204 protein-coding genes, 1 tRNA gene and 3 rRNA genes (2 of these 208 only partly in view) are annotated in these 230,686 nt (G+C 41.1%); 141 read left to right on the top strand and 67 right to left on the bottom strand.

All coding sequences use genetic code 11. From position 1 onward, the window contains the following. From pyrE to PSPO_RS11695, 16 genes are all read left to right on the top strand, one after another. On the top strand, nucleotides 1-115 hold the 3' end of the coding sequence (gene pyrE / locus PSPO_RS11765; RefSeq protein ID WP_010561975.1) for an orotate phosphoribosyltransferase. It extends 530 nt beyond the left edge of the window; 115 of the gene's 645 nt are visible here — the last part of the coding sequence; its start codon lies off the left edge, out of view; it ends in the stop codon at nucleotides 113-115. A gap of 58 nt (nucleotides 116-173) precedes the next feature. Continuing rightward, complete coding sequence (locus tag PSPO_RS11760; protein WP_010561974.1) at nucleotides 174-557, top strand: diacylglycerol kinase; 384 nt, start codon at nucleotides 174-176, stop codon at nucleotides 555-557. A 614-nt stretch (nucleotides 558-1,171) separates the two neighbouring features. Next, a 16S ribosomal RNA gene (locus tag PSPO_RS11755) occupies nucleotides 1,172-2,704 on the top strand. Nucleotides 2,705-2,980: 276 nt separating this feature from the next. Continuing rightward, a 23S ribosomal RNA gene (locus tag PSPO_RS11750) occupies nucleotides 2,981-5,860 on the top strand. 123 nt (nucleotides 5,861-5,983) lie between these two features. Further along, nucleotides 5,984-6,098 (top strand): 5S ribosomal RNA (rrf, locus tag PSPO_RS11745). Together the 16S, 23S and 5S rRNA genes form the textbook arrangement of a ribosomal RNA operon. A 392-nt stretch (nucleotides 6,099-6,490) precedes the next feature. Further along, entirely contained in the window at nucleotides 6,491-6,655 is a 165-nt protein-coding gene (locus tag PSPO_RS21660) for a hypothetical protein (RefSeq protein WP_158523446.1), read from the top strand. 332 nt (nucleotides 6,656-6,987) lie between these two features. Further along, nucleotides 6,988-9,030 (top strand): prolyl oligopeptidase family serine peptidase, encoded by a 2,043-nt coding sequence (locus tag PSPO_RS11740; RefSeq protein ID WP_010561973.1) that lies wholly within the window; start codon nucleotides 6,988-6,990, stop codon nucleotides 9,028-9,030. A 145-nt stretch (nucleotides 9,031-9,175) separates the two neighbouring features. Next, nucleotides 9,176-9,943 (top strand): class II aldolase/adducin family protein, encoded by a 768-nt coding sequence (locus PSPO_RS11735; protein ID WP_010561972.1) that lies wholly within the window; start codon nucleotides 9,176-9,178, stop codon nucleotides 9,941-9,943. Nucleotides 9,944-10,061: 118 nt separating this feature from the next. Then, nucleotides 10,062-11,237 (top strand): mandelate racemase/muconate lactonizing enzyme family protein, encoded by a 1,176-nt coding sequence (locus PSPO_RS11730; protein WP_010561971.1) that lies wholly within the window; start codon nucleotides 10,062-10,064, stop codon nucleotides 11,235-11,237. Between the two features lie 60 nt (nucleotides 11,238-11,297). Continuing rightward, nucleotides 11,298-12,053, top strand: coding sequence for a glycosyltransferase family 25 protein (locus PSPO_RS11725; protein WP_010561970.1), 756 nt, complete (start codon nucleotides 11,298-11,300; stop codon nucleotides 12,051-12,053). A 114-nt stretch (nucleotides 12,054-12,167) separates the two neighbouring features. After that, nucleotides 12,168-14,129, top strand: coding sequence for a S1 family serine peptidase (locus PSPO_RS11720; protein WP_010561969.1), 1,962 nt, complete (start codon nucleotides 12,168-12,170; stop codon nucleotides 14,127-14,129). Nucleotides 14,130-14,177: 48 nt separating this feature from the next. Further along, nucleotides 14,178-14,579, top strand: coding sequence for a hypothetical protein (locus PSPO_RS11715; RefSeq protein WP_010561968.1), 402 nt, complete (start codon nucleotides 14,178-14,180; stop codon nucleotides 14,577-14,579). Nucleotides 14,580-14,633: 54 nt separating this feature from the next. Beyond that, nucleotides 14,634-16,181: a sensor histidine kinase gene (locus tag PSPO_RS11710; RefSeq protein ID WP_010561967.1), complete on the top strand. Its 1,548-nt coding sequence runs from the start codon at nucleotides 14,634-14,636 to the stop codon at nucleotides 16,179-16,181. Continuing rightward, nucleotides 16,181-16,567, top strand: a complete 387-nt coding sequence (locus PSPO_RS11705) for a hypothetical protein (protein WP_010561966.1) — start codon at nucleotides 16,181-16,183, stop codon at nucleotides 16,565-16,567. Before PSPO_RS11710 ends, PSPO_RS11705 begins: the two co-directional genes overlap by 1 nt. Then, entirely contained in the window at nucleotides 16,554-17,954 is a 1,401-nt protein-coding gene (locus PSPO_RS11700) for a hypothetical protein (protein WP_010561965.1), read from the top strand. Before PSPO_RS11705 ends, PSPO_RS11700 begins: the two co-directional genes overlap by 14 nt. An 11-nt stretch (nucleotides 17,955-17,965) precedes the next feature. Further along, complete coding sequence (locus PSPO_RS11695) at nucleotides 17,966-18,652, top strand: response regulator (RefSeq protein ID WP_010561964.1); 687 nt, start codon at nucleotides 17,966-17,968, stop codon at nucleotides 18,650-18,652. Nucleotides 18,653-18,739: 87 nt separating this feature from the next. Here PSPO_RS11695 and gorA read toward each other — a convergent pair whose 3' ends face one another. Next, nucleotides 18,740-20,098: a glutathione-disulfide reductase gene (gene gorA, locus PSPO_RS11690; RefSeq protein ID WP_010561963.1), complete on the bottom strand. Its 1,359-nt coding sequence runs from the start codon at nucleotides 20,096-20,098 to the stop codon at nucleotides 18,740-18,742. Between the two features lie 137 nt (nucleotides 20,099-20,235). Here gorA and prlC point away from each other — a divergent pair, with 137 nt between their 5' ends. The 20 genes from prlC (at nucleotide 20,236) to alr (ending at nucleotide 38,084) form a co-directional block, all read left to right on the top strand. Further along, nucleotides 20,236-22,272 carry an oligopeptidase A gene (gene prlC / locus PSPO_RS11685; protein ID WP_010561962.1) on the top strand — a complete coding sequence of 679 codons (2,037 nt, stop codon included), beginning with the start codon at nucleotides 20,236-20,238 and terminating at the stop codon, nucleotides 22,270-22,272. A 408-nt stretch (nucleotides 22,273-22,680) separates the two neighbouring features. Beyond that, the gene (locus PSPO_RS11680) at nucleotides 22,681-23,889 is read left to right on the top strand and encodes a response regulator transcription factor (RefSeq protein WP_010561961.1); all 1,209 of its coding nucleotides are present in this window, start codon (nucleotides 22,681-22,683) and stop codon (nucleotides 23,887-23,889) included. An 81-nt stretch (nucleotides 23,890-23,970) separates the two neighbouring features. After that, nucleotides 23,971-24,747, top strand: coding sequence for a class I SAM-dependent methyltransferase (locus tag PSPO_RS11675; protein WP_010561960.1), 777 nt, complete (start codon nucleotides 23,971-23,973; stop codon nucleotides 24,745-24,747). 46 nt (nucleotides 24,748-24,793) lie between these two features. Further along, on the top strand, nucleotides 24,794-26,701 hold the full coding sequence (locus PSPO_RS11670) for a methyl-accepting chemotaxis protein (RefSeq protein ID WP_010561959.1): 1,908 nt from the start codon (nucleotides 24,794-24,796) through the stop codon (nucleotides 26,699-26,701). Nucleotides 26,702-26,733: 32 nt separating this feature from the next. Further along, the gene (locus tag PSPO_RS11665; protein ID WP_010561958.1) at nucleotides 26,734-27,207 is read left to right on the top strand and encodes a peroxiredoxin; all 474 of its coding nucleotides are present in this window, start codon (nucleotides 26,734-26,736) and stop codon (nucleotides 27,205-27,207) included. Nucleotides 27,208-27,504: 297 nt separating this feature from the next. Then, nucleotides 27,505-28,029 carry a non-heme ferritin gene (ftnA, locus tag PSPO_RS11660; protein WP_010561957.1) on the top strand — a complete coding sequence of 175 codons (525 nt, stop codon included), beginning with the start codon at nucleotides 27,505-27,507 and terminating at the stop codon, nucleotides 28,027-28,029. Between the two features lie 227 nt (nucleotides 28,030-28,256). Beyond that, entirely contained in the window at nucleotides 28,257-28,598 is a 342-nt protein-coding gene (rpsF, locus tag PSPO_RS11655) for a 30S ribosomal protein S6 (protein ID WP_010561955.1), read from the top strand. Between the two features lie 17 nt (nucleotides 28,599-28,615). After that, the gene (gene priB, locus PSPO_RS11650) at nucleotides 28,616-28,963 is read left to right on the top strand and encodes a primosomal replication protein N (protein WP_010561954.1); all 348 of its coding nucleotides are present in this window, start codon (nucleotides 28,616-28,618) and stop codon (nucleotides 28,961-28,963) included. Further along, nucleotides 28,938-29,165 carry a 30S ribosomal protein S18 gene (rpsR, locus tag PSPO_RS11645; RefSeq protein ID WP_010561953.1) on the top strand — a complete coding sequence of 76 codons (228 nt, stop codon included), beginning with the start codon at nucleotides 28,938-28,940 and terminating at the stop codon, nucleotides 29,163-29,165. Before priB ends, rpsR begins: the two co-directional genes overlap by 26 nt. A gap of 36 nt (nucleotides 29,166-29,201) precedes the next feature. Continuing rightward, on the top strand, nucleotides 29,202-29,654 hold the full coding sequence (gene rplI, locus PSPO_RS11640; protein ID WP_010561952.1) for a 50S ribosomal protein L9: 453 nt from the start codon (nucleotides 29,202-29,204) through the stop codon (nucleotides 29,652-29,654). 211 nt (nucleotides 29,655-29,865) lie between these two features. Further along, nucleotides 29,866-30,255 carry a type IV pilin protein gene (locus PSPO_RS11635; RefSeq protein ID WP_010561951.1) on the top strand — a complete coding sequence of 130 codons (390 nt, stop codon included), beginning with the start codon at nucleotides 29,866-29,868 and terminating at the stop codon, nucleotides 30,253-30,255. Between the two features lie 4 nt (nucleotides 30,256-30,259). Continuing rightward, nucleotides 30,260-30,688 (top strand): GspH/FimT family pseudopilin, encoded by a 429-nt coding sequence (locus tag PSPO_RS11630; RefSeq protein WP_010561950.1) that lies wholly within the window; start codon nucleotides 30,260-30,262, stop codon nucleotides 30,686-30,688. Continuing rightward, nucleotides 30,688-31,095 carry a type IV pilus modification PilV family protein gene (locus tag PSPO_RS11625; RefSeq protein ID WP_010561949.1) on the top strand — a complete coding sequence of 136 codons (408 nt, stop codon included), beginning with the start codon at nucleotides 30,688-30,690 and terminating at the stop codon, nucleotides 31,093-31,095. Before PSPO_RS11630 ends, PSPO_RS11625 begins: the two co-directional genes overlap by 1 nt. A 2-nt stretch (nucleotides 31,096-31,097) precedes the next feature. Continuing rightward, complete coding sequence (locus PSPO_RS11620) at nucleotides 31,098-31,616, top strand: prepilin-type N-terminal cleavage/methylation domain-containing protein (RefSeq protein WP_010561948.1); 519 nt, start codon at nucleotides 31,098-31,100, stop codon at nucleotides 31,614-31,616. After that, on the top strand, nucleotides 31,616-33,391 hold the full coding sequence (locus PSPO_RS11615; RefSeq protein ID WP_010561947.1) for a pilus assembly PilX N-terminal domain-containing protein: 1,776 nt from the start codon (nucleotides 31,616-31,618) through the stop codon (nucleotides 33,389-33,391). The genes PSPO_RS11620 and PSPO_RS11615 overlap by 1 nt, the downstream gene beginning before the upstream one ends. A gap of 142 nt (nucleotides 33,392-33,533) precedes the next feature. Then, nucleotides 33,534-34,103 carry an RNA polymerase sigma factor gene (locus PSPO_RS11610; protein WP_010561946.1) on the top strand — a complete coding sequence of 190 codons (570 nt, stop codon included), beginning with the start codon at nucleotides 33,534-33,536 and terminating at the stop codon, nucleotides 34,101-34,103. Continuing rightward, the gene (locus PSPO_RS11605; RefSeq protein ID WP_010561945.1) at nucleotides 34,090-34,578 is read left to right on the top strand and encodes a hypothetical protein; all 489 of its coding nucleotides are present in this window, start codon (nucleotides 34,090-34,092) and stop codon (nucleotides 34,576-34,578) included. Before PSPO_RS11610 ends, PSPO_RS11605 begins: the two co-directional genes overlap by 14 nt. Before the next feature lie 11 nt (nucleotides 34,579-34,589). Further along, nucleotides 34,590-35,531 (top strand): DUF4097 family beta strand repeat-containing protein, encoded by a 942-nt coding sequence (locus tag PSPO_RS11600; protein ID WP_010561944.1) that lies wholly within the window; start codon nucleotides 34,590-34,592, stop codon nucleotides 35,529-35,531. Nucleotides 35,532-35,625: 94 nt separating this feature from the next. After that, nucleotides 35,626-37,005: a replicative DNA helicase gene (gene dnaB / locus PSPO_RS11595; RefSeq protein WP_010561943.1), complete on the top strand. Its 1,380-nt coding sequence runs from the start codon at nucleotides 35,626-35,628 to the stop codon at nucleotides 37,003-37,005. After that, the gene (gene alr / locus PSPO_RS11590; protein WP_010561942.1) at nucleotides 37,005-38,084 is read left to right on the top strand and encodes an alanine racemase; all 1,080 of its coding nucleotides are present in this window, start codon (nucleotides 37,005-37,007) and stop codon (nucleotides 38,082-38,084) included. Before dnaB ends, alr begins: the two co-directional genes overlap by 1 nt. A gap of 26 nt (nucleotides 38,085-38,110) precedes the next feature. On the opposite strand, the gene PSPO_RS11585 is transcribed toward alr, so the two are convergent. The 3 genes from PSPO_RS11585 to PSPO_RS11575 all read right to left on the bottom strand — a co-directional run bounded on the left by PSPO_RS11585 (nucleotide 38,111) and on the right by PSPO_RS11575 (nucleotide 39,525). Further along, the gene (locus tag PSPO_RS11585) at nucleotides 38,111-38,539 is read right to left on the bottom strand and encodes a secondary thiamine-phosphate synthase enzyme YjbQ (protein ID WP_010561941.1); all 429 of its coding nucleotides are present in this window, start codon (nucleotides 38,537-38,539) and stop codon (nucleotides 38,111-38,113) included. A gap of 2 nt (nucleotides 38,540-38,541) precedes the next feature. Beyond that, on the bottom strand, nucleotides 38,542-39,009 hold the full coding sequence (locus PSPO_RS11580; RefSeq protein WP_010561940.1) for a chemotaxis protein CheX: 468 nt from the start codon (nucleotides 39,007-39,009) through the stop codon (nucleotides 38,542-38,544). Nucleotides 39,010-39,093: 84 nt separating this feature from the next. After that, nucleotides 39,094-39,525: a transcriptional repressor gene (locus tag PSPO_RS11575; RefSeq protein WP_010561939.1), complete on the bottom strand. Its 432-nt coding sequence runs from the start codon at nucleotides 39,523-39,525 to the stop codon at nucleotides 39,094-39,096. Nucleotides 39,526-39,676: 151 nt separating this feature from the next. Here PSPO_RS11575 and dusA point away from each other — a divergent pair, with 151 nt between their 5' ends. From dusA to PSPO_RS11545, 7 genes are all read left to right on the top strand, one after another. Continuing rightward, nucleotides 39,677-40,663, top strand: a complete 987-nt coding sequence (dusA, locus tag PSPO_RS11570) for a tRNA dihydrouridine(20/20a) synthase DusA (protein ID WP_267890902.1) — start codon at nucleotides 39,677-39,679, stop codon at nucleotides 40,661-40,663. Nucleotides 40,664-40,837: 174 nt separating this feature from the next. Continuing rightward, complete coding sequence (locus tag PSPO_RS21655) at nucleotides 40,838-40,999, top strand: hypothetical protein (protein ID WP_158523445.1); 162 nt, start codon at nucleotides 40,838-40,840, stop codon at nucleotides 40,997-40,999. A 634-nt stretch (nucleotides 41,000-41,633) separates the two neighbouring features. Then, entirely contained in the window at nucleotides 41,634-42,302 is a 669-nt protein-coding gene (gene pspA / locus PSPO_RS11565; protein ID WP_010561937.1) for a phage shock protein PspA, read from the top strand. Between the two features lie 8 nt (nucleotides 42,303-42,310). Further along, a complete protein-coding gene (locus tag PSPO_RS11560; protein WP_010561936.1) occupies nucleotides 42,311-42,517 on the top strand; it encodes a PspC domain-containing protein in 207 nt (68 codons plus the stop codon). A 120-nt stretch (nucleotides 42,518-42,637) separates the two neighbouring features. After that, entirely contained in the window at nucleotides 42,638-43,099 is a 462-nt protein-coding gene (locus tag PSPO_RS11555; protein WP_010561935.1) for a copper chaperone PCu(A)C, read from the top strand. Between the two features lie 8 nt (nucleotides 43,100-43,107). After that, a complete protein-coding gene (locus tag PSPO_RS11550; RefSeq protein ID WP_010561934.1) occupies nucleotides 43,108-44,091 on the top strand; it encodes a DUF2333 family protein in 984 nt (327 codons plus the stop codon). A 4-nt stretch (nucleotides 44,092-44,095) separates the two neighbouring features. Further along, a complete protein-coding gene (locus tag PSPO_RS11545; protein ID WP_010561933.1) occupies nucleotides 44,096-44,860 on the top strand; it encodes a TIGR04219 family outer membrane beta-barrel protein in 765 nt (254 codons plus the stop codon). Nucleotides 44,861-44,938: 78 nt separating this feature from the next. Here PSPO_RS11545 and PSPO_RS11540 read toward each other — a convergent pair whose 3' ends face one another. Both PSPO_RS11540 and PSPO_RS11535 read right to left on the bottom strand, forming a co-directional pair. After that, nucleotides 44,939-45,820 (bottom strand): TIGR03899 family protein, encoded by an 882-nt coding sequence (locus tag PSPO_RS11540; protein WP_010561932.1) that lies wholly within the window; start codon nucleotides 45,818-45,820, stop codon nucleotides 44,939-44,941. Continuing rightward, nucleotides 45,810-46,343: an SRPBCC family protein gene (locus tag PSPO_RS11535; RefSeq protein WP_010561931.1), complete on the bottom strand. Its 534-nt coding sequence runs from the start codon at nucleotides 46,341-46,343 to the stop codon at nucleotides 45,810-45,812. The genes PSPO_RS11540 and PSPO_RS11535 overlap by 11 nt, the downstream gene beginning before the upstream one ends. Nucleotides 46,344-46,553: 210 nt before the next feature. On the opposite strand from PSPO_RS11535, the gene PSPO_RS11530 reads away from it, so the two are divergent. Next, entirely contained in the window at nucleotides 46,554-48,740 is a 2,187-nt protein-coding gene (locus PSPO_RS11530; protein ID WP_010561930.1) for a bifunctional diguanylate cyclase/phosphodiesterase, read from the top strand. 62 nt (nucleotides 48,741-48,802) lie between these two features. Then, a complete protein-coding gene (locus tag PSPO_RS11525) occupies nucleotides 48,803-51,019 on the top strand; it encodes a YgiQ family radical SAM protein (protein ID WP_010561929.1) in 2,217 nt (738 codons plus the stop codon). Nucleotides 51,020-51,172: 153 nt separating this feature from the next. Here PSPO_RS11525 and PSPO_RS11520 read toward each other — a convergent pair whose 3' ends face one another. From PSPO_RS11520 to coaBC, 3 genes are all read right to left on the bottom strand, one after another. Continuing rightward, entirely contained in the window at nucleotides 51,173-53,953 is a 2,781-nt protein-coding gene (locus PSPO_RS11520; protein ID WP_010561928.1) for a S9 family peptidase, read from the bottom strand. A gap of 121 nt (nucleotides 53,954-54,074) precedes the next feature. Then, nucleotides 54,075-54,662 (bottom strand): nucleoid occlusion factor SlmA, encoded by a 588-nt coding sequence (gene slmA / locus PSPO_RS11515; protein ID WP_010561927.1) that lies wholly within the window; start codon nucleotides 54,660-54,662, stop codon nucleotides 54,075-54,077. An 82-nt stretch (nucleotides 54,663-54,744) separates the two neighbouring features. Then, complete coding sequence (gene coaBC / locus PSPO_RS11510; RefSeq protein ID WP_010561926.1) at nucleotides 54,745-55,953, bottom strand: bifunctional phosphopantothenoylcysteine decarboxylase/phosphopantothenate--cysteine ligase CoaBC; 1,209 nt, start codon at nucleotides 55,951-55,953, stop codon at nucleotides 54,745-54,747. A gap of 94 nt (nucleotides 55,954-56,047) precedes the next feature. On the opposite strand from coaBC, the gene radC reads away from it, so the two are divergent. Further along, entirely contained in the window at nucleotides 56,048-56,722 is a 675-nt protein-coding gene (gene radC, locus PSPO_RS11505) for a RadC family protein (protein ID WP_010561925.1), read from the top strand. Nucleotides 56,723-56,851: 129 nt separating this feature from the next. Further along, nucleotides 56,852-57,067 carry a bacterioferritin-associated ferredoxin gene (locus PSPO_RS11500; protein WP_010561924.1) on the top strand — a complete coding sequence of 72 codons (216 nt, stop codon included), beginning with the start codon at nucleotides 56,852-56,854 and terminating at the stop codon, nucleotides 57,065-57,067. 73 nt (nucleotides 57,068-57,140) lie between these two features. Here PSPO_RS11500 and PSPO_RS11495 read toward each other — a convergent pair whose 3' ends face one another. Continuing rightward, on the bottom strand, nucleotides 57,141-58,109 hold the full coding sequence (locus PSPO_RS11495) for a class 1 fructose-bisphosphatase (protein WP_010561923.1): 969 nt from the start codon (nucleotides 58,107-58,109) through the stop codon (nucleotides 57,141-57,143). 156 nt (nucleotides 58,110-58,265) lie between these two features. On the opposite strand from PSPO_RS11495, the gene PSPO_RS11490 reads away from it, so the two are divergent. The 6 genes from PSPO_RS11490 (at nucleotide 58,266) to trmB (ending at nucleotide 65,166) form a co-directional block, all read left to right on the top strand. After that, nucleotides 58,266-60,668: a zinc-dependent metalloprotease gene (locus tag PSPO_RS11490; RefSeq protein WP_010561922.1), complete on the top strand. Its 2,403-nt coding sequence runs from the start codon at nucleotides 58,266-58,268 to the stop codon at nucleotides 60,666-60,668. Nucleotides 60,669-60,786: 118 nt separating this feature from the next. Continuing rightward, entirely contained in the window at nucleotides 60,787-62,130 is a 1,344-nt protein-coding gene (gene mpl, locus PSPO_RS11485; protein ID WP_010561921.1) for a UDP-N-acetylmuramate:L-alanyl-gamma-D-glutamyl-meso-diaminopimelate ligase, read from the top strand. 7 nt (nucleotides 62,131-62,137) lie between these two features. Beyond that, nucleotides 62,138-62,764, top strand: a complete 627-nt coding sequence (locus PSPO_RS11480) for a flavin prenyltransferase UbiX (protein ID WP_010561920.1) — start codon at nucleotides 62,138-62,140, stop codon at nucleotides 62,762-62,764. Between the two features lie 32 nt (nucleotides 62,765-62,796). Next, nucleotides 62,797-63,717, top strand: a complete 921-nt coding sequence (locus PSPO_RS11475; protein ID WP_010561919.1) for an ABC transporter ATP-binding protein — start codon at nucleotides 62,797-62,799, stop codon at nucleotides 63,715-63,717. Nucleotides 63,718-63,719: 2 nt separating this feature from the next. Further along, nucleotides 63,720-64,487: an ABC transporter permease gene (locus PSPO_RS11470; protein ID WP_010561918.1), complete on the top strand. Its 768-nt coding sequence runs from the start codon at nucleotides 63,720-63,722 to the stop codon at nucleotides 64,485-64,487. Nucleotides 64,488-64,491: 4 nt separating this feature from the next. Next, nucleotides 64,492-65,166 (top strand): tRNA (guanine(46)-N(7))-methyltransferase TrmB, encoded by a 675-nt coding sequence (trmB, locus tag PSPO_RS11465; protein ID WP_010561917.1) that lies wholly within the window; start codon nucleotides 64,492-64,494, stop codon nucleotides 65,164-65,166. On the opposite strand, the gene PSPO_RS11460 is transcribed toward trmB, so the two are convergent. After that, entirely contained in the window at nucleotides 65,153-67,027 is a 1,875-nt protein-coding gene (locus PSPO_RS11460) for an EAL domain-containing protein (RefSeq protein WP_010561916.1), read from the bottom strand. The two genes, trmB and PSPO_RS11460, sit on opposite strands and share 14 nt — an antisense overlap. Before the next feature lie 201 nt (nucleotides 67,028-67,228). On the opposite strand from PSPO_RS11460, the gene panP reads away from it, so the two are divergent. After that, nucleotides 67,229-68,902 (top strand): pyridoxal-dependent aspartate 1-decarboxylase PanP, encoded by a 1,674-nt coding sequence (gene panP, locus PSPO_RS11455; protein ID WP_395389691.1) that lies wholly within the window; start codon nucleotides 67,229-67,231, stop codon nucleotides 68,900-68,902. A 93-nt stretch (nucleotides 68,903-68,995) separates the two neighbouring features. On the opposite strand, the gene PSPO_RS11450 is transcribed toward panP, so the two are convergent. Then, nucleotides 68,996-69,502 carry a glycine cleavage system transcriptional repressor gene (locus tag PSPO_RS11450; protein ID WP_010561914.1) on the bottom strand — a complete coding sequence of 169 codons (507 nt, stop codon included), beginning with the start codon at nucleotides 69,500-69,502 and terminating at the stop codon, nucleotides 68,996-68,998. Between the two features lie 275 nt (nucleotides 69,503-69,777). Between PSPO_RS11450 and PSPO_RS11445 the strand changes: the two genes are divergently transcribed. The 10 genes from PSPO_RS11445 (at nucleotide 69,778) to PSPO_RS11400 (ending at nucleotide 80,827) form a co-directional block, all read left to right on the top strand. Continuing rightward, entirely contained in the window at nucleotides 69,778-72,018 is a 2,241-nt protein-coding gene (locus PSPO_RS11445) for an ABC transporter permease subunit (RefSeq protein WP_010561913.1), read from the top strand. 18 nt (nucleotides 72,019-72,036) lie between these two features. Beyond that, nucleotides 72,037-73,686, top strand: a complete 1,650-nt coding sequence (gene pstA, locus PSPO_RS11440; protein WP_010561912.1) for a phosphate ABC transporter permease PstA — start codon at nucleotides 72,037-72,039, stop codon at nucleotides 73,684-73,686. A 39-nt stretch (nucleotides 73,687-73,725) separates the two neighbouring features. Beyond that, nucleotides 73,726-74,553: a phosphate ABC transporter ATP-binding protein PstB gene (gene pstB / locus PSPO_RS11435; protein WP_010561911.1), complete on the top strand. Its 828-nt coding sequence runs from the start codon at nucleotides 73,726-73,728 to the stop codon at nucleotides 74,551-74,553. 11 nt (nucleotides 74,554-74,564) lie between these two features. Further along, nucleotides 74,565-75,275 (top strand): phosphate signaling complex protein PhoU, encoded by a 711-nt coding sequence (gene phoU / locus PSPO_RS11430; protein WP_010561910.1) that lies wholly within the window; start codon nucleotides 74,565-74,567, stop codon nucleotides 75,273-75,275. A gap of 218 nt (nucleotides 75,276-75,493) precedes the next feature. Further along, nucleotides 75,494-76,171, top strand: a complete 678-nt coding sequence (locus tag PSPO_RS11425) for a TIGR00153 family protein (protein ID WP_010561909.1) — start codon at nucleotides 75,494-75,496, stop codon at nucleotides 76,169-76,171. 36 nt (nucleotides 76,172-76,207) lie between these two features. Continuing rightward, nucleotides 76,208-77,482, top strand: coding sequence for an inorganic phosphate transporter (locus PSPO_RS11420; RefSeq protein ID WP_010561908.1), 1,275 nt, complete (start codon nucleotides 76,208-76,210; stop codon nucleotides 77,480-77,482). A gap of 318 nt (nucleotides 77,483-77,800) precedes the next feature. Beyond that, a complete protein-coding gene (locus tag PSPO_RS11415; RefSeq protein ID WP_010561907.1) occupies nucleotides 77,801-78,709 on the top strand; it encodes a hydrogen peroxide-inducible genes activator in 909 nt (302 codons plus the stop codon). 78 nt (nucleotides 78,710-78,787) lie between these two features. After that, the gene (locus PSPO_RS11410) at nucleotides 78,788-79,336 is read left to right on the top strand and encodes an RNA polymerase sigma factor (protein WP_010561906.1); all 549 of its coding nucleotides are present in this window, start codon (nucleotides 78,788-78,790) and stop codon (nucleotides 79,334-79,336) included. Then, nucleotides 79,329-79,946: a hypothetical protein gene (locus PSPO_RS11405; protein WP_010561905.1), complete on the top strand. Its 618-nt coding sequence runs from the start codon at nucleotides 79,329-79,331 to the stop codon at nucleotides 79,944-79,946. The genes PSPO_RS11410 and PSPO_RS11405 overlap by 8 nt, the downstream gene beginning before the upstream one ends. 2 nt (nucleotides 79,947-79,948) lie before the next feature. Then, nucleotides 79,949-80,827 carry a hypothetical protein gene (locus PSPO_RS11400; protein WP_010561904.1) on the top strand — a complete coding sequence of 293 codons (879 nt, stop codon included), beginning with the start codon at nucleotides 79,949-79,951 and terminating at the stop codon, nucleotides 80,825-80,827. Between the two features lie 49 nt (nucleotides 80,828-80,876). Here the strand turns inward: PSPO_RS11400 and PSPO_RS11395 are convergent, their stop codons facing one another. Both PSPO_RS11395 and PSPO_RS11390 read right to left on the bottom strand, forming a co-directional pair. Continuing rightward, the gene (locus PSPO_RS11395; RefSeq protein WP_010561903.1) at nucleotides 80,877-81,083 is read right to left on the bottom strand and encodes a hypothetical protein; all 207 of its coding nucleotides are present in this window, start codon (nucleotides 81,081-81,083) and stop codon (nucleotides 80,877-80,879) included. A 128-nt stretch (nucleotides 81,084-81,211) separates the two neighbouring features. Further along, nucleotides 81,212-83,710 carry an EAL domain-containing protein gene (locus tag PSPO_RS11390; protein ID WP_010561902.1) on the bottom strand — a complete coding sequence of 833 codons (2,499 nt, stop codon included), beginning with the start codon at nucleotides 83,708-83,710 and terminating at the stop codon, nucleotides 81,212-81,214. A 253-nt stretch (nucleotides 83,711-83,963) separates the two neighbouring features. On the opposite strand from PSPO_RS11390, the gene queA reads away from it, so the two are divergent. The 8 genes from queA (at nucleotide 83,964) to PSPO_RS11350 (ending at nucleotide 92,995) form a co-directional block, all read left to right on the top strand. After that, nucleotides 83,964-85,001, top strand: a complete 1,038-nt coding sequence (queA, locus tag PSPO_RS11385; protein ID WP_010561901.1) for a tRNA preQ1(34) S-adenosylmethionine ribosyltransferase-isomerase QueA — start codon at nucleotides 83,964-83,966, stop codon at nucleotides 84,999-85,001. Between the two features lie 202 nt (nucleotides 85,002-85,203). Further along, nucleotides 85,204-86,331 (top strand): tRNA guanosine(34) transglycosylase Tgt, encoded by a 1,128-nt coding sequence (gene tgt / locus PSPO_RS11380; RefSeq protein ID WP_010561900.1) that lies wholly within the window; start codon nucleotides 85,204-85,206, stop codon nucleotides 86,329-86,331. Between the two features lie 22 nt (nucleotides 86,332-86,353). Beyond that, nucleotides 86,354-86,689: a preprotein translocase subunit YajC gene (gene yajC, locus PSPO_RS11375; protein ID WP_010561899.1), complete on the top strand. Its 336-nt coding sequence runs from the start codon at nucleotides 86,354-86,356 to the stop codon at nucleotides 86,687-86,689. Between the two features lie 15 nt (nucleotides 86,690-86,704). Further along, complete coding sequence (secD, locus tag PSPO_RS11370) at nucleotides 86,705-88,564, top strand: protein translocase subunit SecD (RefSeq protein WP_010561898.1); 1,860 nt, start codon at nucleotides 86,705-86,707, stop codon at nucleotides 88,562-88,564. A gap of 9 nt (nucleotides 88,565-88,573) precedes the next feature. After that, nucleotides 88,574-89,515, top strand: coding sequence for a protein translocase subunit SecF (gene secF, locus PSPO_RS11365; RefSeq protein ID WP_010561897.1), 942 nt, complete (start codon nucleotides 88,574-88,576; stop codon nucleotides 89,513-89,515). Between the two features lie 109 nt (nucleotides 89,516-89,624). Further along, nucleotides 89,625-90,158: a hypothetical protein gene (locus tag PSPO_RS11360; protein WP_010561896.1), complete on the top strand. Its 534-nt coding sequence runs from the start codon at nucleotides 89,625-89,627 to the stop codon at nucleotides 90,156-90,158. Between the two features lie 121 nt (nucleotides 90,159-90,279). Further along, the gene (locus PSPO_RS11355) at nucleotides 90,280-92,064 is read left to right on the top strand and encodes a GGDEF domain-containing protein (protein ID WP_010561895.1); all 1,785 of its coding nucleotides are present in this window, start codon (nucleotides 90,280-90,282) and stop codon (nucleotides 92,062-92,064) included. A gap of 91 nt (nucleotides 92,065-92,155) precedes the next feature. After that, complete coding sequence (locus PSPO_RS11350) at nucleotides 92,156-92,995, top strand: substrate-binding periplasmic protein (protein ID WP_010561894.1); 840 nt, start codon at nucleotides 92,156-92,158, stop codon at nucleotides 92,993-92,995. Between the two features lie 47 nt (nucleotides 92,996-93,042). Here PSPO_RS11350 and suhB read toward each other — a convergent pair whose 3' ends face one another. Beyond that, entirely contained in the window at nucleotides 93,043-93,846 is an 804-nt protein-coding gene (suhB, locus tag PSPO_RS11345) for an inositol-1-monophosphatase (protein WP_010561893.1), read from the bottom strand. Nucleotides 93,847-94,098: 252 nt separating this feature from the next. On the opposite strand from suhB, the gene trmJ reads away from it, so the two are divergent. The 12 genes from trmJ (at nucleotide 94,099) to PSPO_RS11285 (ending at nucleotide 104,439) form a co-directional block, all read left to right on the top strand. Continuing rightward, the gene (gene trmJ / locus PSPO_RS11340; protein ID WP_010561892.1) at nucleotides 94,099-94,839 is read left to right on the top strand and encodes a tRNA (cytosine(32)/uridine(32)-2'-O)-methyltransferase TrmJ; all 741 of its coding nucleotides are present in this window, start codon (nucleotides 94,099-94,101) and stop codon (nucleotides 94,837-94,839) included. Nucleotides 94,840-95,024: 185 nt separating this feature from the next. Beyond that, a complete protein-coding gene (gene iscR / locus PSPO_RS11335; RefSeq protein WP_010561891.1) occupies nucleotides 95,025-95,525 on the top strand; it encodes a Fe-S cluster assembly transcriptional regulator IscR in 501 nt (166 codons plus the stop codon). A 19-nt stretch (nucleotides 95,526-95,544) separates the two neighbouring features. Beyond that, entirely contained in the window at nucleotides 95,545-96,762 is a 1,218-nt protein-coding gene (locus PSPO_RS11330; RefSeq protein ID WP_010561890.1) for an IscS subfamily cysteine desulfurase, read from the top strand. Nucleotides 96,763-96,793: 31 nt separating this feature from the next. Further along, a complete protein-coding gene (gene iscU, locus PSPO_RS11325; protein WP_010561889.1) occupies nucleotides 96,794-97,177 on the top strand; it encodes a Fe-S cluster assembly scaffold IscU in 384 nt (127 codons plus the stop codon). Nucleotides 97,178-97,180: 3 nt separating this feature from the next. Next, complete coding sequence (iscA, locus tag PSPO_RS11320) at nucleotides 97,181-97,504, top strand: iron-sulfur cluster assembly protein IscA (protein WP_010561888.1); 324 nt, start codon at nucleotides 97,181-97,183, stop codon at nucleotides 97,502-97,504. An 81-nt stretch (nucleotides 97,505-97,585) separates the two neighbouring features. Continuing rightward, the gene (hscB, locus tag PSPO_RS11315) at nucleotides 97,586-98,113 is read left to right on the top strand and encodes a co-chaperone HscB (RefSeq protein ID WP_010561887.1); all 528 of its coding nucleotides are present in this window, start codon (nucleotides 97,586-97,588) and stop codon (nucleotides 98,111-98,113) included. A 16-nt stretch (nucleotides 98,114-98,129) separates the two neighbouring features. Further along, the gene (gene hscA, locus PSPO_RS11310) at nucleotides 98,130-99,989 is read left to right on the top strand and encodes a Fe-S protein assembly chaperone HscA (RefSeq protein WP_010561886.1); all 1,860 of its coding nucleotides are present in this window, start codon (nucleotides 98,130-98,132) and stop codon (nucleotides 99,987-99,989) included. Between the two features lies 1 nt (nucleotide 99,990). Beyond that, on the top strand, nucleotides 99,991-100,329 hold the full coding sequence (fdx, locus tag PSPO_RS11305; protein WP_010561885.1) for an ISC system 2Fe-2S type ferredoxin: 339 nt from the start codon (nucleotides 99,991-99,993) through the stop codon (nucleotides 100,327-100,329). Nucleotides 100,330-100,459: 130 nt separating this feature from the next. Continuing rightward, nucleotides 100,460-100,837, top strand: a complete 378-nt coding sequence (locus tag PSPO_RS11300) for a SpoIIAA family protein (RefSeq protein ID WP_010561884.1) — start codon at nucleotides 100,460-100,462, stop codon at nucleotides 100,835-100,837. A 97-nt stretch (nucleotides 100,838-100,934) separates the two neighbouring features. Continuing rightward, the gene (locus PSPO_RS11295) at nucleotides 100,935-101,831 is read left to right on the top strand and encodes an NTP transferase domain-containing protein (RefSeq protein ID WP_010561883.1); all 897 of its coding nucleotides are present in this window, start codon (nucleotides 100,935-100,937) and stop codon (nucleotides 101,829-101,831) included. Further along, complete coding sequence (locus PSPO_RS11290; RefSeq protein ID WP_010561882.1) at nucleotides 101,824-102,927, top strand: phosphotransferase enzyme family protein; 1,104 nt, start codon at nucleotides 101,824-101,826, stop codon at nucleotides 102,925-102,927. Before PSPO_RS11295 ends, PSPO_RS11290 begins: the two co-directional genes overlap by 8 nt. Nucleotides 102,928-103,068: 141 nt before the next feature. Beyond that, nucleotides 103,069-104,439 carry a Gfo/Idh/MocA family oxidoreductase gene (locus tag PSPO_RS11285; protein WP_010561881.1) on the top strand — a complete coding sequence of 457 codons (1,371 nt, stop codon included), beginning with the start codon at nucleotides 103,069-103,071 and terminating at the stop codon, nucleotides 104,437-104,439. A gap of 505 nt (nucleotides 104,440-104,944) precedes the next feature. On the opposite strand, the gene PSPO_RS11280 is transcribed toward PSPO_RS11285, so the two are convergent. Both PSPO_RS11280 and purU read right to left on the bottom strand, forming a co-directional pair. Next, nucleotides 104,945-105,271 (bottom strand): hypothetical protein, encoded by a 327-nt coding sequence (locus PSPO_RS11280; RefSeq protein ID WP_021032990.1) that lies wholly within the window; start codon nucleotides 105,269-105,271, stop codon nucleotides 104,945-104,947. A 248-nt stretch (nucleotides 105,272-105,519) separates the two neighbouring features. After that, complete coding sequence (gene purU / locus PSPO_RS11275) at nucleotides 105,520-106,353, bottom strand: formyltetrahydrofolate deformylase (protein WP_010561879.1); 834 nt, start codon at nucleotides 106,351-106,353, stop codon at nucleotides 105,520-105,522. 230 nt (nucleotides 106,354-106,583) lie between these two features. Here purU and PSPO_RS11270 point away from each other — a divergent pair, with 230 nt between their 5' ends. Beyond that, on the top strand, nucleotides 106,584-107,189 hold the full coding sequence (locus tag PSPO_RS11270; protein ID WP_010561878.1) for an outer membrane beta-barrel protein: 606 nt from the start codon (nucleotides 106,584-106,586) through the stop codon (nucleotides 107,187-107,189). Between the two features lie 72 nt (nucleotides 107,190-107,261). On the opposite strand, the gene PSPO_RS11265 is transcribed toward PSPO_RS11270, so the two are convergent. Then, complete coding sequence (locus PSPO_RS11265; protein WP_010561877.1) at nucleotides 107,262-110,708, bottom strand: PAS domain-containing hybrid sensor histidine kinase/response regulator; 3,447 nt, start codon at nucleotides 110,706-110,708, stop codon at nucleotides 107,262-107,264. 372 nt (nucleotides 110,709-111,080) lie between these two features. Here PSPO_RS11265 and PSPO_RS11260 point away from each other — a divergent pair, with 372 nt between their 5' ends. The 4 genes from PSPO_RS11260 to PSPO_RS11245 all read left to right on the top strand — a co-directional run bounded on the left by PSPO_RS11260 (nucleotide 111,081) and on the right by PSPO_RS11245 (nucleotide 115,721). Further along, on the top strand, nucleotides 111,081-111,344 hold the full coding sequence (locus tag PSPO_RS11260) for a DUF4212 domain-containing protein (RefSeq protein ID WP_010561876.1): 264 nt from the start codon (nucleotides 111,081-111,083) through the stop codon (nucleotides 111,342-111,344). A gap of 11 nt (nucleotides 111,345-111,355) precedes the next feature. Next, nucleotides 111,356-113,080: a sodium:solute symporter family protein gene (locus tag PSPO_RS11255; RefSeq protein WP_010561875.1), complete on the top strand. Its 1,725-nt coding sequence runs from the start codon at nucleotides 111,356-111,358 to the stop codon at nucleotides 113,078-113,080. A gap of 164 nt (nucleotides 113,081-113,244) precedes the next feature. After that, nucleotides 113,245-115,083, top strand: a complete 1,839-nt coding sequence (locus tag PSPO_RS11250) for a putative nucleotidyltransferase substrate binding domain-containing protein (RefSeq protein WP_010561874.1) — start codon at nucleotides 113,245-113,247, stop codon at nucleotides 115,081-115,083. Beyond that, nucleotides 115,083-115,721, top strand: a complete 639-nt coding sequence (locus PSPO_RS11245; protein ID WP_010561873.1) for a 3'-5' exonuclease — start codon at nucleotides 115,083-115,085, stop codon at nucleotides 115,719-115,721. The genes PSPO_RS11250 and PSPO_RS11245 overlap by 1 nt, the downstream gene beginning before the upstream one ends. A gap of 46 nt (nucleotides 115,722-115,767) precedes the next feature. Here the strand turns inward: PSPO_RS11245 and PSPO_RS11240 are convergent, their stop codons facing one another. The 4 genes from PSPO_RS11240 to PSPO_RS11225 are packed head-to-tail and all read right to left on the bottom strand — an operon-like array spanning nucleotide 115,768 to nucleotide 120,304. After that, nucleotides 115,768-118,104, bottom strand: a complete 2,337-nt coding sequence (locus PSPO_RS11240; RefSeq protein WP_010561872.1) for a TonB-dependent receptor — start codon at nucleotides 118,102-118,104, stop codon at nucleotides 115,768-115,770. 34 nt (nucleotides 118,105-118,138) lie between these two features. Beyond that, nucleotides 118,139-119,740, bottom strand: coding sequence for a PepSY-associated TM helix domain-containing protein (locus PSPO_RS11235; RefSeq protein WP_010561871.1), 1,602 nt, complete (start codon nucleotides 119,738-119,740; stop codon nucleotides 118,139-118,141). A gap of 2 nt (nucleotides 119,741-119,742) precedes the next feature. Further along, complete coding sequence (locus PSPO_RS11230; protein WP_010561870.1) at nucleotides 119,743-119,997, bottom strand: hypothetical protein; 255 nt, start codon at nucleotides 119,995-119,997, stop codon at nucleotides 119,743-119,745. Then, nucleotides 119,987-120,304, bottom strand: a complete 318-nt coding sequence (locus PSPO_RS11225; RefSeq protein ID WP_010561869.1) for a hypothetical protein — start codon at nucleotides 120,302-120,304, stop codon at nucleotides 119,987-119,989. Before PSPO_RS11225 ends, PSPO_RS11230 begins: the two co-directional genes overlap by 11 nt. A gap of 324 nt (nucleotides 120,305-120,628) precedes the next feature. On the opposite strand from PSPO_RS11225, the gene PSPO_RS11220 reads away from it, so the two are divergent. The 4 genes from PSPO_RS11220 (at nucleotide 120,629) to PSPO_RS11205 (ending at nucleotide 126,535) form a co-directional block, all read left to right on the top strand. Further along, nucleotides 120,629-121,576, top strand: coding sequence for a homoserine O-succinyltransferase (locus PSPO_RS11220; protein ID WP_010561868.1), 948 nt, complete (start codon nucleotides 120,629-120,631; stop codon nucleotides 121,574-121,576). After that, nucleotides 121,566-122,621, top strand: coding sequence for a homocysteine S-methyltransferase family protein (locus PSPO_RS11215; protein WP_010561867.1), 1,056 nt, complete (start codon nucleotides 121,566-121,568; stop codon nucleotides 122,619-122,621). Before PSPO_RS11220 ends, PSPO_RS11215 begins: the two co-directional genes overlap by 11 nt. An 8-nt stretch (nucleotides 122,622-122,629) precedes the next feature. Then, nucleotides 122,630-125,245 carry a methionine synthase gene (metH, locus tag PSPO_RS11210; protein ID WP_010561866.1) on the top strand — a complete coding sequence of 872 codons (2,616 nt, stop codon included), beginning with the start codon at nucleotides 122,630-122,632 and terminating at the stop codon, nucleotides 125,243-125,245. Between the two features lie 234 nt (nucleotides 125,246-125,479). Then, complete coding sequence (locus PSPO_RS11205; RefSeq protein WP_010561865.1) at nucleotides 125,480-126,535, top strand: ABC transporter substrate-binding protein; 1,056 nt, start codon at nucleotides 125,480-125,482, stop codon at nucleotides 126,533-126,535. 38 nt (nucleotides 126,536-126,573) lie between these two features. On the opposite strand, the gene PSPO_RS11200 is transcribed toward PSPO_RS11205, so the two are convergent. Next, nucleotides 126,574-127,533: a hypothetical protein gene (locus tag PSPO_RS11200; protein ID WP_010561864.1), complete on the bottom strand. Its 960-nt coding sequence runs from the start codon at nucleotides 127,531-127,533 to the stop codon at nucleotides 126,574-126,576. Between the two features lie 348 nt (nucleotides 127,534-127,881). Between PSPO_RS11200 and PSPO_RS11195 the strand changes: the two genes are divergently transcribed. Together PSPO_RS11195 and PSPO_RS11190 are read left to right on the top strand one after the other, a co-directional pair. Beyond that, nucleotides 127,882-130,755 (top strand): M16 family metallopeptidase, encoded by a 2,874-nt coding sequence (locus PSPO_RS11195; RefSeq protein ID WP_010561863.1) that lies wholly within the window; start codon nucleotides 127,882-127,884, stop codon nucleotides 130,753-130,755. A 203-nt stretch (nucleotides 130,756-130,958) separates the two neighbouring features. Then, a complete protein-coding gene (locus PSPO_RS11190; protein ID WP_010561862.1) occupies nucleotides 130,959-131,333 on the top strand; it encodes a hypothetical protein in 375 nt (124 codons plus the stop codon). A gap of 45 nt (nucleotides 131,334-131,378) precedes the next feature. Here PSPO_RS11190 and PSPO_RS11185 read toward each other — a convergent pair whose 3' ends face one another. Continuing rightward, nucleotides 131,379-131,843 carry an OsmC family protein gene (locus PSPO_RS11185; RefSeq protein ID WP_010561861.1) on the bottom strand — a complete coding sequence of 155 codons (465 nt, stop codon included), beginning with the start codon at nucleotides 131,841-131,843 and terminating at the stop codon, nucleotides 131,379-131,381. Nucleotides 131,844-131,947: 104 nt separating this feature from the next. On the opposite strand from PSPO_RS11185, the gene PSPO_RS11180 reads away from it, so the two are divergent. Further along, a complete protein-coding gene (locus PSPO_RS11180) occupies nucleotides 131,948-132,814 on the top strand; it encodes a LysR family transcriptional regulator (RefSeq protein WP_010561860.1) in 867 nt (288 codons plus the stop codon). 8 nt (nucleotides 132,815-132,822) lie between these two features. Here PSPO_RS11180 and PSPO_RS11175 read toward each other — a convergent pair whose 3' ends face one another. Then, nucleotides 132,823-134,004, bottom strand: coding sequence for an MFS transporter (locus tag PSPO_RS11175; RefSeq protein WP_010561859.1), 1,182 nt, complete (start codon nucleotides 134,002-134,004; stop codon nucleotides 132,823-132,825). Between the two features lie 175 nt (nucleotides 134,005-134,179). Here PSPO_RS11175 and cysE point away from each other — a divergent pair, with 175 nt between their 5' ends. Next, on the top strand, nucleotides 134,180-135,001 hold the full coding sequence (gene cysE, locus PSPO_RS11170; RefSeq protein ID WP_040641403.1) for a serine O-acetyltransferase: 822 nt from the start codon (nucleotides 134,180-134,182) through the stop codon (nucleotides 134,999-135,001). On the opposite strand, the gene PSPO_RS11165 is transcribed toward cysE, so the two are convergent. Genes PSPO_RS11165 through xseA form a run of 3 tightly spaced genes read right to left on the bottom strand, consistent with a single transcriptional unit; the run spans nucleotide 134,938 to nucleotide 137,667 of the window. Continuing rightward, nucleotides 134,938-135,789: a substrate-binding periplasmic protein gene (locus PSPO_RS11165; protein WP_084616520.1), complete on the bottom strand. Its 852-nt coding sequence runs from the start codon at nucleotides 135,787-135,789 to the stop codon at nucleotides 134,938-134,940. The genes cysE and PSPO_RS11165 overlap by 64 nt on opposite strands. A 59-nt stretch (nucleotides 135,790-135,848) precedes the next feature. After that, on the bottom strand, nucleotides 135,849-136,325 hold the full coding sequence (locus PSPO_RS11160) for a hypothetical protein (RefSeq protein ID WP_010561856.1): 477 nt from the start codon (nucleotides 136,323-136,325) through the stop codon (nucleotides 135,849-135,851). Beyond that, nucleotides 136,315-137,667, bottom strand: a complete 1,353-nt coding sequence (xseA, locus tag PSPO_RS11155; protein WP_010561855.1) for an exodeoxyribonuclease VII large subunit — start codon at nucleotides 137,665-137,667, stop codon at nucleotides 136,315-136,317. The genes PSPO_RS11160 and xseA overlap by 11 nt, the downstream gene beginning before the upstream one ends. 131 nt (nucleotides 137,668-137,798) lie before the next feature. On the opposite strand from xseA, the gene guaB reads away from it, so the two are divergent. After that, nucleotides 137,799-139,268: an IMP dehydrogenase gene (gene guaB, locus PSPO_RS11150; RefSeq protein WP_010561854.1), complete on the top strand. Its 1,470-nt coding sequence runs from the start codon at nucleotides 137,799-137,801 to the stop codon at nucleotides 139,266-139,268. Between the two features lie 113 nt (nucleotides 139,269-139,381). Then, on the top strand, nucleotides 139,382-140,956 hold the full coding sequence (gene guaA, locus PSPO_RS11145) for a glutamine-hydrolyzing GMP synthase (RefSeq protein WP_010561853.1): 1,575 nt from the start codon (nucleotides 139,382-139,384) through the stop codon (nucleotides 140,954-140,956). A 55-nt stretch (nucleotides 140,957-141,011) separates the two neighbouring features. Here the strand turns inward: guaA and PSPO_RS11140 are convergent, their stop codons facing one another. Further along, on the bottom strand, nucleotides 141,012-142,031 hold the full coding sequence (locus PSPO_RS11140) for a GGDEF domain-containing protein (protein ID WP_010561852.1): 1,020 nt from the start codon (nucleotides 142,029-142,031) through the stop codon (nucleotides 141,012-141,014). A 182-nt stretch (nucleotides 142,032-142,213) separates the two neighbouring features. Here PSPO_RS11140 and PSPO_RS11135 point away from each other — a divergent pair. Continuing rightward, nucleotides 142,214-142,290 (top strand) — tRNA-Trp (locus tag PSPO_RS11135). A gap of 291 nt (nucleotides 142,291-142,581) precedes the next feature. Further along, nucleotides 142,582-143,028, top strand: a complete 447-nt coding sequence (gene rimI / locus PSPO_RS11125; RefSeq protein ID WP_010561850.1) for a ribosomal protein S18-alanine N-acetyltransferase — start codon at nucleotides 142,582-142,584, stop codon at nucleotides 143,026-143,028. Nucleotides 143,029-143,131: 103 nt separating this feature from the next. On the opposite strand, the gene PSPO_RS11120 is transcribed toward rimI, so the two are convergent. Beyond that, nucleotides 143,132-145,804 carry a hybrid sensor histidine kinase/response regulator gene (locus tag PSPO_RS11120; RefSeq protein WP_010561849.1) on the bottom strand — a complete coding sequence of 891 codons (2,673 nt, stop codon included), beginning with the start codon at nucleotides 145,802-145,804 and terminating at the stop codon, nucleotides 143,132-143,134. A 163-nt stretch (nucleotides 145,805-145,967) separates the two neighbouring features. Between PSPO_RS11120 and PSPO_RS11115 the strand changes: the two genes are divergently transcribed. Further along, on the top strand, nucleotides 145,968-146,513 hold the full coding sequence (locus PSPO_RS11115; RefSeq protein WP_010561848.1) for a YfiR/HmsC family protein: 546 nt from the start codon (nucleotides 145,968-145,970) through the stop codon (nucleotides 146,511-146,513). A gap of 97 nt (nucleotides 146,514-146,610) precedes the next feature. On the opposite strand, the gene PSPO_RS11110 is transcribed toward PSPO_RS11115, so the two are convergent. The 5 genes from PSPO_RS11110 to PSPO_RS11090 form a co-directional block, all read right to left on the bottom strand. After that, a complete protein-coding gene (locus PSPO_RS11110; RefSeq protein WP_010561847.1) occupies nucleotides 146,611-148,899 on the bottom strand; it encodes a TonB-dependent receptor plug domain-containing protein in 2,289 nt (762 codons plus the stop codon). Between the two features lie 167 nt (nucleotides 148,900-149,066). Next, nucleotides 149,067-150,077: a BtrH-related acyltransferase DarH gene (darH, locus tag PSPO_RS11105; protein ID WP_010561846.1), complete on the bottom strand. Its 1,011-nt coding sequence runs from the start codon at nucleotides 150,075-150,077 to the stop codon at nucleotides 149,067-149,069. Next, entirely contained in the window at nucleotides 150,046-150,477 is a 432-nt protein-coding gene (locus PSPO_RS11100) for a DarG family dialkylresorcinol biosynthesis protein (protein ID WP_010561845.1), read from the bottom strand. Before PSPO_RS11100 ends, darH begins: the two co-directional genes overlap by 32 nt. A 2-nt stretch (nucleotides 150,478-150,479) precedes the next feature. After that, a complete protein-coding gene (locus PSPO_RS11095; protein ID WP_010561844.1) occupies nucleotides 150,480-151,628 on the bottom strand; it encodes a beta-ketoacyl-ACP synthase III in 1,149 nt (382 codons plus the stop codon). Nucleotides 151,629-151,633: 5 nt separating this feature from the next. After that, nucleotides 151,634-152,548, bottom strand: coding sequence for a hypothetical protein (locus tag PSPO_RS11090; RefSeq protein WP_010561843.1), 915 nt, complete (start codon nucleotides 152,546-152,548; stop codon nucleotides 151,634-151,636). A gap of 92 nt (nucleotides 152,549-152,640) precedes the next feature. Between PSPO_RS11090 and PSPO_RS11085 the strand changes: the two genes are divergently transcribed. Continuing rightward, nucleotides 152,641-153,087 carry a DUF2141 domain-containing protein gene (locus tag PSPO_RS11085; RefSeq protein WP_158523444.1) on the top strand — a complete coding sequence of 149 codons (447 nt, stop codon included), beginning with the start codon at nucleotides 152,641-152,643 and terminating at the stop codon, nucleotides 153,085-153,087. Nucleotides 153,088-153,112: 25 nt separating this feature from the next. On the opposite strand, the gene PSPO_RS11080 is transcribed toward PSPO_RS11085, so the two are convergent. Genes PSPO_RS11080 through PSPO_RS11060 form a run of 5 tightly spaced genes read right to left on the bottom strand, consistent with a single transcriptional unit; the run spans nucleotide 153,113 to nucleotide 157,097 of the window. Beyond that, nucleotides 153,113-153,694 (bottom strand): hypothetical protein, encoded by a 582-nt coding sequence (locus PSPO_RS11080; protein ID WP_010561841.1) that lies wholly within the window; start codon nucleotides 153,692-153,694, stop codon nucleotides 153,113-153,115. Then, nucleotides 153,694-154,779: a beta-ketoacyl synthase N-terminal-like domain-containing protein gene (locus PSPO_RS11075; protein ID WP_010561840.1), complete on the bottom strand. Its 1,086-nt coding sequence runs from the start codon at nucleotides 154,777-154,779 to the stop codon at nucleotides 153,694-153,696. Before PSPO_RS11075 ends, PSPO_RS11080 begins: the two co-directional genes overlap by 1 nt. Beyond that, a complete protein-coding gene (locus PSPO_RS11070) occupies nucleotides 154,772-155,053 on the bottom strand; it encodes a phosphopantetheine-binding protein (RefSeq protein ID WP_010561839.1) in 282 nt (93 codons plus the stop codon). The genes PSPO_RS11075 and PSPO_RS11070 overlap by 8 nt, the downstream gene beginning before the upstream one ends. Continuing rightward, nucleotides 155,044-156,195, bottom strand: coding sequence for an ABC transporter permease (locus PSPO_RS11065; protein WP_010561838.1), 1,152 nt, complete (start codon nucleotides 156,193-156,195; stop codon nucleotides 155,044-155,046). The genes PSPO_RS11070 and PSPO_RS11065 overlap by 10 nt, the downstream gene beginning before the upstream one ends. After that, nucleotides 156,192-157,097 carry an ABC transporter ATP-binding protein gene (locus PSPO_RS11060; RefSeq protein ID WP_010561837.1) on the bottom strand — a complete coding sequence of 302 codons (906 nt, stop codon included), beginning with the start codon at nucleotides 157,095-157,097 and terminating at the stop codon, nucleotides 156,192-156,194. The genes PSPO_RS11065 and PSPO_RS11060 overlap by 4 nt, the downstream gene beginning before the upstream one ends. 257 nt (nucleotides 157,098-157,354) lie before the next feature. Between PSPO_RS11060 and prfC the strand changes: the two genes are divergently transcribed. The 5 genes from prfC (at nucleotide 157,355) to PSPO_RS11025 (ending at nucleotide 164,713) form a co-directional block, all read left to right on the top strand. Beyond that, nucleotides 157,355-158,938, top strand: a complete 1,584-nt coding sequence (gene prfC, locus PSPO_RS11055; RefSeq protein ID WP_010561836.1) for a peptide chain release factor 3 — start codon at nucleotides 157,355-157,357, stop codon at nucleotides 158,936-158,938. 281 nt (nucleotides 158,939-159,219) lie between these two features. Then, entirely contained in the window at nucleotides 159,220-160,962 is a 1,743-nt protein-coding gene (gene argS / locus PSPO_RS11050) for an arginine--tRNA ligase (RefSeq protein WP_010561835.1), read from the top strand. A gap of 1,102 nt (nucleotides 160,963-162,064) precedes the next feature. Beyond that, entirely contained in the window at nucleotides 162,065-162,718 is a 654-nt protein-coding gene (locus PSPO_RS11040; RefSeq protein WP_010561833.1) for a hypothetical protein, read from the top strand. Nucleotides 162,719-163,296: 578 nt separating this feature from the next. Then, a complete protein-coding gene (gene pdxH, locus PSPO_RS11030; RefSeq protein ID WP_010561832.1) occupies nucleotides 163,297-163,932 on the top strand; it encodes a pyridoxamine 5'-phosphate oxidase in 636 nt (211 codons plus the stop codon). A 1-nt stretch (nucleotide 163,933) separates the two neighbouring features. Beyond that, a complete protein-coding gene (locus PSPO_RS11025) occupies nucleotides 163,934-164,713 on the top strand; it encodes a TatD family hydrolase (protein WP_010561831.1) in 780 nt (259 codons plus the stop codon). Here the strand turns inward: PSPO_RS11025 and PSPO_RS11020 are convergent. After that, the gene (locus tag PSPO_RS11020) at nucleotides 164,680-165,297 is read right to left on the bottom strand and encodes an AhpA/YtjB family protein (RefSeq protein WP_010561830.1); all 618 of its coding nucleotides are present in this window, start codon (nucleotides 165,295-165,297) and stop codon (nucleotides 164,680-164,682) included. The two genes, PSPO_RS11025 and PSPO_RS11020, sit on opposite strands and share 34 nt — an antisense overlap. Before the next feature lie 83 nt (nucleotides 165,298-165,380). On the opposite strand from PSPO_RS11020, the gene serB reads away from it, so the two are divergent. Beyond that, nucleotides 165,381-166,352 (top strand): phosphoserine phosphatase SerB, encoded by a 972-nt coding sequence (gene serB, locus PSPO_RS11015; protein WP_010561829.1) that lies wholly within the window; start codon nucleotides 165,381-165,383, stop codon nucleotides 166,350-166,352. A gap of 53 nt (nucleotides 166,353-166,405) precedes the next feature. Here the strand turns inward: serB and PSPO_RS11010 are convergent, their stop codons facing one another. After that, nucleotides 166,406-168,937, bottom strand: a complete 2,532-nt coding sequence (locus tag PSPO_RS11010; protein ID WP_010561828.1) for a PilZ domain-containing protein — start codon at nucleotides 168,935-168,937, stop codon at nucleotides 166,406-166,408. A 205-nt stretch (nucleotides 168,938-169,142) separates the two neighbouring features. Between PSPO_RS11010 and radA the strand changes: the two genes are divergently transcribed. Next, the gene (gene radA, locus PSPO_RS11005) at nucleotides 169,143-170,516 is read left to right on the top strand and encodes a DNA repair protein RadA (RefSeq protein ID WP_010561827.1); all 1,374 of its coding nucleotides are present in this window, start codon (nucleotides 169,143-169,145) and stop codon (nucleotides 170,514-170,516) included. A gap of 239 nt (nucleotides 170,517-170,755) precedes the next feature. Here radA and serA read toward each other — a convergent pair whose 3' ends face one another. The 5 genes from serA to PSPO_RS10980 form a co-directional block, all read right to left on the bottom strand. Next, entirely contained in the window at nucleotides 170,756-171,985 is a 1,230-nt protein-coding gene (serA, locus tag PSPO_RS11000) for a phosphoglycerate dehydrogenase (RefSeq protein WP_010561826.1), read from the bottom strand. Nucleotides 171,986-172,000: 15 nt separating this feature from the next. Next, nucleotides 172,001-172,657, bottom strand: a complete 657-nt coding sequence (rpiA, locus tag PSPO_RS10995) for a ribose-5-phosphate isomerase RpiA (RefSeq protein ID WP_010561825.1) — start codon at nucleotides 172,655-172,657, stop codon at nucleotides 172,001-172,003. A gap of 68 nt (nucleotides 172,658-172,725) precedes the next feature. Further along, on the bottom strand, nucleotides 172,726-173,313 hold the full coding sequence (locus PSPO_RS10990) for a 5-formyltetrahydrofolate cyclo-ligase (protein WP_395388358.1): 588 nt from the start codon (nucleotides 173,311-173,313) through the stop codon (nucleotides 172,726-172,728). A 9-nt stretch (nucleotides 173,314-173,322) separates the two neighbouring features. After that, on the bottom strand, nucleotides 173,323-173,847 hold the full coding sequence (locus PSPO_RS10985) for a hypothetical protein (RefSeq protein WP_010561823.1): 525 nt from the start codon (nucleotides 173,845-173,847) through the stop codon (nucleotides 173,323-173,325). A 96-nt stretch (nucleotides 173,848-173,943) separates the two neighbouring features. Further along, nucleotides 173,944-175,443 carry a S10 family peptidase gene (locus tag PSPO_RS10980; RefSeq protein ID WP_010561822.1) on the bottom strand — a complete coding sequence of 500 codons (1,500 nt, stop codon included), beginning with the start codon at nucleotides 175,441-175,443 and terminating at the stop codon, nucleotides 173,944-173,946. Nucleotides 175,444-175,764: 321 nt separating this feature from the next. On the opposite strand from PSPO_RS10980, the gene PSPO_RS10975 reads away from it, so the two are divergent. Together PSPO_RS10975 and PSPO_RS10970 are read left to right on the top strand one after the other, a co-directional pair. Continuing rightward, on the top strand, nucleotides 175,765-176,544 hold the full coding sequence (locus PSPO_RS10975; RefSeq protein WP_010561821.1) for a DUF2189 domain-containing protein: 780 nt from the start codon (nucleotides 175,765-175,767) through the stop codon (nucleotides 176,542-176,544). 399 nt (nucleotides 176,545-176,943) lie between these two features. Continuing rightward, entirely contained in the window at nucleotides 176,944-178,176 is a 1,233-nt protein-coding gene (locus PSPO_RS10970) for a GGDEF domain-containing response regulator (protein WP_010561820.1), read from the top strand. A gap of 117 nt (nucleotides 178,177-178,293) precedes the next feature. On the opposite strand, the gene PSPO_RS10965 is transcribed toward PSPO_RS10970, so the two are convergent. From PSPO_RS10965 to PSPO_RS10950, 4 genes are all read right to left on the bottom strand, one after another. Beyond that, entirely contained in the window at nucleotides 178,294-179,016 is a 723-nt protein-coding gene (locus PSPO_RS10965) for a LytR/AlgR family response regulator transcription factor (protein WP_010561819.1), read from the bottom strand. Next, entirely contained in the window at nucleotides 179,006-179,560 is a 555-nt protein-coding gene (locus PSPO_RS10960; RefSeq protein ID WP_010561818.1) for a histidine kinase, read from the bottom strand. Before PSPO_RS10960 ends, PSPO_RS10965 begins: the two co-directional genes overlap by 11 nt. A 102-nt stretch (nucleotides 179,561-179,662) precedes the next feature. Further along, entirely contained in the window at nucleotides 179,663-180,766 is a 1,104-nt protein-coding gene (locus PSPO_RS10955) for a histidine kinase (RefSeq protein ID WP_010561817.1), read from the bottom strand. Between the two features lie 18 nt (nucleotides 180,767-180,784). Beyond that, the gene (locus PSPO_RS10950) at nucleotides 180,785-181,993 is read right to left on the bottom strand and encodes a sensor histidine kinase (protein ID WP_010561816.1); all 1,209 of its coding nucleotides are present in this window, start codon (nucleotides 181,991-181,993) and stop codon (nucleotides 180,785-180,787) included. Between the two features lie 295 nt (nucleotides 181,994-182,288). Between PSPO_RS10950 and PSPO_RS10945 the strand changes: the two genes are divergently transcribed. The 3 genes from PSPO_RS10945 to PSPO_RS10935 all read left to right on the top strand — a co-directional run bounded on the left by PSPO_RS10945 (nucleotide 182,289) and on the right by PSPO_RS10935 (nucleotide 185,085). After that, on the top strand, nucleotides 182,289-182,627 hold the full coding sequence (locus tag PSPO_RS10945; protein WP_010561815.1) for a P-II family nitrogen regulator: 339 nt from the start codon (nucleotides 182,289-182,291) through the stop codon (nucleotides 182,625-182,627). A gap of 10 nt (nucleotides 182,628-182,637) precedes the next feature. Next, nucleotides 182,638-183,870 (top strand): ammonium transporter, encoded by a 1,233-nt coding sequence (locus tag PSPO_RS10940; protein ID WP_010561814.1) that lies wholly within the window; start codon nucleotides 182,638-182,640, stop codon nucleotides 183,868-183,870. 117 nt (nucleotides 183,871-183,987) lie between these two features. After that, nucleotides 183,988-185,085, top strand: a complete 1,098-nt coding sequence (locus PSPO_RS10935) for a response regulator (protein ID WP_010561813.1) — start codon at nucleotides 183,988-183,990, stop codon at nucleotides 185,083-185,085. Here PSPO_RS10935 and thpR read toward each other — a convergent pair. Further along, nucleotides 185,082-185,624, bottom strand: a complete 543-nt coding sequence (gene thpR / locus PSPO_RS10930) for an RNA 2',3'-cyclic phosphodiesterase (RefSeq protein ID WP_010561812.1) — start codon at nucleotides 185,622-185,624, stop codon at nucleotides 185,082-185,084. The two genes, PSPO_RS10935 and thpR, sit on opposite strands and share 4 nt — an antisense overlap. 42 nt (nucleotides 185,625-185,666) lie before the next feature. On the opposite strand from thpR, the gene PSPO_RS10925 reads away from it, so the two are divergent. The 4 genes from PSPO_RS10925 to hrpB all read left to right on the top strand — a co-directional run bounded on the left by PSPO_RS10925 (nucleotide 185,667) and on the right by hrpB (nucleotide 190,758). Beyond that, nucleotides 185,667-185,990 (top strand): ArsR/SmtB family transcription factor, encoded by a 324-nt coding sequence (locus tag PSPO_RS10925; protein WP_010561811.1) that lies wholly within the window; start codon nucleotides 185,667-185,669, stop codon nucleotides 185,988-185,990. A gap of 10 nt (nucleotides 185,991-186,000) precedes the next feature. Then, the gene (locus tag PSPO_RS10920; protein WP_010561810.1) at nucleotides 186,001-186,999 is read left to right on the top strand and encodes an ArsJ-associated glyceraldehyde-3-phosphate dehydrogenase; all 999 of its coding nucleotides are present in this window, start codon (nucleotides 186,001-186,003) and stop codon (nucleotides 186,997-186,999) included. A 78-nt stretch (nucleotides 187,000-187,077) separates the two neighbouring features. Then, nucleotides 187,078-188,286 (top strand): organoarsenical effux MFS transporter ArsJ, encoded by a 1,209-nt coding sequence (gene arsJ / locus PSPO_RS10915; protein WP_010561809.1) that lies wholly within the window; start codon nucleotides 187,078-187,080, stop codon nucleotides 188,284-188,286. Nucleotides 188,287-188,316: 30 nt separating this feature from the next. Further along, complete coding sequence (gene hrpB, locus PSPO_RS10910; RefSeq protein WP_010561808.1) at nucleotides 188,317-190,758, top strand: ATP-dependent helicase HrpB; 2,442 nt, start codon at nucleotides 188,317-188,319, stop codon at nucleotides 190,756-190,758. A 12-nt stretch (nucleotides 190,759-190,770) separates the two neighbouring features. On the opposite strand, the gene PSPO_RS10905 is transcribed toward hrpB, so the two are convergent. Beyond that, nucleotides 190,771-191,190 (bottom strand): DUF3429 domain-containing protein, encoded by a 420-nt coding sequence (locus tag PSPO_RS10905; RefSeq protein ID WP_010561807.1) that lies wholly within the window; start codon nucleotides 191,188-191,190, stop codon nucleotides 190,771-190,773. 131 nt (nucleotides 191,191-191,321) lie between these two features. Between PSPO_RS10905 and PSPO_RS10900 the strand changes: the two genes are divergently transcribed. Further along, on the top strand, nucleotides 191,322-192,017 hold the full coding sequence (locus tag PSPO_RS10900) for a hypothetical protein (protein WP_010561806.1): 696 nt from the start codon (nucleotides 191,322-191,324) through the stop codon (nucleotides 192,015-192,017). A 17-nt stretch (nucleotides 192,018-192,034) separates the two neighbouring features. Here PSPO_RS10900 and PSPO_RS10895 read toward each other — a convergent pair whose 3' ends face one another. Beyond that, nucleotides 192,035-193,087: an aldo/keto reductase gene (locus PSPO_RS10895; RefSeq protein WP_010561805.1), complete on the bottom strand. Its 1,053-nt coding sequence runs from the start codon at nucleotides 193,085-193,087 to the stop codon at nucleotides 192,035-192,037. A 476-nt stretch (nucleotides 193,088-193,563) separates the two neighbouring features. On the opposite strand from PSPO_RS10895, the gene mrcB reads away from it, so the two are divergent. After that, on the top strand, nucleotides 193,564-195,876 hold the full coding sequence (gene mrcB / locus PSPO_RS10885; RefSeq protein WP_010561803.1) for a penicillin-binding protein 1B: 2,313 nt from the start codon (nucleotides 193,564-193,566) through the stop codon (nucleotides 195,874-195,876). Nucleotides 195,877-195,904: 28 nt separating this feature from the next. Here mrcB and PSPO_RS10880 read toward each other — a convergent pair whose 3' ends face one another. The 5 genes from PSPO_RS10880 to PSPO_RS10860 all read right to left on the bottom strand — a co-directional run bounded on the left by PSPO_RS10880 (nucleotide 195,905) and on the right by PSPO_RS10860 (nucleotide 202,376). After that, the gene (locus PSPO_RS10880; RefSeq protein WP_010561802.1) at nucleotides 195,905-197,734 is read right to left on the bottom strand and encodes a methyl-accepting chemotaxis protein; all 1,830 of its coding nucleotides are present in this window, start codon (nucleotides 197,732-197,734) and stop codon (nucleotides 195,905-195,907) included. Between the two features lie 124 nt (nucleotides 197,735-197,858). Continuing rightward, a complete protein-coding gene (gene hemL, locus PSPO_RS10875; protein WP_010561801.1) occupies nucleotides 197,859-199,139 on the bottom strand; it encodes a glutamate-1-semialdehyde 2,1-aminomutase in 1,281 nt (426 codons plus the stop codon). A gap of 18 nt (nucleotides 199,140-199,157) precedes the next feature. Continuing rightward, nucleotides 199,158-200,174, bottom strand: a complete 1,017-nt coding sequence (locus PSPO_RS10870; RefSeq protein ID WP_010561800.1) for an aspartate carbamoyltransferase — start codon at nucleotides 200,172-200,174, stop codon at nucleotides 199,158-199,160. A gap of 48 nt (nucleotides 200,175-200,222) precedes the next feature. Further along, on the bottom strand, nucleotides 200,223-200,657 hold the full coding sequence (locus PSPO_RS10865) for a CopD family protein (RefSeq protein WP_010561799.1): 435 nt from the start codon (nucleotides 200,655-200,657) through the stop codon (nucleotides 200,223-200,225). Nucleotides 200,658-200,669: 12 nt separating this feature from the next. Next, nucleotides 200,670-202,376 carry a chloride channel protein gene (locus PSPO_RS10860; RefSeq protein ID WP_010561798.1) on the bottom strand — a complete coding sequence of 569 codons (1,707 nt, stop codon included), beginning with the start codon at nucleotides 202,374-202,376 and terminating at the stop codon, nucleotides 200,670-200,672. A gap of 217 nt (nucleotides 202,377-202,593) precedes the next feature. Here PSPO_RS10860 and erpA point away from each other — a divergent pair, with 217 nt between their 5' ends. The 4 genes from erpA to PSPO_RS10840 all read left to right on the top strand — a co-directional run bounded on the left by erpA (nucleotide 202,594) and on the right by PSPO_RS10840 (nucleotide 208,238). Next, complete coding sequence (erpA, locus tag PSPO_RS10855; RefSeq protein ID WP_010561797.1) at nucleotides 202,594-202,932, top strand: iron-sulfur cluster insertion protein ErpA; 339 nt, start codon at nucleotides 202,594-202,596, stop codon at nucleotides 202,930-202,932. A 271-nt stretch (nucleotides 202,933-203,203) separates the two neighbouring features. Then, nucleotides 203,204-204,292: an efflux RND transporter periplasmic adaptor subunit gene (locus PSPO_RS10850; RefSeq protein ID WP_010561796.1), complete on the top strand. Its 1,089-nt coding sequence runs from the start codon at nucleotides 203,204-203,206 to the stop codon at nucleotides 204,290-204,292. Between the two features lie 11 nt (nucleotides 204,293-204,303). Next, complete coding sequence (locus PSPO_RS10845) at nucleotides 204,304-207,420, top strand: efflux RND transporter permease subunit (protein WP_010561795.1); 3,117 nt, start codon at nucleotides 204,304-204,306, stop codon at nucleotides 207,418-207,420. Between the two features lie 578 nt (nucleotides 207,421-207,998). Then, nucleotides 207,999-208,238: a helix-turn-helix domain-containing protein gene (locus PSPO_RS10840; protein ID WP_010561794.1), complete on the top strand. Its 240-nt coding sequence runs from the start codon at nucleotides 207,999-208,001 to the stop codon at nucleotides 208,236-208,238. A 42-nt stretch (nucleotides 208,239-208,280) separates the two neighbouring features. Here PSPO_RS10840 and PSPO_RS10835 read toward each other — a convergent pair whose 3' ends face one another. Genes PSPO_RS10835 through PSPO_RS10820 form a run of 4 tightly spaced genes read right to left on the bottom strand, consistent with a single transcriptional unit; the run spans nucleotide 208,281 to nucleotide 212,046 of the window. Then, entirely contained in the window at nucleotides 208,281-209,636 is a 1,356-nt protein-coding gene (locus PSPO_RS10835; protein WP_010561793.1) for an AmpG family muropeptide MFS transporter, read from the bottom strand. A 44-nt stretch (nucleotides 209,637-209,680) separates the two neighbouring features. Beyond that, complete coding sequence (locus tag PSPO_RS10830) at nucleotides 209,681-210,301, bottom strand: peptidylprolyl isomerase (protein ID WP_010561792.1); 621 nt, start codon at nucleotides 210,299-210,301, stop codon at nucleotides 209,681-209,683. A 12-nt stretch (nucleotides 210,302-210,313) separates the two neighbouring features. Next, entirely contained in the window at nucleotides 210,314-210,874 is a 561-nt protein-coding gene (locus PSPO_RS10825) for a YajG family lipoprotein (RefSeq protein WP_010561791.1), read from the bottom strand. 2 nt (nucleotides 210,875-210,876) lie between these two features. Beyond that, on the bottom strand, nucleotides 210,877-212,046 hold the full coding sequence (locus tag PSPO_RS10820) for a methyltransferase (protein ID WP_010561790.1): 1,170 nt from the start codon (nucleotides 212,044-212,046) through the stop codon (nucleotides 210,877-210,879). Nucleotides 212,047-212,088: 42 nt separating this feature from the next. Here PSPO_RS10820 and PSPO_RS10815 point away from each other — a divergent pair, with 42 nt between their 5' ends. The 14 genes from PSPO_RS10815 (at nucleotide 212,089) to nqrM (ending at nucleotide 225,187) form a co-directional block, all read left to right on the top strand. Further along, nucleotides 212,089-212,700, top strand: coding sequence for an alpha-ketoglutarate-dependent dioxygenase AlkB family protein (locus tag PSPO_RS10815; protein WP_010561789.1), 612 nt, complete (start codon nucleotides 212,089-212,091; stop codon nucleotides 212,698-212,700). Nucleotides 212,701-212,729: 29 nt separating this feature from the next. Continuing rightward, entirely contained in the window at nucleotides 212,730-213,038 is a 309-nt protein-coding gene (locus tag PSPO_RS10810; RefSeq protein WP_010561788.1) for a BolA family protein, read from the top strand. Nucleotides 213,039-213,155: 117 nt separating this feature from the next. After that, the gene (locus tag PSPO_RS10805; protein ID WP_010561787.1) at nucleotides 213,156-213,698 is read left to right on the top strand and encodes a TRAP transporter small permease subunit; all 543 of its coding nucleotides are present in this window, start codon (nucleotides 213,156-213,158) and stop codon (nucleotides 213,696-213,698) included. Further along, complete coding sequence (locus PSPO_RS10800) at nucleotides 213,698-215,077, top strand: TRAP transporter large permease (RefSeq protein WP_010561786.1); 1,380 nt, start codon at nucleotides 213,698-213,700, stop codon at nucleotides 215,075-215,077. Before PSPO_RS10805 ends, PSPO_RS10800 begins: the two co-directional genes overlap by 1 nt. 30 nt (nucleotides 215,078-215,107) lie before the next feature. Then, nucleotides 215,108-216,205, top strand: a complete 1,098-nt coding sequence (locus PSPO_RS10795) for a TRAP transporter substrate-binding protein (protein ID WP_010561785.1) — start codon at nucleotides 215,108-215,110, stop codon at nucleotides 216,203-216,205. A gap of 133 nt (nucleotides 216,206-216,338) precedes the next feature. Continuing rightward, nucleotides 216,339-217,526 carry an enoyl-ACP reductase FabV gene (gene fabV, locus PSPO_RS10790; protein ID WP_010561784.1) on the top strand — a complete coding sequence of 396 codons (1,188 nt, stop codon included), beginning with the start codon at nucleotides 216,339-216,341 and terminating at the stop codon, nucleotides 217,524-217,526. Between the two features lie 375 nt (nucleotides 217,527-217,901). Further along, entirely contained in the window at nucleotides 217,902-219,245 is a 1,344-nt protein-coding gene (locus tag PSPO_RS10785) for a Na(+)-translocating NADH-quinone reductase subunit A (RefSeq protein ID WP_010561783.1), read from the top strand. A 4-nt stretch (nucleotides 219,246-219,249) separates the two neighbouring features. Continuing rightward, nucleotides 219,250-220,449, top strand: coding sequence for an NADH:ubiquinone reductase (Na(+)-transporting) subunit B (locus tag PSPO_RS10780; protein WP_010561782.1), 1,200 nt, complete (start codon nucleotides 219,250-219,252; stop codon nucleotides 220,447-220,449). Further along, nucleotides 220,442-221,188 (top strand): Na(+)-translocating NADH-quinone reductase subunit C, encoded by a 747-nt coding sequence (locus tag PSPO_RS10775; protein WP_010561781.1) that lies wholly within the window; start codon nucleotides 220,442-220,444, stop codon nucleotides 221,186-221,188. Before PSPO_RS10780 ends, PSPO_RS10775 begins: the two co-directional genes overlap by 8 nt. Next, a complete protein-coding gene (locus PSPO_RS10770) occupies nucleotides 221,188-221,817 on the top strand; it encodes an NADH:ubiquinone reductase (Na(+)-transporting) subunit D (protein ID WP_010561780.1) in 630 nt (209 codons plus the stop codon). The genes PSPO_RS10775 and PSPO_RS10770 overlap by 1 nt, the downstream gene beginning before the upstream one ends. 10 nt (nucleotides 221,818-221,827) lie before the next feature. Beyond that, nucleotides 221,828-222,436: an NADH:ubiquinone reductase (Na(+)-transporting) subunit E gene (gene nqrE, locus PSPO_RS10765; protein WP_010561779.1), complete on the top strand. Its 609-nt coding sequence runs from the start codon at nucleotides 221,828-221,830 to the stop codon at nucleotides 222,434-222,436. 20 nt (nucleotides 222,437-222,456) lie between these two features. Then, nucleotides 222,457-223,683, top strand: coding sequence for an NADH:ubiquinone reductase (Na(+)-transporting) subunit F (nqrF, locus tag PSPO_RS10760; protein WP_010561778.1), 1,227 nt, complete (start codon nucleotides 222,457-222,459; stop codon nucleotides 223,681-223,683). Between the two features lie 96 nt (nucleotides 223,684-223,779). Beyond that, the gene (locus tag PSPO_RS10755; RefSeq protein ID WP_040642282.1) at nucleotides 223,780-224,802 is read left to right on the top strand and encodes an FAD:protein FMN transferase; all 1,023 of its coding nucleotides are present in this window, start codon (nucleotides 223,780-223,782) and stop codon (nucleotides 224,800-224,802) included. A gap of 172 nt (nucleotides 224,803-224,974) precedes the next feature. Then, nucleotides 224,975-225,187, top strand: a complete 213-nt coding sequence (gene nqrM / locus PSPO_RS10750; protein ID WP_010561776.1) for a (Na+)-NQR maturation NqrM — start codon at nucleotides 224,975-224,977, stop codon at nucleotides 225,185-225,187. Nucleotides 225,188-225,224: 37 nt separating this feature from the next. Here nqrM and PSPO_RS10745 read toward each other — a convergent pair whose 3' ends face one another. From PSPO_RS10745 to PSPO_RS10730, 4 genes are all read right to left on the bottom strand, one after another. Next, nucleotides 225,225-227,195, bottom strand: coding sequence for a M56 family metallopeptidase (locus PSPO_RS10745; RefSeq protein WP_010561775.1), 1,971 nt, complete (start codon nucleotides 227,193-227,195; stop codon nucleotides 225,225-225,227). Between the two features lie 9 nt (nucleotides 227,196-227,204). Further along, complete coding sequence (locus tag PSPO_RS10740) at nucleotides 227,205-227,591, bottom strand: BlaI/MecI/CopY family transcriptional regulator (RefSeq protein ID WP_010561774.1); 387 nt, start codon at nucleotides 227,589-227,591, stop codon at nucleotides 227,205-227,207. 54 nt (nucleotides 227,592-227,645) lie between these two features. Beyond that, on the bottom strand, nucleotides 227,646-228,398 hold the full coding sequence (locus tag PSPO_RS10735) for a LytR/AlgR family response regulator transcription factor (RefSeq protein ID WP_010561773.1): 753 nt from the start codon (nucleotides 228,396-228,398) through the stop codon (nucleotides 227,646-227,648). A gap of 142 nt (nucleotides 228,399-228,540) precedes the next feature. Beyond that, the gene (locus PSPO_RS10730; RefSeq protein ID WP_010561772.1) at nucleotides 228,541-228,906 is read right to left on the bottom strand and encodes a DUF3192 domain-containing protein; all 366 of its coding nucleotides are present in this window, start codon (nucleotides 228,904-228,906) and stop codon (nucleotides 228,541-228,543) included. Nucleotides 228,907-229,298: 392 nt separating this feature from the next. Here PSPO_RS10730 and dinB point away from each other — a divergent pair, with 392 nt between their 5' ends. Beyond that, on the top strand, nucleotides 229,299-230,354 hold the full coding sequence (gene dinB, locus PSPO_RS10725; protein WP_040642292.1) for a DNA polymerase IV: 1,056 nt from the start codon (nucleotides 229,299-229,301) through the stop codon (nucleotides 230,352-230,354). A 90-nt stretch (nucleotides 230,355-230,444) separates the two neighbouring features. Beyond that, nucleotides 230,445-230,686: the beginning of a M17 family metallopeptidase gene (locus tag PSPO_RS10720; RefSeq protein ID WP_010561770.1), read on the top strand. The gene runs 1,285 nt beyond the window's last position; 242 of the gene's 1,527 nt are visible here — the first part of the coding sequence; it begins with the start codon at nucleotides 230,445-230,447; the stop codon falls past the right edge of the window.

The following is a 230,686-nucleotide window of genomic DNA, read 5'->3' as shown; positions in this document are numbered from 1 at the left end:
GGTCATTTCAATTGTAAAATTAGCTGACCTAATCACCTACCTTGAACAAAAGGGTGATATGTCAGAACACTTAGCTTCGGTTAAAGCTTATCGCGACCAATACGGTGTAGCTTAATTACATAATAATTTGATATAAAACCCCGATAATCGGGGTTTTTTTATGGATAAATAAAATGAGCGAAATAAATAAACCAAACGGCGGTGGATTACAGCGCGTATTTAAAGCCAGCTATTGTTCTTATTTAGGTATTAAAGCAGCAATAAAAGAAGAAGCGGCTTTCCGTCAAGAATTGTTTTTAGCACTTGTTATGTTTCCAGCATCATTTTGGTTGGCTCAAGACTTGATTCACTGGGCTGTGTTAGTTTCAGTGCTGCTATTAGTATTAATAGTAGAATTATTAAATTCAGCAATTGAAGCGTTAACTGATCGCGTAAGCACAGAAAGACATATTTTATCTGGTCGCGCAAAAGATATGGGCTCAGCTGCGGTTACGTTTTCACTATTAATCGTCGGTATCGTCTGGGGTGTAAGTCTTTATATAAAGTTCTTTGCTTAATTTACTATGGTGTAAAATTAGCCACTTCTTAAGTTATCAAGCTTTAAAAGTGATAAATATGTAACGAAAGTTGCAATTTATAGGTGTTTTGTACGTATTTCACCCAAACGATCCAAAAAACTAAAAAAAGTTTGAAATAGGGGTTGATCCAAATTCGGATCTCTCTATAATGCGCCTCCACCAACACGGGGAATGACGCAGCATAGCAGCATAGCAGCGAATCACGAGTTGGTTGAGTCAAGTAAAACTGAGTTTTGAAACTTTCTTAAAATAAAAAGAAAATAATCAAAATTAAGTGTTGACAAAAAATTAGGAAAGCGTAACATACGCAGCCCTAACAGCGACGAAGCGTCGCGGCAAGTAAAGCACTTGCAGCGTTCTTTAAACAGCCTTGAGCTGAGAACGTAGTTCTTTAACAAGTAGAAGCAATCATCTGTGTGGGCACTCGTACAGATTAAGTTCTAACATACGCTTTTAGCGTAACTAAATTTAGACTTAATTGAACTGAGTGACCAACGGAAATAAACATAGTTTATTTCAGCACAGTCAATTCGATATCTTTACGATATCAAAATCAGAATTCATTGAGTCGGACGTAAGTCCAAAAACACTTTTAATTGAAGAGTTTGATCATGGCTCAGATTGAACGCTGGCGGCAGGCCTAACACATGCAAGTCGAGCGGTAACATTTCTAGCTTGCTAGAAGATGACGAGCGGCGGACGGGTGAGTAATGCTTGGGAACATGCCTTTGGGTGGGGGACAACCATTGGAAACGATGGCTAATACCGCATAATGTCTACGGACCAAAGGGGGCTTCGGCTCTCGCCTTTAGATTGGCCCAAGTGGGATTAGGTAGTTGGTGAGGTAATGGCTCACCAAGCCGACGATCCCTAGCTGGTTTGAGAGGATGATCAGCCACACTGGAACTGAGACACGGTCCAGACTCCTACGGGAGGCAGCAGTGGGGAATATTGCACAATGGGCGCAAGCCTGATGCAGCCATGCCGCGTGTGTGAAGAAGGCCTTCGGGTTGTAAAGCACTTTCAGTTGTGAGGAAAGGTTAGTAGTTAATACCTGCTAGCTGTGACGTTAGCAACAGAAGAAGCACCGGCTAACTCCGTGCCAGCAGCCGCGGTAATACGGAGGGTGCGAGCGTTAATCGGAATTACTGGGCGTAAAGCGTACGCAGGCGGTTTGTTAAGCGAGATGTGAAAGCCCCGGGCTCAACCTGGGAACTGCATTTCGAACTGGCAAACTAGAGTGTGATAGAGGGTGGTAGAATTTCAGGTGTAGCGGTGAAATGCGTAGAGATCTGAAGGAATACCGATGGCGAAGGCAGCCACCTGGGTCAACACTGACGCTCATGTACGAAAGCGTGGGGAGCAAACGGGATTAGATACCCCGGTAGTCCACGCCGTAAACGATGTCTACTAGGAGTTCGGTTTTTCGGAACTGTCTTCCAAAGCTAACGCATTAAGTAGACCGCCTGGGGAGTACGGCCGCAAGGTTAAAACTCAAATGAATTGACGGGGGCCCGCACAAGCGGTGGAGCATGTGGTTTAATTCGATGCAACGCGAAGAACCTTACCTACACTTGACATCCAGAGAACTTACTAGAGATAGTTTGGTGCCTTCGGGAACTCTGAGACAGGTGCTGCATGGCTGTCGTCAGCTCGTGTTGTGAGATGTTGGGTTAAGTCCCGCAACGAGCGCAACCCCTATCCTTAGTTGCCAGCGATTCGGTCGGGAACTCTAAGGAGACTGCCGGTGATAAACCGGAGGAAGGTGGGGACGACGTCAAGTCATCATGGCCCTTACGTGTAGGGCTACACACGTGCTACAATGGCGCATACAGAGTGCTGCGAACTCGCGAGAGTAAGCGAATCACTTAAAGTGCGTCGTAGTCCGGATTGGAGTCTGCAACTCGACTCCATGAAGTCGGAATCGCTAGTAATCGCGAATCAGAATGTCGCGGTGAATACGTTCCCGGGCCTTGTACACACCGCCCGTCACACCATGGGAGTGGGTTGCTCCAGAAGTAGGTAGCTTAACCTTAGGGAGGGCGCTTACCACGGAGTGATTCATGACTGGGGTGAAGTCGTAACAAGGTAGCCCTAGGGGAACCTGGGGCTGGATCACCTCCTTATACGATTTAGAACTTTTTGTTCGAAGTGTCCACACAGATGATTGTTAGCTAAGCAATAGCTTAGTTAATTTGCTCTTTAAAAATTTGGAAAGCTGACAAACTTTAAATTAAGTACTTACTTGTAAGTGCATTATTTAATTTAGAGTTCTCAAAATAAAGTAAAGAAAATTATGCCGCATAACGAAAGTTATGTTGGTATCTACTTTAGTATTCAATATTTAACTTCTGGCGGAGTTAAAAACTGTCTTTAGCAATACAAACCATTTTGGGTTGTATGGTTAAGTGACTAAGCGTATACGGTGGATGCCTTGGCAGTTGGAGGCGATGAAGGACGTATTAACTTGCGATAAGCCTAGTCAAGCTAGTAAAAAGCGCTTGAGACTAGGATTTCCGAATGGGGAAACCCACCACTTAGTGGTATCACTTACTGAATACATAGGTAAGTGAGGCGAACCGGGAGAACTGAAACATCTAAGTACCCCGAGGAAAAGAAATCAACCGGATTCCGAAAGTAGCGGCGAGCGAAATCGGATTAGCCCTTAAGCTGTAATGTAGTTAGTGGAACATTCTGGAAAGTTTGACGATACAGGGTGATAGTCCCGTACACGAAAACTTATTTACAGTGAAATCGAGTAGGTCGGAGCACGTGAAACTTTGACTGAATATGGGGGGACCATCCTCCAAGGCTAAATACTCCCAACTGACCGATAGTGAACCAGTACCGTGAGGGAAAGGCGAAAAGAACCCCTGTGAGGGGAGTGAAATAGAACCTGAAACCGTATACGTACAAGCAGTAGGAGCAGATTCGTTCTGTGACTGCGTACCTTTTGTATAATGGGTCAGCGACTTATATTCAGTAGCGAGGTTAACCATTTAGGGGAGCCGTAGTGAAAGCGAGCGTTAACTGCGCGTTTAGTTGCTGGGTATAGACCCGAAACCCGGTGATCTAGCCATGGGCAGGTTGAAGGTCAGGTAACACTGACTGGAGGACCGAACCGACTATCGTTGAAAAGCTAGCGGATGACCTGTGGCTAGGAGTGAAAGGCTAATCAAACCGGGAGATAGCTGGTTCTCCCCGAAATCTATTTAGGTAGAGCCTCGGACGAATACTATTGGGGGTAGAGCACTGTTAAGGCTAGGGGGTCATCCCGACTTACCAACCCTTTGCAAACTCCGAATACCAATAAGTAATATCCGGGAGACACACGGCGGGTGCTAACGTCCGTCGTGGAGAGGGAAACAACCCAGACCGCCAGCTAAGGTCCCAAAGTGTATGTTAAGTGGGAAACGATGTGGAAAGGCCCAGACAGCCAGGAGGTTGGCTTAGAAGCAGCCATCCTTTAAAGAAAGCGTAATAGCTCACTGGTCGAGTCGGTCTGCGCGGAAGATGTAACGGGGCTAAACATACCACCGAAGCTGCGGCTGCGAATTTATTCGCGGGGTAGGGGAGCGTTCTGTAAGCTGTTGAAGGTGTACCGGGAGGTATGCTGGAGGTATCAGAAGTGCGAATGCTGACATGAGTAACGATAAAGCGGGTGAAAAACCCGCTCGCCGGAAGACCAAGGGTTCCTATCCCATGCTAATCAGGGTAGGGTGAGTCGACCCCTAAGGCGAGGCCGAAAGGCGTAGTCGATGGGAAACGGGTTAATATTCCCGTACTTGGAATAATTGCGATGGGGGGACGGAGCAGGCTAAACAAGCATGGCGTTGGTTGTCCATGTGAAAGTATGTAGGCTGGAAACTTAGGCAAATCCGGGTTTCTAAGGCTGAGATACGAGACGACACTCTACGGAGTGGAAGTTGTTGATGCCATACTTCCAGGAAAAGCCTCTAAGCTTCAGATTATTTCGAATCGTACCCCAAACCGACACAGGTGGTCAGGTAGAGAATACTAAGGCGCTTGAGAGAACTCGGGTGAAGGAACTAGGCAAAATTGTACCGTAACTTCGGGAGAAGGTACGCTCCTATCTGTGATGAGACTTGCTCTCTAAGCGGACGGGAGTCGCAGTGACTAGGTGGCTGGGACTGTTTATTAAAAACACAGCACTCTGCAAATTCGAAAGAAGACGTATAGGGTGTGACACCTGCCCGGTGCCGGAAGGTTAATTGATGGGGTTAGCTTCGGCGAAGCTCTTGATCGAAGCCCCGGTAAACGGCGGCCGTAACTATAACGGTCCTAAGGTAGCGAAATTCCTTGTCGGGTAAGTTCCGACCTGCACGAATGGTGTAACCATGGCCACGCTGTCTCCACCCGAGACTCAGTGAAATTGAAATCGCAGTGAAGATGCTGTGTACCCGCGGCTAGACGGAAAGACCCCGTGAACCTTTACTACAGCTTGGCACTGAACATTGACCCTACATGTGTAGGATAGGTGGGAGGCTTTGAAGCACAGTCGCTAGATTGTGTGGAGCCGTCCTTGAAATACCACCCTTGTAGTGTTGATGTTCTAACATAGGCCCCTGAATCGGGGTTGTGGACAGTGCCTGGTGGGTAGTTTGACTGGGGCGGTCTCCTCCCAAAGAGTAACGGAGGAGCACGAAGGTTTGCTAAGTACGGTCGGACATCGTACGGTTAGTGTAATGGTAGAAGCAAGCTTAACTGCGAGACAGACACGTCGAGCAGGTACGAAAGTAGGTCATAGTGATCCGGTGGTTCTGAATGGAAGGGCCATCGCTCAACGGATAAAAGGTACTCCGGGGATAACAGGCTGATACCGCCCAAGAGTTCATATCGACGGCGGTGTTTGGCACCTCGATGTCGGCTCATCACATCCTGGGGCTGAAGTCGGTCCCAAGGGTATGGCTGTTCGCCATTTAAAGTGGTACGCGAGCTGGGTTTAGAACGTCGTGAGACAGTTCGGTCCCTATCTGCCGTGGGCGTTTGAGAATTGAGAGGGGCTGCTCCTAGTACGAGAGGACCGGAGTGGACGAACCGCTGGTGTTCGGGTTGTGATGCCAATTGCATTGCCCGGTAGCTACGTTCGGAATCGATAACCGCTGAAAGCATCTAAGCGGGAAGCGAGCCTCGAGATGAGTTCTCACTTTAACTTGAGTTAACTGAAGGGCCGTTGAAGACTACAACGTTGATAGGCGAGATGTGGAAGTGCTGTGAGGCATTAAGCTAACTCGTACTAATTACCCGTGAGGCTTAACCATACAACGCCAAAGTGGTTTATAACCCGCAGAAGTTGAATAGATTAAGATACTAAAGTAGACATTTACTTAAAAAAAGCTTTCCAGATTTAGATTTAAGACAAGCTCTTAAGTCAACCAGATTTGCTTGGTGACTATAGCGTTTTGGAACCACCTGACCCCATGCCGAACTCAGAAGTGAAACGAAACAGCGTCGATGATAGTGTGGGTTCGCCCATGTGAAAGTAGAACATCGCCAAGCTCCTAATTAAAAGAAAGCCTCAACATTATGTTGAGGCTTTTTTGCGTTTGAGGCACTAAAGAATTTTAGAATTAAGCAGCTAGACTTCAGAATATTGCTGAACCCTGAACCCTGAACCCTGAACCCTGAACCCTGAACCCTGAACCCTGAACCCTGAACCCTGAACCCTGAACCATTTAACGATATTAGATGTAAGATATTTCCTACTTTGCTGCACGAAAGCGGCTTTTTGTTCTTGGTAATCTCCTGAGTTAAAACTCTAATCTTTTGAATTAATAGGCTTTTTATAATTGTTACAAAGTGGTTACAGTTAGTTGTTGAATTTAAATGCTTTTGCTTTGATCTAGATTAATTACACTATAAGTATTGAAAGGCTAGGGAGAGGCTGACAAATGGAACATTTTGAACAAGATATTAAAGGTATAGAAGAAAATAGGATTCGCTTTTATACCGCCTGCCTAGAAACATTTTCTCAATTTGATTATAACGATCCTTATTTAGAGCAGATCAAGCAAGATATTGAACGTCTTAAAAACAAGTCTTGCCAAAAAGATTAGTGTACAGCGAGTTTGGGGACTCGTTTCAGCCAAGGCTCACGCCTTGGCTTTTTTATTTCTAATTGCCTGTTTAACAGTAAATAATTGTAAAAATATGATGTGATAACTATCTATTTTATTGATTTATATATGATTTAATTTGAACTTGTTTGCTGGACAACAAACTGATAATTCCATATGTTAGTGAGTTAAATATACTCTAGGGAATTATCATGATTAAAAAAGCACTCGCACTTGCTGTGTGCACAGCTTTAGTTGGCTGTGGCGCTGAAAAAAGTGAAGAATCGGTTCAAGTTGAAAAGAAAACAGAGCAAACGGTAACACAAGCAGCTTTGACTTATCCTGAAACTAAGAAGGGTGAAGTTGTAGATACTTACTTCGATACGCAAGTTGCTGATCCATACCGTTGGTTAGAAGACGATATGAGCGAAGAGACAGCACAGTGGGTTAAAACGCAAAATAAAGTAACGTTTGACTACCTTTCTCAAATTTCTTACCGCGACAAGCTAAAAGAGCGTTTAACTAAGTTAATGGATTATGAAAAAGTAAGTGCACCTTTTAAAGAAGGTAAATACACTTACTTTTACAAAAATGATGGCTTACAAAACCAATATGTTATTTATCGCCAAGTTGAAGGTGGTGAGCCGGAAGTTTTCCTTGATCCAAACACATTCAGTGACGATGGTACAACTTCTTTAGCGGGTATTACTTTCTCTAAAGATGGCTCATTAGCGGCATATCAAATTTCTGAAGGCGGCAGTGACTGGCGCAAAGTTATTATTATTGACGTTGAAACTAAGAAGCAAATTGAAGACACCTTAGTTGACGTTAAATTTAGTGGTCTTTCTTGGGTTGGTAATGAAGGCTTTTACTACTCAAGTTACGATAAGCCAGAAGGCAGTGAGCTGTCAGCGAAAACAGACCAGCACAAACTTTACTTCCATAAGTTAGGCACAAAGCAAGCTGACGACAAAGTTGTGTTTGGTGGTACAGATGCACAGAAGCATCGTTATGTTGGTGGTTATGTAACTGAAGACGATAAATACTTATTAATCTCAGCTGCAGTATCAACGTCGGGCAACAAACTTTTCATTAAAGATTTATCTAAACCAGATAGCAAGTTAGAAACCATTTTAGACCACACTAACTCAGATACTCAGGTTATTGAGAACGAAGGTTCAAAGCTTTATTTAGTAACTAACCTAGATGCACCAAATAAACGCATTGTAACGGTTGATGCTGCTAAGCCAACACCAGATAACTGGAAGGACTTAATCCCTGAAACTGAAAACGTATTAAACGTTTCAACGGGTGGTGGCTACATTTTTGCACGTTACATGGTTGATGCAATTTCCAAAGTACAGCAATACGACAAGAGCGGTAAGCTTGTTCGTGATATCGAACTACCAGGTGTAGGTACTGCAGGTGGTTTTGGCGGTGAGAAAGAAGATAAAGAGCTGTACTATTCATTCACTAACTATAAAACACCAGGTACAACATTTAAGTTTAATGTAGAGACTGGTAAGAGCGAAGTGTACCGCAAGTCAGGTGCAGACTTCGATCCTGCGCAATTTGAGTCTAAGCAAGTATTCTATAAGTCAAAAGATGGTACAGAAGTACCGATGATCTTAACGTATAAGAAAGGCTTAAAGCTTGATGGTTCTAACCCAACTATTTTATACGGTTACGGTGGTTTTAACGTAAGCCTAACACCACGTTTTAGCCCAACGCGTGCGGCATGGTTAGAGCAAGGTGGTATTTACGCGGTTGCGAACCTTCGTGGTGGCGGTGAATATGGTAAGAAATGGCATAAAGCGGGTACGCAACTACAAAAGCAAAACGTATTTGATGACTTTATCGCTGCTGCTGAGTATTTAATTGCTGAAAATTACACATCGAGCGAAAAGCTAGCGGTAAATGGTGGCTCTAATGGTGGCCTACTTGTAGGTGCAGTTATGACACAGCGCCCTGAGCTATTTAAAGTTGCGTTACCAGCGGTAGGTGTATTAGATATGCTTCGTTACCACACATTCACAGCGGGTGCTGGTTGGGCGTATGACTATGGTACAGCAGAACAAAGCAAAGAAATGTTCGAGTACTTAAAAGCCTATTCACCAGTTCACAACGTGAAAGAGGGTGTTGAATACCCAGCTACTATGGTAACAACGGGCGATCATGATGACCGCGTAGTACCAGCGCACTCATTTAAGTTTGCAGCTGAGCTTCAAGACAAGCAAGCAGGTGCTAACCCTACACTTATCCGCATTGAAACTAATGCAGGCCATGGTGCGGGTACGCCTACAAGCAAAATCATTGAACAATATGCTGATATTTATGGCTTTACACTTTACAACATGGGTGTGAAAAAGCTGTAACCAGGACTATTATTGATACACGAAAAAGCGCAAACTTGTTTTGCGCTTTTTTTTGCATAAAACTCAGAATTCTTTGGCTTAGATCATTGCCACCTATGGCTTGCTAATTTAGACTTCTATACATCTAACGAATTAGGACTTATCCATGTTTGCATTACCTGAAATAAATCTCAAAGGCAAAGTGTCAGATGAAGAATGGCAGTTACGCGTTGACCTTGCAGCTTGTTACCGTTTAGCACATTACTACGGCTGGGACGATACTATTTATACTCATATTTCAGCTCGCTTACCTGGTAAAGATGAGTATCTAGTAAATGCGTTTGGTTTAACCTTTGACGAGATTACGGCATCAAACTTGGTAAAAGTAAACCTACAAGGTGAAATCCTTGATGACTCGCCGTTTGAGATTAACCCAGCAGGTTTTACCATTCACAGCGCGATTCACGAAGTGCGTCACGATGCGCAATGTGTTATTCATTTGCATACCAACGAAACCATTGTGGTTTCAAGCTTAGAGAGCGGCTTAAAGCCAATTTCACAGCATGCAATGTTCCCACTGAGCAATATTGCATACCACGGTTACGAAGGCCTCGCGGTAAATGCTGAAGAAAAAGCTCGCCTGCAAGCTGATTTAGGCAGTGCACATACGTTAATGCTACCAAATCATGGTGCATTAACCTTGGGCCCTTCGATAGGCGAAGCCTTTATGCGTTGGGCTGATTTACAACGTGCTTGTGAAATTCAAGTGATGGCATTTTCAACTAGCCAGCCACTTATTGCCATTGATCAGAAAATTTTAGATACGGTAAAAGATCAGCAAAACAAAGTGCATACAGGTAGTACAGGTGGTCAAAAATCTTGGCCAGCAATGCGTCGTTTAGCGTATCGCATCGATCCTAGTTTTACCGAATAATTAGTAAACAAACATCAAAGTACTTCACAGGTTTGAAGTACTTTTAAGTCTCTGAATCTTTGCAAAGTGCAAAGTAAAAATTAAACGTTTGGCAACAATAATTAGGAGCCCAACAAATATGAAAATAACTCGCGTCGAAGTGTTTGATACCCATTGCCCTGAGCGTCCGCAGTGGAACCCCGTTTTTGTTCGCATTCATACGGACGAAGGGATCTCAGGTATTGGTGAAGCAGGTCTTGCTTATGATCTAGGCCACAGTGCAGCAGTAAATATGATTAAAGAATTTGCTGAAGCGTTTTTAATTGGTTTTGACCCTTTCCAAACTGAAAAATTATGGTCGCGTATGCTGCGCGAAAGTTTTTGGGGTTTAGGTGGTGGCCCAGTAGTTTATGCTGCGATGAGTGCGATTGATACTGCACTTTGGGACATCAAAGGTAAAGCCCTAAACTTACCTGTTTACCAACTGCTTGGCGGTAAGGTAAATGACAAGCTTCGCACTTATGCATCGCAATTACAGTTTGATTGGGATGATGAGTTTAAAGCGCTAGTGCAACCGCAAGAATACGCAGAAGCCGCATTAAAAGCGATTGCTGAAGGTTATGACGCGGTTAAAGTTGACCCAATCATGTATGACAAAGATGGTAATACTTACTACGAGCGCACTAAGATAATTTCTCGTGGCGAAATGAAGCTTTACCGCGCACGTATGGCAGCTATTCGAGAAGCGGTTGGCGATGAAGTGGATATTATTTTTGAATGTCATAGCTTACCAGGTGCAACAACGGCGATTCAGCTAGGTGAAATCGCTAAAGAGTTTGATTGCATGTATTACGAAGAGCCAGTGAACTACTTAAATCACTCGCTGCACGCTAAAGTAGCCGACAAAGTAGCGGTGCCAATTGCCGGTGGCGAGCGTTTATATAATCGTTGGGGTGTACGTCCATACCTTGAAGATCAAAGTGTTGATGTATTACAACCTGATATTGGTTTGTGCGGTGGTTTTACTGAGACCAAAAAAGTATGTGACTACGCGGATATTTTTGATGTGCGTATTCAAACGCATGTATGCGGCGGCCCTGTTGCAACTGCGGCATCTCTGCACCTTGAAACAGCTATTCCAAACTTTTTAATTCACGAGCATCACACCTATGCAATTAAAAAGTGGAACCGCGAATTATGTATTCAAGATCCGCAGCCAAAAAATGGTTTCTTCGAAGTATCAGAGGCACCAGGTATTGGCATTGAGCTAAACGATGAAGTAATTATGAAATCGCCACGTATTGAGATTAAATAAAACTGTAAACTAAGCTCATTATAATCAGGAATACCTAGCTGTTAGATTGGCGTTTTTACAATGCTAAACCAACCTAAAGTATTCCTGATTAATCTTGATAAAAGCACTGAACGCCTTAAAAAAAGTAGCGAACGATTTGCTACGCAAAATATTCAATTTGAACGCATCCCAGCCATTGACGGCACAAAACTTACAGACGCTGAAATTCAAGCACATTATTCATCGCAATTAAATTCAAAACAGTATTACCGCAATCTTGGCTATGGTGAAATTGGCTGTTTCTTAAGTCATCGCCTAGCGTGGCAAAAAATTGTTGAACAAAAGCTGCCTTATGCAATTGTATTGGAAGACGATTTTCAACTAGCGGGTGATCTCAGCGCAGTATTTAGCACCATTGAATCGCTAAAGTTTGACTGGCAACTATTAAAACTTGCCGCTTATCAAAATCGCACCCGACCTATCAAAGCAACAAAACAAGTAAATGAGCAATTTGAGTTAGTACTTCATAAGAAACCGCTCACAGGATGTTGTGCGCAAGCAATTACTTATCATGCGGCCAAACAGCTTTTATCGATTACCGAGCAATTTGGTTGCCCTGTTGATACGCAAATTCAGCGCACGTGGCAAACTGGCGTATCTGTTTATTCGCTTATGCCTTTTATGATTGAGCAAGATGATAAAGTGGGTAGCGAAATTACCGCAGCATGTCAAAACCAAGTAATTAAAAAACACTTTTTTAGACGAAAGTACCAACAATTAGCGGATGGGATTAATCATTACAAGCAAACCAAAATTGCGTTATCAGAACTAATATAATGATTCAATTAGGTTTAAGTTAGTCCTACATAAAACTACATTTCTATAATATTGTCATGTTGCAAAAAGGTTTCTAATCAGTTTCAAGACATGATGAAAAGTATAGGAAATGTTATGAAAAAAGTTGCGTTACCTTTCGCACTTGCAGGTTTGGCAGTATTAAATATGCCAGTTGTAGCTGCAGAGAAAGTCAATCTAGTTAAGTCAAAATCATTTAACCAACATACACCACGCATTATTAACGGTAAGCCTGCTACTCAAGGTGATTACCCGTTTATGACCTCACTTATTTCTGCACACGCTGAGGGCATCTCGCCATTTTGTGGTGCGTCATTTATTGGTGGTCGTTATGTACTAACTGCATCACATTGTATTGAAGGTTCTGCCGCTGAAAACATGCACGTTTGGATTGGTGGGTATGATACAACTAAACCTGAGTCAGGTAAGCGTGTTAGTGTGGCTCAAATTTATGAACACGAAAACTACGGAGACATAGGTCTTAATAACGATATTGCAATTATTGAGCTTACAGAAGAAGTAACGGGTGTTACGCCAATCAAGTTAATGACCCCTGAGATTGAAGCGATTTTAAAAGATGGCTCTGAATTGACCGTTATGGGCTGGGGTAATATGAACCCTAACAGTGAAGCTGCTCCAGAGTATCCAGAAATTTTACAAGAAGTAAAAGTGCCACTTTATAACCGTGAACAATGTATTGCCGATTACACACAAGACGGTGAAACGGGCATTACAGATAATATGATCTGTGCCGGTTTTGTTGAGGGTGGCAAAGATTCGTGTCAAGGCGATAGTGGCGGCCCGCTTATCTTTAAACATGAAGAACAGTGGTATCAAGCAGGTGTTGTAAGCTTTGGTAATGGTTGTGCAGCACCAAATGCGCCAGGTGTATATGCACGTGTTGCAAACTATAACGATTGGGTTGAAGCGAAAAAGTCAGGCGTTTCATACAAACAAATAAACCGCCAAGGTTTTGTTGAGCAAACTTTCAACGAGCAAGCGACATTTAATATTAAAAACGTTGGCAGCGATAATTTTATGGTGACCAACGCAGCAGTTGTTGGCGCTGAAGGTGTTGAATTAGCTGAGGTTGAACAAAACTTATGTGACGGAAAAACACTATCGTTTGAACAAAATTGTGATATCAAAGTACGTGTTAAAACAAATGCACCGGGCAATGCGGGCTTTGCGTTACGAGTGACCACAAACGATGCGATTAACAAAGAAGCGATTATTTTCTACGGCGCGAATGTACTTGAGCAAGAGTCTGCGAATATGAATGAAATCGTGGGTAGCAATAATGATCGTGTTAAATGGTGGAGTGGTGGTGATTTAGCGTGGCAAGCGCAAACAAATAAAGCATCGCAAGGTGACGCTGCAATGGCAAGCGGAGATATTACTCACTTTCAACAAAGTGTTTTACTTGCAACGATTGATAACGACCGTGTTGAGAAGTTTAACTTTAAGCATTTAGTGTCGTCAGAGACTGATTGGGACTTTTTAACGGTTCGTCACAACAATCAAGTAATTTTACGCGCATCAGGTGTTGATAATACAGAATTCACAGCACAAGAAGTGACGTTAACAGAAGGTGTGGATCGTATCGCGATTATTTATGCCAAGGATGAAACGGACCTTGATGAGGTAGGTGACGATAAAGCATATATTGACGAAGTGTCGACAGTACTTAAAAATACCGCGCCACAAAGCAAAGTGAAACAAGCCACAATCACAGTGGAAGAAGCGAAAGGTTTTGTACTTGATGCCAGCGAGAGCAGTGATGCAGAGGGCGACTCACTAACTTATAAGTGGGAAGTGACCGAAGGAACAATTGCCATTGCAGATGCGACAAAAGCAGTTATTAACCTTACGGCGCCAGCATACAAAGATGCTAAATCGCTTACATTTAAAGTAACAGTGACTGACCAATTTGGTGCAAATAGCAGTAAAACGGTTCAGGTTACAATTAATAAAAAGCCTAAGCGTAGTAGCGGTAGCACAGGTATTATGTTGTTATTAGCTGGTTTTGCTTTCGCAGCGCGTCGAAAATTAGCGTAAACATTTAAATTTGGAGAAGCCAGCTAGTTTAGCTGGCTTGACTATATTATGAAGCAATTACATATCACTCTTTCTGCATTATTAATGACGCTATTTACATCAGCGTGTAGTAGCACGGCATTATCTGAAACAATGACTGAACAAGAGCTCAATAATCTAGAAAAAATATACAGCTTTAATGCTAAGGCCGAGTATATTTCGTTTGTGGTAAAATCAACAGGTTGCACAAGCAAAGACGATTTTGAATTATTACAGCAAGAAGCTAAAGGTGTGTACGAGTTCGCACTAAAGCGCAATAAAGCGGATCTTTGTCGTGCGATGCCACGAGCATATCCTGTAACCTTTAAGTTACCTGAGGCGATAGATTCAATTGATTTAATTAAAGTTTTAAATCCGCGTTATGACGTTGAAGCGCAAAAAGCAGCCAAACACACACGTAAACAAGGATAGCAATAGACCAATTTTAGTGAGTATATTACCCTGCTGGTATCGTTAGGAGATCATTTGCAGACGTTATTTTTACGTATTTATGGTTCGGTTATTTTGGCAGTAAGCTTGGTCTTACTGCTTTCCTACCTTGTATTTTCTTCGGTGAACCAATACCGTTACCAGCAGCATTTGGCTGAGCAACTTTCCGGCACCTTGTACCTACTCAAGCAGGGTATTAATCGACAAACTAACACTGCAAACCGTGAACGTTGGCTCGAGTTAGTTGCATCGCTTATGAATGTATCGCTGACTTTAGTCGATAAACCACCGAACCTAAATAAAGTCAGTATCTCTACCAATGTTCAAGCTAACAATGGTTACATTGTTGAATACCCAATTAACGACACTCATTTATTAACCATGCATTTAAATGGCGTGAGTGAGCAAATTGCCACTGGTACAGCATTTTTATTACTTAATGAAATTGGCTTATACAGTGCGCAACAGCGCCAAGCTGCATTCGATACCATCAGCGATCAATTTCACTACCCGATTAACCGGGTTAATGAGGCGAGCCAATTGCTCGACAGTGAGCAGTTAGAGCGTTTAGCGCGTGGTGAAATGGTCATTGTTTGGCAAACTGAATTTGATAGCAGCTTGTCGTTTGATATTTATGCGCCTTGGGGTAACTCTCAAGATTTACTTAAATTAGGCACAATCAAAATATTTGAGCAATATCCCCACTGGTTATTAATCTCGGGATTTATTGCCGTGCTGAGTGTATTAGCCGTAGTGATATTATTTATCATCCGCTTGTTGGTTAAACGATTAACGTATATTCAAGATAAAGTAGATGCTATCGAACCTGAGCTAATACAAGCGGAAGAAATACCACAAAACCTTGATGTGATTAACCAGTTAACTTGGAAAATCGATCAAATGGCACTGCGGATCACACGCTTAATTGAGCAAAAACACCAAATGTTGCGCGCTGTATCCCATGACTTACGAACCCCTTTATCAAAAGCGCAATTTAGGCTCGAAACATTAAATATTCAATTAGGTGTCGATAACGCCTTAATCGCACAAACTAAAGCTGACCTAAATCAGCTTAACTTATTAATAAGTGATTTACTTAGCTACGAAAAACTTACTGATAACAAAGCAATAGTTAAAGAAAATGTCGCGCTAAATTCGTTTGTGAACGCAATTGTGCAAGGAATGCAAATAGTCTTTCCTCACATTGAATTTACCTTTCAAGCACAGCAAGAGTATGCGCTAAAAATCAATAAACAGCTTTTTACACGCATGCTAGAAAATTTACTTAATAATGCCGCGCGCTTTGCAAAAAAATCGGTAACGGTTCAACTAACAAATCATCAGCAAAATATTGTGTTAGATGTAATTGATGATGGCCCCGGTGTTGATGAGCAAAGTAAACAGCATATCTTTGAGCCGTTTTACCAACAAGATCAAAGCCGCAGTAATAAAACCTCCGGTTATGGATTGGGGTTGGCCATTGTTCAGCAAATTGCATCACAACATGATGCCGATATCAGACTCATTGATACGCAAGTGGGCGCTCACTTTAGTATTCACTTCCAGCTTAAAGGGAGTGAATAATGAAAACGCTATTTTTCCTTTTCTGCTTGCTTAATGCATCTTCTGTATTTGCTGCGCAACCGCCTAAAAAAGAGCCGGAAAATACACCGAGTAACAAAGCGCTTAAACCACGTAGCGACAGTAAAAATGCTATTGACTGGGGTGATTGGGATAAAAAATTTCAACCTCAGCAGCGTTATGGTGTTGGCATTAAAGGCAAATTACAAAATGCGATCAGTGAGTTGGATAAAAGTAACTTACTTAATGATACAAGCGGTGTTTCAAGTACGCCGAAAACGCCCACAGATAAAAATAAAAAGCGAAAAGACATAAAGAAAATGAAGCAAGAACTCAAGGCGCTTGAAGAAAAAGTAAAACAAGAGATTGAAAGCGATGAAGACTATTAAATTATTTAAGTTTGCGATTGCTCACCTATTATTGGCACAGATTATTAATCCGTGTTTTGCAAGTGATAAAAATCAGCCGCTTAGTGCGTTTGAGCAAGCAATGCTGCACAATGAGCGCGGTGAATGGCTGGAAGCTGAAACACTACTTAGCTATCAGTTATCGCAAAATCCGATGCAGCACCGCGTGCGTTTAGAGTTAGCATTAACACAAATGCAACTGGGCAAATTTGACGTGGCAAAAGAGCACTTGTTAAGTTTAAAGCAAGTGACTGAATTGCCCGAAAACGTGCGCTTTAATATCGATATTATGCTTAATGAGATTAACGCTAAATCGCAGCTTGCCGAGGTTGAACCATCAAAAAGCCAGTGGGGACTTATTGGCACACTTGCTACCGGATACGATGACAACGTTCGCTTTAGCTTTGGCGACTATTTTTTAGATGATGATCCGTACTTAGATAGTTTTTACTTTGTATTACCGGATGGCAAAGAATATTTTATTTCTCAAAAAGGTTATTTGTATAGTTTAGATGGCGAAATTGTGATGCCTGAAGAACTCGGTATAGACATTTCCCCATTTCTTGAAAAGCCAAATTCAATGTTTGCTGAATCGGCGGCCATTATAAAATACAGCTATTTGGGCGAGCAGGTAAATTGGAAAAACAATCTGCTGATCCGTAATATCGATAATGCTGATTTTAGTGATTACGATAAGCTGCTATTTAAACTTGATTCAGAACTAGCATGGCCGCTGGCAAGTGATAAAGAAATCGCCTTGCAATTTGAACAGCGAAATCAGTTTAGAGGTGGTGAGCCACAAATTACGTCAAGCGCATTAACATTAGGCTATCGTCTATTTTCAAAAAGTAGTGAGTGGTACATGTATGGTCAGTACATGGATAGAAGTTTTAAAACCATAGAAGTGCAGTTTGGGGATTATTCATATACCAATTATGGCTTTGATAATAAGTCTTGGGCAGCTGGTGTAGAATGGAATAAACTTTTTTACAACAATCAATTGTTAGCTAAAGTACAATTTGAATTAAAGAGCAACGACGCAAGCGATGGACTTAATTATTTAGGCGCTATTTTAAAAACTGCGTTAGTTTATCAGTTAGATGATAAATGGAGTGTTGCGGGTTATGTGAACTTTTTTCAGCAAGATTACAGTAAAAGTGATTTAATCGAAGCTTACGGGTTGGATGAAAATAGCGAACTGGCAACCATTGATAAAAGCTTACGTATTGGTTCTAAAGTTGATTATCAAATTAATCAACAGCTCTCAGTATTTGTTTCAGCGGATTGGGGCGAGCGTTCGTCAGATATTTACTGGGGTGTGCAAAGTAATACAGTGCGAGCAAAGCTAGGATTTAACTTCGAATTTTAAAGTGGCATTAAATGGAAAAATATAATCTGATAATTGTTGAAGATGATGCTGAGTTGGCGAGTTTAACACAGTCGTTTTTTCAGCAGTTCGAGTTTAATTGTACTGTGATAAGCGAAGGACAAACCGCAGTACAACAGATTATTGCCGAGCAACCAGATTTAGTGTTACTGGATTTAATGCTGCCAGATATTGATGGTATGCAAGTATTCCAACAAATAAAACCTGCCTACACTGGTAAAGTGGCTATGTTAACTGCGCGAGGTGACACAATTGATCAGGTGTTGGGTTTAGAGTTTGGTGCTGACGACTATATTTCTAAGCCAATCGAGCCGCGTTTATTATTAGCAAAGTGTCGCGCCTTATTACGCCGAGAAGTGAACACTGAAGTAATGAAAGAGCAGGGTATTTCATTTAACGATATCACTATTAATAAGCATAAACGTGAAGTTAAAAAGCGAGATCGTGTATTAGAATTCGCAGCCCCTGAGTATGATTTGTTGCTGTTGCTGGTGGAGCATAGTGGTGAAGTGATAACGCGAGATACCATTTTCAAAACCCTGTGGGGCATTGATTATGATGGTCAAAATCGCCAAGTGGATATTTATATTTCATCGATTCGCAGTAAGTTAGAAAGCGACCCAAATCAGCCAAGCATAATTAAAACTGTGCGCTCTAAAGGCTATTTATTTACTGGATAATTTCATTTGATGTGTAAACGAAAAGGGTATCAAATGATACCCTTTTTTGTTTTTCTATTAGCGTTAGAGCGACTTTTTACTCAGTTCCTAACGCATAGTAACAAATTCTTCTGAACCAGTAGGGTGTATCGCCACAACTGAATCAAAATCAGCCTTTGTTGCACCCATCTTCATGGCAACGCCAAAACCTTGGATCATTTCATCAACGGCAAAACCAATGCCGTGCAAGCCAACAATTTTCTCGTTAGGGCCTTGGCATACCAGTTTCATTTTACATGGTTGACGGTGCTGTGTTACTGCAGTGTACATTGCAGTAAAACTTGAGGTATACACTTTAATGTCATCATCACCAAACTGTTCACGGGCCTCGGTTTCAGTTAAACCAATAGTGCCAATTGGAGGGTGGCTAAATACAACGGTTGGTACTAAGTTGTAGTCCATTTTGGCATTTGGCATTTCAGGGTTGAATAAGCGCTCGGACAATAAGCGTCCAGCTTTAACAGCCACAGGGGTAAGTTCAATACCGTTTTCAATAATATCGCCAACAGCGTAAACGCCTTCAGCTGAGGTATTTTGGAATTCATCCACTTTTACGTGGCCTGATTCTGTTAACTCAACACCTGCTGCTGCAATATTGATTTTATCTGTGGTTGGCTGACGACCAATCGCCCAAATAACTTGGTCAACATTAACGCTGTTACCATTTTCAAAGTGCAGCGTTAAAGAACCGTCTGATTCTTTCGTAACTTCTTTTGGCGTAGCGTTAGTGTGAAGTGTTGGACCTTCTGATTCAATTACTTCCATCAGAGTATCAACAATAAGTGGGTCAAATGTGCGAAGCGGTGTATCACGGCGAACGCATAAATGCGTTTCAGTGCCTAAACCGTGCATTACGCCTGCAAGTTCAACTGCAATATAACCAGCACCTACTACTGCTACACGTTTAGGCTGCTCTTTTAACTCAAAAAAGCCGTTTGAGTCGATGCCGTATTCAGCACCAGGAATATTTGGAATGCTAGGGCGACCGCCAACAGCAACAAGAATATGGTCGGCAGTGTAGTGCTCACCATTCACTTCAATGGTTTTATTATCGACAAATTTTGCGAAGCCTTGGATTACGGTAACGCCATTTTTTGCTAGGTAATTATCATAGCCATTATGAATACGGCCAATGTAAGCTTCACGACTCTCAAGTAATTTAGCCCAATTAAACTCTTTAATTTCAACGTCAAAACCGTAGTCAGGTGCATATAGTTTTATCGCTTCAGCAACTTGCGCACCATGCCACATTACTTTTTTAGGAACACAGCCAACATTTACACAGGTGCCACCTAGCGGGCCTGCTTCTACTAGGGCGACGTTTGCACCGCGCATTGCTGCTCGGTTTGCTGATGCAATGCCACCACTGCCACCGCCGATAGCGATATAATCAAAATGCTTTGCCATTTGAAGTTCCTTAATTTTTTAAATCTTTGTTTTAATCAGATATAGGTATTCTAACCGATAACACAATAGCCTAACTTGCAATTTTTATCGATTGCCCCAATCTAAATTAACAATGACAAATTAATAAGAAGCGTTTTATGACTAATCCATTAATTGGCCTTGAAGGGTTACCACCATTTTCACAAATTAAACCTGAGCACATTGTGCCTGCATTAAAACAGGGTATTGCGGATTGTAAGCAAACGATTGAGCAAGTATTAGCGCAAGAGTCGTATACTTGGGATAACTTTATTGTGCCACTGGATGAAGTTGACGATAAATTAACGCGTCTTTGGTCACCAGTGTCGCATATGCATTCAGTGGTAAACAGTGAAGAACTGCGTGCAGCCTATGATGAGTGTTTACCGCTTATCTCGGAATATTCAACCTTTGTTGGTCAACACCAGGGGTTATTTTTAGCAACGAAAGCGATTGCTGAAAGCGATGAGTTTGCAAACCTTTCAGAGGCACAGCAAAAAGCGATCAATAATAGCTTGCGTGACTTTAAACTTTCAGGCATTGCATTGCCTGAAGAAAAACAAAAACGTTACGGCGAAATTGTTGCACGTTTATCAGAGCTTGCTGCTAAGTTTGGCAATAATGTGATGGATGCCACGCTTGCTTGGCAAAAACACATCACAGATGAAGCGGATTTAGCGGGCTTACCAGAGTCAGCAATTGCTCTTGCAAAACACACAGCGGAAAGTAAAGAGTTGGAAGGTTGGTTATTTACGCTCGATTTTCCATCGTATTTACCTGTGATGACCCATGCGGATAACCGTGAACTGCGTAAAGAAACCTATATTGCATTTAGCACCAGAGCGTCTGATCAAGGCCCAAATGCCGGTGAGTTTGATAACAGCGCCATTATGGCCGAAGAGCTTGCACTTCGTCATGAGCTGGCGCAATTGCTCGATTTCGAAAACTTTGCAGATAAGTCACTGGCAACCAAAATGGCAGAATCGCCACAACAAGTGTTCGATTTTTTAAATGACCTTGCAACAAAATCAAAACCTCAAGCGCAAGCAGAACTTGCAGAGCTAACTGCCTATGCAAACGAAAAACACGGTATTAGCAAGTTAGAAGCATGGGATTACACCTATTACAGTGAAAAGCTTAAGCAGGAAAAATACGCCATTTCAGATGAAATTTTGCGCCCATACTTCCCGGAAAACAAAGTGCTAAGTGGCTTGTTTGAAACCGTAAACCGTCTATTTGGTATTGAGGTTAAAGAAGTACAAGGTGTTGATACGTGGCACAAAGATGTTCGCTTTTTTGAGATTTTTGATAACAGCGGCGAAAAACGCGGTTCATTCTATTTAGACTTATATGCGCGCGACCATAAACGCGGTGGCGCGTGGATGGATGATTGCATTGGCCGCAAAGTGCGTGCTAATGGTGACGTACAATTGCCTGTGGCTTATTTGGTATGTAACTTCAATAAACCGGTTGGTGATAAACCAGCGTTATTTACACACTACGAAGTAACCACTTTATTCCATGAGTTTGGTCATGGTATTCACCATATGCTAACGCAAGTGGATGTGGGCGCAGTTTCGGGCATTAATGGTGTGGCGTGGGATGCGGTTGAATTACCAAGCCAATTTTTAGAAAACTGGTGTTATGAAGAAGATGCTCTGGCGTTTATTTCGGGTCACTATGAAACAGGTGAACCACTACCGAAGGATTTGCTCGATAAATTGTTAGCGGCGAAAAACTATCAATCAGCAATGATGATGATTCGCCAATTAGAGTTCTCATTATTTGATTTCCATATTCATGCTGACTACAACCCATCAAATGGCGATGAAATTCAGACAATTTTAAATAAGGTGCGTCAACAAGTATCGGTTGTAAAAGCGCCTGAGTTTAATCGTTTTCAACATGGCTTTAGTCATATTTTTGCTGGTGGTTACTCGGCAGGATATTACTCATATAAATGGGCTGAAGTGCTTTCTGCTGATGCGTTCTCTCGTTTTGAAGAAGAAGGCATTTTTAATGCAGAGACAGGCCAATCATTCTTAAATAATGTGCTTGAAATGGGCGGCTCTAAAGAGCCTATGGAACTATTTGTTGCATTTAGAGGGCGAGAGCCAAATGTGGATGCCTTGCTGCGCCATAGCGGTATTCAATAAATCTAGGGTCTGTTGACCTTTCAAGTTCGTTTTTGCAGCAGTTTGATTGGGTTTTATACAAGGCAGAGGCTGCGTTGCATAGTTATTCTATGTGAGTCAGCCGATAACACAGTAGAAAACCCAATCAAGCGCTGCCGAACGGTTCTTTTGAGCGCACTTTTCTCATTGTTGCCTATATGGATGTAGGTAAGGGGCGTGAGCAGGACGCGGAAGCTTTGCTCGATATTCGCTTAGATTGCTAGGCCACACATCGAGCGCCGCGATAAAAGCACGCTCAAAGAGAACAAAAATAGAATAGCAAAGGTCAACAGACCCTAATAAGCCGCTAAAATTTAGCGGCTTTTTTTATGCATTTCATTTGGTTAAGTCTATGCTTAATTTTAGCTAATAAATAATATAGGTTTAGGCATGTTAACCAGTGTACTTGCTATTGATGATGACAAGCTAATCCACCAAATAATCGAGAAAACGCTCACCGATAATAACCAAGTAAGTCATGCATATAATGGTGAAGAGGGCATTAAAATGGCAAGGGATACTCATCCAGATATCATTTTGCTCGATGTTGAAATGCCAGGTATTAATGGGTTTGAAGTATGTAGCAAGTTAAAGCAACAACTTGATACCCAAGACATTCCAATCATGTTCTTATCGTCTTGTAGCTCTCTTGAAGAGCGCATCAAAGGCTATAATTCTGGTGCAGATGATTACATCGTTAAACCATTTGAAACAGAAGAGTTATTAGCACGCATTAAAGTACTTCACCAATATAAAAAGCAGTCACAATTATTAAAGCAAGATATAGAACAAGCGCAAAATACTGCCGCAATCGCAATGACAGATTACAGCGATATGGGGCGCGCCATGCGGTATGTAAGTCAAACTTATGGTGTTAAGTCACTTACGCGCCTTTCTGAGTGTTTATTTGAGTTTTTTTCACCGCTTAATTTAAATGTTGTCACAGCGTTTTGGTTTGAAAGTGGTAATGAATTTTTCTCCAACAATAGTGCAGTATGTCCTCTTGAGAAGGAGCTGATGCTCAACGCGAAAGAAGGCGAGCGGTTTATCGATTTTGGTTCGCGCACAATTATTAACTACCCAAATGTCTCGTTGTTAGTAAAAAATATGCCTGTAGATGACGCGCCACTTTATGGTCGTTATAAAGATTTGTTTCCACATATTTTGGAAGCAACAAACGCCAAGCTTGGTACACTCGAATTGCATAATCAGTTATCGGAGCAAGCGCAACAAATCACTAAAACGTTTGAACTGGTAGACAGTACACTGCGTGCACAGCTACAAAGCTTGTATAACAATAGTAAAGTGTCGGTTGAATTGATAGAAACCTTATATCAGCGCTTTTGTGATACTGTGCCGCGGTTGGCGTTAGAGTCAGACCAAGAAGAGTATATTTTAGGCTCAGTAGAAGAGACTGTAGAAAGTTTGCGCTATCATTTAACCGTTGGTGATGAAATTCAAAGCTCATTTAATGAAGTGATGACATACCTTGACCACATTATGAAAGAGCGTGAAAAAATACTTGAAAGACTTGAACAAGAACAACAAAGAGAAGAAATTAACGAAATTACGTCGCAGGACGATATTGAGCTATTTTAACAAGTTTGCATTATTCGCGTATAAAAATACTTTGCTAATCACTATAATGTTGTCATCTCAATATTTAGCAATGGATTTTCTGTGTTAATTGCTAACAGCATTCCTGAACAAAAAGACTACCTTGAACAGCTTGATAAGCGCTTTGCGTTATCTGAATGGTTATCGAGCAATCCGTTATTTTCCCTTCATTATGATCGCGATGGGTTGGCATTAAGCAAAAATGATGAGCCAAAATTGGGGGCGATTCGTGTTGATTTTGTAACAGGTGCTGCTGCACACAGACGCAAATTTGGTGGTGGTAAAGGGCAAGCTATCGCTAAAGCAATTGGTTTAAACAAAGGTAAAGGCATCACACCGCATGTACTTGATGGTACAGCCGGATTGGGGCGTGATGGTTTTGTTTTGGCATCGCTTGGCTGTACAGTGACGTTACATGAGCGTCACCCAGTTGTTGCTGCACTTTTATTTGATGGCTTAGAGCGCGCGTATCTTGATGCCGAAATTGGCAGTTGGATGAGCGAGCGTATGAAAATGGCATTTGGCTCGAGTCACCAGTTGTTGCCAGATACTCATAGCGAAATTGACGTAGTGTACCTTGATCCCATGTTTCCACACCGTGAAAAATCAGCGGCGGTGAAAAAAGAAATGCGGGTGTTTCAATCATTAGTTGGTTCTGATTTAGATGCTGATGAATTGTTAGCGCCAGCGTATCAATTAGCATCGAAACGAGTTGTGGTAAAACGCCCTGATTACGCGCCCTTTTTAGCTGAAAAAACGCCGTCGATGCAAATCAAAACTAAGAAAAATCGCTTTGACGTTTATGTCAAAGCAGCGATGACTGAAACAAAAACGTCATAATAAAGTCATATACTCGCAGGGCAAGTTAATAGATTTAGAGTGCCCTATGCGCGTTTCAAGTTTTACCCGATTACTTTTAGTCGTTTTAAGTGCCATCAGTATTGCACTTGCTGTTGTACTTTTGTGGGCAAGCCAAACAATAAACACCCTTAATCAACAAACTGTTTCGTACAATCAGCTTAAAAATACGGTTGTAGTCGACTTAGCGAATAGCCTGCAAGATTATTTAACTTATGGTGATAACCAGTACTTAACTTTGGCAAAGTCACATATTGAATCGGTTGAGCAAAAGTTAACGATTTTACCGGCCTCTATTTCGTCCTCTTTGCAAGCGCAATTAACACAGCTAAAAATCGGCATTGACGGAAAATACTTGGCACTGGGTAAGTTAAGCGGTAATAAAAATGCATTGATTGACCATGCGCTCAATGAAATGGCAGATTATGCTAGTGCTTTAAGTCAGTACGCGCAGAAAGCGCAAAGCTCAAATGGCCAAACACGTTTTTATGTATTGGCAAATGCCTATCAAACAAATGTCGTGCAACTTGTTATCGCATTGAAAGAAAACAATTTAGAAAGTACCAATTTGGTTCTGACTGAACTGACACGAGTTGCAAAAGAGATTGAAAACCTACCCTTATTAGGTGTTTTTGACCCTAATATTGATGAAGACGAACTAATGCTAACGGGCGATGAGCCTGAAGATCTTGGTGAAGAGATCCAAGCTGAACTTGTTAGTTTACCCAATCGTTTGCCAAAAGAGTTGGCAAATACCAAGCGTTTAAATGAACAACGTGAGTTGGGAATTTCATCACTTCGAGAAGAAATTAGCACGTTAACTAACAGCATTTTAACTGCTGAAAAACAATTGCGTGATGAGCAGGCATTAATCGAAAAGCGCGTGTTTTATACCTTGTTAGTGGCGGTTGTAGGACTATTTGTGATTGCTGCAGTGGTTTATTTTACACAAAGAAAGCAAGTGCTTACACCTGTGAGGGCACTCAGAAACGCATTTTCTAAGCTAATTGAAAACGATAATTTAGAGCATATTCAAACAGATAACCCAAAAACTGAAATGGGTGAAATTGCGCAGTACTTTAATCAATTGATTGAAAAGCAAAAATTAGAAGCACAAGAACGCGCTGAAACTTTGCAATTAGTGAGCGACTTTTTAGCAAATATGAGTGAGCAGCTAAATGTAATGCTAACGGCGTCAGAGCAATCGATAGATGAGGTTGTGCAAAGCGAAACTCTGTTGAGTCAAGTGACAGAAATTGGCGAGCAAGTTAATGATATTAACGGCACGGTAAAAAACAATGCGGAACTAACATTCAGTGCAATGGAAACCAGTGTAAGTCAATCTGAGTCGATGCTGGTGGCGAGTAACAAAACCCAACAACAAGTGCAATCGGGTATGGATTCGATGGATCAGCTACTGAAAGGCGTGAGTGATGTGGCGTCTGTTCTCGAAGTTATCAACTCCATCGCCGAGCAAACTAATTTACTTGCGCTTAATGCCGCGATTGAGTCGGCGCGAGCGGGCGAACATGGACGAGGATTTGCAGTGGTGGCCGATGAAGTTAGGCAGCTTGCGAAGCAAACTCAAAGCTCATTGCAAAGCATAAAACAACAGTTAGATGGCTTAACCTTAAGTTCACAGCAGGTTTCGCAACAAATGGGCGAGCTAGCAGACAATGCAAGCCAGCAAACAAAATCGGCAACACAGCTAAAAGAAACCGCGAGTAGTGTTGCGGATAATGCGCTATCAGCCTCTGAAGTGGCAAATCAAGCAAGTAGCTTTGCCCTTGAACAAAGTAATTATTTGAATGAGTTTTCGCGCGCGATGGCACAGCTTAAAACGCGTGTACAACAATCAAATACGCAAGTACAAGGAATACAGAGTGATTTAGAGCAGAAGATGGTTCAAATTCGTCATTCTTTAGGTCTACAATAGTGGGTATTCGCCAACAATTGGAAGACACAGATATGATTGAAACGAACCAAACACTGCCAAACCATACATTTAACCTATTAACTGAAAATGGTATGACTACGCCATCGACTGCTGATTTATTCGCAAATCAAAAAGTAGTGATGTTTGCAGTACCAGGTGCATTTACTCCAACCTGTTCAGCAAGGCATTTACCGGGTTTTGTTGAGAATTTTAATGCATTTAAAGAAAAAGGAATTGACCGCATTATTTGTATCTCAGTTAATGATGCGTTTGTAATGAAGGCGTGGGGTGATGCACAAAGCGCAGCAAATATTGATATGTTGGCAGATGGTGATGGCGCCTTCACTAAAGCCTTAGGGCTAGGTAAAGAGACAGGTGTATTTGGTGGTTATCGTTCACAGCGTTACGCCATGCTTGTTGAAAATCAAACTGTTACTCAATTGTGGCTAGAAGAGCCTAAAGCCTTTGAAGTTTCAAGTGCAGAGGCTGTTCTAGCGAACCTCTGAAACAAATAAGACTTGTTTTTATTACCCTTTTATTCACGTTTTTCTTTAATTAAATTAAGCAGTTAAATGCCTTGCATTTAACTGTTTAACGCTTACAATGCGGACTTTTAAACCAATTCTGTTACGTGTGTAATTAAATACAGCGCAGGATAAATGAAATGCTAACAAAGCAATATTGTTCTTATGGTGTTATTTAACATCGATAAGTTTAGGTGCAGTTAGTATTTATTCAATCTGTTAGTTCCTTGCAATTAAATGAATTGGTATTAGTTAATCTATTTCGTCGTGGAGTCAGTTATGTTAGCACCTGCAATGGTTGAAAAATTAAACGAGCAAATCAATTTAGAGTTTTATTCATCAAACCTTTACTTACAAATGAGCGCATGGTGCGAAGACAAAGGATTTGAAGGTGCAGCTGAGCTGTTACGCAAGCACGCGTTAGAAGAAATGGATCATATGAATCGCTTGTTCACTTATGTTAGTGAAACTGGCGCGATGCCAATTTTAGGGTCGATCGCTGCGCCACCACATGAGTTTGCTTCGTTAGGTGATGTATTTCGAGAAACACTGGAGCACGAGTGTCAAATCACCAAAGCAATTAATGAATTAACGCATGTTGCGTTTACTACTCATGATTATTCAACATTTAACTTTTTACAGTGGTATGTTGCTGAACAACATGAAGAAGAAAAGCTGTTTAAAGGTATTTTAGACAAAATTGAATTAGTAGGCGAAGACGGTAAAGCATTATTCTGGATTGATAAAGATCTTGCTGAGCTTGCGAAAAAAGGCACTACTTCAATTATGGAACCAGGCGCTTAATTAGTCTGTTGTTATAAGGGGGCAGGTTTCAGAAGCTTTGCTGAACCCTGAACCCTGAACCCTGAACCCTGAACCCTGAACCCTGAAATTCTCTTAAAAAATCTATTTGCACTCTGCAATCAATGTGCGTAAAATGTGCGCTCTTTCGACCATTTAAACTTTGTTTTCCTTGCCTTAAACCGACCGGTCGAAACGGTACGAGGCTAAATTAACCGTAAGGAATACCCATGCGTCATTACGAAATCGTATTCATGGTTCACCCAGACCAAAGTGAGCAAGTTCCTGGTATGATCGAGCGTTATACTGGTTCTATCACTGAAGCTGGTGGTCAAATTCACCGTTTAGAAGACTGGGGTCGTCGTCAACTGGCTTACCCAATCGAAAAGCTTCACAAAGCACACTATGTTCTAATGAACGTTGAAGCACCAACTGAAGTAATCAACGAGCTTGAAACTTCTTTCCGCTACAACGATGCAGTACTACGTAACCTAGTTATGCGTACTAAAAATGCTGTAACTGAAGCTTCTCCTCTTGCTAAAGAAGAGAAGAAAGAAGCTGCAGAAGCTTAATCGTTTTTGAGACTTGTATGACTGATAACCAGTTCGTTTTGTCTGGCACGGTTTGTAAAAAACCTAAATTCAGTCAAAGCCCAGCCGGAATACCACACTGTATTTTTGTGTTAGAACACAAATCTACGCAAATAGAAGCAGGACTTAATCGTAGTAGTTATGTTCGCATTCAAGTGGTTGCCAGTGGCGAAGGCTTAAAACAGCAAACTCAAGATATTGATATGGGCACGCAACTTACTGTACGCGGTTTTATTAACCGTCACGAAGGCCGAAACGGCGTGAGTCAGTTAGTGTTACATGCTCATCATATTGAAAGAATTACTATTGGAGATTTATCTCATGGCACGTTACTTCAGACGTCGTAAGTTCTGCCGCTTCAAAGCGGAAGGCGTACAACAAATCGATTATAAAGATCTAGCTACTCTTAAAAACTACATCACAGAAAGTGGCAAAATCGTACCTAGCCGTATCACAGGTACTAGCGCTAAATATCAGCGTCAACTAGCTGCAGCTATCAAGCGCGCACGCTACTTAGCCCTTCTTCCATACACTGACTTACATAAGTAAGCAGCGGTTTAACTAGTTTTTAAAAGGTGTAGAGACATGCAAGTTATTCTACTAGATAAAATCGGTAACCTTGGTGCGCTTGGCGACCAAGTTTCTGTAAAAGCAGGTTACGCACGTAACTTCCTTTTCCCTAAAGGCAAAGCAGTTCCAGCAACTAAAGCTAACATTGAATCTTTCGAAGCACGTCGTGCTGAGTTAGAAGCTAAAGTAGCTGAAGAACTAGCAGCATCACAAGCTCGTGCAGAGAAATTAGAAGCGTTAGCTGAAGTTACTCTTGTATCTAAAGCTGGTGACGAAGGTAAGCTATTCGGTTCTATCGGTACTCGCGATATTGCTGACGCTATCACAGCTGTAGGCCTAGAAGTTGCTAAATCAGAAGTTCGCCTACCTAACGGTACTATCCGTGAAACAGGTGAATTCGATGTAGCTATCCAGCTTCACTCAGAAGTAACAACTACTATTAAAGTAATTGTTATTGCTGAAGCTTAATCAAGTTTCTTGATTAGTAAAAAACCGAGCATTTGCTCGGTTTTTTTATGCCTGTAATTCCCTCTTTGCTGACTCCCTTATCACGCTTGAGTGTTCACTTACATTTACAAAAAGAAATTAACATATAACTGAAAGGTATTGATTTGCATGAATATTGCGTAGTAATGACAGCGTTGTCATGTTTTTGGCATGTATTTTAGGGGGATACAAAGTGAGAAAAAGGCACTTATTCAAAGAGACCGGGTTTACCCTAGTTGAAGTAATGATAGCTGTTACCATTATTGGTATTTTGCTAGCGATTGCGTTGCCAGCTTATGGTGATTATGTGAAAGATGGTCGACGTGCCGAAGCGCAGCAATACCTTATGCAACAAGCTGGCATATTGGAACGAAACTATACGCGCTTAGGTCGATACCCTAATGAACAAAATATCACATTTAAAGCATCAGATTATTATGCCTACAGTTATAAGCCTGAAAATGATACCGAGTTTTCATTAACAGCTGCACCAGAAGGGGCACAAGTTGGTGATAAATGCGGTTTACTCTCTATTAATCAGCAGGGTGTAACGTCGGCTTCGCTTTCATCTTGTTGGAATTGATCAAATGAAAACAGAATATGGATTTACTTTGATTGAAGTAATTATTGTTGTTGCAATCATCGGAATAGTATCAGCTGTTGCAGCACCAAATTTGCTCTATAATATCAAGCAAGACCGTATCGTTAGTACTGCTAATGAGTTAATGAGTACGTTTAAGATGGCGAGAAGTGAAGCGGTTAAATTAGAGAAAGAAGTGACTTTAACCGCGCAAGGCTCAAATTGGCTAGCTAGTATCGATAATCAGACTTTTGTGGTTTTTGACAATGACCAAACAGGGGTGGTTATTTCTGGCATAGCTACACAAAATATTACTCCTTTAGGTGAGTTCCCCGTTACTAGCATTGATATTAGTGATCGAGATAGTGATACGACAGATCGCTGTTTTCGTGTGTATGCCAGTGGACAAAGTAAGATTGAAAAAGGGAGTTGTTAATGAGCAAAATACAAAAATACACAAACCAAGCCGGATGTTCGCTTGTTGAGGTAATGGTAGCACTGGTTGTTTCAAGTTTTGCTTTACTAGGTATGGCTGCTGGACAATTGCAATCACTAAAATATGCCACTAACTCATTTGATTACACCTTGTCACTTTTACAAGCAAATAATGCAGTTGAGCAAACTTGGGTCAATCTGTGTGATTTACAAAAGGGCAATGTTACATTTGCTGATGTAACTCCTGATGCTCAATTTAACAAATATACAATTGATTTTGAGAATAACTTCAACAGCGATTTTTTTCGCGTTGGCGTGAGTTGGTCTGACAAGCGAATCAATGATAATAATTTAGCAAATCGCGTCGAAATTGAAGCTAGTTTTCCTGATATTTCTGGGAGCTGCTAGCGATGATAAAATATGTAAAAAATGGATTTACGCTTGTTGAGGTGATGGTAGCTTTAGCGGTAAGTAGCTTTTTAATGACAGGTATTTCCTTTGTATATATTGCATTGAGTGAATCTGTTGAGACATCAAAAGAGCTTGAAAATGCACAAGAGGTTTTAAGGTATAGCTCGGAAGTATTTTCCCGTAGTTTAAAACAAACAAGAAGGACACCAGGTTCCCCAAACGCCAATACTATTGTGGTTCAACAAGAAACCTTAGGCTCAACAGCTTGCAATAGTAGCAAACCTGCTGTGCCGTTTAGTGAGACATTTACCTTAGTTGACAATCAGCTTCGCTGCAGAGTCAACGCGGGAGATGAAGAAGTCTTATTAACTGGCTTACAAGATATTAGTTATCGCATAAATGGAAATTCGGTAGAGGTTACTGTTACACCAGAAAGTTTAAATGTGGATATGCTCGCAAATGGATTTCGAATAGATATTGCGCTGAGTGGCAAGATACTGGAGGAGGCATTGAACTAATGAATAATCAAAAAGGGGTTGTTTTACTATCCGTTATGATTTTAACCACGATGACAAGCATCATCGTATTAAATTCATTACGAGATAATGTTATCCAAGAAAGATTAACTGGCAATTATCAAAAGAAAATGAATGCTCGTTTAGTATCTGAAAAGGGGATTTTTGAAACCCATAAATTACTACAAGATAAAATTAACAATAACCCGAATATCTCCAAAGACGATATTATCAGGGTTGGTGAAGAAGGTAGTGGAAATGTATCTGGTAGTGCAAGTATAGATGACATGGCTTTCAATGCGAAAGTTTCACAAAACAGCGATGGCTTAATTGAAATTAGAAGTTTGGGTAGTCGCTACGAAGGCTTGAATAATACAGTCGCTTTATTTGATTATATTCAATCAATCGATAAGAGTTTTCCGTTTGAACAGTTTTTAGTTGGTTGTAGTGGTGTTGGTGTTAAAGCGGGCGGCAGTGTAAACAGTTATGACTCACGAGATCCAACACTTGATTATTCAAATAAAGCGAATATTTCAACGTTGAACAAAAACTCTGATGTGCTAATCGACGGTGGCGCTTTAGTTTGGGGCGATGTAACAACAACGGGCACTATATCGGTTACAGGCGGAACCAGTGTTGCAGGAACGCTACACGCAAACAGTGACATAACGATATCTGGAGGCTCAGGTGTTGAAATGCCTGTAGGTACAATTGAAGGAACTCGTGTTACCGAAGATATTTTAACGAAAGGGTCCGTTGATTTTGTCGGTGGTGTAGGTGGCGTGGTGCGTGCGGAAGGTAATCTGAGTTACGGAACTGCATCAACTACCTTTATAAGTAATCTGAATAATGAAGAGTTTGCATTAAAGTATAGTGGTGCAAATTTGAGCACTAATGATGAGTCAGATACACCGAGAGATAACGATGGAACATTATTGTCGCATGCAAAGTTTAAACAGACAGTGTCGGTTGCTGAGGTTGAAGCGGTAGATCCTAACAACATCAAACCCGAAGATTTAAAGAATCCAAAGAAGTCGTGTGATTTTTTACAGATTACGTCTGAGTTCTCCCATATTTTAAATGGTATGGGCAGTTTTGATGATTTAGATCTATCAAGGTGGGATAGTCGTTTTGAGCTGTCATCTCAAAGTGGAAGTTATATTCGTGGCGGCAGTAGTAGTTATTCACCTGTGTCTAAGCATGTTTTTGGTACCACTCAAAGCATCTTTTTCTTTAACAACGTAGAGATTAATGGAGGTCGACTTGTTTTTAAGAAATCAGACAATAACTTAGATAACGAGACAATCCACTTATTCGTTAAAGGTGATTGGAATTACTCCGCGAACGGTGGTTCACAGATTGAAATTCAAGAGGGGGTTTCAGTCGTTGTTTATATTCTTGGCAAAGCAGTATTTAAAAAACCTTTTGCGTCAGATAGCAGTGAGGGCTTTAGACAAGCTTCAAAAACACCAAGCTTTACAATTTATTCGGCCTATAAAGACAAAGCCAGTAATTCATTAAACTGTCAAAGGCCGAGAGGTCCTTGGGGAGTGGAAATGTCTGGAACGGGGGATATGTATGGTGTTATTTACTCTCCTTATTCAGATGTGTTTATCGGCTCATCAACAGTGTTTAAAGGGACTATAAGGGCAAATACTATTACTGCATGTGGCGCAGGCTCGATTCATTACGACGTTGCTTTAGGTGAGTATTCTGTCGGTGATGGTGATGGTGGCGGTACTTCCAGACTCGTCTTCAAAGGCTGGCGCTACTTATAATCTAAGATAACTATCTAATAAAACGCTCTTTTTAAAGGGCGTTTTATTTTTCTCAAAAAAATTTATTTTCATTTAAACCTTTCCAAACCCTTCTTACGTCTAATAAAGTAATCAACAAGAAAACAACACTAGGGAAGTAAATGTGTTAATTGATGCAGAGCAGCGTTTTGTAAAAGAACAAGAAGCAAACTTTGATCTGCAGTTAATCGAAAAAGTGAATATGGGCGATAGGCAAGCATTCCATGACTTGTATAACCGTCACTATAAACGCGTTTTTGCACTTACTTTACGTTTAACCGCAAATGAAAGCCTTGCTGAGGAAGCACTTCAAGAAGTGTTTGTTCAACTATGGCAAAAGCTATCGAGTTTTGATGGCAAAGCAAAATTTACTACCTGGTTACACAGTGTAGCGGCAAATATCACTATTAGTTATTTGCGTCGGCAAACCAATTGGTTGCAAAAAGTTGTCAGTTTTGAACAAGCCGGTATGCCAGAACAAGAAGTGGATATGTGCCACGGTTTAAACGGGTTAGATAAATACATAGTGCGGCTACCAGAAAAAGCGCGACTTGTATTTGTATTATTTGCGGTAGAAGGGTATCGCCACGAAGAAATTGCAGAACAGTTAAATATGGCTGTGGGCTCTTCTAAAGCGCAGTACCACAGAGCACGTAGTTTATTAAAAGAGTGGATGAGTAATGAAACAGACTAATTTAGACAAAATGCTAGATGAAGCAGTTGCTCAATTGCCAACTGAGGTTAGCCCTAAAAAAGATTTATGGCAGGGCGTGGAAAACGCGATTGCTAACCAGCCAACACAGACGAGTAAAAAGTCTCATGTTTGGCAACAAGTTACCGCGTTGGCTGCGTGTATGTGTTTAGGTTTACTGAGTTATCAAGTGTTTTTTAACCAACAAAGCAGTCAATATGAGGCGGGCTTAAAAGCGATGACGCAAACCTTTAAACATGAAAAGCAAGCCTTGCTTGTAAAGTACAGCGATCAAAAAGCCCTTGCTGATAATTGGCAGGCGCAATTAGCAGAATTAGAAGAAGCAGAAAAAGCGATTAAGTTAGCGTTAGAAAATGAGCCAGAAAACGCCACATTACTAAGAATGTTGTCTCAGGTTTACCAGCAACAACTCGATTTAATTAACAAGGTTCATGAGCCTAGCTGGCAACGAATTTAAGAGGAAGTGTTATGAAATTATTAGCTTTTGTTTGTAGTAGTTTATTATCGTTTTCATTGATGGCCGGCGAGCTTATCGATAAAACCATTGATGTACCAAGCAATAACAAAATATATATTGAAAATGATCAAGGCGAAATTATCCTAAAAGGTTGGGATAAACAGCAAATGCAAGTTTCGGGTACCCTTGATGACCGAGCGGATGGTTATATCTTCCGTAACAAAAAAGGCGGACGTACCGAGTTTATTGTGGAAATGCCAAATCATTACAGTCGTAAAGACGGTAAAGGTTCTAAGCTCACCATCTTCGTGCCAAAAACACATTTAATCAATATCGAAAGTGTAAACGCCGACATGGATATCGCAGAGCTTAGCGCAGGCATTGTACTGGATACGGTAAATGGTGATATTGATATTCAAGATGTTACGGGTCGTATCAACCTTGATACTGTAAATGGCGACATTAAATCACACAACCTAAACGGTCAAATTCGTATCGAAACGGTTAATGGTGATATTCGTGATACCAATTCACAAGGTGATATGCGTTTTGAGGCAGTAAATGGCGATTTAAAAAGTACAACGCTGAGTCAAGATATTCGCATCGAAAGCGTTAATGGCGATGTAGAAATTAACGCTGATACAATTAAAAACTTTGAAATTACAACGGTGGGCGGAGAAGTTGAAGTTGCTATGAAAGCTTTGAGCCGTGGCGCTAATATTCAAGCTGAAACAGTTAATGGTGATATTTTGTTTAAATTACCGCGTGACTTATCAGCAGATGTTGAAATAGCAGCTCACGCTGGCGGTAAAATTAGAAATGGTCTGTCAAAAGATAAACCTAAAAAAGCAAAATATGGCCCATCAAGCTCACTTGAATTTCAACTGAAAGATGGTGATGTTGAAATCGAAATCGACACAGTAAATGGCCGTATTGAGTTAAAATACAATTAATCATCGCGCATATTTAATAAAGCCCAGCTCAATGCTGGGTTTTTTTATTGGTTCTGGTTAGAATAGCTAGATTCTCTTCGAGTTAAATCCAGTCATGGCAAAAGCAGATAAACAGTTAGATACCTTAAAAGTCCCTCCGCATTCAATTGAAGCTGAACAGTCGGTGTTAGGCGGCCTAATGCTTGATAATGAAGCATGGGACCGTGTTGCCGAGCGAGTTGTAGCGCAAGACTTTTATACCCGCACCCACAAGCTCATTTTTGAAGCGATGGAAAAGCTAGTTGAAAGCGGTCAACCCATCGATTTAATTACTATTTCTGAAACATTAGAAAAAACCAATGAGCTGGATTCAATTGGTGGATTTGCTTATCTAGGCGAAATCGCTAAAAACACGCCAAGTGCAGCGAACATCAATGCTTACGCTGAAATTGTTCGCGAGCGCGCAGTCGTTCGTGAAATGATACATGTGGCTAATGAAATTGCTGATGCCGGTTATAACCCTGAAGGGCGAGATAGCCACGACTTACTCGATTTAGCTGAAACCAAAGTATTTAAAATTGCTGAGCAACGTACAAAAAGCTCAGATGGTCCGCAGAATATTCATAATATTCTGGAAAAAACCATCGACAAAATTGAAGAGTTATATCAATCACCGCAAGACGGTGTAACGGGTGTAAGTACTGGCTACAGCGATTTAGACAAAATGACAGCGGGTATGCAACCGTCAGACTTAATTATTGTTGCCGCGCGTCCTTCAATGGGTAAAACCACCTTTGCCATGAACCTTGCAGAGCATGCTGCAATGACGCAAGACAAGCCCACGCTTATCTTCTCGCTAGAGATGCCGTCAGAGCAGATTATGATGAGGATGCTGGCATCCCTTGGTCGTATTAACCAAACTAAAGTGCGTACCGGTCAGCTAGATGATGATGATTGGGCGCGTTTATCGTCAACTATGGGATTGTTAATTGAAAAAGGCAAAATGTTTGTCGATGATTCATCAGGCCTAACACCTACCGAGTTACGTTCACGTGCGCGTCGTATCGCTCGTGATCATGGCGGTATTAGCATGATTATGGTGGATTACCTTCAGCTAATGCGAGTGCCAAGCTTACAAGACAACCGAACATTAGAAATCGCCGAAATTTCACGCTCTCTCAAAGCCTTAGCAAAAGAGCTTGAATGTCCTGTTATTGCGCTGTCTCAGCTTAACCGTACACTAGAGCAACGTGCTGATAAGCGTCCAATCAACTCCGACTTACGTGAATCGGGTTCAATCGAGCAGGATGCCGACTTAATCATGTTTATTTATCGTGATGAAGTTTATAACGAGGATTCAACCGATAAGGGCGTCGCTGAGATTATTATTGGTAAGCAGCGTAACGGCCCAATTGGTAAAGTACGCTTAACCTTCCAAGGTCAATTCTCGCGATTTGATAACTACGCGGGACCTGCAGTGGATGATGAGTATTAATGCGACTCGCTTGCGCCGAAATCAATCTAACAGCGTTAAATCATAATCTAGCGCGAGTAAAAGAGCTTGCGCCGGGTTCACGCATTATGGCTGTGTTAAAAGCCAATGCTTACGGGCATGGTTTAGTGACTATTGCGCAAAATCTAGTTGACGCAGATGCTTTTGCGGTTGCCAGAATTGACGAAGCCTTGGCGTTACGCGCAGGTGGTGTAATTAAACCAATCGTGCTGCTAGAAGGGGTTTTTCGCGCGGAAGATTTAGCGATTGCAGCAACCAGTAACTTTAATATTGTGGTGCATGATGAAGCGCAGCTGGTTATGCTTGAAAACGCACAGCTTGCAAGCCCAATAACAGCATGGTTAAAACTTGATACCGGCATGCACCGTTTAGGCATTGAGCCAAGCCAATGTCATGATATGTACACGCGTTTAGAGCGCTGTAATAGTGTAGCTGAAAATATTAAGTTAATGACCCATTTTGCCTGCGCAGACGATCTTGACGACGGTAAAACGACGGAGCAAATGGCGCTCTTTTTCGATAGTATTAAAGGCAAAAATAACGAACTATGCTTGGCAAATTCAGCGGGCATTGTTGGTTGGCCAAATAGTCATTGTGATTGGGTTAGACCTGGCTTAATGCTTTATGGTGTATCACCAATGATCGATTCAACAGGGCAAGATCATCAATTAACCGCAGTAATGCGATTAACCAGTAGTATTATTGCTATTCGTGATGTAAAAGCGGGTGAAACGGTTGGTTATGGCAGTGCCTGGCGTGCAGCGAGCGATACTCGAATTGGTGTGGTAGCAATGGGTTATGGCGACGGCTACCCAAGACATGCGCCAAATGGCACACCAGTGATGATTCAAGGTAAACGCTTTACGATTGTTGGTCGTGTGTCGATGGATATGATCACCGTAGAAATTGGCGATGACGACTCAGTAGCCTTAGGTGATGAAGTCGAGTTATGGGGACCAAATTTGCCAGTTGAGCAAATTGCGCAGTTCGCAACAACCATTCCTTACGAACTTCTGTGCAACATAACCCCTCGGGTTGAATATAAGTATATCCAAGAATAGTTTTATTTTGCTGCTAAGTGCGAGGTTTAGAAAACCTCGCCCTGTATTGTAGCGACTAAGGTACGAGCACCTCCGTAATCTCTGTGCTCACCAAGATAAATACCTTGCCACGTGCCCATATTAAGCTGACCATTAGCAATGGGAATTGAGATACTTGAACCCAGTGTGCTTGCCTTAATGTGCGCTGGCATATCATCATCACCTTCGTAATCATGCTGATAATAACTTTGACCTTGTGGTACAAACTTATTGAAATGAGTTTCCATATCAATGCGCACGGTTGGATCGGCATTTTCGTTAATCGTTAAACTAGCAGATGTATGCTGTATAAATAGGTGCAGTATGCCAATACGATATTTGCTCAGTTCAGCAAGATGATGCGTAATTTCAGCGTCTATTAAATGAAAACCTCGCGCACGAGGTTTTAATTGAAAGCTTTTTTGTTGCCAGCTCATAATTATAGTTTGTCGAAACAAACCTCAATATGTGCTGCACCGAAATCCGATGTAAACGGCATAATAAGTTTAGGGCCTTCACACTTATGAGTGATAGTGTGGTCTTTACCTGAAACAACAACGGGCGTTGCCATATCAAATTCGTAGCCCTTGTCGCCTAGTAAGTTTTTAGCACCACCGGCAACCATATTGGTAATTTCACCAACCATGTCGGTGACCTCTTCATCTATTTTCTCAGGGCGTTCACCGAGCATACGCTCCATAATGGTCATGGCAAGTTCGCCGTCAAAGGTTATAGACAATGAACCTTTAGTTTGTGGGCCAACCATGCCGATTAAGCCTGATACATCGCCAACAGCCACTTCTGTTTTCTTTATTTTGGGCTTGCCCGGCGACAGATCAGTTTGTGCCATTGTTGATAACACATTGAGTAAAGAAGAAATAAATGGGTTTATGAATTCTACATTCATGTTTTAGTCCGGTTCCGTTTTTTAGGCGTATATCATTTATAATTCAAGAATGAAGTTGCGATTTTTGCAAACTAATTCTGATATTTATTGACATTTAGCGCAAATACCGCGCGCTTCAATTGTTTGAGTTACAACTTTAAAACCCAAATCTGTCGCTTGGTTGTTCAGCTCGTGCGCAATTGCGTGAGAATGAAGCTCTTCAACATGGCCGCATTTTTCGCAAATGAGTAACTGAACTGGATGAGTATGTTCAAAATGATGGCACAGCATAAATGCATTAGTGCTTTCAATTTTGTGAATAAAGCCCATTTCGGCTAAGAAATCGAGCGCTCTATAGATTGTAGCAGGTTTTGCATTAGGCTCAGTTTGCTTTAATTGCTCTAGCAAATCATACGCGCCAACACCTGATTGAGTGCCAGCCAATAAGCGAAAAACTTTCTCGCGAATTGTCGTAAAGCGAACCCCTTTGTCGTTGCAAACGACTTTTGCTTTTTCTGTTAATGCTTCAACTGTCATAAAATTGTTCCTCGATATCAAAGTCATCTTACCACAATCAATTTAACTATTTGTAGTTAAGTCTTTAAGCAAATCCCTCTTTTATGAATATAAATTGAGCAAAGACAAAAAATCGAGTAGAATCGCGACCCCATATTTACTGAGGTGTAGCGTGAATAGACGTTTTTCTGTAGCCCCAATGCTGGATTGGACGGATAGGCATTGTCGTACTTTCCATCGACAATTAACAAAGCATTCAGTGTTATACACTGAGATGATTACAACTGGTGCAATTATCTTTGGCAAAGGTGATTACTTACATTTTGGCCAACATGAACAACCAGTGGCATTGCAATTGGGTGGTTCCGATCCGAAAGCTTTAGCAGAATGCGCAAAACGTGCTGACCAATATGGTTATCAAGAGATTAATTTAAACGTCGGTTGCCCATCTGATCGAGTGCAAAATGGCCGTTTTGGTGCCTGTTTAATGGCTGAGCCTCAGTTAGTGGCTGAATGTATTTCGGCGATGAAAGCTGAAACAGACGTTCCTGTTACCGTTAAAACGCGTATTGGAATTGACGAGCAAGACTCTTACGAGTTCTTAACTGCATTAATTGATGCTAATTATAATGTGGGTTGTCGTGACTTTATAATCCATGCACGTAAAGCGTGGTTACAAGGTTTAAGCCCGAAAGAAAACCGTGAAATCCCGCCGCTCGATTATGAGCGTGTTTACCAACTTAAGCGTGATTTTAGTGATTGTCACATTTCACTAAACGGTGGGGTAAAAACCATTGATGAATGTTTAACGCATTTAAAGCATATTGATGGTGTAATGGTTGGACGTGAAGCATATGCCAATCCATATATGCTGGCTGAAGTTGATAAGCTAATTTATGGTGATGAGCAAAGTACAATGTTGACTCGGCACCAAGTGGTGCGCAATATGTTTGATTATATAGAATCAGAAATGACACAAGGTGCAAACTTTTGGCATGTTGTAAGGCATATGCTGGGTATTTTCCAAGGTCAGCCAGGAGCACGTTCATACCGTCGTCATCTTTCTGAAAATGGTCATAAGAAAGATGCTCAAATTTCGTTATTGGAAGAAGCGCTGGCGTTTGTTCCTGAGAAATATCCCGAAATAGGGAAACCCTAATTCCGTATTTGGGAAAATTAAAAGCTAAATATTGGTTAAATTAACCAGTGTTTGGCTTTTTTTTTATTTGTTAGACTGGTGTTTTTTATTATTTTCTTTTAAATCAAACGATTATGTTTTTGGCATGCTCTTTGTTATGTATTACGTACGATTCTTAATATTTAACCGAACGTTATGTTAGCAAAAATAGTTACTACAGCGTTGTTACTGATCAGTTTACTTCTGCAATCTGTACTTGCAACGCAAGCAGATCAACAAGCGCAGCTTGAGCAGGTGTGTGAGCAAGTACCGAGTGTGGCTAACTTATTGCAATTGAAGTGCGAAAAAGGAGCTTAAAATGTTGGACTTACTTGATTTATTTAGCCTGTTTTTATTACCAGTTGTTAGTTTATTAGTGACAGTGGGTGTGTGGCACGGATTTATTGGGCAGCGTGGTCAAACTCTTTTTAAATAATTAATCTGCAGCTTTATTTCATATTTAAGCTCGTAATCTTTGTTAATCCTTAATCTGCGAACTTCTCCCCTTTTGGGGCAGCTGTAATACGTTTGGAATTACACCTGACGTTTTAGCCATTACATATACCTTCTCTATATAAGCTTGTTTGCAATTAATCCCGTTGTTGATGTATTCAATAGCGTTATCAATAGCGCGTTATTTACTTAGTTACGGTCGTAACCTTTAATTAATTGTTATCGTAAAACAGTGCCTTGTGTTCTTTTTAATTTGATTTTCTACTTAGCGCTCGCTTTTAAATCACGCGCATAAATCTTCTGAAAATGCTTGCCAAATAAAATTCAATTATTAGTTAATTTAACTAATATTGTGGTTAATTTAACTACTTTGCAACTTTTTATAAATCCAACATAACTGTAACTTATTGTATTTGTTAGTTTTGTTTATTTTGGCACAATGATTGGAATAACAGAATATACAAGAGAAAAAATAGACGAATATCAACAGGAGAGAGTTATGGGCATTTTTACTCGATTAACCGACATTATCCAAGCGAACGTATCAGCAGCCTTAGACCGTGCTGAAGAACCAGAAAAACTAGTGCGTCTAATGGTACAAGAAATGGAAGAAGCGCTAGTAGAGTTACGCACTACATCGGCAAGCTTGATAGCTGAAAAGAAAACACTGCAGCGCAAGTTAACCAAACAGCAATCATCAGTAGACTATTGGCATGCTCAAGCTGAAAAAGCGTTGCAAAAAGAGCGTGAAGATCTTGCTAAAGCAGCACTTGCTGAAAAGCAAAAAGCAAATAAAGAAATCGATTCGATTCAACCAGAAATTGACCGTATTGATGAAGTGCTAAGTAAAGTTGCGCAAGACAGTAATTCATTGCATCAAAAACTAACGCAAGCGAAGGGTAAACTAAAAGAGTACCAAATTCGCTCGCAGTCAGCAGAAGTTAGAGTGAAAGCTAAATCACAGCTTCATAGTGAGCAAATAGATCGGGCGCTAGAGCGTTTTAACGAAATCGAATACAAAGTGGACCGCATTGAAGCACAAATTGAGTCTTACGAAGTAACTCAGAGTTCGAGCCTTAAAACGCAGTTTGACGAGTTAGAAAAAGACGACGCACTAGATGAAGAGCTAGCGGCATTGAAAGCACAAGTTGCTAAAAAAGCAGCGTAGGAGGGGTTATGAAATCTCATATACATAACGGCAGTTTTTACAAAGACAGACTAAACAAAAAAGTGTCGGGCGTGTGCGCAGGTCTTGCTCTTGGTAATAGTTTACCAATCTGGAGTGTAAGATTAGCCGCAGTGGCAGCGTTGTTGGTTTTTCCTGTCGCAACTTTGCTCGCTTATTTTGTGGCAGCAACAGTACTGCCAGCACGCTATTATTAATTTTTTACTTAGGGGAGCTGGACCTAACCGCTCCCCTAAAATTTACAATAATTAATAATTTTCAGGTACTTTTTGCATCTTCCTCTGTAGTATACTGAACCAAAGCATGGAGGGATTTTGATGTTTAAGCGCTATCTATTAATTATTATTTCAGTTTTTTCTTTTTCACTTGCAGCCAACCAAATTACAGTATCTGACTTTACTGTTCGCGAGTTTATTCCCGGAGCGCCATCAAGCGTTGGGTATTTTCAGCTTGCTAACCACACGAACCAAGATCAAGTGCTTACTTCAGTCAGCATTGAAAAATTGGGTCGTGTTGAGATCCATAATCATGTGCAGAAAAATGGCATGATGAGTATGGTTAAACTAGAAAAATTGGCCATCGATGCACATTCTACAGCGATGTTTCAATCAGGTGGTTTGCACCTTATGTTGTTTTCACCTAAATCTAAATTAATTAAAAGTGAATCGCTAAGTGCTACATTTAATTTTGCATCTGGTTTAACGGTAAACGGTAAAGCGACGGTTGTAGGCATTAATGAAAGCGTTGAGAATGCGCATCAGCATCACCACCATCACTAGGAGGGGATATGCAACATAAAGGTAAAATTGCAGCTGCGGTTGCATTTATTTTCTTATTTTTTTATCTAATCGCGGTTTATTGGAGTATTGAACCCGATATATTTAACGTGCAAGAGCGCGCTGAAAATGCGGCTAAACAAGAACAACAGCAAGTGGTTACTGGTTACGTTACTACAACTGCCGTAATTGAAGTTGCCAGTACATTGTTAAATAAGCCTGGTGGTTATTTAACTAACGATGTAATGCCACCGTCAGTAATGATGGATAACATGCCGTCATGGGAATTTGGCGTGTTGGAAATGACACGTGATATCACGTTGGCAATGCGTAAAGATTTTAGCCGCTCTCAGTCTCAATCAACGGAACACCCTGAGCTTAAAGCTGCACAGCCGCAGTTTAATATCAATTCAACCGCATGGATTTTACCAAGTGCGGAAGATGAGTATCAAAAGGGCATAGACGCATTAATTCGTTACCGTAAAGATATCGCAAATCCGGTAGATTCTAGCGCGCAATTTTATGCACGAGCTGACAATTTACGTGCCTACCTAAAAGAGGTTGAAAAGCGTTTAGGTAGTTTAAGCATGCGTTTAAGCAGTAGCGTAGGGCAAGATAAAATTAACACTGATCTTGCCGGTGATACAGCTGCGCGTCGCGCAAGTTATGCGCCTTCACACCAATTGGTTAAAACGCCTTGGTTAGAAATCGATAATGTATTATATGAAGCGCGCGGTGCGAGTTGGGCGCTGTTACATTTTTTTGCGGCCATTGAAACCGACTTTGCCGATGTGTTAGAAAAGAAAAATGCACGTGTTAGCGTTAAGCAAATTATGCGCGAATTGGAAGCAACACAAGAAACTGTTTGGAGCCCAATGGTGTTAAACGGCAGTGGCTTTGGCTTTGTCGCAAATCACTCATTGGTAATGGCAAATTATTTATCGCGCGCGAATGCCGCGATTATTGAATTATCAGAATTACTCTCTCAGGGATAACTTAATGAAAAAAATGATGTTTGGTGCAGCACTAATTGCTGCCGCAATGGTACCACAGGCGAAAGCAGACACTTTGTTAGGCCTGTATGTTGGTGGTGATTATTGGGCTGCACAAACCGATGGTGCGCTAGGTACGTCGAGCGATATGCAAAGCTTCAATTTTGAAGATAAAGAGTACGGCAGTTACTATGCAGCGCTTGAGCACCCAATCCCGCTAGTACCAAATGTAAAATTAAAATATACCCAATTAGAATTAGCAGCTGATGCCAATTTAAATACCTCGTTTGGCTTTGGTGATAAAGTATTTAAAGTTAACTCAACAGTTACAGGTGACAGTGATTTAAGCCATGTTGATTACGTACTTTATTACGAAATCTTCGACAACGACTTGGTGTCGATTGATTTAGGTTTATCTGCTAAACAGTTTGATGGCTATGTCGCGGTTAAAGGCGATCAACAAGGTTCAAACTTTGGTGAAGAGTCGGTTGATTTTAATGGTTTTATTCCTATGGCTTATGGTGCGGTGCAGTTTGGTTTACCGTTTACTGGATTGAGCGCATTTGCCGAAGGCCAGCTATTAGCAATTGGTGATAGCAAAATTCAAGATTATCAAATCGGTGTTGCGTGGGAGTTTATCGATAATATGGCGGTGGATGTTGCTGTTAAAGCTGGTTACCGTGCAATGTTACTTGAATTAGATGACGTTGATGATATTTACACAGATATCGACGTTGATGGTGTATTTGCGGGCTTGCAAATTCACTTCTAATAAAATACCTGCATCTAAACTTGGTTTACGCTAGCAAATAGCTGGGTTTACCAAGTTCATACTATAGTTTTGCCAACTTTAGCTGTTGGCAAAACTCACATCAAAGCTCTTCTCTAATGCCTTTTTCAGGCACTCTAAATATTGATTACTAAGTTTATTACTGGTTAATCGCGCTAGCGAGAACCCTGTTTGGGTAAACTTATAGTACGTTAAAATACTGCCTTGACGCTTAGCTGTTAGGGTTAAGGTACCGTTGGCAAAGCTTAATGTTTGGCTTTCACCTCGTTCAAATGCTTTAGATTCAATCTCTTGCTGATAAATTAACTCAATGTCGATAAGTGTTAAAATATCGGGATAATTGAGTCCGGCGCTACTTAAGTTCACGTAGTTTTTTTTATGCGGATTTAAAAAATTAAGCAAACTTGGCGCAAGGTAGCTGCCAGTAATTATTTGGTGAAACCCATCACTGGCCGATTTACCCGCACACCCTGTTGCTAATTGTAATACGTCAGCTTCTTTTGGTGTGATGTGTTTAAGCGTGATCAAACTCTTATACGAAAATGATCCCGGATTAATAACTTCACCAGCAAGTACTTTCGCCCATAACTTTTGAATATTGCTATTGCTGGTATCTTCGGCCAGCTCTAAAAAGCGCTCAATCCAATCAGGGTCCGGCTCACCTTGTGAGGTTACTGGCGGGCAGTAATGTTGTGCTAATCCAAGAATCGATTCAATATTTGTTTGTTTTCGCACGAGTGCAAGCTTACGGCGTTTTTGTGCGCGTTGCAGTGTGCTTTCGGTGCTATTGTAATTTGGTAGTGGGTTAAGGGTTTTAGAAACACTGTCTTGCTCAAGGCGTTTTGATGCTTGCTCTGCGTTTACTTTATTGTGTTCTACACCTACTTTGCTTTTAATTATCTTTGCAAGGTGTTGTTGTGCCGTAATCGGTTTAATTGGCATCTTGTTGTTCCATCTTTTGACTTTTGCAAAGCGAGTTTAAATTTCGTAACCCTAAATCAATCGCGTCCTGCATTTTATATTTATGGTATTGCGTTAATAAACTACCCACTAGCGGGGTGTTAATGCCCCCTTCAATTGCCCAACTTATTTGTAATTTATTGGCAAATGGCTTGGCAACAAAGTGACCAATATTAGTATGGTGGTCAATAATACTGGTGTAGGAAATGCTGTTATTACTAATCGCTGTTACCGTCATTTCACCAATGCGTTCGCCGCTTTGCCACTTTAAATAGGCGCCAATCTTATTGCTGTTAGCAAGCTCTAACTCTTGCCATGTTTTTTCGTACGTTGCCCACGGTGTCCACAAGTGCCAATTAGCTAAATCCAACACCCAGCTTTGAAATTGCGGTTGCTGACAATGGCTCGTTATGGTTTTTTCAATAGTATAGCGATTTGGCAATAAAGCGCTGGTTATTGCAATTACCAAAACTATGCTAAACAAGGTGCGAATTAAGTACCGCATTTGGCTCCGTATTTTCAGAAAACACTATAGTTATCATAGTATTTTTAAACATTCTAATTAATAGTCTATACTAGGTAAGTGGCTGATGCTAACGTTGCTTTAGCGCTATGTTTTGCTCACCAAAGTTTAAGTGGCAAATTACCGGATAACAAAAAAAATAATTGTGACCAGAGAAAGAGTTCAAAGGTCTTGTGACGACGTAGAGGTTTCATGACACAACCTGCCGAAGAACAGTTTTTATTCTTGAATGAAGATGATAACGAAACCCCCGAGCAGTACTCTGGTTTTTGGGATGTTTTGATAGTAGATGACGAGCCTGAAGTGCACTCCGTTACACAGCTGGCGCTGTCAGGTTTATCGTTTTGGAATAAACAACTCAGATTTCATCACGCTTATAGTGGTGAAGAAGCAGTTAAAAAACTAACTGAAATCCCCAATATTTCAGTGGTCTTGCTCGACGTGGTAATGGAAACCGACGACGCCGGATTAGTAACGGTTAAACGCATTCGCGAAGAGTTAAACAATTCACAATTACGAATTATTTTACGTACGGGTCAACCGGGTTATGCACCGGAAGAAAATATTATTCGTGAATATGATATTAATGACTATAAAACAAAAACAGAACTGACACGCGCCAAACTGGTAACCTCTCTTGTAACTGCACTTCGTTCTTATCAACAACTATGTGAACTATCAGAGCATAATACTGGCCTAGAAAAAGTACTTGATGCGGCCAAATCGATTAACGGCCTTGAAGATTTAACGGCCTTTGCTTCACAAGTTATTGAGCAGATCGCCAAGTTGTTAGACGGTTCTGGTGATGGTGTGATTGTGAGTGCCGAGGGCGGACGTTCCGCTGTGCTTGGTGGTAGCGCTGAATACAAAGGAGCTGTTTGGCAAGGTATAGAACAAATAGATAACAGCCGAGCGCTAGGCGTATTGCAACAAACGTTAGCAAATAAAACTCATCAAATTGACGAGCATGACAGCTGCTTTTTTGTCGAGGATGACAAATCTCAGTTTGCGATTTATCTTGAAACCAAAGAAATGGTGCATGAGCAGCAGATTAAACTTATTGAAATCTTTTTGCAGAATGTGTCATCCGCATTTAAAAATGTCAGAATGCTCAGTGAGCTGCGTGATGCAGCTTACAAAGATAAACTCACCAAGCTACCAAATCGTAACGACTTTATAAATCAAATTGGCCGTTTTTACTCAGATAGTAATAACGATTTCTCTCTTTACTTTATTGATATAGCTGACTTTTCATCAATTAATAATGGTTTAGGGCAAGATGTTGGCGATTTACTATTACAAGCGGTAGCAACGCGAATTCAAGAAGATGTAATTGGCATCCGTTATTTTGCGCGCATTGGCGCGGATGTGTTTGCGGCATTAGTTGAGTCCGACAAAGTGACGCCTGAGTCACTCAATCATATATTGTCTTTGCCTTTTCATGCTGGTGAACATTTATTGCCGGTTAACTTTCACTTGGGCGTCTGCGAGCAGCAGTACTTCTATAAAGATGGAAAACAAACACTCAAGTCGTGTTATATCGCACTTAATTTAGGTAAAAAACACTTAAGATTTAACTACGAATATTATCTGCCAGAAATGGAAGAGAAAATGGCGTGGCAGCTTGGAGTGCTAAAAGAGTTACGCCATGACTTTAGTGAGCATAAGTTGGCTGTGTGGTATCAGCCGCAAATTTGTTTAGCAACACGTGAAGTAATTGGCTGCGAAGCATTATTAAGATGGCCAAACGAGCAGGGCAGTTTTATTTCTCCGGCGATTTTTGTGCCCTTAGCGGAGCAATCTGGGTTAATTTTACCAATTGGTCAATGGGTGTTAGAGCAAGCTTGTATAACGCAAAAGCAGCTATTAGAACTTGGTTTTGATATGCGTATTGCTGTGAATGTTTCAGTGCCGCAATTTCGTGATCCTCAGTTTGTTAGCAAAGTAAAAGACACACTAGCAGATCACCAAATAAACCCTCAGAAAATTGAGTTAGAAGTAACTGAAAGCATTGTGATGGATGAACCTGAAATTGTGATTGAAGCACTAACTGAGCTAAAAGAGCATGGTTTAGAAATTGCGATTGATGACTTTGGCACAGGCTTTTCGTCATTGTCATACCTTAAAAAACTTCCGCTTAACCGCATTAAAATAGACAGGGCCTTTGTAAAAGACATTCCTGAAGACAGTGGTGCCATTGCAGAGTTAATTGTATCACTGGGTAAAAAGCTTGGTTTAAACACCATTGCTGAAGGAATTGAGAATGAAGATCAGGCGAGTTGTTTGCGCCTAATGGGTTGTGAAGAAGCGCAGGGCTTTATGTTTGCAAAGCCAATGCCGTATGAAGAACTCAAACAATTCTTGCTGGCTAAAAAATAAACACTAGAGGCTAGCGCTAAACTCAGCTATAATTTGCGGCCATTTTATTCTAGGGGCATTTTATGGCTGCTTTATCAGCAGAGCGTAGTCTTTTTTCATATCCAAAATATTGGGCCGAGTGTTACGGTCCATCGCCTTTTTTACCAACCAGCAGAGAAGAAATGGATGCCCTTGGTTGGGATTCGTGTGACATTATTATTGTAACGGGTGATGCCTATGTTGATCACCCAAGCTTTGGCATGGCTGTAATTGGCCGTGTGCTTGAAGCGCAAGGCTTTCGTGTCGGTATTATTTCACAGCCAGATTGGTCTTCAAAAGATGCCTTTATGTCGCTCGGTAAACCCAATTTATTTTACGGTGTAACCGCTGGTAATATGGACTCGATGATCAACCGTTATACCGCAGAAAAGCGTTTACGCCATGATGATGCGTATACGGCTGGTAATATTGGTGGTAAACGCCCTGATCGCGCGGTGATTGTATATAGCCAGCGTTGTAAAGAAGCTTATAAAGATGTACCAGTGGTTATCGGTGGCATTGAAGCAAGTTTACGCCGTATTGCCCATTTTGATTACTGGTCTGAAAAGGTGCGTCGCAGTGTTATTTTTGACGCCAAAGCGGATATTTTAATTTACGGTAATGCAGAAAGGCCTCTAGTTGAAGTGGCGCACGGTATTGCTGCGGGTAAAACCATGGATGAAATGCATGACATTCGTGGTACTGCTGTTATTCGTAAAGAGCCATTACCTGGCTGGCGCGGTTCAGACTCCACTGCCATTGATAAAATTGGCAAGATAGACCCAATTCCAAACCCTTATGGTGCAGATGACGTAGGTTGTAGCAAATCAGAATTTAAACAAGCGGGAATTGAGCTAGGCGCTGAAGCTAAACCTATTACTATTCAGCCGCCGCGCTTAAAGCCGTGGGAAAAAGTGTATGTAAAGCTGCCAGCTTATGAGCAGGTAAGTGTAAATAAACCTCTGTATGCACATGCGTCACGTATTTTACACCAAGAAACTAACCCAGGTTGTGCCCGCGCACTTTTCCAGCGCCATGGTGATCGTTCGGTTTGGGTGAACCCACCGGCATTTCCACTTGAAACACAAGAGATGGATGATGTATTCGGTTTACCGTATCAGCGTGTGCCTCACCCAAGCTATGGTGATGAGAAAATTCCTGCTTACGATATGATCAAAACTTCGGTCAATATTATGCGAGGCTGTTTTGGTGGCTGTTCATTCTGTTCAATTACAGAGCATGAAGGGCGTATTATTCAAAGCCGTTCCGAGCAATCAATTATTGATGAAATTGAACAAATTCGTGACAAAGTACCGGGTTTTACAGGTGTTATTTCTGATCTTGGCGGCCCAACAGCCAATATGTACAAATTGCGCTGTAAAAGCAAAAAAGCAGAAAGCACTTGTCGCCGTTTATCCTGTGTTTTCCCTGATATTTGTAAGCATATGGATACTGACCAAACGCCAACAGTAAACTTGTATCGCAAAGCGCGTGAAGTTGAAGGTGTGAAGAAGGTGTTAATTGCATCAGGTGTGCGTTATGACTTAGCAATTGAAGATCCTAACTATGTTAAAGAGTTAGTGACACACCATGTTGGCGGCTACTTAAAAATTGCTCCAGAACATACTGAAGATGGCCCTTTATCTAAAATGATGAAACCGGGCATGGGCACGTATGATCGCTTTAAAGAACTTTTTGAAAAATACTCAAAAGAAGCGGGTAAAAAACAGTATTTAATACCGTATTTTATCTCTGCTCACCCTGGTACAACAGATTTGGATATGGTCAATATGGCATTGTGGTTGAAGCGCCATGATTTCAAATTAGATCAAGTGCAAAATTTTTACCCGTCGCCAATGGCAAATGCAACCACCATTTACCATACCGAGATGAACTCACTTAAGAACATTAAGAACAATACGGAAGTTGTTAGTGTGCCAAAAGGCGCGCGTCAACGTCGCTTGCATAAGGCGATTCTGCGCTATCACGACCCTGCCGGTTGGCCAATGATCCGTGAGGCATTAAAGAAAATGGGGAAGGCGAAACTTATTGGTAACGGTCCTAATTGCTTAGTGCCTGCAGAATCAAGAGGCGAGCAACGTAAGTCTGGTCAGAGTAAAGGTGGTAGGCCTGCACTTTCTCGCCATACGGGATTTGGCCAGTTTAATAAAGCAAATACAAAGCCTAAGGTGGGTGGCAATAAGTCGCGTGGTGGTAAATCAGGTAACTTTAGTAAGAGCAGAAAAAAAGCCAGCTCATAAGAGTTGGCTTTTGAATGTTACTTTACTCAATCGGAATTCCCTTCCTGAAACTAACTATACGGTTTTAAGCTTAAGCTAAACTGAATGAGTGAACGAAATAAAATGGCGAGTTATAAACTCGCAATTTTAGTATTTAACATCGATTAGTTGTGATTACTCTTTCTCAAATGGCACGCCATTTTGCATCCATTTTGGTGCTGGCTTATCTTTAAGGTGGTGATCAAAGTATTCCATCATACGAATCGAGAAATCTACTTGGTTCGGAAACTTCTTCAAGTGGTGTGGTTCACCTTCGTATTGTAAGAAAATCACATCTTTACCTGCACGGCGAAGCGCTAAATAGTATTGAATACCTTCCTGCCACGGCACAGCGCCATCTTTATCACCAAACATAATCATAATTGGTGTATTAACTTTATCTGCGAAAAATACCGGTGAGTTTTCAATATAGAGATCTAAGCCTTCAAACAAGTCTTTGCCAATGCGGCTTTGTCCGGTTTCGTACTGGAATTGACGCGCAAGACCTGATTTTAAGCGAATGCCACTGTATGCACTGGTCATGTTTGATACTGGTGCACCCGATACAACCGCTTTAAACATATCTGTTTGCGTTACCATAAAGGCGCTTTGGTAACCGGCCCATGAGTGACCTTGTAAACCAATCTTGTCTTTGTCTGCCACACCCATATCAATCAGTTTTTGTGCTGCGTTGATCATAGTTTGAGTTGATGATTTACCAGGGTGACCAATTTCAAAACGGATATCTGGTAAGAAAATCGCGTAACCATTTGAAGTAAACATCGGGAAGTTCGGTCTGTGGTTTAACTCCATTTTCGGGAAGTCATACATGCGTTGGCTCATATAGCGGTAGAAATAAATGACCACAGGCACTTTATCGCCTTTTTTATAGCCGGCAGGTTTTATTAGCACGCCTTGTAAATCTTCACCATCAAAGCCTTTATACTCTATCAGTTCAGGTTTACTTGCCCATGCAAAATTCTCTTTTTGAGGGTTCAGGTTAGTTAATTTAGTTGAAGTGGAAAGCGATGTGTCGCTTAACCAAAAATCAGGAAATTCATGATAGCTCTGACGCGTATAAATTAACGTATCAGCATTTTTCGCTTTCTTTACTAGGTCAAAACGCGCTTCGCCAGCTAAAACCTGTTCCAGCTGATTGTTAGCTAAATTAAGCTTAGCAACGCCCGTTTGTTTGTTATCTAGGTTAAAGCTTGAAAGTAATAACGTATCGTTTAAATCAAAAGATAGTTTGTTTTTATCTAAGTTTTTAATGCGATAACGTGTTTCGGATTTATAGCCATGAGTTAAACGCGCACCTTGCTGCGTGTTTACATCAAATGCCCAAATATCGTATTTGTCATATACATAAAGGGTATTACTATCACTGCTCCAGCCTGCAAAACCATAGCCAGGTTGCTCGCTAGGATAATCGTGTTGGTCGTCGCCAAAAGTGGCACGAATGCCTTTGGTTATCGCATTCAGCTTGGCGTTTTTGAGTGATTTAAGCTGAACTTGACCCTTATCGAAGTAAGCAGCAAATTGACCATTAGGTGAAAGCGTCGGACGTGCGCGGGTATTTTCGCTAATTTTAACGCTGTTACCTGTTTTAGTATCTACTGCGTAGTAATCTGCAAAGAAACCGTCATACATAATTTTGTGAAGATGCGGTTTATTGCTATAACCTAGTAAAAATTGCTTTTCAGTGTGTAATCTAACATCTGTAACTTGCTCAGTTTCGAGCTGTACGGCTTTACCGCTGTTTAAATGAAATACCGCTTGGTAATGGCGGTTTTTGTTCTTTTCATTCCACTGTTGAATTTCGCGCGGCTTTATTTCGGCATCTTTGTGATGCCATACTTTTAAACCTTTTTGGTCACGAATTACATCGTAATCAAAAAGGTCGTTTTGCGCTTTGTATTTTTTCTTTTCAATTTTGGCTGAAAGCATTGGGCGCGTTTCAAAATAAAGGCGCTCGCCAGTTTCAGACCATTTTAAGTTAGCTGTTTTACCGATGAACCAATTCTCGATAGGGGTTTCGATTTGCTTTAATTGGTTGTTTTCACTGTGCCATAAGTAAAGTGAATGTTCACGACGACGCTTATCATCATTAACGTAATTACCTACCGAAAGTGCTAGAACATCATTAACTGGGTGCCATACGAGTTTGTTAGCTGCAACGCCAGGCTCAGCAAATAAGCTGCTCATTTCAAAATTTGGCAGAGCGATTTGGCTAATGGCGTTTTTATCGCCTTCTTTGCTTACTTGGCTTACAACAAGTTGCGTGCTGCTTGGTGCAATGGCGTAAGTAAGCACGTTTTCAATTGAATGCGTTTTATCGTTTGTTAAGTTCACAATGTTAAGGGTGTAAACTTTATCTTTTTTATCCGCTTTTAATTTCGCGTCTTTATCGTCTTTGTCTTTTGATGTTTTATCTGCTTTTTTATCACTTTCGGCTTCGTCTTTTTTCTTAACTTCAGTGCGATAAGCAAGCCAGTTACCGTCATTGGAAATAACAAAGTCTTCAACACGCTCAAAGGTGATAACCTTGCCTGTTTCGCTATTTACTAACGATAAATCATTTTTTAGCTTTTTCTTTTTATCTTTTGATGCACTTTCACTGGCAAGTAGATCTGGTTTAACGGTAAACGCGACCCATTTCTCATTTTTATTAATAACCGGTGATGTGCCGCGCTCAACAGTAGCAAGCAATGCTTTGTTATTTAGCGTATAAACCTGTCCTTCACTGTTACCGCGATAAGGGCTTGCGCTAAATGCGAGTAAATTTCCCTGCTCTGAAAGTTGGGTAGATTTTGCGTATTTAAAATCAAATACGTTTTTAAATTGAAGAGGTTCGCTGGCGCTTAATGCAAAACTGGTTGCTAACGCTAAGCTTGAAAGTGTAAACGCGAGTTTCATTAATGATTACCTAGTGCTAATTATTAGCTCTAGTGTAAACAGAAACCAAAAAGAAGAAAGAGAATGCGATAAGTCGCAAAATAGCGCGTTGAAGTAAAACATTTACTTCAACGCGAGGGGGTTAGTGCCAAGCTAAGGTGAAAAGTGACCACTGCGCGTCAAATTGCGCGGTTGGTTTTGCTTTAAAATCAGAGCGCACAAACTGGTTCATTTTACCTTCAACGTAGGCTAAAAGTAGATTTGCTAACTGTTCTTCTGCAAGGGTAAAGGTTTTACCTTCACGTAATTTACGTTCGCGTAATACTTGCTTTAGTTGCGTTTCTAGCTTTTCAAATAAACCTTGAATACGTTCACGTAAACGCTCTTGTTCACCTTGCAGTGCATCACCGGTTAGAATGCGCGTAATGCCTGGATTTTTTTCAGCAAAGCTCAGAAGCAACAATAAAATATTGTGAATACGGCTATGGGTGTCTTTTTCTTTTTCTAAGATAAGATTGATATTGGAAAGCAGGGCATTTTCAATAAACTCAATTAAGCCTTCAAACATACGTGCTTTGCTTGGAAAGTGGCGGTAAAGCGCCGCTTCTGAAACACCTACCTCAGTGGCTAGTTTAGCCGTGGTGATACGCTGTCCTGGACTGGTTTCAAGCATTTGCGCAAGTGCTTGTAAGATTTCTTCCTTGCGATTACTACGTTTTGTGGCAGGCATTTTTATCCCTTACTTCTTATCATTATTATCAACCTCAAGAGGCGCATATCTTAATTACTTATGATTTTAGATGCCAGTTTTTTTACTTTTTAGCCGCGAGTTTTGACGCGATTTCTTTCAATATTAAATGGCTAATTTGTTGTTTCGATTGTAGTGATAAGTGGCGTTCACCCTCTGGCCAAAACAGTGTCATGGCATTGTTTTCACTATTAAAACCAATGCTAGAATCAGACACATCGTTAGCGCAAATCATATCGAGATTTTTATTTTTTAATTTGCCTTTGGCGTAGTTAGCAACATCGTTGGTTTCGGCTGCAAAGCCTACTGTAAACGGGCGATTTGCTTTGAGTGCAGCAACTGAGGCAATAATGTCAGGGTTTTTGCTGAGCTCAATGGTCATGGTATCGCCCTGTTTTTTTATTTTATTATTTGCAGTCGTTGTTGCCTTGTAATCGGCAACAGCAGCGCAGCCTATAAATACATCTGAATTAACAGCTAGTTCCATGGCAGCATCATGCATTTGTTGTGCACTTTCTACATCAAAACGATTTACTTCACTCGGTGTGGTTAAATTCACTGGGCCACTAATTAGGTTTACATTAGCTCCTAGCGCTTTTGCTGCACGGGCCAATGAAAATCCCATTTTCCCTGAGCTGTGATTAGAGATAAAACGCACAGGGTCAAGCGCTTCACGAGTTGGACCCGCTGTAATAGTAACGGTTTTGCCTGCAAGCAGAGGTGTTTCATGGCGCATTAAACACAGTTCAACTAGTTCGTTTGGCTCAAGCATTCGCCCTTTACCTACATCGCCACAAGCTTGCTCGCCACTGGCAGGTCCCCAAATAGACACTCCATATTCACTTAATTTTTGTAAGTTTTGCTGGGTTGCAGGGTGGGCGTACATTTGTTGATTCATTGCCGGTGCAATCGCCACTTTTGCCGGGGTTGCGAGTACCAAAGTGGTTAATAGATCGTCGGCCATACCATGGGCCATTTTAGCTATGGTGTTAGCGCTGGCTGGGGCAATTAAAATAAGGTCAGCCCATTTAGCAAATTCAATATGCCCCATTGCCGCTTCTGCCGCAGGGTCAAGTAAGGATGTCGAAACAGGATTACCTGATACAGCTTGCATGGTAAGTGGGGTTATAAACTGTTGCGCAGAGTCGGTCATTACCACTTTAACTTGCGCACCGTTTTCGGTTAAACGTCTTGTTAATTCAGCACATTTATAAGCAGCAATACCGCCCGTAATTCCCAATACAATTTTCTTCGACATAATATTTAATGACATGTTTTAAATTAGCTAAACCATACCATTTTCCATAATTTTTGGCGAGGCTGGCTATACTAATAAAATGATTTCAAACGTTAACATGGATCGTTAAATGCAAATAAATCAAATGCCCATAGAGGCAAGACCAAGAGAAAAGTTATTAAGTAAAGGCGCTAGTAGTTTAACCGATGCTGAGTTATTGGCGATTTTTTTACGTACTGGCATTAAAGGGCTGAATGCCATTGAGTTAGCCGATACATTACTCAAACAACAAGGCTCAATTGGTCAGCTCTTTTCATTGGAATGTGATTCATTCTGCCAACAATTAGGGCTGGGGCCCGCAAAATATGTGCAGCTGCAAGCTGTGCTTGAATTAAGTAAACGCTTTTTTGCTGAGCAACTTCAGCGTGAAGCCGTATTTGATTCGCCTTATTCGGTAATTAACTATTTAAAATGCGAATTACAAAAAGAGCACAAAGAATGTTTTTACTTGCTGCTGCTTGATAGCCAAAATAGGCTCATTAAATCGGTCAATCTATTTCAAGGCACCATTAATGCCGCATCGGTCTACCCACGAGAAGTTGTTACTACGGTATTAAAATACAACGCGGCAAATGTGATTTTGGCCCATAATCACCCCAGTGGTATTGCTGAGCCTTCAGAGGCAGATAAATTAATAACTAAGCGACTATCAGACACACTTGCGTTGATTGATGTGAGTATTTTAGATCACATTATAATTGCAGCAGGTAATACGCATTCCTTTGCTGAGCATGGTCAAATTTAAAGGGTAAAAAGTGAGTTTATTAATGCTTTTTTGTAAATAGCTGTTTTTACAGTTATTAATATTATTGAAAATTATTCTCAATAGCATTAAAATTTGTAGTGTAATTAATTTTGAAAGCACTCATTTATTATGTACGTTTGTATTTGTCATGCAGTTACTGAAAAACAGATTAAACAGGCCGTAACCGATGGTATGGATTCGATGCGTGATGTGCGTGGTTGTTTAGGTGTAGGCAGTCAATGTGGTAAATGTGTATGTCATGCAAAAGATGTCATCACACAATCACAGCAAGAATTAGCTATTAAAGTAAGTGTTGATTACACCAGCTGCCAAAAAGTAGCTTGATTCAAAATATGAGATTTCTAAATTAAAAAAACCGCGTAAATCGCGGTTTTTTATTACTCAAAATAAAGAGTGCTTACTTGTGATAATCCAAGCAAATCTCCACTTCATTTTTTGAACCCATGGTAACAGCAACGCGCTGGTGAATTTCTTGCGGTTCAATATCTAAAATACGATCAAGGCCAGCATACGCAACACCGCCAGCTTGCTCTACTAGCATTGCCATTGGGTTTGCTTCATAAAGTAAGCGCAGCTTGAATGGCTTTTCTGGATTTTTTGTGTCTTCAGGGTAAGTGAATAAACCGCCGCGACATAATAAACGGTGAACATCACCTACCATGCAGGCAATCCAACGCATATTGAAGTTTTTCTTGCGTGGGCCTTCTTCGCCTGCAAGGCAATCAGCAATATAGTTTTGCATTGGTGTTAGCCAATGGCGCTGATTTGATGCATTAATTGCGAATTCTTTAGTATCTTCAGGAATAGCTACTTTATCTTCAGTAAGTAAGAAACTGCCGTGAGTTCTATCTAATGTGAATAAACGCGTACCTTTACCAATGGTGAGCGCCAACATAGTAGATGGTCCATACAGTACATAACCTGCAGCCACTTGGTGTTTGCCCGCTTGCATGAAAATGCTTTGATCATCAGCAGCTTTATCTTTTGGCGCTTTCATAATTGAGAAGATAGTGCCAACTAACGAGTTAATATCGGTATTTGAAGAACCATCAAGTGGGTCAAATGCAACGATATATTCAGCATCAGGGTTGCCAGCAACAGTATAATCTTCTTCTTCAGATGCAATGGCTTTTACGTAGCCAGACTCAAGTAGAATATCTTTAAGTAACTGGTTCGATAAAACATCAAGCTTCTTTTGCGTTTCACCTTGAATGTTCTCGTCTAAGGTTGAACCTAAAACACCTGATAATTCACCTTGGCTTACGCGGAATGAAATTTCTTTACAAGCAGCAAGAATCGTTCTGATCAATGATAAAAGATCACGAGGACAGCCGTCTTCGATCAATACTGGTGGAAGTCTACGCATTTTATATTCCTGACTAATAGCTTATTGCCACATAAAGTGAGAGGGTGGCAACAGGCAACCTTTCGGCAGCGCTCAGTTAAATTTGTATACAATTGTGCATTAGCTTGTGTATGATTTAAGCACCATGCACCATTGATAATGAAATAACAAAGAAAGATGCAAAGATTAGTACAACCATTTCTGCTGATCTGTGCTTTGTTACTGTTAAGTATACCAAAAGCGCAGGCAACCCTGAAACCCATTGAATCATTTACTCGCGAAATGAATCGTTATCCGGGTTATTTTACCTTTTATTACGATAATGCTTCGGGCAAGGTTTACTTAGAAGTAGATAAATTAAACCATGAATTTCTGTTGCAACTAAGTATGCCTTACGGCCTAGGGTCAAATGATATTGGTCTTGATCGCGGTCAGTTAGGTGATACTAAAATTGTGCAATTCGAAAAGCATGGTAACAAACTTTTATTAAAACAAAATAATACTTACTACCGTGCAAACAGTACTAACAAAGCTGAGCTGCAAAGTATTCGTGAAGCATTTGCTTCAAGCGTATTGCACGGTTTTGAAATTAAAGCTGTGAGCAATGAGCGCGCTTTAATTGATTACACACCGTATTTATTATCCGATGTACATGGCGTTTCAAGAACGTTAGCGAGTCGAAACCAAGGAAGCTTTAGCTTAGATAAAAGTAAAAGTGCTGTTTATATGCCGCGCTCTAAGTCGTTTGCTAAAAATACTGAGTTAGAAGCGATTGTTAGCTTTAATGGCACAAAGCCGGGTAAATACATCAAACAAATAGCGCCAGACCCTTACGCTATTTCAGTACATTTACACCACTCGTTTATTGAAATACCGGATGATGGCTTTAAACCACGTAAATTCCATCCGCAATCGGGTTTTTGGAGTGAAGAATACAAAGACTATGCAGCGCCGTTATCTGAGTCTATGTATGTGCGTTATATTCCAAAACATCGTTTAGCGAAAAAAGATCCAACTGCTCAAATTTCAGAAGCCGTTAAACCAATTGTTTACTACCTCGACCCAGGTGTGCCCGACCCGGTAAAAACAGCGTTACTCGATGGTGCAAAATGGTGGCAGGCAGCCTTTGAAGCGGCAGGCTATAAAAATGCTTACCAAGTAAGAATGCTACCTGAAAATGCAGATCCGATGGATATTCGTTATAACGTAATCCAATGGGTGCATCGTGCAACCCGTGGTTGGTCATATGGTTCAAGTGTTATCGACCCACGCACAGGTGAAATAATTAAAGGCCATGTAACGCTTGGTTCTCTGCGTGTACGTCAAGATATTCTAATTGCAGAAGCACTCGCAGCACCTTATTTAAAAGGTGATGAAAACGTAGAAAAACTGCATGCGATGGCGCTTGACCGTATTCGCCAGTTAAGTGCGCATGAAGTAGGTCATACCTTAGGTATTGCGCATAACTTTTCTGCATCAGTAAAAGACCGCGCATCGGTGATGGATTATCCGCACCCGTTAGTGAGCTTTAATGATGATGGCAGCTTTAATACTGAAAACGGCTATGGCAAAGGCTTAGGTGTGTGGGATATTCAAGTTGTGAAGTATGGCTACTCTGATTTTCCAATTTTGAGCGAAGCAAAAGAGCTTGAAAAAATCTTAGCGGAAAATAAACGCCTTGGCCTTGAGTTTATTTCCGACAGCGATGCACGTGCCAAAGGCGGCGCACACCCAACAGCACATTTATGGGATAACGGTGAAAACCCAAGCCAAGAGCTACACCGAGTGCTCTCCATTCGTGAAAAAGCGATGTCGAAGTTTGGCATTCATAATATTAAAAATGGCACGGCGCTATCGCAGCTAGAAGAAGTGTTTATTCCACTTTATTTATTCCACCGTTACCAAACAGAAGCAGCGGTTAAATTGATTGCAGGTGTTGATTACGATTATGAATTACGTAGTGGTGATACGTTTAAAGGTAACAAGCTTGTTGATGTTGCTAAACAAAAAGAAGCACTAAGTGCGCTATTAGCAACGCTTGAAGCGGACCAGTTAGTAGTGCCAGAGCTCGTACTTAATGTGATTACACCAAAAGCGTACGGAGAATACAAAACCCGCGAAAGCCTAGTTGGACGTACCGGTTTAACACTCGATCCGTTAGCATTACCGGAAGTATCAGCAAATCACACATTAACCCTGCTGTTAAACTCCGAGCGTCTAAATCGTTTACATTTCCAAGCGATGCGAGATAGCAAACAATTAAGTGCGCGCAATGTGTTATTTCAACTCAGTGAGCAAGTGTTTTTCAGTAACCAAAAGCAAGGCATGTTGCATCAAGTGGCACAGCGCATTCAAATGGTAACGGCATATCATTTAGTGAACACTGCATTAAGTGATAAAACTGACCCTGAAGTACAGGCTGAACTAGCAGGACAAATTGAATTTATAGCCCGTAAATTTGCGCGTTCTAATGATAACTTTAAGAAATATCTTGCGAATATCTTATTTAAATCGTTAGAAGAGGGTCAATGGCAAGGTCACTTTAAGCCACTGCCGATGCCGCCGGGCTCACCTATTTAACACCTAAATAGTAAGTTATGGCATACTAAGCCCATTAGCGAAATCTAATGGGCTTTTTTATTGAACTGTTAATCTATTTAAAGCTCATATCGAATTTATACGACAAGAATCAACAACAATGCATATTCATATTTTAGGTATTTGCGGCACCTTTATGGGGGGCATCGCAGCCATTGCAAAATCCTTGGGCCATAAAGTTACAGGCTCAGATCAAAACGTTTACCCACCAATGAGTACTCAACTTGAGTCTTTAGGCATTGAGCTAATTCAAGGTTACGATGTTGCTCAGTTAAAACCACAACCAGATATTGTGGTGATTGGCAATGCTATGAGCCGTGGTAATCCATGCGTTGAATATGTGCTTGAAAATCGTATTCCTTATACGTCGGGCCCAGAATGGTTAAAGCACAATGTACTGCAAGATGCGTGGGTACTAGCGGTGTCGGGCACCCATGGTAAAACTACCACTGCAAGTATGCTTGCATGGGTATTAGAATACGCAGGTCTTGATCCAAGTTTTTTAATTGGTGGTGTAGTACAAAACTTTGGCCTGTCGGCGCGCATAGGTAAAACACCGTTTTTTGTTATTGAAGCGGATGAATATGACACCGCATTTTTTGATAAGCGTAGCAAGTTTGTACACTACTTACCGCGTACTTTAATTCTCAATAACCTTGAATTTGACCACGCTGATATTTTTGAAGATTTAGCGGCAATTCAAAAGCAGTTTCATCACTTATTACGCATTGTACCAGGGCAAGGTAAAGTGATTTGGCCAAGCGATGATGTGAATATTCAGCAAGTGATAGAAAAAGGTTGTTGGAGTGAGCAAGAGCAACTTGGCAATGACTGGGATTATCAACTTATAAACGCCGATGGCAGTGAGTTTGATGTGCTTCTTGGTGGTGATATTGTTGGCCGTGTGAGCTGGCAAGCTATTGGCGAACATAATGTTAAAAACGCTTTAATGACGATTGCAGCAGCACGTCATGTAGGTATTCCTGTTGAAACATCAATTGCGGCGCTGGCCGAGTTTATTTCACCAAAACGTCGTATGGAATTAAAAGGCGAGGTTGCGGGCATTAAGCTCTACGATGATTTCGCCCATCACCCTACTGCTATTAAAACGACGTTAGCTGGGCTTAGAGCAAAAGTGGGCCAAGCGCGTATTTTTGCCGTATTAGAACCACGTTCCAATACAATGAAAATGGGCGTACATCAAAATACATTATTAGCGTCGCTCGAAAATGCCGACGATGTGATTTTATTTGAGCCTGAGAATCTAAGCTGGTCACTCAAAGAGGCTGCCAATAACGCTGGCGCTTTATGTTTTAACAGCACAGATGAGATCGTTAAAACGCTACTTGAAAAAGCAACTGCCGGCGACCATATATTGGTAATGAGCAATGGTGGCTTTGAAAATATTCATAATCGTATTTTAGATGCGCTCGCCAACAAATAGGCTTTTTATGACGCAAAACCATGAATTTAATGAAACCATTACCGTTGCATTTAGCGGTGCTTCAGGTATGCCGTATGGTTTAAAATTAATTGAAACGCTAATTTCGTTAAATCACCAAGTATTTGTGTTGGTATCAAGCGCTGCCCGTGTAGTACTTGATACGGAATCAGATGTAAAACTATCGGGCAACGAAGAAAAGGCAACTGAGCAACTGACAAGCTTATTTAATGCCAAGCCAAATCAACTAAAAGCATTTGGTAAAGATAACTGGTTTAGCCCTGTGGCATCGGGTAGTGCTGCACCTAAAAAGATGATTGTCTGCCCGTGTAGTGCAGGTACTGTTTCGGCGATTAGTCATGGTGCATCTGATAACTTATTAGAGCGTGCTGCTGATGTGGTGATTAAAGAAAAAGGCCAATTAATGCTGGTGGTGCGCGAAACACCGCTTAGCGCGATTCATCTTGAAAATATGCATAAGCTGGCGCAACTAGGTGTCACTATTATGCCCGCAGCACCTGGGTTTTATCATAACCCTAGCTCAATTGACGACTTGGTTAACTTTATGGTGGCGCGCATTTTAGATCATCTCTCTATTGAGCATACGCTGGCTAAACGTTGGGGCTACGGCTGCTAATTAATCCATTCAAAATTGGAACGCAAAACACAATGACAAAAGCTCTCGAAATTGTTGGTTTAGAAAAAACCTACAGTAACGGTGTTCAAGCTGTTAAAGGAATTGATTTAACAGTCGAAAAAGGCGACTTTTTTGCACTGTTAGGTGCTAATGGTGCTGGCAAATCAACCACAATTGGTGTGATTTCTTCACTTGTTAATAAAACCAAAGGCACGGTAAAAGTCTTCGGTCATGATATTGATACCGACCTTGGTAAGGCTAAAACTAATTTAGGGTTAGTACCGCAGGAATTTAACTTTAGTCAGTTTGAAACACTTAACCAAATCCTTGTTAACCAAGCGGGTTACTATGGCGTGCCACGCGCAGAGGCGCACAAGCGTGCTGATGAGTTGCTTGCACAACTTGGCCTTGCTGATAAAAAAGATAAGCAAGCGCGCACGCTTTCAGGTGGTATGAAACGCCGTTTAATGATTGCACGTGCGTTAATGCACAAACCTCAACTGCTGATTTTAGACGAACCCACGGCAGGCGTTGATATTGAGTTGCGTCGCTCTATGTGGGAATTCTTAAAAGAAATAAACTTGCAAGGCGTGACGATTATTCTCACCACTCATTACCTTGAAGAAGCGGAAATGTTGTGTAAAAACATTGCGATTATCGATAAAGGTCAAATTATTGAAAACACCAATATGAAGTCACTGTTGGCAAAGCTTGATAAAGAAACTTTTATTCTTGATCTCAAGCAGCCAACATCGGCATTTTCACTTGATGGTTACACAACTCGTGAGATTGACGACCATACAATCGAAGTAGATGTGGAAAAATCACAAGGGTTAAATGATGTATTTGATGCATTAAGTACGTCAGGTAATACGGTGCTAAGTATGCGTAATAAAGCGAATCGATTAGAAGAGCTATTTGTTGCGATTGTTGAAAAGGGGCGCGAGCAATAATTATGAGTAGTCAATTTACTGCATTAAAAACACTGTGGATCAAAGAGTGTATTCGCTTTACCCGAATTTGGGTGCAAACCTTAGTGCCGCCAGCAATTACCATGTCACTGTACTTTGTTATTTTTGGCAACCTAATTGGCTCACGTATTGGTGATATGGGTGGCTTTAACTATATGGAGTTTATTGTACCGGGTCTGATCATGATGTCGGTGATTACCAACTCTTATTCCAATGTGGCATCGAGCTTTTATTCAACGAAATTTCAAAAAAGCATTGAGGAGCTGCTAGTTTCGCCAGTGCCTACCTATATTATTGTATTAGGCTATATGGGCGGCGGTATGGCACGCGGCCTATGTGTTGGCATTATCGTCACTATTTTGTCGCTGTTTTTTGTTGATATTCAAATTCATAATGTTGCCGTTATTTTTGCCACAGTATTACTTACCGCAGCCGTGTTTGCGCTCGGTGGTTTAATTAATGCGGTATACGCTAATAGCTTTGACGATATCAGCATTATCCCCACCTTTGTTTTAACGCCGCTAACTTATTTAGGTGGCGTGTTTTATTCAATCACCTTGTTACCTGATTTTTGGCAAGGCGTTTCACAATTTAATCCAATTATTTATATGGTTAATGCATTTAGGTACGGCTTTTTAGGTGTATCTGATGTAGATATCACAACGGCATTTGCAGTAATTATTGCGTTTATCAGTGCGTTATTTGCTGTTGCATACCGTTTAATTGATAAAGGGGTTGGCATTCGCCACTAAAATTATGTCTGACGCAAATTCAAGAAGTATTAGTTCGAATCAACAAGGACTAAATGAAAAGTTAGAAGAAGTGGTACGTAAGCACCTAAGTTCTGAGTTTAAGAAGCCGATTGCAGCGCATACGCAAACGGCTTTTGATGAAGTCAATAAGAAGGTACAGCAATTTGCTGGGCCGATTATTCTCGATTCATGCTGCGGGGTAGGTGAAAGCACCGCTAATTTAGCGCGCAAGCACCCAGATGCCTTAGTTATAGGCATTGATAAGTCGGCACATCGTATTGAAAAACATGATGTTGAATACAAGCAAACTGAAAACGGTCAGTACTTATTAGTACGTGCAGATTTAAATGACTTTTGGCGCTTGGTGGTTGAGCATCAATGGCAGGTGACACATCATTACTTGTTGTATCCAAACCCGTGGCCTAAAGCTAAACATTTAGGGCGCCGCTGGCATGGAGCACCGGTGTTTCCTTATATTGTGAAAATTGGTGGTCAACTTGAAGTAAGAAGTAATTGGCAAACCTATGTTGATGAGTTTGCCTTTGCCCTTGGTTTAGCTGGCGTGGATGTGTCTGTAACGCCATATAGTGCAGACACAGCAATTACTCCATTTGAGCGAAAGTACTGGGCCAGTGGCCAACAAAGCCACCGACTGCAAATTAACCTTAACTCGCTTTAGCGGTTTGTGAAATGTGAGCCAGCTCTCGAGCTGGCTTCGCGTAGTAAAAACCCTGTACGTATTTAATGCCCGCTTTTGCGAGCTTATCGGCAACGAGCTTGTTTTCAACGCCTTCTGCAATCAAGGTTAAGTTCACTTCCTTAGCAAAATTGGCAATGTGTTGAATAAATAAAAACACTTCATCGTCTTTGGTAATTTGTGAGACTAAAGAGCGATCGATTTTTAAGCCATCGACTTCTAGTTTAAGAATATTCGAAATATTTGAGTAACCAGTTCCAAAGTCATCGATAAAGACCTTAGCACCGTGTCGTCTTACCATTTCTACAAAGCCTTTGATTTCCGTTAGGTTGGCAATCGCTTCAGTTTCGATAAGCTCAAATGAAATATGGTGAGGTGTAGGGTAGCGCTTTAATTCATCATCAAGAAATTGCGCCAGGCTTGGGTCTAACATATCTTGCGCAGTTAAATTCATGCTCCAGCATAAATTAGTTTGGCGAAAGCGCTTAACGCAATCAAGAAAAACCATGCGAGTTAATTGTCCATCCATGCGACTGCGATTTACGACAGATAAAAAGTAATCAGGCTCATATAAAGCATCGTTAATCTTAATGCGTGCTAAGCCTTCGTACTTTAAGGTTTCGTTACCGTCGATAGTGAGTATTGGCTGAAAGTGCGCTTCAACTTGGCCATTTTTAAATGCTTCTCGCACATCTTTGGCAATTTTTAAGTTGTGCTGATATTGATTTTTAATGATGTTCATTGCATCGGAGTAAAACACCACAAGCTCACGACTACGCTTAGCTTGTTCAACCGCAATACGTGCATTTTCAATTAACAGTGTTTTATTGCCAGTGGCAATACCGGCACATAAGGTCACGTAGATAAATGGGTCATATAATAACGGCGCATTTTTATTTAGATTTTCGACAAGTTTTAAACAGGCATTGCTGTCTAAGTTGGGCGATAGCAATGCTATTTTATTGCTTGATAAGCGATACAGGTGACATTCTGTGCTTTTTAACTTATTTAAACGTGCCAGCAGTTTTTGCATTACTTCATCACCAATGTGGGAGCCGTAAAAACCGTTAATATCTTCAAGATTACTAATTAATACTATGGCCAATTGCATGTGCAGTGGTGAATGGCTTTGCAGTTTTCTTTCTAGCGCAATGTGGTTTGCGTAGCCCGTAACGGGATCGCGGGTTAAGTTTTGTTTTAGTAGATAAATGTAAGCGCTGCCCACTAAAGTTGCGATAAAGAAAAAGAAACTTGCGGTGATTACCGCTTGGGTAACACTTGCTGCAAGCTGTTCATTTAAATCTTTAATGGTGATGTCGGCGCCAGTTAAATAGGTGCGCCCGTCTTTTGCTTGAAACGGTAAAAATATGGTGCGGAAATGGCCCCACTGATCTTCTGAATGCTCGAATAAAGGCTCTGTTGAATAAAACGCTTTAACGTTTAATTGTGTCGCTTCAGGGTAAAGGTCATAAAAGTAAGTAAGCTTATTGTTTTTAATATCCTCGTTAGTATAACTAGATGCAGAGAAGTAAACTTGATCGCCTTCTTTTATCATCGCGTATACGTATTCGAGTTCTAGCTTGCTGGCAAACTCAGAGAGTTGTTTGCTTTTTAATAGGTAGCTTTTTTCATCAATGTGGTCGGGGTCGGTAATATTGTCGTGGTATTCGTCACCGAGGATAAATTTAACACTTTGTGCTGCGTTTAAGAGTTTAGCGTCAACATCTTTTAAAATGTCGTTGTAGGTGTGTGAATAAACGTAATAAACATAGCCGCCAAGGCTTGCTAAAAACAGTACACCCGCAAAAAAAAGCCAACGAATTCCTTGATTTGAATAATACATGCGCATCCTTGCCAAAAACTAATTTTTGCCGCAATTGAAAAATACTGCTTTACTGTATAGCAAGCAAAGGGTTATGTTGTTTTGAAACACCTTATAATAGTCAATTTAGTGTGTTTTTTACAGCAGTAGATGGAGATATTGTGCAAATTGCGAGACTTTTTCTTGTAATTGAAGTAGAGTTGACAGCCTTTTTTTATGAATATGTTTGAACACTTTTTGGGTAAAGTGAGTAGTATGGTTGATGAAACACGTCAAGCAGTGCGCCCAGCAATAGCGTCTGAAGAAAGCTTAATGCGAATTTTTACGGTGCCAGAGGCGCCGGGCTCGACTTTGGCTAAAATTGAGCAAGAAATATCTAGTAACTTAGCAGGCTTTCTTAACGAAAATATTGCAGCGGTTGAAAAACCTTTGCATGAAATTGAAAAAGATTTCCAAGCTGCAAATATCCCTGAAGAACCTCGTTTTGTATCTGAACACGCCCAAGAGTTAATGGAAAAGCTGGTGGCACATTCAGTACACACGTCAGCGCCGAGCTTTATTGGTCATATGACTTCGGCCTTACCGCATTTTGTTTTACCTCTGTCAAAGTTGATGGTGGGGTTAAACCAAAATCTGGTAAAAATTGAAACATCTAAAGCATTTACACCATTAGAACGTCAAGTCTTGGGTATGATGCACCACATGGTTTACGGCAAAGATGATGCCTTTTACCGTAAGTGGATGCACAACGCCAAAAATGCCTTAGGTGCATTTTGTTCAGGCGGCACGGTTGCCAATATTTCAGCACTTTGGGTTGCGCGCAATAAGCTGCTTAAACCAGATGGCGATTTTAATGGTATAAATAGCGATGGGTTAGTTGCGGCTATGATGCATTATGGCTACAAAGGCTTGGCTATTTTAGTGTCAGAGCGTGGTCACTACTCACTTGGTAAAGCTGCTGATGTGTTAGGCATCGGTCGCAGTAATATTGTATCTATCGAAACAGATCATAATAACCGTGTTGATGTTGCTAAAATGCGTGAAAAGGCTAACGAATTAGCAGAAAAAGGCATTAAAGTGATGGCAATTGTTGGTGTTGCAGGCACAACTGAAACCGGCAATATTGACCCGCTTAATGAAATGGCAGACCTAGCTGAGGAAATCAATTGTCATTTTCATATTGATGCTGCTTGGGGCGGTGCAACCATGCTATCTAATAATGCGCGTGGGTTATTAGCTGGTTGCGAACGTGCCGATTCAATTACCATTGACGCACATAAGCAAATGTATGTGCCAATGGGTGCAGGTATTGTGCTTTTCAAAGAACCAGATACGGTCAATGTGGTAGAACATCATGCTGAATATATCTTACGTAAAGGCTCGAAAGATTTAGGCTCACACACCCTTGAGGGTAGCCGCCCAGGTATGGCGATGTTAGTGCATGCGTGTTTATCAATTATTGGTCGCAAAGGCTATGAAATGTTAATTGATAAAAGCCTTGAAAAAGCGCGCTATTTTGCTGAACTTATTAAGCAAACAGATGACTTTGAACTGGTTACTGAACCAGAACTTTGCTTGTTAACATATCGCTATGTACCAGAAAAAATTAAAGAAGTACTTAAAACGGCAGATGAACAAACTAAGTTAGATATTTACGCAGCACTTAATCGTTTTACTGCGAGCATGCAAAAACGTCAGCGTGAAGCAGGGCGCTCATTTGTATCGCGTACACGTTTAACGCCATATCAGTACGATAATTTACCGACAGTAGTATTTCGCGTTGTATTAGCAAATCCGCTTACATCAAATCAAATATTGCATGATATTTTAGCGGAGCAGCGAGAGTTGGCTGGTAAAGATCCAATATTTAAAAAGTATTTAGCGAAATATTTATAATTTAGCGTTGTGAATTTTTTATGAAAAAGGGAGCATTTGCTCCCTTTTTTACGTTTTTATTTAACCTGAACTCGGATGAGATAATCGTAAACCCTAAGCCTCGGTTTCAATATCCACAATCAAGTCAGACGTAATAGACTCGAGCGCTTCAATCACATCATCTTTACTTAAACCTGCAGGTAACTCTACCCGAGCTTCTGCGTTAAACAGAGGTACACCCCAATTAGGCGCGCTTTGTTGCTTTGAGTTAAAGTGAATAATTGAGGCACCTTTATGGCGTAACACACTAGAAAGCTCTTGCACTATACCTGGTCTGTCATTGCTGGTAATAACAAAGTTAAGCTGTTGGCTTGCGTCGGTTACTTGTTCTTGCCCTGCTTCAATTTTTACTTCGAGATCGGGAATGGCGTGAATTGCGCCCTCGAGTGCCGACAAATGTTCTTCAGGTACTTCTAACTGTAAAATTCCGGCAAAGTGGCCGCAAAGGTGGCTTAAGTTACTGGCTAACCAATTGCCATGGTTAGCTAAAACCGCTGAGGATAGTTCATCTACTAGACCTGAGCGGTCAGGACCAATAATTGTTAATACTAACTGCTTCATATACTTGTCTCGTTATCTAATTAGCGCAACCCTCTCTACACAAATTAAGAAATAATTGTTAGCTAATTCAAAGGATTAAATGGAGGTGTAGAGCTGTTTAAGTATTGATGATTGACTGCCTTTTGTCCAATTTATTTTGTCAAATTTTGTTAAATAATCGGTGTAACTTTTCGGTCATAAAAACGAAATATTTCATTCTCTGTAACATTTCTGTCATCTTGACAAAATATAATGCACGCCAACTAAATCCTAATTCTATTTGTAAGGGCCAATGGATGAGTTCCAATCCGCCAAGTGTTGAATTCAATACTAATAGAAACAGACTGATCAAAGATAAAGTCGCCAAATACAGTATTACGGCAGGCGGTACATTAGTACTGGTTGCCTTATTGTTGATCTTCTTTTATCTGTTGTATGTAGTACAGCCGATTTTCGCTTCATCACATGTTGAAGTGAGAAATCAATTCGCTTTACCTGAAACGCAAGAGTACGTTGCGGCAGGTATGGAAGAGCAAGGTGAAATCGCTTACTTGTTCACACCAACTGGCGAGCTAAGTTACTACACCATTAAAGGTGAGAAATTTGGCACTAAGCTAACAAGCTTTAATGTGGAATTTGATGCACCGGTAACCAGCTTTGCACGCACTGTGCCGCATCAGGCTATGTATGCTTATGGTCTTGAAAATGGCGCAATTAAAGTTGTAAACCCGAAATTTGAAGTAGGATTTGCCAACAATGGCCGTACCATTAAGCCAAGTATTGCGTATCCACTCGGTGAAAGTGAAGTGATGATTGATGACGAAGGTGCATCAATTCGTAAATTCGCGTTCAGCTATGTTGCTGATGATAATCAACTTGGTGTACTCGCATTAACCGGTGATCAACGTCTGCTGTTTAGCATGCTTGCAGCGGAAGAAAATATGTTCTCTGGTGAAATGGAATGGTCAAGTGAAACCGCGGAGATTGCTGTTGAAGGCAAAGTGGATGAATTATTAATCTCACCGGACTTTAGTCGTGCATTTGTGCGAGTGGCTAATAAGATTTACATTTACAATACGCGCGATATTGAAGATATTACGCGTATTCAAGTGCTTGCCGCGAATCAAGAGAATGCCAACCTAGTTAAAATGCAATTATTGTCAGGTGCTAACTCATTAATGTTAGTTAACGACAATGGTGAAATTTCACAGTGGTTTGAAATTAATGGTGATTCGGGTCGTAAGTTCGCCAAAATCCGTGCTTTTGCAAGTGGTGATAAAGAAATTTCAGGGCTTTACAGTGAATTCTATCGCCGTACATTCTTTAGCACTAATAACCAAGGTGATTTATCGCTTTATTACACTACCAGTGAAAACAACCTGTGGTCGGGTAAGGTAGCAGACGCGGGAATTGATTTCTTTGCGGTGTCACCACGCTCAAACGCAGCATTAATGCTGGCGGGCAATCAACTAATTGTTGTTGATATTGAAAATGAGCATCCTGAAGTATCTTGGTCAGCATTGTGGCAAGAAGTATGGTACGAAGGTTACCCTGAACCTGCTTACATTTGGCAGTCTACATCGGCAAGTGATGATTTCGAAGCTAAGTTATCGTTAGTACCAATCTCATTCGGTACAATTAAAGCGGCAATGTATGCGATGCTATTTGCGGTACCGATTGCGCTTTCTGCTGCTATCTATACAGCCTATTTTATGTCGCCTGAACAGCGTCGAATCGTTAAGCCAACGGTTGAAATTATGGAAGCATTACCAACCGTAATTTTAGGTTTCTTAGCGGGTCTTTGGTTAGCACCTCTGATTGAATCTCACTTACCTGCAATTATGCTGATTTTAGTATTAACGCCATTGGCGATAATACTCACAGCATTCTTTTGGCAAAATTTACCAGAATCGATTCGCCACAAAGTGCCAGACGGTAGCCACTCTATCTTACTCATTCCAGTGGTATTACTAGCAGGTTATATCTCGTTTGCACTGAGTCCTGCGGTAGAGCTTTGGGTATTTGATGGTGATGTACGTCGTTATATTACTAACGAGTTAGGCATTGATTTTGACCAACGTAACTCGTTAGTTGTGGGTATTGCAATGGGCTTTGCGGTTATTCCAACAATTTTCTCAATTGCTGAAGATGCGGTATTTAGTGTACCTAAGCACTTATCGAATGGCTCGCTTGCACTTGGTGCAACGCAGTGGCAAACGCTTGTTCGCGTTGTATTACTAACAGCAAGCCCAGGTATTTTCTCGGCAGTGATGATGGGTTTAGGTCGTGCGGTTGGTGAAACCATGATTGTATTGATGGCAACAGGTAATACGCCGATTATGGATTGGAGTATTTTCCAAGGTATGCGTACGCTTGCAGCAAACATTGCGGTAGAAATGCCAGAATCAGAAGTAGGCAGCACGCACTACCGCATCTTATTCTTAGCAGCGTTTGTACTGTTTATATTCACCTTTATCTTTAACACGATTGCTGAATTTGTTCGTCAGCGTTTACGTGAAAAGTATAGTTCACTGTAAGGTTAGGAGATTTAATAAATGAAGCAGTGGTTTAAATCTGGCTCACCTTGGATCTGGATGACAGGTGGTGCAGTAAGTATCAGCTTAATCTCGGTTATTGGCCTACTGGCAATGATTGCAGGTCGTGGTTTAGGGTTCTTTTGGCCGTCAGAAGTAACGCAATTTGAAATGCACCGTGGCGACGTTAAAGAAACCGTTATCGGTGAAATTTACGACCGTGAAATGGTGCCTGTTGAGCGCTTAAAAGCGGCGAATGTTGATTTACACGGTTTTACGGGTGAAGAAGTAGAGCGTTTACTGATTAAAACTGGTAACCGTGAATACGTAGACCTAGATTTCCGTTGGATTTTAGCAACGGATATTATTGAGCAATCTACCCCGAGCCAATTAGCGGTATTTGAGCGTAGTAAAAACGGTAACTTTTACGGTTACATTGAAAGTGTGATCAAAGACGGTAAAGTTGTCGCTGAAGCGCAAAAGTTAATTGAGCTAGAGCAACTTGTAGAGCGCGCAGTTGAACTTAATGAGTCAGCACTTGATTTGCAAAACGGCCCCATTGGTCATATTAACTACGACCTAGAACGTTTGCGTTTAAAAGAAAAAGCGCTCGACCTTAAAGGCGAATTAACACACGAAAAAGTCGCGGAGTTTGAGGCTCAGCGTAAAGACTATCGTGAGCAATACTTGGTGCTTGAAAAAGAGCTATTTAAGTTTCGTGATGCGGCAAAGCGTGACCAAGTTATTGTAAAAGATATGCGTGGTGAGTTAGTAACGATTCCACTTTACCAAGTGCTAGACGTAACACTACCAAACGATATGGGTTTAATGGCTAAATTAGGTCATTACTTCAAGCAAATCGGTAAGTTTGTTAGCGATGACCCACGTGAAGCGAACACCGAAGGCGGGGTATTCCCTGCGATTTTCGGTACCGTATTTATGGTTATGTTAATGGCGGTAATCGTAACGCCGTTTGGTGTAATCGCCGCGATTTACTTACACGAATATGCAGCGAAAAATTCAATTACTAAAATGATTCGTATCGCGGTAATCAACCTTGCCGGTGTACCATCGATTGTTTACGGTGTATTTGGCTTAGGTTTCTTTGTTTACATGCTAGGTGGTAGCATTGACCAATTATTCTACCCTGAAGCATTACCAGGCCCAACGTTTGGTACGCCAGGTGTAATTTGGTCAGCACTGACATTAGCAATTTTAACTTTACCGGTTGTAATTGTATCAACGGAAGAGGGTTTATCACGTATTCCAAGTTCAGTTCGTCAAGGTTCGTTAGCACTTGGTGCCACCAAAGCTGAAACTATTTGGCGTATTATTGTACCAATGGCAAGCCCTGCAATTATGACAGGCTTAATTCTTGCGGTTGCACGTGCAGCAGGTGAAGTAGCACCACTGATGTTAGTGGGTGTAGTAAAAATGGCGCCAACACTGCCAGTTGATATGAACTTCCCGTTTGTACACTTAGATAGAAAATTTATGCACTTAGGTTTCCACATCTATGATGTTGGTTTCCAAAGCCCGAATGTTGAAGCGGCACGCCCGCTAGTTTATGCCACAGCGTTTTTACTTGTGGCGGTAATTGTGGCACTGAATATCACAGCAATTGGTATTCGTAACCACTTACGTGAAAAATTTAGGTCGTTAGAACATTAATTGTTCTGCGGTGATAAAAGTTTAATAGGTTTAGTAAAAATGATTACTGTTGCTCCAGAAATAAATCAATCTGCAACTGGCTTACAGCTTGATTTAGAAAACTTATCGGCAGAACAAACTGCTCTTGAAATTAAAGACTTAGACCTTTACTACGGTGACAAACAAGCGCTGAGCAATATCAGCATGAAAATTCCAAAGGGTCAGGTAACTGCATTTATCGGTCCTTCAGGTTGTGGTAAGTCAACGTTATTACGTTGTATTAACCGCATGAATGACTTAGTCGATACGTGTCGTATCGATGGTCAAATCTTGCTACATAACCAGAATATTTATGACAAAAGTGTAGATGTTGCAGCGCTTCGCCGTAACGTTGGTATGGTATTCCAGCGTCCAAACCCATTCCCTAAATCAATTTATGAGAATGTGGTTTATGGCCTACGCTTACAAGGTGTAAAAGACAAACGTAAATTAGACGAAGTGGTTGAATCGTCATTACGTGGCGCCGCACTTTGGGACGAAGTAAAAGACCGTCTGCACGACAGCGCATTTGGTTTGTCAGGTGGTCAGCAACAGCGTTTGGTTATTGCGCGTGCAATTGCAATTGAACCTGAAGTACTGCTGTTAGATGAACCAACATCGGCGCTAGATCCAATTTCAACATTGGTAATCGAAGAGCTAATCAACGATTTAAAAAATAAGTACACAGTTGTAATTGTTACGCATAACATGCAACAAGCGGCACGTGTGTCTGACCAAACTGCGTTTATGTATATGGGTGAACTAATTGAATACTCTGATACAAATACGCTATTCACCACGCCGAAGAAAAAGAAAACTGAAGATTACATTACAGGTCGTTACGGGTAAGGATTAAAGTTATGGATCATAATATTTCAAAGCATATTTCAGGTAACTTTAACCAAGAACTTGAAAACGTTCGCAACCATGTTTTAGCTATGGGCGGACTGGTAGAGCAGCAATTAAACTCTGCGCTTGATGCGGTAAATGACAGTAATGCGGAGCTTGCAAAAAAAGTTGAGCACGGCGATTACAAAGTAAATGCAATGGAAGTGAGCATTGACGAAGAATGTACACGTATTATTGCAAAGCGTCAGCCAGCAGCAAGTGACTTACGTTTAGTTGTGGCGATTGCAAAAACCATTGCAGATTTGGAGCGCATTGGTGATGAAGCGCGTCGTATTGCAAAAGTAGCACTTGAATCAACAGCGAAAGATCAGCAAGGCTTGCTGGGCAATATCGACAATATGGGTCGTCACGTGTCGCAAATGCTGCACGATGTACTAGATGCATTTGCCCGAATGGATGCCGAAGCGGCATTTCGTGTGCATAAAGAAGATGCCAAAGTTGACCGCGAATATGAAGCGTTAACACGTCAAATCATGACGTATATGATGGAAGATCCGCGCTCAATTCCAAAGGTTATGGATTTAGTGTGGTCAGTACGCTCATTAGAACGCATCGGTGACCGTTGTCAGAACATCGCTGAGTACGTAATTTATTTTGTAAAAGGCAAGGACATTCGTCATACCTCGCAAGACGATATCGAGCGAGATATTATTGGTAAATAAGTTAAGTAACTATTTTAAAAGGGTAAAAGCGGTTTCGCTTTTACCCTTTTTTGCTTTGGTGTTCATAACTTTTTTAGTCTATTAACTAGCGTAAATTTAATTGTTTGATAATCTAAGTTAAGGAATTTCAACTTACTGTAATACTTGTATGTTAAAGCCTTTCCTCACTTGGCTGATTCCTGTAAAATTTGCGCGCTTTTAAAATTTAAGGGTCAATTATGGCTAGTAATGCATTTTTAGGGGTTTTTGCGAAATCTCCTATCAAACCAATTGAAGAGCACATAAAAATTGTTCATCAAGCCAGTGCTTTGTTAACGACTTTTTTTCAACATGCGTTTAATAAAGAGTGGGAACAAGCATCTGAGATCCGCATTAATATTCGCGATTTAGAACGCAAAGCGGATGTACTTAAGCGTGACATTCGTTTGCAACTTCCTCGTGGATTATTCCTGCCAGTTGAGCGTACAGATCTTCTTGAACTGATCACTCAACAAGACAAAATTGCTAATAAGGCTAAGGACATAGCTGGTCGTGTACTTGGCCGCGAAATGGAAATCCCTGAGCAAATCCAAGCTGATTTTATTACTTACCTAAACCGCTGCATCGACGCGACAAAACAAGCTTCTAAAGCTATCAATGAACTTGATGAGCTATTAGAAACGGGTTTCCGTGGTCGTGAGGTGACGTTAGTTGAAAACATGCTAGAAGAGCTCGACGCAATTGAGCGTGACACCGATGAAATGCAAATCACTTTGCGTCGTCAGTTACGTGAAATCGAAAATGAATTAAACCCAATCGATGTAATGTTCTTATACAAAATTCTCGAGTGGGTAGGTGACTTAGCGGATATCGCTGAACGTGTAGGTTCACGTTTAGAACTGATGCTAGCACGTTAATTAAATTAATATAAAAATTAAGTTAAAGGTTACTTGATGGATATTATTGCAAATTACGGCACCACTTTGGTGATGATTGCTGCCGTAGTGGGATTTATCATGGCGTATGGTATTGGTGCGAATGACGTTGCCAATGCAATGGGTACGTCAGTTGGCTCAAAAGCGCTAACAATTAAGCAAGCGATTATTATCGCAATGATTTTTGAATTCGCTGGTGCATATCTTGCCGGTGGTGAGGTTACATCAACGATACGTAAAGGCATTATTGACTCGTCGGCATTTGTTGCCATACCAGAGTCATTAGTGATCGGTATGATTTCAGCGCTATTAGCTGCTGGTGTATGGTTACTTGTTGCGTCATATTTAGGTTGGCCTGTATCAACAACGCATTCAATTATTGGTGCAATTGTTGGTTTTGCATTGGTTGCGGTGGGCTCTGAAGCAATTCAATGGGGTAAAGTTGCGGGTATCGTAGGTAGTTGGATTGTTACACCTGCTATTTCAGGCTTTATTGCTTACCTTATCTTTATGAGTGCACAGAAACTAATTTTTGATACTGACTCACCACTTAACAATGCAAAGCGCTTTGTGCCTATGTACATGGGTCTTGCAGCATTTGTTATGGCGTTAGTAACAATCAAGAAAGGCTTAAAGCATATCGGTTTAGACCTTGGTACAGCAATGGGTTACGGCATCGCAATCGGTGCTGCTGTTTTAGTTGCACTGTTAGGTAAAGTATTGATCGCTCGTCTTAAAATGGACCCTGCAGCTGACAAAGAAATGCAATTTAACAATGTTGAGAAAGTATTCGCTATCTTAATGATTGTAACTGCATGTTGTATGGCGTTTGCACACGGCTCAAACGATGTAGCAAATGCGATTGGTCCACTTGCTGCGGTAGTGAGCATTGTTGAGCACAACGGTGAAATCGTTAAGAAATCGTCACTCGTTTGGTGGATTTTACCACTAGGTGGTTTAGGTATTGTTATCGGTCTTGCGATTCTTGGTAAGAAAGTAATTAAAACCATTGGTGAAGGTATTACGCACTTAACACCAAGTCGTGGTTTTGCTGCAGAGCTTGCGGCTGCTTCAACGGTTGTTATTGCATCGGGTACAGGCTTACCAATTTCAACGACACAAACGTTAGTAGGTGCGGTACTAGGTGTTGGTATGGCCCGTGGTATTGCGGCACTTAATTTAGGTGTTGTAAGAAATATCGTTGTTTCTTGGGTTATTACCTTGCCAGTAGGCGCGGTATTAGCTATTGTTATCTACTATGTATTGGCGGCTATTTTTGGCCTTCAAGTGTAAAGACTTTTAGCTTGAAAAGACCCCATATGCGATACGCAATGGGGTCTTTTTTTGTCTGAAATTTGTATATAGCAGCTTGCTAATCAAGTTAGCGGTTCACATAGCGCACTTACAGCGCTGTAATTTTACCGTTGTAACATAGCATTAAAAGATAAATTAAATCTTGTTTGGTTTCATTTCACTAGGCGCTATTTGCTCATTTATTTAACAGAGTTATTAGCACTCGCAATTAATTGATTAAATCTCAGTGACATAATTGATTTTCCATTGTTAATTTGTTTTTATCGTTATTAATTTGAAAATTAATCGGTTATTACGATGAAAAACCTTCCTAGCATTAAGCAGCTGCAATACTTGCTTGCAGTACATCAGCATCAGCATTTCGGCAGGGCTGCAGAAGCCTGTTTTATTGGTCAATCTACCTTAAGTAGTGCAATTCAAAATCTTGAAGAAACACTGGGTTGTCAGCTAATTGAGCGTGAAAACCGCAGTATTATGTTTACCTCAATTGGTGAAGAAGTGGTTGAGCGAGCGCGTAAAATAATCGACGACACAATTAGTGTAAAAGAGCTTACAAAAAGCTTTTTAAATCCACTCCAAGGGCATTTAACCCTAGGTATTATCCCCACGGTTGCAAGCTTTATTGCGGCTGATTTATACCACTTATGCGCAAAAGAGTTTCCTGAACTCGAACTGGTTTTAATTGAAGATACGAGCGATAACTTATTGGACAAATTAGAAAAAGGCCAAGTTGACGTAGCGCTATTGGCACTGCCTTATAATACCAATAAGTTTCATACTCATATTTTGGCACAAGACCCATTTAATATTGTAAGGCACAAGGATTATCAAGCGGCAGAAGGTGTGGTTGATTTTAACTTGTTGCCACCGTCATCGGTGTTTTTGCTAGAGCGCGAACATTGCCTTACCGATCATGCACTGAGTGCGTGTCATTTGAGTAAAAGTGAGTGTATAAATCCCTTTGAAGCTGCAAGTTTGCATACCTTACTAAGTATGGTTGAGCGTCAACTTGGTGTGACTTTTCTACCGCAAATGGCAATTAATGCGGGCATTTTATCTCATAAACCTATGGTGTTTAGCGCTGCGCAAGATACCGCTTATCGTGATATTGGTATTTTATGGCGCAAGACCTCAGGTCGCATACGCGACTTCCGCTTGCTGTGCGATAAATTAAAGCCATTCTTTACTGAAAAATGTGCACGATAAAATAATTTTAAACTTTTAAAACTATTTTTTGCACTCGCTCGACTATATAAGCAGAGAAACAAAACTCTTGGGGAATATGTGTTCTTTCAAAGTGAAAAAGGGTTAATCAAAAAAGCGCAACAAGGTGATAAACGCGCATGGCTTAATTTAGTAAAACAATACGAAAAGCCGATTTATCACACTTGCTTGCGTATGGTGAGTAACCCAGACGACGCACTCGAAATCATGCAAGAAAGCTTTATGAGTATTTATCGTTCGCTCGATAACTACCGTTTTGAGTCGAGTTTTAAAACGTGGGCAATCGCAATTACCAATCGCCGTTGTGTGGAGTTTTATCGCGCTAAAAAGGTACTCGATGAAGAAAAGCAAGAAATGCTGATAGCGGATATGCAAGAACCAGAATCTGCTGATTTGATGTTGTTTATGGCGCAGCAAAATAAGCAAGTTTTACAGTTATTAAATGGCTTACCTTGGACACAAAAGGAAGTGGTGGAATTAAAGTTTTTTCAACACTTTACGTTTGAGCAAATAGCGCAGCAACTTGATGTATCAACCAATACGGTAAAGTCGCGGTTGTATACAGCGCTGTCCAAATTGCGCCAAGAACTGGAGGTGTTAAATGGCTAACTTAGAAAGTATTTTTGAAAAATGGCTGGAAACAGGTGAACTTACACCAAGTGAGCGTCAATTGCTTGAACAAGATGCTGTTTATGCAGAAATGCTCGAAAACAGTGAGACTTGGCAGTCGCTTTCGGCAAAGTATCAAGAAACGCCTGTTCCGCAGTGGAATCGAGAAGCCACTTGGTTTGAGAAAACGAGCGGTGGTGCAAAGAGTAATCGTTTTGCTGCTTGGTTTGCACCAGCAGCTTTAGCCTGCTCAGTTCTAATGTCCTCGCTGGTTATTATGCGTGCCGAAGTAAGCGTTTCAGATAGTGGCTTTGCGATTAATTTTGCAGAGCAACAAAAGCAAGCTCCAACAGTCACTTATGAGCAGCTGCAAACCCTTTTGGCTGAGCAGCAGACAAATACCGCACAGGCGACTTATGCATTGGTTAAAGAGGCCATAGAGCAGGGGCGTGTGGAGCGCAAAGAAGATATTGGCGCCTTGGTTGCCGATTTAAACCGAGTCCGTCAACAAGATCAGGCGCTGATTCGCCTGCAATTAAACGAATTGGCACAACAGGTTGAGCAACAACCACAGTCATCAATTGCCAAAAACCACTCATGGGAGAATTAATCATGAAAACGAAAGCAAGCTTATTGATTTCACTCGCATTACTTTCTGGTCATGTTGCTGCCAATACACCAGCAAGCAATATGGTCGCTAAAAGCCAAAAAGAAATCACCATTATGAATAATATCTTAAAGGCATCACTTAACGCGGAGCCGGGTATTAAGGTGCGCCAAATTAATGGAGCTTATCTTGCAGACCAAGGTTATGTTTTTAGTATTAGTGCATCGGGGTTATCTGGTGGCTTCGGAAGCTGGAAACGTTTTTTTCTCGAACCTGATATCGAGTTTCATGATGAGGACGTAATGATCCGTGCAGAAGAGATGCGCATTGAAGCTGCTAACGAAGCGTATCATGTAGCGATGGAGGCACTGCGAGAGTCTTCTGAAAAAATCCGTGAGTTTGCCCAGCAAGAGCGTGAAATCGAATTTCAGTTACGTGAAGTAGAGCGTGCTCGTCGAGATTTAGATTTAGAGCGCAGACATGCACTGAAAGATAAAGAAGAAAAGTCGGTTAAAAAGGAAATTGAAAAGCTCGAAGCAAAGATAGCCAAACTTGAAAAAGAAAAAGAGCAGGTACGTGACAAGCGTGACGATGCGCAAGATAAAATAAAATCGACGACCAAAGAAAAGCACAAAAAAGTTGCTGAAACTAGAAAGCAAAATATTCGTGTTGCAAGCCAAACTCTGGCGCAAACTTTGTGTGATTACGGTGCTGGACTTAAAAGCTTAAGTAAAAATCACTATGTTAACTTTATTATTGATAACGCGACGGGTAATAAAGAAGATCTTGTTTTTGTTTATAGCAAAGCTAAGATTAATCAGTGTGTTGTGGGTGATATTGATGCGGAAAAACTACTTGCAAGTGCGCAAAGTTATACGTTTTAATTTTAACTGAATGCAATCAATTCACAGTAAGAAAAAACAAAAAAGCCGCTTAACTAGCGGCTTTAGAATTTAATAAGCTTTCAGCTTTTACGTTAGGTAAAAATAGTAAATACACTAACACTACAAGGTTAAAATAAGGAATCGCACCTAACCCAGCAAAAATTGCTTTAGGGTAGCCTTTTTCACTGGCTTTAAAGTAACAAAAGTAGCAAATCAGGACATTCGCAATTAGCAGTAAAATAATAAACAGAGCCATCGTCCCTCCCGTTTTTATGCAAAATCACTCTCAAATGAAATGATTTTTCTATATATCCATATAAAACCAGTTTAGCTTAATCTTTGGGCGAATTCCTATTGTTTTGTTAATTTGATTTGTAAAAATTGTTAAGCGATTGAGTTTTCAGAAGTGTTTTTTAGCTTTTTAATTTCAATCGCCGGCATCGGTTTACCAATAAAGTAACCTTGTGCGTAGTCAACACCAATTTCTTTAAGCAATTCAAAGGTTTCTTGGTCTTCCACGTATTCGGCAACACAGGTTTTACCGAGTGAATGACTGATGTCTTTAATGGCGTTAACCAGCGCTTTATCAATGTTATCTTGGGTCATATCTTTGACAAATGAACCGTCAATTTTTACTTGATTCGCAGGCAATTGTTTTAGGTAGCTAAAGGTGCTAAAGCCCGTTCCAAAATCATCAATCGAGAACTGACAGCCAATTTTTTGCAGCTGGGTGATCATCGCCGTGGTCGCGACAAGATTGCTAATACTCGCTGACTCTGTAATTTCGAAGGTGAGTCTATCTGGGCTTACATTATGCAGCTTTAAACTTTGCGCTATGGTGTTTAACAGGTTGGCGTTATTAAAGGCTTGTGCAGAAAGGTTGATGGCGACTTTGTTTAATTCAGGGTATTCACCTAATAACGCGATAGTTTTTTCTATCACATTTTGGTCGAGTAAATCGATATCAGTCACCAGCTCTAATGACGGAATAAACTGGTTCGGATAAATAATTTCATCATTTACAATTAAACGAACAAGCGCTTCATAATAACTTACTTTTTGCTCTTTGTAGCACCATATTGGCTGAAAGTGCATGGTAAGGCTTTGCGCTTTAAGCGCTTCTTTTACACTGTGTGCCCATGTTATTCCCGATAGTAATTGCTTACTTTTTGCATCTGAATCTGAATAACAATGAACGATATTGCGGCCACGGCTTTTAGCAACGTAGAGCGCAATATCCGCTTGCTTTAAACATTCGCTGGCATCGCAGTTTTTATTATCAATTTGCGTTAAACCGATTGAGCAGCTAATCGAATAGCTTTGTTCACCAAAGCGAAAGCTCTGATTCTCAATAGTTTGACATAAGCTCTCACCAATCATATGGGCATCGAGTAAATCGGTATTTTCTAAAATAATGGCAAACTCATCGCCACCTAAACGACATACCAAGGCATCGCCAGACACACATTGCTCGAATAATTCTGCAACTTTTTGCAGTACTTTGTCGCCTTGTTGGTGGCCTTGCGAGTCATTAATAATTTTGAAGTGGTCTAGATCGATATACAGCAGTGCGTGTTGTTGGCTGTTTGATACGTTTTGGCAAAATAGGTTGAGCTGTTGGTCAAAGAAATAGCGGTTGTGCAAATTAGTCAATGTATCGTGATGGGCTAAATGTTGTAGGCTAAATTCAGCTTGTTTTCGTTCATCAATATTATCGATACTTAGCGTGATATTACTTTTAGCTTGGCGCTCTTTTATTGATTGCAACTTGCACTCAATCCAAATTTGGTGACCAAGTTTATGGTTTATTTGTAGTTCTAGTTTGTCTTTGCTGCCAGGTTTCATATTAATTGCAGAAATGAGTTTTTCGAGCTTTTCAGCCTCATGCTGAGGGAAAAAGCTGGCTAGCGGTTTGCCTAGACTAGATTGCAATCGATTACCGGTTAGGGCTTCCCAGGCGGGATTTAAAAAACAAATATTATGGGCTTGGTCAATTTCAATTACCGAGGTATTTAAGTGCATTAAAATACGTTGGTGGGCAGAGAATAAGTCTTTATAACCTTGTTGGCTTTTACTAAGCAGTTCTACTTTTTCAGCGAATTCATCATAACTCACCATAAAATCTTCACGGCGTGCAGCTTGTTCACATACTTTATTAATAATGTTGTGATTAAACGGCAAGCGAATAAAGTCGGTAACACCTAATAGCAGCAGTTGTTCCGCAAAATCAGCATCTTGGCTATCAATAATGGTTACAACAGCTTGGTTCGGTTTGTGTATACGTAATTGCTGCAAAAAGTTATTTACGCGCTCAAAGCTGCCATGGGTAGCATCAACAAGGACGATGGCGTAGTTATATTGCTGGATTAAGGTTTGCGCATCGGCGCAGTTATCGGTTGTGTTGATGGCAAAACCAAGTTCTAAATCATGGCGAATTTGTGCAGCGCGTTGTTCGTTAGATTCAACCAGTAATAGCGGTAACCGGCTGCTTTTATCTGTGTGCTCAGATAAAATATTAGCGAGTAAATGCGGTAGTTTGTTTAATTTGTCGTGCTGTAAAATGGCATCAATACCATACGCGCGAGCGGTTGTTTCAGCAATGCGTTCACAATAGGTAGGAGGTATCAATACGATAGGTGTATTTTTTGCAGTTGCCAGCAAGCCTGAGCGCACCATGCGTGAAAAGCGCCAACCATCAATTTCGCCAATAGCAAGATCGGTGATTATCAGGTTGAAAGAGTGCTTCTTCAGTAAATCGAGTGCCTCTAAACTATTACCCTTTAGCTCAATATCAAATACATCGACATTTTTTAATGCATCAACTAGCTGAGTTGATAGCTTAATGTCTGGTGTCACTACCAGCAACTTAAGCTTATTCGGCATTTAAACTGCACCTCTAAATCAGTTCACCACTCCTTGGTAAGTTTGATTTTCAAATGCCAAAAGATACCTAGTTTAGATAGTTAACTCAAGTAAATTTGGTATTTTACTCACCCGTTGATTCTTAAACTTTAACATTCAGTAGGTTATATTTTGCGCGGCCTGTTTTCCTTGATTTAAATCATCACTAACACTAGAATCGGCGCGACTTTAACCAAGTATGCCCTGAGTACTAATAACCAAGTGAGACAGACAAATGCGTGTTGCTGATTTTAACTTTGAATTACCCGATGAATTAATTGCTCGATTTCCAATGGAAGATCGCACAGCAAGTCGCTTATTAAAGTTAGCAGGTAATAGTGGCGAAATCACACACCATACGTTTGCTGATGTATTAGATTTTATAAATCCAAACGACCTGATTATCTTTAATAATACTAAAGTAATTCCTGCGCGTATGTTTGGTCAAAAAGCATCGGGCGGTAAGGTTGAGGTGCTCGTTGAGCGTGTAGTTGATAAACACACGGTACTTGCACACGTACGCGCAAATAAATCACCTAAAGTTGGTAACGAGCTTATTTTAGAAGAAACGGCAACTGCGGTAATGCAAGGTCGCCAAGGTGAATTATTTGAGCTGAAGTTCGAAGGTGAAGAGGGCGTACTTGATATTTTAGACCGTATTGGTCATATGCCTCTGCCGCCATATATTGACCGCCCTGATAATGAAAAAGACCGTAATCGCTATCAAACTGTTTACGGTGAAAAACCGGGCGCAGTAGCAGCGCCAACAGCAGGTCTTCATTTTGACGATGCGTTATTAGCAAAGTTAAAAGACAAGGGCGTTGATTTAGGTTTTGTAACGCTGCATGTAGGGGCGGGTACGTTCCAGCCAGTTCGCGTTGATAAAATTGAAGATCACCATATGCATTCTGAGTACATTGAAGTGCCAGAGCAAGTGGTTGCACAAATTAAAGCATGTCGTGAACGCGGTGGTCGTGTTGTTGCTGTGGGCACAACGTCAATGCGCTCATTAGAGTCGGCTGCAATGAAATCAGAAGGTGAGCTTGCACCGTTTTATGGTGATACGGATATTTTCATCTTTCCTGGATACGAATTTCAGGTGGTAGACGCGATGATCACTAACTTTCACCTTCCTGAATCGACACTAATAATGCTTGTGAGTGCCTTTGCTGGACAAGAGAATATTATGAACGCCTATAACACTGCAATTGAAGAAAAATACCGCTTTTTCTCATACGGTGATGCAATGTTCTTAACCAAAAAAGATATTTAGTACACCACTTAAAAACACGATGCGATGTAACTCTGTTACATCGCTTTACACGTAAATCTCACTTTCCACTTTTATTTCTGTTATCTCATCCCTATATCCATAGTATTGTGCTGTCAAAGCAGGTAAAATCGACCGATTATTTTACGCTCAATTGATGAAGTTGAGTAAAAGTTGGACTGTTTTTCCGGCATTTGAGGTTTTTATGAAATTTGAATTAGATAATACAGATGGCAAAGCGCGTCGCGGCCGTTTGATTTTTGAACGTGGTGTTGTAGAAACACCAGCATTTATGCCTGTAGGTACTTACGGTACCGTTAAAGGTATGACTCCTGAAGAGTTAAAAGGCACAGGTGCAGAAATTTGCCTAGGTAATACCTTTCACTTAATGCTTCGCCCAGGTACTGAAATCATCAAACAACACGGTGATTTACATGATTTTATGGGTTGGGATAAACCAATTCTTACCGACTCAGGCGGTTTCCAAGTATTCAGCTTAGGTGAAATGCGTAAAATTTCGGAAGAAGGCGTAATGTTCCGTTCACCGGTAAACGGCGAGAAAATCATGCTATCGCCAGAAAAAGCAATGCAAGTTCAGCGCGACTTGGGTTCAGATATTGTGATGATTTTTGACGAATGTACACCGTATCCTGCAACAGAAAAAGAAGCGCGTGACTCGATGGAACTATCGCTGCGTTGGGCAAAACGCTCGAAAGAAGGTCACGGTGATAACCCATCAGCATTATTCGGTATTATTCAGGGGGGTATGTACCCTGAACTGCGTGAAATTTCGCAAAAAGGTTTAGAAGAAATCGGTTTTGATGGTTATGCACTTGGTGGTTTATCAGTAGGTGAACCAAAAGAAGACATGATTAACATTCTTGACCACTGTGCTTACAAAATGCCAGAAGATAAGCCGCGTTACCTAATGGGCGTAGGCAAGCCGGAAGATTTAGTTGAAGCGGTTCGTCGTGGTATTGATATGTTTGACTGTGTAATGCCAACACGTAACGCGCGTAACGGCCACTTATTTATTACCGGTGGCGTAATTAAAATCCGTAACGCAGTGCATAAAACGGATACAGGCCCACTTGATCCAGAATGTGATTGCCATACTTGCGAGAACTTCTCACGCGCTTATTTACACCACTTAGATAAGTGTAATGAAATTTTAGGGGCTCGTTTAAACACGATCCACAACTTACGTTATTACCAACGCGTTATGGAAGGGCTTCGCAATGCCATTGCTGAGAACAAACTAGAAGAGTTTGTTGCAGACTTCTATGCGCGTCGCGGTATGCCGGTACCTGAATTAAAACAAATTGAAGACTAATAAAATTTAAGAGGAATTAACCATGAGTTTATTTATCTCAAGTGCGCATGCAAGTGCGGATGCTCCACCTGTTGGAAGCGGCATGGAAATGCTAATCATGCTAGGTATTTTTGGTTTGGTATTTTATTTCCTAATTTACCGTCCACAAGCTAAGCGTGTTAAAGAGCACAAGAGCCTAATGTCAGCATTGGCGAAAGGTGATGAAGTACTTACTGCTGGTGGCTTAGTAGGTAAAATCGTGAAAGTATCTGACGACAAAGATTTTGTTGTTGTTGCGCTTAACGATCAAGCTAACGTAACAGTGCAAAAAGGTTCAATTTCAGCTGTGCTTCCTAAAGGCACAATGAAAGCACTTTAATCAAAGGAATAAGTTGTGATTAATAAGTACCCATTATGGAAGTACTTGATGGTGGTAGCAGTTGTATTGCTTGGTATGCTTTACGCTGCACCAAATATGTACGGTAGTGATCCTGCCGTACAAATTTCAGGTGCGCGAGGTGCTGTGATTGAAACAGCGGATCTCGACAAAGTAAAAACAATTCTAACGAACGATGGATTTGATGCTAAATCAATCAAACTAGAAAATGAGCAAATCTTAATTCGTTTTAATGATGTAGAAACACAGTTAAAAGCGAAAGACCAACTAAGCGACAGTCTAGGCGCTAACTATATCGCTGCTATAAACTCTGCTCCTTCAACGCCGGCATGGCTTGAAAACTTGGGCGGTGCGCCGATGAAGTTAGGCTTAGATTTACGTGGTGGCGTTGAGTTTACGATGGAAGTTGATATGCGTACTGCTATCAATAACCAGTTAAAGCAGATGCAGCAAGATTTCCGCTCTGACTTACGTGAGCAGAAAATTCGCTACCGCAGCATTCGTGAAGTAGCAAACGCCGATCGCGTGCAATTAGTTTTCCGTAATGAAGAAGGCAAAGACGCCGCTGAGAGTTATTTGCAAAAGAACAATCCTAGCCTTGAGTTTCGCGATGACCGCAGCAATGAGCTAGCGTTTACAGCGCGTTTAACGGAAGCTAAGTTAAAAGAAATTCGCGATTACGCAATTTCACAAAACTTAATCATTATTCGTAAACGAATTAACCAAATTGGTGTTGCAGAACCAAATGTTCAGCGCCAAGGCCAAGAGCGTATTTTAGTACAATTACCGGGTATTCAAGACCCAGCACGTGCGAAAGAAATTTTAGGTTCAGCAGCAACGCTTGAACTGCGCATGGTTGACCAAGATAACGACGTACGCGATGCATTAGCAGGTCGTATGCCGCCGGGCTCAGAAGTAATCAACGATCAGTTTGGTCGTCCAGTCTTACTTAAAAAACGCGTAATGCTTGAAGGTTCACACATTACCGGCGCACAAGCGGGTTATGACCAATATCAACGTCCGCAAGTTAGCTTACAACTAGATAGCAAAGGCGGCTCAAAAATGGCTGCGTTTACTAAAGACGAAGTTGGTAATTTAATGGCGATTGTGTTCATCGAATACCGTCCATCGGGTAAGGTAGATGAAAACGGTAAAGCATTACCACCAATCAAACACGAAGAAGTGATAAACCAAGCAACTATTAATGAACGCTTAGGTCGCCGTTTCCAAATTACCGGTATTGATACACCAGCCAAAGCACAGCATTTATCTGAAATGCTTCGTGCAGGTGCGCTTGTTGCGCCAATTCAAATTGTTGCTGAAAGTACCATAGGTCCAAGCATGGGTGCTGAAAACGTAGAGAAAGGGATTACTGCGGTAGTGCTTGGCTTTGTTTTTGTACTGGTATTTATGCTGCTTTACTACAAAGGCTTTGGCATGATTGCAAATATTGCACTGGGTTTAAACCTAGTGTTAATTGTTGGTGCTATGTCAGTGCTTGCTGGGGCAACGCTTACCTTGCCGGGTATTGCCGGTATCGTACTAACCGTTGGTATGGCGGTAGATGCGAACGTACTTATTTTTGAACGTATTCGTGAAGAATTAGCTGAAGGGCGCAGTCCTCAACAAGCAATTCACCATGGTTACGACAGTGCATTTAGCACCATTTTTGATGCCAATATCACAACGTTAATTGCAGCCGTGATCTTGTACGCAATTGGTACAGGTCCTATTCAAGGCTTCGCAATCACTCTTGCTATCGGTATTGTAACGTCAATGTTCACTGCGATTGTTGGTACGCGTGCGATTGTTAACGCGTTAATCGGCGGTAAGCGCATTGAGAAGTTATCTATCTAGGAGAGTGTGATGCAATTATTAAAGTTAAATGAAACACTTAAGTTTATGTCATTGCGTAAAATCGCGATGACAATTTCAACTCTGCTGATTATCGCTTCATTTGTTTCATTTTTTACCAAAGGTATGAACTTTGGTTTGGATTTTACTGGCGGTACAACAGTTGAAGTTGGCTTTGAACAAGCTGCTGACCTTAAAGTTGTGCGTTCATCGCTACACGAAAACGGCTTCCCTGATGCACAGGTACAGCTATTTGGTTCAAGTAAGGACGTAAAAATTCGCCTTGAGCCACGTGAAGGTGAAAAAGCCGACATGATCAGTAATCAAGTACTCGAGATTCTTGAACAAACAGGCCAAAAAGTTGAGATCCGCTCAATAGAGTTTGTTGGTCCAAGCGTTGGTGAAGACCTTAAGGAGCAAGGTGGTTTAGCGATGTTAACAGCGCTAATCTGTATTTTGCTTTACGTTGCACTGCGCTTTGAATGGCGTTTTGCAATTGGTGCAGTAGCAGCACTTGCGCACGATGTTATTTTAACTGTGGGTTTATTCTCAGTATTAGGTTTACCGTTTGATTTAACTGTATTAGCAGCGGTACTTGCGGTTATTGGTTACTCACTTAACGATACCATTGTTGTATCGGACCGTATTCGTGAGAACTTCCGTAAAATCCGTATCGACGATACCATTGAAATTGTTGATATTTCACTAACGCAAACGTTAAACCGTACGTTAGTAACATCAATTACAACCATCTTAGTACTTGTGGCGCTATTTGTATGGGGCGGCGAAACTATTCATGGCTTCGCAACTGCATTACTATTTGGTGTATTTATTGGTACTTACTCATCTGTATACGTTGCAAGTTCTGTTGCAGTAATGATGGGCATCAGCAAAGAAGATCTGATCCCTGAAGAAGTTGAGAAAGAAGGTGCTGAATTTGACAATATGCCATAATTATTTGGTAATTTTGTAATAATTCTGAAAAAGGCCGGTGTTAATACTGGCCTTTTTTTTTGTCTTTAGTATGATACTGAAAATGATAAACATTCTCAAAGGCATTAAAATGAAAAAGCTAACTGTACTTGCTAGTTTTGCAGCAATGACACTTTTAACAGCATGTGGTGATAAACAACAAACTAACGCCGAAGCGGTAGCAAAAGCACCTACAGCGAATCAAGCGTTAGCAGACTACAAAGAGGGTGCTAAAACACTAGTGACAATGATTAAAGAAGCAAAACCAGATACTGAAATCGCTGTAAAGTCAGCTGAGTTAGTGGCAGGTTCTAAAACGATCATTACGCAGTTTATAAATAAACATCCAAAGTGTACTGAGTATTTAACAGCGCTTAACAATGCGGCGGATATCATTCCAACCTTACCGCTAGAAGAGATCGAGTCAGGTTATCATGAAGACGGTAAACTGCCTAAGTTTGACGACCCTAACTGTTACCATGCGAAGGACTTACTGGTGCATCCTGCAACGGTACAAGCAATGGCGACAATGGGGATTACCACTGCAGAAATGCGTGAAAGTGCAGAAATGGAAATTATTGAAGTTATTGCACACTTTTCTCAGGTTGAAAAAGCATTAAACTAACCTAAATTTCAAAAGGTTGTGATTATAAAGTGAAATAATTACAACCTTTTCTGACACTTAGCTTCTGAAATAATTCTGTCATTATCTCTTGTTATATTCGCCATCCGTAAAGAGGTGAATTATGCAAAACTTGAAACAATCGATCAGCCTTAAAGCGATTCTGTCAAAGCGACAGATCACAACGCTGTTTCAACCCATTCTTGATATTGAAAAAGAAACGGTGCTCGGCTACGAAGCTTTGTCGCGAGGCCCTGAAAATTCAAGTTTGTTCAGCCCTGTCGAACTCTTTGCCCAAGCTGAAAAAGATGCCTGCCTCTCAGAACTAGAGCTTCTTTGTCGTGAAAAAGCCATTGAGAACTTTGTTGCCCAAGGGTTGCCTGGAAAATTGTTTATCAATGTAAGTCCGTCTGCATTACTGGAAGCCGCGCATCCCAAAGGTGAAACTTTACAACTGCTTGCTAAACACGGCTTAGCCACATCACGGGTTGTGATTGAGATTACTGAGCGGGAGCCGTTAGCACAAAGCGACTTATTATTCGAAGCGATTAAACATTACCGTGATTTAGGTTTGCATATTGCGATTGATGACTTTGGTTCGGGTTACAGCGGGCTAAAACAGTGGTCTGAACTCAAGCCTGACATCGTTAAAATTGATCGTTACTTTATCGACCACTGCGATAAAAGTGTGGTGAAAAAAGAATTTTTACGCTCTATTTTAGAGCTGGCAAAAATCACTAATACGCGAGTAATAGCTGAAGGTATAGAACGCACTCAAGAATTAACACTGTTAAAAAATCTGGGGGTTGAACTAGCACAAGGCTTTTTGCTTGAACGCCCTGTATTTTCGCCGTGTCAGAGTTTTGATGAATGCATTGCTGCGCAAAAGTTAGTGGATATGCCACGCAATACGAAAGACGATTCCCCTTTTATTGGCAATTTATTACTAAGTCAGCAGTCTATTTTTGTCACTACTAATTGTGGTGTTGCGAAGAAGTATTTCGAGCAAGATAAGTTACTGCAAAGCCTAGTAGTGCTTAATCAAGATAATCGACCCGTTGGCATATTACACCGAGATCAACTTGCCGAAATATTTTCGTCAACCTATGGGGCGGCGCTACACTCTAAGCGCTCAGTCGATGAGGTTATGGATCACCAGCCTTTAGTGGTTGATAGATTGACAGCGTTGGACTCTGTGAGTCAAAAAATTACTGACTCAGATTTTGATATACGCCGCTATATTATTGTGACACAAGAAGGGCAATACGTTGGTGTTGTTGCTATTCGCGATATTTTAAAACACATTACTGACGAGAAAATTAAAAACGCGCAGCATGCCAACCCGTTAACCATGTTGCCGGGTAATGTGGCAATTAATGATAATATTGAACGTCGCTTAAATGCGCGACAAGATTTCGAACTAGCGTATATCGATTTAAATCACTTTAAGCAATTTAACGACCTTTATGGTTATGCCAGTGGTGACATGGTAATTAAACTACTTGCTGAAATTTGCCGCCAAGTGTGTAATCAAAAAGACTGCTTTATTGGTCATATTGGTGGCGATGATTTTATGCTGGTGTGTCCTAGTGACTTAGGCGAAGCGCTGTGTCGTAAAATAATATCTGAGTTTGAAACCGCCGTTAGAGCCTATTTTACGCCAGAGCACGTTGCAGCAGGGGGCTATTGGGCAACCAACCGCGAGGGTGAAAAGAAGTTTGTGCCCTTGTTAACCTTGTCTATTGGTTTAGTTAACCCTGATATTGAGCACTGCGAAAACAGCCATCAAGTGGCAGCGCTGGCAACCGATGCTAAAAAGGAAGCTAAGCGTTTTGTAACCAGTCACTTGTTTATTTGCAAACGCCGTCGCCCGACCATGGCGATAGTCAGACTACCGGTAGCAAAATAATCTATTCGTGGCGATTGAAAAACAATCGCTTTACCTAAACAGTAACTTGTTTTAACTTACTATTACTTGAGCTATGTTTGGGGCAAGTAATATGAGAATAAATGTACCATATTGTTTTATAGCGCTTATTTCACTTTTAACCTGTTCAGTAGTAGCAACAGAAATTGTGAAAGTTGCCAAAGAGCAGCGCAAGCTATACCCAAGAGATGATTACATTGTTAGCCTGTTAGAGTCGGCACTGGCCAACCAGCCTTACCAGTTACAACATGTGCCTGTTCACCCACACCAGCAGCGTACCTTACTAAAGCTCAGCCAAGGTGATGTAGATATTCATTGGGGCATGACGAGTCCTGACCGCGAAGCCATTGCTACCGCAATTCCTATTCCTATTTTTAAAGGGTTGATTGGTAAACGTATTGCGTTGATTAAAGACGATCGGCAAAGTGACTTTACTGCGATTGATAGCGACAAGCTAAAGCAGTTTACTGCGGTTCAAGGACACGATTGGCCCGACACTAAAATTCTTGCGCAAAATGGCTACCGAGTAAAAGCATTTGCACATTATAAAGCCATGTTCACTTTAGTCTCTCGTGGGCAGGTGGATTATTTCCCACGCTCTGTCATTGAAATTCAAGATGAACTTTTGGAGTTTAAGCCACTTGGTTTGACGATAGAGACCGCACATTTAATAAATTATCCTACGGCATTCTACTTTTTTGTAAATAAAGAAAAAACGGCGTTAGCCAATGCACTGCAAGCAGGGTTAACAGAAATGATTGCTGATGGTCGATTTGATAAGTTGTTTGATGATTATTTTGCAGAAGGGCTGAGCCAATTAAACTTAGCCAAGCGCGAAATACATTATTTAGAAAATGATTATTTTACAAATACAGCGCTGTTGCAAAATAAGGCGCTTTGGTACAAAAAATAAGGAAGCAATGTGCTTCCTTATTTATAAAACCTAGTTAAAGCATGCGATTATTTAAGTAATGCATCGCTTAAATGTGGACGAAGCTCTTTCACAATCGCTTGTGCAAGTTTTGGTGCGCCACATACAATATTGCCTGACTTATCTTGGTTGTTGCCGCCAGCAAAATCAGTTACTAAGCCACCTGCTTCTTTAACAAGTAGTTGACCTGCTGCAGTATCCCATGGCTTTAAACCAATTTCGAAGAAACCATCAACACGACCCGCTGCAACATAAGCTAAATCTAGCGCTGCAGAACCTGCGCGGCGCATATCTGCTGTATGAACGAATAATGCACTGAATGCATTCATGTATTCTTCCATATGATGCTTTTGCTTGAATGGGAAGCCGGTTGCTAGCACAGTACCTGAAAGGTCAGTTGCCTTATTTACACGAATACGCTTGCTGTTAAGCTGTGCGCCTTGACCGCGTGTCGCTGTGAATAATTCACCACGAATTGGATCGTAAACAACCGCTTGCTCTGTACGGCCTTTAACTTTTAATGCAATAGATACTGCGAAGTGTGGAATGCCCTTGATGAAGTTAGTCGTGCCATCAAGTGGATCGATAACCCAAAGGTAATCAGCGTCGCTGCCAAGTTGTTGACCTAGCTCTTCGCCTACAATGCTATGCTTAGGGTAAGACTTTAAAATAGTGTCGCGAATCATCGCTTCCGCGTCTTTGTCTACGTTAGTTACAAAGTCGTTGCTACCTTTTTGAAGTACTTCAACTTTATCTTTCTCTTCAAATTTTTGAAGAATAACTTTACCTGCATTTCGCGCAGCGCGAACCGCAATGTTTAACATTGGATGCATAGCTTTACCTTTAGGTTTTAAAAGAACTCATTAACTACTAAGTTGTGCCTTAATTTGGTCACCCCTCAGTTCAGCCGCGCTATTTTAGCGACTTTTTTGCGGTTGTAAACCAAAATAATAAATTTAATCTCTGGTTAACAATTAATCAAACTGGTGTGCTAAAAAATCGCTAATCGCGGTGTAATAGTCGAAATTTAATGATGAGTAGGCTAAAATCCGCGCCAGATAAAATTTCAGAGTTTAGAACGTAACATGACGCTAGATAAAATTCGTATTGTACTGGTTAATACTTCGCACACAGGTAACATTGGTTCAGTTGCTCGTGCAATGAAAACAATGGGCTTTAGCAAGCTTTATTTAGTTGATCCTGTTAACCCTGTCGATAGTCACGCAAGTGCACTTGCAGCAGGAGCAACCGATGTACTAGGTAATGCGGTAGTTGTTGATACCTTGCAAGAGGCGATTGCTGATTGTAATACCGTGATTGGCACCAGTGCGCGCTCACGTACTTTATCTTGGCCAATGGTTAACCCAGTTGAGTGCGGCGAAAAACTGCTTGCTGGTACAGAGCAAGAAGGTGATGTAGCGCTTGTATTTGGTCGTGAAAATAGTGGCTTAACTAATGAAGAGCTGCAACTGTGTAATTTCCACGTATGTATTGCAGCTAACCCTGAATACTCGTCACTGAACCTTGCTATGGCTGTGCAAACCCTGTGTTATGAAACACGCATGCGCTACCTTGCCAAAGGCGAACAACAAATTGAACAAGATGATGCGGTATACCCAAGTTCTGAACAGATGGAGCTTTTCTACCAACATTTAGAAAAAACCTTGTCAGACACGGGCTTTATTATTAAACAACATCCAGGTCAAGTAATGACTAAGCTACGCCGTTTATTTAATCGCGCACGCCCAGAAGAGCAAGAGCTTAACATTCTGCGCGGGATTTTAACCTCGATTGATAAATCGGTTATGAAAAAAGACAGCGAATAGCTTAAAGACAATACTTGACTAATTTACTCAGGTAATTAAAATAATACTTGAGTAAATTACTAGGTTATTCTGTTCTAGCTTATATATAGCAAGACTAAAGAATAACCGAAGTGTGAACAATAAATACTTGACTATCTTAGTCAGGTAATTAAAATTCGCACTCTTATTGATGATGGGGGCTTAGCATGAAATTAACGTCGAAAGGTCGATATGCAGTAACTGCACTATTAGACGTGGCGCTTCATACTAAAATTGGCCCAGTTCCCCTCGCTGAAATTTCAGAACGACAAGACATTTCACTCTCATACCTTGAGCAGTTATTTTCGCGTTTGCGCAAGCAAGATTTAGTACGCTCTGTTCGTGGTCCTGGCGGTGGTTACTTACTAGGTAAGGAAGCCTCAGAGATTTCAGTTGGCGATATCATATCTGCAGTCAATGAATCGGTAGATGCCACACGTTGTGGTGGTGAAGGCGATTGCCAAAATGGTGTTCGCTGCTTAACACACTCATTATGGAGTGAATTGAGCCAGCGCATCGAAGAATTTTTAAACAGTATTACGTTAGCTGAGTTAGTTGCCAAAAAAGATGTGCAACAAGTTGCTGGTCGCCAAGACCAAACGGTTGAAAAAGCCGTTGAAAATTCACTCAGTCAGCTTGAAAATATCAACATTAGTTGCCAAATGTAGCAATTCGGAGCAAGTAAATATGAAGTTACCAATTTATTTAGATTATGCCGCCACAACACCTGTCGATCCGCGTGTAGCTGACGCTATGATGCAGTGTTTAACAATGGATGGTAATTTTGGTAACCCTGCGTCACGTTCTCACCGTTTTGGTTGGCAAGCTGAAGAAGCAGTTGACCAAGCGCGTCACGACATTGCTGAATTAATCAATGCAGACCCGCGTGAAATCGTTTTCACATCAGGTGCTACAGAATCAAATAACTTGGCAATTAAAGGTGCTGCTAATTTCTACGCGAAAAAAGGCAAGCACGTAATCACAGTTAAAACAGAACACAAAGCTGTATTAGACACGTGTCGTGAACTTGAGCGTCAAGGCTTTGAAGTTACTTATATGGACGTTGAAGAAAACGGCTTACTAGACCTTAAGAAGCTTGAAGCAACAATGCGCGATGACACTGTGCTTGTGAGCGTAATGCACGTAAATAACGAGCTAGGTGTAGTACAAGATATCGCAACAATTGGTGAAATGTGTCGCGAACGTAAAATCATGTTTCATGTTGATGGTGCGCAAAGCGCGGGTAAAGTAAAAATCGACATGCAAGCACTTAAAGTAGACTTCATGTCTTTCTCTGGTCACAAAGTGTATGGCCCGAAAGGCATTGGCGCACTTTATGTTCGTCGTAAACCACGTGCGCGTTTAGAAGCACAAATGCACGGTGGTGGTCATGAACGTGGTATGCGTTCAGGTACACTGGCAACACACCAAATCGTAGGTATGGGTCAGGCGTTCAAAGTTGCAAATGAAGATTTTGATAAAGATCACGCACACATCAGTGCACTACGTAAGCGTTTGATTGATGGCATTATGTCGGATATCGAAGAAGTTTACTTTAACGGTACACCAGAGCAATCAGTGCCAGGTATTGTAAATATCTCATTCAACTATGTTGAAGGTGAGTCATTACTAATGGCACTTAAAGATATCGCGGTATCTTCAGGTTCGGCATGTACATCGGCAAGTTTAGAACCATCTTACGTATTACGTGCGCTAGGCCGTAACGACGAATTAGCACATAGCTCAATTCGTTTCAGTATTGGTCGTTTCACGACTGAAGAAGAGATTGATTACACTGTTCAGCTAATCAAAGACTCAATTGGCCGTTTGCGCGAAATGTCTCCTTTATGGGAAATGTATAAAGAAGGCGTTGATTTAGAGTCTGTTGAGTGGACACACCACTAATTAAATGAATTGGGTATTGAGGTAACAAGCAATGGCATATAGTGACAAAGTAATTGACCATGTAGAGAATCCACGTAACGTAGGTTCTTTCGACAAGAATGACCCAAGTGTTGCAACGGGTATGGTTGGCGCACCAGCGTGTGGTGACGTAATGAAGTTGCAAATTAAGGTATCTGATGATGGCATCATCGAAGATGCAAAATTTAAAACCTATGGTTGTGGTAGCGCGATTGCATCGTCATCACTAGTAACTGAATGGGTTAAAGGTAAAAGCCTAGACGAAGCGGGTGAAATCAAAAACACTGATATCACAGCGGAACTAGAATTACCGCCAGTTAAAATTCACTGTTCAATTTTAGCGGAAGATGCAATCCAAGCAGCGATTGCGGATTACAAAAAAAAGCACGGTGAATAATTTATGGCGATTACTTTAACAGATGCAGCCGCTGATCGCGTACGCTCATTTTTAACCAATCGCGGTAAAGGTCTAGGCCTACGCGTTGGTGTTAAAACAACAGGGTGCTCAGGCCTTGCCTATGTACTTGAGTTTGTTGATGAGTTAGCGGAAGGCGATGAAACCTTTGAGCATAACGGTGTAACCGTCATTGTTGATGGTAAAAGCCTAGTGTACATCGATGGCACTGAGCTGGACTTTGTTAAAGAAGGCCTAAATGAAGGGTTTAAATTTAACAACCCGAATCAAAATGGCGAGTGTGGTTGCGGCGAAAGCTTTACCGTATAACCCTTACTATTTGATCTAATTTATTAAGCCCTGCAATTGCGGGGCTTGTGTGCAATTAAGAGCGAGGATTTTTTCGTTACTATGAAATACTTTGAGTTATTTGCAATCCCTGTTCAATTTGATGTTGATCTCAACACCGTTAACGCACGCTATCTCGAACTGCAAAAAATTCTTCACCCTGATCGTCATGCTAGTTTAGGCGCACAGCAACAACTGCTTGCGGTACAAAAAACGGCAGAATTAAACGACGCATTACAGGTTCTCAAGCAGCCGCTAAAACGCGCAGAATACATGTTAGCAGAAAAGCACATTGATATTCGTGCTGAGCAACAGACTTTGCAAGACCCTGAGTTTTTAATGCAGCAGATGGAGCTGCGAGAAGAGCTAAGTGAAATTACTGACGCAGCAGACCCTGAAGCAGCAATTGCACAGTTTGAAAATCACGTAAAAGAACTTCATCAAGACTATTACGCAGAGCTCAAAAAGCACATTGACAGTGACGACCAAGAGCAGCTTAAAATTGCCGCAGATATAGTACGCAAGCTTAAATTTATTTATAAGTTACGAGAAGAATTAGAGCGCATTGAAGATTCGCTTTTCGACGACTAATTAGGACGCGAGAAACATGTTACTCCAAATAGCAGAACCAGGCCAAAGTGCATCACCACATGAGCACAAATTAGCAGTTGGCATTGACTTAGGAACCACAAACTCGCTGGTTGCAACAGTACAAAGTGGCGAAACCAAAGTACTGCCAGACTTAATGGGCAAAACAATTTTGCCATCAGCCATTCACTATGGTGAAAACACAATTACTGTTGGCGAAAAAGCCAAAGTAGATGCACCGCTAGACGCTGCCAATACGCTTATTTCGGTAAAACGTTTTCTTGGCAAATCATTCCAAGAAATCAGTCAGATTGCCGACCAACTGCCATACCAATTTAGCAACGACGATGACGTATTAGCAATTCAAACACGTCAGGGCAACATTAACCCAATTCAAGCGTCGAGTGAGATTTTAAAAACATTAAAAGCACGTGCAATGGATAGCTTCGGTGGTGAAGAAATTACTGGCGCGGTGATCACTGTACCGGCATACTTTGATGATGCACAGCGTCAAGGCACCAAAGATGCCGCAGAACTAGCTGGCTTAAATGTACTGCGCTTACTTAACGAACCAACAGCCGCTGCGGTTGCTTACGGTTTAGATTCAGGTAAAGAAGGTGTTATCGCGGTTTACGATTTAGGTGGCGGTACCTTTGATGTGTCAATTCTGCGTTTGAATAAAGGCGTATTTGAAGTATTGGCGACGGGCGGTGACTCGGCACTTGGCGGTGATGACTTTGACGCACTGTTGGTGAATTACTTTAAAGAGCAAACCGGCATTAACGCACCGAACGCCGATACCCTGCGTTTACTTATGGAAAAAGCGCGCGCATGTAAAGAAGCGCTTACTAATTACAATCTGGTAAACGTCGGCTTAGATTTAGGCGAGCAGCAGTTTAAAATTGAAGTAACGAAAGAGTTCTTTAATGAATTAGCACAAGGCCTTGTGAAAAAGACATTACGTGCATCGCGCCGAGCGTTGAAAGATGCCGGTGTTGAAAAAGAAGACGTACTTGAAGTGGTAATGGTTGGTGGTTCTACACGCATGCCAATCGTCCGTGAGCAAGTAGGTGAGTTTTTTGGTAAAGAACCACTTACTTCAATTGACCCGGACCAAGTTGTTGCTTTGGGGGCGGCAATTCAAGCCGACATCCTAGTGGGTAATAAACCAGATTCAGATATGCTACTGCTTGATGTATTACCGCTTTCACTCGGTTTAGAAACCATGGGTGGCTTGGTTGAGAAAATCATTCCTCGCAACACCACTATTCCTGTAGCTCGTGCACAAGAGTTTACTACGTTCAAAGATGGCCAAACGGCAATGTCACTGCATGTGCTGCAAGGTGAACGTGAACTGGTAGATGATTGTCGCTCATTGGCTAAGTTTAGTTTAAAAGGCATTCCACCAATGGCGGCGGGTGCGGCACATATTCGTGTGACCTTTAAAGTGGATGCGGACGGTCTTCTAAGCGTAAGTGCAATGGAAAAATCCACAGGTGTGCAGTCAGAAATTCAAGTTAAGCCATCGTTTGGTTTATCAGATAACCAAGTTGCAGATATGATTAAATCGTCGTTGGTTAATGCTAAAGACGATATGCAAGCACGTATGCTAAAAGAGCAACAAGTTGAAGCGCTACGAGTGATTGAAGCATTAAATGCATCGCTTGATCAAAGTGGTCACTTACTTTCAACTGATGAAAAAAGCGAATTAGAAAGCGAAATCAGCAAATTAGCGGTACTTCGCGAAACGGCGACAACGCCAGACCAACTAAAATCAGCCATTGAAGCCATAGATAAAGCAAGCAGTGAGTTTGCATCGCGCCGTATGGATGATTCAATTAAACAGGCTTTAACTGGCCAGTCGGTAGATGAGGTTTAATATGCCACAAATTATTTTCTTACCACATGAAGAGCTTTGTCCAGAAGGCGCGGCAATTGATGCACCTACTGGCGAAACGGTGCTTGATGTTGCGCTTAAAAATGGTATTTCAATTCCACATGCGTGTGAAAAGTCATGTGCATGTACTACATGTCATGTAATTGTGCGTGAAGGTTTTGATTCGCTTGAAGAAAGTGATGAACTTGAAGATGATATGCTGGATAAAGCATGGGGCTTAGAGCCTGAATCACGCCTTGGCTGTCAGGCAATTATCGCAGATGAAGACCTAGTCGTAGAAATTCCAAAGTACAATTTGAATATTGTAAACGAGGAACACTAATTACACAGTGATTAATGTTTTTGAAAAGCGCTCTTAGAGCGCTTTTTTATTGCCTGAAATTTGTCTAATATCAAAGATGCTTGAATCTGTTTTGTTTAATCTAAAAGTATAATTAAGAGCGGGAAAGTTTATGAAACCACATGGGATAAGCATTGGTTTAAGTCGCGTTAAATCGACATTCTTTATTCATATTCGCGCATTTGGCACACTGCAACATGATGACTATCAGTACATGGTGCCCACCATTGAATCAGCGCTTAGTGAAGTAACACAGCCCAAGCTGAATGTTTTAATTGATATTACCGAGCTGGATGGCTGGACCATGAATGCCGCGTGGGATGATTTTAAGTTTGGCATGAAACACCGTCGAGAATTCGAAAAAATCGCCGTTATTTGCTCACATCGTTGGCAAAAAGGGGTAATGCATGTTTCAAATTGGTTTATGCCGGGCGAAATTGAGTCATTCAATAATCATCACGATGCATTGGTTTGGTTGGAGCAAGCATAAAACCCTGGTGACTTAGCGTGCGAAATTAGTTAATGCAATTGCGTAAAAAGCCTTGTAGAATTTATTTTTTGTTTAGATTAGTCATTCTGTAATATTCATGATGCATGGAAGTCGCGGTAATATCGCATCAAACTCGCTTATTTCTCCAAAAGACGTCAGCTTAGTGATTCTCGCAGGCGGTCTCGGGCGACGTTTTGGTGGCAATAAACAGCTTGCCGTTGTACCGGGTATTGAAAAAACGCTGCTTGAACTCAGTATTTCGGATGCGTTTAATGCAGGAATACGCCATGTGGTATTAGTTGTTAATGCTGCAATTAAGCAAACCGCTGAGGCTCAAATACTGCCTCGTTTGCATCCAGAGTTAACGGTTGATATTGCCGTACAATCGATTTCGGATGTACCACCACATTACAAAGGCATGTTTTCTGAGCGTGAAAAGCCATGGGGAACAGGTCATGCTTTACTCTCTGCGAAACAATTTGTAAAAGCACATTGTGTGGTGATCACCGCAGATGATTATTATGGAAAATCAGCCTTTAGTACCTTACTTGCAAACTGGCAAAATAATGGCGCATGGCGTTTATTAGGTTATCCATTAGCGAGCACACTGACTGAGCAAGGCGGTGTAAATCGTGGGATCTGTGAACTTTCAGGCTCACAGCTAAACAAAATTACCGAAGTTTTAAATATTGATGCGGATCTTCGTGGTGAAATCGTTTCTGGTGAGCAGGTTACCCTGTCACCAAACACCTACGCATCAATGACCATTTGGGCACTGGGGTTTGAAATATTCAACCAATTAGAAGATGGCTTTATCGCGTTTTTAAAACAGCATGACAGCGCTATCAATAGCGAGTTTTTTCTACCAGACCAAATCCAGTATTTAGTTGCGCAGCACGCGCAAGTTGTCGAGTTATTACCTGCCAAGGACTGCTGGCTGGGTGTAACATATAGCGATGATTTGGCGCGCGTTGCTCAGCAATTAAATGATTAAATATGAGCAGTTGCAAGAGATTACAATGACGTATCAAGAGCAAGCCTTGGCCTTATCTAACCAATATGGGTTGGGGCAAACAGGCATTTCAATTAAGCCAATTGGTAGTGGTCACATTAATACCACGCTACTTTTAAGTTCACCAGAAAAGCATTTAGTGGTGCAAAAGCTAAATACCCAAGTGTTTCCGGATTCACAGGCCTTGGTATCAAATGCGCGCAAAATTGAAAAGCACTTGACTAAAAAAGCGCAAAAAAACGCGTATGATCTCGATGTAATTAAGCATGTCGCAACTCAAGACGAAATGCATTTAGTGCGTCTTAATGGCGATACGTGGCGCGCACTTGAATTTATAGGCGGTAGCTACAGTGAAGACGTGGTTGAATCGAGCGAAAAAGCGAAAATTGCTGCCGGTGCTTTTGGTCAGTTTGCAAAAGCACTGAACGATTTTGAAGCCGACTCTCTTAAAACTGTGATCCCAGATTTTCATAATCTTGCAATGCGAGTTAATGCGTTAGAAGAGGCTGTTTCTGCCGATAAAGTGGCACGTGTTAATACCTGTGCAGCAGAAATTGAATTTTGCCAACAGCAACGTCAGCTGCTCGATGAAATAGCTGATATAGTGCCAGATTTACCCGTACGCGCATGTCACAATGATACTAAAATCAACAATATGCTGTTTTGTAAAAAGTCGGATCAAGCCAAGGCTGTTATTGACTTAGATACCTGTATGCCAGGTTATTGGATGTTTGATTTTGGTGATATGGTACGTACTTTTTGCTCGCCAGAAGCGGAAGACTCAACTAATTTAGATAAAGTAAAAGTACGTGAGCATATTTTTGCGTCAATTGTTGAGGGTTATGTAGAGCCGCTTAAAAATGTTTTGTCTGAAAAAGAAAAGCAAAGTTTCTGGCTTGGCGCTAAGGTGATGAGCTTTATGATTGGCGTGCGCTTTTTAACAGATTATTTAGATGGCGATAACTACTTTACCATTCACCGCGACAATCATAATCTAGACCGCGCGCGTAACCAGTTTGCACTGTATAAAGATTTACTTAAAAAAGAGCAAACACTAAAAGAAATTTTATTCAAATAAACTTGTATTGATAAAAGGCAGCCTAGCTGCCTTTTTTGTTTTTAAAGTTAACGCTTTTATTAATCGCATTGTTTTGCCCTGAAATAAGCAATGAGATATTAATACTGAATAATAAAAATAGTTCGTTCAAAGGAAATACACATGAAAAATATGGATCGTCGTGGTTTTTTAAAAGCCGCAACTGTCACTGCAGCTGCGGGTTTAACCGCTGCTTGTACAACGTCAAATAATCAATTTACACCAGCAAAACAGCAGGGCAAAAGTGTAATTGGCTTAATTGCGCCCAAAATGGATGTGGTACGTGTTGGTTTTATTGGTGTGGGTCAACGCGGTTATGGCCATGTTAAACGCATGAGCCATATTGAAGGCGCTGAAATTGTTGCGATTTGTGATAACCACCAAGAAGTGCTTGAGCGCTCTGCGAAGTTTCTAACAGACAACGGTCATAAGCAGCCGGCACTTTACGGTAATGGCGAATATGCCTACCGTGAAATGCTAGGACGCCAAGATATTGATATTGTAATTATTTCAACGCCATGGAAATGGCATGCGCCAATGGCAATCGAGTCGATGGAAAGCGGTAAACATGCCTTTGTTGAAGTGCCGCTGGCCACCACAGTAGAAGAAATGTGGGACATTGTTAATACAGCTGAGCGTACGCAAAAGAACTGTATGATGATGGAAAACGTGAACTACGGCCGCGATGAGTTAATGGTGCTGAACATGGTTCGCCAAGGGCTCTTTGGTGAGTTACTGCACGGTGAAGCGGCTTATATTCATGAGCTTCGTTGGCAGATGAAAGAGCTTGAAACTAAAACAGGTTCATGGCGAACGGGCTGGCATGCAAAGCGTAACGGCAACCTCTATCCAACTCATGGTTTAGGGCCTGTGTCACAATATATGAATATTAACCGTGGCGACCGTTTTGACTATCTTACTTCAATGAGCTCACCAGCACTTGGCCGCGCACTGTATGCGCAAAAAGAGTTCTCAGCCGATCATCAGCGTAACCAGTTAAACTACATTAATGGCGATATCAGCACTACGCTGATTAAAACGGTTCAAGGCCGCACTATTATGGTACAGCACGATACCACAACGCCGCGCCCGTATTCTCGTCATAATCTAATTCAAGGCACTAACGGCGTATTTGCGGGCTTCCCTAATCGTATCGCGTTAGAAGAGGGCGGCAGTGGTAATTTCCATGAGTGGGATTACGATATGCAGTCTTGGTATAACAAATATGACCATCCACTGTGGGTAAAAATGGGTAAAGAAGCCGAGCGAAATGGCGGCCATGGCGGCATGGATTTCTTAATGTTCTGGCGCATGATTTACTGCCTACGAAATGGCGAACCACTCGATCAAGATGTCTACGATGGCGCAGCATGGTCGGTGATTAGCCCGCTGAGTGCTGAATCACTGAATAATCGCGCAAAGTCGGTAGATATTCCTGATTTTACTCGTGGTGCATGGCAAAGTGCAAAGCCGCTAGGGATAGTGACGGTTTAACTATTTTTAAGCAGGGAAGTTGTGATTGCTTCCCTGCATTTATCTTACGCCCCCATGGCGTCCTCTTGTTCATTTTTGTTGCACGACAAAAACTAACCAAAAGCGTGCCCCAAAATCAAACTGATTCATCAAATACAATTTAAATGTGAACATAAACGCCATGAAGCAACGTCCCTGTTGAACATGGCTTGCTCGACCGCTTCGCTCCCTGTCTCGCATTATTCATTTAAATTCTGTTTTCAGGTTTGATTTAATGGGTGACGAAAGACCGAAGCAACGCTTCGCAGCTTGAGGAAGTGAGATGTGTGACCTACATGGAAGTAGGGCATTAGAATAATGCAGGAGCGATTATCGAGATGAACGATGGAACCAAGCTTCATGGATGAATTATTATTCAGACCCATAACATGCTTAGTTGCTCTAAGACAGCTTAGTGCCAGAAACTGCCGTTGGGAAAGAGTCAAACCAAAGACTCTGATCCCATTGATTCGGAAAGCTATATTGTTTACCAAAGCATATAATCAAAATTAAATTCAGTCGCATGAGGTAATACGGCAAGCGTACCTTGAATAACTGTATACATGACAGTCACGAATGGAAATAAAAATAAAGCGGATACTTTCTTTTTATTCACAACGAAATCATATATCCAGCCACCAATGCCTAAAGGAATAAAAAGGATAAGCCCTGCGTAGATTAGTTTGTTATTTCCTTCTACTTTTGGGGAGTTCGAACACATTAAATTTACCAAACAGCGAATTCTGTAAATGTATAAGATAACGGCAGCAATCGAGCCGATAACAACAAGGATTCTCATTGTTTGTAAGTCCATTTATTAATTTTCCTTTGAAATAAAATAGATTATGAATAACAAAAGTTTTAGTTAGAAAGAGCTTTCTAGTTTTACTTTTTGTCTATTAGTAACAAATTACCTTCATAAAAACAAATGCTTAGATTTTTGAGGGTAAGGTGCGTTCTCTTTAATAAACTAAATAAATAAAATTTGGGATTGATTATCAATATGGATGATATAAAGGGATAAGTGCTACTTCGTTTTAAATAGCACTTAAAATCCCGAGGTTACTTAAACACCACCGTTTTATTACCATTAATAAATATCCGTTGCTCTGCTGCCCACTGTAGAGCGCGGCAGAATACGTTTTTTTCTACATCGCGGCCTAGTGCGGCTAGCTTTTCGGCATTTTGCGCGTGGTTTACATGGCAAATATCTTGTTCGATGATTGGGCCCTCGTCGAGTTCATCGGTAACAAAGTGCGCGGTGGCGCCTATCATTTTTACGCCTCGCTGGAATGCTTGGTGATAGGGTTTTGCACCAATAAACGCGGGTAAAAATGAGTGATGAATATTAATTATTTTACCGCTGAACTTGGCCACAAATTCAGGGCTTAAAATACGCATATACTTGGCAAGACCAATTAAATCAGGGTTAAACTCGTTAATTTTTTCAGCCACTTTAGCGTCGTGTTGTTCGCGCGTTAGGCCGTCATGACTAATGCAATAAAATGGTATATCAAAGCCTTTTACTAGCGGCTCAAGGTCTGGGTAATTGGCGATTACCGCTTGAACCTCCACATTCATGGCGTTTTCAAAGCATTTTAATAACACACCGCCAAGGCAATGGGCTTCTTTGGTGGCGAGTAACACTACTTTGGCTTTTTCTTCGCCTTTTAAACTGACGTTTGAACCGTCAGGTAATAAATGAATGAGCTGTTCAACAAGGTGATTATCGGCAAAGTCACCTTGCAGTGCAGTGCGCATAAAAAAGCGATGATTTTCTCGGTCAACAAATTCGTCGTTGCGAATAATATTAAGCTTATGCTCAAAACAGAGATTGGTTATTTTAGCGATGAGTCCTGGTTTATCGGGGCATTGTGCAAGCAGTACTTTTTTCATGGTTCCTCATTCCAGACAGCAAAAGTAATGGGGGTATATTATATATTTTAATTATGTAATCAATAAATAAAATTAATATTTATTGTCTGATAATCAATTTTACAAAAAGTAGCATGAATAAGGTTAGTAGGCGTTAAAGAGGTTTAACCATTTCTGACAATTGCTTACAACTTATTGTCGTTAAGCGCACTAAACTAGCCGTAATCTCATTTTGAAAAGGAAGCACAATAATGGCAGTTTCTAATTTTACACGTGCGTTGCTGGCACTTTCGCTTATCTCATCGTCATCGGTGTTTGCTAATGGTTCTGAACAAGCGGAACTTAAAAAACATACGTTCGGTGGAAAAGTCGCAACTGGTAGCGTTGAGTTATATGATTTACCTGATGAAGATTATACAAATGTGTACTCTTACTATAACTATAAATTTGATCAAAACTTTTCACTCGAAGTTGGTTTAAATTTTGGTATGGATGCCAGTGATTGGGAATGCGACGATTTTGATGATGGCTTTACCTGTCGCGACCGCAATGATTCAATGTTTAACATTGGCGCCGATGAATTAGAGGTCACTAACTTTGTCATTGCAGGTAAAGCAACATTACCTTTGTCTCAGCGCAATAGTCTTTACGCTAAAGTTGGTGCTAACTTCTATGACTATGAAATTTCACGAGATGATCGTACGTTTATTGATGATTCGGGCACAGGTGTTTACCTTGAAGGTGGTTGGCAGTACGTGTGGGACTTTGGTTTAGGAATGGATGCAGGCGTACAGTATTTTGATATGGGTGATTTAGATTCTGTATCGTTTGCTGTAGGTGTTAGTTATCAGTTTTAATTACTAGTATTAATTAGTTAACTCTATTTAGGGTTAAAAATTAAATGGGCCGGCGTTTTGCCGGCCTATTATTTAACGGCTTGTGTGCTTTATTAATGCTTTGAGTTTTGCTGGTTTTACAGGCTTACTCAAGTAGTGAATGTTTTGCTCTTTAGTGCTGCGTTTTAGTTCATCATCTCTTACCGCAGTGATTAATACCGCAGGAATACTTTCTTGCCACTGCTCGCGTAATTGCGCAATTAAACTAACGCCATCCATTTCATGACTGAGTTGGTAGTCCATTAAAATTAAATCTGGCTTAGCTTGGGTTTGCGCATAATTTAATACATCGTCTACTTTATTAAACGCAGAATAACGGCAACCCCATTTGCTCATTAACGTGCCCATCGCATCTAAGTTTTCTTGCTCATCATCAACGATTAATACGTTAAGCGTTTGCTTATTATCAAGTTTAACTTTGTTAGTTGATTTTTCTTGCACTAGTTTGCTGTCGCCATAAGGCACTTCCAGCGCAAAGCAACTGCCTTTGTTTGGTGTTGATTTAAGCTCTAGCGTTAACGACATTAAATCGGCCATACGTTTTACCACGCCTAAACCAAGCCCTAACCCTTTATTGTCGTTACTTTGTACGCGGTAGAAGTCGTTAAAGACTTTTGCTTGTTCTACTTCGCTGATACCTGGGCCTGTATCCCATACTTCAATACGTAGGCTGTGTTTTCGCTTTCGACAAGCCACTAGCACTTTACCGCTTTCGGTATATTTCACGGCATTTGATACTAGATTCTGAATAATTCGGCGCAGATAAGTGGTGTCGGCATGCACTACAGCATCATTGCTGCGCACTTTAAAATCGAGCCCTTTTTCCTTGCTGAGAATAACGTATTCATTACTTAGCGGCGCTAAAATATCATTAATCGGGAAGTGACGAGGTGTCGGCGTCATCGCACCTTGTTCTAACTTAGCAATTTCTAATAACCCCGACATTAAATGCACAGTTGAATCAAGGCTATCACCAAGTTTTTCCATGGTACTTAGGTTGCTGTTAGAGAGTTCCGTTTGGTCAACAGCTGCAAGATAAAGCCTTGCCGCATTAAGTGGCTGTAAAATATCGTGCGACGCGAGCGCTAAAAAACGGGTTTTACTGTCATTAGCTTTTTCGGCCTCTAGCTTGGCTTGGTTAAGTTGTTTTTCGGTTTCGATTCGCTTTTCAATTTGCGCTTCTAAATCTTCATTGATTGAACGGATTTCTAGCGTACGTGCCTCAATGCGATTCTCTAAATCAATATTCACTTCTTCAAGCGCATTTTGCGTTTCAATGTGTGTGGTAATATCTGAGAAACAGGTAACAAAACCACCATCAGGCAGTGGGTTACCTATCATTTCAATTACTTGGCCGTTGCGTCTGCGGCGAATAAAGTGGTGTGAGCTGCCGTTGCGTAAATGTTGCACACGTTTTTGTACTTGTGCGTCAATTTCGCCCGGTCCACATTCACCTTTACTCACATTGTGGCGGATCACTTCTTCAATGGGTTGGCCTACTTCTAAAAAGCCCTCTGGGTATTCAAACAGTTCCGTGTAACGCTTGTTCCACGCTACCAACTTTAGGTTTCTGTCTACAACTGAAATACCATGGCTTAGATTTTCCAGCGAGGTAAACAATAAATTCTGATTAAATTGAATGGCTTGTGTGGTTTCATCGAAGAAGTTAACGACTTCTTCAAACGCCATTTGCTTGCCAGAAATTACCGCGCCAATTAATACTCGTGCAGACGATGCGCCGAGCACACCGGTAAGGGCTCTTTCACAAAAATCGACAAAGTCAGTTGTCGGTGTATCGTTATCGTCAGCAAAATCGTGTCGCATGGTGTAACGCACAATTAATTGCTTAGAACGCTGAATACCTAAAAAGGTTTGTAACAGTACTTTAAGGTCGTACACCGTGGCGTTAATTTGTTTGCTGTGATGTTTAGCAAGCCTTAGCTGCTCTTTTGGCTTCACAAACGCAGCTGCCTGTATTCTATCGACTAAACGTTCATTGGCACCCAATGAAAACGCGATATAACACACAACATTGGCAATCAGCGCGATAAACGTACCTTGGGTAATAACACTTTGTTGCATAGCGGTGTTAGTGGTTACCGCACCCTCAAATAGCGGTAGCATTAAAAACAGCAACCAACAGACAAACCCCGCTAGCAAGCCAGCGTAAACCCCGTAGGCGTGGCCTTTACGCCAATAAAGACCACCGACAACCGCAGGGATTAATTGAGTCACCAACGAAAATGCCACTAGGCCCATACTCGCCAAAGCAGCTTGGTTGCCGAACAATTGTTGATAAAGGTAAGAAAGCCCTAAAATAACCGCAATGGTAAAACGTCGCGTTAATAAAATTCGGCGTTTATAGCTGGTGGTGATCAGATTACGTTTAAATTTACGACGTAGCATTAACGGCAAAACAACATCGTTTGAGATCATGGTGCTCAGTGTAAGCGTAGCAACTACAATCATGGCGATGGCCGCTGACAGACCACCGATAAATACAAACGTTGATAATAAGGTACTTTGTTGAGCAAGGGGTAGTGCCAGTACAAAGCTGTCGGCTGCAACATTACCACCAATTTGAGGGTGCATTGCTGCGGTTGCAATTGGAATAATAATGCCCGCTGTAAGTAATAAATATAGTGGAAATGCCCAGCGTGCGGTTTTTAAATGGCTAATATCTTGGTTATCGACAACGGTTACATGGAATTGGCGCGGTAAACAAATAACCGCAGCGGCTGCCATTAATGATTGCGCGACAAAGTTGAAGCTAAAAAAGTCTTCTTTTTGCCATTGGCCAAAGGCGATTTGGGTAACAAAGTAATCCCACATGCCATCTTGGTAATGCGTAAAAACATAATACGATAATCCCGCAACCGCACCGAGCGCAAGCAGTTTAACAGCTGATTCAAAGGCTACTGCCAACATTAAACCTGAGCGATATTCGGTTACATCCACTTTGCGTGTTCCAAAGTAAATGGCGAAAATTGCCATAATCAAGGTGCCCATTAAAGCCATCATACTGCCAGATATTTCGCTGTCGCTTTGCAGCAATACAAAGCTGGTGCTAAGTGCTTTTAGCTGCAGTGCGATGTAAGGAATCGTTGCAAGCAGTGCAATAAAGGTCACTAAAATTGCTGTGAGCTGACGTTTTCCGTAGCGCGCAGAAATAAAATCAGCAATGGTCGTGATATTTTGTTTTTTACTAACCAATATCATCTTGCGCAAAAAGCCGTGACCTAAAATAAACAGCAGTGCAGGGCCCAATAGAATGGGGAGGTAACTCCAACCTGAATTAGCGGCTGTGCCTACAGCACCATAAAAGGTCCAAGAGGTGCAGTAAATACCTAAAGCAAATGAGTAAACAAAGGGGTGGTGACTAATTTTCTTGGCGAGCGGTGTGGTTTTATCCCCCCAATTAGCAAGCCAAAATAGAATGCCAACATAGGCCAAAGCGACGAAAATTAGCGCAATTGTCATGGTTACTCTTGTTATTCTTTTTAATTGATACGCTAATTTATCACTTTTTAATGAAACTGTGCATCTCAATCACAATTACCACAACAGCTTGAATTTACAGGCTGAATGCCATTATGAATGGCGATGTTCGACTAATGTCTTAACCTAATTGGAAAATAGGATGTTACGTTTACGTAAACGTAACTTTAATGTGCTTTAAAGCCTTATTTTTACTCGCTTTCGTTTAAATTGTGGTCAATTTTTACCTTTAGTAGGTTGTTAAGTTAATAAATTGTTACGACTAAGGTCGCACTTTAATCTTTTATGTGCGTTGCTAGAGTCAATGATGACGATTAATTAACATGCAATTTTGCATGACTAGGGGATATAAAAATGGCTTTTAAAGATAATGATCAAGCCAAAGCATATTGGAGTGAAAACCTTTCGCTAGTAATAAAACTACTAGCCGTTTGGTTTGTAGTTTCGTTTGGCTGCGGCATTTTATTTGTCGATGCGCTTAACGAAATCCGTTTCTTTGGTTTTAAATTAGGTTTCTGGTTCTCTCAGCAGGGCGCCATTTACACCTTTGTTGCCCTGATTTTTGTTTACGTATACAAGATGGCTGCGTTAGACAAAAAGTACGGCGTTGACGAGTAAGGAGAATAATAATGGACGTTCAAACGCTAACTTTTATTATCGTAGGTGCAAGCTTTGCAATGTATATCGCCATTGCAATTTGGGCGCGTGCGGGATCAACGAAAGAATTCTATGTTGCCGGTGGTGGTGTACCGCCTGTGGCAAATGGTATGGCTACAGCAGCTGACTGGATGAGTGCGGCATCGTTTATCTCAATGGCGGGCATTATCTCGTTCGTAGGTTACGATGGTGGTGTTTACCTAATGGGTTGGACCGGTGGTTATGTTTTACTAGCTCTTTGTTTAGCACCCTATTTACGCAAGTTTGGTAAATTCACTGTGCCAGATTTCATTGGTGACCGTTATTACTCGCAAACAGCGCGTACGGTAGCGGTTATCTGTGCAATCTTTATCTGCTTTACTTATATTGCAGGCCAAATGCGTGGTGTAGGTGTTGTATTCTCTCGCTTTTTAGAAGTAGATATTGAAACTGGTGTTTACATTGGTATGGTAATCGTATTCTTCTACGCCGTATTAGGTGGTATGAAAGGTATCACTTATACGCAAGTAGCGCAGTACTGTGTATTAGTATTCGCTTACCTAGTGCCAGCTATCTTTATCTCATTGATGATGACAGGTCACGTACTACCGCAAACAGGTTTTGGTGCAACATTAACTGACGGGTCGGGAATGTATGTACTTGATAAACTAGACGGACTCAGTACCGAACTCGGATTTGCCCAATACACCGAAGGGTCTAAATCGATGATCGATGTATTCGCAATTACTGCTGCACTAATGGTAGGTACTGCGGGTCTTCCTCACGTAATCGTTCGCTTCTTCACTGTACCTCGCGTAAAAGACACACGTATTTCAGCGGCTTGGACATTAGTATTTATCGCAATTGTTTACACCACAGCTCCTGCGGTTGCATCGTTCGCTCGTGTTAACTTAATTGATACAATTAACGGTAAAGACGGTAGCGGTACAGAGTACGCAGAGGCACCTGCGTGGGTTAAAAACTGGGAGCGTACAGGCCTAATTACATTCAATGATAAGAATGGCGACGGCAAAATGCAGTACTCTGCAGGTAAAATTGAAGATCCTAGCAGTGCTAACGAAGTGAAGATTGACCGCGACATCATGGTACTAGCGAACCCAGAAATTGCTGACTTACCAGCATGGGTAATTGCGTTAGTAGCAGCGGGTGGTATTGCAGCGGCATTATCAACAACAGCAGGTCTGTTATTGGTTATTTCGACTTCGGTATCGCACGATTTACTTAAACGTACCTTTAAGCCAAACATTAGCGATAAACAAGAGTTAATGGCAGCACGTCTTGCTGCGATGGTGGCGATTGCGGTGTCAGCTTACTTTGGTATTAACCCGCCAGGGTTTGTGGCCTCGGTGGTGGCATTTGCCTTCGGCTTAGCGGCGGCGAGTTTCTTCCCAGCAATTATTATGGGGATTTTCTCTAAGCGTATGAATAAAGAAGGTGCGATTGCCGGTATGGTTTGTGGTATTGGTTTTACTGCGGCATACATTATCTACTTTAAGTTCGTAAGCCCTGAGCTTAACTCTGCTGAGCACTGGTTATTTGGTATTTCACCTGAGGGTATCGGTATGATTGGTATGCTAGTTAACTTCGCAGTTGCAATTGCTGTTCAGAAAGTCACCACTGAAACACCAGAAGAAGTACAGCAAATGGTTGAAGATATTCGTAACCCGAAAGGGTCAAGTGCAGCGCATGCTCACTAATCAACCAGCTATTTGAGCTAAATCAAAAATCAAACTCAATGCCCGACTATAGTCGGGCTTTTTTTTGTTTATTGCTCTGCTAGAGTCAAATGACAGAGGTGAGTTGCCTTAAGGGATGATAAAGCGCACCTTTTTGAGGCTGTACACAGTTAAGGAGAGTAACCATGGCATTAGAGCTTAATGAAGTAGCACGTTTTGTTAAAGCGCAAGCACCGTTTAGTGACCTAGAATCCAGTGCCACTGAGTACTTTATTAAAAGCCTTGAAGCGGTTTATTTAACACCAGAAAACCAAAACCAATGGCTAAACTCAAATGCACCCTGCTTATTTTTAATTCGCTCTGGCTTGTACGATATTTTAGATAGCAGTGGTGAAGTGGTTGCGCGTTTATCTGAAGGCGATTATTTTGGCTACCCATCGCTATTAACAGGCGAGCCAATTAGCAATCGATTAGAAGTGCAAAACGAAGGCATTGTATATCTGCTTAGTCAAACTCACTGGGATTATCTGCGCGAACACTATAAAGCATTTGCACAGCATTTTGTGCGTGCTCATGCTAATCGCCTGCTCAGTGTGAATTATAAAAAGCGCAGCGATGATTGGTCGAGCAAACGCATAAGTGAAATTATGAAGCAAGGTGCCGTTACAGCAGGCCCTGAAACTAAAATTAGCGATGCCGCCAAAACCATGAGTCAATTTGGTGTTTCATCGCTTATGATCACTGAAAATAACAAGCTGGTGGGAGTAATTACCGACCGCGATTTACGTAACCGCGTGCTCGCAGAAGGGCGTAGCCCGAACGATGTGGTTGCAACCATTATGACCACAAAGCCAAAGCATGTATTTGAGCACAACCGTGTATTTTCTGCATTTCATTTAATGCTAAAGCAAAATATTCATCATTTACCTGTGCTTGATGAATCACATCAACCCTTGGGTATGATCACCGCAACCGATTTATTGCGCCAGCAAAAATCTGACCCAGTACAACTTATTGGCCGTATTTATAAAGCTGAAAGTGTCGCAGATATTAAGCGCTATGCATTGGAAGTGCCCGAGTTATTGCGAGGGTTTTCAGACAGAGTAGAAGATACAAGCTTAATTGGTAAATTACTTAGCGGTATCACCGATGCCATGACGACGCGTTTAATTCAATTATTTCAAACGCAAAATGACACAGCGCCAACGCCGTTTAGTTGGATCTGCTTTGGTTCACAAGCACGTGAAGAGCAAACATTACATTCAGATCAAGATAACGGTTTATTGCTGCCAGACAACCTGTCGCAAACGGAGCTAGATTACTTTAAAGCGTTAGGTGAGTTTGTTTGTGACAACCTAATTGCGTGCGGTATTAAAGAATGCCCAGGTGGTATTATGGCAAGTCGTGATGCTTGTCGTATGGGGCTTTCTGCATGGTTAAATCAATTTGGCTCATGGATTAAAAGCCCATCGCCGCAGGCTATTTTAAACTGCAAAATCTTTTTTGATATTCGTTTTGTTGATGGCTCTGAAAGTTTGTTCGAAGAATTTAGTAAAGGCATATTAGCAACTACTAAAAATCAGATATTTTTTGCCTCAATGGCAACGGATATTAATACTAACTCGGTACCTATCGGTTTATTTAATCAGTTTAAATTAGAAAAAGATAAGCAAAAACATACGTATATTGATTTAAAAAAGCGTGGTGTGGCAATTATTAACGATATTGTTCGCCTTTATGCGCTGCATCATAATGTTACTGCTGCTAATACCTTAGAGCGCTTAAGTGCGTTGTCTAAACAACAGCAAGTGAGTAAAACGGATATTTATGATTTAAAAGATTGTTGGCGCTACCTTACGCAGCTGCGTTTAAACGTGCAGTTACAGCAAAAAGGGTTACCGGCTAATTGTATCGACCCAGAAGATTTAACCTCACTGGAACGCCACCAATTAAAAGAGGCGTTTTATTTAATTAAGCAAGCACAGCAAGCGGCCGCCTTTAAGTTTGCTAGAGGCAGTTTATGATGGGAATACTTGAATCAATTAAGCGCTTTTTTGTGTTACCCGAAAAAGATAATGACATCCTAAAAAGTAACTGTTTTAAGGTGGACTATTTAGTTATTGATTTAGAGTTAACCGGGCTTAATGCAAAACAAGATGAAATTGTCTCGATTGCATGGGTGCCAATTAGTCATCAACGCATTCAAATTGGTCAATGTCAGCACTTTATTAATAATCAGGTGAGTAATTTAAATCAAAGCCCAGTGTTTCACGGCATTGATAACACAACGATTGCGGCAGGTGTACCGTTAAATGAGGCGCTTAAAGCGTTAAATGAACTACTCGACGATAAAATATTAATATTTCATAACCAACAGCTCGATTGGGGATTTTTACGTATTGCGTTTAATAAAGCGGGTTTATTGCACAAGCCTTTAGCAATACTCGATACTATGAATATCGAACATAAACGCCTTGCTCGCCAAGGGCATGTAATTGCGCAAGATAGCTTAACCCTAAGCAATTGTCGCGAGCGCTATCGGTTACCTGAATACAATTGTCATAATGCACTTACCGACGCCATGGCCACCGCTGAGTTGTTTTTAGCGCAAGCAAATCAAATTAGCCGTGGTAAACCGCTATTAGTTAAACACTTAATGTAAAAAAGGGAAGTGTTAATCACTTCCCCTGCAAGTTAGTTACACGCGCTTAAAAGCTAGCAGTGAAACTTAAACTTAATTGGCGAGGTTGGCCAAGGGTTTTATTGTTGGTGCGCGCACCACGTGCGTCATACACTTTATCTGTTAGGTTTTTCGCTGATAGTTGAATATCGTAATTTTCCCACTGATAACCAACACGTGCATTTATTAATGTACGCGCGTCATTTTGTGGCACATAGTTTTCGCCCCACAGGTTTTTCATTTCATTACTGTTTTGATACATGGTATCGGCTAACGCGCTGTCTTGATAGTTTGCATCAGCAGATAGGTATAAACCAAAATCAGTGTGGTAACTTGCGGCTAAATTTGCAGTCCATTCAGGTGAGTCCGCAAAGGACTGACCTTTTAAATCAAGCGTCGGTTCGCCTGGAATAGCAACTAAAAACTCTTCAAACTCTGTTTTAGCACGGCCAAAGCCTGCACTTAGCGTTAGGTTATTGGTTGGATAGTAGAACAATTCAAATTCAAATCCTTGTACCGTCGACTTACCTGCATTCGTGGTTTCTCTGTCGTATTGATTACCCGACAGCTGCACGCTGACCTGTTGATCTTGCCAATCTAGATAGAACACGTTGGCATTCGTCACTAAGGTGCCGTCTAGCCAAGTTGAGCGCAGTGAAAGCTCGTAGTTATCGGTAAACTCAGGGTCGTAGGTAAAGAGTGTCGCTCGCGCTGAGTTGGTACCTACACCACCAGAGCGGTAACCTTGTTGGTAGGTAAAGCTGGTGGTGATGTTATCGGTTAGGTGGTAACTTGCGCCTAATTTCGGCAGAACTTCGTTAAATGTTTTAGACGTTAAAGGCTCGTTTTGTGACGCTTGACTTGCCATATTAAGCAGCTTCGCATTGATACCAGCTACAAGTTGGGCAAACATCGGGTTTGCTGCATAGTCGCTTGGGTTTGGTAACAAGTGTGCATTACCAATACCATAGGCTTGCTCAGTTGCATTGGCTTGTTTTTCTTGGTCCCAGCGAATGCCAGCAAACACATCAAACTGATCATTGATGCTGTAAGTAAAATCAACAAATACTGCGGTGTTGGTAATTTCACGATATAAATTTGAATAAGTATCAAGCAGTACAGGGTCAACCGGTGCGTACAATGCTAATACTTGATCGGCAATCGCCTGTGGTAAACCTAACCCGCCATTTTCTGGTGCAGCGATCAGTAATGTTGGTACGCCAAGTTGATTAAAGCTGGCACTACGATTACCAATCGCTTTATCTTTTACTTCTAAATTTGAATAATACGCGCCAATAATCCCTTTTAAATTATCGTATTCAAATGTCAGTTTTAGCTCTTGCGTTAATGTTTCGTCAGAGCGTTTATCGTGCAGTTGTGCAATCGGTAATGGCGATGCATCACCATCCCACTCGTATCCATACTGCATATCTGAATAAGTTGTGATTGCTGTTGCCGACCAAATATCGTTAATGTAGTAATCTAGATTTAATACCACTAAGTCTGAATCGGTAAATTCCCATGTTGGATCATTAAAGTTTACTTTACGGTAATCTTTATTGTAACTTGGGTGTGCGTCTGCCCATACAACGCCCATTTCTGTTTCAGATTTGCTGTAACTTAAAATCGCTGAAAAATCTTCAATCGGTTCAAATAGTAGTTTAAAACGATACAGGTTTGAGTTTGAAAAATCTGAGTTTTCGTTGTTGCGCGCAATATTTTCGATAACGCCGTCATAGTCTCTGTCTTCGGCGGTAAAGCGAAATGCTAATACATCATCGATTAAGCTACCACCAGCGGCAATAGCAAGTTCTTGTTGTCCGTTTTCACCTAAAATTACGCGCCCTTTAGCGCTGTATTCATATGCTGGGTCGTAGGTATTCACAACAATTGCACCAGCAAGGGCGTTGCGACCTTGAAGTGTAGATTGCGGGCCACGTAAGACTTCCACTTGGCTCACATCCCAAGTAGAAAAACCGCCTTGTTGAATCTCACGCATTGGCAACGGCGCACCGTCAACATAAACACTGGTTAAAAAGCTGTTACCACCACCAGATACGTTAAAAGAGTCAATGCCACGAATTGTAAAGCCACCCACGCCAACTTCACCAGTTACATTAGGCACAACTGATAGGGCATCGTAAAGATTATTAAGTTTTTGCTCTTCCAGTGCTTTATTGGTGATTACGGCTACACTGGCAGGGGTTTCTTGCAAAGTGCGGTCAATTTTTTGGCCGGTAACAATAATCTTTTCAATATCATTATCGTCTTCAGCCATAGTTAATGGTGAAACAATTAGGCTGGTCGCTAGTGCATATTTTACTGCAGCCGTTACAGCATTGGTTCTACGTTTAACAGTAAACATATTGTCCTTTTTAGAATGTAGTTGTGTGAATAATTTATTGAGTAGTTAATTTAGTAACACTTGGTTGTGTTTGAGTGCTTTTAAACGCGTTTTTTTTCGCCACTTGTTTTGCTGCAAAAAAGCAAATACCGCTGAGCAGTAGTAAGATGCTTTGCGTAATCACAACATCAAATTTGTGTTCTGCGAGTTGTTGTGCTGTTGCGCTAGGCAGTAAAACCCAATCAAGTACGACAACAAGGGCAAATATTGCGCCGCTCAGCTGCAATGAATATTGATTGAATTTCGCGTTGTTTTTGATTAATTGCGCAAGGACTAACACCAGCAAAAATGACGCAAATACGCTGTTTTCGATAATCTCTGCACGCGTTGTTATCTCAATTGGTATTATTCGTGCGGCACTAAAGCCCACAGCAATGGCAAAGATAAAGCCAATAAAGCCACCGCTTGTCATTCGCGTGACAAAATTAAGTGAACGCTGACTTTGATTACGCTGTTTTGCACGTTTTTCTAGCCACATTAAATTGCCGGTTAAAATTACATAACAGGTTGCTAATCCGAGCAAAAAGAAAGCTAACCGTAAACCGTAGCCAGCAAAATCACCAAAGTGCAAACGGGCAATTACACCTAAGCCACTGCGAACGGCATTGTCGTAATTGTCTTTAGTAAGATAGATTTGTTGTTGATTACTTAGTTGGTAATGTACTGCGGTTTCGGTGGCAAACCTGTCTTGCTTTTGACCTGTAAAAATCGCGACGGCGCTTTCATCGCCAAAGTGCTCAATCATAATTCGATCAATGATTGCGTTATCCATGTCTTTTGCTGCCATTGCACGCAATCTGTCGATGCCGTTCATCGCCATTTTGTTGTCGATGATATCAATATGGGGTTCGTTAAATCCCGCTGCCGCGAGTAGCTTTTGTTGGTCGCCTTGGTACAGCACAAGGGCATAAGAAATTTGGTAGACAATCACTAAGTTAAAAACTAATCCGGTGAAGGCATACATCACATGAAACGGCAGACCCATGGTGCCGATAATATTATGCGCGTCTAACCATTTATCTTTATTGCCATCTTTACGGTATTGAAAGAAGTTTTTGAAAAGCTTGCGCCAATGAATAAATAACCCGCTAAGCACCGCAACAAAAAAGAACAGGGTAATGATCCCAACAAAATATAAGCCAATGCGGCCAAGGCCTAGATTGTAATGAAGTTGGTAAACGAAGTTACCGAAATCCATGGTATCGGCATTACCAATAATTTCGCCGCTCTGTGCATCAAGCATAATATGCACATCGCTATGATCTTCTCCTGTTTCGGGATCCGTACCTTCAATGTTTTTTGCAAAGTAAGCTTCTATATACGGTGAATGTTCTGTTGGCGGTAATAAATAAAACCTGTGATCGACATATACATCATAGTGCTTATTAATGGTTGCAATAGCGTTATCGTAACTTACGTTTTGAGAGTTTGTGGATACAGTTTGATTTACATGTATTGGTAGCTTTTCCCATGCCACAATGTTTTCGCGAAATAAGCTAATTGAACCAGCAAAAAATACGATGAATAACACGATAGATATAACAAGACCAATCCATGCGTGTGCGTTAGTTAATGATTTCAGAGTTTTATTATTCATTATTATTGACTCATCAAAAGAACAACGTTGAGTAAGCAAGAGGGAATAAGCACAAGGCTAATGTTTTTGGCTGCTTTGCGTGCTTTTTCGAATGCATAACTCCACACCAGTACGCCCGCCCAAATAGGAAATGCCAACACTAGCCCTGAAATAAGTCTAACGTCTTCTGCTAATGGCAAAATCAAATTTAAATTGAGCACGATAGAAATGGATAGTAATAGACCAAAAAAGAAGCCAATCAGTGTTTTAGGCCACATAGGTCACCCCCGCTAATACCAATAGCGATGCCACAACGCTTGTATTGAAACGCCAAATGTTATTTGTATAAGTGCTTAAAATTGTATGGCTTACCAGCGCAAGCATTAATGCGACAAAGGCCGCCAGTAACGAAGATGTAAGCGCAAAAGACACAGAGAAAATAGCAACACCAATAAAGTAACCAATAACTAATAAAAAATTGGCAATAGATTTGTTCATTGGTTTATTAAGCGGTAGTTGTTTTTCACTGCCTAAGTAACAGGCTAGGCATCCAAGCCAGATTGGGATAATTGCTAAAAAGCTCATTATAATGTAAATGATATTGATTTTTATTTGATTTTAATTGTGTTTTTTATTTGTCGCAACATTTGTTATTCGAAAAATGTAAAAAATTATTAAAATCAAATGCATTAGTTAAAAGTTGATTTAAACGATGGGTGCGTAATGGTGACTTTTACGAAGCACTTATTATGAAATGAGAGATAGATTTATCGGTAGGAGTACGGTTGGCGTATTTTTCACTTTAATCTCAAATAGACATCTAAACATCTAGAGCTTGATATTTCTGGCTATCCGTTCATAATTAGCGTCAGGTTAAACCCAATTTACCATAGTAATAAGGATTAAATGATGCCAATCACAGTGCGCGATCAATTGCCCGCTATTAATACATTAAGGCAAGAAAATGTGTTTGTAATGCCACAAAGCCGTGCGCAAACACAAGAGATCCGCCCGATGCGATTAGCCATTTTAAACCTGATGCCAAACAAGGTGGAGACTGAAGTACAGTTTATTCGTTTACTGGCTAATTCACCGCTGCAGGTAAATGTGGAGTTACTGCGTTTAGATACTCACCGAAGCAAAAATACCTCTGAGCAACATCTTGATATGTTCTATAAGTATTTTTCAGAAGTTAAAAACGAAAACTACGATGCCATGATTGTGACTGGTGCGCCATTGGCACACCTTGAATATAGTGATGTTGCTTATTGGCAAGAGCTGGAAGAGATTTTCGACTGGGCTGAGCAGCATGTTACTTCTACCTTATTTTCGTGCTGGGCCGCTCACGCAGGGCTATTTCATCACTATGGATTAAAGCGAAAACTTAAAGCGAAAAAGCTCTGTGGTGTGTTTAAACATCAACGCTATTTTGAACACGCAGCGTTAACACGCGGTTTTGACGATGAATTCTTAGTGCCACATTCGCGCTATGGTCATATTAATGAAGCTGATATTGCAAACCACAGCCAGCTTGAAGTCATTGCCGGATCGCCAGAGGTCGGTGCGTTTTTAATTAAGAATAAATCAGGTTCGCAGGTGTATTTAACTGGTCACCCAGAATACGATGCCGATACTTTGAATAAAGAGTATTTACGCGACCTAGAAAAAGATCAGAATGCGCCTAAGCCAAATAATTATTTTCCTAATGATGATGCCAGCGCCAAACCAAGTAAAACTTGGCAGAGCCACGCCTTTTTATTATTTTCAAATTGGTTAAACTACTACGTTTATCAAACCACGCCATACGATATTAATTTAGTCAGCCAAGACGTAAGGACTAACAACTATGCCGAATAAATCACAGCAATTAACCGCTGCATTAAAAGCGCGTATTCATATTCTTGATGGTGCAATGGGCACCATGATCCAGAAATACAAACTGGAAGAAGAAGATTACCGCGGTGAACGCTTTGCAAATTGGCATGTGTTGGTCAAAGGCAATAATGACTTACTCAGTTTAACCCAGCCACAGATCATTGAACAAATTCACCGTGAATACCTTGCGGCAGGCGCTGATATTATTGAAACCAATACCTTTAACGCGACTACCATTTCAATGGAAGATTATGAAATGGCAAGCTTAAGCCGTGAAATCAATCTCGAATCGGCAAAATTGGCGCGTAAAGTGTGTGATGAATTTGAAGCACAGGACCCAACTAAACCGCGTTATGTAGCCGGTGTGCTTGGTCCAACATCAAAAACCTGCTCTATTTCACCAGATGTAAACGATCCTGGCTTTAGAAACGTTACCTTTGATGCTCTTGTTGAAGCTTACATTGAATCAACGCTGGCATTGATTGAAGGTGGTGCGGATTTAATTCTGATTGAGACTATTTTCGATACGCTTAATTCAAAAGCAGCGGCTTTTGCAGTAGAAGAAGCATTCGAGCGCGTAGGCGTTACTTTACCCGTAATGATTTCAGGCACCATTACTGATGCATCGGGCCGAACTTTATCGGGCCAAACAACCGAGGCATTCTACAATTCTATTCGTCATATTAAGCCTATTTCAATTGGCCTTAACTGTGCCCTTGGGCCAGATTTACTACGCCAATATGTAGAAGAGTTATCGCGTGTGTGTGAAACTTTTGTGTCGGTTCACCCCAACGCAGGCCTACCGAACGAATTTGGTGAATACGATTTAGAAGCGGACGAAATGGCAAAAGAGATTATTGATTGGGCTGAGTCGGGCTTTATTAATATTGTTGGAGGCTGTTGTGGCACCACGCCTGAGCATATTAATGCGATGTATCAAGGCACAAAAAATGTAGCACCGCGCCAATTACCTGAACTTGAAGTGCGTATGCGCTTAGCTGGCCTTGAAGCCTGTAATTTAAACTAGGAGCAAACATGACAAGCAGTACAGCAGTATTTACCAATGTTGGTGAACGTACCAATGTTACGGGTTCAGCCCGTTTTAAACGTTTAATCCTAGAAGAAGATTACGAAACCGCACTCGAGGTTGCCCGTGAGCAAGTAGAGAACGGCGCGCAAATTATTGATATCAACATGGATGAAGCCATGTTGGATTCAAAAGCGGCAATGGTACGCTTTTTAAATCTAATTGCGTCAGAGCCAGATATCTCTCGCGTGCCGATTATGGTCGACTCGTCGAAGTGGGATGTCATTGAAGCGGGCTTGAAGTGCATTCAAGGTAAGGCAATCGTTAACTCAATTTCACTTAAAGAAGGTGAAGAGCCGTTTATTAAGCAAGCTAAAATCATTAAGCGTTTTGGAGCAGCTGCGGTTGTCATGGCTTTTGATGAAACAGGTCAAGCAGAAACGGCCGACCGTAAATTTGAAATCTGTCAGCGTTCGTACCGTATTTTAGTAGATCAATTAGGTTTTCCGCCTGAAGACATTATTTTTGACCCGAATATTTTTGCGGTAGCTACGGGTATTGAAGAACACGACAACTACGCCGTTGAATTTATTGAAGGTACGCGCCGCATTAAACAAAACTTACCGCACTGTAAAGTGTCGGGCGGTGTCTCAAATGTATCCTTCTCATTCCGTGGTAATAACCCGGTGCGTGAAGCCATTCACTCGGTGTTTTTATATCACGCGATTAAAGCGGGTATGGATATGGGTATCGTTAATGCCGGTCAGCTTGCGGTTTACGATGATATTCCAAAAGAACTGCGCGATGCAGTTGAAGACGTAGTATTAAATACCGACCCTGAAGCGGGTGAGCGCTTAGTTGAACTTGCGCCAAAATACTCAGGGCAAGGCGTTGAAGCGAAAAAAGAAGATTTAGAATGGCGCAGCTGGCCTGTTGCAAAACGTTTAGAGCATGCTCTTGTTAAAGGTATTACCGAATTTATTGACGAAGATACCGAAGAGGCACGCCAGCAAGCTGATAAACCAATTCAAGTAATTGAAGGTCCATTAATGGACGGTATGAACGTAGTAGGCGACTTATTTGGTGCTGGTAAAATGTTCTTACCGCAGGTTGTTAAATCGGCGCGGGTAATGAAGCGCGCGGTTGCCTATCTAGACCCTTTCATTGAAGCGGAAAAAGAAGAGGGCGCAACCAACGGAAAAATCCTAATGGCTACCGTGAAAGGTGATGTGCACGACATCGGTAAAAACATTGTGGGTGTTGTACTGCAATGTAATAACTACGAAGTTATCGACCTTGGGGTAATGGTTCCTGCAGAAACCATTTTACGTACCGCCATTGAAGAAAAAGTCGATATTATTGGTCTTTCTGGCCTGATCACACCATCGCTTGATGAAATGGTTCATGTGGCAAAAGAAATGACGCGCCAAGGGTTTGATATTCCTTTATTAATTGGAGGTGCAACCACATCAAAAGCGCATACGGCGGTTAAAATTGAGCCGGAATATGACAAAGGTGTGGTGTATGTAAATAATGCTTCGCGTGCGGTTGGTGTGGCGTCAAGTTTGTTAAGCAAAACGCAAAAGCCGGAGTTTTTAGCAAAAACCACGGCTGAGTATGAAAAAGTACGTGAGCAACAAGCGCGTAAACGTCCTCGCTCTAAACCAATAACACTTGAAGCAGCTCGCGCTAACAGTGCACCTATCGACTTCAAAAACTACACGCCTCCGGTGCCGAAACAACTTGGAGTGACAGAGTTTAAAGATGTCTCAATTGAGACATTGCGTGAGTATATCGACTGGACGCCATTTTTTATGACGTGGTCGCTCGCTGGTAAATACCCGCGCATTTTAGAAGATGAAATTGTTGGCGAAGAGGCAAAGCAACTGTTTAAAGACGCTAACGAAATGCTCGATGATTTAGCGCCATCAAACAAGCTGCAACCGTTAGGCGTAATGGGTATTTTCCCAGCTAACCGTATCGAAGATGATATTGAAATATACAGCGATGAATCGCGTAGCGACGTGCTTGTGACAAGTTGTCAGTTACGTCAGCAAACCGAGAAAAAGGACTTTCCGAATTACTGTTTAGCTGATTATATCGCACCAAAAGGTACGCCAGATTATTTTGGTGCTTTTGCAGTAACAGGCGGGTTAGAGGAAGACGATTTAGCGGATGTATTCGAGCAACAGCAAGATGACTATAACAAAATTATGGTAAAAGCCGTTGCCGACCGTTTAGCTGAAGCCTTTGCAGAATATCTGCATGAGCGTGTGCGAAAGGAAATTTGGGGCTTTGCGCCAGATGAAAATTTATCGAACGATGAGCTTATTCGCGAAAACTACCAAGGTATTCGTCCGGCTCCAGGTTATCCAGCGTGTCCTGAGCATACTGAAAAGCAAAAAATTTGGCAGTTACTTGATGTAGAAAATCGCATCGGTATGAAGCTGACTAGCTCTTATGCAATGTGGCCGGGCGCGGCAGTTTCGGGTTGGTATTTTTCTCACCCAGAGTCTAAGTATTTTGCCGTTGCACAAATTCAACAAGATCAGCTAGAAGATTATGCCAAGCGTCAAGCAATGAATTTACAAGAAGCCGAACGTTGGCTGGGACCTAACTTGTAAAAGTCAAAGGGAGATTTATATCTCCCTTTTCTTTTGCTAATGATTAACAGCATTTAGCGGCATTTATCCGTTGCCTGTGCTGTTCTGCATCTAGCGACGTGCCTGCATTATCAACTAACAATTAATTGGCGTTAGTTTTTCGCGTTTAAATTCGCTTTTGTAGTGTTCTTTGATAATACTTGAATAATGAACGAATCTGTTTTTGGTGTAATGATAAGACTTTTTAAGTACTTGATGTTCTGCATCATTTTATTTAATAGCTCGGTACGTGCTGAGTTAAATATTTTATTTGTAAACCCGTCTATCCCCAATGAGCCTTTTTGGCAAAGTGTTGAAGAAATAGCGCAATCAGCAGCGCTGCAACTCGGCACAAAAATGCAGGTGATTTATGGCGGTGGTAATCGTATTGTTCAACTAGAAGCACTAAAACAATATTTAGCGAAAAACCCCAAACCAGATTACGCAGTGATTTTAAATTATCCCGGCGGTTCTACTGCGAGCATGTCATTGCTGGAATCGCAGCAGATTAAGTTTGTTACTTTAGAGCAAACCATTTTTGGTGAAGAACGGGAAAAAATAGGAATAGCTGGGCAAAAATATAAGCATTGGCTTGGTGAAATTTATTTTGATAATCATACCGCAGGAGGCCAACTTGCAAAAGCGCTACAACATTTAAAACAGGCGCAAATACCTAAGCAAGAAACGCATGTAGTGGCTATCAATGGTCACTATGGCAGCGAATCGCAGGCGCGGTTTAATGGCATGCGAGAGTATTTCGAGGGCAATGAAGGGGTTGTTTATCAAGCTGTGCATGCAGGGTGGTCTGAGCAGGTTGCGTTTAATCAAAGCAAGGCGCTATTAGCGCGCTTTCCTAAAGTTAATATTATTTGGGCCGCGTCTGATTTGATGGCACTTGGCGCCAGTAAAGCAGCGGTAGAATCGGGTCGTATTCCCAATAAAGATATTTTTATTGGCGGTTTTGACTGGTTACCTCGCGCAATTCAAGCCGTTGAAAAACAGTCAATAAGTGCGTCAATTGGTGGTCATAAAGTTATGGGCGCATGGGCAGTTATTAGCCTAATACTGTACGATAATGGACACGATATTTTTGCCCAGCAAAAAAATAAAAAGCTAACCTTTAACCTTGATGTGATCACTAAGCAAAATGTTGCACATTTTAAATCCCATAAAGTTAAAATTAATTGGGCCGAATACGACTTTAAAGCACTTAAAGAAAAAGTGGCATTAAGCCACTCGATTGCAGGGCTTAGCCCATTAAATCCTAACTAGCTAGAACTTGAAGTTAAGCTGATTGCGGAAGCCTTAAATTAACTTGCTAACTGCTTTTCAGCCAGGTTCAGTTCCATCGTTGCTTTTAATAAGCGGTAAAGATTAATTGATGCATCAATTTCTTCTTTACGGTTGGTTAAGCTCTCAATATTTAAACCTAGTGGCACATCTAAATGAGCACAGCTTTGTAAAATAAGGTTTAGATTTTCACGGCAAATGCGTACTGATTCATTAAGAGATTGCTCAGAATCTAAAATACGCCACTTAGTGGCTTCTGGCACAGAAATACCAAGCCATTGCATAAACTCTAACGTTTTTTCACTGCCGCATGGAGTAAAAGTTAAGATAATACGGTTTGGCGTTAAACCTTGTTGTTTACAACTGCGTGCATAGCTAGTAATTAAGTCGATTGTTGCTTGCGCATCATATACCGCTTGCGAGATAAAATACTCACAACCTTGTGCTGTTTTTTCTAATAAACGTTCATGCTCATTGCGTTTTGATGCATGACGCTCAGCGATGGTAACACCACCTAAGAAAAATTTATTTTGATGCTCACTTAATGCGTTATAGGCGTTTGGTAAGCTTAATTTAATCTCGCCCTCAGACGATGGGCTACCCACCAAAACAAGGTTGTTAAGCGCATATTTTTCTTTGGTTTCTGTTAGCCATGCATTAAATTCTTCGACACCACGCTGCGCGACGCTTTTGTAGGTGATTACATCTAATTCTGATAAATCACTTAACAGCAAACTGTATTCACGCGGGTCAACGGTATGCTTAAACGGAAAAGGGCGTGGTACGCTGGTACGGCTGCTTTCATCTTGAATGTCGTAAATGACTAACCCGTCATATTCAATCTCATGTAAACGACCTAATAATTTATTGGCAATTTCTGTCACTTTATCTTTTTCAGTACCCATTTTTGGTGGCGTAGTACCAATTAAATAAACGCCTTGTGTTGGGTCTTGAATTTTCTGTTGTAAAGATAAAGCCATTGTTCCGTACCATAAATAATTTCGATACAGTAACTATAGCAGCCTTTTAGACGTCTAAATAGCTAAAATTTAAAATTGCGACTGAAAAAAATTGAAATAGAACTTGAGGGAAATTCATAGTGTGAAGGTTTCAGGTTTCAGGTTTCAGGTTTCAGGTTTCAGGTCTCAGATGTCGCACTCAAACCTTAATTCTGAGTTCTGAACTCTAAGTCCTTTATTCTGAAACTTAATGTTGCAAAACATTTACACCCATTTACCGCAATTGCTCGCTTAACATTGCGAACATCGCCATAATTACCAAGTTTAGAAAAATTCTATAGAAAAATAATCCAAACCAAGGGAAACAGTATGAAACTTAAATTGGTTGCAGCAAGTGTAGTAATTGCACTATCACTTGCTGGTTGTAATAGCACAACATCATCAAATAATGCACAAGCTACCACGTCAGTAAAAGCTGAAAACAAAGTATTTGCTCAAGATTACGTGCTAGAAGAGCTTGATAACGGTCTTCGCGTTATGGTGGTTAAAACAGATTACCCAGATGTAGTCTCACTGCAAATTCCAGTATCAGTAGGTTCACGTAACGAAGTTGAAGCTGGCAAAACTGGTTTTGCGCACTTCTTTGAACATATGATGTTTAAAGGCTCTGAGAAATTCCCGCAAGATGTTTACTCTGATATTCTTAAAAATTCAGGTGTAGATAACCGCGCTTACACCACAAACGATTACACCAACTACCACCTTAATTTTTCAAAGCAGCATTTAGAAACAGTGCTAGAAATTAAAGGTGATATTTTCCAAAACCTAAAATATTCAGAGTCGCAATTTAGAACAGAAGCGCTGACGGTTAAAGGTGAGTACCTTAAAAACAATGCAAATCCAATTCGTCAGCTATTAAGTGCAGTGCGTAATGAAGCGTTTGAAAAGCATACTTACAAACACACCACTATGGGCTTTTTTGAAGACATCGAAAAAATGCCAGATCAAATGGCCTACGGTGAAGAGTTCTTTAAAAAGTTTTATAAGCCAGAATATGTATCGCTCATTATTACCGGTGATGTAGACCCGAACGATACCATTGAACTGGTTAAAAAGCATTGGGGTAACTGGCAGCGTGGCGATTATGTTGCTGATATTCCAGTAGAGCCAAAGCAAACAGCGGCAAAATACCTTCATAAAGAAAGCGAAGGTTTACCAGGCCACTGGTTACTTGTTTCTTACAAAGGCCCTGCGTGGCAGCCAACGGAAAAAGACCGTGCTGCAGTAGATTTAATCTCGCAATTATATTTCTCAAATAACTCAGCGCTTTACCAAGAGTTAGTTGTTGAGAAACAGCTTGCTAGCCAAATGTTTACTTACAACCCAGAAACTAAAGATCCGGGTTTATTGCACGTATTTGTAAAGGTTGAAAAAGAAGAAGATTTAGCAAAAGCACGTGATGCGATTAATCGTACTTATGCAAAAGCGCGTACTGAGTTAGTTGATGCAGATAAGCTTGCTAACTTAAAGTCTAACCTAAAGTACAGCTTTGTTAATGGCTTAGATTCATCGCAAGCAATTGCGTCAACTCTTGCGAGCTACATGCATTTTGAACGTGATCCAGAAGTTATTAATCAGCTTTACGCGACGGCAGATAGCATTTCTGCAGAAGATATTCGTGAAATTGCCAATAAGTACTTTATTGATTCGGGCCGTACAACTGTGACTATGTCGGCACTTAAATCGGTAAAAGGTTTTGAGCAAGAGGTTGACTTAAACGGTGTTGTTGCAGAAATGAGCAAACCGCAAGGCGATGCAAAATTTTCTGTACTTGATATGCGTAGCAGCTCACCGTTAGTTGATGTAAACCTATTATTCTACACAGGTGCAGCAGCAGATCCTGAAGGTAAAAAAGGCCTTGCAGCAATCACTGCTAATATGATTGCACGCGGTGGCTCTGAGTCGCGCTCTTACAAAGAAATTCAAAAAGCGCTTTACCCAATTGCGGGTAGCTTCGGCGTACAAATTGATAAAGAAATGGTGTCATTCCGTGGCCGTGTTAATAAAGACAAGGTAGACGAGTGGTACAAAATTGTTAGTGACCAACTACTTAATCCAGGTTGGCGTGAAGACGACTTTAAACGTTTAAAGAAAGAGCAGCTAGATGGCATCAAAGCAGGCCTAAAAGCATCTAATGATGAAGAGCTTGGCAAAGAAGTGTTATACAGCAAGCTTTACCAAGGTCACGCTTACGAAAGTTACAACTATGGCGATATTTCTGATTTAGAAGCACTCACACTTGAAGATTTAAAAGCATTTTATAAAGCTGAATTTACGCAAGCTAAATTAAATGTCGGTATCTCAGGTGCCATGTCAGATGCAGCAAAAGCAAGACTGCTTAAAGACTTAAGCACGCTTCCTGAAGGCAGTGAAAAGCGCTTAACAGTTGCTGATGCGCCTAAGTTAGAAGGTCGTCATGCAACCATCGTAGAAAAACCAGCTAAATCAACAGCGGTTAGCTTTGGTTTCCCAATTGATACGATTCGTAGCGATAAAGATTGGGCGGCACTTTGGTTAATGCGTTCTTACTTTGGTGAACACCGTAACTCAAACAGCTTCTTGTATCAGCGTATTCGCCAAATTCGTGGTATGAACTATGGTGATTACGCGTATATTGAGTACTTCCCGCGTGGTATGTACCAAACTAAACCAGATGCTAACTTAGGTCGTTCTGAGCAAATTTTCCAAATTTGGTTGCGTCCACTACGCTCTAATAATGATGCACACTTTGCAACACGTGTTGCCCAGTACGAATTAGATAAGCTAATTGAAAATGGCATGAGCAAAGAAGATTTCGAATCAACTCGTAACTTCTTAACTAACTTTGTGCCGCAAATGGTTGCAAGCCAAGATCGCCAGCTAGGTTATGCACTTGATAGCAAGTTCTACAATACTGGTGAGTTTGTTGCGTATGTGCGTAAGCAGCTTGCGAGCTTAACTGTTGAAGATGTAAATCGTGTTATTCGTGACAACCTGCAAAATAAAAACATTCACTATGTATTTATTACCGGTGATGCAAAAGACATGAAAGCGCGTTTAGCAAACGAAACAGTTTCTCCGCTTAAATATAATGCTGAAAAACCAAAATCACTTACCGATGAAGATAAGGTAATTGAAAGCTACAAGCTAGCTATCGATAAAGCTAACATCGAAGTGATGGATGTAAAAAACGTATTTAAATAAACGTTTTTAACACGGTAAACAGCCCGCCAATTGGCGGGCTTTTTTATGCTTAATTTGAAATATTACAAACATAATCAAGTAATAAAAAGCGATAAGCGCACTTGCTTAACGTTGGCGTAATTACAAAAAGATGCTGGATAATTAAGCACTTCAATGAAATAATCACGTTGCTAAAATGAACACAAAACATAAAGGACTAAACAATGTTAAAAAAAATAGCGCTAATCGCAGTAGTAACCCTTTCACTCGCTGCATGTAAAACCATTCCTGTAACTGACTACAATCAACAAGTAAATGCGTCAAACATGACTAAAGAGTCAGTTGAAAAGGCAATTTTAAGCGGCTGCCAGCAGCGTCAGTGGGCATGTAAAGTTGAAAGCGATGGCGTCATTGCTGGTTTACTTAATTGGCGTGGTACGCAAGTTAAAGTAGGCATTCATTACGACGCAAAGACGTACACGATTAAGTACCGTGATTCACTTAACTTGAAATATGATGGTGATAGCATTCACAAAAAATACGGTAAGTGGGTAAATAACCTTATTCGTACAATTGATTCACAGCTGTTCACAATGTAATTAGCGTATGCTAGTTCATCAACTAGCATACTAGCGACTGCTAAATTAAGCGCACTCTACGGTAATTTCAAAATTTACCGAACGCGCTAAAAAGCACGCTTCATGAGCTTGGTGGTGTAACTCTGCCAAGCTTTTTTTATGTGTAATCGATTCATCTGCCAATATCACCTCGGGTTTTAACGTCACACCGGTAATACATAGTTTGCCATCATCGTTTTTAGCAAGTTTGCCAATTGCGTTATCGGTATAACGCTCAATCACAATGCCTTTATCGGCAGCAAAGTGCAGAAAAAACAACATATGACAACTTGCGAGCGAGGCAATAAAAGCTTCTTCAGGGTCAACAAACTCAGGGTTTGAAAAAGGCATCGGTACTATCATAGGAGAGGGCGATGCAGGCATTGAAAAACCGCCATCAAAATGCCACTGGTGAACACGGTTGTAACGCCCATCGGTAAACATCTCATCTGGCGCTTTTTGCCATTCAATTTGTGCACTGTGCTGCGACATCTTATTTCCTAATTTAAAACGGGTTTAAACTAATTTTGCTTGTTATCTGTTGTTAAAGAAAGTGATAATATTTTTAAGTGATATGAATTTAATTTGAATCATAAATGTCGATTAGCAGCCAATTACCCAATTTATACACCTTTGTTGTCGTCGCTGAACAGCTTAATTTTAGTCGGGCCAGTGATTTATTGCACCTTACGCCAAGTGCCGTAAGTCATCAAATGAAGCAGCTAGAAACGCATTTAGATGTAAAATTGTTTATTCGCCAATCAAAAGGTGTGGCACTTACCAGCGAAGCTAAACAGCTTTATAGCTCAGTTAAAAAAGCGTTTTCAGAAATAGAGTTTGGTATTGAGAAAGCGCAAGCACCGAAAGTTAAAAAGCTGGTTATAGCGGCGATCCCGAGTGTTGTTTCTTGTGTATTGGTGAATAAATTAGCCGAGCTGCAAACTTTGCTTCCTGACTATCAAATTCATTTTATTAGCCAGCACCAAATCGTTAATTTTGAGCAGCAAAATATAGACTGTCATGTTCATTTTGGTAACGGCAAATATGCGAATGCCATTGCAAAAAAACTGGCAGATGAAGTGGTTTATCCGGTATGCGCGTCAAATGTTTATGAAATGCAGCATGAATTACCTTTGATTCATTACGCTGCAGGAATGGAAGACAAGCCCGGTGGCATTAGTTGGCAACATTGGCAAAAGCATTTTCAACTACCCACAACACCAGCCCAATTTGTCTTTGATGAAGTGGGCCTTACATTAAATGCAGCTAAAAATGGTGTAGGTAAAGCACTCGCTTGGCATCAACTTGTAAAACCTTTAATTAAAGATAAGCAACTAAAACGCATTGGCGAAACGCAAATCACATTGCCATTTAGTTATTACTTTATCACACCTAAATGCCATACCCAGCGAGTTGAACTCTCGATTTTGTATCAATGGTTGCAAGCACAATTTACTAGCTAAAAAGGGTATTAGCTCGTCGTTAAGTTAACCTTTAGCTGCGTTTTTTGCTTTATTTTATAAATTGTTAGCCACGCGATTGTTAATAATAAAATCGGCAAGGTAACTAGGTTTAATGTTTGCCAACCTACGGTGGCTTCTAACCAACCTGCACTTAATGCAGAGAGGGTTACCATGCTAAACACTAAAAATTCATTGGTGGCTTGGGCTTTAGCGCGCTCTTGCGGTAGGTAAGTTTGGCTCACCATTTGCGTCGCGCTAATAAACATAAAATTCCAACCGACACCCAATAAAAAGAGCGCAGCTAAAAAGTGCCAATGGCTTAAGCCAAGTAGGTTCACAAAGCAGCAAAGGGCGATTAAAACAATACCCGCATACATCATGGTGACCTGGCCAAATCGCTCTATTAATTTACCACTGAAAAATGACGGTAAAAACATGCCCAATACGTGCCATTCAATCACCAGTGCTGACTGTGCTAAGTCAAAGCCATGGCGATGCATCGCCAGTGGTGTTGCTGTCATCAATAAGTTCATCACCGTGTAACTCACCATGGCAATAAACACTGCAGTCATAAACTTAGGCGCGCTAATAATGGTTTTTAATGGTCTGCTTTCACCATTATTTTGGCTATGTGAAACCTCATTAAATTTAACGAGCTGTAGTAGCATTAGCGCAATTGAATATAAAAATGCGAGTGCAATAAATGCATTAGCATAATTGAGCGTAGGGTAGTGATGGTTTACCCAAACAGCTAAATTAGGGCCGAGTATCGCGGCTACAACACCACTTGCCATCACTGTAGAGATTGCCACAGCAGGTTTGTCACTGGCTTCAATTGCTGCAAAACGATACAGCGTAGCAAAGCCAATACCAATCCCAATTAAAAAAGTAGCGAAGCTAAATAACCAAAACTGGCTTGCCAATAAACTAAAAAAGCCAAGCACGGCGCCGCTAATGCCAATGCTATTGCCTAAACTAAAGCCCAGCTTTCGACCCGTTTTAGCCATAATCAGCGACGCAGGAATCGTAGTAACTAGTAGCCCCAACATTTGCATGGCAACGGGAAAAGTAATAAATGTGGTACTCGGGCTTAGCGCTTTTCCAACAAGGGCTGAGATGGTCACAAGCAAAATATTACCGGTTGTGATAAGTCCTTGGCAAAAGGCTAAAAGTACAACATTTTTGTTCATATTTAGAGGCTGCGTTTGGTTATGAAGGGGACTATTTCTAGCACACATTTATCTAAAGGCAAATAAATCAGTCTAACAACTTATCTTTAATTACTTACTCAAGTTAACAAAAAGCGTTAAACTCGTTTAAAATTAAGCTATACAGCTAAAAGTAGTTAAAGTGATTGGTGTTGTTATGCGTCATACAATTTGGCAAGAATTACGTAAAGAAGCAGAAGCCTTAGTAAGAAAAGAGCCGTTATTGGCAAGTCACGTTTATTCGTGTGTACTTAACCATGAGTGTTTAGGGTCTGCATTAAGCTTTATTGTCGCTAATAAATTATCTGATGCGGTAGTTTCAGCTTTCACTTTCCGCGAGTTATTCGACCAAGCATTTGTTAATTGCGACACCATGCTTGATAACGTTGCGCACGATATTAAAGCGGTGCGTGATCGCGACCCTGCGGTTGATAACTACCTAACCGTGCTATTGAATCTAAAAGGCTTTCAGTCAATTCAAGTACATCGCTTAGCACATTGCCTATGGCGCCAAGACCGAAAAGAGCTCGCGCAATTTATTCAAAGCCGCAACTCAGAAGTGTTTGGTGTTGATATTCACCCTGCATGTAAAGTGGGTAAAGGCATTATGTTTGACCACGCAACTGGCATTGTAGTGGGCGAAACCGCCGTTATTGAAGATAACGTATCGATTCTGCAAGGGGTTACGTTAGGTGGTACAGGTAATGAACAAGGCGATCGTCACCCGAAAATCCGCCACGGCGTATTAATAGGTGCGGGAGCAAAAGTACTAGGTAACATTGATGTTGGTGAAGATGCGAAAATTGGCGCGGGTTCAGTCGTAATTGCCGATGTTGATGCGCATACTACTGTCGTTGGTGTGCCAGCTAAAGTGGTTGGCAAAACCACGTCAGGTTGCCCTGCAGAAACTATGGATCAGTGTTTTGTTGCTGATATGTCTGAAGAGGCTGGTTGTTCACTGTCGAGTGCTGCACTGTAATATTGCTGCTCTAACTGTTTAATTACTCCATTTTCGGCCAGTGCTTTCACTGCGTTAGCGAATGCGCTGGCAACGCTTCCTTTATTTACCAAATAAGGTACGTTGTTGACCGACACAGCTTGCTCTGGCAAGTAGTTTGGGTTGAGCGACGATTCATAGTGCTTCGACTTTCTTGAAAACCCAAAATGCATTGGTTTTGCTAAATAACAGCAGTCGTGAATTTTAATCTGTGCATTTGGCTGCTGCGCTAGGTAATAATCAATCGACGCTTTGTTGTAAATAAAAAAGTCAGCCTGCTTTTTTTCAATTACTTTGATTGCATCGGCAATACCTAAATCTTGCCCGTATCGCACCATTATATCTCGCTCTTCAATGGCCGACTTTCTGCCACCATAGGGCTTTAACAGTACTTTGTTTTCCAGTTGTTTTAAATTATCTATCTTGGCAACATTTCGGTGTGTGATCACCACGCTATGACTGGTGAGGCCATTTTCGAAAAAGTGAGTAAATTCGCTACGCGTCTGATTAAAGCCATAACCGGGATAAAAGTCGATGGCACCTTCGTTAAGCAGTTTAATAATGCGTTTTTTTGGCGCGCGCTTTATGACTAACTTACAGTTAATATTTTGTGCAGCTCGTTGATATATGGCTTTGTACAGCCCTTGATTGGTTGGCATTGCGGCGATAAGTGGTAATCGTGCACTTGTGCGATAACCCATGGTTATTTCACAGCTAAACGCCGGTAGGCAAATAGTCATCAACACAATGAAAAAGGATATGCGATACATCAGGTTACACCAATCGATAACACTTATAGTTTTAATCAAAACACACTTATTGATAAGACTCAAACAACTTCGATAATTTCATATTCAGTTGCTTGCCAGTCAAAGCTAACAATATCGTCAATGGATTGCTTTAGTAGCTTTTTAGCTATGGGGGCACTTGGTGTAACAATTTGAATATCAACATTATTTAGAGTGACTTTATTACCACCTGCAACGGCTAAAATATAAACCCATAACACACTTTCATCGTCACAATTTTCGAGCTTAATTAAATGGCCTAGTTGTATTTTCTGATTGCTAATTGGCTCTATCGATTCTTTAAGTACTTGAATTTCTTGTCTAAGCGCTTCAATGCGTTTACTTTGCCCTTCAGCTAAATAAGCCATCTCGATGCCGAGGCTGTCGTATTGGGTTTCGGCCTTACTTTGCTCGTGAGTGGCATCTTGATGTGCGTGTTTTGCCGATTGCACTGCAACCGCCAAGCTCGCTTCAAGCTGCTCAATAAGAGCGTGTTTGATAAGTGATTTATTGATCATCGTTAGCACTCACATGTGAGACTTTACTGGTAACAGTGCCATCGGCAAATTGTGTGACAATGTTGTCGCCTTCAGTAATTTGAGAGACAGAGGTGACCACGCTAGAATCTTTTTGCGTCATTGAGTAGCCCCGCGCTAATACCGCAAGCGGGCTGGTGGCATTGAGTTTTGCCGCTAATACCGCAAGTTGTTTTTCTGCAGACTCTAATTGCTTTGCTTGACTGCTTTGAAGCCTGCTAACCAGATTATGCAACTGTTGCTGCGCGTGACTTAATCGCTTTTCGGGAGTGGCTTTTTCGAGTCTATTTTGCAATGTATGTTGCGCATATTTTGCTTGCTCTAATTTTCGTTGAATACTGTTGAGTAAGCGTATTTCAAGCTCGTCTCGTAACTGAGACTGCTGATTTAATTGGTTACTAGGGTGGTAACGCAGCAAACGCTGTTCTAATACTTGGTAGCTGTGAGCCGCATTTTGCAGGCGCTTTGCCATAAAGTGGTGCAATCGATTTTGTAGCACATCGATGTTTTGCACTAAGTGATTTTTATCTGGACTGACAATTTCGGCCGCTTGCGATGGTGTTGCCGCACGCAAATCTGCAACATAATCTGAAATAGTGGTATCAATTTCATGACCAACAGCACTTACTACAGGCAGCTGAGACGCGAAAATAGCGCGCGCGAGCATTTCGTGGTTAAAGCACCATAAATCTTCCATTGAGCCGCCGCCGCGTCCAAGAATAATGACATCCACTTCATTGCGCTGATTAGCAAGCTGTAATTGTTCAATAAGTTGTAGATGCGCTTCATTTCCTTGCACCAATGCTGGGTAAATTACTACCTCTAGTTGCGGCGCGCGCTTTTCCAGTACGGTGAGAATATCTTTAATTGCAGCGCCAGTAGGTGAGGTAATAACCCCTAAACGGCGAATATTATTGGGCAAGGGCTTTTTAAATTCACTGGCAAATAAGCCTTCGCCAGCAAGTTGCATTTTAAGCGCGTCAAACTGTTGTTTTAACTGACCTTCACCTGCAGGCTCGATGTGCTCAACAATAAGCTGATAATCGCCGCGAGGTTCATAAAGTGATACGCGAGCACGCACCAGTACTTGGTCGCCATTTTTTGGTTTAAATGTGGCACTTCTATTATTACCGCGCCACATAGCTGCGCGAATTTGTGCGTTATCGTCTTTTAAACTGAAATACCAATGGCCTGAACTCGGCGAAATAAAATTAGATATTTCACCTGTGAGTTGCAATGAAAAGAAATTTTGTTCGAGTAAGTAGCGTATCTCTTTATTGAGCAAGGAAACGGTATAAACTTTTTGTATCTGATTTTGCAACATAACAGTATGATTTAGCGCTGAATGGAAAATATTCTACCACAAAACATTAAATTTTATTTTACTAGAATGAAATTCGCTGATAAAATCCACCCGCAACTCCCTACACCCACAGATATCATGAGAAGTTGCAAATGCTTAGGATCGCTAAAGAAGCTTTAACCTTTGATGACGTACTATTAGTACCAGGCCACTCAACTGTATTACCACATACAGCTAACCTTAAAACTCGTCTAACGAAAACAATTGAACTAAATCTGCCAATCGTTTCTGCATCTATGGATACAGTTACTGAAGCGCGTTTAGCGATTGCGTTAGCGCAAGAAGGTGGTCTTGGTTTCATTCACAAGAACATGACAATTGCAGAGCAAGCTGCCAATGTACGTAAAGTTAAAACGTATGAGGCGGGCATTGTTTCTCACCCAGTTACTGTTACTGCAGACCTGACAATTGCCGGTGCACTTCAATTAGCACACGATAAAGGTTTCTCAGGTTTCCCTGTTGTTGATGCTGAAAACAACCTAGTTGGTATTGTTACAAGCCGCGATATGCGTTTTGAAACAAAACTAGACCAACCTGTTTCAACAGTAATGACTAAGAAAGAGCAGCTGGTAACAGTAAAAGAAGGCGCAGATCGTGAAACGATTTTAGGCCTAATGCACGAGCACCGTATCGAAAAAATCTTAGTTGTTAATGATGACTTTAAACTTAAAGGCATGATTACTGTTAAGGATTACCAAAAAGCACAAGATAAACCAAATGCATGTAAAGACGAACAAGGTCGTTTACGTGTAGGTGCGGCTGTTGGTGTTGGCGCAGGCACAGATGAGCGTATTGCTGCGTTAGTTGAAGCGGGTGTTGATATTCTGCTTATCGATACTTCTCACGGTCACTCACAAGGTGTTATCGACCGCGTAAAAGCAACCCGTGAAGCATTCCCAGATTTACAAATCGTTGCAGGTAACGTAGCAACAGCTGAAGGCGCAGTAGCTCTTGCTGATGCTGGTGCAAACGCTGTTAAAGTAGGTATTGGTCCAGGTTCAATTTGTACTACGCGAATCGTAACAGGTTGTGGTGTGCCACAAATTACTGCAATTTCAGATGCCGTTGAAGGCTTAAAAGGCCGTGATATTCCGGTTATTGCTGATGGTGGTATTCGTTTCTCTGGTGATATTGCGAAAGCACTTGTTGCGGGGGCATCACTGGTGATGGTTGGTTCTATGCTAGCTGGTACGGAAGAAGCACCAGGTGAAGTTGAGCTTTATCAAGGCCGTTACTACAAATCTTACCGTGGTATGGGTAGCTTAGGTGCAATGAACCAAAAAGAAGGTTCATCTGACCGTTACTTCCAAGATGCTAAATCAGAAGAGAAGCTGGTTCCAGAAGGTATCGAAGGTCGCGTAGCGTATAAAGGTCCTATTGCTAACATTATTCACCAACAGGTTGGTGGTATTCGCAGCGCTATGGGTCTTACTGGCTGTGCAACAATTGAAGAGCTTAACACTAAGCCGCAATTTGTACGTGTTACCGCTGCAGGTATGGGTGAATCGCACGTTCACGATGTACAAATCACAAAAGAAGCTCCTAACTACCGTTTAGGTTAATTCGCGCTTTTATTTATCGATAAGGCTAGCTTTTTGCTAGCCTTAGTTAATTGTATCCCGATTGAAATTGCCGTTTTCAATCGAGTTGTTGGATTTTTAGAAAGAGACAACTAATGAGCAAAAATATTCATGATTCTCGCGTACTGATTTTAGATTTCGGTTCGCAATACACTCAGCTTATCGCCCGCCGCATCCGTGAAATCGGTGTTTACTGTGAACTATGGGCATGGGATGTAACCGAAGAGCAAATTCGCGAATTTAACCCGCAAGGTATTATTTTATCGGGTGGCCCTGAGTCAACGACCGAAGAAAATAGCCCACGTGCTCCAGAGTATGTATTTAATGCTGGCGTACCGGTACTTGGTATTTGTTACGGCATGCAAACAATGGCAATGCAACTTGGTGGTCAAGTACACAGCTCAGATAAAAAAGAGTTTGGTTACGCGAAAGTTGAAAAAGTAGGTAACTGTGCGCTATTTGATGCAATTGAAGATCACATCGAAGATGGCATTGGCAAACTTGACGTTTGGATGAGCCATGGCGACAAGGTTATTGAAATTCCTGAAACGTTTTTAACATCAGCTAAAACAGATACTTGCCCACATGCAGCTATGTCTTGGGAAGAGAAAAAATTCTATGGTGTACAATTCCACCCAGAAGTAACTCACACGCACCAAGGTTTACGTTTATTAGAGCGTTTCGTAATTGATATTTGTGGCTGTGAAAAATTATGGACACCAGCATCAATTATTGAAGATGCGGTTGCGCGTATTAAAGAAAAAGTAGGCGATGACGAAGTTATTCTTGGCCTATCAGGTGGTGTTGATTCATCAGTTGTGGCGATGCTTATTCACCGTGCAATTGGTGATAAACTCACTTGTGTATTTGTTGATAACGGTTTACTTCGTTTAAATGAAGGTCAGCAAGTAATGGATATGTTTGGCGATAAATTTGGCCTTAACATTATCAAAGTAGACGCTGAAGACCGTTTCTTAGCGAACCTTGCAGGAATTGATGAGCCAGAAGCTAAGCGCAAGTCAATTGGCCACACGTTCATTGAAGTATTCGATGAAGAAGCTGGCAAACGTCAAAATGCTAAATGGTTAGCGCAAGGTACAATTTACCCAGACGTAATTGAATCTGCGGCATCAGCTACGGGTAAAGCGCACGTAATCAAATCTCACCATAACGTAGGTGGTTTACCTGAAGATATGGAAATGGGCCTTGTTGAGCCACTGCGTGAACTATTTAAAGACGAAGTACGTAAAATTGGTCTTGAATTGGGTCTGCCATACGACATGCTTTACCGTCACCCATTCCCAGGTCCAGGCTTAGGTGTTCGTGTTCTTGGTGAAATTAAGAAAGAATACTGTGACTTACTACGTCGTGCTGACGCGATCTTTATTGAAGAGCTACACAAAGCGGATCTTTACCATAAAGTGTCACAAGCATTCACGGTTTTCCTACCGGTTAAGTCTGTAGGTGTAATGGGTGATGCGCGTAAATATGATTGGGTTGTATCACTTCGTTGTGTTGAAACAATCGACTTTATGACAGCGCGTTGGTCACACTTACCGTATGATTTCTTAGGTTTAGTATCAAACCGTATTATCAATGAAATCGATGGTATTTCGCGCGTGGTTTACGATATTTCTGGTAAGCCGCCAGCGACGATTGAGTGGGAATAATCCTACTTAGTTTGAGATATAAAAATGCCAGCTAGTAGCTGGCATTTTTTATGTTTTAGAATAATTCGACGTCATCAGCGGAAGGGTGTTCTTGGCTATCTTCATCGAGAATATTGCCGTAATAGACACATTGGTTTCGCCCGCTATTTTTTGCTACATAAAGCGCTTTGTCGGCGTTCTCAATCACCGAAATAGGGAAGTCGTAAGGACTCATTCTCGAAAAGCCAATACTCAATGTTAACTGTTCGACAAATGGAAATTTGTTGTCTCGCACATATTGCTGAAATTCTGCCAGTTTTGCTGTGATATGCTCAAGTGTTGTCGGTTCAAATACTACGACAAACTCTTCACCACCAAAGCGGAAAATTAAATCGCTGGAGCGGAAAAAGAGCTGCATTTTTTGCGCAAGCGTCAACAGTACTTCATCACCGCATACATGTCCGTAGGTATCATTAACTTGTTTAAAGTGGTCAATATCAAGAATAGCTAGCCAAGATGACTCGTCATAACGTTTGTTACGGTTGCCCTGTAATTGTGGCGTATTATGCGAGTGTAGCTGGTCTTCCAGCAGTTGTTTTATCTTGCGTTCAAACGTTTGTCTGTTGAGTAAGCCGGTTAATTTATCGCGTTCACTTTCGTTAAGAATGGTTAAGTAGTTTTCATAAATGCGACAGAGCGCATTTAGCGTGACTTGCTCACTGGAGCTAAGGTGTTTAGCAACAATATACACAGCGCCTGATACTTGGTCGTCAATCACGACGGGGATCCAGCGTGTTTCGTTGCCTGATTTGTCTTGCAAGCTGATTGTGCAGGCAGACTCAAGGCAGCATTGCAGCTCTTTTGTTGGCTCTTCAATAATCTCGCGTGAACGCCAGTGAATTTTTCCCTGTTCGTCACATAACAAGGAGGCACTCGACTCTATGCCCTTGCCATTAAAACGTGAAAGGTCTTTGTAAAGTGCAGCTTCTGTTGGTTGCAGAAATTCACTAATTGTCGACAATAAGCTTAATTCGAGTGAGTCTACATCGCGGTGTCGTGTAATTTTTACGACCGAGTTTAAGAGATCTTTTTGCAAAATTACCTCTGCTCCAGACTCCGTTCTGTATTTTTTTCATAATTAATTATTAATTTTCGAACAAATATAATTATTGGTCAATCGTAAAATTTGATTTTGCTGTTATTTTAAGCATCCAAACTGAATTATGTTATTTTTTTCTTTACCTTTAGCAAAGAGTCCTTATAATGCGACGTCATTGCAGGGGCGTAGTTCCAATTGGTAGAACAGCGGTCTCCAAAACCGACGGTTACGGGTTCGAGTCCTGTCGCCCCTGCCACTTCTTTTATTACCTTCTTACTTTCTAAATTTATAATCTTTTTGTCATTATGGTTACAAACTGGTTAGCTACAATTTTTGATATAGAATTGCTTCAGCTCAAACAAAGCGACAATTTAATCCAGCAAAACAACGCTCAGTTACAAATTGACCTTAATTTGATGCTAGAATCAGCCGGATTTAAGCTAGTGTTTACTGATCTTAATGTGCCTTTTGAAATAAGCGCAGGATTAGTAAAAGTAAATAATTTGGGATTAACCGGCGAACAAAAAAAAGCATTGTGGCACACGTTATGGCAACAGATTTAATCGTAAAATTAGACCAAACCTATTTGCAGAATTTAATGGCTATTGAACAGCAATGCCATGCTTTTCCTATGTCTGAAAAACTAATGGCATCGTGTTTGTTGGGGCGTTACAGCGCGTATGGATACTTTGATAATAATGCTCTGAAAGGCTTTTACATTTTAGAGCAAGTAGGCCCTGATTATACCCTGATGGATATTTGTGTTAACCCTGAATATCAAGGTAAAGGGCTTGCTAAAGCTATGCTTACTCATTTGTTGGGTGTTGTAAAAGCGGCAAATGGCGAGAATGTATTTTTAGAAGTGCGACAGTCGAATCTAGCCGCTATTCATCTTTACACTGCATTTGATTTTGTTGAAACAGGTGTGCGTAAAAATTACTATCCGAGCGAGTTTGGTCGTGAAGACGCGATATTAATGGCGCTTAGTTTTTAGTTATAAAAACAGCTGCTTCATTAATTCATCTAGATAACGAATCATTATTTTGGGTTAAGCATTCCCCTTACAACGCTATACCTAACCACATATTTAGCTAGCCCTAATCTTCCTCTTTTAGATTAAGAATAAATATAATTGCTTGCTCAAGTTTGAGAATATGATAATCAAGGCCATCTTCATTATGGTCGCGAATACAAGATTCTAATTCCGCGGCGGCATCACTAATATGATTAAAGCCAAAACAACCCGCGCTGCCTTTGATGCTGTGGGCTAATGCGAGTAATTCATTGAGATCTTGTTGCTCATTTAAATGAGCGATTTGTTCTAATAAATTAGGTAGTTTAGCTTTGTAATTGCTACTGATTTGTTTAAAACGCTCGCCTTGGAATAACTCTTCCCAGTTTTGCTGACTGCTGCGATCAAGTGCCAAAAATTGTTGTAATGTTTGTTCAAGCTGTGATTTATCAATTGGCTTTGCAAGCGCCTTGTTACACCCTGCTTCTAGGTAAGCGTCAACATCGTTTTTCATTACGTTTGCCGTTAGCGCAACAATTGGCCCATCAAAGGCTGCATTACGCAGCATTTCCGTCGCTTCTAAGCCACCCATTACCGGCATTTGCATATCCATTAGGATGAGGTCGTAATCATTGGTTAATGCTTGCTCTACTGCTTCTGCGCCATTATTGGCAAAGTCAGGTGAGATGCCCCATTGACTGAGCAATAAGCGGATCAGGTCTTGGTTGTCTTTATTATCTTCCGCGACCAAAATGTTTCCTTCAAATTGCTGGGCATGGGTTGTGTCTTCTTCTTTTAACATTGCTTGAGCTGAATCGGCGCTGTTAATCATGGTAATTTGTTGATTTTGATTGTTTGTTGCCACGATTATTTCAAAGGTACTGCCTTCGCTTAGCTTGCTGTTTACAGTGATATCGCCACCCAATATCTGTGCTAAGTTTTTAGCGATACATAAACCTAGCCCTGTACCACCAAACTTACGAGTAGTACTGATGTCGGCTTGCTCAAATGGTTTAAAGGCGCGTTCTTGTTCTTGTTGTGACATACCGATACCACTATCAATCACGGTAAAGATTAGTTTCTCAGTTGAAGGTGAATAACGAACGTTTAATGCCACTTCGCCTTTTTCGGTAAACTTAACGGCGTTGCTACAAATATTGAGCAGTATTTGTTTAAGACGCGTTTCATCGCTATGAATAATGCTTGGTAACGGGTATTCGATATTTAGGCTTAAAGTAAGCTTCTTATCCGTCGCCATTGGCTCAATCACGCTTTTAATATCGTTAATAAACGGAATAAGCTCCAATGCACGTGTTTCAACTTCGAGTTTATCGGCTTCAATTTTAGAAAGGTCGAGAATGTTATTAATAAGCTCAAGCAAGTGCTTAGAGTTGCGCAATACGGTACTTAAATACTTGGCTTTTTTGTTATTTGATTCTTGCGTTAAGATGGTTTCGGTAAAGCCCATAATTGCCGTAAGTGGCGTGCGAATTTCATGGCTCATATTGGCAAGGAAACGGCTTTTCAAATGGTTAGCTTGCTCAGCTTCAATTATTGCTTTTTCGAGCTTTTTGTTAATTTTTGCGATGGCTTGAGTACGCGTAACAACTTTTTCTTCTAAGTGCTCACGGTAGTCGAGTAATTCATTTTGGTATTGCTTAATTTGATTAACCATATGGTTAAAATCTTGAAATAACATACCTAATTCGTCACTGCGGTCGATTGGTAGTTTGACGTTGAGGTTACCGTCTCCCACTTTGTGGCTAGCTTCGGCAAGTGACTCAATCGGCTTTAAAAGCATGCGACGTACAACTAAGAAAATAATGCCAGGTAAAAATACCGCAGTCGCAAGAATTAATAATGCGGTGTACATGGTTATGGTTTTACCTGCTTTATAGAGAGACTCCTTATTTAGCGCGGTCACAAAGTATAAATCATTGCCCATTGAATGCGCTAAGATCATACGCTTCTCATCAGCTAACGTACGCAGTGCCACTTGACTAAAAAGGCCAGTATTGGCTGTTTTTTTCAGTAATTGCAGCTCAAATTCAGATACATAGCGGTTATTAATATCAACTTGATTGCAGAATAGGATTTTACCTGAACTATCCATAATGAAATTGACCGTGTCAGAAAAGTAGTTATTGGCAACACTTTTCGCAATTTCACTGTTATTGATATGAAAAATTAAATATCCCAAGACTTTGGGTGAGTCGAGCGTAAATCGTGAATCAAATAAGCGATAGGTTAGGTAAATCGAGGTGTTGTCGTTCTCTGTAACGAAAAACAAATTTTGTTGTTTGCGGCTATTTTTCAGCTGTTCGCTAAACGGGTAACTTTCCCGTGTTTCAAGCACCGCTTTGGGATAGTAACTTAGTACTTCGCCTTGCGGGTTAATTACACCAATGCTGAGTATATGAGAAAATGAATCGACGTAGTTACCAAATTCATCCACCAGTGCCGAGACTAATTGTGTTCGCTGTTTTGATGGACGATTGCGCTCATCGTAACTGTAAATTAAATACTGGCTGAGGTCGGGCGAGGCGGAAAGTAACTCAATAATGGAACTGTATAGCTGTGTGTAATTTTGGCTTTTTGATACTTGCTGTTCGACAAAGCGTGTAACAATTGCTTCGGCTTGTTTTTCAGAAGAACTGGTAACGTTGGAAAGGGAGAACACCCCTTGAATTGCCATAGGAATAATCACAAGGGGAGTAATATACCACAGCAGTCTTACACTCAACTTGTTGTTATTCATCGTTTTCCATTTTTCAGCAAAAGTTCTTCTATAATCTAGCATATTTTTGTACTAGTATAAGAATATAATTACAATCAGTACAATAATTTGCATGTATGTTGCATTGTCGTTTTGGAATACGATAGCTTATCGAAAAGGAGTATCAAATAAGCATTATGTGTAAGTGTTACTGCAAGATGATAGTCGAACAGTGTTGCTAAACTCAGTTAATAAGTTAAAACGGCTATTCGTACTATCGTTAGTGCTTTTCAGCGTATCAACATTTTGCATGGCCAGTGAATTGCCGGCAAATTTGCAGGTTGTATTACTTTCCAAGTTAATGCCATATGAAAAGGCATTGTCAGTTAAGCCTAAGCTTTCTATTTTTGTTATTAATGACCAAGCAGTGTTCCAGGCGTTTAATTTACTAAAGGCCAAACAGCGCAACGAGCAGCTAGGTGATATTAAGTTTGGTAACACACTGCCAAACAAAGCTTACGATATTATTTACCTTGATAGCCAAGTAAATTTAAGTGATGCACTTATTTATAGTTTGAAGTTTAATAGCTTGCTGGTGACTAATGAAATTGATTTGGTAAAGCAGGGCATTACATTGGGGCTAAGTGTTAAAAATGGCCGCCCAATGTTCTTTCTTAATAAAAAGAGCAGTGATGCAACAGGACTTAGCTGGGATAAAACTGTGCTCGATATTGCAACGCTTTATAACTAACCGCTATTAGGTTAAACAATTAACCCTTTTATTTCACACGCCTCTTAATAAGTACTAACGTGCTTAACTACCTTTTCAATTTCATTTAAATAGTCGATTAAAAGCTTACCAATACTTGTAACGCTAGGGTGCGTCCCATTTGCGGGTGATAGGCTGGTGTGAAACCCTGAGGATCGGCATTTCGCTCAATATCATACTCATTAATGTCGCTGGCGCCATCTTGCCTACCAACCAAGGTGTATTTTTTATCAAATAGGTTTTTAACAATGAGTTGTGGTGTAAGGTTTATGCCCGAAATTGTTAAATTTGGTGCTGATAGCACTAAGTTATATAGCGATAAACTAGGTGCATGCTTATCAAAATAAGCGTTACTGGTTGGTGCATTGCGATTGATTAGGTGATTTGCGCGTAAGTCAATTGTAAGGTTTGGCATAACGCGGTAATTAATGCCCCAATTAATTTTGTGATCTGTGGTGTGATTAAGCGCATTCGCTGTTAAATCTTGGTCGCCATCGGAGTAATGATAATTAAAGTACGCCGATATACTTTGATTGTAGGTATAACTCGTATCTAACGTGATGCCCCAATAGTCGCTGTGTTTTGCGTTTTCATAGCTCACTGTTCTGCTAGTGTCGTAGCGGAAATTATTATTCTCATCACTAATATCTAGCCTAATACGGTTATCTTCTTGGCTGTAGTAGAATGCTGTCTTTATATCTAACTGGTGTTTTTGCTGTTCGTAAAAATAATGGCTAACAAGCTCAGTGGTTCTGACTTGTTCTGGTTTTAGGTTTGGATTGCCACGAAACTCATCATTGAGCTCAAAAATACTTGGCTCGCGGAAGGCTTGTCCATAGAGCAGTTTAAACACTAAGCTCTGGCTGGCGTTATAGTTAATTGCAGCTCTTGGGTTCGTTGTTCCGCCGTAGGCATCACTGTGGTCATAGCGCATTCCTAAGGTGTAATTTAGACGATCATTTAGGTAGCCTTGGGCTTCTACATACACCGCTTGTTCATCAACATGCTCAAGAGGGTATTCGCTGTATACATTGAGTCCTAATCCAGCCTCTGCCGCTAACCAATCAGATGATGTTGAAGCTTGTTGACCTATTTGATAATCGCCGAGCGAAACCACTTGGCCCATTTTCTTTGAGCGCATTAAGCGATAACCAATTTGCCAGTCTATATCGTATAGCTTTGAGATATTGAGTTGTTGTTCAAATGCGCGTTGCTCACTCACGCTATGATAACTTTTTATTAAATCTACAAAGCGATAGCTGTACTTAAAGCCGGTATCGGGTTTTTGTTCGTTTTCTCTTTGCCATATCCGCGTTTGCAATATCAGCTCGGGCGAATATTGATAGTCAAAATCTAAGTAATAGTGCTGTGCGCTTTGGTGCTTTTTATACGATGCATCGCGTGTTTGGTATTCAAAACCTGTTACATAGCTGCCGAGACCTTGTTCCTGCTGCCAAGTATTAAAGCCTACCTTAATGAGTTGAATGCCACGCTTATACTGATGTGGATTTTGCCAAACTAGTTTACCTCTTAATGCTGAATCATCGCTTTGGTTATTAAATCCCGCGCCTTGATATTGGTTAGCAAATGGGTGTGGCGTATTTGTGGTGTAGCCGTTGGCGTTATAACTCTGTAGTTGATAATTCGGAAATAAATGATTGGCAAAGTAGCCTGCAGGGTCGTAGCTTTCAAGCCCTGAATCTCCATCGCGTTTAAAATAACGACCAGCAAGTTGCAAGCGCAATTCTGAAAGTTGATGGTTAAGCATAAACTGCGCAGACTGTGTGCCGTGCTCTCCGGCAAGTAAGCTCATGCGCTGCCCTGATGTGTTTGCGGCACTTTTTGTAATAAAGTGAACAACGCCCGAATACGCATTGGCACCATAACTTGCAGAGCCTGGGCCTTGTACTATTTCAATGCGTTCAATATCAGCGAGAATTTGCTGATTGCCCCAAGGCTGCGACCAATTAAATGCGATATGGTTTTGTACAATGCCGTCAATCATAATGAGCAATTGCACATTACCTGGGGTGCCACCGATCCCACGATTGATACTGTGGCTAGTGTATTCCCCAGCACCATCATAGTGATTGCTAAAATCAAAACCGGGTACATCACGTAAGATATCAATCAGGTTTTGGTATCCACGTTGCTTTATTTGCTCTGCGGTGACTATTTTAATATTTGCGGGGGCATCAAGAAGTGAGCGCTTTTTGCGGCTAGCAGTTTGCACTTGCACATTGAGCAAGTCTTTTAAGCTAAGTGCTTGTAGAGATTCTAAATCGTAATCAATAGCGTCAGCATGATTTGCTTGAGCTGAAATAGCTAAAAGTATCGCAACACTGAGAAAATTAATTCGGCTCGCCATAGCTGTTACACATTCAATATCGAATATTATTAGATTTATAGGTCAACGATAGCACAGTTTAGTTGCAATAGGTATTTATGCTAAAAGCCTATGGCAGTGGTTGTAAACAACTCGACACATAGGCTTAAGGTTGGCAGTAATAAAGAAATTACTTACTAATATCTGGGTTATTTAATTGCCAGTAAGCGGGCTCTAAGTTCTGTTTCTTGCTTAGCGCAATCACGTAACTGCGCCGCGATATCGCTAAGTGGTACAGGTGTCTTACTGCGGCAGTGATTAACAGCAAGCGACGCAAGGTTACGCCAGTTATCACCGATTTCAGTTGCCATTTGCGATGCTTCAAACATTGCTTGATTGTTTGTATAGTTTGCAGCTTCATCTAAAAAGCTGGCAAACATAAAGCGAAAACCAGCGCCACCTGTGCCGATTTCTTCTTGCATTCGTACAATATGCGCCAAGAATAAATGACGGCATTTCTTTGGTTTGCGATCGAGTCTTTCAATATCTTTCGCTAACTTTTCCATACCTTGGGTGCCAAACAAGTTAATGCCCGGAACTGGTAAACCAGCCATCATTTTTGCTGTTTTCTTTATGCCAGAATAAATATGTGGTGTTAAATCGACTTCTTTTGGCACATTATCAACCCAATACATTAAGCCTTTTGGTGCAAGTGCACCTTTACTAAAGCGTGCTTTTTCTAAATCACGTTTAGGGCAGGTTACAGTATGTTCAAAAACAGGGTCACTAATTTGGTAGTGATCGTTAGCATCAATTCCGTAAACCATTAAATTGTGTGCGTTAAAGTGAAAGCGCATTTCATCAGGGAAGTAGGGCAGCCAATAAACTGAGGTTTGTAAACCAACTACTTTGCCTTCGGCTAAAACCTCATCTAGTTTTGCCATACCTTTGTCAGCACTTGAGAATTTTTCTCGGTGCAAGGTAATGCCAAGCTTTTTAGTCACTGTATTAATAATGGTTTTTGGTGGCATGCGATAAGCAATCAGTGGCATACCGGCTACTTTAACGAATGGCAAATAGGCAAAGCTCATTGCCGATGAAATACCAAACGCCATTGGCTCAGAAATGTTGAAGCCATTGGTTGATAGCATATTTGATACAACGCCACTTTCGCAATGTGAAGATTGGTTATGCACTAGGTTGTTTAAAACTGGCGTCATGTTGCTCTGGTATTTCCTTTAATTGTTGTTCGGTAATGGCAAGTGCCTCGCAGTAACGGGCGAGGGCTTTGGCTGAAAGTGTGTTAAATACGCGCGGCTTAAAATGGCGTTTTATTTGCCACTGAAAAAAGCCCGTAACTTGAGATAGGGATAACACATCGTGACGTGCGCAAAGCATATGGTACTTAAGTGCAGAAACCTTGCCTTGCTGGACCTCGGCTAACGTATCTTCGGCTTGTTGATTAAGATCGTCAACAGCATACTGGGTGGCAAATGATTCGACATCCCAGCCAGACGACTTTACACCGGCATAATGACCCGTTTCATCAACGGCATATACCAGCTTTGATTGCCCTTGGTAAATTTTTGAATTGTCCTGAGGGACTTGATCTTTTTTCACCGTTATTCAACCGTTAACTGCATAAAGCCACTTGAGAAACGACCACTTTCAGGAATGTAACAAAGTAACTGCTGACCTTTTTCAAGGGTATTCGAGCGCAGTAGCTCCGATAACATAATGAAAATAGAGGCCGACCCTGTGTTGCCGCGCTCAGTTAAATTGGTGTACCACTTTTCGTATGGAATCGTAAAGTCGATGTTTTCAAGTCCTGCATATAAACGTTCTCTGAAATAACCCGATGAGTAGTGAGGTACAAATAAGGCGTAATCACTGGCAACGAGTTTACGTTTTTCAATGATGCGGCTTAGTGCGTCTTCTACGGTATATTTTACAATGTTTTCGTTCAGTAAACGCACATCTTGCTTGACCGTCATAATCGACTGTTGTGTCACTTCTTCTGCAGAAAAACGGGTCCAGCTTTTAAGTTGGCCGTCTTCTTGTTTTACTGCACCGGCGTACATACAGGTTTCTAATTCATTGGCGTACGAAATAATATCAATCCAATCAATTCTCAGATTGAGTTGTCCCGCCACGGGTTTGTTTTGTAAAAATGCGGCACCTGCACCGTCAGACAGCATCCAACGTAAGAAGTCTTTTTCAAAGGCTACTTCAGGGTTTTGTTCAAGTGTTTCAACTTTGTGCTGGCATTCTTTATCGAAATTTTTAGCAGTCATCATGCTAGAAGCAATTTCACTGGCAACCACCACGCTGTTCTCAACTTCTTCAGCTTTAATATTCAGGTAGGCATACTTAAGTGCGGTAACACCACATAAACAAATGCCTGATGTTGAAACCACCTCGCAGGGCGGATTGTTTAATTCACCATGCACCATTACGCCATGGTTAGGTAATGTTTGGTCTGCTTGGCTGGTACTCGCAATTAAACTTTGAATCTGATTAAGTTCAGTTGGATCAGTAAAAAGGCCTTTTACTGCTTGTGCTGCAAGCGACGCATTTGTGTGCGTCATTTCTTTGGTTTCTGGATCGATTGCGTAATAACGTTGCTTAATTTTGTTGCTTCGCAAAATTACAGCGCGCGCTCGAGATGGTTTATTGCCAGCCATTCCGAGCAGATTTTCCATTTCTTTGTTTGATACAGGCTGGTTCGGTAAAGCGTCAGCCATCGCTGTAATATAAACAGGACTTCCCATATGTACTACTCTCCAGATGGTTCAGCGTAATAGGCTTTTTGTTTTGCAATTTTTTTGCGTGTTAACGGCGCTATTAGCTTTTTAATAATTGCGGTAATCGGCACGACGGTGAGGATTAAAGTCACTAAGAATACAACATACACACTTAATCCAACGGCACGGCCAAAACTTTGCTGTGAGCCGAATTTTTTAAGAATTTTCGACCAAATAGAGAAGCTATGGTTGCCAACGCGTTCACTCGCAATCAATTTTTCATTTATCTTAACTGCCTTCATGCCAAAAAACATTGGGCGGGTAATCGGGGTATCATTCAATAACAAGCGTTGTCTGATAGCATAACCAAAGCGTTTTGCATCAGCGATATCTGTTTGTGATACACCTGCCGCAGGCACCCAACTAAGTGGCTTTTTCTTTCCTGTCATCATCCAAAGAGGTGTCGCTAAAAAGCTAAATGCAGCCCCGCAGTCATCGCTAAGCACGACGTTATCGACCAAGCTCGCATCGGCATCGGCCAATAGCTTTTTCATTTTTTCTTGCGCTGATAACCACATGCCACGACAACCGATCAACGTAACAACAGGGGTGTCTTTAAAAAGCTGTTTTGTTTGCGGTAATTGCAAGAAAGATGAAATTGGTAACGAAGGGGTTAAAAACCACACTTGATAACTAAGGATAATTAAGTCGTATTTTTCAAATTGAGTTTCAAACGGTTCTAGCTCAATTGGATCCATTGCGACGGTTTCAGGAAATACACGAAAGAACTGACCGAACGGCCAAGGAAAGGGGAAATCTACCTTAGGTTTGATCACTAAGTGATCAACTGTGATCTCTTTATTTTCCTTGAGAGGACCAACAACTGAGTCCAAAATGCTTGATAGTTGCCCAGTTTGTGAATAGTTAACAGTTAGAACTTTGCGCATTATTAAGACAGTATTTATTCCATTAAAAAGAAGTTATTATATAAAACATTAATATCTAAGTGAATCTTAATTGGACAATGTTTTGTATGTTAATGTTTAAGCGAAGTATTATTTTGTCGATTGCCTTATTTAGCGCTGTCTCCAACGCTAATAGCTTATCACTCGAGGTTGAAAATGATGTGGCTGCTTTGGGTACTTTGCATGTTCAGCTTTTTCAGTCAGAACTCGGTTTTTCGCAAGATTCAAAAGATTGGCAGTCGCTTACGCCTTATCAAGAGCAGCATATTGCGATTAATGGTCAAAATGTCTTGGTTGATTTTAACGACTTGCCAACGGCTTGGTACGCAGTTCGTTTATATGTTGACGAAAACGCCAATCAAAAGCTCGATTTATCTCGCGCAGGTATTCCTAAAGAAGCGGTAGGTTTTTCCAATAACCCTATGTTATTTGGCGGCAAACCTAAAATTGCCAAAACCAGCTTTAAATTATCTGAAAACAGTAAAAGCCAAATAAAATTAATGAAAGATAAACGAAAATAATCGTTTATCTTTCAAATAGAATGAGTTAGTTCACCACAAATGGTGTTTTTGCACCAGCATCCAATTGAGCGATTAGTTCGTGTGCATATACGTCTGTTGCTTGCTGCGGTGCTAATTCAACTAAAAGCGCGTAACAGCGGCGCGTTTTTTCACTTTCTTGCCAAATTACAATAATTGCAGCGTCGGAGTTTTGCTCAGATAAATCCAGTTCTGCCACTAACAACGTTTTACTTAGTTTGTTGTCGGTGCACCCTAAGAACAAATTGGTTGCTTCTAGGTTGAACTGTTTTGCCAAATAGTAATTTGCTGCATTGCCTACGGTTGCAACAAAATCGAGCGGTTTAAGCGGTGTATTTTGTGCTAAATCGAGCAGTAAACTTTGCAATAATTCCAATGAAAAATACTGTGCAGCGCTAAACAGTGCGTAACGGTTTTCACTATTTAAGCTCGGTGCAATTTTGGCAACCGCTTTCATTGCGGTTAACGTAAAATTATCGAGTCTGCGTCCATTAATTGCAAAATCGTGTTTTAATTCTTGGCGCAGTTGCTTATTGGTTTTGTCGCGTGGTTCGTCAACAATCGCGTAGTTCAGTACGTTTAATGTCATCAAGCCACCTCAATAATTAATGCCGCGTTATTACCACCAAAACCACAGTGATTAAGTAATATATGTTGGTAACTTGATAGTGGTTTTGCGTCACTAAACGGCCTTAAAATCGCATCTGTCTTTAGGTATTCTGGCCTTGGTATAACCAGCTGTTGCTGATGCAAGTAGTCCATTAATGCTAATTCTAATACGCCACAAGCCCCTAAGGTGTGACCAGTAAAAGGTTTAAAGGCAAAAATAGGCGCATGTTCAAGCCATTGATTAAATGCGTTTAGCTCAGCCTGGTCGTTATTTAAGGTGGCCGTGCCGTGTACTTTTATCAAATCAATTTGCTTAGCATCAAGATTGGCTTTTTTAAGCGCCATTTCAATAATGGCTTGAATATGTACGCCAGATTCTTGTGTCATGGTTAAACTGTAGTGATCACAGCCTGAACCATAACCAATCAATTTTAACTGAGATGGTGAGGTGGTGTGTTTTGCCATAACTAACGCAGCAACGCCTTCACCAAGTACCAACCCTGAGCGAGACTCACTAAAGGTACGTAGCCCTTGGCTACTTTGTAAATCGAGTGAATAAAAGCCTTCTACCGTTAGTGGGTTGTAAAACTCACAGCCAACAACAATGACATACTGCGCTTTATTTTGGTTTAGCAACTGGTCGGCTAAAATAACCGCGTTAGTGCCCGCAGTGCATGCTGTGTTGATGGTTAGGTGTAAGTCAGAGGTCGCAAACTGCTGCTTTAAATAACCACTTAAACGGTCGGTATTTGTAAGCCAAATAGTTTGCTCAGGTTTGGCTTCTACCGCACTGACATCTAAGCTGGTTGAACCGAGAATAATCGCTGTATTTGCAAGTTGTTCAGCAGTTAGTCCTGCTTTTTTTACAGCATTACCTACAACACTTGAGAGCGATGAAAGAATACGCTTTTCGCTGGTATCAACAGGTAAATCTTGCATTGCAAAAAACGGCACGTCAATTTGCTCTGCCGTTTTTACTGTTTGAAACTGCGTTGTGGAAAACTGTAATTCATTGCCGCGGCCACAGGCCGACCATGAATCAGAAGCAATAATATAACTAGGCAAGGTCTTTACTTTTTTCGCGTTCAATAAGTGCAACTATGGTGTTTATTGAGTAAAGGTCTTTACGACTTTCTTTTGAACTTTCAACACGAATACCAAAGTTTTGTTTGATAATTAAAGCAAGTTGTAGGGCATCAAGTGAATCTAAACCGACTTTAGAGTCATTGCCAAACAGCGGCGCATCGTCTTCGATTTCGTGCCATTCTATCTCATCTTCCTTGTCACACTCTTCAACAATAAGTTGTTTAAGTTTGTTTTTTAATTCTTCTATTTCCATTGTAATTTCCTAACTTTTAACTCGAATAGCCACAGTGCCAATACACCACAAATCACTGAAAAGATTATTAAAGGTAGGGCAGTGGTTAAGCTGAGTACGTCCGAGTCTGAGATAAATAAATTTTTAAGTCCTGATTGCGCCCAGTGCATAGGCGAAAGTTGCGCTATAGTTTGCATCGCCTTGGGCATGATGTCTAGAGGCACCATTAAGCCACTAATCGCCGCAAGTAAAATGTTAGTGCCGCCGCCTATTACAATCGCTTGTTCATGGCTTTTTATTTGGCTTGCGATAACCGCGCCAAAGGTCACGGCGGTGGCACAGGTTACGGCTAATAAAGGAAGGGCGGGCACGAGCTGCACTATATTAAGGCTAGGCGCATCGACCAATTTAGGTATAACCGTAAAGCCAATAATCATCAGCACAATCGCTTGCGTGAAACTGACTAAATAAAACGCCAATAGTTTGGCCGAAAAATATGCGGTATTTGAAATTGGAAAGGTGGTAACGCGCAATAACGTACCGTTTTGGCTTTCACTAATAAGCGTAATTGAAATCGGCAAAACAATAAAAAACACACCAAATACTAACCAAGATGGAATACTGTGCTGTACTGCTTGGTAGTTTTCTTCGCGCTTAAACGACACTAACTTTAATTGGTTGGTTTGCTCGCTCACTCGTGACATTTGCTCTGCAAGCGGCATGGACTCAGATAATTGCCCGGCATCGAGTAAGTAAATATGGAGCTTTACTTTCGCCAAAGCAATTTGCAAATGCTGCTTTGCTAAACTGGTCATCTGAGGCGATAAACTAGCTACATGACTAAAAGTGATCACTGAATTTGCCTGATCAGCAAATAGGGCATTTTCAAAGCCACTGGCAAGCTCAAGCGTAACATCGGCTTGTTGGTTTATATCTTGGCTAAATCCCACATCACTTAAATAGGCTTTGAGCAGCGATTCAGCCAAATTGCTATCCTGCTGGGTGATGTTTAAATTAATTGATTTAGTTAAATCTTCCGCTTTATTACTCAGTGCAAATGTCATAATCAACATAAAGCTAATCGGCATTAAAAAGAGCACAGCTAGGCTGTGTAAGTCGCTAAAAATAAGCCGGAATTCTTTAATGATACTCGCTTTAATCATAGTTCTGTAAACAGCTCTTTATAGTAGTTTTCGAGGTGCAGTGTTGAATAATTGATTTCACTAATAGGTGGTAATGAAACCTGGGTAAGCTGTGCGAGCAAAGCAAGTGGCTCTTTGCACGAGCTTATTTCAATTTGGCTTGGTGAGTTTAATTGTGTATTTGGTAATAACGCAGTAATGCCCGCGATGGCATCGTCGCACAATGCACTTTCAAAGCTAATTTGCAGTGGCGCGTTTTCGCTGTGAGCTGTTATATGAATAAGTTCACCGCGTTTTAAACCATAAATCGTATCGCAAATTTGCTCTACTTCGGTAAGTAAATGCGAGGTGTAAATAATGGTTGTGCCTTGCTGTTTTAATGTGGCAAGTAGCTGCATAATTAGCTCACGAGAAACCGGGTCAATTCCTACCGTTGGCTCATCTAAAATCAATACGCTAGGCTGTTTTAACAGCGCAATTGCCAAGTTTAAACGGCGTTTATAGCCACCTGATAAATTATCGGCTTTTTTGCTGCTTACGTGACTAAGTTGGCATTGGGCTAAGGTGTTTGTAACTAACTCATCGCAGTTATTCGTTTTGAGTAAACTGGCAAAATACGCTAGGTTTTGCTGAACCGTAAGACGCTCATAAAAAGCGTATTCTTGCGGCACAAGTGCCAGCTGTTGTTTGATAAATTGTCGTGGTGTAGCGTTATCACCATAGCAAACAGAGCCTGTTTGCGCACTGAGTAAGCCAGTAATAATCGAGATTAAGGTCGATTTACCCGCACCATTTGGCCCAATTAAACCAACGCATTCACCTGGCTTTATCACAAGAGAAAGATTATTAAGCGTATCGACATCATTACTTTTGTATCGAAAACTGAGTTGCTGCAGTTTAATAATGAAGTCGTGATCTGGCACTTACGTTCTCCCTTGCCATATATGGATATCAATTCAATATGCGTGGTTAAATTCAAAGAAAACCAACATATTAGACATAGTTGAACATTCTAACATGAGGATTTCTTGCGAAGACAGTAATTTTTTAATGGCACAGTGATGCACGCAAACGAAAAAATCCTATTTATTCACGCTGCTTTAATTGCTATTAAAGTGGTGAAACAGGTATAATTTCGCCCCATTTTTAACCTTGAATTTTAAGCGATTGGCGGGTATTCATGTCCAGTATTTCAACTGAAGTTGGCAAACGTCGCACCTTTGCGATTATCTCCCACCCGGATGCGGGTAAAACAACCATTACTGAAAAGGTACTTCTTTTCGGACAAGCTCTGCAAAAAGCAGGTACAGTAAAAGGTCGTGGTTCGAATCAACATGCTAAATCAGACTGGATGGAAATGGAAAAAGAGCGTGGTATCTCAGTTACTACCTCTGTAATGCAATTCCCGTACAACGACTGTTTGGTAAACCTACTCGATACCCCAGGACACGAAGACTTCTCGGAAGATACTTACCGTACACTCACCGCGGTTGACTCGTGCCTAATGGTAATTGACGCTGCGAAAGGTGTAGAAGACCGTACCCGTAAGCTAATGGAAGTAACGCGTCTTCGTGATACGCCAATTGTTACCTTTATGAACAAACTCGACCGTGATATCCGTGACCCAATGGAAGTAATGGACGAAGTTGAAAGTGAACTAAACATCGCGTGTGCTCCGGTTACGTGGCCAATTGGTTGTGGTAAAGAGTTTAAAGGTGTTTACCATATTCATCGCGATGAAACGATTTTGTACCAAACAGGTCAAGGTCACACAATTCAAGACGTGCGTATTGTTAAAGGGTTAGATAACCCAGAGCTTGACGCAGCAGTAGGTGAAGAACTGGCTGAATTACTACGTGAAGAACTTGAACTAGTGGTAGGTGCATCGCACGAATTTGACCAAGAGCTTTTCCTTGCAGGTGAATTAACACCGGTATTCTTTGGTACCGCACTTGGTAACTTTGGTGTTGACCATATGCTTGACGGTTTAACTAAGTGGGCACCAGCGCCACAGCCGCGTCAAACAGATGACCGCCTCGTTACTGCTGACGAAGAAAAGTTCTCAGGCTTCGTATTTAAAATCCAAGCAAACATGGACCCGAAACACCGTGACCGTATTGCCTTTATGCGTATTGTATCGGGTAAGTATGAGCAAGGTATGAAAATGGACCATGTGCGTATTGGTAAAAAGGTCAGCATATCTGATGCGGTAACCTTTATGGCTGGCGACCGTGAACGTGCAGCAGAAGCGTACGCAGGGGATATTATTGGTCTTCATAACCATGGTACGATTCAAATTGGTGACACCTTCACGCAAGGTGAAAAAATTAAGTTCAGCGGTATTCCAAACTTTGCGCCAGAATTATTCCGTCGCATTCGCTTACGCGATCCGCTTAAGCAAAAACAGTTACTTAAAGGCCTTATCCAGCTTTCGGAAGAAGGTGCAGTACAGGTATTTAGACCACTGCAAAACAATGACCTTATCGTAGGTGCGGTAGGTGTACTTCAGTTCGATGTAGTTGTGGCGCGCTTAAAAGCCGAATACAACGTAGATGCCATGTACGAAAGCGTAAGCGTTGCAACAGCGCGCTGGGTAACTTGTGACGATGCGAAAAAGCTAGAAGAATTCCGCCGTAAGTGCGAAGTCAACTTAGCGCTTGATGGTGGTGATAACCTAACGTACATCGCGCCAACACGCGTTAACTTAAACTTGTCGCAAGAGCGTTATCCAGAAGTTGTGTTCCACCAGACGCGTGAACACTAATCGGCTTATTATCAAAGTGTTGTAACTTTATTGCCTTCAGTTTCGGCATTAGTCATTTAGCGGACTAAACTCCTAACGCCCAAAACTTCGGCGGCTGCGTTACAACAATTGATAAATTGCCGATGGATAAGTTAAGTACTCAGCTCTCGCAGCATTTATTTAGTCAAAAAGTTAAGTTACATTGATAACGTGTTGTGTGATGTTGTCAGTTTTAAAAACGAATAAAAATGACATGGCTTGGTTGAGATTACTCCTAAGCGGTGTGTAACAGGAAATAGAGAATGAATATTCGTCAGATATTAGTAGAAAAAGCCGTTGCAGCTATGGTTGCAGCAGGTTTACCAGAAGATACCAACCCAGCGGTAACGCAAAGTACGCGCCCGCAGTTTGGTGATTACCAAATTAATGGTGCAATGGGCGCTGCGAAAAAGTTAAAAACGAATCCGCGAGAACTTGCACAAAAAATTATCGACAATCTAGATGTTAGCGATATTGCTTCGCAAACTGAAATTGCCGGCCCAGGTTTTATTAATATTCACTTAAAGCCAGAGTTTTTAGCAGACACGCTTTCATCTGCAAACCAAGATGAAAAACTGGGTGTTGCTGAGCATGCTAGCGCACAAAACGTGGTAGTAGATTACTCATCGCCTAACCTTGCAAAAGAAATGCACGTCGGTCATTTACGTTCAACCATTATAGGTGATGCGGTAGTACGTGCACTTGAGTTCCGCGGCGACTCCGTTACCCGTCAAAATCATGTAGGTGATTGGGGTACGCAATTTGGTATGTTGATTGCGCACCTAGAAGACTTACTTAACCAAGGTGTTGATCTTGAATCAGTTGCTTTAGCTGATTTAGAAACCTTCTACCGCGATGCGAAAAAACGTTTTGACGATGAAGACGGTTTTGCCGATAAAGCACGTGACTACGTAGTTAAGCTACAAGGTGGCGATGCTCACTGTGAAAAGCTGTGGAAACTGTTTATTGATACGTCAGTAAAACACTCTGAAGAAGTGTACGCAAAGCTAAACGTTACCCTTAAGCCTGAAGATATTAAAGCTGAAAGTGCATATAACGATGCGCTGCAAGGTGTTATTACACTGCTTAAAGAAAAAGGCATTGCTGTTGAAGACCAAGGTGCACAAGTAGTATTCCTTGATGAGCTTGCAAATAAAGACGGTGAGCCATCTGTATTTATCGTGCAAAAATCAGGTGGTGGCTTCTTATATGCAACTACCGACTTAGCAGCGTGTGATTACCGTTCTAACAAACTCGGCGCAGATCGTATTTTAATCTTTGTAGATGCGCGTCAAAGTCTGCACTTCAATCAAGTTGAATTAACAGCACGTAAAGCTGGCCTGTTACGTGACGAAACAACGTATGAGTTCTGCCCATTCGGCACCATGATGGGTGAGGATGGTAAACCATTTAAAACCCGTACTGGTGGCACAGTTAAACTAGCTGAACTATTAGAAGAAGCCGTAAGCCGTGCAACTGACAAGCTAGCAGAGCGCGAATCAGACCTAAGCGCTGAAGAACGCGCTGAAATCGCACGTAAAGTAGGTATTGGTGCAGTGAAATACGCGGATCTTTCTAAGAACCGTACCAGCGACTATATCTTCAACTGGGATACTATGCTGAGCTTTGAAGGTGCAACAGCGCCTTACTTACAGTATGCATACACGCGTGTGCGCAGTATCTTCCGTAAAGCAGGTATTGACGCTGCAAGCTTAAATGCACCAATTTCAATTGTTGAAGCGCAAGAAAAGGCGTTAGCAATCAAACTAATCCAGTTTGAAGAAGTGCTAGACCAAATGATTGGTGACGCGACGCCGCACGTTCTATGTAGCTACTTATATGAGCTTGCAAGCCTATACATGAGCTTCTATGAAACATGTCCGGTACTAAAAGACGGTGTTGAGCCAGCAACTAAAGAAAGCCGCTTAATGCTGTGTAATTTAGTGGCGAAGACGTTAGCTAAAGGTTTGGATCTTCTAGGTATCGAAGTAATGGAGCAAATGTAATTTGCTTCTTATTTCGCATTAATACTGCGTCAGGTTTTTAATCTACCCTAATCACATAGCGCACTATGCTCATGGGGCTAGATTAAAAACCTTCCTTGTCTAAATGCAAACTAGTTTGCAAATGGCATTGATATTTCTCTTTTCAATATCCGAATTATTTGCTCGCCTATTTGTAGGATTTTGCTTCGCTTTAGCTTTGGAGCTTACCATTGGCTCTAAAGTTATTTTGAAACATGGTTGTCGCGCTGGCGACAGCAGCCAAAAGATGAAAAGTGATCGAAACGCAGTTTCGCAGCACTTTGAAATGAGGTCCGGGATGACCGATGTCCCCAGCTTCATGGATGAATTTTAATATCAAATTTAAATACGCCGGCCCCCCTTTGGATTCCCCCGACGCCCTAAAATCAAACTGATTCTTCAAACATAATTTAAATGTGAACATAAACGCCATAAATCACCACGCTAAACGTCCCTGTACGCTTTCCAGCTCGAGGTCCTTTTCTCGTGTTCATAGCTAGCCGAACTTCGTTCGTCTCAAGACGCTATTCACCCATGCCTACATGTCTTGCTCGACCGCTTCGCTCCCTGTCTCGCATTATTCATTTAAATTTTACTTTCAGGTTTGATTAAAGGGGGGGGGATAAATCTTAGCAACGCTTTTCAATATCAGATTTGAGTGAGGAAGGTCGTTGGAAGTTTTTGTAATCCACTCACGATAACTATTTTAAATTTTATGTATATCGACACAGTTATAAGTGAATGCGGCAATCATTTTATCAATCGGCTCGCTATGTAAATTATAAACATTCTCGTCTATCTCATTTATGAAATTATAACGAGTTGAATTTAAATCTTTTAATTATGCTCATTTTTTACATAGCGAGTCATAAAATTTCTCGGTTATGCCAATTCTCGTTTTCTCCAAGTCAAAGAGCCATTGAGTGTTTAAATTAAAGTTGATAACCTATTAATATATTTAAATAAAAAGTATTAGTGTTCAGAATTTTTGACTGTATTCAATTTGGGATAACCGAGAATTCTCACTAATACACTGTCATGTTTCCTGTTACTTATTATGAAGTAATAATCGAGAAAATAAATTGTGTATAATATTTTTCAGTTGCTTTTGGTGTTTATAGTATTCCTTGGCTTATTTCATTATTTCTTAGTTTTTAAAAAAAACCTAAGTAAAAAACAATGGAAGCAAGTCGATTACATCTGGTTTTGTATGTCATTCATTGGTTTAATATCTTTAGCTTCTGATGTGCGTATAAGCCAAGTTTCTCAAGATAAATTAATTCAAGAGTCACACATGGAAACATTCTGGAATGTGGCTGATAGACTTTCTAAAGATGCTGCAAGTACTTACGAATGCAATGTATTTAAGATGTTTGATAACGACTCAGATAAGAAGGATTATGCACTAAATAAAGACCGATTCTCTTCAGCGTGTGAATGGAGGAAAGAGACTGAGTTATTTTTTTCTGATTTAAATCAAGAAAGTTATCCTGAAGTGAAAATTGATGATTTGCCTATACCAAAACTTGATAGTTCAGAGCTTTTAGGGGATTACGAGTGGTTACAGCGTGAGATACCTATATACAATTTACACAGAGAATCATGGTTAGAAATAAAAAGTAACTCGTTTAAGAATACGTTTGAGCAAATATTGTATCTCCTATCCCCATTTTTTATTGCAATTGCTTTAGCTTTGAGGCTGACAAAAGTTACGGGAGAAGTTAGACATGAGAATTAGTTTCTGAGCTCGTAAAACATAACAAACAATTTAAGAGCGATTCGGCACGCGTGACTTTTTTACTATGCGGTGGTTTTAGTGATTAAGGTGGCATGTGGAAACATCGGTATGGTGTGCCTCACACCTTAATTAGGCGTTACGACTGGCCGCTTATGGCACATAACAGCCCAAAACAGACAGTGTTAAGCTTTACTCCTTCACCCATTAATCAAACCTGAAAATACAATTTAAATGAATAATGCGAGACAGGGAGCGGAGCGGTCGAGCAAGCCATGTACAACAGGGACGTTGCTTCATGGCGTTTATGTTCACTCTTAAATTGTATTTGAAGAATTAGTTTGATTTTGGGGCGCCGAGGGATTCCAAAGGGAGGCCGGCGCATGCCGCCCTTTGGCTGTCGTCGCCAGCGCGACAAATATGCTGTCAAACTACACTTCTGTTGAGATGAAGATGTTAAACACGTTGGCAACAATCTAACCCCAACCCTTTATTTTAAATCAACTATATAACCAATCTTTATTGGTATTTCACACGTATCTGTTTACCATAAGCTTATACAATATCTTTTGGAAAAGATGATGAAAATTGATGATATTCGCCGTGAGTATTTAAAGGATGGTTTGTCTGAAGAGAAGCTGTTAGACAATCCAATTGAGCAGTTTGAAGCTTGGTTGCAATTAGCGGTAGACGCCAAGTTGGATGACCCAACAGCTATGGTTGTAGCAACGGTAGATCGCAATGGTCAGCCGTCGCAGCGCATTGTGTTATTAAAAGATGTAAATCCAAATGGTTTTGTCTTTTTTACCAATACCGAGTCGCGCAAGGCGCAGGAAATTGCGGGCAATAATAAGGTGAGCTTGCATTTCCCGTGGCACAGCTTGGAGCGCCAGGTAATTGTTTATGGAACGGCAAAGCCATTATCAAATTTGGCGGTGACTAAGTACTTTTTATCGCGCCCAAAAGAGAGTCAGCTAGCTGCATGGGCATCGGCGCAAAGTCGCCCTGTTTCATCGCGTAAAGTGCTAATGGAAAAATTCCAGCAAATTAAAAATAAGTTTAGTGAAGGCGAAGTGCCATTGCCGTCATTTTGGGGTGGCTACTGCATTGAGCCGCATCAAATTGAGTTTTGGCAAGGCGGTGCAAACCGTTTGCACGACCGCTTTATGTATAAACTTGAAGATGGCGTGTGGACTAAACAGCGCTTAAATCCATAATATGGCGTTTTTTGATACACACTGTCATATCGACTTTGATGAGTTTGAAAATGACCGTGACAAGGTGTTAGCAGATTCGGCACACTTTAATGTGTCGCACATGCTGGTACCGGGCGTAACGCTTGCACAAAGCGCCAAGTTACTTTGCCTTGAAAATACCCAAGATATTACTTTTTACAAAGCCCTTGGGTTGCACCCGTATTTTTTATATGAGCATCAAGAGGGTGATTTCGAACGCCTTGCAACGCTTGCCAAAAGTCATCGCGAATTTTTGGTAGCAATAGGCGAGTGCGGTATCGATCGCAGTATCGAAAAGCTCGATTACCAACAGCAACTTTTTATACAGCATATTGAGCTTGCGAATCAGTTGTCACTGCCGCTGGTGGTGCATCATCGTAAAAGTCATGACTTAATTGCAGAGGCGTTTAAAATACTAAAACCAAAATGTGGCGGTATTATTCACGCGTTTAGTGGCTCAGCGCAGGTTGCTAATTACTATGTTGAGCAAGGCTTTAAGTTAGGCGTTGGTGGCACAATTACCTACGCGCGTGCACAAAAAACACGTGATGTGATTGCTAGTATGCCGATTGAAAACTTAGTGCTAGAAACCGACGCACCTTCAATGCCGCTTTATGGTTTTCAAGGGGAGCGCAATACACCGTCGCAGATAACGCGGGTATTTGATGAATTGTGTGAATTAAAAGGTATCGAGACGCAAAGCGCCCGAATAATGCTTGCCGAACAGCTTTACTCTTCGTCTTGCTCAGTATTGCGAATATAGCGTTTAACCTGCCAGCGCTTGATTTTACGCGCTAATACCCAAGTTAATACCACACTTAAAATCAACATAAGGGCAATTTGCTTGCTTACTTCATGCAGGTAATCATGACCGTCGCGGATGGCGGCCGGAAAAGTATAGGTAAGTCTAACAAAGCCAACACGTTCACCCTCAACAAACACATCATCAATAATCGGTGTCGCTAGTTTAGATAAACCGGGTAAGGCATTTGGGGTTTTTAATAAATCTTGATAAGACGCGGCAAAATCGCTTTGCGACAGTAAATTACCAAACTTATCAAACACAGCGGCAGTTTGAATAAATTCATCTTGTGCAAAGTTGTTAACTAAGCGCGTTAACGCTTGGGTATCTTGATCTTTGATGGCAAATCGTGCACTTAATGCCAACTGCTGAGCTAGCCCTTGCGCTGTGGTTTGGCTTTGATTGTTAAGTATTTGGTGGCCTTTAAAGCTAGTATTAAAACCAATATGGGTAAGCGCAATAAAGCATATCGCAGCAATCATTAAGCGCGATATTCTTTGGTATGTTGAGGCGAAAGCCGGATTGCGGTCTTGGTTTTTTTTCATTTTGCTCAATGCCTTTTGGACAGTGTGCTTTTTTCTTGGTTAAATTGCAACAACACATAAGTCGAGTAGTGAGCGTGTCACATATGTTTGAAAGTATGGTGGAGTTTGAGCAGTTTTTCTCAAACTTAGAGAATAATAAATGGCATTCAGTTGCAGAGCCCAATGAGCCAAGTGAAACATGTTTTGTTTTGCTTTCTACATTGCAACCACAGCTTGAACCAAGCAGCGCGTTATTAACCTCGCTTTCAGCGTTGCCTGTGGCAGCGGTTGCAAAAGTTGCACCTCACCCAGACTTACCCAGTGCGTTGGGCTTAAAAGTTAGCGCAAATGTAGCAGCTGTAAAAAAACAGCTGAGTGACTTTTTGGCGCCAAATCAAGCGTTAGAAGTTAATGTATTTGCAAATGCACCAACAATTAACCAACCTGGTTTGTTAGTTATGGACATGGACTCAACCGCTATTCAAATTGAATGCATCGATGAAATTGCCCGTTTAGCCAATGTGTATGACGAAGTGGCCAGTGTTACGCGCCAAGCAATGCAAGGGGCATTACCCTTCTCTGAAAGCCTGCGAAAACGCGTTGCAAAATTAGAAGGTGTGTCGCTCGAGTTAATGGCAGAGCTTAAAGATAACCTACCGTTAATGCCGGGCGTAAAAGCACTGTGTCAGCATTTAAAAGCGAACGGATGGACGCTTGCCATTGCATCAGGCGGTTTTATTCCATTTGCTGAGCGTGTGCAAACATTACTTGAGCTTGATGCAGTTCACGCTAATACCCTAGAAGATAATGGCAAAGCGCTTACCGGTAAGGTGTTGGGCACAATTGTTGATGCCGACGAAAAAGCACGTTTTTTAACGCAATATGCCAAAGAGCTTAATATTGATAAGTCGCAAACGATGGCAATGGGCGATGGTGCAAATGACTTAGTGATGATGGCGGCAAGTGGCCTTGGGGTTGCGGTTCATGGTAAGCCTCTTGTTGCTGAGACGGCAGATGTGGCCGTTAATTTTGGCAGCTTGTTACAGGTGCTTTATTTCATTAGTTTGCCTGAATAAATAAGCGAAACACGGCCTGATTTAGTGTTACTAATTCAGGCTAAAGATAACGATTACTCAAATAAATTGCTTAATTGGTATTGCGCTGTTTTAGACCAAAGCACTTTGCGTTTATTAAGGTTGCTTTGCACGTCTGGCGCAATGGCATAACGGGTTAAAACTTCCTGTGTGATATCAAGTGCATCACCTACACCAATAACCGACCACAATTCTTCTTCTAAATCTTTTGCTTTGTGCTGCGCATATTGGCTGATATAACCTAACTCTTTGGCGATATAATCGGTATCTGGTCGGCCAGTACGCGAAATATATAAACGAAAGGCAAAGAACAGATCTTCTCTAACACTTGCTGCAACAAAGGTTTTACGGTTATTAACTTGTTTGCAGTCAAGTAATTCAGTCACCAGTGCTTTATCGGGATCGCGTTCTTTTGGCTGTAAGCGAACAAATAAATCAAATTGCAGCGGCGCATCATGACGCGCCATATCTTTAAGAGGTGCGCCAATTAAATTATCAAACGCGTTATGCTTAATTAAATGCTTAAATTCAAAGTTCTTAGTTAAGCTGGCCATATGACTTAGCAATAAGTGGCAGCTGCTTGGATAAAGGCCTTTTGCAATGGCGCCAACTTTGATTTGAGATCCTCGTTTGTGCAAATAAAACGGAAATTGGCAGACATTTTTCGTCACCATATTACGCAGAGCGGTCGAAAGCCCCGGTGTTTTGGGTGACTCTTCTGAAGCAACAAGCTTTGATTTATTGTTTTCAATTAACTGATTAAAAAAGCGTGAGCCTTGATGCTCCATATCGGTAGTTGGTTTATAGGTGCGTAAATTTACAACTGTTTTGGTTTTACTAACCGCCATTACTTCATAGGCTAATTTACTCAGCTGGTATTTCTTGGTTAGTTTTTGTAACTCAGGTAACGCGACCAGCAGTAAATCGCCTTTTTCATAATCGGTGGGGGCGGCAAGTTCAAGCTGTAAGCCATTCACCGAGAAGTCCAATGTGTGACCTGTTAGCTCACCTTTTTCTTCTTGTTCTAATTGAATGGGGGTTTTGTATAAATAACGTGTTTCGTTGCGCAAGTTAATATAATCAAGTGCTACAAACTCAACATCTGGGTAGCTGCGCAGTTTTTGATGACCATATTGTTTTAAGTGATTAACATGGCTTTTATCAAATGTAATTTTCTTTAACGTATCGCTTGACGATGCACTAGTGATGTCAGTTAACAACAATAAATACTTGGTATCTTTTAAAATGCCTTGCACGCGCGGAGAAGGTGGTTTATTGAGTTTAGCAATTTCGCTGCTAGCACTGTCTGGCAAGGATAAAGGAATATAACTGTCTTCACTTGAGCACGGCATAAGCTGTACATTGAACACTCTAAAGCTCGGCTTTTGGCTGGCAAAGCCCCAAAATAAATTACGTAAATTCGGAGTGTTATTTAGCTCGCTCTCGCTTGCTGAATAATAGAAAATCTTACCGTTATTAGTATGTGTGAAGCAGTATAAATTTATTTGCTTAACATCACCTGGGGTGTTTTGTAATTGGTTAATACGGGCTGAATTTAATATTTGTGGCAGTACTGAGTTGCGATTTTCATCGTTAAAATAGCGTGCAACATTTAAATTATTTTCGTTAGACAGCACTATATTCGGAATAACGCGCGCGTCTTTTACGCTTAAAAATACAAACAGTGAGGCAACACGTGGCAAGTAATATTGCTCATAACCTTTTACAACAACGGCATCAAGGGTGTTATCTAAATTCACTTTATAACGGCGCTTGTTGCCGTGAATAAAGCTTTTTAAAAATTCATCTATGGTTTTGTTGTCATCGCTGAAGGTGCGTTTCATACGCACATGATTCAGCTCTGCATTGACCGACTCAACGGCAACCACTTCGTATTCCAAACCGTTTTTAAGCCCTAGCTCAAAGTCTTGCTCTAAACCCATTAGGCGCATGCGAATGGTTTCGCCTTTACGTACTTGGTAGCGCGAATAGAGTTTAACTTTACAACCGCTGACGGAAATATCCGACGTAGATGCTTCAATTTCGCTGCCAGAGGGTAAAAACAGTTTTACTTTAATTGAGTAATTCATGCGCTCTTCCGAGCGCGACTCGTATGAGGCAAAAGATACCCAATTGACGCTGGGCTTTTCTTCTTTTTGCTCGCTACTGCCAACTGGTTGAGGGGCAAGCTCGCCACGCTCTTGCGCTTTGCGCTGCATTACTTTGTGATTGTTTTCGGTATTCATTACCGCTTCATAAACGGCAAGGGTGTAACGTTTATAGCGGCGAATTCCTGCCTCAAATACATTGATGGCAATTTCATCCATAAAGTGCTGCTTACCGTTATAGCTGTAGGCGCGCACATCACCGGTTACTTGTCCGCGTAAATCAATAAAGCGATTGATTGGCTGAAGTAGACGGTTCATTTCCATTTTTATAAGGAACCGTTCCGAACTGCTTAATGTTTTGGTTTTTTTAGTAAAAATCGCATCAAAATTAGGGCGTCCCAAGTCGCGCTTGAGCTCTTCAATAAGCGATTGATACTTTATCAATACATCTTCAGCCATAAAAACGGATTGTTCCTTAATTTTTATTATTCTACTTGCTTGAATAGGTTAAGATATCAAACAATTTTGATTTTAGCTTGTCGCATTTAGCGGTGAAGCGTGATTTATTAACTGAAGCAATTACTATACCAGTATCCTAGCAAGAAACATTGATTTAACGAGTGTTAGGTGCATATTGCGTACAAATTTAAAAGAGTCGGTTTTTATGGCTAAAAATAAAACTGCATTTGTTTGCAGTGAGTGTGGCGCAGAATTCGCCCGTTGGCAAGGTCAATGTGGTGAATGTAAAGCGTGGAATACGGTGACTGAATTTCGTGTGCCATCAATTAAGCAAACACCAAGAAGTGGTGGCGCAACAGCCGGTTATGCGGGCGCGATTGAAGCTAAGGTGCAAACCTTAGATGAGGTTAATCTTGAACAATTGCCACGTTTTACAACAGGCTTTGCTGAATTTGACCGCGTACTGGGTGGCGGTGTGGTGCCGGGTAGTGCAATTTTAATTGGTGGTTCTCCAGGTGCAGGTAAAAGTACCTTACTGCTACAAACCATGTGTTTGCTCGCACAAAATATGAATACCTTGTACGTTACTGGTGAGGAATCGCTGCAGCAGGTGGCAATGCGAGCGAAACGCCTTGGTTTACCCACCGATAAACTGAAAACCCTCGCTGAAACCAATGTAGAAACGATTTGCCAATTAGCGCTTAGAGAAAAGCCGCAAATTATGGTTATTGACTCAATTCAGGTAATGCATATGGCCGATATTCAGTCGGCGCCGGGCAGTGTATCGCAAGTTCGAGAAGGTGCTGCTTATTTGACGCGTTTTGCCAAGCAAAACCAAGTGGCGATTATTATGGTTGGCCATGTTACTAAGGATGGTTCTTTGGCTGGTCCGAAAGTGCTAGAGCATTGTATTGACTGTTCTATTTTACTTGAAGGTAGCAGCGATAGCCGCTTTAGAACGCTGCGTGGCAACAAAAACCGTTTTGGAGCGGTAAATGAGTTAGGCGTATTTGCCATGACAGGGCAAGGCTTAAAAGAAGTCAGTAACCCATCGGCTATTTTCTTAAATCGTTCAGACGAGCAAACACCAGGTTCGCTAGTTATGGTGATTTGGGAAGGCACACGACCACTGCTGGTTGAGGTGCAAGCATTGGTAGATTATTCGCAGCTTGGTAACCCAAGGCGCGTTACTGTGGGCCTTGAACAGAACCGCTTGGCAATGTTACTAGCGGTATTGCACCGTCATGGTGGCCTGCAAGTATCTGATCAAGATGTATTTGTAAATGTGGTGGGTGGTGTAAAGGTTACTGAAACCAGCGCCGACTTAGCCCTCATTACAGCGCTTGTTTCAAGTTTTAAAAATGCCTCACTGGCACGCGAATTAGTGGTATTTGGTGAAGTAGGCCTAGGCGGTGAAATTCGTCCTGTGCCAAGTGGTGTTGAACGATTAAAAGAAGCGGCAAAGCATGGCTTTAAACGCGCTATTGTGCCGATAGCTAATAAACCAAAAGAGCAAATTGAAGGTATGGAAGTGATAGGGGTGAGTTCGCTGTCACAAGCGTTGGAAGCGCTGTTTTAATACCAATTCACTTAAATAGCTGATCATCCTAGCGGGCTAAATATCATGCTAACTGCGTTAGAATTTATCAATGTAGAACAACTACATAAGAAAAATTCCGCCTTGTTAGCATTTCATTTATCCAGCGCTATCCCTGATCACATACTTAACAGAATTGGTATAATCTCTTTTTATCTTATGACTTATTTATAAAAAAAGCAGCGTAACGCTGCTTTTTTTATGCTGTTTTGACGTGGTTATTAGTGAAGAATACGCGCGCGAATCGTACCGTCGATGGCGCGTAGCTCTTTTAATGCCACTTCTGAATGATCTGTTTCTACATCAATGACCACGTAACCAATGGTTTCGTTTGTTTGCAGGTATTGCGCTGCGATATTAATACCGTGTTGGGTAAACGCTTGGTTAATTTGTGTTAGTACGCCCGGTTGGTTGTGGTGAATGTGCAATAGGCGGCTGCGATTAGCCAGCTCTGGCAACGATACTTCAGGGAAGTTAACAGCCGATACCGTTGAACCGTTGTCTGAGTACTTGGCGAGTTTACCTGCTACTTCAACACCAATGTTTTCTTGCGCTTCTTGTGTTGAACCACCAATGTGTGGCGTTAGAATCACGTTATCAAATTCGCGCAGTGGCGAAACAAACTCTTCGTCGTTACCTTTTGGCTCTACTGGGAATACATCAATAGCTGCACCGGCGATTTTCTTTTCTTGCAAGCTGCTGGCAAGTGCATCAATGTCCACTACCGTACCGCGTGACGCGTTGATTAAAATGGCGCCCTGCTTCATAACTTCTAGTTCTGCAGCACCAATTAGGTTTTTGGTTTGCGCTGTTTCAGGTACGTGTAGGCTAATTACATCGGATGTTTGTAATAACTGCGTTAAATTTTGTACTTGCGTCGCATTACCAAGTACCAGCTTATCTTCGATATCGAAGAACTGTACTTTCATGCCGATGTTTTCAGCCATAATACTTAGCTGCGTACCAATGTGGCCGTAACCGATAATACCTAAGGTTTTACCACGTGCTTCAAATGAACCTGCAGCTGATTTTTGCCATTCACCGCGATGTGCTTTGGCGTTCTTCTCAGGAATACCGCGTAATAGCAGTAGAATTTCACCGAGTACGAGTTCAGCTACTGAACGTGTATTTGAGAACGGAGCATTGAATACTGGAATGCCAAATTTCTGCGCTGCATCTAGTGATACTTGATTGGTACCAATGCAAAAACAGCCGATAGCAACCAGTTTATCTGCTTGTTCAAGTACAGCTTCAGTTAAGTGAGTACGTGAGCGAATACCAACGAAATGTGCGTCGCGTAAACGCTCAATCAGTTCAGGCTCAGGCAAGGACGTTTTAACATAATCAATATTGGTGTAACCATTACGCTTTAGTGTTTCAACGGCACTTTGGTGCACGCCTTCAAGCAGTAAAATTTTAATTTTGTCTTTTGCTAACGATACCTTGCTCATAACCTTTCCTAAATATTACTTCAGCGTTTTAGGTCCTTGTGGTGTACCTACAATCACTGTGTTTGCGCCGCGCTCGGCAAATAAACCATTGGTTACTACACCAACAATTTGATTTATTTTTTGTTCAGTTTGTTTGGCGTTGTCGATATGCATATTGTGCACGTCTAAAATGACATTACCGTTATCTGTGATAACGCCTTCGCGATAAACTGGGTCACCACCAAGGTGTACTAATTCTCGTGCTACATAGCTGCGTGCCATTGGAATCACTTCAACCGGTAATGGGAAGTTGCCAAGTACATCAACAAGCTTTGTTTCATCAACAATACAAACAAACTGTTTAGCAACTGCTGCCACGATTTTTTCACGTGTTAACGCAGCACCGCCACCTTTGATCATTTCGTTAAGTGAGTTGATTTCATCTGCGCCATCAACATACACACTTAAACTATCAACATCGTTCAATTCGAAAATCTCAATACCGAGTGCTTTTAGCTTTTCAGTTGAGGCTTCTGAACTTGAAACGGCACCGCGAATGTCATCTTTAATGCTCGCAAGTGCATCAATAAAGTGGTTAACCGTTGAACCTGTGCCAACACCAACGATGCTGTCTTTTTCAACGTATTCCAGTGCTGCCCATGCAGCTGCTTTTTTCATTTCATCTTGAGTCATAGGTAAAGGCCTAATGTTTGAACGGATTTTAGAGTTGTAAGTATTATACCTAGTTGCACCTTACATGCTTACCATAAATAACACTTTTTTGGCGTTACTATGGTTTTAAGTGGTACATCCCAACTTTCAATCGGTAATTGGTCAATGTGTTGGCAATCATGGGCAAGGCCGATAATTTCGGGCTTGGTGCGTTGTTCGCGATAATATTTAGCGAGCGTACGATCATAATAGCCGCCACCCATACCAAGGCGGTTACCTTGTTGGTCAAAAGCGACAAGTGGTGTGCAAAGCACATCTAAGTCTTCAACCAAACAAACCTGACTACAATTTAACTTGGGTTCCAAGATACCATAGCGATTTGGCGTCATGGGTGAATTTTTCTCATACCTTTGAAAGAGTAAGTAACCGTGGCAAAAGGGGTGTAGTACAGGCAGGTAAACTTCGATGCTTTTACGCCATAATTCCTCAATTATCAATGAGGTATCAATTTCGCTATCGTTTGATAAGTAGATCCCAACTCGGCGTATACTGGCGTTTTTAAAGTGTTGAAAAATGTTCACGTTAATTTTTTTCGCGGCTTCAAGTTGTTCAATTTCTGAAAGTTGAGCGCGACGTTCTCGCATTAACTTGCGAATATTTTGACGTTCCATAGCAATATTTAAATATTAAAAGGGCAGTAGATTAGGAAATGCGACAATTACACCAAGTAAAGACAGCAAAATGGCAATTAAAGCAAAGAACAACCAATTGATATTTTTTGGTTTGTTATTTGATTCAGCGGTTTCATCAAACTCAAGCTCTTCGCCCCAACTGTTATTTTCGAGCTCTAAGTCGATTTCGCCATTTTGTTCTTGTTGCAGGCGAGCTAAGTCATCGACTTTTTCTTCAAGGCGAATAATTGATGTGGTTATATAGTCAAGCGCAGCCAAAATACGCTGGTCGACATCGTGCTCAGGTTCTTGTGTTTGCGCTTTGTTTGCATTGACTATTTTGACTTTAATGCCGAGCGCAGAGAAGGTTTTTTGCTGTTTTATTGCTTTGTCTTGCGAGATAGGACTAAAAATGAGCTTGCCCGCAAGAAACTGTGTAGCTTTTGCATCAGACAGTTTTAATTTTGTTGTTAAGATTGTTTTCGCCTGTTCAGTGGTGACATTGTTACTTAATTGGGCGAATTGAATGCGATAGCTCATATACTTAGCAAAATTAATTGTTTTGCTAAGTATATAGTTGTTAAAAGCTTTTTTGCAAAGTTAAAAAGCAGCAAGAACTGCTGCTTTTAAATGTGATTAGTACTTAGCTGGACCTGAAGGCAAGGAGTTTAAAATAAACTCGCGTACATCTTGGTTTGATGTTTCTAAATCGGCGCGGCGAAGATACATCATGTGCCCGCTTTCGTAACCTTTAAAGCTTAAGCGTTCGCGCATTTTGCCACTCGGATCAAGTTGCCACATAGTGTACTTGGCATCAAAGTAGTTTGTTGCACCATCAAAATAACCAGATTGCACCATTACATTCAAATAGGGGTTTTGCGCCATTGCTAAGCGCAGATTCTCGCCGGTTTTATTATTGCTACGGTCCCACGGGTGAACCGAACCAAACATGTTGTATTTTAAATCGGTTTTGTAGCCGAGCTCTTGTTGCAGGTAGTAATTAATTGCTGGTGTAAATGAGTGCAACCATGAGGTTAGTTCAGCCCAATAATCAGGGCGACTGCCTGCATCACGCTTATCGATACCTTTATAGCGTGAATCTAAACGACCCACAGTAAAGCCATCTTCACGCAGCAATTCTTTCCAAAACGCGGCATTAGGAATATCAAGATTATTGCGTAGTACAAAGGTTTCGCTCAGTGCCGTGTATTTAGCGATGGTTGCGGCAATTTGTTGTTTTTCATCAATATTAATAAAGCCACCTTTGCTAATTGCAGGGATCGCTTTATTGATTGTAAAGTCTTCAACTTCGGCTAAAAACGTTGTTAGTGGCATGTTTTGGTAGTTAGCATCTAACTTGTTGTGATACCAAGCCGTTGCGGCAAAGTAAGGAATGCGATTAGCGGCTTCAACTGGGCCTTCGCGTTTAATACCAATTTCAGTAGGTGATACTAAGATTACGCCATTTAGGTACATCCATTGGCGATTTTGCAATTCAAGTGCAAGACCAGAAACACGTGTTGTACCGTAACTTTCACCAATTAGAAATTTTGGTGATAACCAGCGGTTATTACGTGTTACAAAGGTATTAATCCAATCAGCTAGGTATTTAATATCGGCATTAACACCAAAAAATAACTCTTTTTGTTTATCTTTACTTGGCAGTTCACCTTTGTCATTTTCAAGAACACGAGAATAGCCTGTGTTTACTGGATTAACGTAGACAATATCAGCGACATCAAGCACAGAGTAAGGGTTACTTTTAACGCCATAAGGCTGAACTGGGTAGCCTTCGTCATCAATATTTAAGATTTTAGGGCCTGTGTAAGCAAGGTGCATCCAAACCGAAGCCGAACCAGGTCCACCGTTAAACGAAATAAGTAATGGGCGTTTGCTAAAGTCTTTCACACCTGACTTTTTATAATACGTGTAATGCAAACTGGCAATCGCGTTACCTTGCTCATCCCATACCGGTTGCGTGCCAATTGTTGCACTGTACTTAACCTTGTTACCTAAGATTTTTACTTGGTGATTAGAGGTTTGTTTACTGTCGATTGTTATTTTTCTATCAGTGGCTTGTGATTGGTTTGATATCGCAAGCGCTGAAAAAACGACTAACTGAATAAGCTTTTTCATGTTGGCCCTGTCGTTAAACATGTGGATTAGGTTAGCAAGCAGACTACTTAATTTTTGCTTGTGCGGTCAAAGAGAGTGAGACCAATATAGGCATTTTTTCGTTGAATTACTAAATCTACCCTATACTGATTAATGACGTATATAAAACAATGATGCACTTTGACTTTTTACATATAAGCCGTTTTTACAGCGCAACAAGCATTGTATTTAAAACGCTATTAAATGGTTAAAGCAAAAAAACAAACCCATTGTTTGTATTGATACGTACAGTAACTATGAGCGATATTGTCACCGCTAACTGATTCAATTAAGGAGAAAGTTATGCCTCAAACTCCAGTAGCAGATAAGCACGCGACTTTTGCCAGATGTTTAGAGTGCAATAAGGTTGGACTATTTGCCCCTCTGCATTGGCTTGCCCTTGGTTTTAAAGATATGGCGAGTGCGCCAATTTTGAGCCTATTTTATGGTGTTGTGTTTAGTATTATCCCTGTCGCGATTTTATATTTTGTCTATCAATCAGGTACCCATCTCGTTATTTTACCCGCCACCGTGGCATTTGCCCTAATTGGGCCGGCTTTTGCTGTTGGCTTATACGATATTGCGTGGGAACTGGAAAAGCAGCACAAACCCACACTAAGTCATAGTTTAAGGTCAATGTTTCGAAACCCAGTTGGCGAGTGGGGTTTTGCGGTACTGTTAATGGTGATTATGATTATTTGGATGCGTTTAGCGGCACTGGTGCATGCGTTATACCCAAATAGTGTTAATCCAACATTCGACGAGCTCTCGGCGTTTTTAACCTTAGGGTCGTTAATTGGTGCAGTGATGCTCGGTAGTGTATTTGCTATTTCAGCGTTTACACCGCAAATCATGATGGAGCGTCGAGTGGATATTATGACTGCTGTGGTGTCATCGATACATGCAGTAAAAGAAAATATTGGTGCCATGATTGTTTGGGCATTTTGCATTGTTGCTTTGGTGGCATTAGGCTTTTTGACTGGCGCAACAGGGTTTATTGTAATCATGCCACTGCTTAGCTATGCAAGCTGGCATGGTTATATCGCCATCATAAAACACAAAGGCCCTCGTGGTTACGAGTAATAAGGGGCGGTTATCTTTTTGCGTTCGTTTTTGCAGTGATTGGATTTTATACAAGGTAGAGGCTGCGTGACATAGCTATACATGTGAGTCAGCCGATAACACCGTAAAAAGCTAATTGAGCGCATTTTTTCATTGTTGCCTACATGGATAGAGGTAAGGGGTGTGAGCAAGACTCGCAAGCGTTGCTCGATATTCGCTTAGATTACTAGGCTACACGTCGAGCGTCGTGATAAAAACGCGCTCAGAGAGAACAAAAATAGAACTGAAAAGAACAACAGAGCCTAGTGTATTTTAAAAAAGGGGAACGTTTGTTTCCCTTTTTTTCATGGTTATGTGGTATAACGGGAGCACAATAACAAGCCTGCGTGCAGGTAACAAAAGCTTAGTTGGAGTGTAACTATGCAACGAATTCTAATCGTTGAAGATAGTAAAATGGTGCAGCAAGTGTTGCGCCATCTAGTCGCGCAGTATTTATCTGTTCCCGTTGATTTTGCCGCATCGCTGAGAGAGTCGGCAGGACTTATCAAAAATAATAAGTATACCCTAGCGCTGGTGGATTTGAACTTACCTGATGCGAGTAATGGTGAAGTAGCCACACTGACTTTACGTTGTGGTATTCCAACACTTGTTTTAACTGGCAGTATTGATGAGTTCAAGCGTCAGCAAATGCTGGAAATGGGTGTGGTGGATTACGTACTAAAAGAAAACCGCGATTCATATATCTATGCAGTAAAGCAGTTGGGGCAACTATTAGGTAACCAAGGAACTAAAGTATTAATTGCCGACGATTCGCAAACTAGCCGTACTATGATGCGTCAAAACTTAGAGCGCTTGTTGTACCATGTTGAGGAAGCCGAAGATGGTGAACAAGCGTATCAAAAGCTATTAGCTGATGAGAGCATTAAGTTGCTACTCACCGACTTTGCGATGCCGAAAAAAGATGGTTTTGAGTTAGTTAAAAGTATTCGCTCAAAACGAGGGCGTGATAGTTTAGGTATTATTGGTATTTCAGGTTCTGGCAATCATAGTTTATCTGCCAAGTTTATTAAGCATGGCGCAAATGACTTTTTAACAAAGCCTTTCGCACCAGAGGAGTTCCATTGTCGTGTAATGATGACAATGGAACAGCTTAACCTAATAGAGACCATTAAAGATTCGGCGAACAAAGATTATCTAACAGGGCTTTATAACCGTCGTTACTTCTATCAAACGTCAGAGAAAATCATTGCAGAGCAACCGTTATTAAGTATTGCCGTCATTGATATCGATCACTTCAAGCAAATAAATGATAGTTACGGACATCAAGCGGGCGATGAAGTTTTAAGCTTTTTATCAAATAAGTTAACAGAGCAATTTGGTGATGCACTGATGGCACGTCTCGGCGGGGAAGAATTTGCCGTGCTGTTTAGAGGTGAAGATCAGGATGCAGCATTTGAAAAACTTGATGAATTACGTTTTTCACTCGCGAATATGCAAGTTGAAGCTGCGGGTCAATTTATTAGCTTGTCTATCAGTGTGGGGGTTGCTCAATTACAGCAAGACGAAGAACTGACAGAGCTAATTAATCGCGCCGATGTGGCACTTTATGATGCGAAAGGTGGTGGCCGAAATCAGGTGGTGATCCACCAATAAAGCCAACCTTTGAAGAGTAAGCTAAGAGTGCTCTACTGACACTCTTAGCTTTTAATATTGCTGAAATCTGAAATCTGAAATCTGAAATCTGAAATCTGAAATCTGAAATCTGAAATCTTACAGCTGCGTAAACTCAAGTAGTTGTCTTAATTTGGTTGCTTGTCTGCGAGAGATTTCAACCGTTTGACCATTGCTTAGCGTCGCTGTTAAGCCATAGCTAATTGCCTGTTCCATGCTTTCAATTGCATCTAGACGAATAATGTCTGAGCGACTGGCACGGAAATAATGCCTTTCGTCTAATTTTGCTTCAATTTTATTAAGCGAGCTGTGCAAGTACGCTTTACCGTGCGGTGTATAAATCGCTGCATGGTTACCAATTGACTCAAAACGAATGATCTCTTTCAGCTCAATAATGCGCATAGTTTCGCCGTATTTCACCATTAGTTTGTGATCATCCGGTAGGCCACTTGCCGATGCGCTTTGTTCAAGACGTTTTTCTAACTTTTCAATGCTTTCGGCTAAACGAGCAGGGTTTACTGGTTTTACTAGATAGTCCATCGCGTTTAGTGAAAACGCTTCTACGGCAAACTGGTCGTAAGCAGTACAGAAGATAATATTCACGTCATCACCGAGTGATTCTGCAAGCTCTAAACCGGTTGCGCCAGGCATATGAATATCTAAGAAGATTGCATCCGGTTTGTGCTCAGCGATCTTTTCACTCGCTTCTTCGGCATTTTTAGCCTCATCAACAATTTCAATTTGGCTATGTTTTGATAGTAGGCGTTTTAATTCACTGCGAGCAAGACGTTCGTCATCAACAATTATTATTCTAATACTCATTGTTAAAAGTTAACTCCATCGTGTAAGTGGTCGCATCACAGGTTTGTGTTGCACTGCAAACATTACCAAGGCCGAGCTTCGCAATTAGCTCGTTTAATGGCAAGTCACCTGACTTTATTTTTGGTGTTTGCGTTAATTTAAGTGTAAAAGTAAGCGCACCGCCAGTTTCATTGGTGCTTACAAGTAGTTCATTGTGGCTAACGCTGTAAATATCTTTTTTGATGAATACATACTCAACTATAGGCAGTAGCAAAGAGCATGCTAAAGGATATGGGCTGGAAAGCTTAGTGAACTGTTTTGTTATTGTAATTCGTTCTTCAAGGCGTAGCGCTTCTAAATCAAGCAAGTGTGCTAATTGAGTTAAGTCGTCGCTAACGCTGGTATTACCTACACCGTCGTTTAGTTGGTAGCGAATTAACTCGGCAAGTTTGCCAAGTAAGTCGCTCGCTAAATCTTGATTTTCGAAAATCATATAGCGGATAGCATTCATGCTATTAAACAAGAAGTGTGGATTTAATGGTGCTTCCGCATTTTTTTCAAACATATAAAAAGAAAGTCTCTTTTTTGACAGACTATTCTGAGTCTATCGATTTTAAAATTATCTCGCCAATTAAAATGATAAACGGCAAAAAAGTGAGATGAATGGTTAGGCTGTTTTTTCTAGTTGTTGTTGCCAGTCAATTGGCAGTTCAATCACTACTTTTCTTCGCTTACCGCTTTTAACTAAAACGATGCTGGCATCGTTACTATACTGGTGCTCTAAACGGCTTTTTACATTATCGAAATGTTCAGTATCTAAAAAGAACTTACCGTGGCTTTGATGCGCAATTTCGATACGATATTTTTGGTGTTTTATAAAGCTTGCTATCGTCAGTTCGCCGTTGCGGTTACGTGCAGTATTGAGTAAAAACGAACAGATAAAAATAAGCGACATACTTGGGATATTAGGTGATATCTCAGCGTCATGAAGCTTTAAGCTGTAACTACTTGGCGCACGCTTTTGTTCTTCAAGTAACTCTAGGTAATTGGCTAAACTGGCCAGTTCATCATTGAGCTTTGCATCGGCTGTTTTACTCGACATCAAGTTGTAACGAAAAAGGTCCGATGCTTTGGTTACAAGATCTGCCGCTTTTTCTTCATCAATATCAATTTGATGCTTAATCGCTTCCATGGTATCGAATAAAAACTCAGGGTTAACACGGTTGGTTAAAATTTGTAGTTTTTGCTTTTTAAGCAATAATGCGAGCTGCTTATAATTTGAAATACTAGCTGCAAGTACGTAACAGTAAGCCCACACTAAATTAAACACAATATTATAAATAACATAGGCTACGAGTGACTCGCCTAAGCCATCCAAATGCATGATACTGTTTAAGTACTCTTCAAGAGAGTAAGGTACTAATGTGAGAAATATAGGTAAAAAATCTAAACCAATAATCACTAACGAAGTGATGGTGGAACTAGCTAATAGCAGTAAAAACAGTTTCCACTTAGTTTTAGCATAGGTTTTATAGTGTTTATAAACGCCGCGCAGCACGATATGAAATGCCGCAAATATCATTATGAGCTGGTAAGTGCTGAGAGCTAATGCCCCGTACCAACCAAGTTGAAATATGGGTATTTCTTGGCCGTCAGGTTCTTGAAAAATCCCCCAGACACCTAAGAGAGTTACTAAGGCTGATACAAATAAGATCGGCCCTTGGTATCGCCAATAGTTAGGACTGGTATTTCGAATGTAACTGAAATTCATAACCGGATTTTGACCTTTTTAAATTGGCAATGTTAAACATGCGATATATTTATCGTCTTTAAACTCAGCGTTTAACGAGGCGTTTTCGTTATACATTAGCTGTAAGCGTTTAATTAGGTTTTCTTGCCCTGTACCTGTGCTTTCGACTTTATAGGTGCCTGTGTAAATTGGATTACTTACGGTCACCACAAGTTGGTTTTTTTGTTTAGCAATATCAACAATCAGCAGGCTTTGATCTTGCCTTGGAGCGATACCGTGCTTAATTGAGTTTTCAATTAACGTAAGAATGCCCATAGTGGGGACTTTGATATTTAAGCAGGTTTCATCTACATGCATTTCAATTAACAAGCGCTCTTCAAGGCGAATATGCTCAATATCAAGATAGAATTCACAAATGCGTAATTCTTCTTTTAATTTTACCGTAGGGTGCTTATTTGCTGTTAAGTTGTAGCGAAAAAGCTCATTTAGTTTATCGATTAACTCTTTAGCAAGCTGTTTATCTTCGAAAATCATACCGCGAATACTGTTTAATGAATTAAACAAAAAATGCGGATTAAGCTGACTCATTAGTAATGCGATCTGACTTTGCTTAAGTTGTGTTTTAACTTGGAAGCGACGTTTTAATGCTGACAACGGTAGATAGCAAAACAACCAAAAAAGGAATGCACCGAATTGAGACTTTAATTGTTTCGAAGAGGCACGATCAATCGCTTCTTGGTCTCCACTATTAATTTTCTCAAGTTCCTCTCGCGCTTTTAGTTGTGCTTGGTCAAACCCTTCTTTAAAACCTCTTTTAAATTCAGATTTAGCTGTCGCATTAGTTGGTGTTTCATCTTGAATGTCTTTGCTTTTTTCAACTTCGCTGTTTGTTTTAACCTGATTAAGCGGATCTTTATCGGGGTTTGCTCGATAATAGGCAATTTCGTTATCAATAGGCACAAACATGTCTCTGCTTATATCGCGAATGCTCTTGCCTATAAATGAGCCAACAGTAACAAAGACTAAGCCACAGATGAAGACTTTCATAAATCCGACTTCTTTGTTGCGTAAGAAATTAATGGGGGCGCGAATCAAAAAGTGAGTAATAAGAAAGAAGCTTAAAGTGCGTATGCCTGCATACGCGAATGTGTTTGCAAGGCCATGCATTTCCTTGTCGGTGTCTATATTTGACATTCCGCCAAGTAATAATATGAGAGCAATTAAAGCTTGGATAACCCAATAAGCCATTTGCTTATATATCCTTTGTTATTGTTTTTTATTCCATTGAGTTAGTACGGCTCAGCATAACAGCTAACTCAGACATAGCATATTGTGTCAAAAACGGTCACCAAAGCAAGTTTTTGCTGTTTCATTTTTTGCACCAAAACGTTCACAAACCCACTATTGCTGCACCTTTGTGGTGCGTTAACTTTGTTGTAACACATTGTAAATTACATAACTTTATGAATTAGATAAAAAAATATTATTGGCATAAAGGTTGGATTTAGTAAGTACAAATAAAAAACAACAACAGGTACACGTTATGAAAATGATCAGCGCCATTATTAAGCCATTTAAGCTTGATGATGTTAGAGAAGCGATGTCAGATCTTGGCATTGAGGGCATGACAGTAGTCGATGTAAAAGGTTTTGGACGTCAACGCGGGCACACTGAGCTATATCGAGGCGCAGAGTACCAAGTTGATTTTATTCCAAAAATTAAAGTCGAAATTGCAACGCAAAGCGACAATGTTGACCGTGTGGTTGAGGCAATTACCAATGTGGCACAAACCGGCAAAATCGGTGACGGCAAAATTTTTGTCTATGACCTAGAGCAAATTGTTCGTATTCGTACGGGCGAGTTAGACGAAGCGGCAATTTAAGGGGAATGTCATGGAAAACACAGTAGTTGAATTAAAGTTTGCGCTCGACACATTTTACTTTTTAATGTCTGGCATCTTAGTAATGTGGATGGCTGCGGGTTTCGCAATGTTAGAAGCGGGCCTAGTACGCTCTAAAAACACCACTGAAATTTTAACTAAAAATGTCGCGCTTTACGCGATAGCATGTACGGTTTATCTGATTGTTGGTTACAACATTATGTATGTTGATAATGCCGAGGGTGGTTTTTTACCGTCATTGGGCATGCTGATTGGTACTGAAGCGGCAGATGCTGATCATGCACTGCAATCAGACTTCTTCTTCCAAGTTGTGTTTGTTGCAACGGCAATGTCGATTGTTTCAGGTGCAGTTGCTGAGCGCATGAAGTTATGGTCTTTCCTAGTTTTTTGTGTGGTGTTAACTGGTTTTATATACCCATTAGAAGGTTACTGGACTTGGGGCGGTGGCTTCTTATCTGAGATGGGGTTTGTTGATTTTGCAGGTTCAGGTATCGTACATATGGCGGGGGCAGCGGCTGCGCTTGCCGGTGTATTATTATTGGGTGCACGTAAAGGGAAGTATGGTAAAAATGGTGAAATCTACCCAATTCCGGGCTCTAATTTGCCGCTTGCAACACTAGGTACATTTATTCTTTGGATGGGTTGGTTTGGTTTTAATGGTGGTTCGCAATTGCTGCTATCAGATAAAGAAAATGCCACAGCAGTGAGTCAAATCTTACTTAACACGAATGCGGCAGCGGCTGCTGGCGCAATCTCAGCACTATTACTTTGTAAAGTGTTATGGCGTAAAGCTGATTTAACTATGGTATTGAATGGCGCACTTGCAGGTCTTGTTGTAATTACTGCAGAACCTGCATCGCCAAGCCCGTTACTTGCGGTGCTGGGTGGCGCGCTAGGTGGCAGCTTAGTTGTGTTCAGCATTGTGGCATTAGACAAAGCTAAAATTGATGACCCAGTGGGTGCGATTTCAGTTCACGGTGTATGCGGCTTCTTAGGTCTTATGTTAGTGCCGTTATCAAATAGTGATGCGACTTTTGTAAATCAACTAATTGGCGCAGTAGTAATCTTTGCCTTTGTGTTTGTGAGCTCATTTATTGTTTGGGCAGTACTTAAGAAAACCATGGGGATTCGGGTTGGCGAAGAAGAAGAAATTAACGGTATGGACCAACACGATTGTGGTGTAGATGCGTACCCTGAGTTTGTTACCGTACGAGGTAATATCTAACCAGCTAGTTTGGTTTAAGTTGCAAACACGCAAAAGCCCAATGCCTAATGGCGTTGGGCTTTTTTATTTGTAATATTATTCTATGCTTAGTACTGGTGCTATTAACGTGTTTAAACTATGAAAATAGACTTACTAATTGCGGAAGACGATATTTGTTTAAATGATCTTGTTGCCTCAAGCTTGACCGATGAATACCTAGTGTCACAAGCGTATAACTTGGAGCAAGCGAAAGCCTTGTGCGATAAGTCTCAATTTAGTGTCATAGTATTGGATTACTACTTTCCCGATGGCGAAGGGGTTGAGCTTATTCATCATATTAAAAAACAAGGTAAAACCCCAATTATAATTTTTCTCAGCGCATCTGAAGAGCTTGATGTCAAAATGAATGCATTCAATGCAGGTGCCGCCGATTGGATTGATAAACGCGCATTTATTCCCCCTTTACTATTAATTAAAATTAAAAAAGCGCTCGCTAACCGGCAAGAGTTTGATGCCCTAAAAGAGGCTGAGCAACAGGCAAACACAGCGGTATTTTCTGCAATGTCTGATTCTTTTATGTGGGGTAATACGGCAAGAGCGATTCAAGGCTGCCTTTCTTGCACTAACTACAGCGAGTTTTTAGTTCATATTTTTTCGTATTTACAGAGCTTAGAGCTTACGGCGTCGATTGCTTACAGTGAAAATAGTCAGATAAGTTACTGGGATAGTCCTTATGCACGTGCATGTGGTATGGAAGAAGATCTTTTTAAATTAGTAATGCAAAAAGACGAGCGTATTATTAACGCTGGGCGTCGATATTTTTTCAAAGACAGTTATATCTGTATTTTAATTAAAAATATGCCTGAAGACGAAGTGCGAAAAGGGCAAATTTTAGATGTGGTAGCGGCCTATATTGAATGTGCAAATCATCAAGTTAATATGCTTAATCAAGAATATGTAAAACAACTGTATTTTAAAAAAATTGCATACGAACTAGATGACTTACAGCAAAAAATGGGGCTTTTTACAGAACAAACCCAGCAAATTCAAAGTCACCAATCACTTAAGTTTTTTGAAATCTTTAGCCAACTTGAACTCACCAACGACGAAGAAAGCAAGTTAACTGAAGTCACCGATGACACGTTAATGAAGTTTGAAGAACTCGCCTATAGTCATGTAAAAATTATTAATAGCTTAAATAACGTGATTAAAGATTTTAAACGCCAATTATCTTAGCCGGTTTTTAGCGGAAATGTTTCGATTGGTATATAGCGTAACTGGTTATTAATGCGCGTCGAGTGAAAGAGTTTAAATTCACTATAGGTCACGTCAAACGGCGTGATTTTTTGTATTGTTTGAGGGGGCTGTTTGCAGTTTCGTATTAGTGTAACGTGCGGGTGATAGGCAAACGGGTTAGTGTAAAGTTGCAGTTTTTCACCTTTATCGCGTAATGTATTGGCAAGCTGTGTTAATGAGCTGGGTTGGCTTGTTGGTTTTAAATAAAAAATTCCACTATTTTGCCAAAAGCTTGTCTCTTCAAAGCGCAAGCTAAATGGGGACACCGTTAAGCTGTGCGCAAATTCAATTAAAGCTTTTTGTGTTTTTATTGGCACATTCGGTAAAAAAGCTAAGGTTAAGTGCAAATTACTTTTTAATACAGGCTTTCGTTTGCTTTCAATTTTTGATGTTAACCATCTGAATATTCTATATTTATCTTCTTCACTAAAATCTAAGCCAAAAAATAGCCGTTTATTTTCTTGATTTTTATCTGTCATCTTTTAATATTTGCTTATGCGTATATATGTTTAAGCGAATTTATGGTTGTAGCACAATTTCACAAAGCACTCAGTGAGCAGACCCGCCTTCGAATTATGGCTCTTATTTTAGAGCATAAAGAGGTATGTGTCTGTGATCTCGTTGCCGTTTTAGATATGCCACAAGGTACGGTTAGTCGCCATTTAAGTTATTTAAAAAAGTCAGGGCTTGTGCAGTCTGTTACTCGCGGTACATGGCGCTTTTATCAATTAAGTGAATCGCTCAGCCAGCCGCTGTTAGCGATATTGAAACTAACACTCGACACACTAAATAGCGATTGCCAAGTGCAACGTGATTTAACTTCTTTCAAACCTTCAAATTGTTAGGCTGTTTATTATGAAAATTGCGATTAATGGCTTCGGTCGTATGGGTAAATTATTAGCACGTATCGTGTTAGCTGAGGCAAACCATCAGTTGGTGTATATTAATGATCCCGCAGCAACAAACGAAGCGATTGCCCACTTGCTAGCGTTTGACTCAGTTCAAGGACGTTTTAAAGACAATGAAATTCATGCTGATGACAGTCATTTATATGTCGCTGAGCAGAAAATTAGCTTATTGCATGAGTCAAAGTTAACTGATCTGCCTGTTGATAATATTGACTTATTGATTGACTGTTCGGGGCTTTACCGTAAATCGGAGCTATTTCAACCTTTGTTAGATAAAGGATTAGCGCGTGTTCTTGTTTCTTGCCCAGTAAAAGACGAAGGCGCGATTAATTTAGTCTATGGCGTAAATCATGATTTATACCAAGCAGATAAACATAAAGTGGTTACGGCAGCGTCGTGCACAACCAACTGCCTAGCGCCTGTTGTAAAGGTACTAAAAGAAACAGTCGGCATAAAACGTGGTTCAATGACCACCATTCACGATATTACCAATACTCAAACGATTGTTGATAAAGCCCATAAAGACTTACGTCGTGCGCGCGCTTGTGGTGAATCGTTAATTCCAACAAGCTCGGGGTCAACAACAGCCATTATGACGATTTTCCCTGAGCTGAAAGGCAAACTTGATGGCTTAGCTGTGCGTGTACCGCTGTTAAGCGGCTCTTTGGTGGACTTAGTAATTGAAACTGAAAAACCAACCAGCGTTGAAGACATTAACAATGCGTTTGAGTGCGCTAAATCAGGTGAATTAAAGGGTATTTTAGATATTGAAATGCGTCCGTTGGTTTCGGTTGATTTTGTTGGCGATACGCACAGTGCCATTGTTGATGGGTTGTCGACTCAAGTAATTGACAAGCATTTAGTGAAAGTGTTGGCTTGGTACGACAACGAAATTAACTATGTCTCACGCATGAATGACATTGTTAATATGATTGCCGCGTCTTAACTTACCTTTTCTTCTTAAACCAAGGTGTTGCAACGCCTTGGTTTAGGTTTTGTTTATCACGTCACGTAGCGTTAAATTATGTTAGCAGCATCAAACACAGTCAGTCAGGGAATTAAAGACTACATACAAATTACCCTAGCTTACTGGGGATTTACCTTAACTGACGGCGCACTGCGTATGCTAGTGGTGCTGTATTTTCATAAACTCGGTTATTCGCCAATTGAAGTGGCAATGCTATTTTTGTTTTACGAATTTTTTGGCATTGTTACCAATTTGTTTGGTGGCTGGTTGGGCGCCCGTTTTGGTTTAAAAGTCACGCTGTTTAGTGGCTTGCTGCTGCAAATTAGCGCGCTGATTTTGCTGGCGCAAACTCAGTGGCTAAGTGTTGTTTATGTAATGATATTGCAAGCAGCATCGGGCATCGCCAAAGATCTCAATAAAATGAGTGCTAAAACAGCGATTAAACAGCTTGTGCCAAGCGATGAAAGTAGCACTCTATTTAAATGGGTGGCACTGCTTACAGGGTCGAAAAATACACTAAAAGGGTGTGGTTTCTTTTTAGGTGGTTTTTTACTGGCGCTATTTGGCTATCAAAACAGTTTGTATTTACTTGCTGGCGGACTTGGATTCATCACTTTATTGGTTGCGTCTCAGTTAAAGCAAAGTTTAGAGGCCAAATCATTTAAGCCGAAATTTAGCCAAGTATTTTCATCAAGCAAAAAAGTAAACCTACTCTCGTTTGCGCGTTGCTTTTTATTTGCCAGTCGCGATGTGTGGTTTGTGGTTGCCTTGCCGGTGTTTTTAACCATGCAAGCGGGATGGTCGAGTACAGCAGTAGGTACTATGATGGCGTTGTGGGTGATTATTTATGGGGTTTTTCAATCAACTACGCCAAAAGTATTTAAGGCGTTTAATAAACAGGCCAATGCGCAGTCAGCGGTGTTCAGTGCGCTTGCATTGTTGGCTGTTTTGGTGATTATGCTGGTGGCGATTTCTTACGGCCTATCATTGGTTAATGTAGCGATACTTGGGCTAATTTTATTTGCCGTAATTTTTGCTATTAACTCTGCCATTCACTCATTTTTGATTGTGCATTACGCCCGTGATGAAGGTGCCTCGATGGATGTTGGCCTTTATTACATGGCAAATGCCTGTGGGCGTTTATTTGGCACTGTGTTGTCCGGATTATTGTTTCAGCAATATGGGTTAACAGCATGTTTAATCGCGAGCGCATTATTTGTAGCGATTTGCATTCCAATTACTGCGAAGTTAACGCAAAACAGTTAAAATTCAGCAAAAAATGAATGGATAGTTGTTTTGCTGCCGATAAAAAGTGTTTATCAAACTCTGGTTTCTAGATTATCGCAACATGAGCGCGTGGTGCTGCAAGCGCCACCAGGGGCGGGTAAATCAACTTGGTTGCCACTGCAATTAATTAAAGATAATCACTTCAAACGTATTATTATGTTAGAGCCGCGTAGGCTTGCTGCACGCAATATCGCAAGCTTTCTGGCCGACTGTTTAGATGAGCCGCTAGGGCACACAATCGGTTTGCGCATTCGTGGTGAAAATTTTACCAGCCAACACACCCGTTTAGAAATTGTAACTGAAGGCATGCTGACACGTATGCTGCAAGATGACCCTGAGTTAGACGGCGTAGACTTGGTGATTTTTGATGAGTTTCACGAGCGTTCAATTCAAGCTGAAACAGCACTTGCACTCTCATTTGAAGCGCAAATGGCTTATCGTGATGATCTTAAATTACTGATTATGTCGGCAACGCTTGATGGGGAACGTTTAAGTTGTCACTTCGATGCACCGCTGGTGCAAAGTGAAGGGCGTCAATTTCCTATTGCTGAACATTATACTGCAGTTAAAAATGAAGCTGATTGGCTCGCGCAAATTGCGCCGTTAACCATTCAAGCAATGGCAGAACAAAGCGGCAGCGCACTGGTGTTCTTACCCGGCGTAAAAGAAATAAAAGCGATAGAGTCTGAGCTTATTGCAGCCAAAAACACAGGAAGCATCGCGCAAGATACTGCAATTTACGCACTGTTTGGCAAGCAAGACAAAAAAACACAGCAAGCGGCGCTTCAACCATGCTCCGAAGGGCAACGGAAAATAGTACTCACCACCAATGTGGCAGAAACCAGCTTAACCATTGATGGAATTCGCATTGTTGTTGATTCAGGTAAAGAGAAAATAACCCAATACAATGTTAAAAATGGCATTAGCCAATTACTTACTGTTAATGTGGCTAAGTCATCGGCGATTCAGCGCGCGGGTCGTGCCGGGCGCATCGAAGCGGGTGTGGTGTATCGCTTAGGCAGTAAAGAACATTTCGAGCGACGAGCAAGCCATGCAATACCTGAAATATTGCGCAGCGATATTAGTCAGCTTGTTTTAGAGTGTGCTAATTGGGGAACGTCAATTGACGATTTGGTGTTACTTGATAAGCCATCAATCAAACAGATTGATGCGGCGAAAAGTCTACTGTTGATGCTTGAAGCTATCACGGCTGATGGCAAGATTACCTCATTAGGTCAACAAATGTTGAGTTATGGTACAGAGCTACGTTTTGCTCATATGCTGATAAAAGCAAAGCAACTTGAAGCAGATTATACCGGTATTTATCATTTGGCGGTGTATCTGGTTGCGCTTTTCACCAGTCAGGTAAATCGCAGTAATGACCTTGCAACTGGGCTTAATTTTCAGCTTAAATCACCGCAGCCAAACTTTGATAAAGAACTACGCCTGTGGCTTAAACGCTTAAAATTAACGGCAGTTAATCATTTACCTCTTGAATATTTATCGATTGTAATGGCGTTGGCTTTTCCCGACCGCATTGCGCAAAAACGCGGTAACGGATTGCGCTTGGCTAATGGCGCTGGCGCAACGCTTTATGATGACTTTCCAATTTATGATGACCTATTGTGTATTGGTGATATGGGCGGTGCGACAGGGCAACACGTATTTAATGCGTGTAAGTGTGACTTAGCACAAGTTGAAAGGGCGTTGCCGTACTTATTTGAAAATAAAGACGTTGCACAGTTTGATGAGAATGTTGGGCGTTTTATTGCCGAAACACAATATTGTTTAGGGCAACTGATACTGTCACGTAAACCGAGTAATAAGGCGCTTAGTGGTGATGAAAAAGCTGCTGCTTGGTGTCATATTATCGCAAGAAAAGGGTGGCAGCTGTTAAATCTAACGTTTGACGTTGAGCAATACATAGTGCGTTTAACGTTAGCCCATCAATTTTTACCAAATGAGTTTCCGCAGTTATCAAAACAGCACTTATTTGATCATCTTGATACGTGGCTTTCGCCTTATTTAACCGACGTAAATAGTTTGGCGGCGCTTAAAAAGCTGGAATTATTAGCGCCACTTAAAGGGTTGCTTGATTGGCAGCAACAAACGTTATTAGATGAGTTATTGCCAGAGCGATTAGTTGTGCCTACTGGTTCAAAACTAAAAATTCATTACCAAGTTGATGGCCCTGCAAAGCTCTCGGTAAAAATGCAAGAAATGTATGGCGTTGCAACCACACCTAAGCTTGCGAATGGTGAGCTATCGTTAGCCATTGAATTACTGTCACCGGCAATGCGACCGCTCCAGATCACGCAGGATTTAGCTGGGTTTTGGGCGTCGAGTTACCGAGAAGTGCAAAAAGAAATGAAAGGACGCTACCCTAAGCATTTTTGGCCAGACGATCCGGCCAATGCTAAGGCAACTAACAAAGTTAAAAGCAGAATGTAATCACACTGCTTTTTACTGCACCACACCATGGTGCAGTTGTGCGGCAAAAAATAAATGACAAACCAACACGACACCCGTAATACGCTCGCGCATGCGTTGATAATCTGGGGTTAATTTACTCCATGTTTCGGTACGTTTTTGCACTGCCAACACAAAAACATACGATGCGCCGAGGTAGAGTAGGGCCAGCTTTATATCAAATAGTGCGAGCGCTAGCGTTGGGATTGTTGGTAATACAACTAGCCAATTTAGCTTGTTACTGTTTGATTCGTGCCATAATGTACCAGCAACGAAACTCATAATACTAATGCTATAAAACATAAATGCTTGGCTTAATAAAACATGCTCAAAAAGAAAGTGAGCACCTACTAATAATAAAAATGGAATAAGACCAAGGTAACCTAATAATGTTTGATTGCTATATTTTGACATAAGTACAATTCACAATTTCAATTGATAGTGATTGTACGCGAGAATCATCAAATTTGTTTAGTTTATTATGGATTTAGATAAACAGGCTCTGATATTCTGTTTAGAGTTATCGCTCTATTTAAGGTGGTTAAGTGGGGGCTATTCAACAGACACAAGATTTTAGTTGGCCAAATAATTGGTTAGACACATCACATATTTCAGCGCTCAAAGGTATTTTTACTGCTTGTTTTAACGGTATTTCCAGTGACGAATATTTTGAAAAATACTTCAATTGTAGCGCGGCGTTTAAACGTGTTTTAAGGCTTTATTTTGCTGATGGAAATATTGTTGGTTATTGTTTACTTACGTTTGAGCGTGCAAATAAAAAAGTGCTGTTAAGAGCATCCGCTGGCTTTTATCCTGAATTTCGACAAGGTGGTCATACTTTATCGTTTTCTATTCAACAAGCGTTTAAGTATTGGCTAATGCATCCTTGGCAAGATATTTACTATGCCGATACCATGTTAAGCCCTGCGATGTATCGCGCTATTAGTAAGCGCGTTGCAATCACGTATCCTAGCTCGCAGTTTTTACATCATAAACGCGATTTGTTTGACGCATTTAATAAGGCTGGCATTGTTAGCTCAGTGACAGATACCCGTTGTTTAGTGGAAACAGGACGTAGTAGTGCTTATAGTGACGATGATTTAAAGGCGTTTTTTAACAGCGAAAAACGAGAGATTGCATTTTATTGTAAGGCAAACCCGCATTTTGCATCGGGTGTTGCCTTATTTGTGATTATGCCGATTAATTTAAAGCAGTTAGTACACACATTATTTAAGCGGTAGTATGTTAACTGCCCGCGCTAATACGGCAGTGGGTATTTACGCCAAATAGCATCTACTTGCGCCATAAAGTCATCTGGTAGGTTAAGTTCAAATGCGGCAATGTTTTCAGCTAGCTGTTGCTGTGTGGTTGCACCAATAATAGTTGAAGTTACACCATCAACTTTATCGCACCATGCCAGTGCAAGTTGGCTTGGTGTGATCCCTAATTTCGCCGCAAGCTGACAATATTCAGCAACCGCCTGCTGTGCGATTTCGGTATTTCTAAATAACCCATTGCGCTGCATTAATGTCCAGCGACTACCTTGTGGTCTGGCATCGTTTAGGTATTTTCCACTTAACATTCCGGTTGCTAGCGGCGACCAAGGTAAATAGGCAATTTCTTCATGTACACAGTGCTCTATTAAATAAGGCCAATCTTTAGCGTGCAGTAAATTGAATTCATTTTGAATAGACACCGGGCGAGGCAAGTTATGCGCCTTGGCTAATTCAATAAACGTATGAATGCCCCAAGTCGTATCATCTGAAAGGCCATAGTGGCGAATCTTACCTGCTTTAATACAGTGATCTAGCCCTTGTAAAATATCTAACATTTGCGCTTTATGAGCTTTAGTATCAACATTTGTAAAACTAATTTGGTTCGGTCTATGTTTTGCAAAATGCGGAGAAGTGCGGTTAGGCCAATGTAGTTGGTAAACATCAATGGTGTCGATTTGTAGGCGTTTTAATGACGCATCAACCGCATTGATTACCGCTTGCCCAGTGATGTCTGAAGCATTTCTGATCCAAGGCAGGCCATTGCCTGCTATCTTTGTTGCAACTACCCAATCATCACGCTTTTGTTTATTTTTGGCAAAGTAGTTACCAATAATTTCTTCTGTTTTACCGTAGGTTTCGGGGGTTGGCGGTACAGCGTACATTTCGGCTGTATCCATAAAGTTGATACCCTGCTCGGCGGCTAACTCAATTTGTTGATTGGCATCAAGTTGATTGTTTTGCACACCCCAGGTCATGGTGCCTAAACAAATACGTGAAACATCAATGTTTGAACTTCCTAATTTTGCGTATTTCATAGCGAACCTTCTGGTCTTAAAGTTATTAGGGTCTGTTGATCTTTGCTGTTCTATTTTTGTTCTGTTTGAGCGTGCTTTTATCGCGGCGCTCGATGTGTGGCCTAGTAATCTAAGCGAATATCGAGCAACAATGAGAAAAGTGCGCTTAAAAGAACCGTTCGGCAGCGCTTGATTGGCTTTTCTACTGTGTTATCGGCTGACTCACATAGAATAACTATGCCACGCAGCCTCTGCCTTGTATAAAACCCAATCAAACTGCTGCAAAAACGAACTTGAAAGGTCAACAGACCCTAGGTTTAGTGAAAATATGACGTTGCAATTTGATGCTTTTTTATGAGAACAATATTCAGCCATGCTGATTAAAAATACAAACAACAACATCAGGCAATTATAATGGGGGTTTTAATAGGTATTGGCAATGAAATGCGATACAAAAATCGGTATGATAAACAGGATTTTTCTCAATTCTAAGTGCAATGACAGATAAAAAGAAAACGCCAAAAGCGGCAACGAAAAAGACATCTACAACGCGTAAGTCGCGCGCTAAAAAAGCCACTCAAGCTAAAACCAAACCGAGCAAATTAAAACGCTTTTCAATACTCGCGTTAAAGCTAGGTGCTGGTTTGCTGGTTGCACTAGCACTTTATTTAATCTATTTAGATAGCAAAATTAGCCATAAATTTGAGGGTAATAAGTGGCAGTTACCAGCGCAAATTTATGCCCGCGCAATGACCTTTTATCCCGGCCAATACTTATCAAAAGATGAAGTGGTGTGGGAACTACAACGCCTTAACTATTCTGAAGTTAATCGCATCAATAATACTGGTCAGTACGTTATTAAAGGCAATACTATTCGTATTTATCGCCGTGCTTTTGAATTTTATGATGGAGCAGAACAGCAAGTTGGGTTCGATTTAGTGTTTGGCCCGAAAAAGCTTGCTGCAATTAAAGATGAGCAAGGGGCAAATTTATCAATGGCGCGCTTAGAGCCATTACAGTTGGCGCGCCTTGCCAACGAAAGTAAGCAAGACCGCGAGTTTGTGCCACTTAGTCATATTCCGCAAGTAGTACAAGATACCTTGCTGTTGGTAGAAGACCGCAATTTTTACGAGCACCATGGGGTATCAGTTTGGTCTATTGTACGTGCCTTGGTTGCAAATATTCGCGCAGGTCGCACAGTGCAAGGGGGCAGTACTTTAACTCAGCAGTTAGCGAAAAACTTTTATTTAACCCGAGATCGCACCCTAACACGTAAAATCAATGAAGCATTAATCGCGCTGATTTTAGATTTTAGATACAGCAAAGACGAAATTTTAGAAGCGTACTTAAATGAAGTGTATTTAGGTCAATCGCGCTCGCAAGGTGTACACGGCTTTGGTTTAGCCAGTGAGTTTTATTTTGGTAAACCGCTGAATGAAATTGAATACGACCAAGTTGCGCTATTAGTGGCGATGGTTAAAGGGCCTAGTTTTTATAATCCAAGGCGTTTTAAAGAGCGCACGATGGAAAGACGCGACTTGGTGCTGCGCTTAATGGTTGAGAATGGTTTAATTTCGACTAAGAGCTATAAACTGGCGTTAGCACGCGATATCAAAATAGAACCACTATCACGCTTTGATATTAATCAGCACCCGGGCTATATGGACTTGGTTCGCCGCGAGCTGAAAACAATTTTAAATTCAAAAGATACAATTGACGCAGGTGTACGCGTATTTACTTATTTCGATTTACAAAAACAAGCGGCGATGGAAAAGTCGTTTGAAACTGGGTTGCCATATTTAGAGCGTTTAAAATCGACTTCTAAGCTTGAGGCGGCAATGTTGTCGGTTAATGTAAAATACGGCGGTGTGTCTGCCTTGGTAGGTGCACGCGATAGCGATTTTAATGGCTTTAACCGAGCGCTCGATACCAAACGTAATATCGGCTCATTGGTTAAGCCAGCCATTTACATGACGGCATTTGAATCGGGTAAATACACCTTAGGTAGCTTAGTTGATGATGAGCCAATGGAGATTAGCGATGAAGCCGGACATACTTGGTCACCGTCTAATTTCGACCAGAAATTCCGCGGCAAAATGCCGCTTTATCAAGCTTTTAGTAAAAGTATCAATATGCCAGCTGTGGCGGTTGGACTAGATTTAGGTTTACCTGCTGTAACTGAGTCAATTAAGCGACTAGGGGTTGATGAGTCAATTAATCAGTACCCGTCACTACTGTTAGGTGCGCAGGAACTCGCACCGATTGATGTTGCGCAAATGTATTCAACCATTGCCTTTGATGGCGATTATCGCAAGTTAACGTCAGTGGCGGCAATTACCAATGCTGTGGGCGAACTTATTTATCAGCATCACAGTACGCCTGAAACGCGCTTTTCTCCAGCGACTAGTTATATGACTAAATACGCAATGCAAAAGGTAACACGTGAAGGCACCGCGAAACGCTTAAAATTACACTTCCCAACCATTCAGTTAGCAGGTAAAACGGGCTCAACCAACAATTTACGTGATAGTTGGTTTGCTGGGTTTGACCAAAATACGGTAACCGTTACTTGGGTTGGCCGTGATGATAATAAACCGACTAAGTTAACTGGTAGCGTTGGTGCTTTAGAGCTTTACATTCGCTATTTGCGACAGTTAAACCCAGAGTCAATCGCGACACCTAGACCACCGTCAATTAAATGGGCATTTGTTAATACACAAACGGGCAGACAAGCTCCGCCAGGGTGTGGCACTGTACTTAAATTACCAATACCAGCAGAGTTATTTAACTCACGACCGCGCTGTCACTAGCGCGTATCGTGATGTTTGAACAATAAGCTTACAGCTTAAACTGGCCAAGAGACTGTTTCAGCTTGTTGGCGATTTGCAGAATATGATTCGCTTCAGAAGCGGTGCTTTGCGCAGAGCTTAAACTGTGTTGTGCAAGCTGGCTAATTTCATCGCTGTGCGCAACAACATTTAATGTGCTACTGGTCTGTAAACTGGCCTGTTCCATAATTGCAGCGCCAGAGCGGTCAATTGATTGCATATCGTGTTCTGCGTTAGCCAAAATATCCCGAGTTTGGTTGGCTTGTTCAACGCCTTGCTCCATTTTATCTACACTGTTTTGCATTTTCTGTTGGGTATCTTTTGCAGCCACCTGCAACATGCTGACAATGGTATGAATTTCTTGCGTTTGTTGTTGAGTGCGTGCTGCCAGTGTTCGTACTTCATCAGCTACCACAGCAAACCCTCTACCTTGTTCTCCCGCACGAGCAGCTTCAATCGCGGCATTGAGCGCAAGTAAGTTAGTTTGGTCTGCAATTTCACTGATGGCGACGCTTACGTTACTAATGTTTTGTGTGTCTTCTGCAAGCTTATTGAGCGCAGCTTGGCTTTGTTTAAAATCCAATTGTAGTTCTGCCATATGTTGGCTTAAGTTAAGCGTATTCTGACTGCCTTGCTGTACATGAATACTTGCTTCTTTTGCTAAAGTTTGCGCATCGGTTGCTTGTTGCTCAACCGCTTGTGCTGAGCTGCTCATTTCACTTAATTGACCCGAAATTTCAGCAATTTTTTGTTCTTGTTGTATCGCATCTCGGCGGCTTGCGTTACTTGTATCTGCAAGCAGAGAGGTTGCTTGATTAAGTTCAAGTGCGGCGTGTTGAGATTGTTCTACAAGCTCAGCAAACTGCTTTAACATAAAATTAATTTGATGGCCGATAGCGGCTAACTCGTCGTCACTTTCAAGGTTTACTTTGATATTTAATGAGCCATTGGCTGCTTCGTTTACGGTGTTAGATAAACGCGATAGTGTGCGTATAACTGCAAAATAAAAACCTGTCACCAAGTAAAGTGCGATTACCGTAAACAGAATCGATGCAATTAGCACGCTGTTACGAATGTACTGAGCGTTTGCCATTTGTTGGCGTACTTTTTGAGTTAGGTGTGGCAGCAAGGTGCCTGTAAAACGCTCTAAACTTTCGATTGTTTTTTTATTTAGCTGAGAAAACTGCGAGCGTGATAAATTGATTGAATCGGGGTCGAGCACTTGCTGTTTTATGGTTCTTTGATAGTTTAGCAAGACGCTTTTGGTATCAAGAACGACGCTTTGTAGCGCGGTTTTTGTTGGTTTATGATGCGTCATTGCAACCATTAATTTGTTTTCAAGGTTATTGACTGAACTCGGTAGCGATTTATTTTGGTTAGATAGCTGTATAAAAGTATCAGGTGTAAAACTGCCGCTATTTATTACTGTGTCTGTGGCCTCTTTTACCGCATAAAAATTGGCAACAAGCAGCGGGAAATCATCCACTATGGCGCGATTTAAATAATTGCTCGCCAAATCGTTATCGGTTGCTAGTTGGCTTTTTATCGATATTTTATTGAGAGAGTCTAACGCATTACTAGCTGAAACATTAAAGTCATTGGTGGCAACCTGATTTAAGTTGTTGTCAACAACCGCTTGTAGCAAAGGCTTGTAATTTTTTAGTCCTGAGAGTTCCCGTTGGTGCTGTGTAATTTGATGGTTAAGCTGCACGTTTAAAAAAATTAAGCTGATCGCTAAGGGAATTAGTAACACGCATACCACGACGATGATCTTTTTAGAGTAATTTAGCTTGGCCATTAAGGTTATGGCGGGAAGAATAAAGGCATTGGGCTTTGGCATAAACTCTGATCCTGTTAAGTGACACAGTGGTACAAGTTTATAAGAAGAACGAGTTTTTGCCTTTTTTCGTTCAAAAAAAACCACGCAAGTGCGTGGTTTTATAAATTAAATCTAACTTATTTGCTTAAAGCTTAGCGAAAGAGCGCTCAGCAGCTGCAATGGTTGCTTCAATTTCAGCATCACCGTGTGCTGTTGAAACAAAGCCTGCCTCAAATGCACTTGGTGCAAGATAAACACCTTCATCAAGCATTAAGTGGAAGAACTTTTTAAAGCGCTCTAAATCACATTCTGTTGCTTGCTGGTAAGTAGTTACTTTTTCTTCAGATGTGAAGAAGAAACCATACATGCCACCTGCGTAGTTTGTGGTAAGTTCAATACCTGCTTTTTCAGCAGCAGCTTTAAAGCCTTCACAAATACGCTTACTTTTCGCTTCAAGTTCGTCATGAAGACCATCAACATCCAGTAACTCAAGGGCTTTTAAGCCTGCCGCCATGGCAATTGGGTTACCTGAAAGCGTACCTGCTTGATAAACCGGACCTACTGGTGCGATGTAATCCATGATTTCAGTTTTACCACCAAATGCACCTACCGGCATACCGCCGCCGATTACCTTACCTAAACAGGTTAGATCTGGTGTGATATTGTAATACGCCTGTGCACCGCCTTTTGCAACGCGGAAGCCTGTCATTACTTCATCAAAAATCAGTACTGATTTGTATTCGTCACACACTGCGCGTAAACCTTCTAAGAAGCCAGCAACTGGTGGGATACAGTTCATGTTACCTGCAACAGGTTCAACGATAATACACGCAATATCATCACCAAATTTAGCGAAAATTTCTTTTACTTCATCGAGTTTGTTAAACGATACAGTCAGTGTGTGCTTAGCAAAGTCTTCAGGAATACCCGGTGAATTTGGCACGCCCATAGTCAGAGCGCCAGAACCCGCTTTTACCAGTAGTGAGTCAGCGTGACCGTGGTAACAGCCTTCAAACTTTAAGATTTTATCTTTGCCTGTAAAGCCGCGCGCCAGACGAATTGCACTCATGGTTGCTTCAGTACCTGAGCTTACCATGCGCACTTTTTCAATTGATGGCACAAGTGCTTTTACTTTCTCGGCCATTAAAATTTCAGTTTCTGTTGGTGCGCCGTAGCTTAAACCGTTCTCAACAGCGTCAAGCACTGCCTGTTTAATGGCACTGTGGTTGTGACCTAAAATCATTGGGCCCCAAGAGCCAACATAGTCAATGTACTTGTTGTTGTCGGCGTCATAAGTAAATGCGCCTTCGGCTTTAGTAATAAAGCGCGGTGTGCCACCGACACCGTTAAATGCGCGAACCGGCGAATTCACACCACCAGGGATAGACGCCTGTGCTCTATCAAATAAGTCTTGGCTAATTGTCATAATTTGTTCCAAATAAGATTAGGTATTTTGTTTACGGCTGAACCATGGCACTTCGGTTTCATATTTGTCGACGAGACCGTCAACACCTAGCGTTAATGCAAATAGCGCCATACGCACCAGTACACCATTTTGTACTTGGCGGAAAATCGCTAGGTTATCATTACTGTTTAAGTCGTTATCAAGCTCATTTGCATCACCACGGCTGTCGCGCGGTAATGGATGCATTAGTACAGAGTTTGGTTTGCAGTGGGCATCGTAAATTGCTTGGCTAATACGGAAGCCACCACGATACTTATTTGCTTCTTCTTGCGATGGGAAGCGCTCTTCTTGAATACGTGTTTGATACACGATATCGGCTGCAAGATTACCTTCCATTTGGTTGACGATTTCGACTTGGTGACCTGCATTAGTTACGGTATCAACAATGTAGTCAGGCATTTGCAAGCCATCTGGCGCAACAAGTGAAAATTTTACGTCTTTATAATGGCACAGTAATTTTGATAGTGAGTGCACGGTACGGCCATATTTTAAATCACCGACAAGGGCAATGTGCATGCCGTCAATATTGCGGTCAAAGCGCGCAAGTTCTTTATCAATTGTTAGCAGGTCAAGTAGCGCTTGTGTTGGGTGTTCGTTTGGACCGTCACCACCATTAAGTACTGGTACCGTCGAACCATTAGCAAATTCGGCAACCGAGTGTGCTTCTGGGTGACGCATCGCAACGGCATCTGCGTATGATGAAATTACACGAGCGGTATCATACAGAGATTCACCTTTAGCAAGTGCCGAAGTTTGCATGCCGGTTGTTTCACGAACAAGGCCGCCAAGCAAGTTAAATGCAGTACCAAAGCTTACGCGGGTACGGGTGCTTGGTTCGAAAAATAAGTTTGCAAGAATAGCACCTTCAAGTACTTTGGTGCGTTTTTGCTTCTTTGCGTACGGCTCCATTTTCTTTGCAACATTAAAAATGGTTTCAATCGCATCGCGGTTTAACTCATTTACAGACAGAACATGCTGGCCAACAAAGTTTGACATGATAAAGATCCTGAACAGTTATTTTCGGGCGCTAATATAGCAGATTTTTTATAAACTTGGCTTCATTACCGCTAAGATAACAATCGCAAGCAGTACTAAAACAGGTAATTCATTGAATATGCGATAAAACTTATCGCTTCGCTGGTTTCTGTCGTGCTTAAAATCGGCCAGTAGTTTAAAGCAGTAGCCGTGGTAAATATAAAGCAAAATGACCAGCACTAATTTGTAATGCAGCCACATGCTGGCACGGAACCACTCTCGGCCATACATTACAATTAAAGTGATACCAAAAACGCCCGTTAAAATAGCAAATGGCGTAACGAAGAAGAGTAAACGGCGCTCCATGATTTTTAGCATGGCACTGTTACTGCGCTCTTCGGTAAGGGCGTGATAAACAAATAAACGAGGTAGGTAAAAAATGCCTGCAAACCAAGCAACCATAAAAAAGATGTGAAGCGCTTTTATCAGTAATAGGGTGTTCATTATTGTTATATCCTAAAGCAATGCGTTGCGGATCATTAAAATTTGGCGAATGTCATCCCAGCGGATAATGCCTAAAATATCATTGTCTTTGAGTTGATCATATACGTAAATAACCCCTGAACGATTATCGCGTAAAATCTCAAAAGCATCACCAAGGGTTGCTTGGCTGGTAACACCTTGCATTTCGATATAACGGATTGACACGCTTTCTTCAGCGGTAAGGTTTAAGTCGTACTCAGCAAGGCGATAGCCGTTTTCATCATCAAAAACAATTAGCGGGGTTTGTGCGTCTGCTGCATCAAGAGACTCTGCGATAAGCGATTTATCATCGCTGTAAAGTAAGTTGAACTTATCGCTCATTTCCTCAATAACCCCGACTTTTTGCAGTGCTTCTACGGCAGGGGAAACCTGATATTTAAGCCCTTGAAAGTCCAGTTGTTGTAAGAAAATGGAACGGTTGCCAAAGCCTTGGAGTGCGGTTAAATACGCAGACACAATTACTAACATAGCTGGCACAATAATGCTGTGGCTAGCGGTTAGTTCCATTACTGTCATCAGTGCCGCGAGAGGTGCATTGAGCGTTGCCGCAAGCAAACCGGCCATACCAAGTACCGCGTAAGTACCTGTAATGTTTACTTCAGGGCTAATAAACGCAGCAAAGTAGCTCATTAATGAGCCTAAAATAACGCCAAGTCCAATAACTGGGCCAATGATCCCGCCAGGAATACCTAAGCCTAAGGCAAATAAGGTTGCTAATAATTTAGCGATTAAAATGGTGGTCAGTAACTGAACCTGTTCAGGGGAGCTTACTGCAATATCTATGGCGCTCATACCTGAACCCATGGCTTGTGGTACTAAGTAACCAATTGCACCGGTAATAATGCCTGCCAAAATAAGGCGAGGAAACATATTTACCGATTTAAAGGTGCGAATTATCAACATCAGATTTTTGTTAAAACCATAGGCAACCGCACCGAGCACAATGCCACAGACCACTAAATAGGGGTAATGCCAAGGCGGAATCGATACTACTTGAATTAGCGCCAATTCTGAATCGGAGCCAAAAACAAATTGAGTGGTGATAGCACCTGTTACCGATGCCAGAATAACCGGTACGAAAATATGCACTTTGTACTCTCTTAGTACCACTTCCATGACAAAAATAACCGCTGCGAGCGGGGTGTTAAATGATGCCGAAATACCCGCAGCTACACCGCATCCCGTTAAGGTACGCATGGCATTAAAAGGCAAATGCAAATAACTGGCAATGACACTGGCACCTGCCGCCCCCATATGCACCGATGGGCCTTCTCGTCCCACTGAAAAGCCGCTAATAAGTGCAATTGCCCCGCCAACAAATTGGTTAACGGCATTCCAAATAGGCATTTGGCCATAGTTTTGTTTAATGCGGTGAATAACGTAGGGAATACCAAGGCGATAATGTTTAAAACCTGTTAGGTAAGCAAAAGTAGCAATAAATACTGCGGCGAGAATAGGTAGTATTAATCTTTCAGTTTCAGGAAGTTGAGTAAAGTTATCGTATTCGCTGACAAAGCCGCTTTGGCCAATTAATACCACTAAGCGAAACATAATAATCAACATGGCGGCAACTAAGCCCGCTAGCACACCTAGTAACGCTAATTGAATACTCGATTTTGGACGAGCAACGACCCTTCGTAAGGCCGCCAAATTATCGGTTACTTTTTGGCTAAATGTCATGCGATTGTTATCGGTAATTCAGAGGGTTAATTATGAGGTAATTATAACAGCATAATAGCAATAAAAAATAAGTTAATTTGTATAGCGAGTAATGATCTAACGCAATAAACGCGTTAGATACTTCGTTACTTTAATATCACCAAAGGGAATAGCGCTAAACTTGATTAAATTGGTCAGGTATTAGATAATTCGACCATTCATATAAATGGGTCGAAGTATGTCTGATCAACTACCAATTAAATTTAGCGAAAATGCTGCAAATAAAGTAAAGCAGCTTATCGAGGAAGAAGAAAACCCAGCATTAAAATTACGTGTTTACGTAACGGGCGGTGGGTGTTCAGGTTTCCAATATGGTTTTACATTTGATGAGAAAACCAATCCTGGCGATTTAGAAATCGAGAAAAGCGGTGTAACTCTAGTAGTTGACCCAATGAGTCTTCAGTACCTAGTTGATGGTGAAGTAGACTATACCGAAGGTCTAGAGGGTTCACGTTTCTTTGTAAACAACCCAAATGCAACAACAACCTGTGGTTGTGGCGCATCATTTAGTGTTTAACTAAATAGACAAATAGTAAAATTTAAAATGCCACTTTATGTGGCATTTTTTGTGCCTGAATTGGACGGTGTTTTGTTGTTGCTTCTTGACTTAGCCTACTAGGTCTACAAAGCAATGCTACGATTAAACAGCTTTGGGCTTGAACAAAATTTAGACCACAAAGAACAACACGCTCGAGTGCAGAGTGTTACATTTTTTAACTTACATATATTGTTGAGAAGTATTATCATCAGATAAGGAAATATCTGCCACATCAGTTCCGGAGACAGGAATGCACCTATTTAACAAGCTACGCACTCAGCTAAACGAAAAGCCTTATATCATCGCTATTTTTATTACGATTTTTATTATCTTATGGATGATGTCAGGTGGCTCAAATGCCAATGAGCAAAGCACCTCAGAATCCCAGCAGCGTATTGCTAAAGTTAAAGTAGAAACCTTGCAGGCCAAGCCAATTAACCGCTCATTGCAACTTTATGGTCGCACCGAACCAAATAAGGTTGCCCGTGTTGCCGCTCGTCAAGAAGGTGAAGTAATAGAGATTCTTGTTAAAGAGGGTCAGTTTGTTGAGCAAGGTACGGTTATTCTTAAACTCGATAAGTCCGATTTAGATTCACAAATTACCGCTGCAAAAGCGTTGCTTGAACAAAGCGAAGTAGAGTACCAAGGAGCACTTAAGTTAAAGCAAAAAGGCCTTAATGACCAATCTGCATTAGCGCGTGCAAAGGCAAGTTTAGAGCAGGCTAAAGCGAGTCTGGCAAATCTTGAGCTATCGCTTAAACGAACAGAAATTAAAGCACCGTTTTCTGGTGTAATTAATCAGCGCCTTGTTGAGCTAGGTGACTACTTAGGGCGTGGCGACCCAATTTTAGAGTTGGCTGACTTAAACCCGCTTGTAGTACGTGCCGATGTAACGCAAAAAGAAGTGATGGGATTAAGTGTAGGACAAAGTGTGTCGGGTTTATTTATTAACAATAAAACCTACAGCGGAAAAATTCGTTACATCGCTTCCGTTGCTGATGAGGGCACTAACACATTTAAAATTGAAGCGGCATTTGATAACCCAAATATGCAGTATCGTGCGGGCTTTTCTACCCAGCTTGATATTACTTATGATGAAGTAAACGCGATTCATTTAAGCCCAGCATTTATGGCGCTTGATGAAGACGGCAATATTGGTGTTAAAACGGTTGATAACAATAACCGCGTGGTGTTTTCGCCAATTGATGTTGTGAAGTCAGAAGCCTCTGGCGTGTGGATGGCCGGACTTGGCGAAAGCGCAAATGTGATTACTCTAGGTCAAGGTTTTGTGCGAATTGGCGATACGGTTGAACCTGTGTTTGCCAATGAGCAAGAGTAGAGGTCTGCACAATGCGCACATTAATTGATGCTTCACTCAGTCGCACTCGTACCGTTTTATCAATATTCATTTTATTGATTATTTCGGGCTGGGTGACCTACCAAAATATTCCCAAAGAAGCGAATCCCGATGTCACCATTCCATTTATTTATGTATCGATAGTACATGATGGCATTTCGCCCGAAGATGCTGAGCGTTTGTTAGTGCGTCCAATGGAAATTGAACTGCGCGCTATCGAAGGGGTAAAAGAGATGACGGCGGTTGCCAGTGAAGGTCACGCATCCGTTACGCTTGAGTTTTTCGCAGGCTCTGATCCAAAAGAAGCGCTTGCTGATGTGCGCGACAAGGTATCGCTTGCAAAAGCAAAACTGCCGTCGGAAACCGAAGAGCCAGAAGTACACGAAGTATTGATGGAAGATCAGCAGCCAACAATTACTTTAACGCTATCGGGCGATATTCCTGAACGCGGCTTATTAACGCTTGCACGTAATCTAAAAGATGAGTTGGAATCAATCTCAAGTGTGTTAGAGGTCGAAATCGGCGGCGAGCGCGAAGACATGGTTGAGATTGTTGTCGACCCACTTTTAATGGAGTCGTATGGTCTTGACCAAAATGATATTTATAGCTTACTCACCAATAATAACCGCTTAGTGGCAGCGGGTACACTGGATACGGGTAAAGGCCGTTTTGCGGTAAAAATTCCATCTGTTTTTGAAACCATTCAAGATGTTATGGAACAACCGGTAAAAGTATCGGGTGATAAAGTTGTACGCTTTATGGATGTCGCGCAAATTAGACGCTCTTATAAAGATCCAAATTCGATTGCTCGCATAAATGGCCAACAAGCGGTATCGCTCGAAGTTAAAAAGCGTGCTGGTGAAAACATTATTGATACGGTTGATCAAGTCAAAGCCAAAGTGGAAGAAAGCAAAGCTATTTGGCCAAATCATATCAAGGTCACTTATACCGGTGATATGAGTAAAGACGTAAAAGACATGCTGTCTGACTTACAAAATAATGTGCTTTCTGCCGTGCTTTTAGTTGTTATTGTGATTATCGCGATTTTAGGCACGCGCTCAGCGTTTTTAGTGGGAGTAGCCATTCCAGGCTCTTTCCTCACCGGTATTTTAGTGATCGCGATATTCGGTTTAACGGTCAACATTGTTGTGCTGTTTGCTTTGATTATGGCGGTCGGTATGTTGGTGGATGGCGCCATTGTTGTAAGTGAATTTGCCGACCGTATGATGAGCGAAGGTATGCCGCGTAAAAAAGCCTATGCGGTTGCCGCTAAGCGCATGGCATGGCCGATTATTGCATCAACAGCCACTACTTTAGCGGCTTTTGCGCCGCTGATTTTTTGGCCGGGCATGATGGGTGAATTTATGAAGTATTTACCGATTACCTTAATTGCCACACTCTCTGCGTCATTAGTAATGGCGCTGGTATTTGTGCCAACAATTGGTAGTTTAATTGGTAAAGTTCGCCCGCTGACAGATGAGCAAAAGCAAAACCTATTGGTAGCGGAAGAAGGTAATCTAACACAATTAAAAGGCGCAACAGGGCGTTATGTTCGCTTACTTGACCGTGCGATTAAGCGTCCTTTACTAAGCTTGTTTGCCGCTATTGGTTTTTCTGTTTTAGTGTTTATTAGTTATGGCATGTCAGGACTTGGCGTTGAGTTCTTTCCTGATGTAGAGCCAAATGGCATTAACTTAAAGGTGCGCAGTTACGGTGATTTGTCGATTTATGAAAAAGACCAAATCATGAAAGATATCGAAGCACGTATCTTAACGGTTGAGGGAATAAAAACCCTGTATTCTCGCTCCGGTGGCAAAGATATCGTCGGATCACTGCGCATGAATTTAAAAGACTGGGATAAACGACGTCCGGCAGATCAAATTATCGAAGAAGTGCTTGGCAATACTTCAGATATGGCTGGTGTGGAAATTGAAATCCGCAAAGATGAAAATGGTCCCGGCGGCGGCAAAGATTTATCAATTGAACTCAGTTCTAAGTTCCCAAATGTATTAAATGAAGAAGCTCGCCGTATTCGCAACGCGATAGAAAACGATGGTGCTTTTGTTAATGTGGACGATTCCGCCTCAAAGCCAGGTATTGAATGGCAACTCAAACTAAACCGTGCAGACGCTGCGCGTTTCGGTGCAGACGCAACCATGCTTGGCGCTAACGTGCAAATGGTAACTAACGGTTTGAAATTAGGTGAATATCGCCCTGATGATGTCGATGATGAAATTGATATTCGTGTCCGTTTCCCAGCAGATAAACGTGATTTAGGCCGATTAGAAACGCTGCGCGTAAAAACCCAGCATGGCCAAGTGCCAATTACTCACTTTATTGAGCGTAAAGCGGTTCAAAAAGTGGATACCATTAATCGTGTTGATAGCCACCGAGTAGTTACGGTGAATGCTGATGTTAAAGTCGGTCAACAACTAGGTAAGGCACTACCACGTCTACAAGCGCAACTTGAAGCGCAAGGGCTAGACCCTCGCGTGAAGCTAAAAGTGCGTGGTGAAAATGAAGAGCAAGATGAATCTATGGTGTTCTTAGAAAAAGCCTTCTTAGTGGCACTTTTTGTGATGGGTATTATCTTAGTTACCCAATTTAATAGTTTCTATCAAGCAATGCTGATTTTAAGTGCAGTGCTGTTTTCAACAGTGGGTGTATTCTTAGGCTTGATTATCTTGCAACAGCCATTTGGCATTGTGATGTCGGGCATCGGTGTTATTTCATTAGCAGGAATAGTGGTTAACAATAATATTGTATTGATTGATACCTATAATGTTCTTCGCAGACAAGGTATGGACCAACACGAGGCGATTTTGCGAACCGGTGCTCAGCGTCTAAGACCTGTACTGTTAACAACCGTTACCACGATACTGGGCTTAATGCCTATGGTACTGCAAATTAATATCGACTTATTTAACCGCGAAATAGCGTTTGGTGCGCCGTCAACGCAATGGTGGGTGCAATTAGCAACGGCTGTGGCCGGAGGCCTTGCTTTTGCAACTGTGCTTACCTTAGTACTGACACCGTGTTTATTAGCACTTAGAAAAAAGCCGATGCAATATCAAGATGCCGAGATTGTAGAACACAAACTGGCAAGCTAGCTTAAGTTAAACATAAAAAGAGCATCAATTGATGCTCTTTTTTTATGTTAGTTTGTTTTCGTCAGGTGCAGCATTAGGGTAAAAAACGCCAAAATAACGCAGCTAACACCGAGAATATAAAAAAATCCTTTCCTCCCTTGTTTTAACGGGATGTTGTTTACCTTAAGAAAGTAAAACCACGCAAAGCACAGTAAAATTGGCAGTAAAAAAAACAATCTAATCATAAAGATGAATACTTATTTATTGTTTTATTAGGTTATAGCAAAACGCGGAAATCTGCCAATATTGAAAATATTGACTATATTTTAGCTAGTCACTTTGACCGATAGACGAAAATATTAGTACTAAATTTTTATGCACTTTTAATAATTACTTATACTAGATCAATCTAATTCCTGCATTTGGTCGCTATAATTTGTAGATTAACCGCAAAATTTGTAGGGCATTTACTCAAAGTAGGTAGAATGTACTAACTAAAATTTTATGCTAGGTATTGTGTATTCTTACCAATATTCTCAGTGTGGTTTAAGTGGGTTGATAGAATAGAGCATTTCCAATCATCAATAGGAGAAGTAATTATGATGGGGAAAACAGTTGCGTCGGAAGAAAATTCGCGTTTAACACAATGGCTTAAAGTAAAACGCCAAGAGAAAGGCCACACTATGCGCAGCCTTGCACAGGTGCTTGGAACACCGCATTCATTTGTTGGCAAAATTGAAAACCAAGAACGTCGTTTAGATGTTGTTGAATTTATTCGTTACTGCCAAGCGCTTGAAATAGATCCAATTGAAGGCTTAACGCTATTAAAAAGTGAATAAACATTCACTTTATTTTAAGTAATTTAATGATGCATGGATGCACTACTGCTTGCTATGAAAGCTTGCTTCCAATGCCATTAGGCGCTTCCTAATTAAAAATAAGAAAATTAACGACGGTATTACCATTAGTGCTGTTAGTAAGAAAAACAGCGCCCAATTCCCATTTAAGTAGTCAATTAAATACCCTGACGACCCTGATAAAAACGTTCTTCCCAAATTTCCTAGCGATGCAAGTAACGCATAATGTGTAGCACTAAAGGCGCGGTCACATAACATTGAGATAAATGCCACCATAGCGACTAACGACCATGCTTGAGTAAAGCCATCTACCAAAATGGCCATGGCGTATAGGCTTTCTTTTGGTCCTACCATAGCGATAACTGAAAACATTAAGTTAGAAGCCGCCATTGCAATGCCGCTAATAAATAAGCCTTTTACAATACCGTAGCGTGAATTAAATAAGCTGCCGAGAAAGGCAAATACAATGGTAATTAAGCCGGTACCAAGTTTAGAGTAGGTGGCAATTTGTGAATTACTAAAGCCAATTTCTTTGTAAAAGACAATCGACATTCTTCCTAAAAAAGCTTCACCAATTTTAAACAGAAATATAAAGGCCAATAGCGCGAGTGCCGTTTTTACGCCGTTTCGATTAAAGAAAGCTTTAAATGGTTCGGCAATTGTTACCCAAAGCCAAGCGCCAATGCGTTTTAAAAATGATGCGTCAGTTTGAATAAACTCAGCTTCAAGCGCTTTATGAACATATTCGCGATTTGAATCGGGCTCTTTCGCAAAAAACACACCTAGCATCAGGGCCAACATTATCAATGCCAACACAAAGTAAACGTGCGTCCATTGCCAGTCGGGTAGATCAGCCATGTAAAAAGGCACAGCGCCTAATAACGCATAGCCTGTCCACCAACCTGACGTTGCCATCGTCGCGGCGGCCGTTGTTTTATGAGTCTCGTGCTCGTTTAGGGTATCAATACGAAAGGCATCGATAGCGATATCTTGGGTAGCCCCAGCAAGTGCGATAACAAAACAACACAGTGCTACGGTTTGCAATTGGTTTTGAATATCAACTTGGCTTAGCCATAAGGTTGCCAGCAAGATAAATACTTGGCTTAGCAAAATCCAACTGCGACGTTGTCCCAGTAATTTGTGAAGTAGGGGTAACTTTACGCGATCAACTAAAGGCGACCATAAGAAATTAACGCTGTAGCACACAAAGACGATGCCAAAAAGGCCTATCATTGAACGTGATAAGCCTTCGTCTTTCAGCCACGCTGACATTACTGAACCAATCAGTATCCAGGGAAAACCGCTCGCGATGCCAAATGCAAATACATTGATTAAGCGGCGATCTTTAAAATAGCCAAGATACTCTGAAACAGTAACCATAGTTGTTTTATTTTACCTATTATTCTTATTATTGAGCGTTGTATTTACTTTATTGGATCAAGCACTTGTGCTTTTAAAATCACGACAGGTTTCTTTGGTACAAAGCACCAACCCAGTTTGTCGTGGCAGCCGGTTTCAACACGCATTATTTTATCGAGTGTTTCTGAGCCTTCGGTAACATAGCCAAATACAGCAAAGCCCCATTCACGACCAGGGTTTAAATGGTCATTGTCGTTCATATTGAAAAAGAACTGACGTGTGGCTGAATGTGGCTTGCGGTCTTGGTAGGCCATTGCGATAGTGTACATATCGTTTTTTAAACCATTGCCACTTTCGTTTGGAATTGCAGGTCCCATGTATGCGCCATCGTAATCTTTATCGTAACCGCCACCTTGAATTACAAAGTCACGCTCTTGCTCTGCATCGTGTTCAACGCGGTGAAAAACCGTATCTTCGTAGCCACCATCAACTACGTAACCTAAAAAGTTATTTACCGTAATAGGCGCTTTACGACGGTCTAATTCAACGGTGATATCACCCATAGTGGTGGTGAGTTTAACCAAAGGGAAGGCGTTATCTTTTTGTACAAACTCGCCTTTTTTAATCAGATTAGCAGCGCTTGAAAAGCTCGTTAGTAGTACGAGTAATGAGATTAAATACTTCATAATATGTTACTCCTAGCGATTAACCGCGTTAACAAATTCTGGGTCTGTCACAATACGTGTGATCATTTCTTCAATTAAACGATTAACTTGCTGTTCTACTTTTGCTTTATCAAAGCCCAGTGGCGCTTCACTTTGCTTATTGCCTTTATAGCGCTTAGCAAAACGGTGCTCAGTGGTTTCAATCACAACTTCAAGCTCAGCATTAGTAATTGTGGTGTGCTTGTGCAATTGCTGTTTAATCGTGGTATCTAATCGCTGAATATTAACATCGAGCGCTTTACCCATGCCGCTATTGTTTGCACCCACTTGGGCTAATGCTTGTTCAATTGCTGGCGTAATTGACTCGGCAAGGTATTTATCGGCAAGCGTTTGGTTACCATCGCTATTTTTAATGGTAACTGTGGTAAAGCTCGCACGGCGGTCGTTGACTGATAAACTCACATCTTGCTGCACCACTTTTTGGTGTGTTTGAGTATAGTTAGGGCTGAATATAAACTTCTGTGATGGTGTGCTGCATCCAGCAAGAAAGCCCAAAGTGAGGGCCAAAACGGTAACTTTATATTTTGCATTCATAATTATAATGCTCTCTTTTTAGCGCTTAAAACGACAAATTTCTTATTTGAGCCTAATAGCTTGTAGCCACCAAATAGGCGTTTTAGCTTTTCATGGTAATTTAAATGGCGGTTGCCAACAATACGCAATTCGCCACCGTCACGTAAACAGCGGAAACTATCAACAAACATTTGCCATGCAATATGGTCCGTAACGGCTTGTTGTTGGTGAAATGGCGGGTTGCATAAAATCAAATCGGCACTATTACTTTCTACGCCTGTGAGACAGTCATTGTGTAAAAAAGTGCAGTTTTCTAACTGTTCTGGCAGATTTGTTGTGACATTGTGCTTAGCTGACGCAACAGCCATTGCTGACTCGTCAACAAACGTAACAAGCGCGTTGGGGCATCGTTCAAGAGTGGTTAACCCAATGACACCATTGCCGCAGCCTAAATCGATAATGCGCTGCTTTTTATTTCCTTGTGGTAAGTAATTGATAAAAAAGCGTGCACCAATATCTAATGAGTCTCGACTAAACACATTGGCGTGATTTGTGATGGTAAATTGCGTTTTTTCAAGAGGCCAAGTGATTGGAAACTTACTCCCTTGAGCTTTATTGTGTTGCTTGCTCAAGATTAAACGGGCTTTTTTAACTGCGAGTGAAGTTGTAGTTGGCCCTGAAAAACGTTCAAATAACTGAATCGTAGACGAGTGAATGTCTTTTACTTTACCAGCAGCAATAATCGGGGTGTCTTGGCGTAAAACTTTACTCAATTGGCTAAGTAAAAAAGTTAAGTAACCCGCGTTTTTCGGTACTTTTATAAGAACTAGGTCAAGATCGTTTGGTAGAGCATCTAAGCTTTTTAAAAACACTGTGTTTTCACCAGTGAGCTGGTTTTGCTCAAGGTTGTAATGTGCAGCCTGTTCTGCCACAAACGAATCATTCAGATGGTAGATAAATGCATGGTTAAATGCACAGGCCAATGCACCAAAGCCGTCGTTAATGATAAGTACTTTGCTGCTGTTTTCTACTAACTGCTGCTGTTCAATATAATTTACTAAATATTCATCAGCCGCATCCCATGCTTGTAAGCTCGCGTTTTTTTGTTTGAGCGGAAAGCGTGATAGGGTAAATGTGTTCTCACCTAATTGAGCAATTTCATTTAGCTGTGAGTCTGAAGATGTTTGCGACATAACGGTGTTGTAAATTTATTTTTAAAGGTGCAGTAGTTTATCATGGCTTGGAATGTTTCTAACAGCATTGAGCGAATAAATAAGGCGCAATGTGTCGCGCCAGACTTTTATTATTTTGAACACTTTATTGCAGAGCAAAAAGCGCTTTCCTTGTATCAACAATTACTGGCTTTAGAGTGGCAGCAACCAACGCTGACCATTTTTAACAAACAACATGCTATTCCGCGTAAACAAATCTATATGGGCGATGCGGGGACTGGCTACCGCTATTCTAATCAATTGTTTTTGCCCGAGCCTTGGCATGTCAGCGTACTTAACTTAAAAAATAGCCTTAATAATTGGTTTGGCACACAGTTTAATGCTGCGCTGCTTAACTGGTATCGCAATGGAGAAGATAAAATGGGATGGCATGCGGATGATGAGCCTGAGCTGGGGTTTTCCCCAACCATAGCATCGATTTCCCTAGGCAGCTCACGCAAGTTTAAAATACGTGAAAACACTTCAAAACATGTAACGGATCTAATTCTTAGCAACGGTAGTTGTTTGTTGATGACAGGAAATAGTCAGCGCGATTATCAACATTCTTTACCGGTGCAAAAGCGTGTTAATGATGGTCGAATAAATCTGACGTTTCGCACTGTTTGTGGCATATAATAGGAAAAAATTTTTAATGAGAATTAAATATGTCGATGTTAGAGCAAATAGAATCAAAGCTAAAAAACGCGTTTTCTTGTGAACATTTAGAAGTGATTAATGAAAGCCATATGCATAGTCGTGGCACCGAATCACATTTCAAAGTGATTGTTGTTAGTAACGATTTTGAAGGCAAGCGTTTACTCCAGTGTCACCGTATGATCAACGAAGTCCTTGCTGATGAACTGGCGAATCATATTCATGCGTTAGCAATTCATACTTATACGCAATCGCAGTGGCAAAATGCTGATATTCCTAATTCGCCTAAGTGTTTAGGTGGCTCTAAATTTGACCAGTAAGTAACAAATATACGTTAATCTTCTAATGTCCAGCCTTTGATGTGCAACAGGTTGGACTTTTCTCTTTGTTAATTAGGTGTTACATTTTTCCTTTTAAAATGATAACAATAATTAACAATGAGTGCAGTCAACTCTAATTCCTCTTCATCACATTTAATTAAAATCGCCAACCTTCTTGATGCTTTTATAGAGCGAATAGGGCAAACGGTGGCATGGTTTAGTTTTGCGATGGTGCTGATTATGTTTTTAATCGTGCTATTGCGCTATGGCTTTAGTCTTGGTTGGATAGCCATGCAAGAAAGTGTGCTTTATCTTCATGCTTATTTATTTATGTTGGGTTGTAGCTACGCGTTAAAACACGATGAGCATGTGCGTGTTGATGTATTTTATCGCCGCTTTTCAAAAGCGAAAAAAGCCTTTGTTAATTTAGTAGGCCACTTAGTGTTATTGTGGCCTGTTGCTATTTTTATTCTGTTTGTAAGTTTCGATTATGTTGCCGTGTCTTGGCAAATTAAAGAGCAATCGCAAGAAGCTGGCGGCCTTCCATTTGTTTACCTATTGAAAAGCTTGATCCCGTTAATGTGTATTTTATTACTGATACAAAGCCTGAGTGAAATCTGTAAGAGCTTAAATACGCTTTTCAATAAAGGAGATGCGTAATGGAATATATGGCAATTTTACTCTTTATATGTGTTTGCGTTGTACTTTTAATGGGTTTTCCCGTGGCATTTTCATTGGCGGGAACAGCGCTTATTTTTGCCGGTATTGGCAGTCTGTTTGGTATTTTTGATGGGGCGTTTTTGCATGCGTTGCCAAATCGTTTATTTGGCATAGTCACTAATAGCACTTTAATTGCTGTGCCATTATTTGTCTTTATGGGCGTAATGCTGGAAAAATCGAAAGTTGCTGAAAACTTACTCGACGCCATGGCCGTGGTTATGGGTAAACGCAAAGCGGGCATGGGTATTGCGGTAACCTTAGTGGGCATGTTGCTTGCCGCAAGTACGGGTATTGTGGGTGCAACCGTTGTAACTATGGGGTTATTGGCATTGCCAACCATGTTAAAGCGAGGCTATAGCGAACAATATAGCTGCGGTATTATTACTGCAACGGGCACGCTTGGGCAGATCATTCCGCCTTCAATCGCATTGGTATTACTGGGTGATGTGTTATCCAGTAGCTATCAGCAAGCACAACTTAATATGGGAATTTTCTCGCCAGAGAATGTCAGTGTAGGCGATTTATTCGCAGGTGCTGTGATCCCTGGCATCATTTTGGTAGGGCTTTATATTTTGTACTCAGTGTTTGTTGCGGTATTTAAACCAGAACAAGTTCCTGCATTATTGGATGAAGATATTGAACATATTAAAAAGCGCAAGCAAGTATCGCTATTTGTCGCTTTAGTGCCGCCACTGATGCTGATTTTTATTGTGTTAGGTTCTATTTTATTTGGTATTGCCACACCAACAGAAGCCGCTGGTGTTGGCGCATTTGGCGCCATTATTTTAGCCGTTTGGCAAAAGCAGTTTAACCTTACAAATTTAAACGCGGTAATGCAAAGCACCACCAAAGTGACTGCCATGGTGTTTATGATTTTAATCGGCGCATCGCTGTTCTCACTGGTTTTTAGAGGGTTTGGCGGCGAAGAACTGATTGCTGAAATGTTTGAAGCACTGCCCGGTGGCTTATTTGGTGCCATGCTTGTTGTGATGCTAGTGATGTTTTTACTTGGCTTTATTTTAGATTTTATTGAAATCACATTTGTCGTAGTGCCAATTGTTGCACCGATTTTATTAATGATGGGGGCAGATCCTATTTGGCTTGGCATTATGATTGCGGTGAATTTACAAACCTCGTTTTTAACTCCGCCTTTTGGCTTTGCACTGTTTTATTTACGCGGTGTTGCACCAAAATCGGTGTTAACCTCGCAAATTTACAAAGGCGTGATACCTTTTATTATTATTCAATTGATTTTATTGGCGTTAATGGCTGCGTATCCAAGTTTAGTAACGTGGTTGCCTAGCCAGCTTTATGCATAAAATTATTGCAATGGAACGCACGGAGGAAGCATGAAAAAACTAAGTACACTAATCACTTCAATTGCCTTGGCGATTGGTTTAAGTGGTTGTGGTCAAGAACAACAAACCAGTAATGCAACAACAAACACGGTCGAACAGCAACAAAGCTTTAAATGGAAGCTAGTGACCAGTTGGCCAAAAAATTACCCAGGGCTAGGTACCGCGCCAGAGCGTTTTGCAGAAAATGTGGAGGCAATGAGTAATGGCCGCTTAAAAATTAAAGTGTATGGCGCAGGCGAGTTAGTCCCTGGATTTGAGGTATTTGATACCGTATCGAGCGGTACCGCTGAAATGGGTCACAGCGCAGCCTATTATTGGAAAGGAAAAATTCCTGCGGCGCAATTCTTTACTGCAATACCGTTTGGCATGAATGCACAAGAAGTTAACGGCTGGTTGCACCATGGTGGTGGTATGGAATTATGGAAAGAGCTCTATGAACCTTACAACTTAATTCCCGCGGCCGGTGGCAATACCGGCGTACAAATGGCTGGCTGGTTTAAAAAAGAAGTGAATAGCGTTGAGGATTTAAAAGGCTTAAAAATGCGTATTCCGGGTTTAGGCGGTGAAGTGCTTGAAAAACTCGGCGGCGTGCCATTGTCTCTAACTGGTGGTGAAATTTTCACTGCACTACAAACTGGTGCAATTGATGCCACCGAGTGGGTTGGTCCGTATAACGATTTAGCCTTTGGTTTAAATAAAGCAGCAGAGTTTTACTATTATTCTGGTTGGCATGAACCAGGCGCGAATTTAGAGTTTCTAATTAATAAAGAGGCGTATGCGTCTTTACCGAGTGATTTGCAGGCCATTGTGACCTCAGCGATGCGTACTGCAAACCAAGATATGTTAGATGAGTATACGGCTCGCAATAATACTGCGCTTGATCAGCTGAAAAACAAGCACAATGTGAAACTGCGCAAATTCTCCCCAGAAGTTATGCAGGCACTAAAGGCGGCAACTATGGAGGTGATTAGTGAGCAAGCACGTAATGATGAGGCCGTGGCAAAAGTATGGCGTTCTTACTCAGAGTTCTTACAGCAAGTTAAGGCGTATCACCAGATTTCAGAAATGGAATATTATTCGAATCGATAACACGATAAGATGATAGGGGGCGTAAGCCCCTTTTTTATGAAAATTATTTGCTGATCAGACCTGTTTGGCAGTGCTTTGCTTTAAACTAGCAACAATTTTAAAAGATTTTATTAGGTAAAAGTGGAATTAACTTATGGTTATCAAGCCTAAAATTCGTGGTTTTATTTGTACAAACGCGCACCCAGTAGGCTGTGCAGCTCATGTGAAAGAGCAAATTGAATATGTGAAGTCTCAAGGCCAATTAGAAACTGGACCTAAAAACGTATTAGTAATTGGTGCATCTACTGGCTACGGTCTTGCATCACGTATTACTGCAGCATTTGGCGCAGGCGCAAAAACGTTAGGTGTGTTCTTTGAAAAAGAAGGTACGGAAAAGCGTACAGGTTCTGCAGGCTGGTACAACACAGCGGCATTTCAAGCAGAAGCTGAAGCGGCTGGCCTTTGGTCAAAAAACATTAATGGCGATGCATTTTCTAACGAATTAAAAGAAAAAACGATTGCAACCATTAAAGAAGAGCTAGGTAAAGTTGATTTAGTCATTTACAGCCTTGCTTCACCACGTCGTACCGATCCAAATACAGGTGAAACCTATTCATCAGTACTTAAGCCAATTGGTAACTCTGTAACAACTAAAAACTTAAACACGTCTAAGCGTGTTATCGATGAAGTAACTGTTGACGCAGCAAGTGAAGAAGAAATCGCTAATACTGTAAAAGTTATGGGCGGTGAAGACTGGGAAATGTGGCTTGATGCACTGCAACAGGCTGATGTACTTGCTGACGGTTTTAAAACAACAGCTTATACCTACATTGGTAAAGAATTAACGTGGCCAATCTATGGCCATGCGACAATCGGTAAAGCAAAAGAAGACTTAGATCGTGCAGCCGCAGCAATTAAAGATAAAACAGCGAGCCTAAATGGTGAAGCGTATGTTTCTTCACTAAATGCTGTTGTAACGCAAGCGAGCTCAGCAATTCCAATTATGCCACTTTACATTTCTGGTCTTTTCAAAGTGATGAAAGAAGACGGAACTTACGAAGGAACAATTGAACAGATCAATGGTTTATTCCGTGAAAACCTTTACGGTGATAACCCACGCTTTGACGAAGGTGGCCATTTATTCCAAAACTACAAAGAGTTGGAAGATGACGTTCAAGCTCGCGTACGAACTATTTGGGATGCTGTAGATAGCGATTCAATTGACGAACTTACGGATTACGTGAGCTATCATAATGAATTTTTAAAACTATTCGGTTTTGGTATCGACAGCGTGGATTACGACGCTGATGTAAACCCAGTTGCAGATATCGAGTTAGTGTAAAACTCCGAGTCTCCTTTTAGAGTTCAGAAGGTTGGTGTTGTAGCATGCCGATATTCTGAACTCTTAATTCTCAATCCCACCAATCTTCTTCCCCCTGAAAATTTCTCACATAACACTTTTGGCTAATTGATTTAATTGAAATGGTGATCGACCCAGTAGATTAGAGCGTTTAGTAACTTGTAAAGTACAAATTTTAGGCTTTAATTTGTAAGCATAAATTTCAATTTAGACTCGCATAGTCATCCGAATTAATGTTAAAATTCGGGGAATATGTATAGATTCGATTGTATCGCTTAATATTTGCACTTTCGTGAATGTTTGGTGGTACATGGTTAGATTTTTCAGTTTCTTTTCATTAATGTAATGCAAGTGCGTATGATCAACATAAAAAAAGGTCTGGACTTGCCAATTGAAGGCGCACCTTCGCAGGTGATTCATGACGGTTCTGCCGTTAAAAGAGTCGCTGTGCTAGGTGAAGAATTTATTGGTATGCGTCCTACCATGCATGTTCGTGTGGATGACCAAGTCAAGAAAGGCCAAGTTCTTTTTGTCGACAAAAAGAATCCTGGCGTTAAGTATACTGCACCAGCCTCTGGTGTTGTTAAAGAAGTCAATCGCGGTGCTAAGCGTGTATTGCAATCTGTTGTTATTGAAGTTAACGGCAGTGAGCAAGAAACGTTTGCGTCTTTCTCGGCAGGTGAGCTAGCGAGCCTTGACCGTGCAAAAGTGCAAGAAGTACTGGTTGAATCAGGTCAATGGCCGGCGCTTCGTACCCGTCCATTCAGTAAAGTTCCAGCTTTGGATTCAACGCCGAGCTCGATCTTTGTTACTGCAATTGACACTAACCCATTAGCAGCAGACCCAGCAATTGTTATTGCTGAACAAGCTGAAGCGTTTGAAGCAGGCCTAGTGGTTGTTTCTCGCCTAACTGACGGTAAAGTGTTTGTATGTAAGGCGCCTGGTGCAACTGTTCCTTCTTCATCTGTAGCTCAAGTAGAAGTACATGAGTTCGGTGGTAAGCACCCAGCAGGTTTAGTAGGTACTCACATTCACCACTTAGACGCTGTTTCTGCTAGCAAGCAGGTATGGCACTTAGGTTACCAGGATGTGATTGCATTCGGTAAACTATTCCTAACAGGTGAAATCTTCACTGATCGCGTTGTGGCGTTAGCAGGTCCTACTGTTAAAAACCCACGTTTAATCAAAACTCAACTAGGTGCATCTACAGATGACATCGTTGCTGGTGAGTTAGAAGATGGCGAAAACCGTGTGATTTCTGGTTCTGTACTTTCGGGTACTACGGCAAGTGGCCCTCACGCTTTCTTAGGTCGTTACCACACTCAGATCACAGCATTATTAGAAGGTCGTGAAAAAGAATTATTCGGTTGGATTGCTCCAGGTGCGAAGAAATTCTCTGTAACACGTACTTTCCTATCGCATTTAGCGCCTAGTCGTTTATTCAAAATGACGACATCAACAGGTGGCTCAAGCCGTTCTATGGTGCCAATCGGTAACTACGAGCGCATTATGCCTTTAGATATTCTTCCTACTTTATTACTTCGTGATTTAATCGCGGGTGATTTAGATGGTGCGATTTCGCTAGGTGCACTTGAGCTAGATGAAGAAGATTTAGCGCTATGTACCTTCGTTTGTCCAGGTAAATACGAGTACGGTCCAATCCTTCGTGAACGCCTGACTACTATTGAGAAGGAAGGTTAATCCCATGGGCTTAAAGAAGTTTCTTGAAGATATCGAGCCGCATTTTGAACCAGGTGGTAAACACGAAAAATGGTATGCACTGTATGAAGCAGCTGCGACTATTTTCTACACGCCAGGTCATGTAACTAAAACTGGCTCTCACGTACGTGATAATATCGACCTTAAACGTATTATGATTTTAGTGTGGATGGCGACATTCCCAGCTATGTTCTTCGGTATGTTTAACATTGGTCATCAAGCGTCAATCGCGCTTGCTAATGGTTTCGCTTTAGGTGATTCATGGCAGGTTGCGTTATTCCAAATGTTTGGCGGTGAATTAACTGCAACATCGGGTTGGGGCGCTAAAATGTTCTACGGTGCTTGTTTCTTCCTACCAATTTACGCGACTGTGTTTGCTGTAGGTGGTTTCTGGGAAGTACTATTTGCATCGATTCGTAAGCACGAAGTTAATGAAGGTTTCTTCGTAACATCGGTACTATTCGCACTTATTCTGCCAGCGACAATTCCGCTTTGGCAGGTAGCACTAGGTATTACCTTTGGTGTGGTAATGGCGAAAGAAGTATTTGGTGGTACAGGCCGTAACTTCTTAAACCCAGCACTTGCTGGTCGTGCATTCTTATTCTTCGCATACCCTGCACAAATCTCTGGTGATACTGTGTGGACAGCGGTAGATGGTTTCTCTGGTGCGACTATGCTTGGCCAAGCGGTTGTTGGTAGCGTTGACTACAGCAACATGGAGCTATGGTGGAATGCATTCTACGGTTTCGTTCAAGGTTCTGTAGGTGAAACGTCGACACTAGCACTGATGATTGGTGGTTTAGCACTAATTTACTTCCGTATCGCTTCATGGCGCATCGTACTAGGTGTGTTTGCAGGTATGGTTGCAATGTCATTCCTATTAAATGGTATCGGCTCTGAAACCAATAACATGTTCGCTATGCCTTGGCATTGGCACCTAGTACTAGGTGGCTTCGCATTTGGTATGTTCTTCATGGCGACCGACCCAGTTTCTGCGTCTTTCACAGATAAAGGTAAGTGGGCATACGGTATTCTTATTGGTGTAATGGTTGTATTAATCCGTGTTGTAAACCCTGCATACCCAGAGGGTATGATGCTAGCAATTCTATTTGCTAACTTGTTTGCACCGTTATTCGACCACTTTGTAGTTCAGTCGAACATCAAGAGGAGATTGGCTCGTGGCTAGTAATAACGAATCTATCGGCAAAACACTTGGTGTTGTAGTTGGCTTATGTTTAGTGTGCGCGGTAGTTGTATCGCTTGCCGCTGTGCAACTTCGTCCGCTACAGCAAGCAAACAAAACACAAGACGTTCAGCGTAATATTCTAGCTGCAGCTGGTTTTGCTGACGTTAAAAATGTGTCTGAAACATTCAATGCAAACATTGAAGCTCGCGTTGTTGATATGAAAACAGGTGAGTTCGTTGACACTGATCCGAACAGCTTTGATTTTGAAATGACTAAGTTCGATGCTAAACGCAGCATCAAATTAGACAAGCAAGACGATAAAGCAGGTGTTCAGCGCATGACAACTGAGTCGCCAGTTTATTTTGCAAAAAATGACAGCGGTAAAGTAGAAACAATCATTCTACCAGTTCAAGGTTACGGCCTTTGGGGTATTATGTACGGTTTCTTAGCGTTAGATACTGACACTAAAACAGTTAAAGCGATTAACTTCTACAAGCACAATGAAACGCCGGGTCTTGGTGGTGAAATCCAAAACCCTAAGTGGACTGCGACTTGGGAAGACAAGCAATTACCAGTTGATATCGTGAAAGGTACAGCGGGTAACAATGTGCATAAAGTGGATGGTTTATCTGGTGCAACGCTTACTTCTGTAGGTGTTGATAACACATTCAAGTTCTGGACAAGCGAAAAAGCGTTTGGTCCATTCCTAGCGAAAGTACGTGAAGGAGCATTGAACTAATGGCTAATTCAAAAGAAATGAAAGAAGTCTTGTTTGGTCCTGTTTTTGCAAACAACCCAATTGCACTTCAAGTACTGGGCATTTGTTCTGCACTAGCAGTAACTTCAAGCCTTAAAAATGCGCTTATCATGTCAATCGCATTGACATTAGTAACGGCTTTCTCGAGCTTATTCATCTCGATGATCCGTAACCATATTCCATCAAGCGTACGTATTATCGTACAGATGACGATTATTGCATCATTAGTAATCGTTGTTGACCAAACGCTACAAGCGTTTGTTTACGCAACGGCGAAAGAGCTTTCGGTATTTGTTGGTCTAATCATTACTAACTGTATTGTAATGGGCCGCGCGGAAGCATATGCAATGAAGTCGCCACCAATGATGTCTTTCCTAGACGGTGTTGGTAATGGTCTTGGTTACTCAGTAGTACTACTAACTGTTGGTTTCATTCGTGAACTATTCGGTAAAGGTACGCTGTTTGATGTTGAAATCTTACCGTTAGTTTCTGAAGGTGGTTTCTATCAGCCAATGGGTCTTCTAATTCTTCCACCAAGTTCTTTCTTCATCATTGGTTTATTCATTTGGGTACTTCGTACTTATAAGAAAGACCAAGTAGAGAAAGCATAAGAGGTAAGAGATGGAACATTATATTAATCTATTTATCAAAGCGGTTTTCATTGAAAACTTAGCGCTTTCTTTCTTCCTAGGTATGTGTACATTCCTAGCGGTATCAAAGAAAGTTACTACCTCTTTAGGTCTTGGTGTTGCTGTAATCTTCGTATTAGGTGTTGCAGTACCAGTAAACAACTTGGTTTACCACAACTTGCTTGCACCTGGTGCACTTGAGTGGTTAGGTTATCCTGAAGCTGACTTAAGCTTTCTTAAGTTCCTAACATTCATCGGTGTTATCGCAGCACTTGTGCAAATCCTTGAAATGGCACTTGATAAGTTCTTCCCACCGCTATACAACGCGCTGGGTATCTTCTTACCACTTATCACCGTAAACTGTGCGATTTTTGGTGCAGTAGCATTCATGGTTGAGCGTAACTATAACTTCACTGAATCAGTGGTATTTGGTATTGGTTCTGGTGTTGGTTGGGCGCTTGCGATTGTTGCGCTAGCGGGTATTCGTGAGAAGATGAAGTATGCTGATATTCCTGATGGTCTTCGTGGTTTAGGTATTACCTTTATTACTGTAGGTCTTATGGGTCTTGGCTTTATGTCATTCTCTGGTATTTCACTTTAAGGTAGCGAGGAAACTATACGATGGAAACAGTTGTATTAGGCGTAAGCATGTTTATCGCTATTGTTGTGATCTTAGTCCTGATTATCATCGCGGCTAAATCAAAACTAGTACCTAGCGGTAACGTAACGATTGGTGTTAATGGTGATCCTGAAAAAGCGATTATCACACAGCCAGGTTCAAAACTTTTAGGCGCATTAGCCGATGCAGGTATCTTCGTATCATCTGCATGTGGTGGCGGTGGCTCATGTGGTCAGTGTCGCGTAGACGTTCATTCAGGTGGTGGTGACATTCTACCAACTGAGCTTGACCATATTACTAAAGGTGAAGCGCGTGAAGGTTGTCGTTTAGCGTGTCAGGTTGCTGTTAAAGGTGACATGGAAATTGAACTTGAAGAGTCAATTTTCGGTGTTAAAAAGTGGGAATGTACAGTTATCTCAAATGATAACAAAGCGACATTCATCAAAGAGCTTAAGCTTGCAATTCCTGATGGCGAATCTGTACCTTTCCGTGCAGGTGGTTACATCCAGATTGAAGCACCAGCTCACCACGTTAAATATGCAGACTTCGATATTCCTGAAGAGTATCGTGGTGACTGGGAGCACTTTGGCTTCTTTGGTCTTGAGTCAAAAGTTGATGAAGAGACTATCCGTGCATATTCAATGGCTAACTACCCAGAAGAAGAAGGCATTATCATGCTTAACGTGCGTATCGCTACGCCGCCACCGCGTGATTTAAGCTTACCTTGCGGTAAGATGTCATCTTACATCTGGTCACTTAAAGAAGGTGACAAGGTGACAATTTCTGGTCCGTTTGGTGAGTTCTTTGCGAAAGACACAGACGCAGAAATGGTATTCGTTGGTGGTGGTGCAGGTATGGCGCCAATGCGTTCGCACATTTTCGACCAGCTTAAGCGTCTTAACTCTGACCGTAAGATGAGCTTCTGGTACGGTGCGCGTTCTAAGCGTGAAATGTTCTACGTTGAAGATTTCGATGGCCTACAGGCTGAGAATGATAACTTCGTATGGCACTGTGCATTATCAGATCCACAACCAGAAGATAACTGGGAAGGTTACACAGGCTTTATCCATAATGTTCTTTATGAAAACTATTTACGTGATCATGAAGCACCGGAAGACTGTGAATACTACATGTGTGGTCCGCCGATGATGAACGCGGCAGTAATTAACATGCTGAAAGACTTGGGTGTTGAAGATGAAAACATCCTACTTGATGACTTCGGTGGTTAATTCACAGGTAAAAAGATAAATTTTTACGATACAATTCAGGCTCCTAAATCGACTATAATGATTTAGGAGCCTTTTTTATTACAAGATAATAAGTTTATGAAACGAATATACTATTTTGCTTTTTTTCTGATTCTACTGACTTTAGTTGGCTGTGAACAAGCGGCTAAAGAGACCAAGATGCAAGAGGTGTTGTTGCAAGGCAAGACTATGGGAACCACCTTTACAATTAAGGTATTTGTGCCAGAGCAAAGAGTGCAGGAACTGAGTTTATTCAGTGATGTAACAAGCCTATTGAAAGACGTAAACCAATCAATGTCTACGTATATTCCTGACTCTGAAATCAACCAATTTAACCGTTTAGCTGCGAATCAAAACTTTCCCATTTCTGAAGATTTCCGCCGCGTTACCGCTGAGTCAATTCGTTTAGGCTTAAGTACAAAGACGCTTGATGTGACTATGGGTCCTTTAATCGATTTATGGGGTTTTGGGCCTGATAACCGTCCTGAAAGCATTCCAAGTGATGAGGAGATTGCTGAAATAAAGCAACATATGGGTGTTGATAAGCTTAAGCTATCAGAGCATGGCCTGACGAAAACAGTTGAAGGGTTAGAGATAAGTTATTCGGCAACAGCGAAAGGCTTTGGTATTGACAAAGTAGCAGAGTATTTAGATTCATTGTCGCTAACCAATTATATGGTTGAAATTGGCGGTGAAATTCGTACTTCTGGCCACAAGCCAAATAACGTGCCTTGGGTGCTAGCGATTGAACAACCAGATAGTGAACCTGGTACACGTGAATTTCATAAGTTAATTCGTGTAAATGACATCGCTATGGCGACTTCAGGTGACTATCGTATATTTTATGATGTGGATGGCGTACATTACTCCCACCTTATACACCCTGAAACGGGCAAGCCGGTGCGCCAAGATTTAGTGTCAGTAACAGTACTACATGCCTCGGCGATGACAGCGGACGGTTTAGCAACTGCATTAACTATAATGGGTACTGAGCAAGCGAAACAATATGCAGAGCAACATAATCTGGCAGTATACTTAATTAGTAAAACACCAGAAGGTTTAGAAACCTACGCCAGCAACGCGTTTCAGCCGTACCTTTAAGTTATTTATTTGCTTTACGGAACAACTAGGTGTTTTGAGTTGCTCTATTTGCATATTTGCGAGTGAGATGGTTTTGAATTTTGGCTTGCTTTGGGTCAAGTATTAGCCAATTCAATATTACATTTTTTGTCTTGAGCGCGTATAATTGCGACACTTTTTTAAGGGGCCAACTATGTCTATATTTTTTCTTACTTTTGGATTACTCGTTATTATTGCACTAGCAATGGCTGTGGGCGTAATTGTACAAAAGAAATCAATGGCGAGTAGCTGTGGTGGCTTAGGTGCGATGGGCATAGATAAAGTATGTGACTGCGACGACCCATGTGAAGCACGTAAACAGCGTTTGGCAAAAGAACGTCGCTGGAATAAAGATCGCATCATTTAATCATTATAAAAAAGGCCATCAATTGATGGCCTTTTGCTTATCTATATCTGTTAGCAATTCTGCTGCCTGTAACAGGTCGTAGGTATTGGCCTGGGTCACTAAAACCGAAGATTTTACTCATCTTAGTTGAAACCTTTTTATTGCCCTTCATTGCAGGCTCAAAACGCCACTCTTTAAGTGCGCGTGCAATGGAGCGCTTGAAACGGCTATTTACATTATCCTTGTACTCTATATCTCTAACATGACCTTGCTCATCAATAGTAAATGTTACGGCAACATCCACATGATTTTGTCGTGATGATGGCATTCTTGGGTGTTCAGGAATAACTGAATGAATGAGCTTAGCACTAGTAAATTTTGGCTCTAATTCCACTTTTGTTTTTTCGGGCTGTTTTTTTAGTACTGGCGCAGTAGTTAACTTTTCCGCGTGTTCGGTTTTTGCTACCGATGGTGTTTTAACAGGTTGGTTTGATTTAGCCGCTAATTGATTGCTTTTGCGCTTGCTAATTTGCTGAGTTTTTACTTTCGTTGATTTAGCAGCCTTATCTGCTTGAACTTTTGCAACCACCGCTGACTTCGCTTTTTGCTCCGCCTGTTTACTTGCTATTTTTTGCTGTTTAGCAGTCTCTTTTCCCTTTTTTTCAGTAACGCTTGTTTTGCTTGAGTTACGCGTTTTTGCGCGCGATATTGGCTTTGTAATTAGTTTAGGCTTTGGCTTTAAGTCGCTCACAGTTTTTACAATCTGAGCATGAGCTTTCTCAGTTGATTTAGCTGTAGCAGTAGTGTTAATCGGCGATTTTTCTTGAGCGTTTTCTTTTACTTTAGCAACTGCTGTTTCAAGCGGGTTACTGGTTTGTTGTTCTTTGTTGGTTTTCTGATTTTTATTGTTTTGCTGAGCAATAGGTTGCTGAGGCTTTTTATTTTCTGCAACCTTTGCGTCCAGCACCATAACGTGTTGCTGGTTAGCAGGTAGAACTGGCGCCGGCTCGGTCTGTGTCATTGCAATAACTTTAGAGGCGGTAAATATGCTTGGAATAACGAATGCCGCAGCGAGTGCGGCGAGCCATTGGTTCCCATAGCGTGGCGCACAGCTGTGCTGACCTACGGCGCGATGGATACGTGATGACAAGTCACCACCTGTTGCTGCCATTGCAAGCTCAGGAATGTTGTGCCTAAGCACTTCTGCTTCGGCTAATGCTCTGGCATATACTAACTGGTTGCCACAGTGGTGGATTGCTAAATCATCACAGCAATATTCACGTTCTTGTCGAATTTGTTTAGAAATCCACTTAACTGCTGGGTGGAAGAATAATACTAACTCAACAAATGTTTGTATTAGGTTGACTAAATAATCATAACGTTTGATATGTGCAAGCTCGTGTGCCATTAGCATTTCTAGTTGAGCGATTGATAACCCGCTTGCCAAATTTGCAGGCAGCAACACCACGGGCTTTATCCAGCCAATTGCCATAGGCACGTGTGCTGTTAATGATATAACCAAGCGGGCGCGTTTAGTTACAAAAAGACGCTCTTTAAGTTGGTTGAAAATTAACTCTAGCTTGTCTGATGGCTGCACAATATTGGTTGTTGTAAGCTTATGTACTTGCAGCATTTGTAAAGTAAGGCGCATGCTTAACACAATAATGCCAGTCATCCATAGCACGGCAACTAGCGGCGTATAATCAGCTAACTGAATCTGATGCGCAGTGTTAGATATACCTGAAGGCGCCATTGATGACGCAATAACGTCATTTATTGCAAGTGTGCTTACATTAATTACTTCGTCAGGTTGCGACAGAATATAAAACGTAATGGTTGGCGCAATAACACAAAGCAGTAAACAGAATAATGAGAAAATATAACGGAATTGGCTGTGCTTATTGCTGGTAAGTTTATTTACACAAAAAAGTAGGCCTGCAATAACTAAGCCTTGCCATAAAAAATGTAATAGAGTGAGAGAAATAAAATAGAGAGTATTACTTTCTAATAATGAGGGCAGTATATCCATAACGTGTGCTTACTTATTATTATTTTCGAGAGAATCTAACAGAGTACGAATTTCATTAATTTCTTTAGCACTGGTTTTTTCATCGCCAAGTGCGCGCATCACCAGATCAAAACGTGATCCACCAAAAGCTTTGTTAACAATGTCTGACAGTAAAGATGATTGGGTGTGTTCCACAGAATATGCCGCGCTGTAGACATGCGCACGAGTTGATTCATCACGTGTAACAAGACCTTTTTCGTGCATGATTTGTAGCATTTTAAGCACAGTGGTGTAGCCGATTTTTTGGCTTTCACTGATATGTTCATGCAAAGTGCGAACAGTGGCGGGCTGAATACGCCACAGCACATTAAGAATGTTGAGTTCTGCACTTGTTGGTACGCGTTTATTCTTATTCATAATTACGTCGCTTTTCGTAGATTGTTATTTACTCTACGAGATAGAGTTTATTTGTCAACCAATTAATCCTTGCATGTTTTGCTTGTAACGTCGGGATAAATTGAGATTGGCTCCGTCTTTTAAGGTAACAATATAGTCGCCGTTATCGGTAGGACGAATTTCGCGTATTGCTTGTTTTTTGATGATCGCAGAGCGATGAATGCGAATAAAGCCAAATGGCGATAGCTGCTGTTCCATTGAAGATAATGTTTGGCGATGTAAAATCGTTCGCTCATCTTGGCTGAGGTGCAATTCAACGTAGTTTCCAGCGCCGCCAACCCAAGATATTTCATCTGGTGTTAAAAACTTTATTCTACCAGCGTCTTTTAAAACGATTTGCTGGTCATCTAATTGGTTAGACGAAAATCGTTGCACCAGTGAGCTCATCAACTCAAATTGCTGTTTCTCAGGCGCGAGCATTTTGGCTAGTTTATCTAATGTTTTGCCTAAACGAGAATTGACCATAGGCTCTAAAATAAAATCAAATAAATCACATTCAAATGCCTTAGCTGCATCAACGCGATTACTAGATAATAATATGATTTCAGTTGAGTCTGCCAATGATTGAAGAGTAGGCCAATCATGTTCTTGAATAAGCTCATTTTGTACAAAAAGTACTTTGGCACTGGTTTTTTTACAGGCTGTTATTAATTTGGCAAAGCAAGATTCAACAGTTGTTAGCTCAAAAAGTGAGTTATCGATTTGTTGTGACAGAATGTCTGAGAATGCTGGGTCGTTGTGACCGACGACTAGATTGTATCTATCCATTTTATCCACCTAATTACGATGCCTTTCGTAATTAATATTACGAAACTTGTCGTAATAGTCAACGAATAAATGTAATTGGATGTAAATAGATTGATTTAAAAGGGTTTTAAAAAAAGGGCGAAACATTTCGCCCTTACACATATTAATTCTTTAACTGCTCAAGAGCGTGCTCGCCCCAGCCTGTTAGTTGATTATTTTTAAACACAAGCGGCGTACATTCGTCTTTTGTTGTTTTACCGTCAGAGTGAATAGAGTTTGTTGCATAGTAAAGAACACGATATTCCGTGTCGTTTTGTTTTACTAGCTCAGAAAAGTTTGGCGTGCCAAGTTTATTGATTACGTGTTGATACTCTTTTCCAATTTCCATATTGGCAATCGCTTTGCGGTTTTTTTCATGGGTTCTTTCCCAGCTAGATGAATAGTCTGATTTGCCTTCGCCGCCTACTGCGACAACACAGCCTGTTAAAAGTGGCAATGTGAGAGCTGAAGCTAAAACTAAGTATTTCATAGAAGATCCTTGAATGATATTTCAAATATTATAATTTTCTAGTTATTAGCAGAAATAATGCCAAAAAATTAAATCTCTATTTATCAATTAGTTATTGATTTTACTGTTTCTGGTTTTGGTGATATTTACGAAATGTTAGCGACTTTGGCTAATTGCCATCGCTGCGTACTCGTTCCCATGTAAGGTGCTTTAATCGTCGCTTACTGTGCCCAAATAAATGTTTACAAAACTTCAATGTGCTACTTGTGCTGTTATCTGCATTCATTTTCTTATCAATAAAATGAATGCAGATAAAGACATCTTAAAACTTAATATGCTGCAAAATAAAAACTTGCTGAATCAAATAAGTTTGATACATAATAAACTGTATATATAAACAGTGTTTTGTGATTTTGAAAAAATTTATACATATTGATATGGATTGTTTTTATGCAGCAGTCGAAATGCGAGACAATCCAGAGTTGAGAGATAAGCCAATCGCAATTGGCGGTAAACACCGTCGTGGTGTGTTGGCAACGGCAAACTATATTGCGCGTCAATATGGAGTGCGCTCAGCCATGTCTAACTATAAAGCGTTGCAACTGTGTCCAGAATTACTGATTGTTCCCGGAAGAATGGCTGTATACAAAGAAGTGTCTAATCAAATTAGAGAGATTTTCGCCAAATACACAGATCTGATTGAACCGCTTTCTTTAGATGAAGCCTATTTAGATGTAACCGATTGCACACAGCACTCAGGCAGTGCAACACTTATCGCTAATGCGATTCGCGATGAGATTTTTGAAACAACAGGATTAACGGCATCGGCGGGAATCGCACCCATTAAATTTGTGGCGAAAATAGCCAGTGATGAAAACAAACCAAATGGTTATTGTTTGATCCCTCCTCATCGGGTGCAAGGGTTTTTGAAAGCGCTTAACCTTAAAAAAATTCCCGGTGTAGGCAAAGTAACCTTAGAGAAATTGAATGCATCAGGTTTGTTTGTTGGTGAAGATGTATTAAACCTTGGTTTAAATCAAATGCAGGTGAAGTTTGGTACCTGGGGTGCAGAGTTATTTAAAAAGTGTAATGGTGAGGTGATTGGCAAGATAAATACATCACGTATTAGAAAGTCACTTTCAGTTGAGCATACCTACGAATATGATAAGACATCGCTAGAACAATGCTTACAAGAGCTGCCAAAATTAAAAGATGAGCTTGATACAAGGCTACAAAGTAAAGGGTTGTTAAACAAAGTATCTAAGCTTTCGGTAAAAGTTAAGTTTAACGATTTTGTTACAACAACCGCGGATTACAGCTGCACGCATTTAGATGATGATATTTTTACTCGTTTAATTGAAAAAGCCTACTTACGAGGCGGAAATAAAGGCGTGAGATTACTCGGTTTAGGTGTTGGCTTGTCTGAAAATAGCTACGAACAAGAGCAGCTTGCAATGTTTGAATCTTGATTTTTATAAATTTGCCCTCATATTTAAGCCATCTTTTCTAAACTTACGCGACAACATTGCGCGTATTTATTCGTTCAGTAAGGTTCAAAAATGACTTCACCAAAGGCCCTGCAAGCGGCATCAATTTCAGATTTACCTCAATATGTTGATAGTTTAATTATTATCTCGCCAGACTTGGCATTACTCCCAAATGATTTTCGCGATAGTGTAATGGCTACTGCGCAATTCGATAAGCGCATAGGTCAAAAAGCATTATTGTTGGTGAATGACAATGCACCCGGAAAACGATTAGTGATTGCACCAACAGGCCCTTTAGAGCGTGACTATGACGA

Origin of the sequence: Pseudoalteromonas spongiae UST010723-006 (assembly GCF_000238255.3) — a bacterium.
Classification (GTDB): Bacteria; Pseudomonadota; Gammaproteobacteria; order Enterobacterales; family Alteromonadaceae; genus Pseudoalteromonas; species Pseudoalteromonas spongiae.
This window is presented reverse-complemented; position numbering and strand designations above follow the sequence as displayed.

What these genes read in the sequence shown, in the direction of transcription:
- prlC (WP_010561962.1), top strand. Translation starts at nt 20,236, where the DNA reads ATGACTAATCCATTAATTGGCCTTGAAGGGTTACCACCATTTTCACAA.
- PSPO_RS11295 (WP_010561883.1), top strand. Translation starts at nt 100,935, where the DNA reads ATGATGCATGGAAGTCGCGGTAATATCGCATCAAACTCGCTTATTTCT.
- mpl (WP_010561921.1), top strand. Translation starts at nt 60,787, where the DNA reads ATGCATATTCATATTTTAGGTATTTGCGGCACCTTTATGGGGGGCATC.
- suhB (WP_010561893.1), bottom strand. Translation starts at nt 93,846, where the DNA reads ATGCATCCAATGTTAAACATTGCGGTTCGCGCTGCGCGAAATGCAGGT.
- PSPO_RS11010 (WP_010561828.1), bottom strand. Translation starts at nt 168,937, where the DNA reads ATGGCTGAAGATGTATTGATAAAGTATCAATCGCTTATTGAAGAGCTC.
- PSPO_RS10860 (WP_010561798.1), bottom strand. Translation starts at nt 202,376, where the DNA reads ATGACATTTAGCCAAAAAGTAACCGATAATTTGGCGGCCTTACGAAGG.
- thpR (WP_010561812.1), bottom strand. Translation starts at nt 185,624, where the DNA reads ATGACAGATAAAAATCAAGAAAATAAACGGCTATTTTTTGGCTTAGAT.
- PSPO_RS11070 (WP_010561839.1), bottom strand. Translation starts at nt 155,053, where the DNA reads ATGGAAATAGAAGAATTAAAAAACAAACTTAAACAACTTATTGTTGAA.
- PSPO_RS11280 (WP_021032990.1), bottom strand. Translation starts at nt 105,271, where the DNA reads ATGGACTTACAAACAATGAGAATCCTTGTTGTTATCGGCTCGATTGCT.
- PSPO_RS11240 (WP_010561872.1), bottom strand. Translation starts at nt 118,104, where the DNA reads ATGTTTACTGTTAAACGTAGAACCAATGCTGTAACGGCTGCAGTAAAA.
- erpA (WP_010561797.1), top strand. Translation starts at nt 202,594, where the DNA reads ATGTCTGATCAACTACCAATTAAATTTAGCGAAAATGCTGCAAATAAA.
- PSPO_RS11165 (WP_084616520.1), bottom strand. Translation starts at nt 135,789, where the DNA reads ATGTATCGCATATCCTTTTTCATTGTGTTGATGACTATTTGCCTACCG.
- PSPO_RS11680 (WP_010561961.1), top strand. Translation starts at nt 22,681, where the DNA reads ATGTTAACCAGTGTACTTGCTATTGATGATGACAAGCTAATCCACCAA.
- PSPO_RS11185 (WP_010561861.1), bottom strand. Translation starts at nt 131,843, where the DNA reads ATGTCGCAGCACAGTGCACAAATTGAATGGCAAAAAGCGCCAGATGAG.
- PSPO_RS10820 (WP_010561790.1), bottom strand. Translation starts at nt 212,046, where the DNA reads ATGTCGCAAACATCTTCAGACTCACAGCTAAATGAAATTGCTCAATTA.
- PSPO_RS10815 (WP_010561789.1), top strand. Translation starts at nt 212,089, where the DNA reads ATGGCTTGGAATGTTTCTAACAGCATTGAGCGAATAAATAAGGCGCAA.
- PSPO_RS11265 (WP_010561877.1), bottom strand. Translation starts at nt 110,708, where the DNA reads ATGACAATTGCGCTAATTTTCGTCGCTTTGGCCTATGTTGGCATTCTA.
- PSPO_RS10980 (WP_010561822.1), bottom strand. Translation starts at nt 175,443, where the DNA reads ATGAAAAAGCTTATTCAGTTAGTCGTTTTTTCAGCGCTTGCGATATCA.
- PSPO_RS10795 (WP_010561785.1), top strand. Translation starts at nt 215,108, where the DNA reads ATGAAAAAACTAAGTACACTAATCACTTCAATTGCCTTGGCGATTGGT.
- PSPO_RS10940 (WP_010561814.1), top strand. Translation starts at nt 182,638, where the DNA reads ATGGAAAACACAGTAGTTGAATTAAAGTTTGCGCTCGACACATTTTAC.
- PSPO_RS11450 (WP_010561914.1), bottom strand. Translation starts at nt 69,502, where the DNA reads ATGAAGCAGTTAGTATTAACAATTATTGGTCCTGACCGCTCAGGTCTA.
- PSPO_RS11205 (WP_010561865.1), top strand. Translation starts at nt 125,480, where the DNA reads ATGTTCTGCATCATTTTATTTAATAGCTCGGTACGTGCTGAGTTAAAT.
- phoU (WP_010561910.1), top strand. Translation starts at nt 74,565, where the DNA reads ATGGATCATAATATTTCAAAGCATATTTCAGGTAACTTTAACCAAGAA.
- PSPO_RS11760 (WP_010561974.1), top strand. Translation starts at nt 174, where the DNA reads ATGAGCGAAATAAATAAACCAAACGGCGGTGGATTACAGCGCGTATTT.
- radA (WP_010561827.1), top strand. Translation starts at nt 169,143, where the DNA reads ATGGCTAAAAATAAAACTGCATTTGTTTGCAGTGAGTGTGGCGCAGAA.
- PSPO_RS11390 (WP_010561902.1), bottom strand. Translation starts at nt 83,710, where the DNA reads ATGCCGAATAAGCTTAAGTTGCTGGTAGTGACACCAGACATTAAGCTA.
- PSPO_RS10810 (WP_010561788.1), top strand. Translation starts at nt 212,730, where the DNA reads ATGTCGATGTTAGAGCAAATAGAATCAAAGCTAAAAAACGCGTTTTCT.
- PSPO_RS11415 (WP_010561907.1), top strand. Translation starts at nt 77,801, where the DNA reads ATGAAAAACCTTCCTAGCATTAAGCAGCTGCAATACTTGCTTGCAGTA.
- PSPO_RS11545 (WP_010561933.1), top strand. Translation starts at nt 44,096, where the DNA reads ATGAAAAAAATGATGTTTGGTGCAGCACTAATTGCTGCCGCAATGGTA.
- PSPO_RS11420 (WP_010561908.1), top strand. Translation starts at nt 76,208, where the DNA reads ATGGATATTATTGCAAATTACGGCACCACTTTGGTGATGATTGCTGCC.
- PSPO_RS11715 (WP_010561968.1), top strand. Translation starts at nt 14,178, where the DNA reads ATGAAGCAATTACATATCACTCTTTCTGCATTATTAATGACGCTATTT.
- fabV (WP_010561784.1), top strand. Translation starts at nt 216,339, where the DNA reads ATGGTTATCAAGCCTAAAATTCGTGGTTTTATTTGTACAAACGCGCAC.
- PSPO_RS11585 (WP_010561941.1), bottom strand. Translation starts at nt 38,539, where the DNA reads ATGAGCTGGCAACAAAAAAGCTTTCAATTAAAACCTCGTGCGCGAGGT.
- pstA (WP_010561912.1), top strand. Translation starts at nt 72,037, where the DNA reads ATGAAGCAGTGGTTTAAATCTGGCTCACCTTGGATCTGGATGACAGGT.
- PSPO_RS11245 (WP_010561873.1), top strand. Translation starts at nt 115,083, where the DNA reads ATGGGAATACTTGAATCAATTAAGCGCTTTTTTGTGTTACCCGAAAAA.
- iscA (WP_010561888.1), top strand. Translation starts at nt 97,181, where the DNA reads ATGGCGATTACTTTAACAGATGCAGCCGCTGATCGCGTACGCTCATTT.
- PSPO_RS11605 (WP_010561945.1), top strand. Translation starts at nt 34,090, where the DNA reads ATGAAACAGACTAATTTAGACAAAATGCTAGATGAAGCAGTTGCTCAA.
- PSPO_RS11200 (WP_010561864.1), bottom strand. Translation starts at nt 127,533, where the DNA reads ATGGCTTTATCTTTACAACAGAAAATTCAAGACCCAACACAAGGCGTT.
- PSPO_RS11470 (WP_010561918.1), top strand. Translation starts at nt 63,720, where the DNA reads ATGAGTAGTCAATTTACTGCATTAAAAACACTGTGGATCAAAGAGTGT.
- PSPO_RS11425 (WP_010561909.1), top strand. Translation starts at nt 75,494, where the DNA reads ATGGCTAGTAATGCATTTTTAGGGGTTTTTGCGAAATCTCCTATCAAA.
- PSPO_RS11080 (WP_010561841.1), bottom strand. Translation starts at nt 153,694, where the DNA reads ATGACATTAAACGTACTGAACTACGCGATTGTTGACGAACCACGCGAC.
- tgt (WP_010561900.1), top strand. Translation starts at nt 85,204, where the DNA reads ATGAAATTTGAATTAGATAATACAGATGGCAAAGCGCGTCGCGGCCGT.
- PSPO_RS10975 (WP_010561821.1), top strand. Translation starts at nt 175,765, where the DNA reads ATGCCTCAAACTCCAGTAGCAGATAAGCACGCGACTTTTGCCAGATGT.
- PSPO_RS10785 (WP_010561783.1), top strand. Translation starts at nt 217,902, where the DNA reads ATGATCAACATAAAAAAAGGTCTGGACTTGCCAATTGAAGGCGCACCT.
- rimI (WP_010561850.1), top strand. Translation starts at nt 142,582, where the DNA reads ATGGCAACAGATTTAATCGTAAAATTAGACCAAACCTATTTGCAGAAT.
- hemL (WP_010561801.1), bottom strand. Translation starts at nt 199,139, where the DNA reads ATGACAATTAGCCAAGACTTATTTGATAGAGCACAGGCGTCTATCCCT.
- PSPO_RS21660 (WP_158523446.1), top strand. Translation starts at nt 6,491, where the DNA reads ATGGAACATTTTGAACAAGATATTAAAGGTATAGAAGAAAATAGGATT.
- PSPO_RS11090 (WP_010561843.1), bottom strand. Translation starts at nt 152,548, where the DNA reads ATGCGCAAAGTTCTAACTGTTAACTATTCACAAACTGGGCAACTATCA.
- PSPO_RS11360 (WP_010561896.1), top strand. Translation starts at nt 89,625, where the DNA reads ATGAAAAAGCTAACTGTACTTGCTAGTTTTGCAGCAATGACACTTTTA.
- PSPO_RS10985 (WP_010561823.1), bottom strand. Translation starts at nt 173,847, where the DNA reads ATGAGCTATCGCATTCAATTCGCCCAATTAAGTAACAATGTCACCACT.
- serA (WP_010561826.1), bottom strand. Translation starts at nt 171,985, where the DNA reads ATGAGCAAGGTATCGTTAGCAAAAGACAAAATTAAAATTTTACTGCTT.
- PSPO_RS11725 (WP_010561970.1), top strand. Translation starts at nt 11,298, where the DNA reads ATGCTAAACCAACCTAAAGTATTCCTGATTAATCTTGATAAAAGCACT.
- pspA (WP_010561937.1), top strand. Translation starts at nt 41,634, where the DNA reads ATGGGCATTTTTACTCGATTAACCGACATTATCCAAGCGAACGTATCA.
- PSPO_RS10745 (WP_010561775.1), bottom strand. Translation starts at nt 227,195, where the DNA reads ATGGATATACTGCCCTCATTATTAGAAAGTAATACTCTCTATTTTATT.
- trmB (WP_010561917.1), top strand. Translation starts at nt 64,492, where the DNA reads ATGTCTGACGCAAATTCAAGAAGTATTAGTTCGAATCAACAAGGACTA.
- PSPO_RS11175 (WP_010561859.1), bottom strand. Translation starts at nt 134,004, where the DNA reads ATGAACAAAAATGTTGTACTTTTAGCCTTTTGCCAAGGACTTATCACA.
- fdx (WP_010561885.1), top strand. Translation starts at nt 99,991, where the DNA reads ATGCCACAAATTATTTTCTTACCACATGAAGAGCTTTGTCCAGAAGGC.
- PSPO_RS11550 (WP_010561934.1), top strand. Translation starts at nt 43,108, where the DNA reads ATGCAACATAAAGGTAAAATTGCAGCTGCGGTTGCATTTATTTTCTTA.
- PSPO_RS11555 (WP_010561935.1), top strand. Translation starts at nt 42,638, where the DNA reads ATGTTTAAGCGCTATCTATTAATTATTATTTCAGTTTTTTCTTTTTCA.
- yajC (WP_010561899.1), top strand. Translation starts at nt 86,354, where the DNA reads ATGAGTTTATTTATCTCAAGTGCGCATGCAAGTGCGGATGCTCCACCT.
- PSPO_RS11615 (WP_010561947.1), top strand. Translation starts at nt 31,616, where the DNA reads ATGAATAATCAAAAAGGGGTTGTTTTACTATCCGTTATGATTTTAACC.
- PSPO_RS11350 (WP_010561894.1), top strand. Translation starts at nt 92,156, where the DNA reads ATGAGAATAAATGTACCATATTGTTTTATAGCGCTTATTTCACTTTTA.
- gorA (WP_010561963.1), bottom strand. Translation starts at nt 20,098, where the DNA reads ATGGCAAAGCATTTTGATTATATCGCTATCGGCGGTGGCAGTGGTGGC.
- iscR (WP_010561891.1), top strand. Translation starts at nt 95,025, where the DNA reads ATGAAATTAACGTCGAAAGGTCGATATGCAGTAACTGCACTATTAGAC.
- PSPO_RS11290 (WP_010561882.1), top strand. Translation starts at nt 101,824, where the DNA reads ATGATTAAATATGAGCAGTTGCAAGAGATTACAATGACGTATCAAGAG.
- PSPO_RS11600 (WP_010561944.1), top strand. Translation starts at nt 34,590, where the DNA reads ATGAAATTATTAGCTTTTGTTTGTAGTAGTTTATTATCGTTTTCATTG.
- PSPO_RS11160 (WP_010561856.1), bottom strand. Translation starts at nt 136,325, where the DNA reads ATGATCAATAAATCACTTATCAAACACGCTCTTATTGAGCAGCTTGAA.
- PSPO_RS11560 (WP_010561936.1), top strand. Translation starts at nt 42,311, where the DNA reads ATGAAATCTCATATACATAACGGCAGTTTTTACAAAGACAGACTAAAC.
- PSPO_RS10895 (WP_010561805.1), bottom strand. Translation starts at nt 193,087, where the DNA reads ATGAAATACGCAAAATTAGGAAGTTCAAACATTGATGTTTCACGTATT.
- PSPO_RS11520 (WP_010561928.1), bottom strand. Translation starts at nt 53,953, where the DNA reads ATGAAACTCGCGTTTACACTTTCAAGCTTAGCGTTAGCAACCAGTTTT.
- PSPO_RS11190 (WP_010561862.1), top strand. Translation starts at nt 130,959, where the DNA reads ATGTTAAAAAAAATAGCGCTAATCGCAGTAGTAACCCTTTCACTCGCT.
- PSPO_RS11270 (WP_010561878.1), top strand. Translation starts at nt 106,584, where the DNA reads ATGGCAGTTTCTAATTTTACACGTGCGTTGCTGGCACTTTCGCTTATC.
- rpsF (WP_010561955.1), top strand. Translation starts at nt 28,257, where the DNA reads ATGCGTCATTACGAAATCGTATTCATGGTTCACCCAGACCAAAGTGAG.
- PSPO_RS11490 (WP_010561922.1), top strand. Translation starts at nt 58,266, where the DNA reads ATGCAAAGATTAGTACAACCATTTCTGCTGATCTGTGCTTTGTTACTG.
- PSPO_RS10950 (WP_010561816.1), bottom strand. Translation starts at nt 181,993, where the DNA reads ATGGCTTATTGGGTTATCCAAGCTTTAATTGCTCTCATATTATTACTT.
- argS (WP_010561835.1), top strand. Translation starts at nt 159,220, where the DNA reads ATGAATATTCGTCAGATATTAGTAGAAAAAGCCGTTGCAGCTATGGTT.
- PSPO_RS11355 (WP_010561895.1), top strand. Translation starts at nt 90,280, where the DNA reads ATGCAAAACTTGAAACAATCGATCAGCCTTAAAGCGATTCTGTCAAAG.
- PSPO_RS11300 (WP_010561884.1), top strand. Translation starts at nt 100,460, where the DNA reads ATGAAACCACATGGGATAAGCATTGGTTTAAGTCGCGTTAAATCGACA.
- PSPO_RS11525 (WP_010561929.1), top strand. Translation starts at nt 48,803, where the DNA reads ATGGCTGCTTTATCAGCAGAGCGTAGTCTTTTTTCATATCCAAAATAT.
- coaBC (WP_010561926.1), bottom strand. Translation starts at nt 55,953, where the DNA reads ATGTCATTAAATATTATGTCGAAGAAAATTGTATTGGGAATTACGGGC.
- PSPO_RS10880 (WP_010561802.1), bottom strand. Translation starts at nt 197,734, where the DNA reads ATGCCAAAGCCCAATGCCTTTATTCTTCCCGCCATAACCTTAATGGCC.
- ftnA (WP_010561957.1), top strand. Translation starts at nt 27,505, where the DNA reads ATGTTAGCACCTGCAATGGTTGAAAAATTAAACGAGCAAATCAATTTA.
- PSPO_RS11695 (WP_010561964.1), top strand. Translation starts at nt 17,966, where the DNA reads ATGGAAAAATATAATCTGATAATTGTTGAAGATGATGCTGAGTTGGCG.
- PSPO_RS11065 (WP_010561838.1), bottom strand. Translation starts at nt 156,195, where the DNA reads ATGATTAAAGCGAGTATCATTAAAGAATTCCGGCTTATTTTTAGCGAC.
- PSPO_RS10730 (WP_010561772.1), bottom strand. Translation starts at nt 228,906, where the DNA reads ATGAAATACTTAGTTTTAGCTTCAGCTCTCACATTGCCACTTTTAACA.
- PSPO_RS11020 (WP_010561830.1), bottom strand. Translation starts at nt 165,297, where the DNA reads ATGAAAAAAAACCAAGACCGCAATCCGGCTTTCGCCTCAACATACCAA.
- PSPO_RS11670 (WP_010561959.1), top strand. Translation starts at nt 24,794, where the DNA reads ATGCGCGTTTCAAGTTTTACCCGATTACTTTTAGTCGTTTTAAGTGCC.
- nqrF (WP_010561778.1), top strand. Translation starts at nt 222,457, where the DNA reads ATGGAAACAGTTGTATTAGGCGTAAGCATGTTTATCGCTATTGTTGTG.
- xseA (WP_010561855.1), bottom strand. Translation starts at nt 137,667, where the DNA reads ATGTTGCAAAATCAGATACAAAAAGTTTATACCGTTTCCTTGCTCAAT.
- PSPO_RS11535 (WP_010561931.1), bottom strand. Translation starts at nt 46,343, where the DNA reads ATGCGGTACTTAATTCGCACCTTGTTTAGCATAGTTTTGGTAATTGCA.
- PSPO_RS10865 (WP_010561799.1), bottom strand. Translation starts at nt 200,657, where the DNA reads ATGAACACCCTATTACTGATAAAAGCGCTTCACATCTTTTTTATGGTT.
- PSPO_RS11475 (WP_010561919.1), top strand. Translation starts at nt 62,797, where the DNA reads ATGACAAAAGCTCTCGAAATTGTTGGTTTAGAAAAAACCTACAGTAAC.
- PSPO_RS11540 (WP_010561932.1), bottom strand. Translation starts at nt 45,820, where the DNA reads ATGCCAATTAAACCGATTACGGCACAACAACACCTTGCAAAGATAATT.
- PSPO_RS11235 (WP_010561871.1), bottom strand. Translation starts at nt 119,740, where the DNA reads ATGAATAATAAAACTCTGAAATCATTAACTAACGCACACGCATGGATT.
- PSPO_RS10925 (WP_010561811.1), top strand. Translation starts at nt 185,667, where the DNA reads ATGGTTGTAGCACAATTTCACAAAGCACTCAGTGAGCAGACCCGCCTT.
- PSPO_RS10835 (WP_010561793.1), bottom strand. Translation starts at nt 209,636, where the DNA reads ATGGTTACTGTTTCAGAGTATCTTGGCTATTTTAAAGATCGCCGCTTA.
- pdxH (WP_010561832.1), top strand. Translation starts at nt 163,297, where the DNA reads ATGAAAATTGATGATATTCGCCGTGAGTATTTAAAGGATGGTTTGTCT.
- metH (WP_010561866.1), top strand. Translation starts at nt 122,630, where the DNA reads ATGACAAGCAGTACAGCAGTATTTACCAATGTTGGTGAACGTACCAAT.
- PSPO_RS11700 (WP_010561965.1), top strand. Translation starts at nt 16,554, where the DNA reads ATGAAGACTATTAAATTATTTAAGTTTGCGATTGCTCACCTATTATTG.
- PSPO_RS11120 (WP_010561849.1), bottom strand. Translation starts at nt 145,804, where the DNA reads ATGAATAACAACAAGTTGAGTGTAAGACTGCTGTGGTATATTACTCCC.
- arsJ (WP_010561809.1), top strand. Translation starts at nt 187,078, where the DNA reads ATGTTAGCAGCATCAAACACAGTCAGTCAGGGAATTAAAGACTACATA.
- PSPO_RS11495 (WP_010561923.1), bottom strand. Translation starts at nt 58,109, where the DNA reads ATGCGTAGACTTCCACCAGTATTGATCGAAGACGGCTGTCCTCGTGAT.
- PSPO_RS10800 (WP_010561786.1), top strand. Translation starts at nt 213,698, where the DNA reads ATGGAATATATGGCAATTTTACTCTTTATATGTGTTTGCGTTGTACTT.
- PSPO_RS10905 (WP_010561807.1), bottom strand. Translation starts at nt 191,190, where the DNA reads ATGTCAAAATATAGCAATCAAACATTATTAGGTTACCTTGGTCTTATT.
- PSPO_RS11620 (WP_010561948.1), top strand. Translation starts at nt 31,098, where the DNA reads ATGATAAAATATGTAAAAAATGGATTTACGCTTGTTGAGGTGATGGTA.
- PSPO_RS10780 (WP_010561782.1), top strand. Translation starts at nt 219,250, where the DNA reads ATGGGCTTAAAGAAGTTTCTTGAAGATATCGAGCCGCATTTTGAACCA.
- rplI (WP_010561952.1), top strand. Translation starts at nt 29,202, where the DNA reads ATGCAAGTTATTCTACTAGATAAAATCGGTAACCTTGGTGCGCTTGGC.
- guaB (WP_010561854.1), top strand. Translation starts at nt 137,799, where the DNA reads ATGCTTAGGATCGCTAAAGAAGCTTTAACCTTTGATGACGTACTATTA.
- PSPO_RS10960 (WP_010561818.1), bottom strand. Translation starts at nt 179,560, where the DNA reads ATGTTTGAAAAAAATGCGGAAGCACCATTAAATCCACACTTCTTGTTT.
- PSPO_RS11575 (WP_010561939.1), bottom strand. Translation starts at nt 39,525, where the DNA reads ATGACAGTTGAAGCATTAACAGAAAAAGCAAAAGTCGTTTGCAACGAC.
- PSPO_RS11665 (WP_010561958.1), top strand. Translation starts at nt 26,734, where the DNA reads ATGATTGAAACGAACCAAACACTGCCAAACCATACATTTAACCTATTA.
- PSPO_RS11630 (WP_010561950.1), top strand. Translation starts at nt 30,260, where the DNA reads ATGAAAACAGAATATGGATTTACTTTGATTGAAGTAATTATTGTTGTT.
- PSPO_RS11480 (WP_010561920.1), top strand. Translation starts at nt 62,138, where the DNA reads ATGACGCAAAACCATGAATTTAATGAAACCATTACCGTTGCATTTAGC.
- PSPO_RS10955 (WP_010561817.1), bottom strand. Translation starts at nt 180,766, where the DNA reads ATGAATTTCAGTTACATTCGAAATACCAGTCCTAACTATTGGCGATAC.
- PSPO_RS10805 (WP_010561787.1), top strand. Translation starts at nt 213,156, where the DNA reads ATGAGTGCAGTCAACTCTAATTCCTCTTCATCACATTTAATTAAAATC.
- panP (WP_395389691.1), top strand. Translation starts at nt 67,229, where the DNA reads ATGTTTGAACACTTTTTGGGTAAAGTGAGTAGTATGGTTGATGAAACA.
- PSPO_RS11285 (WP_010561881.1), top strand. Translation starts at nt 103,069, where the DNA reads ATGAAAAATATGGATCGTCGTGGTTTTTTAAAAGCCGCAACTGTCACT.
- PSPO_RS11735 (WP_010561972.1), top strand. Translation starts at nt 9,176, where the DNA reads ATGTTTGCATTACCTGAAATAAATCTCAAAGGCAAAGTGTCAGATGAA.
- PSPO_RS11225 (WP_010561869.1), bottom strand. Translation starts at nt 120,304, where the DNA reads ATGAGCTTTTTAGCAATTATCCCAATCTGGCTTGGATGCCTAGCCTGT.
- radC (WP_010561925.1), top strand. Translation starts at nt 56,048, where the DNA reads ATGCAAATAAATCAAATGCCCATAGAGGCAAGACCAAGAGAAAAGTTA.
- purU (WP_010561879.1), bottom strand. Translation starts at nt 106,353, where the DNA reads ATGAAAAAAGTACTGCTTGCACAATGCCCCGATAAACCAGGACTCATC.
- PSPO_RS11720 (WP_010561969.1), top strand. Translation starts at nt 12,168, where the DNA reads ATGAAAAAAGTTGCGTTACCTTTCGCACTTGCAGGTTTGGCAGTATTA.
- rpsR (WP_010561953.1), top strand. Translation starts at nt 28,938, where the DNA reads ATGGCACGTTACTTCAGACGTCGTAAGTTCTGCCGCTTCAAAGCGGAA.
- nqrE (WP_010561779.1), top strand. Translation starts at nt 221,828, where the DNA reads ATGGAACATTATATTAATCTATTTATCAAAGCGGTTTTCATTGAAAAC.
- PSPO_RS11250 (WP_010561874.1), top strand. Translation starts at nt 113,245, where the DNA reads ATGGCATTAGAGCTTAATGAAGTAGCACGTTTTGTTAAAGCGCAAGCA.
- PSPO_RS10770 (WP_010561780.1), top strand. Translation starts at nt 221,188, where the DNA reads ATGGCTAATTCAAAAGAAATGAAAGAAGTCTTGTTTGGTCCTGTTTTT.
- PSPO_RS11400 (WP_010561904.1), top strand. Translation starts at nt 79,949, where the DNA reads ATGAAAACGAAAGCAAGCTTATTGATTTCACTCGCATTACTTTCTGGT.
- secF (WP_010561897.1), top strand. Translation starts at nt 88,574, where the DNA reads ATGCAATTATTAAAGTTAAATGAAACACTTAAGTTTATGTCATTGCGT.
- queA (WP_010561901.1), top strand. Translation starts at nt 83,964, where the DNA reads ATGCGTGTTGCTGATTTTAACTTTGAATTACCCGATGAATTAATTGCT.
- iscU (WP_010561889.1), top strand. Translation starts at nt 96,794, where the DNA reads ATGGCATATAGTGACAAAGTAATTGACCATGTAGAGAATCCACGTAAC.
- PSPO_RS11230 (WP_010561870.1), bottom strand. Translation starts at nt 119,997, where the DNA reads ATGTGGCCTAAAACACTGATTGGCTTCTTTTTTGGTCTATTACTATCC.
- rpiA (WP_010561825.1), bottom strand. Translation starts at nt 172,657, where the DNA reads ATGACTCAAGATGAAATGAAAAAAGCAGCTGCATGGGCAGCACTGGAA.
- dnaB (WP_010561943.1), top strand. Translation starts at nt 35,626, where the DNA reads ATGGCAAAAGCAGATAAACAGTTAGATACCTTAAAAGTCCCTCCGCAT.
- darH (WP_010561846.1), bottom strand. Translation starts at nt 150,077, where the DNA reads ATGACGCCAGTTTTAAACAACCTAGTGCATAACCAATCTTCACATTGC.
- PSPO_RS10755 (WP_040642282.1), top strand. Translation starts at nt 223,780, where the DNA reads ATGAAACGAATATACTATTTTGCTTTTTTTCTGATTCTACTGACTTTA.
- PSPO_RS10740 (WP_010561774.1), bottom strand. Translation starts at nt 227,591, where the DNA reads ATGAATAAGAATAAACGCGTACCAACAAGTGCAGAACTCAACATTCTT.
- priB (WP_010561954.1), top strand. Translation starts at nt 28,616, where the DNA reads ATGACTGATAACCAGTTCGTTTTGTCTGGCACGGTTTGTAAAAAACCT.
- PSPO_RS11260 (WP_010561876.1), top strand. Translation starts at nt 111,081, where the DNA reads ATGGCTTTTAAAGATAATGATCAAGCCAAAGCATATTGGAGTGAAAAC.
- PSPO_RS10825 (WP_010561791.1), bottom strand. Translation starts at nt 210,874, where the DNA reads ATGAATGCAAAATATAAAGTTACCGTTTTGGCCCTCACTTTGGGCTTT.
- prfC (WP_010561836.1), top strand. Translation starts at nt 157,355, where the DNA reads ATGTCCAGTATTTCAACTGAAGTTGGCAAACGTCGCACCTTTGCGATT.
- PSPO_RS11180 (WP_010561860.1), top strand. Translation starts at nt 131,948, where the DNA reads ATGTCGATTAGCAGCCAATTACCCAATTTATACACCTTTGTTGTCGTC.
- PSPO_RS10935 (WP_010561813.1), top strand. Translation starts at nt 183,988, where the DNA reads ATGAAAATAGACTTACTAATTGCGGAAGACGATATTTGTTTAAATGAT.
- hscB (WP_010561887.1), top strand. Translation starts at nt 97,586, where the DNA reads ATGAAATACTTTGAGTTATTTGCAATCCCTGTTCAATTTGATGTTGAT.
- nqrM (WP_010561776.1), top strand. Translation starts at nt 224,975, where the DNA reads ATGTCTATATTTTTTCTTACTTTTGGATTACTCGTTATTATTGCACTA.
- PSPO_RS11220 (WP_010561868.1), top strand. Translation starts at nt 120,629, where the DNA reads ATGCCAATCACAGTGCGCGATCAATTGCCCGCTATTAATACATTAAGG.
- PSPO_RS10965 (WP_010561819.1), bottom strand. Translation starts at nt 179,016, where the DNA reads ATGAGTATTAGAATAATAATTGTTGATGACGAACGTCTTGCTCGCAGT.
- PSPO_RS11025 (WP_010561831.1), top strand. Translation starts at nt 163,934, where the DNA reads ATGGCGTTTTTTGATACACACTGTCATATCGACTTTGATGAGTTTGAA.
- PSPO_RS11095 (WP_010561844.1), bottom strand. Translation starts at nt 151,628, where the DNA reads ATGGGAAGTCCTGTTTATATTACAGCGATGGCTGACGCTTTACCGAAC.
- PSPO_RS11445 (WP_010561913.1), top strand. Translation starts at nt 69,778, where the DNA reads ATGAGTTCCAATCCGCCAAGTGTTGAATTCAATACTAATAGAAACAGA.
- hscA (WP_010561886.1), top strand. Translation starts at nt 98,130, where the DNA reads ATGTTACTCCAAATAGCAGAACCAGGCCAAAGTGCATCACCACATGAG.
- PSPO_RS11500 (WP_010561924.1), top strand. Translation starts at nt 56,852, where the DNA reads ATGTACGTTTGTATTTGTCATGCAGTTACTGAAAAACAGATTAAACAG.
- PSPO_RS10850 (WP_010561796.1), top strand. Translation starts at nt 203,204, where the DNA reads ATGCACCTATTTAACAAGCTACGCACTCAGCTAAACGAAAAGCCTTAT.
- PSPO_RS11255 (WP_010561875.1), top strand. Translation starts at nt 111,356, where the DNA reads ATGGACGTTCAAACGCTAACTTTTATTATCGTAGGTGCAAGCTTTGCA.
- slmA (WP_010561927.1), bottom strand. Translation starts at nt 54,662, where the DNA reads ATGCCTGCCACAAAACGTAGTAATCGCAAGGAAGAAATCTTACAAGCA.
- PSPO_RS10945 (WP_010561815.1), top strand. Translation starts at nt 182,289, where the DNA reads ATGAAAATGATCAGCGCCATTATTAAGCCATTTAAGCTTGATGATGTT.
- PSPO_RS10970 (WP_010561820.1), top strand. Translation starts at nt 176,944, where the DNA reads ATGCAACGAATTCTAATCGTTGAAGATAGTAAAATGGTGCAGCAAGTG.
- PSPO_RS10735 (WP_010561773.1), bottom strand. Translation starts at nt 228,398, where the DNA reads ATGGATAGATACAATCTAGTCGTCGGTCACAACGACCCAGCATTCTCA.
- PSPO_RS11405 (WP_010561905.1), top strand. Translation starts at nt 79,329, where the DNA reads ATGGCTAACTTAGAAAGTATTTTTGAAAAATGGCTGGAAACAGGTGAA.
- cysE (WP_040641403.1), top strand. Translation starts at nt 134,180, where the DNA reads ATGCGTCATACAATTTGGCAAGAATTACGTAAAGAAGCAGAAGCCTTA.
- PSPO_RS11730 (WP_010561971.1), top strand. Translation starts at nt 10,062, where the DNA reads ATGAAAATAACTCGCGTCGAAGTGTTTGATACCCATTGCCCTGAGCGT.
- PSPO_RS10845 (WP_010561795.1), top strand. Translation starts at nt 204,304, where the DNA reads ATGCGCACATTAATTGATGCTTCACTCAGTCGCACTCGTACCGTTTTA.
- PSPO_RS11460 (WP_010561916.1), bottom strand. Translation starts at nt 67,027, where the DNA reads ATGTATTATTCAAATCAAGGAATTCGTTGGCTTTTTTTTGCGGGTGTA.
- PSPO_RS11215 (WP_010561867.1), top strand. Translation starts at nt 121,566, where the DNA reads ATGCCGAATAAATCACAGCAATTAACCGCTGCATTAAAAGCGCGTATT.
- PSPO_RS11705 (WP_010561966.1), top strand. Translation starts at nt 16,181, where the DNA reads ATGAAAACGCTATTTTTCCTTTTCTGCTTGCTTAATGCATCTTCTGTA.
- PSPO_RS11195 (WP_010561863.1), top strand. Translation starts at nt 127,882, where the DNA reads ATGAAACTTAAATTGGTTGCAGCAAGTGTAGTAATTGCACTATCACTT.
- PSPO_RS10830 (WP_010561792.1), bottom strand. Translation starts at nt 210,301, where the DNA reads ATGAAGTATTTAATCTCATTACTCGTACTACTAACGAGCTTTTCAAGC.
- guaA (WP_010561853.1), top strand. Translation starts at nt 139,382, where the DNA reads ATGAGCAAAAATATTCATGATTCTCGCGTACTGATTTTAGATTTCGGT.
- trmJ (WP_010561892.1), top strand. Translation starts at nt 94,099, where the DNA reads ATGACGCTAGATAAAATTCGTATTGTACTGGTTAATACTTCGCACACA.
- PSPO_RS11530 (WP_010561930.1), top strand. Translation starts at nt 46,554, where the DNA reads ATGACACAACCTGCCGAAGAACAGTTTTTATTCTTGAATGAAGATGAT.
- PSPO_RS11625 (WP_010561949.1), top strand. Translation starts at nt 30,688, where the DNA reads ATGAGCAAAATACAAAAATACACAAACCAAGCCGGATGTTCGCTTGTT.
- PSPO_RS10870 (WP_010561800.1), bottom strand. Translation starts at nt 200,174, where the DNA reads ATGTCAAACTTTGTTGGCCAGCATGTTCTGTCTGTAAATGAGTTAAAC.
- pstB (WP_010561911.1), top strand. Translation starts at nt 73,726, where the DNA reads ATGATTACTGTTGCTCCAGAAATAAATCAATCTGCAACTGGCTTACAG.
- PSPO_RS10840 (WP_010561794.1), top strand. Translation starts at nt 207,999, where the DNA reads ATGATGGGGAAAACAGTTGCGTCGGAAGAAAATTCGCGTTTAACACAA.
- PSPO_RS11110 (WP_010561847.1), bottom strand. Translation starts at nt 148,899, where the DNA reads ATGGCGAGCCGAATTAATTTTCTCAGTGTTGCGATACTTTTAGCTATT.
- serB (WP_010561829.1), top strand. Translation starts at nt 165,381, where the DNA reads ATGTTTGAAAGTATGGTGGAGTTTGAGCAGTTTTTCTCAAACTTAGAG.
- PSPO_RS11580 (WP_010561940.1), bottom strand. Translation starts at nt 39,009, where the DNA reads ATGAATGTAGAATTCATAAACCCATTTATTTCTTCTTTACTCAATGTG.
- mrcB (WP_010561803.1), top strand. Translation starts at nt 193,564, where the DNA reads ATGACAGATAAAAAGAAAACGCCAAAAGCGGCAACGAAAAAGACATCT.
- PSPO_RS10920 (WP_010561810.1), top strand. Translation starts at nt 186,001, where the DNA reads ATGAAAATTGCGATTAATGGCTTCGGTCGTATGGGTAAATTATTAGCA.
- alr (WP_010561942.1), top strand. Translation starts at nt 37,005, where the DNA reads ATGCGACTCGCTTGCGCCGAAATCAATCTAACAGCGTTAAATCATAAT.
- PSPO_RS21655 (WP_158523445.1), top strand. Translation starts at nt 40,838, where the DNA reads ATGTTAGCAAAAATAGTTACTACAGCGTTGTTACTGATCAGTTTACTT.
- PSPO_RS11085 (WP_158523444.1), top strand. Translation starts at nt 152,641, where the DNA reads ATGTTTAAGCGAAGTATTATTTTGTCGATTGCCTTATTTAGCGCTGTC.
- PSPO_RS11330 (WP_010561890.1), top strand. Translation starts at nt 95,545, where the DNA reads ATGAAGTTACCAATTTATTTAGATTATGCCGCCACAACACCTGTCGAT.
- PSPO_RS11395 (WP_010561903.1), bottom strand. Translation starts at nt 81,083, where the DNA reads ATGGCTCTGTTTATTATTTTACTGCTAATTGCGAATGTCCTGATTTGC.